Annotated in this window: 167 protein-coding genes, 2 rRNA genes and 4 pseudogenes (1 of these 173 running past the window's edge); 47 read left to right on the forward strand and 126 right to left on the reverse strand. The window is 57.5% G+C overall.

The features are described 5' to 3' along the window. Positions 1-77: 77 nt before the first annotated feature. The 9 genes from ccmI to ccmA form a co-directional block, all read right to left on the reverse strand. On the reverse strand, positions 78-1,280 hold the full coding sequence (ccmI, locus tag U5A05_RS16120) for a c-type cytochrome biogenesis protein CcmI (protein ID WP_321833884.1): 1,203 nt from the start codon (positions 1,278-1,280) through the stop codon (positions 78-80). Next, positions 1,273-1,749, reverse strand: coding sequence for a cytochrome c-type biogenesis protein (locus U5A05_RS16125; protein WP_321833885.1), 477 nt, complete (start codon positions 1,747-1,749; stop codon positions 1,273-1,275). The genes ccmI and U5A05_RS16125 overlap by 8 nt, the downstream gene beginning before the upstream one ends. Beyond that, positions 1,746-2,282, reverse strand: a complete 537-nt coding sequence (locus tag U5A05_RS16130) for a DsbE family thiol:disulfide interchange protein (RefSeq protein ID WP_261738936.1) — start codon at positions 2,280-2,282, stop codon at positions 1,746-1,748. Before U5A05_RS16130 ends, U5A05_RS16125 begins: the two co-directional genes overlap by 4 nt. Continuing rightward, positions 2,279-4,267, reverse strand: coding sequence for a heme lyase CcmF/NrfE family subunit (locus U5A05_RS16135; RefSeq protein WP_321833887.1), 1,989 nt, complete (start codon positions 4,265-4,267; stop codon positions 2,279-2,281). The genes U5A05_RS16130 and U5A05_RS16135 overlap by 4 nt, the downstream gene beginning before the upstream one ends. Further along, on the reverse strand, positions 4,267-4,725 hold the full coding sequence (gene ccmE, locus U5A05_RS16140; protein ID WP_261738938.1) for a cytochrome c maturation protein CcmE: 459 nt from the start codon (positions 4,723-4,725) through the stop codon (positions 4,267-4,269). Before ccmE ends, U5A05_RS16135 begins: the two co-directional genes overlap by 1 nt. Further along, positions 4,722-4,898, reverse strand: a complete 177-nt coding sequence (ccmD, locus tag U5A05_RS16145; RefSeq protein WP_261738939.1) for a heme exporter protein CcmD — start codon at positions 4,896-4,898, stop codon at positions 4,722-4,724. Before ccmD ends, ccmE begins: the two co-directional genes overlap by 4 nt. Next, entirely contained in the window at positions 4,895-5,653 is a 759-nt protein-coding gene (locus U5A05_RS16150) for a heme ABC transporter permease (protein ID WP_219261020.1), read from the reverse strand. The genes ccmD and U5A05_RS16150 overlap by 4 nt, the downstream gene beginning before the upstream one ends. 84 nt (positions 5,654-5,737) lie before the next feature. Further along, a complete protein-coding gene (ccmB, locus tag U5A05_RS16155) occupies positions 5,738-6,406 on the reverse strand; it encodes a heme exporter protein CcmB (RefSeq protein ID WP_261738940.1) in 669 nt (222 codons plus the stop codon). Beyond that, positions 6,403-6,984, reverse strand: coding sequence for a cytochrome c biogenesis heme-transporting ATPase CcmA (ccmA, locus tag U5A05_RS16160; RefSeq protein ID WP_425262911.1), 582 nt, complete (start codon positions 6,982-6,984; stop codon positions 6,403-6,405). Before ccmA ends, ccmB begins: the two co-directional genes overlap by 4 nt. A gap of 245 nt (positions 6,985-7,229) precedes the next feature. Here ccmA and fliK point away from each other — a divergent pair, with 245 nt between their 5' ends. Together fliK and U5A05_RS16170 are read left to right on the forward strand one after the other, a co-directional pair. Next, a complete protein-coding gene (gene fliK / locus U5A05_RS16165; protein ID WP_321833898.1) occupies positions 7,230-8,801 on the forward strand; it encodes a flagellar hook-length control protein FliK in 1,572 nt (523 codons plus the stop codon). Continuing rightward, positions 8,798-9,115, forward strand: coding sequence for an EscU/YscU/HrcU family type III secretion system export apparatus switch protein (locus U5A05_RS16170; RefSeq protein WP_321833899.1), 318 nt, complete (start codon positions 8,798-8,800; stop codon positions 9,113-9,115). The genes fliK and U5A05_RS16170 overlap by 4 nt, the downstream gene beginning before the upstream one ends. Positions 9,116-9,123: 8 nt before the next feature. Here the strand turns inward: U5A05_RS16170 and aepX are convergent, their stop codons facing one another. The 8 genes from aepX to U5A05_RS16205 form a co-directional block, all read right to left on the reverse strand. Beyond that, a complete protein-coding gene (gene aepX, locus U5A05_RS16175; protein ID WP_321833901.1) occupies positions 9,124-10,032 on the reverse strand; it encodes a phosphoenolpyruvate mutase in 909 nt (302 codons plus the stop codon). Positions 10,033-10,074: 42 nt separating this feature from the next. Further along, positions 10,075-10,959: a hypothetical protein gene (locus U5A05_RS16180; RefSeq protein ID WP_321833902.1), complete on the reverse strand. Its 885-nt coding sequence runs from the start codon at positions 10,957-10,959 to the stop codon at positions 10,075-10,077. A gap of 281 nt (positions 10,960-11,240) precedes the next feature. Continuing rightward, positions 11,241-12,014, reverse strand: a complete 774-nt coding sequence (locus U5A05_RS16185; RefSeq protein ID WP_321833904.1) for a fumarylacetoacetate hydrolase family protein — start codon at positions 12,012-12,014, stop codon at positions 11,241-11,243. Between the two features lie 18 nt (positions 12,015-12,032). Further along, on the reverse strand, positions 12,033-12,920 hold the full coding sequence (locus U5A05_RS16190; RefSeq protein ID WP_321833906.1) for an NAD(P)-dependent oxidoreductase: 888 nt from the start codon (positions 12,918-12,920) through the stop codon (positions 12,033-12,035). Positions 12,921-12,973: 53 nt separating this feature from the next. Next, positions 12,974-13,177, reverse strand: coding sequence for a cupin domain-containing protein (locus U5A05_RS24285; RefSeq protein ID WP_425262885.1), 204 nt, complete (start codon positions 13,175-13,177; stop codon positions 12,974-12,976). Then, the gene (locus tag U5A05_RS16195; RefSeq protein WP_321833907.1) at positions 13,119-13,550 is read right to left on the reverse strand and encodes a cupin domain-containing protein; all 432 of its coding nucleotides are present in this window, start codon (positions 13,548-13,550) and stop codon (positions 13,119-13,121) included. The genes U5A05_RS24285 and U5A05_RS16195 overlap by 59 nt, the downstream gene beginning before the upstream one ends. 22 nt (positions 13,551-13,572) lie before the next feature. Further along, positions 13,573-14,316: a PHP-associated domain-containing protein gene (locus tag U5A05_RS16200; RefSeq protein WP_321833908.1), complete on the reverse strand. Its 744-nt coding sequence runs from the start codon at positions 14,314-14,316 to the stop codon at positions 13,573-13,575. After that, complete coding sequence (locus U5A05_RS16205; RefSeq protein WP_321833909.1) at positions 14,306-15,478, reverse strand: homocitrate synthase/isopropylmalate synthase family protein; 1,173 nt, start codon at positions 15,476-15,478, stop codon at positions 14,306-14,308. The genes U5A05_RS16200 and U5A05_RS16205 overlap by 11 nt, the downstream gene beginning before the upstream one ends. A 350-nt stretch (positions 15,479-15,828) precedes the next feature. Here U5A05_RS16205 and U5A05_RS16210 point away from each other — a divergent pair. Next, positions 15,829-15,984, forward strand: a pseudogene (locus U5A05_RS16210) (EscU/YscU/HrcU family type III secretion system export apparatus switch protein); the annotation flags it as partial. A 311-nt stretch (positions 15,985-16,295) separates the two neighbouring features. On the opposite strand, the gene U5A05_RS16215 reads toward U5A05_RS16210, so the two are convergent. From U5A05_RS16215 to U5A05_RS16490, 56 genes are all read right to left on the reverse strand, one after another. After that, entirely contained in the window at positions 16,296-16,688 is a 393-nt protein-coding gene (locus tag U5A05_RS16215) for a DUF2802 domain-containing protein (RefSeq protein WP_261738943.1), read from the reverse strand. Next, positions 16,689-17,168: a chemotaxis protein CheW gene (locus U5A05_RS16220; protein WP_261738944.1), complete on the reverse strand. Its 480-nt coding sequence runs from the start codon at positions 17,166-17,168 to the stop codon at positions 16,689-16,691. 83 nt (positions 17,169-17,251) lie between these two features. After that, positions 17,252-18,016 (reverse strand): CheW domain-containing protein, encoded by a 765-nt coding sequence (locus U5A05_RS16225; protein WP_321833911.1) that lies wholly within the window; start codon positions 18,014-18,016, stop codon positions 17,252-17,254. 84 nt (positions 18,017-18,100) lie between these two features. Next, positions 18,101-18,889 (reverse strand): ParA family protein, encoded by a 789-nt coding sequence (locus U5A05_RS16230; protein ID WP_321833912.1) that lies wholly within the window; start codon positions 18,887-18,889, stop codon positions 18,101-18,103. A gap of 38 nt (positions 18,890-18,927) precedes the next feature. Next, positions 18,928-19,818, reverse strand: a complete 891-nt coding sequence (gene motD / locus U5A05_RS16235) for a flagellar motor protein MotD (protein WP_321833913.1) — start codon at positions 19,816-19,818, stop codon at positions 18,928-18,930. 2 nt (positions 19,819-19,820) lie between these two features. Beyond that, on the reverse strand, positions 19,821-20,561 hold the full coding sequence (locus U5A05_RS16240) for a flagellar motor protein (protein WP_261738948.1): 741 nt from the start codon (positions 20,559-20,561) through the stop codon (positions 19,821-19,823). Then, on the reverse strand, positions 20,561-21,694 hold the full coding sequence (locus U5A05_RS16245) for a protein-glutamate methylesterase/protein-glutamine glutaminase (RefSeq protein WP_321833916.1): 1,134 nt from the start codon (positions 21,692-21,694) through the stop codon (positions 20,561-20,563). The genes U5A05_RS16240 and U5A05_RS16245 overlap by 1 nt, the downstream gene beginning before the upstream one ends. Positions 21,695-21,737: 43 nt before the next feature. Next, positions 21,738-23,900 carry a chemotaxis protein CheA gene (locus U5A05_RS16250; protein ID WP_321833917.1) on the reverse strand — a complete coding sequence of 721 codons (2,163 nt, stop codon included), beginning with the start codon at positions 23,898-23,900 and terminating at the stop codon, positions 21,738-21,740. 62 nt (positions 23,901-23,962) lie between these two features. Further along, positions 23,963-24,751 carry a protein phosphatase CheZ gene (locus U5A05_RS16255; protein ID WP_261738951.1) on the reverse strand — a complete coding sequence of 263 codons (789 nt, stop codon included), beginning with the start codon at positions 24,749-24,751 and terminating at the stop codon, positions 23,963-23,965. A gap of 20 nt (positions 24,752-24,771) precedes the next feature. Then, positions 24,772-25,143: a chemotaxis response regulator CheY gene (locus U5A05_RS16260; protein WP_261738952.1), complete on the reverse strand. Its 372-nt coding sequence runs from the start codon at positions 25,141-25,143 to the stop codon at positions 24,772-24,774. Between the two features lie 202 nt (positions 25,144-25,345). Beyond that, on the reverse strand, positions 25,346-26,086 hold the full coding sequence (gene fliA / locus U5A05_RS16265) for an RNA polymerase sigma factor FliA (RefSeq protein WP_261738953.1): 741 nt from the start codon (positions 26,084-26,086) through the stop codon (positions 25,346-25,348). Then, positions 26,086-26,913 carry a flagellar synthesis regulator FleN gene (fleN, locus tag U5A05_RS16270; protein WP_016781547.1) on the reverse strand — a complete coding sequence of 276 codons (828 nt, stop codon included), beginning with the start codon at positions 26,911-26,913 and terminating at the stop codon, positions 26,086-26,088. The genes fliA and fleN overlap by 1 nt, the downstream gene beginning before the upstream one ends. Positions 26,914-27,032: 119 nt before the next feature. Continuing rightward, positions 27,033-28,349: a flagellar biosynthesis GTPase FlhF gene (gene flhF, locus U5A05_RS16275; RefSeq protein WP_261738954.1), complete on the reverse strand. Its 1,317-nt coding sequence runs from the start codon at positions 28,347-28,349 to the stop codon at positions 27,033-27,035. A gap of 11 nt (positions 28,350-28,360) precedes the next feature. Next, complete coding sequence (gene flhA, locus U5A05_RS16280; RefSeq protein WP_321836525.1) at positions 28,361-30,490, reverse strand: flagellar biosynthesis protein FlhA; 2,130 nt, start codon at positions 30,488-30,490, stop codon at positions 28,361-28,363. A 268-nt stretch (positions 30,491-30,758) separates the two neighbouring features. Next, entirely contained in the window at positions 30,759-31,289 is a 531-nt protein-coding gene (locus U5A05_RS16285) for a fimbrial protein (RefSeq protein WP_261738955.1), read from the reverse strand. Between the two features lie 632 nt (positions 31,290-31,921). Continuing rightward, positions 31,922-32,401 (reverse strand): fimbrial protein, encoded by a 480-nt coding sequence (locus U5A05_RS16290; protein WP_261738956.1) that lies wholly within the window; start codon positions 32,399-32,401, stop codon positions 31,922-31,924. Positions 32,402-32,414: 13 nt separating this feature from the next. Next, positions 32,415-32,966 (reverse strand): fimbrial protein, encoded by a 552-nt coding sequence (locus tag U5A05_RS16295; RefSeq protein ID WP_321833922.1) that lies wholly within the window; start codon positions 32,964-32,966, stop codon positions 32,415-32,417. Further along, positions 32,920-33,507 carry a fimbrial protein gene (locus U5A05_RS16300; protein WP_321833925.1) on the reverse strand — a complete coding sequence of 196 codons (588 nt, stop codon included), beginning with the start codon at positions 33,505-33,507 and terminating at the stop codon, positions 32,920-32,922. Before U5A05_RS16300 ends, U5A05_RS16295 begins: the two co-directional genes overlap by 47 nt. Beyond that, a complete protein-coding gene (locus U5A05_RS16305; protein WP_321833927.1) occupies positions 33,500-34,261 on the reverse strand; it encodes a fimbria/pilus periplasmic chaperone in 762 nt (253 codons plus the stop codon). Before U5A05_RS16305 ends, U5A05_RS16300 begins: the two co-directional genes overlap by 8 nt. Further along, the gene (locus tag U5A05_RS16310) at positions 34,258-36,822 is read right to left on the reverse strand and encodes an outer membrane usher protein (RefSeq protein WP_321833928.1); all 2,565 of its coding nucleotides are present in this window, start codon (positions 36,820-36,822) and stop codon (positions 34,258-34,260) included. The genes U5A05_RS16305 and U5A05_RS16310 overlap by 4 nt, the downstream gene beginning before the upstream one ends. Then, complete coding sequence (locus tag U5A05_RS16315) at positions 36,823-37,389, reverse strand: fimbrial protein (RefSeq protein WP_321833930.1); 567 nt, start codon at positions 37,387-37,389, stop codon at positions 36,823-36,825. A 56-nt stretch (positions 37,390-37,445) separates the two neighbouring features. Further along, the gene (locus U5A05_RS16320; protein WP_321833932.1) at positions 37,446-37,976 is read right to left on the reverse strand and encodes a fimbrial protein; all 531 of its coding nucleotides are present in this window, start codon (positions 37,974-37,976) and stop codon (positions 37,446-37,448) included. A gap of 405 nt (positions 37,977-38,381) precedes the next feature. Then, positions 38,382-39,518, reverse strand: coding sequence for a flagellar biosynthesis protein FlhB (gene flhB / locus U5A05_RS16325; protein WP_261738963.1), 1,137 nt, complete (start codon positions 39,516-39,518; stop codon positions 38,382-38,384). 6 nt (positions 39,519-39,524) lie between these two features. Continuing rightward, the gene (gene fliR / locus U5A05_RS16330) at positions 39,525-40,307 is read right to left on the reverse strand and encodes a flagellar biosynthetic protein FliR (protein WP_321833935.1); all 783 of its coding nucleotides are present in this window, start codon (positions 40,305-40,307) and stop codon (positions 39,525-39,527) included. Beyond that, positions 40,308-40,577: a flagellar biosynthesis protein FliQ gene (gene fliQ / locus U5A05_RS16335; protein WP_019828826.1), complete on the reverse strand. Its 270-nt coding sequence runs from the start codon at positions 40,575-40,577 to the stop codon at positions 40,308-40,310. Between the two features lie 3 nt (positions 40,578-40,580). After that, positions 40,581-41,324, reverse strand: coding sequence for a flagellar type III secretion system pore protein FliP (gene fliP / locus U5A05_RS16340; protein ID WP_321833937.1), 744 nt, complete (start codon positions 41,322-41,324; stop codon positions 40,581-40,583). Further along, positions 41,324-41,761: a flagellar biosynthetic protein FliO gene (gene fliO, locus U5A05_RS16345; protein ID WP_321833939.1), complete on the reverse strand. Its 438-nt coding sequence runs from the start codon at positions 41,759-41,761 to the stop codon at positions 41,324-41,326. Before fliO ends, fliP begins: the two co-directional genes overlap by 1 nt. After that, a complete protein-coding gene (fliN, locus tag U5A05_RS16350; RefSeq protein ID WP_261738967.1) occupies positions 41,762-42,226 on the reverse strand; it encodes a flagellar motor switch protein FliN in 465 nt (154 codons plus the stop codon). It lies immediately after the preceding gene. Positions 42,227-42,273: 47 nt separating this feature from the next. Beyond that, positions 42,274-43,242, reverse strand: coding sequence for a flagellar motor switch protein FliM (gene fliM / locus U5A05_RS16355; protein ID WP_261738968.1), 969 nt, complete (start codon positions 43,240-43,242; stop codon positions 42,274-42,276). Positions 43,243-43,251: 9 nt separating this feature from the next. After that, positions 43,252-43,743 (reverse strand): flagellar basal body-associated protein FliL, encoded by a 492-nt coding sequence (gene fliL, locus U5A05_RS16360; protein WP_321833942.1) that lies wholly within the window; start codon positions 43,741-43,743, stop codon positions 43,252-43,254. A gap of 252 nt (positions 43,744-43,995) precedes the next feature. Next, on the reverse strand, positions 43,996-45,171 hold the full coding sequence (locus U5A05_RS16365) for a flagellar hook-length control protein FliK (RefSeq protein WP_321833944.1): 1,176 nt from the start codon (positions 45,169-45,171) through the stop codon (positions 43,996-43,998). Between the two features lie 77 nt (positions 45,172-45,248). After that, positions 45,249-45,611, reverse strand: coding sequence for an Hpt domain-containing protein (locus tag U5A05_RS16370; RefSeq protein ID WP_261738971.1), 363 nt, complete (start codon positions 45,609-45,611; stop codon positions 45,249-45,251). A 30-nt stretch (positions 45,612-45,641) separates the two neighbouring features. Then, positions 45,642-46,973, reverse strand: a complete 1,332-nt coding sequence (locus tag U5A05_RS16375) for an ATP-binding SpoIIE family protein phosphatase (protein WP_261738972.1) — start codon at positions 46,971-46,973, stop codon at positions 45,642-45,644. Positions 46,974-46,981: 8 nt separating this feature from the next. Then, positions 46,982-47,287, reverse strand: coding sequence for an STAS domain-containing protein (locus tag U5A05_RS16380; protein ID WP_261738973.1), 306 nt, complete (start codon positions 47,285-47,287; stop codon positions 46,982-46,984). A gap of 164 nt (positions 47,288-47,451) precedes the next feature. Continuing rightward, the gene (fliJ, locus tag U5A05_RS16385; RefSeq protein WP_321833949.1) at positions 47,452-47,904 is read right to left on the reverse strand and encodes a flagellar export protein FliJ; all 453 of its coding nucleotides are present in this window, start codon (positions 47,902-47,904) and stop codon (positions 47,452-47,454) included. Between the two features lie 6 nt (positions 47,905-47,910). After that, complete coding sequence (gene fliI / locus U5A05_RS16390; RefSeq protein WP_261738975.1) at positions 47,911-49,269, reverse strand: flagellar protein export ATPase FliI; 1,359 nt, start codon at positions 49,267-49,269, stop codon at positions 47,911-47,913. Then, positions 49,259-50,017 (reverse strand): flagellar assembly protein FliH, encoded by a 759-nt coding sequence (fliH, locus tag U5A05_RS16395; protein ID WP_261738976.1) that lies wholly within the window; start codon positions 50,015-50,017, stop codon positions 49,259-49,261. Before fliH ends, fliI begins: the two co-directional genes overlap by 11 nt. Then, on the reverse strand, positions 50,018-51,037 hold the full coding sequence (gene fliG / locus U5A05_RS16400; RefSeq protein WP_261738977.1) for a flagellar motor switch protein FliG: 1,020 nt from the start codon (positions 51,035-51,037) through the stop codon (positions 50,018-50,020). Beyond that, positions 51,030-52,814: a flagellar basal-body MS-ring/collar protein FliF gene (fliF, locus tag U5A05_RS16405; protein ID WP_261738978.1), complete on the reverse strand. Its 1,785-nt coding sequence runs from the start codon at positions 52,812-52,814 to the stop codon at positions 51,030-51,032. Before fliF ends, fliG begins: the two co-directional genes overlap by 8 nt. 15 nt (positions 52,815-52,829) lie before the next feature. Then, positions 52,830-53,162 (reverse strand): flagellar hook-basal body complex protein FliE, encoded by a 333-nt coding sequence (gene fliE, locus U5A05_RS16410; protein WP_016781577.1) that lies wholly within the window; start codon positions 53,160-53,162, stop codon positions 52,830-52,832. Between the two features lie 241 nt (positions 53,163-53,403). Then, the gene (locus tag U5A05_RS16415) at positions 53,404-54,771 is read right to left on the reverse strand and encodes a sigma-54-dependent transcriptional regulator (protein ID WP_321836526.1); all 1,368 of its coding nucleotides are present in this window, start codon (positions 54,769-54,771) and stop codon (positions 53,404-53,406) included. Positions 54,772-54,776: 5 nt separating this feature from the next. Beyond that, positions 54,777-55,895, reverse strand: coding sequence for a sensor histidine kinase (locus U5A05_RS16420; RefSeq protein ID WP_261738979.1), 1,119 nt, complete (start codon positions 55,893-55,895; stop codon positions 54,777-54,779). A 206-nt stretch (positions 55,896-56,101) separates the two neighbouring features. Further along, complete coding sequence (locus U5A05_RS16425; protein ID WP_261738980.1) at positions 56,102-57,583, reverse strand: sigma-54 dependent transcriptional regulator; 1,482 nt, start codon at positions 57,581-57,583, stop codon at positions 56,102-56,104. A 180-nt stretch (positions 57,584-57,763) separates the two neighbouring features. Further along, positions 57,764-58,057, reverse strand: coding sequence for a flagellar protein FliT (gene fliT, locus U5A05_RS16430; protein ID WP_261738981.1), 294 nt, complete (start codon positions 58,055-58,057; stop codon positions 57,764-57,766). A gap of 18 nt (positions 58,058-58,075) precedes the next feature. Beyond that, positions 58,076-58,471, reverse strand: a complete 396-nt coding sequence (fliS, locus tag U5A05_RS16435) for a flagellar export chaperone FliS (RefSeq protein ID WP_321833953.1) — start codon at positions 58,469-58,471, stop codon at positions 58,076-58,078. A gap of 96 nt (positions 58,472-58,567) precedes the next feature. Then, on the reverse strand, positions 58,568-59,929 hold the full coding sequence (gene fliD / locus U5A05_RS16440; RefSeq protein WP_321833954.1) for a flagellar filament capping protein FliD: 1,362 nt from the start codon (positions 59,927-59,929) through the stop codon (positions 58,568-58,570). A gap of 153 nt (positions 59,930-60,082) precedes the next feature. Further along, positions 60,083-62,095, reverse strand: coding sequence for a flagellin N-terminal helical domain-containing protein (locus U5A05_RS16445; RefSeq protein WP_321833956.1), 2,013 nt, complete (start codon positions 62,093-62,095; stop codon positions 60,083-60,085). A 279-nt stretch (positions 62,096-62,374) separates the two neighbouring features. Continuing rightward, positions 62,375-63,301 (reverse strand): ketoacyl-ACP synthase III, encoded by a 927-nt coding sequence (locus U5A05_RS16450; protein WP_261738985.1) that lies wholly within the window; start codon positions 63,299-63,301, stop codon positions 62,375-62,377. A gap of 368 nt (positions 63,302-63,669) precedes the next feature. Continuing rightward, positions 63,670-65,250 carry a flagellar hook-associated protein 3 gene (locus U5A05_RS16455; RefSeq protein ID WP_321833958.1) on the reverse strand — a complete coding sequence of 527 codons (1,581 nt, stop codon included), beginning with the start codon at positions 65,248-65,250 and terminating at the stop codon, positions 63,670-63,672. Between the two features lie 14 nt (positions 65,251-65,264). Then, a complete protein-coding gene (gene flgK / locus U5A05_RS16460) occupies positions 65,265-67,289 on the reverse strand; it encodes a flagellar hook-associated protein FlgK (protein WP_321833961.1) in 2,025 nt (674 codons plus the stop codon). Between the two features lie 10 nt (positions 67,290-67,299). Continuing rightward, on the reverse strand, positions 67,300-68,556 hold the full coding sequence (gene flgJ, locus U5A05_RS16465; RefSeq protein ID WP_261738988.1) for a flagellar assembly peptidoglycan hydrolase FlgJ: 1,257 nt from the start codon (positions 68,554-68,556) through the stop codon (positions 67,300-67,302). A 10-nt stretch (positions 68,557-68,566) separates the two neighbouring features. Then, the gene (locus tag U5A05_RS16470) at positions 68,567-69,676 is read right to left on the reverse strand and encodes a flagellar basal body P-ring protein FlgI (RefSeq protein WP_321833963.1); all 1,110 of its coding nucleotides are present in this window, start codon (positions 69,674-69,676) and stop codon (positions 68,567-68,569) included. Between the two features lie 14 nt (positions 69,677-69,690). Next, on the reverse strand, positions 69,691-70,386 hold the full coding sequence (flgH, locus tag U5A05_RS16475) for a flagellar basal body L-ring protein FlgH (RefSeq protein ID WP_261738990.1): 696 nt from the start codon (positions 70,384-70,386) through the stop codon (positions 69,691-69,693). Positions 70,387-70,410: 24 nt separating this feature from the next. Continuing rightward, positions 70,411-71,196 carry a flagellar basal-body rod protein FlgG gene (gene flgG, locus U5A05_RS16480; protein WP_261738991.1) on the reverse strand — a complete coding sequence of 262 codons (786 nt, stop codon included), beginning with the start codon at positions 71,194-71,196 and terminating at the stop codon, positions 70,411-70,413. 45 nt (positions 71,197-71,241) lie between these two features. Next, positions 71,242-71,982, reverse strand: a complete 741-nt coding sequence (locus U5A05_RS16485) for a flagellar basal body rod protein FlgF (RefSeq protein WP_261738992.1) — start codon at positions 71,980-71,982, stop codon at positions 71,242-71,244. A gap of 269 nt (positions 71,983-72,251) precedes the next feature. Continuing rightward, entirely contained in the window at positions 72,252-73,811 is a 1,560-nt protein-coding gene (locus tag U5A05_RS16490; protein WP_261738993.1) for a sigma-54-dependent transcriptional regulator, read from the reverse strand. Positions 73,812-74,146: 335 nt separating this feature from the next. Here U5A05_RS16490 and phhA point away from each other — a divergent pair, with 335 nt between their 5' ends. From phhA to U5A05_RS16520, 6 genes are all read left to right on the forward strand, one after another. Then, positions 74,147-74,938, forward strand: a complete 792-nt coding sequence (gene phhA, locus U5A05_RS16495) for a phenylalanine 4-monooxygenase (protein ID WP_261738994.1) — start codon at positions 74,147-74,149, stop codon at positions 74,936-74,938. 49 nt (positions 74,939-74,987) lie between these two features. Continuing rightward, entirely contained in the window at positions 74,988-75,344 is a 357-nt protein-coding gene (locus U5A05_RS16500) for a 4a-hydroxytetrahydrobiopterin dehydratase (protein WP_321833964.1), read from the forward strand. Beyond that, positions 75,344-76,540, forward strand: a complete 1,197-nt coding sequence (locus U5A05_RS16505) for an amino acid aminotransferase (RefSeq protein WP_321833966.1) — start codon at positions 75,344-75,346, stop codon at positions 76,538-76,540. Before U5A05_RS16500 ends, U5A05_RS16505 begins: the two co-directional genes overlap by 1 nt. A 305-nt stretch (positions 76,541-76,845) precedes the next feature. After that, a complete protein-coding gene (locus U5A05_RS16510; RefSeq protein ID WP_261738997.1) occupies positions 76,846-76,977 on the forward strand; it encodes a hypothetical protein in 132 nt (43 codons plus the stop codon). Positions 76,978-77,064: 87 nt separating this feature from the next. Then, complete coding sequence (locus U5A05_RS16515) at positions 77,065-77,241, forward strand: hypothetical protein (protein ID WP_261738998.1); 177 nt, start codon at positions 77,065-77,067, stop codon at positions 77,239-77,241. A 35-nt stretch (positions 77,242-77,276) separates the two neighbouring features. Then, the gene (locus U5A05_RS16520) at positions 77,277-78,464 is read left to right on the forward strand and encodes an MFS transporter (protein ID WP_261738999.1); all 1,188 of its coding nucleotides are present in this window, start codon (positions 77,277-77,279) and stop codon (positions 78,462-78,464) included. A 23-nt stretch (positions 78,465-78,487) separates the two neighbouring features. Here U5A05_RS16520 and arfB read toward each other — a convergent pair whose 3' ends face one another. From arfB to U5A05_RS16560, 8 genes are all read right to left on the reverse strand, one after another. Beyond that, positions 78,488-78,901, reverse strand: coding sequence for an alternative ribosome rescue aminoacyl-tRNA hydrolase ArfB (gene arfB / locus U5A05_RS16525; RefSeq protein ID WP_261739000.1), 414 nt, complete (start codon positions 78,899-78,901; stop codon positions 78,488-78,490). Between the two features lie 90 nt (positions 78,902-78,991). Beyond that, on the reverse strand, positions 78,992-80,410 hold the full coding sequence (locus U5A05_RS16530) for an amino acid permease (RefSeq protein ID WP_321833969.1): 1,419 nt from the start codon (positions 80,408-80,410) through the stop codon (positions 78,992-78,994). Positions 80,411-81,136: 726 nt separating this feature from the next. Continuing rightward, on the reverse strand, positions 81,137-82,333 hold the full coding sequence (gene rluB / locus U5A05_RS16535; protein WP_261739002.1) for a 23S rRNA pseudouridine(2605) synthase RluB: 1,197 nt from the start codon (positions 82,331-82,333) through the stop codon (positions 81,137-81,139). 144 nt (positions 82,334-82,477) lie between these two features. Then, the gene (locus tag U5A05_RS16540) at positions 82,478-82,669 is read right to left on the reverse strand and encodes a DUF1289 domain-containing protein (RefSeq protein ID WP_261739003.1); all 192 of its coding nucleotides are present in this window, start codon (positions 82,667-82,669) and stop codon (positions 82,478-82,480) included. Between the two features lie 121 nt (positions 82,670-82,790). After that, positions 82,791-83,735 (reverse strand): SMC-Scp complex subunit ScpB, encoded by a 945-nt coding sequence (gene scpB, locus U5A05_RS16545; protein ID WP_321833970.1) that lies wholly within the window; start codon positions 83,733-83,735, stop codon positions 82,791-82,793. Positions 83,736-83,747: 12 nt separating this feature from the next. After that, a complete protein-coding gene (locus U5A05_RS16550; protein WP_321836527.1) occupies positions 83,748-84,446 on the reverse strand; it encodes a segregation and condensation protein A in 699 nt (232 codons plus the stop codon). 128 nt (positions 84,447-84,574) lie between these two features. Further along, complete coding sequence (locus tag U5A05_RS16555) at positions 84,575-85,207, reverse strand: L-threonylcarbamoyladenylate synthase (protein ID WP_261739005.1); 633 nt, start codon at positions 85,205-85,207, stop codon at positions 84,575-84,577. A 13-nt stretch (positions 85,208-85,220) separates the two neighbouring features. Further along, complete coding sequence (locus U5A05_RS16560) at positions 85,221-86,084, reverse strand: PHP domain-containing protein (protein WP_261739006.1); 864 nt, start codon at positions 86,082-86,084, stop codon at positions 85,221-85,223. Positions 86,085-86,168: 84 nt separating this feature from the next. Here U5A05_RS16560 and U5A05_RS16565 point away from each other — a divergent pair, with 84 nt between their 5' ends. The 5 genes from U5A05_RS16565 (at position 86,169) to U5A05_RS16585 (ending at position 89,864) form a co-directional block, all read left to right on the forward strand. Then, a complete protein-coding gene (locus tag U5A05_RS16565; RefSeq protein WP_261739007.1) occupies positions 86,169-86,765 on the forward strand; it encodes a septation protein A in 597 nt (198 codons plus the stop codon). A gap of 1 nt (position 86,766) precedes the next feature. Then, positions 86,767-87,066: a YciI family protein gene (locus U5A05_RS16570; RefSeq protein WP_261739008.1), complete on the forward strand. Its 300-nt coding sequence runs from the start codon at positions 86,767-86,769 to the stop codon at positions 87,064-87,066. Positions 87,067-87,126: 60 nt separating this feature from the next. Further along, on the forward strand, positions 87,127-87,804 hold the full coding sequence (locus tag U5A05_RS16575; protein ID WP_261739009.1) for a response regulator transcription factor: 678 nt from the start codon (positions 87,127-87,129) through the stop codon (positions 87,802-87,804). 218 nt (positions 87,805-88,022) lie between these two features. Continuing rightward, positions 88,023-88,451 carry a Spy/CpxP family protein refolding chaperone gene (locus U5A05_RS16580; protein WP_261739010.1) on the forward strand — a complete coding sequence of 143 codons (429 nt, stop codon included), beginning with the start codon at positions 88,023-88,025 and terminating at the stop codon, positions 88,449-88,451. A gap of 78 nt (positions 88,452-88,529) precedes the next feature. Beyond that, positions 88,530-89,864 (forward strand): sensor histidine kinase, encoded by a 1,335-nt coding sequence (locus U5A05_RS16585; RefSeq protein WP_261739011.1) that lies wholly within the window; start codon positions 88,530-88,532, stop codon positions 89,862-89,864. A 110-nt stretch (positions 89,865-89,974) separates the two neighbouring features. On the opposite strand, the gene U5A05_RS16590 is transcribed toward U5A05_RS16585, so the two are convergent. Beyond that, the gene (locus tag U5A05_RS16590) at positions 89,975-90,538 is read right to left on the reverse strand and encodes an NAD(P)H nitroreductase (protein ID WP_261739012.1); all 564 of its coding nucleotides are present in this window, start codon (positions 90,536-90,538) and stop codon (positions 89,975-89,977) included. Between the two features lie 119 nt (positions 90,539-90,657). Between U5A05_RS16590 and U5A05_RS16595 the strand changes: the two genes are divergently transcribed. The 3 genes from U5A05_RS16595 (at position 90,658) to U5A05_RS16605 (ending at position 93,862) form a co-directional block, all read left to right on the forward strand. Further along, positions 90,658-92,112 carry a TrkH family potassium uptake protein gene (locus U5A05_RS16595; RefSeq protein WP_261739013.1) on the forward strand — a complete coding sequence of 485 codons (1,455 nt, stop codon included), beginning with the start codon at positions 90,658-90,660 and terminating at the stop codon, positions 92,110-92,112. 20 nt (positions 92,113-92,132) lie between these two features. Next, positions 92,133-92,891, forward strand: a complete 759-nt coding sequence (locus U5A05_RS16600) for a helix-turn-helix transcriptional regulator (protein WP_261739014.1) — start codon at positions 92,133-92,135, stop codon at positions 92,889-92,891. A gap of 77 nt (positions 92,892-92,968) precedes the next feature. Next, positions 92,969-93,862 carry a DMT family transporter gene (locus U5A05_RS16605; protein WP_321833971.1) on the forward strand — a complete coding sequence of 298 codons (894 nt, stop codon included), beginning with the start codon at positions 92,969-92,971 and terminating at the stop codon, positions 93,860-93,862. On the opposite strand, the gene U5A05_RS16610 is transcribed toward U5A05_RS16605, so the two are convergent. Beyond that, entirely contained in the window at positions 93,856-94,143 is a 288-nt protein-coding gene (locus U5A05_RS16610; RefSeq protein WP_261739016.1) for an Rdx family protein, read from the reverse strand. The two genes, U5A05_RS16605 and U5A05_RS16610, sit on opposite strands and share 7 nt — an antisense overlap. Positions 94,144-94,214: 71 nt before the next feature. On the opposite strand from U5A05_RS16610, the gene U5A05_RS16615 reads away from it, so the two are divergent. Further along, positions 94,215-96,398 carry a patatin-like phospholipase family protein gene (locus U5A05_RS16615; protein WP_261742465.1) on the forward strand — a complete coding sequence of 728 codons (2,184 nt, stop codon included), beginning with the start codon at positions 94,215-94,217 and terminating at the stop codon, positions 96,396-96,398. Positions 96,399-96,516: 118 nt separating this feature from the next. On the opposite strand, the gene U5A05_RS16620 is transcribed toward U5A05_RS16615, so the two are convergent. Both U5A05_RS16620 and recQ read right to left on the reverse strand, forming a co-directional pair. Next, on the reverse strand, positions 96,517-96,951 hold the full coding sequence (locus tag U5A05_RS16620; protein WP_261739017.1) for a MarR family transcriptional regulator: 435 nt from the start codon (positions 96,949-96,951) through the stop codon (positions 96,517-96,519). A gap of 110 nt (positions 96,952-97,061) precedes the next feature. Then, positions 97,062-99,191 carry a DNA helicase RecQ gene (gene recQ, locus U5A05_RS16625; protein ID WP_261739018.1) on the reverse strand — a complete coding sequence of 710 codons (2,130 nt, stop codon included), beginning with the start codon at positions 99,189-99,191 and terminating at the stop codon, positions 97,062-97,064. A gap of 270 nt (positions 99,192-99,461) precedes the next feature. On the opposite strand from recQ, the gene U5A05_RS16630 reads away from it, so the two are divergent. Together U5A05_RS16630 and U5A05_RS16635 are read left to right on the forward strand one after the other, a co-directional pair. Beyond that, on the forward strand, positions 99,462-100,049 hold the full coding sequence (locus tag U5A05_RS16630) for a UPF0149 family protein (RefSeq protein WP_048360714.1): 588 nt from the start codon (positions 99,462-99,464) through the stop codon (positions 100,047-100,049). A gap of 4 nt (positions 100,050-100,053) precedes the next feature. Beyond that, entirely contained in the window at positions 100,054-100,452 is a 399-nt protein-coding gene (locus U5A05_RS16635; RefSeq protein WP_321833973.1) for a YbaN family protein, read from the forward strand. Between the two features lie 153 nt (positions 100,453-100,605). Here the strand turns inward: U5A05_RS16635 and U5A05_RS16640 are convergent, their stop codons facing one another. Together U5A05_RS16640 and U5A05_RS16645 are read right to left on the reverse strand one after the other, a co-directional pair. Then, positions 100,606-101,211 (reverse strand): tRNA-uridine aminocarboxypropyltransferase, encoded by a 606-nt coding sequence (locus U5A05_RS16640; protein WP_321833974.1) that lies wholly within the window; start codon positions 101,209-101,211, stop codon positions 100,606-100,608. A gap of 17 nt (positions 101,212-101,228) precedes the next feature. Further along, the gene (locus U5A05_RS16645) at positions 101,229-102,122 is read right to left on the reverse strand and encodes a LysR family transcriptional regulator (protein WP_321833975.1); all 894 of its coding nucleotides are present in this window, start codon (positions 102,120-102,122) and stop codon (positions 101,229-101,231) included. Between the two features lie 175 nt (positions 102,123-102,297). Here U5A05_RS16645 and speB point away from each other — a divergent pair, with 175 nt between their 5' ends. From speB to U5A05_RS16660, 3 genes are all read left to right on the forward strand, one after another. Next, positions 102,298-103,248 (forward strand): agmatinase, encoded by a 951-nt coding sequence (gene speB, locus U5A05_RS16650; RefSeq protein ID WP_261739022.1) that lies wholly within the window; start codon positions 102,298-102,300, stop codon positions 103,246-103,248. A gap of 101 nt (positions 103,249-103,349) precedes the next feature. Beyond that, on the forward strand, positions 103,350-104,732 hold the full coding sequence (locus tag U5A05_RS16655) for a sodium:solute symporter family protein (RefSeq protein WP_261739023.1): 1,383 nt from the start codon (positions 103,350-103,352) through the stop codon (positions 104,730-104,732). A 214-nt stretch (positions 104,733-104,946) separates the two neighbouring features. Next, on the forward strand, positions 104,947-105,429 hold the full coding sequence (locus U5A05_RS16660) for a hypothetical protein (RefSeq protein WP_321833978.1): 483 nt from the start codon (positions 104,947-104,949) through the stop codon (positions 105,427-105,429). Between the two features lie 118 nt (positions 105,430-105,547). Here the strand turns inward: U5A05_RS16660 and U5A05_RS16665 are convergent, their stop codons facing one another. The 5 genes and pseudogenes from U5A05_RS16665 to U5A05_RS16685 all read right to left on the reverse strand — a co-directional run bounded on the left by U5A05_RS16665 (position 105,548) and on the right by U5A05_RS16685 (position 108,253). Next, positions 105,548-105,673, reverse strand: a complete 126-nt coding sequence (locus U5A05_RS16665; RefSeq protein ID WP_003441703.1) for a PA1414 family protein — start codon at positions 105,671-105,673, stop codon at positions 105,548-105,550. Positions 105,674-105,800: 127 nt separating this feature from the next. Further along, a pseudogene (locus tag U5A05_RS16670) lies at positions 105,801-105,974 on the reverse strand (LysR family transcriptional regulator); the annotation flags it as partial. Positions 105,975-105,985: 11 nt separating this feature from the next. Beyond that, positions 105,986-106,915: a DMT family transporter gene (locus U5A05_RS16675; RefSeq protein WP_261739025.1), complete on the reverse strand. Its 930-nt coding sequence runs from the start codon at positions 106,913-106,915 to the stop codon at positions 105,986-105,988. A gap of 73 nt (positions 106,916-106,988) precedes the next feature. Next, positions 106,989-107,393, reverse strand: coding sequence for a DUF2177 family protein (locus U5A05_RS16680; protein WP_261739026.1), 405 nt, complete (start codon positions 107,391-107,393; stop codon positions 106,989-106,991). A gap of 23 nt (positions 107,394-107,416) precedes the next feature. After that, on the reverse strand, positions 107,417-108,253 hold the full coding sequence (locus tag U5A05_RS16685) for a CvfB family protein (protein ID WP_261739027.1): 837 nt from the start codon (positions 108,251-108,253) through the stop codon (positions 107,417-107,419). A gap of 357 nt (positions 108,254-108,610) precedes the next feature. On the opposite strand from U5A05_RS16685, the gene U5A05_RS16690 reads away from it, so the two are divergent. Continuing rightward, positions 108,611-108,790, forward strand: a complete 180-nt coding sequence (locus U5A05_RS16690; RefSeq protein WP_048360704.1) for a hypothetical protein — start codon at positions 108,611-108,613, stop codon at positions 108,788-108,790. A gap of 191 nt (positions 108,791-108,981) precedes the next feature. Then, positions 108,982-109,704 (forward strand): TorF family putative porin, encoded by a 723-nt coding sequence (locus U5A05_RS16695; RefSeq protein ID WP_261739028.1) that lies wholly within the window; start codon positions 108,982-108,984, stop codon positions 109,702-109,704. An 81-nt stretch (positions 109,705-109,785) separates the two neighbouring features. Here the strand turns inward: U5A05_RS16695 and U5A05_RS16700 are convergent, their stop codons facing one another. Further along, positions 109,786-111,132, reverse strand: a complete 1,347-nt coding sequence (locus U5A05_RS16700) for a DEAD/DEAH box helicase (RefSeq protein WP_261739029.1) — start codon at positions 111,130-111,132, stop codon at positions 109,786-109,788. Positions 111,133-111,324: 192 nt separating this feature from the next. On the opposite strand from U5A05_RS16700, the gene U5A05_RS16705 reads away from it, so the two are divergent. Further along, positions 111,325-112,611, forward strand: coding sequence for a mechanosensitive ion channel family protein (locus U5A05_RS16705; protein WP_321833981.1), 1,287 nt, complete (start codon positions 111,325-111,327; stop codon positions 112,609-112,611). A 137-nt stretch (positions 112,612-112,748) separates the two neighbouring features. Here the strand turns inward: U5A05_RS16705 and U5A05_RS16710 are convergent, their stop codons facing one another. The 3 genes from U5A05_RS16710 to U5A05_RS16720 all read right to left on the reverse strand — a co-directional run bounded on the left by U5A05_RS16710 (position 112,749) and on the right by U5A05_RS16720 (position 115,069). Continuing rightward, a complete protein-coding gene (locus U5A05_RS16710) occupies positions 112,749-113,309 on the reverse strand; it encodes an RBBP9/YdeN family alpha/beta hydrolase (RefSeq protein WP_261739031.1) in 561 nt (186 codons plus the stop codon). Between the two features lie 40 nt (positions 113,310-113,349). Beyond that, positions 113,350-114,210: a carboxylate/amino acid/amine transporter gene (locus U5A05_RS16715; protein WP_321833982.1), complete on the reverse strand. Its 861-nt coding sequence runs from the start codon at positions 114,208-114,210 to the stop codon at positions 113,350-113,352. 259 nt (positions 114,211-114,469) lie between these two features. Then, positions 114,470-115,069, reverse strand: coding sequence for an FMN-dependent NADH-azoreductase (locus tag U5A05_RS16720; RefSeq protein ID WP_261739033.1), 600 nt, complete (start codon positions 115,067-115,069; stop codon positions 114,470-114,472). Between the two features lie 154 nt (positions 115,070-115,223). On the opposite strand from U5A05_RS16720, the gene U5A05_RS16725 reads away from it, so the two are divergent. The 4 genes from U5A05_RS16725 (at position 115,224) to aqpZ (ending at position 119,734) form a co-directional block, all read left to right on the forward strand. Then, complete coding sequence (locus U5A05_RS16725; RefSeq protein ID WP_261739034.1) at positions 115,224-116,147, forward strand: PA3225 family LysR-type transcriptional regulator; 924 nt, start codon at positions 115,224-115,226, stop codon at positions 116,145-116,147. A 161-nt stretch (positions 116,148-116,308) separates the two neighbouring features. Continuing rightward, positions 116,309-116,872 carry a peptidylprolyl isomerase gene (locus U5A05_RS16730; protein ID WP_261742466.1) on the forward strand — a complete coding sequence of 188 codons (564 nt, stop codon included), beginning with the start codon at positions 116,309-116,311 and terminating at the stop codon, positions 116,870-116,872. A gap of 127 nt (positions 116,873-116,999) precedes the next feature. Then, on the forward strand, positions 117,000-118,832 hold the full coding sequence (locus U5A05_RS16735) for an ABC transporter ATP-binding protein (RefSeq protein ID WP_261739035.1): 1,833 nt from the start codon (positions 117,000-117,002) through the stop codon (positions 118,830-118,832). 200 nt (positions 118,833-119,032) lie between these two features. Next, positions 119,033-119,734 (forward strand): aquaporin Z, encoded by a 702-nt coding sequence (aqpZ, locus tag U5A05_RS16740; RefSeq protein WP_261739036.1) that lies wholly within the window; start codon positions 119,033-119,035, stop codon positions 119,732-119,734. 18 nt (positions 119,735-119,752) lie between these two features. Here the strand turns inward: aqpZ and U5A05_RS16745 are convergent, their stop codons facing one another. Continuing rightward, positions 119,753-120,877 carry a GNAT family N-acetyltransferase gene (locus U5A05_RS16745; RefSeq protein ID WP_321833984.1) on the reverse strand — a complete coding sequence of 375 codons (1,125 nt, stop codon included), beginning with the start codon at positions 120,875-120,877 and terminating at the stop codon, positions 119,753-119,755. 279 nt (positions 120,878-121,156) lie between these two features. Between U5A05_RS16745 and U5A05_RS16750 the strand changes: the two genes are divergently transcribed. Further along, positions 121,157-122,449 carry a putative porin gene (locus U5A05_RS16750; protein WP_261739038.1) on the forward strand — a complete coding sequence of 431 codons (1,293 nt, stop codon included), beginning with the start codon at positions 121,157-121,159 and terminating at the stop codon, positions 122,447-122,449. A gap of 121 nt (positions 122,450-122,570) precedes the next feature. Here U5A05_RS16750 and U5A05_RS16755 read toward each other — a convergent pair whose 3' ends face one another. The 5 genes from U5A05_RS16755 to aceK all read right to left on the reverse strand — a co-directional run bounded on the left by U5A05_RS16755 (position 122,571) and on the right by aceK (position 130,469). Then, positions 122,571-122,798 (reverse strand): anti-sigma factor family protein, encoded by a 228-nt coding sequence (locus U5A05_RS16755; protein ID WP_261739039.1) that lies wholly within the window; start codon positions 122,796-122,798, stop codon positions 122,571-122,573. Then, positions 122,792-123,403: an RNA polymerase sigma factor gene (locus U5A05_RS16760; RefSeq protein ID WP_261739040.1), complete on the reverse strand. Its 612-nt coding sequence runs from the start codon at positions 123,401-123,403 to the stop codon at positions 122,792-122,794. Before U5A05_RS16760 ends, U5A05_RS16755 begins: the two co-directional genes overlap by 7 nt. Before the next feature lie 31 nt (positions 123,404-123,434). Next, positions 123,435-124,556: a beta-ketoacyl-ACP synthase III gene (locus U5A05_RS16765; RefSeq protein ID WP_321833990.1), complete on the reverse strand. Its 1,122-nt coding sequence runs from the start codon at positions 124,554-124,556 to the stop codon at positions 123,435-123,437. Between the two features lie 204 nt (positions 124,557-124,760). Next, on the reverse strand, positions 124,761-128,672 hold the full coding sequence (hrpA, locus tag U5A05_RS16770; RefSeq protein WP_321833991.1) for an ATP-dependent RNA helicase HrpA: 3,912 nt from the start codon (positions 128,670-128,672) through the stop codon (positions 124,761-124,763). Positions 128,673-128,759: 87 nt separating this feature from the next. Next, positions 128,760-130,469, reverse strand: a complete 1,710-nt coding sequence (gene aceK / locus U5A05_RS16775) for a bifunctional isocitrate dehydrogenase kinase/phosphatase (RefSeq protein WP_261739043.1) — start codon at positions 130,467-130,469, stop codon at positions 128,760-128,762. Between the two features lie 162 nt (positions 130,470-130,631). Between aceK and U5A05_RS16780 the strand changes: the two genes are divergently transcribed. Continuing rightward, a complete protein-coding gene (locus tag U5A05_RS16780) occupies positions 130,632-131,501 on the forward strand; it encodes a DMT family transporter (protein WP_425262912.1) in 870 nt (289 codons plus the stop codon). A 44-nt stretch (positions 131,502-131,545) separates the two neighbouring features. On the opposite strand, the gene U5A05_RS16785 is transcribed toward U5A05_RS16780, so the two are convergent. Then, positions 131,546-132,409, reverse strand: a complete 864-nt coding sequence (locus U5A05_RS16785; RefSeq protein ID WP_261739045.1) for a DMT family transporter — start codon at positions 132,407-132,409, stop codon at positions 131,546-131,548. Between the two features lie 425 nt (positions 132,410-132,834). On the opposite strand from U5A05_RS16785, the gene U5A05_RS16790 reads away from it, so the two are divergent. Beyond that, positions 132,835-133,317 (forward strand): GNAT family protein, encoded by a 483-nt coding sequence (locus U5A05_RS16790; protein ID WP_321833995.1) that lies wholly within the window; start codon positions 132,835-132,837, stop codon positions 133,315-133,317. A 263-nt stretch (positions 133,318-133,580) separates the two neighbouring features. On the opposite strand, the gene U5A05_RS16795 is transcribed toward U5A05_RS16790, so the two are convergent. Then, positions 133,581-134,519 carry an aspartyl/asparaginyl beta-hydroxylase domain-containing protein gene (locus U5A05_RS16795; protein ID WP_261739048.1) on the reverse strand — a complete coding sequence of 313 codons (939 nt, stop codon included), beginning with the start codon at positions 134,517-134,519 and terminating at the stop codon, positions 133,581-133,583. Positions 134,520-134,797: 278 nt separating this feature from the next. Beyond that, complete coding sequence (gene cysK, locus U5A05_RS16800; RefSeq protein ID WP_321833997.1) at positions 134,798-135,772, reverse strand: cysteine synthase A; 975 nt, start codon at positions 135,770-135,772, stop codon at positions 134,798-134,800. A 206-nt stretch (positions 135,773-135,978) separates the two neighbouring features. Between cysK and U5A05_RS16805 the strand changes: the two genes are divergently transcribed. Both U5A05_RS16805 and U5A05_RS16810 read left to right on the forward strand, forming a co-directional pair. Next, positions 135,979-136,824 carry an AAA family ATPase gene (locus tag U5A05_RS16805; protein ID WP_261739050.1) on the forward strand — a complete coding sequence of 282 codons (846 nt, stop codon included), beginning with the start codon at positions 135,979-135,981 and terminating at the stop codon, positions 136,822-136,824. Between the two features lie 21 nt (positions 136,825-136,845). Further along, positions 136,846-138,024 carry a vWA domain-containing protein gene (locus U5A05_RS16810; RefSeq protein ID WP_321833999.1) on the forward strand — a complete coding sequence of 393 codons (1,179 nt, stop codon included), beginning with the start codon at positions 136,846-136,848 and terminating at the stop codon, positions 138,022-138,024. 171 nt (positions 138,025-138,195) lie between these two features. Here the strand turns inward: U5A05_RS16810 and U5A05_RS16815 are convergent, their stop codons facing one another. The 6 genes from U5A05_RS16815 to U5A05_RS16840 all read right to left on the reverse strand — a co-directional run bounded on the left by U5A05_RS16815 (position 138,196) and on the right by U5A05_RS16840 (position 142,653). Beyond that, a complete protein-coding gene (locus U5A05_RS16815; RefSeq protein ID WP_321834000.1) occupies positions 138,196-139,113 on the reverse strand; it encodes a 5-oxoprolinase subunit C family protein in 918 nt (305 codons plus the stop codon). Further along, positions 139,110-139,814 (reverse strand): 5-oxoprolinase subunit B family protein, encoded by a 705-nt coding sequence (locus U5A05_RS16820; RefSeq protein ID WP_321834002.1) that lies wholly within the window; start codon positions 139,812-139,814, stop codon positions 139,110-139,112. The genes U5A05_RS16815 and U5A05_RS16820 overlap by 4 nt, the downstream gene beginning before the upstream one ends. Further along, entirely contained in the window at positions 139,811-140,563 is a 753-nt protein-coding gene (locus U5A05_RS16825; RefSeq protein WP_321834005.1) for a 5-oxoprolinase subunit PxpA, read from the reverse strand. The genes U5A05_RS16820 and U5A05_RS16825 overlap by 4 nt, the downstream gene beginning before the upstream one ends. A 236-nt stretch (positions 140,564-140,799) precedes the next feature. Continuing rightward, the gene (locus U5A05_RS16830; protein ID WP_321834007.1) at positions 140,800-141,333 is read right to left on the reverse strand and encodes a DUF2937 family protein; all 534 of its coding nucleotides are present in this window, start codon (positions 141,331-141,333) and stop codon (positions 140,800-140,802) included. Positions 141,334-141,345: 12 nt separating this feature from the next. Beyond that, complete coding sequence (locus tag U5A05_RS16835; RefSeq protein WP_261739056.1) at positions 141,346-142,122, reverse strand: class II glutamine amidotransferase; 777 nt, start codon at positions 142,120-142,122, stop codon at positions 141,346-141,348. 36 nt (positions 142,123-142,158) lie between these two features. Further along, positions 142,159-142,653, reverse strand: coding sequence for an MFS transporter (locus U5A05_RS16840; RefSeq protein ID WP_321834008.1), 495 nt, complete (start codon positions 142,651-142,653; stop codon positions 142,159-142,161). Between the two features lie 100 nt (positions 142,654-142,753). Here U5A05_RS16840 and U5A05_RS16845 point away from each other — a divergent pair, with 100 nt between their 5' ends. Then, entirely contained in the window at positions 142,754-144,799 is a 2,046-nt protein-coding gene (locus tag U5A05_RS16845; protein ID WP_321834009.1) for a S9 family peptidase, read from the forward strand. Positions 144,800-145,010: 211 nt separating this feature from the next. Here U5A05_RS16845 and U5A05_RS16850 read toward each other — a convergent pair whose 3' ends face one another. Next, complete coding sequence (locus U5A05_RS16850; RefSeq protein WP_261739059.1) at positions 145,011-145,304, reverse strand: hypothetical protein; 294 nt, start codon at positions 145,302-145,304, stop codon at positions 145,011-145,013. An 82-nt stretch (positions 145,305-145,386) separates the two neighbouring features. Here U5A05_RS16850 and U5A05_RS16855 point away from each other — a divergent pair, with 82 nt between their 5' ends. The 3 genes from U5A05_RS16855 to U5A05_RS16865 all read left to right on the forward strand — a co-directional run bounded on the left by U5A05_RS16855 (position 145,387) and on the right by U5A05_RS16865 (position 147,049). Next, positions 145,387-146,073 carry a spermidine synthase gene (locus U5A05_RS16855; protein ID WP_048382941.1) on the forward strand — a complete coding sequence of 229 codons (687 nt, stop codon included), beginning with the start codon at positions 145,387-145,389 and terminating at the stop codon, positions 146,071-146,073. A 52-nt stretch (positions 146,074-146,125) separates the two neighbouring features. After that, positions 146,126-146,500: a YajD family HNH nuclease gene (locus U5A05_RS16860; protein WP_003441620.1), complete on the forward strand. Its 375-nt coding sequence runs from the start codon at positions 146,126-146,128 to the stop codon at positions 146,498-146,500. A 78-nt stretch (positions 146,501-146,578) separates the two neighbouring features. Further along, positions 146,579-147,049 (forward strand): RNA methyltransferase, encoded by a 471-nt coding sequence (locus U5A05_RS16865; protein ID WP_261739060.1) that lies wholly within the window; start codon positions 146,579-146,581, stop codon positions 147,047-147,049. Between the two features lies 1 nt (position 147,050). Here the strand turns inward: U5A05_RS16865 and U5A05_RS16870 are convergent, their stop codons facing one another. The 8 genes from U5A05_RS16870 to U5A05_RS16905 all read right to left on the reverse strand — a co-directional run bounded on the left by U5A05_RS16870 (position 147,051) and on the right by U5A05_RS16905 (position 153,309). Continuing rightward, the gene (locus U5A05_RS16870; protein WP_261739061.1) at positions 147,051-148,100 is read right to left on the reverse strand and encodes an AI-2E family transporter; all 1,050 of its coding nucleotides are present in this window, start codon (positions 148,098-148,100) and stop codon (positions 147,051-147,053) included. 73 nt (positions 148,101-148,173) lie between these two features. Continuing rightward, entirely contained in the window at positions 148,174-148,992 is an 819-nt protein-coding gene (locus tag U5A05_RS16875; protein WP_261739062.1) for a DUF4892 domain-containing protein, read from the reverse strand. A gap of 145 nt (positions 148,993-149,137) precedes the next feature. After that, positions 149,138-149,992: an alpha/beta hydrolase gene (locus U5A05_RS16880; RefSeq protein ID WP_321834018.1), complete on the reverse strand. Its 855-nt coding sequence runs from the start codon at positions 149,990-149,992 to the stop codon at positions 149,138-149,140. A gap of 12 nt (positions 149,993-150,004) precedes the next feature. Continuing rightward, the gene (locus U5A05_RS16885) at positions 150,005-150,805 is read right to left on the reverse strand and encodes an alpha/beta fold hydrolase (RefSeq protein WP_261739064.1); all 801 of its coding nucleotides are present in this window, start codon (positions 150,803-150,805) and stop codon (positions 150,005-150,007) included. Positions 150,806-150,917: 112 nt separating this feature from the next. Beyond that, positions 150,918-151,361, reverse strand: a complete 444-nt coding sequence (locus tag U5A05_RS16890) for a hotdog fold thioesterase (RefSeq protein WP_261739065.1) — start codon at positions 151,359-151,361, stop codon at positions 150,918-150,920. A 125-nt stretch (positions 151,362-151,486) separates the two neighbouring features. Next, positions 151,487-151,936, reverse strand: coding sequence for a phosphohistidine phosphatase SixA (sixA, locus tag U5A05_RS16895; protein ID WP_321834019.1), 450 nt, complete (start codon positions 151,934-151,936; stop codon positions 151,487-151,489). Next, the gene (locus U5A05_RS16900) at positions 151,933-152,265 is read right to left on the reverse strand and encodes a DUF4389 domain-containing protein (protein ID WP_261739067.1); all 333 of its coding nucleotides are present in this window, start codon (positions 152,263-152,265) and stop codon (positions 151,933-151,935) included. The genes sixA and U5A05_RS16900 overlap by 4 nt, the downstream gene beginning before the upstream one ends. Before the next feature lie 18 nt (positions 152,266-152,283). Further along, entirely contained in the window at positions 152,284-153,309 is a 1,026-nt protein-coding gene (locus U5A05_RS16905) for an NAD(P)H-dependent glycerol-3-phosphate dehydrogenase (protein WP_261739068.1), read from the reverse strand. A 252-nt stretch (positions 153,310-153,561) separates the two neighbouring features. Between U5A05_RS16905 and U5A05_RS16910 the strand changes: the two genes are divergently transcribed. From U5A05_RS16910 to U5A05_RS16930, 5 genes are all read left to right on the forward strand, one after another. Further along, the gene (locus U5A05_RS16910) at positions 153,562-155,460 is read left to right on the forward strand and encodes an ATP-binding protein (protein ID WP_261739069.1); all 1,899 of its coding nucleotides are present in this window, start codon (positions 153,562-153,564) and stop codon (positions 155,458-155,460) included. 249 nt (positions 155,461-155,709) lie between these two features. After that, positions 155,710-156,225 (forward strand): 3-hydroxyacyl-[acyl-carrier-protein] dehydratase FabA, encoded by a 516-nt coding sequence (gene fabA, locus U5A05_RS16915; protein ID WP_003210552.1) that lies wholly within the window; start codon positions 155,710-155,712, stop codon positions 156,223-156,225. A gap of 11 nt (positions 156,226-156,236) precedes the next feature. Beyond that, entirely contained in the window at positions 156,237-157,457 is a 1,221-nt protein-coding gene (fabB, locus tag U5A05_RS16920) for a beta-ketoacyl-ACP synthase I (protein WP_261739070.1), read from the forward strand. Between the two features lie 135 nt (positions 157,458-157,592). Then, complete coding sequence (locus tag U5A05_RS16925) at positions 157,593-158,009, forward strand: OsmC family protein (protein ID WP_261739071.1); 417 nt, start codon at positions 157,593-157,595, stop codon at positions 158,007-158,009. A gap of 64 nt (positions 158,010-158,073) precedes the next feature. Beyond that, positions 158,074-158,934 (forward strand): pirin family protein, encoded by an 861-nt coding sequence (locus U5A05_RS16930; RefSeq protein WP_321834023.1) that lies wholly within the window; start codon positions 158,074-158,076, stop codon positions 158,932-158,934. A 19-nt stretch (positions 158,935-158,953) separates the two neighbouring features. Here U5A05_RS16930 and U5A05_RS16935 read toward each other — a convergent pair whose 3' ends face one another. Then, positions 158,954-160,273 carry a Na+/H+ antiporter family protein gene (locus U5A05_RS16935; RefSeq protein WP_261739073.1) on the reverse strand — a complete coding sequence of 440 codons (1,320 nt, stop codon included), beginning with the start codon at positions 160,271-160,273 and terminating at the stop codon, positions 158,954-158,956. 535 nt (positions 160,274-160,808) lie between these two features. On the opposite strand from U5A05_RS16935, the pseudogene U5A05_RS24290 reads away from it, so the two are divergent. Beyond that, a pseudogene (locus tag U5A05_RS24290) lies at positions 160,809-161,879 on the forward strand (methyl-accepting chemotaxis protein); the annotation flags it as partial. 345 nt (positions 161,880-162,224) lie between these two features. Next, a pseudogene (locus U5A05_RS24295) lies at positions 162,225-162,737 on the forward strand (methyl-accepting chemotaxis protein); the annotation flags it as partial. Positions 162,738-162,757: 20 nt separating this feature from the next. On the opposite strand, the gene U5A05_RS16945 reads toward U5A05_RS24295, so the two are convergent. Genes U5A05_RS16945 through U5A05_RS16955 form a run of 3 tightly spaced genes read right to left on the reverse strand, consistent with a single transcriptional unit; the run spans position 162,758 to position 165,071 of the window. Continuing rightward, positions 162,758-164,092: an ATP-binding protein gene (locus tag U5A05_RS16945; protein WP_261739075.1), complete on the reverse strand. Its 1,335-nt coding sequence runs from the start codon at positions 164,090-164,092 to the stop codon at positions 162,758-162,760. After that, positions 164,089-164,757, reverse strand: a complete 669-nt coding sequence (locus U5A05_RS16950; RefSeq protein ID WP_261739076.1) for a response regulator transcription factor — start codon at positions 164,755-164,757, stop codon at positions 164,089-164,091. Before U5A05_RS16950 ends, U5A05_RS16945 begins: the two co-directional genes overlap by 4 nt. Beyond that, positions 164,757-165,071 (reverse strand): PepSY domain-containing protein, encoded by a 315-nt coding sequence (locus tag U5A05_RS16955; RefSeq protein ID WP_261742467.1) that lies wholly within the window; start codon positions 165,069-165,071, stop codon positions 164,757-164,759. The genes U5A05_RS16950 and U5A05_RS16955 overlap by 1 nt, the downstream gene beginning before the upstream one ends. A 206-nt stretch (positions 165,072-165,277) precedes the next feature. On the opposite strand from U5A05_RS16955, the gene queD reads away from it, so the two are divergent. Beyond that, positions 165,278-165,634 carry a 6-carboxytetrahydropterin synthase QueD gene (gene queD / locus U5A05_RS16960; protein ID WP_019410510.1) on the forward strand — a complete coding sequence of 119 codons (357 nt, stop codon included), beginning with the start codon at positions 165,278-165,280 and terminating at the stop codon, positions 165,632-165,634. Between the two features lie 157 nt (positions 165,635-165,791). Here queD and rrf read toward each other — a convergent pair. Together rrf and U5A05_RS16970 are read right to left on the reverse strand one after the other, a co-directional pair. After that, positions 165,792-165,907 (reverse strand): 5S ribosomal RNA (rrf, locus tag U5A05_RS16965). Between the two features lie 161 nt (positions 165,908-166,068). After that, positions 166,069-167,836 (reverse strand): 23S ribosomal RNA (locus U5A05_RS16970) (it continues 1,124 nt past the right edge of the window).

The raw sequence follows: 167,836 nt of genomic DNA on the forward strand, positions 1-167,836 counted from the left end.
GCTGCCGCAGGCTGCGATGGGCAGCGCAGCGGCCCTTATCGCAGCCTGCGGCAGCGGCGACATCGATCGCATCAACTTTATTTTTCCGGGCTATCGATGGTCAGCTGTTGCAACGCCTTGGTGCTGCTGGACAGCGGTTTGCTGCGCCCTACCCACTCCCCCGCTGTCGGCTGGCCAGCACGGGAGATGCGTGCCATCAGTTGGACTTCAGGAAAGTTCGACAGTTTCAATTGCGGCATCATGGCGTCGACATCGCCCAGCTCAACGGTGATGGGCAGGTCCGCCACGGTCACGCGCTTGACCGCCAGCGGCGCCGGTGGGCCGGACACTGCACGGGCGAAGATAAACACGCTGTCGCCCGGCAGGACACTGGCCTTGACCGCGTCAGCCAGATCAACGCTGACCTTGATCGACGCCTGGGCCTTGACCGCAGGCGCAGCTTCAACCTTGCCCCCGCTGGCCAGCAGTTGTTCGCGGGCCTTGGCGATACCACCTTCCAGGGCGGCGCGTGAAGTGTCGCCTTCGGGCAATTCATTCATCAGGCGCTGCCAGTAGCCAATGGCCTCCTGGAAGCGCTGGTCTTCAAAGGCTGCAATGCCCAGCAGGCCCAGGCTGGTGACTTCTTTCGGGTCGGCCTTCAAGGCTTCATCGGTCAGTGCCTGGGTCTTGTCACTCCACTTTTTATCGTCGGCAAAGTACTGCGCCTGCGCCCACTGCCCCAACAGCTCAGGCTGACGCCCTGCCAGCGTGACCGTACGCTCGAACACTTTGGCGGCATCAGCCGGACGGTTTTGCGCCATATAGGCACGGCCCAGGAAGTACAGACCTTCGGCCGAGTCAGGTTGCGCAGCGGCAGCACGCTCAAGGCGCGCGACCATTTCTTCAAGGGATTGCGGCGGCTGCGAGAACTCGCGGGTCAGCTCGACCTTATCGCTGGAGCCAAAGTGCAGGTACAGGCCCAAGCCCAGGACCGGCACCATTACCGCCGCCAGCAGCGGAATGGCCTTGCCCAGGCTGGAAACCCGCCCCGGCGCCACGCCTTCGGTGTCCGCCAGCAATTCGCGGGCAGCTTCGGCGCGGCCGGTTTCGAGCTGCTCGGCAGTCAGTACGCCTTCTTCACGCTGGACCTGCAATTCGGCCACGCGCTCCTGGTACAAGGCGACGTTCAATGCAGTACGATCTTCTTCACGCTGGGCGCGGCGCCCACGCAATACCGGAATCAATAAAAAGCTGAGGGCTATCAGTAGCAGCAAGCCTGCTGCGAGCCAGAAATCAATCATCTTTGGTTTTATCCAGCAAAGTGTCGAGGCGCTTACGCTCCTCGGCAGAAAGTGTGTCCGAGCCTTCGGCCTGCTCTGTACGACGGCGGCGCCCGACGATGACGCCAATTACCACCAGACCACCCACCAGCAAGGCCAGCGGGCCAAACCAGAGCACGACAGTCTTGCTGGTCAGCGCCGGTTTATAGAGCACGAAATCGCCGTAGCGAGAAACCATAAAATCGAGGATCTGCTGGTTGTCCTTGCCCTCGCCCAACATGCGGAAAATCTCGCGGCGCAGGTCGGTGGCAATCGGTGCGTTGGAATCGGCAATGTCCTGATTCTGGCACTTGGGGCAACGCAGTTCCTTGGTCAGTTCGCGGAAGCGCTCGCGCTCGGCGTCATTGGCAAACTCGTAGGTGTCGATGGCCGCCTGAGCAATACCCGTCAGCGTCAGGCCGAATACCACGGCGGCTAACCAGCGCTTCATGGCTTGGCCTCGTCAACCAGTGCCTGATACTTGCCGGCCAGTTGTTCGCGCCACACAGTGTCGTCGATCACGCCGACAAACTTGTGCCGGATGATGCCTTGACTGTCGATCAGGAAGGTCTCGGGAGCGCCGTACACACCGAGGTCCAGACCCAGGGTGCCGTCTGCATCGTTGATGTCCAGCTGATACGGGTTATGGAAATCCTTGAGCCACTTTTTCGCGTCTGCATTGACGTCCTTGTAGTTCACGCCGTAGATCACCACGCCCTGCTCAGCCAGCTTGGTCAGCACCGGGTGCTCGACCCGGCACGATATGCACCAGGTGGCCCACACGTTGACCAGCGCCGGTTTGCCCTTGAGGTCAGCCTCGGTCAGGACCTTGTCGCCCTCGACCGCAGGCAGGCTGAACGCCGGGAACGGCTTGTCGATCATCGCCGACGGCAGCTCGGTCGGGTCCAGGTACAAGCCTCTGTATAGAAACCACGCCATGCCCAGAAAAACGGCCAGCGGGATCAGCATCAACCAACGTCTCATGCCGTGGCTCCTGTCATGCCCAGTGCTTCGCGCACCCGGCTTTTAACCTTGACCCGGTAGCGACGGTCCATCGCTGCCAGCAGTCCACCAAAACCAGTGAGCAGACCGCCGAACCAGATCCAGCGCACAAACGGTTTCACATGTACCCGCACAGCCCATGCGCCGTCACCCAGAGGCTCGCCCAGCGCCACATACAGATCGCGGGTGAAACCGGCATCAATCCCGGCTTCGGTCATCATCGAGTTCTGCACCGTGTACAGGCGTTTTTCAGGGTGCAGCACACTGACTTCCTTACCATTGCGCACTACTCGCACAGTACCTTTGTCCGATGTGAAATTGGGGCCCTGGAAGTGTTTGGCACCTTCAAAGATAAAGTGATAACCGCCCAGTTCCATCGACTCGCCCGGCGCCAGGCGCAGGTCGCGCTCGGCACTGTTCTGGCTCGACAACACCACACCCAGCGCGCACATCGCGATACCCAGGTGGGCAATCTGCATGCCCCAATAGCTGCGGGTCAGGCTGCGCACACCTTTGACCAGGCCTTTGTGGCGGGTTTTGTCACCGATATCACGCACCCCGGCCAACAGCACCCAAGCGGCCAGCATAAAGGTGGTCATCACGGCCCAGTTGAAGTCGCCATAAGCCACGCCGGCAATCGCCGACAGGGCCGCGCTGCCCAGCAACACAGGGGTCAGCATGCCCAACAACCATTTGACCGGAGTGTCTTTCCAGCGCACCAGCATGCCGACGGCCATCACCACCATCAGCAAGCCCATCAACGGGATAAACAGTGCGTTGAAGTACGGCGGGCCCACCGACATCTTGGCGCCACTGATGGCATCCACAATCAGCGGGTACAGGGTGCCAAGCAGAATCATTGACGCGGCCACCACCAGCACCAGGTTATTGCCCAGCAGCAAGGTCTCGCGGGACCACAACTTGAAGCTGACGTGACTTTTGACCACCGGCGCGCGCAACGCAAACAGGGTCAGCGAACCGCCCACCACAAACAGCAGGAAGATCAGGATAAACACGCCGCGCTCCGGGTCGGAGGCGAACGCATGCACAGAGGTCAGCACGCCGGAACGTACCAGGAAGGTGCCCAGCAAGCTCAACGAAAACGCGGCAATGGCCAGTAATACGGTCCAGCTTTTGAACACACCACGTTTTTCCGTGACGGCCAGCGAGTGAATCAGTGCAGTACCCACCAGCCATGGCATGAACGAGGCGTTCTCCACCGGGTCCCAGAACCACCAGCCGCCCCAGCCAAGTTCGTAGTAAGCCCACCAGGAACCGAGGGTGATCCCTATGCCCAGGAAGGCCCACGCCACGATGGTCCACGGACGCGACCAGCGCGCCCATGCGGCGTCCAGACGACCACCGAGCAAGGCGGCAATGGCGAAGGCAAATGCCACGGAGAAACCGACATAACCCATGTACAGCATCGGCGGGTGAACAATCAGGCCGATATCCTGCAACAGTGGGTTAAGGTCATTACCGTCCGAAGGAATCTGCGGCAGCAAGCGTACGAATGGGTCCGAGGTCAGGATCAAAAACAGCAGGAAACCCACACTGATCATGCCCATGATCGCCAGCACCCGCGCCAGCATCACCTGCGGCAATTGCCGCGAGAAGATCGACACCGCGAAGGTCCAGCCACCCAGAATCATCGCCCATAACAGCAATGAGCCTTCGTGGGCACCCCACACGGCACTGAACTTGTAGTACCACGGCAGCGCGCTGTTGGAGTTGCTCGCCACGTACGCCACCGAGAAATCATCGGCCATAAAGGCATAGGTCAGGCAGCCGAACGAGAACAGCAAAAAGGCAAACTGGCCCCACGCGGCGGGTTGCGCCAGGCTCATCCACAATTTGTCGCCACGCCAGGCACCCAGCAGCGGCACGATGGCCTGCACGATGGCGAAGCACAGGGCCAGAATCATGGCCAGGTGGCCCAATTCAGGAATAAACAGTCCAGACATCATTACTTACCCTCACTCGCCGGTACAGGCGCGGATTGGCCACTTTCGTTCAGCGCTTTGGTCACTTCGGGCGGCATGTATTTTTCGTCGTGCTTGGCCAGTACTTCATCGGCCACCACCACACCCTGGGCATTGAGCTTGCCCAGCGCGACGATGCCCTGCCCTTCACGGAACAGGTCCGGCAGGATGCCGCGATACGTGATGGTTACGGACTTGTTGAAGTCGGTGACTACAAATTGCACATCCAGTGAGTCGCCCGAGCGCTTGAGCGAACCGGCCTCAACCATGCCACCGGCACGGATGCGGGTGTCCAGTGGCGCTTCGCCATTGGCAATCTGAGTCGGGGTGTAAAACAGGTTGATGTTCTGCTGCAAGGCGCTCAGGGCCAAGGCCAGGGCAGCGCCCACCCCCACCAGAATCGCGAGGATGATGATCAAGCGTTTTTTACGCAGCGGATTCACTTCGAATTCTCCCGACGCAAGCGGCGCGCCTCTTGTTGCAGATAGCGTCGGCGCGCCATGATCGGCAGCGCCACATTCAACCCCAGTACCGCCAGGCAAATGCCATAGGCCGACCAGACATACACCGCGTGATGACCCATGGCGATAAAGTCGCCAAAAGAAGCAAAACTCATCGCGCGCCCTCCAGAGCCTTCAACACCTCAGCCTTGACCCAACTGCTGCGAGCCTCTCGCTTGAGCACTTCCAGGCGCATGCGCAACAGCAGCACCGCGCCAAAGAAGCAATAAAAGCCCAACACGGTCAGCAGCAGCGGCATCCACATTTCCATGGGCATCGCCGGTTTTTCGGTCAGGGTGAAGGTCGCGCCCTGATGCAGGGTGTTCCACCACTCCACCGAGTATTTGATGATCGGAATATTGATCACGCCCACAATCGCCAGCACCGCGCAGGCCTTGGCCGCGCTGTCGCGATTGGTGATGGCGTTGCCCAGAGCGATCAGGCCGAAATACAGAAACAGCAGAATCAGCATCGAGGTCAGGCGCGCATCCCATACCCACCACGAGCCCCACGTTGGCTTGCCCCACACGGCACCGGTGACCAGCGCTACGGCGGTCATCCAGGCACCGATGGGCGCCGCGGCTTGCAGGGCAACGTCGGCGATTTTCATCTTCCACACCAGCCCCACCACACCGCACACTGCCAGCATCACGTAGCAGGACTGCGCCAGCATGGCCGCCGGAACATGGATATAAATAATCCGAAAGCTGTTGCCCTGCTGGTAGTCCGGCGGTGCAAACGCCAGGCCCCAGACCACTCCGCAGGTAATCAGCAACACGGCGGCAATGCTTAACCACGGCAACAGCCGCCCACTGATGGCATAGAACCATTTGGGCGAGCCGAGTTTGTGAAACCAAGTCCAGTTCATCACGCTGTTTCCATCACGGTGCCGGTCACGACAGGTTGAGTGTCATGCCAGCCAGGGTCTTTACTGGCCCACGGGGGCCAGACCTCATTATTCGCCGACGCTGATTTTCAGGCCGGCGGCTATTGCAAAGGGTGTCAGGGTTACTGCCAAGGCGGTCAGGCTACCAAGCCACAGCAAATAACCGGTTACGGGCATGCCTTGTAATGCCGCCTGCAGGGCGCCACTGCCAAGAATCAGCACCGGGATATATAAAGGCAGAATCAGCAACGCCAGGAGCAGGCCGCCACGCTTGAGGCCTACGGTCAACGCAGCCCCCACGGCCCCAAGTAAACTCAACACCGGCGTGCCCAGCAGTAGCGACATCAGTAACACTGGCAGGCAAGCCACCGGCAGCCCGAGCATCAAGGCCAGCAGTGGCGACAGAATCACCAGTGCCAGACCGGAAAACGCCCAGTGTGCCAGTACCTTGGCCAATACCAGTAGAGGCAGGGGGTGCGACGAAAGGACCCACTGCTCCAGCGATCCGTCCTCGAAATCACTGCGAAAAAGCCCGTCCAGCGAGAGTAAAACCGCTAAAAGCGCAGCCACCCACAGTAGCCCTGGAGACAAGGTTTGCAACAATTTAGTCTCCGGGCCGACGGCCAACGGAAACATCGCGATCACAATCGCGAAAAACACCAACGGATTGGCCAACTCGGCCGGGCGGCGAAACAACAAACGCGCTTCACGCGCCACCAACGTCCCGAACACACTCATACAGCCCACTGCCCCAGGTCGATATTGCGGTAACCGGCCGGCATCCGGGCCAACGTATGGTGCGTGGTGAGCACCACCATGCCGCCACCTTCGCAATGGCGGGCCAGGTGCTCTTCGAGTTGCGCCACGCCATGTTTGTCGAGCGCGGTGAACGGCTCGTCGAGAATCCACAACGGCGGGCTGTCCAGATACAACCGGGCCAAGGCTACACGGCGCTGCTGACCGGCCGACAAGGTATGACACGGTACATCTTCAAAACCCTTGAGCCCTACCGCTGCCAGTGCGGTCCAGATCGCTTCGCGAGTGGCCGGACGATGCAAGGCGCAGAGCCAGCTGAGGTTCTCTTCAGCGGTGAGCAGGTCCTTGATCCCGGCGGCATGGCCGATCCACAGCAGATTGTTCGCCAGTTCGTAGCGCTGGCTGCTCAGGGCTTGACCGTTAAGCCGCACTTCGCCCGCCGTTGGCTGCATCAGGCCCGCCAACAAACGCAGCAGGCTGGTTTTGCCGCTGCCATTGGGGCCACTGATTTGCAACATGTCGTGGCTGGCCAGGCGCAATTCGAGATTTTCGAACAGCATCCGCCAGTCACGCTCACAGGCGAGCGCTACGGCTTCTAAAAGAGGGCTGGTCACGTAATTGAGGCCTTCACGGTTCAAGTCGGCGCGGGCGTGGCCGTTAAAGTGATGCAGGATAAATGCATTTATGGCCTGTTTCAGAGAGCTGGATCAAACATTTGTGATGTTTTTAGGGTCTCTGAACGACGGGGCGGCATTATACATGCCATGTCCTACTCTAAAGCGGGCAATTTCGACAGGTTGTTTCGATGAAAGGCGACATGAATATTCCACCCATCCCACAAACCGCACCAAGCAGTCTGCGCTCTGGTCTTGTGGGCGGTGAAGTGCTCAAGTTGCTGCAACCTGCTGATGGCCTTATTCGACCTGGCCAGAGCGCCCAAGCCGAAGTGTTATCGCTCAAGCAAAACGACCTTACTTTCCAGCTGCTGCTCAAGTTGACCCTGGTCGGTGGCCGAGAAACCAACGTGCAGGCCAGCAGCAACTTCCCGTTGCCGCTGGGCACGCAACTGGCCGTGACCCAGCCTTCAGCAGGTAACCTGGCGATCAGCCTGCAACAGGCGCTGACCAGCAGCGTGGCCACCCTCACCCGCCTTGATCCACAACAACTGCCGGTGGGCACGCTGCTGCAAGGCAAAGTGCTGACCACCCAGGTGTTAGCCCAGCCAGCCGGGCAACCGGCGGTCTATCGCTCATTGGTGACCCTGCTCAACAGCGCCCTGAGTGGCAGCACCCTGACCCTGGATAGCCCACAGCCTTTGCGGATCGGCAGTTTGCTCAGCGCGCAGGTGAACGGCCCGCAAAGCTTGAGCTTTGTACCGCTCAGCGGGCGTCAGGAACAACTGGCGGTAGCGCAACAACTGGCCACACAACAAAGCCGCCAAGGCTCGCTGGAGGGGCTACTCAATGCCCTGCAAAAACTGCCCCCCACTGCCGACATGCCTACCGAACTTCGCACATCCATCGACAGGCTGTTAGCCGGTTTGCCTACCACGGCGCAATTGAGTAACCCCAAGGGCCTGAGTGACGCCCTGCTCAACAGCGGTGCATTTTTGGAGGCCCGACTGCTGAGTGGCCAACCCCTGGCCTTGGCCCCGGACATGAAGGCCACCCTGCTGCGCCTGACTGCGCAGATCCTGCCCGGCGTGCCGGCCAGTACCAGCTTCAACCCCGGCATGGCTGCCAGCACCCAGGCCCAGGCCTTGCCGACCTTTGTCCGCAATGCCTTGGGCATGCTTGGCCAGGTCAGTGCCAAGCCACAACCCGGCGGGTTCCCCCTGCCTCAGCGGTCAATGCAGAGCGGCGAAAGAGAAGACAGTCTGGAGAGTTTGCTGAAATTGGCCGCAGCAGCCATTTCGCGCCTGCAAAGCCATCAGCTGTCGAGTCTGGAGCAAAGCGGGCGCACGGCCGATGGCGCCGTGCTGACCACTTGGCAACTGGAAATCCCTATGCGCAATGCTCATGACATAGTGCCGTTACAGGTCAAATTCCAGCGCGAAGATCCGCCAGAGAAACAACCGCAGGACAAACCCGAGGCCCGAGAAATCAAGGATCAACTGTGGCGCGTAGAACTGGCCTTTGACCTTGCACCGCTCGGCCCGCTGCATGTGCAGGCGCAACTGCTGCGCGGCAACCTGTCGGGCCAGCTCTGGGCTGAGCGAGCGTACACGGTGAACTTGATCGAGAGCCAACTGGGCAACTTGCGCCAGCGCTTGCTTGACGCGGGGTTGAGCGTGACCGATCTGGATTGCCATCAAGGCACACCACCACCAAGCAGCCATACCAAACTGGAACAACGCTGGGTGGATGAAACCGCATGAATAACCCACCTGAACCGCGCCAGGCGATTGCCCTCAAATACGACGGCAAACAGGCCCCGACCCTCACCGCCAAGGGAGATGACGAACTGGCCGAAGCTATCCTCGCACTGGCCCGCGAGTACGAAGTGCCTATTTATGAGAATGCCGAGCTGGTCAGGTTATTGGCGCGAATGGAGTTAGGCGACAGCATCCCACAGGAGCTGTACCGGACGTTGGCCGAGATCATTGCCTTTGCCTGGCAGCTTAAAGGCAAGTTCCCGGTGGGATTTGACCCGAATGCGGTTCCGGGTGAGCGGGATATAACACCGCTGTGATACGGGCTTTAAGAGGTCCCTGGTATCAGCTCCAAAACCCCTTTAATACTAAGGCAGTATTTTTCAACTTCTTGTGTACGACCATTTTTCAATATCTCTCGAGCGACAAAACTCATCGCGGGATATGCAGCTCGCAGCATTTGATTAGCATAAATAACAACATTAAATCCTGCCTCCACGAGCGCATCAAAATGTATATTTGTATAGGTCGTAGGAACACAGACTAAAGCGACATCTTGATGGTGAACCCTAAACAATCTGGCAAATTCAAGCACTTCATCTGGTGCCCCCTGACGACTATGTATCATTACTCCATCAGCGCCTGCAGCGACGTAAGCCAATGCGCGCCTGAGCGCTTGAGGCATGCCTTCGTCCAAAATCAGACTTTCAATCCTCGCAATAATCATAAAGTCTGGATTTGATCGAGATTGCGTGGCCGTAGCAATTTTTTTCGAGAACTCCTCAATGCTTGCCTGGCATTGTAAAACCTCATTGCCTAGCAACGAGTTTCTCTTCAAGCCTACTTTATCCTCAATCACAAACGCTGAAACGCCCAGCCTTTCAGCAGTTCTAATATGATAGGGCAAATGCTCTATCATACCTCCCGTATCCGCATCAAAAATCAAGGGTTTGGTAGTAACATCAAATATATCCGACACATTGGAAAAGCGACTGGAAAACTCGACCAATTCAATATCAGGCTTTCCTCTCAAAGCAGAATCCACAAGAGAACTTGACCAGAAAGCGTCATATACAACATCCCCATCAACTCCCGAATACAACACCTCCTCAACCAATAATGCCGTCAACGGACAATGGACTTCCATTACACGCAAGCCTTGCTTATCCTTCAGCAACTGGCCAAATGCAGAACGCCTGACACTTGCACACCGACCTTTAAATACTCCCCCGCGCATAGGTATACCTCCGAAAATATTTAAACGCTAGACCAGAAACTTTCACTGCCCATCAACATCATTGAACCTAACAATAGAAACACAAGAAAGTATCAGAGACAGTAACGCCAGGCACCAAAAAATACCGAACACATACTGCATACCCAGTTCAAAATACACAATCCCAAACAGCAACCCACACACAATCAATATGTACACCCCGGACTGAAACCCAAAAAACAGAGTTCTATATTTCAAATGCCTCCCCAACGCCAGAAACAAAACAGGTTGCATTAACATATTGGCAAGAAATGCGAGCACTACCACCACATAAAAAAACCCATTCGTTTGGCAGAGCACCATCAACATACAACACAACAACATACAACACTGAACCCCTGCGCCAGTCTTAAAACGAAAAACCTCCGAAAACATCGACCCTGCCCTCACACAACAGATACCAATCACTACCCACAACAATAAAAAACCCATATAAACCGTACTTATTTCATTCCCTGAAACACCAAGCCCCACCCTCATTGGAACAAGCATTAACAATAGAAAAAAGCAAACATTAATCGCGATCAAATTTACAATATCAACAATGGTAGAATACTTAAAATTATCACCATAAGCGATACAGGGCTCTTGCTCTTCAAAGTCTATTTTCTTTACCACCATAATACAGAGTAAATATAGCCCAGCCGCTACGACTGCCGACGCCGTACGCTGATAAAAACCGCCCAAAGACAAACCAATTGGAATCAATAGTGGAAGGCAGGCCAAGGCCAAACTCAGTATTGAAAAATTCGCCTGCGAACGGCATGCTTTGCCAGGCAACACTAACATGGCACGCGCCAAAACAACTGTACAGCCACTCATTACTCCCCACAATAAGCGCAACACCCAATCAAGCCACTCAACGAGAGTACCGTTGCCGACAGCCAAACAAAGACACACTAAAAACAAAGCCCCACACAACAGCAAAAAAAAATGCTTCCTTAATATTAATAGCGCTACGCTATCCCTGTACGCATAGCTTAACCATCCGACTGCACAACATCCAAATGACAACCCTAACAAGTACAGTACCAAAGGTGTATACGCACTCAAGAAAAACGTATTCAGCCGTATTGAGTGATCGATCCAAACCATCAACCCCGAGGACCCCATGATATTTGCAGCACTTAACATTACGCTGAGATTTATAACCTTACCCCCGCCCCGCATCACAAATAAGTCACTCGATTAAGTAGCTTCCCAAACAGCGAACTCTTTGGTTCTCGCTCCCCACCCACTTCGAAAAACTCCATACTTACTTCATCACCACTCACTAAAAAACGTGCATCACTCGCCCCCTTTTTTATCTTTTCGGCGATACAAGATTCTGAACATGGTTGTTGACCACGTGTTGATACTGAACCTGACGTAATTATAGTACCGCAGGGTAGCACTCTCGTTCTTGCACAATGTGCGACCAATTCAGAAAAACCAAATAGCATATCGCTGGTCGTAATCATGCAAAACAATATGCCATTTAATCGAATTTCCAGCTCCGCTAACGGACGACCCTTATTCCACAGCTTTAAGTGCTTTTGAGGATTTATTCCTCGGCCAAAAAAACTCGTCAAGGGCTTTGACTGTACAAAGCCAAAGCCATTGACCTTATCTAAACAGGCAAGCTTACGGTAGGTAAAATCATTACAAGCAGTCAGCATTTTTATATATTGATCGGCTTCACTCGCTGTGACACCTCGCGGGACGGTATCCAGTATAATCGCCCATTCGGCCTCAAAATCCAAATCCAGTCCATCAACACCATTAAGTGCCTCACCGGAACCCAAGAAGAAATCACTGGCGCCTTGATATACATGTATACCCCAAGACTCGTCATAAATACCCATTCGCTGCTGCCTGTTAGGAAATGCGCTACCATATAAGATCTGAGGTGCCTGCCGAACGATAGGTTCTATACAACTTATTAGCCCTTCTTTCGTCATCATAACAAGCACCTCCCAGCGCTACCCGCGAGCCAAATTGAATATATAATCAAAAACTTCCATTTGATCCATGGATTTGGAATCAGAGGATCGGACCCTTTCATATAATTCATATGCATGTTTATAAAATACACTGGGCACACCCAAATCAGAAAACAATTCACCTGCCAATTCAAGATCTTTAATTCGAATACCCATAGGCACTGAAATGCTACGCGACACACTCATGTATCTTTTCAACAGCAACTCAAGATATACCGAGCGACCTCGTCCCAGAGCAAGGGAGGCGCCAATCATATTTTTTTCGACACCGAAATTTTCCGCCAAAACCAGCGCCTCCGCCGCCACCAACAAGTGCAGCGACTCACAATAATTATTAATCACTTTCATTGCTTGTGCTCGAGCATTTGACTGCATGCAACAAAAATCACTCAGCAAGACCTTTACTAAATTTCTAAACTGGCGCCTTAGCGCATGCGGCATATGCCCTATATAGCCAACTAACCGGCCGGATTGGGCCCCTTCAACCCCGCCTGAAACAGGCATTTCAATATATTGGATATTAAACGCAGTGAAAAAAGCTTCCAACCTCTCTGAAGCCTTGTAGCCAACAGTACTTGTATTGACTACTAATATTTTCTCCCTGCATTTTAAACGCCTATTATTAATTGCTTCTCTTTCAACTCCAGAGAATACATCCACAATGCTTTTTTCGTCTCGCAGGCATAAAATCCAGATACCACCACGCCTGAAAAACCTTTCATCAATAACACCAATGACTTCGGCACCCCGCTTTACCACACCATCTAACTTACACTTTGTTCTGTTGTAAACGCAGACTCTGTAACCACTCTTCAGCAGCCGCTCAACCAATGCCACCCCCATAAGACCAGCACCGATCACTGACACTTCCTCCTCCCTCATAAAACCTCCTGCACAAGGCACGCTACTCTCGGCCCACCTCACTTCAACTCATAGTTAAATGCCAAAATTTCGGCCCCCGACTCAAGCGCCATAAAGCTGTGCTTGATCCCTGGACTTATATATACAGAATCTCCAAAATTAAGCGTCGCAGTTTCAGCATCCTCAGCGCCATCTCCTCTCCAATCAAAGCGCACACTCCCCTTCAACACATATATAACTTCCCGAGAAGCATGCCCCCCCATTGAGAACCACTGCCTCACGACTTTCACAATGCAACGAGACTTTTAGCGCCATCAGTTCTGGAGCTGTATTGGACGTCGCCAGATGCTTATAGGTGTAGTACCTGCTTCCCTCCCGGCACACTTCTTTTGCAAAGCCCTGATCTGACTTGAAAATTACAACCCCAGATTCAAGATCCTTGCGGGTATCAACCAACAACTCAGAGATCGGCATAACCAATTTATCTGCCAACTTCTGTAACGCATCAAAACTCTCAAGCTCGAGCACTCCGGCACGGTTGCAACACCCACCGACAACATCCAACACTTCGTCAACTGACATTTTGCGCTTACTAGAAAGCTTTTCTATTTGTGAAGCATTAATAAGAATACTCATGTCTGACTCCAAAAAAGTTTTCCTATAGATGTCGGCTTCTGTAATAACCTGACAACCTGAGAACCTCATCTGCTGATTCATGTATACAAGGCACTGTTGCTGCTTTTCTTACAACGCTTTTGAATCCATGGATAAAACTTTCTCCACTCTCCCCCTCCAAAAATCGTTCGGGCACCAATGTTTTCCCCACCCCAAGTTGGATCCATGTATGAGCATCGCTACCACTCACACAAGCCTTATTATATTTCTGCGCCAACCCCTTGTATCGTTCAACCCAATGCGGATGCTTTCCTGACACTTCAATAGCATCGACTTTTCGTATCACATTATCAAAGTCGCACCACCATTTTCCGTCACCTAATAAATGATGAGCCACAGCGACATAGCTATTATTTTTCCTTTCAAGTTCATCTAACAACTCGGTAGCGGTATAGGTCATGGATGGCGACCTCATATCCATCACCGCTTTTACACTGGCATGCACCCCCATATCGCCACCTCCCCTCAACGATATTTCTGCCCCAGAACTGATCATAAGACCCGATGAAAGTACAATGACCCCACCTTCCAGAGTTTGCCCGCCTAGTTTTTTCTCACCGAATATCTCGCTATACAACTCGTCAAATCCCTGTGAATCTCTGTGCTCAGTCAGGCATACAATATCTATACCTTTCTTTTTAGCCACCTGAAAAGTAAAATCTATTTCTTCCCAATCAGGCCTTGATTTTTTAGTTGATAACAAATGAACATGGGTATCAATCCACATACTTAACCTCCGCCAAAACTTTCCTATCATTTATCCTGGCGCACTTCACTGACCCAACCAAATCCAATAACTCCTTCTCCTCCAACCCTCTCCCTTTACTCATTGAGCATGCACGCACCAACATTAAATATCTCTTTAATTCATCTGACGAACAGTTAATACCCTGTAGTTTTAATACACTATCAATGGCTGCTGTGCCTGAGTGTTTACCTACAACAATTCGCCGAACACCATTTACCATCTCCGGAGGGAAAGGCTCAAAACTAGCACTATTATTTAATGTCGCACTGGCATGGATACCGGACTCATGTGCAAATACGTTAGTGCCTACTATGGGCTGCCAAGGCGGGCAGTGAACATGCGTTGCTTCTGCAACGAGCCGACTCAATGAAATCAGCATGCTTGTGTTGACGCCCACATCAATACCATAAAGCAGCTTAAGCGCAAGTACACACTGTGCTAAATCCGGCATCCCTGCGCGCTCACCAATACCGTTAACAGTCGCATGAAAAAACGTAGCCCCCGCACAAATCCCTGCCAAAGTATTGGCAGTAGCCAATCCAAAATCATTATGGGCATGGCATTGAACATCAATATCAGCCACTTTAACAACTCGCCTAACGATCTCAGCATACTGCTCTGGCGTCAATATACCAACCGTGTCTGAAAGACGTATTCGATCTGCACCTGCCTCTGCCACATGAACGGCATATTCTTCAACAAATTCCATTTCAGAGCGACCAACATCCTCGGCACTTATTGACACATATACACCCCTGTCCTTCGCGCGACTAATCAGGTCCGATGCAGTTCTCAACAACCAGACTCGATCTTTCTTGATGCTACTATTCAAATGTATCGCCGAGGTCGGGAGCCCAATATGTACAGCTTGAAAACCGAGATTCAATGATTGAACAACATCTGCCTCCACCCCACGATTCCATGCGACCAGCATCGCTTCGTTTTTACGCTCAAGCAAAATCTCCAAGACCGCTAATTCATCACCCCCCATGGCTGGAATACCTACTTCCACCCATCGTATGCCTGCTGCCAACAATGACGAGAAAATTGAAATTTTTCTTTCCTTTGTAAAGGCAACGCCAGGAGATTGTTCACCATCACGCAACGTCGTATCTTCTACGATCACATTATTATTAATCATATCTACCCTCCACTCAGGAAAACTACATAGATAAAATTCAAAAAACCAATAACGCCCTAGCTCGCATTTACAATCCTCGCCAACTGAAAACTAGTTCACCTGATAGGTTTACGCCATCAAACCATGCAAATTTCAGATACCGCCCTTGTATGCGAACGACTATGCCTAACAGTACTTAATCTCTTTCCTACAAACACGCAAAACCATTAAACATATCCAACTTCCATTTAAATCAACACTTTGAGAAACTGCTGCCATTCATTTATATACGGACTGTTCGGCAATAGGGCGAGTTCAGACTTTTCACTTCACATTCACCTGCGAATATGGAACTCCCATCTACAAGATGAATATTGGCGCGAATGGAGTTAGGCGACAGCATCCCACAGGAGCTGTACCGGACGTTGGCCGAGATCATTGCCTTTGCCTGGCAGCTTAAAGGCAAGTTCCCGGTGGGATTTGACCCGGATGCGGTTCCGGGTGAGCGGGATATAACACCGCCATAAATACTCCCCTGCCGCTAAAAAATACTCGCAAAACCGGGGTGAATGAACTGGCGACTGCTACGCAGCCGATCGCAGCCTCGCGCTGCTCGACAGCGGCTACAGAAACCACCGGCCTTGTAGATACTCTGTCCCAGGTCAAGCCCCAGTGGGAGCGAGCCTGCTCGCGAATGATCTTCGCGAGCAGGCTCGCTCCCACGCTTGAAGTATCTCTGTAGCCGCTGAGGAGCGTAGCGAGGCTGCGATCGAGGACAACGTCCTCGCGCGATGCATCTGGTAAACAGGGGGAAGAAATGGTCTGGCGGTTAGAACGTTCAGCCCTTGTACATCTTGCTCATCAACTCGGCCTCGGCCTGAGTCAGTCCGCAAGACTGGGTCAGTTCGTCGACGCTGGCACCCATGCTGACCAGACGCGCCGCCTGGTTGAACGACAGGCTGGTGGGGTCGCGCTGTTCAAGCTGGGTCAGCTTTTCGGGCAGCGGCGCGACCACGGCGCGCAGTTCGTGCAGGTCTTCACCCATTTGCACATTACCGTTCTGGTAGGTGTCCAGGCGCCGCGTCAGTTCCCTGAGGCGCCGGTCACGCTGTTCATCGCCCGCCACCTGCTGCGCCGCAAGCACCCGCTGGCGGCGTACGTGGCTGACGAACAGCCACAGGGTCACGGCCCACAGCAGGCCGAGGACGATTACCGCCACCTCAAGGATCAATCAGATGTTCTCCAGATCCGACCATTCTTCTTCGGTCATCATTTTGTCCAGCTCAACCAGAATCAGCAGTTCGCCGTTCTTGTTGCACACGCCCTGGATAAACTTGGCCGACTCGTCGTTGCCCACATTAGGCGCCGTTTCGATTTCAGACTGACGCAGGTAAACCACTTCCGCCACGCTGTCGACCAGAATACCGACCACTTGTTTGTCGGCTTCAATGATGACAATCCGCGAATTATCGGTAATTTCGGCGCTGTACAAGCCAAAACGCTGACGCGTGTCGATCACCGTCACTACGTTACCGCGCAGGTTGATGATGCCCAGCACGTAGGAAGGCGCACCCGGAACCGGGGCGATTTCGGTGTAACGCAGCACTTCCTGAACCTGCATCACGTTGATGCCATAGGTCTCGTTATCCAGCTTGAAGGTAACCCATTGCAGGATCGGATCTTCCAACCCCTGTGCCGCTGACTGTTTCATACCCCAAACCCCTGACTGAAATACTGCAAAATTCTGATAACCGGCGGCTCACCCTGACAGATGAGCATCAACCCGTTTTGTTCTTATGATTTGCCTTTGGCGATCAACTGCGCCAATTGCTCCACATCCAGCAGTGCACACATGTGTTCAATCACGGTGCCCGCCAGCCACGGCCGCTGCCCGCGCTGGGAGCGCCATTTGATTTCGTTCGGGTGCAGGCGCAACGAGCGACTGACCTGATGCACCGCCAGCCCCCATTCGTAGCCCTGTACTGAAATGACATATTGCAGGCCTTCGCGAAAATCATCGCGATAGCGCTCGGGCATCACCCAGCGCGCCGTGTCCAGCACGTTAAGCTTGCCGCCCTGGCTGGGCAGAATTCCCAGATACCAGTCGGGCTGACCAAACAGCGGGGTCAGTTCACGCCCGGCCAGTGAATAAATCGAACCCAGGCACACCAAAGGCACCGCCAGGGTCAACCCGGCCACGTCGAACAACAGGCATTCGAAAGGCTCAGCAGCCCACGCAGGGCGGCCATCATCCGGTATCGGCAAGTGCGCACCCGGCGCACTCGGCCGATGCACTTCAACCAGTGGATGGGCCAGCGTCTCAGCGGGCACACCCACCTGCGCCAACTCTACCGGCATCGCCAGTGGCTCTTCGGCAGGGGTTTGCGCAGCCTGCTCCAGAGACAGGACACGGGAATCGCGCACCTGCTCTTCAAGAATGGCGTCGGCAAACTCGTCCGACTCAACCAGCGCCGCTTGCGTTGCATCGAACAGCAAGTCGTCGAGGTACGACTGCAACGCCAATTGCGGTCGGTTGGAAAGTGCTATCGGCTGCGTCATAAAGTGCCCCACTCAACAGCCTCGCGACAGAGACCTGTAGACGTTATCGGCCAAGCACGGCCGATACTTGAATGCTCGCCCACCTCACGCCACCTGCGGTGCAAGCTGGCGGGTCAGGACGTGCTTGAGCAACGCACGATAAGCGATAACTCCCCGGGTTTTATCGTCGAACTGCGATGGTGTCTGCCCGGCCCGACTGGCATCGCGCAACCGGGTATCGACCGGAATAAAACCCTGCCACAGAGTGTCGGGATACACATCGCGCAACACCCGCAAGGTGCTCATCGAAGCCTGGGTGCGGCGGTCGAACAAGGTCGGCACGATGCAGAACGGCAGCTCTTGCGTACGCGAACGGTTGATCATGCGCAGGGTGTGGACCATCCGCTCCAGGCCTTTGAGCGCCAGATGCTCGGTTTGCACCGGGATAATCAACTGTTGGCTGGCCGCCAATGCGTTGACCATCAGCACCCCCAGAATCGGCGGGCTGTCGATGATGGCGTAGTCATAGTCCTGCCACAGTTGCGCCAGGCTGCGCGCAATCACCAACCCCAAGCCGCTTTGTCCCGGCGCCTGACGCTCCAGGGTTGCCAGTGCCGTGGTGGCCGGCAGCAAGGCAATCTTTTCGTGGCTGGTGGGCAGCAGCAATTGTGCAGCCAAGCCTTCAGGCACCTGCCCCTGATGCAGAAACAGGTCATAAACGCTGTGTTCCAGACCATCGGGGTCATACCCGAAGTAACTGGTCATGGAGCCGTGCGGGTCGAGATCGACCACGACCACGCGCTTGCCCGCCTCTGCCAGCAAACCGGCCAGAGCGATGGATGTGGTGGTCTTGCCGACCCCACCTTTTTGATTGGCTACTGCCCAGACTCTCATTCTGTGGTTCCTCCCGGCTGCATGCGTGCCGGCCGAGATTAAAGGTTTGGTGACGGGGAATTGACGGCATCCCCGCGAACCAGCGGCTGTGTGGGTGGCGGTGCAGTTTGTGTGCCAGCCCGCTTCAGGGCAGCATCCGGTGTTGCGTTGGCGGTTCCGGTGGCGGTCAGGCTGCGACGCACTTCAAGGTTGCGCGACACCACCAGCACCACCCGACGATTGAGCGCGCGCCCCTCTGGTGTGGCGTTATTGGCCACCGGCTGAAACTCGCCGTAGCCCACCGACGCCATGCGGCCGGGGTTCACCCCCTGCATTGCGAGCATGCGCACGATGCTCGCCGAGCGGGCCGAAGACAGCTCCCAGTTGGTGGGATATTGCGCGGTCCGAATCGGCAAATCGTCAGTAAAACCCTCGACGTGAATCGGGTTCTCGAACGGCTTAAGGATCGCCGCCACCTTGTCGATAATGTTGAACGCCGCATTGCTGGGCATCGCATCTCCGCTGCCGAACAACAGGCTGGAATTGAGTTCAATCTCGACCCACAACTCATTGCCGCGCACCGTCAATTGCCTGGATGCGATCAAGTCGCCAAAGGCATTGGTGATGTCATTGGCGATGGTTTTAAGCGGGTCATCCGGCACTTGCCCAAGGCCTGCATCGGTATGTTCACTGTCTTTGATCAAGGGCTCGGCAGGCTGGGTCGTCAGCGGCCGCTCTTCACCGATGGGCACCGGTCTGATGCTGCGCTCGGTGTCACTAAACACCCCCACCAGCGCCTTGGAGACCACCCGGTACTTGCCTTCATTGATCGAAGAAATCGAGTACATGACCACGAAGAAAGCAAACAGCAAGGTGATGAAATCCGCGTAGGACACCAGCCAACGTTCGTGATTGACGTGCTCATCAACGGGGCGACGGCGACGGCTCATGGTTAACCCGTAAAGCCTTGCAGCTTGAGTTCAATGGAGCGTGGGTTTTCGCCTTCGGCTATCGACAAAATGCCTTCGAGCAACATCTCGCGGTACAGCGATTGGCGCATGGCAATCGCCTTGAGCTTGCTGGCGATGGGCAGCAACACCAGGTTGGCACTGGCCACCCCGTAAATGGTCGCTACAAACGCCACGGCGATACCGCTACCCAATTGCCCCGGATCGGCCAGATTGCCCATCACGTGGATCAGGCCCATGACGGCGCCGATAATGCCGATGGTCGGCGCGTAGCCGCCCATGCTTTCAAAGACTTTCGCGGCCTCGATATCGCGGCTTTCCTGGGTCATGTAATCGACCTCCAGCACGCTGCGAATGGTTTCTGGCTCAACCCCGTCGACCAGCAATTGCAGGCCCTTGCGCGAATAATTGTCGGGCTCGGTATCGGCCACGCCTTCAAGGCCCAGCAAGCCTTCCTTGCGCGCCGTCAGGCTCCAGTTGACGACACGGTCGATGCCGCCCGCCATGTCGATACGCGGCGGAAACAAGATCCACACCACGGTATGCATCGCCCGCTTGAACGCACTCATGGGCGACTGCAACAACGCCGCCCCCACTGTGCCGCCGAGCACGATCAACGCCGCCGGGCCATTGGCCAGCGCGCCTAAATGGCCGCCTTCCAGGTAGTTGCCGCCGATGATCGCGACAAACGCCATGATGATGCCAATCAGGCTGAGCACGTCCATCAGTGGCAAGCCTCGACCAGATGCCTGCCGATGTCATCGAGGCTATACACCGCATCGGCCAGGTTGGCTTTGACGATGGCCATGGGCATGCCGTAAATCACACAACTGGCTTCGTCCTGCGCCCACACCTGACTACCGCCCTGTTTGAGCATACGAGCGCCTTCACGGCCGTCCGCGCCCATGCCGGTCAAGACCACCGCCAAAACTTTGTCACCAAAGGACTTGGCCGCAGAACCGAAGGTGATATCCACACACGGTTTGTAGTTCAGGCGCTCGTCGCCCGGCAGGATGCGTACCGCGCCACGACCATCAATCATCATTTGCTTGCCGCCTGGCGCCAGCAGGGCCAGACCAGGGCGCAGGATATCGCCGTCTTCGGCTTCCTTGACGCTGATGCGGCACAGCTTGTCCAAGCGCTCGGCAAACGCCTTGGTGAACGCCGCGGGCATGTGCTGCACCAGCACAATCGGCGCCGGGAAGTTGCCCGGCAACTGGGTCAATACCCGCTGCAAGGCCACCGGGCCACCGGTCGATGTTCCGATGGCGACCAACTTGTACGCCTTGCGTTTGGGCGCGCCAGAGACTGTGCTTGGCGCTGTTGCGCCACGGCTGGCAATCGGCGTGGTGCGTGCAGGTGCGGCAACTGCGGCTGGCGCTGTAAAGCCACCCAGTGCTGGCCGGGGCGCTGGAGTCGGAACCACAGGTGCCGGGGCGCTGTAGCTGGACATTCGCCGGTTGCTGCGCGAGATGCTGTGGACCTTTTCGCACAGCATCTGTTTGACCTTCTCGGGATTGCGCGAGATGTCTTCGAAATTTTTCGGCAGAAAATCCACCGCACCGGCATCCAGCGCATCGAGGGTGACGCGAGCGCCCTCGTGGGTCAGCGAGGAAAACATCAATACCGGGGTCGGACAGCGCTGCATGATATGGCGCACGGCCGTGATGCCATCCATCAACGGCATCTCGTAATCCATGGTGATCACGTCCGGCTTGAGCGCCAGCGCCTGATCAATCGCTTCCTTGCCATTGGTGGCAGTGCCGATCACTTGAATCGTCGGATCAGCCGACAGAATTTCCGAGACGCGACGGCGGAAAAAACCGGAATCATCCACCACCAGGACCTTGACTACCATAAACACTCCGTTAGGTCGTCGGGGCACGCCCGACTCACCAGAATCAAATACGCCGTGATGCGTAATGCTTGAGCATGCTCGGAACATCCAGAATCAAGGCAATACGGCCATCACCGGTAATGGTGGCGCCCGACATGCCTGGCGTGCCCTGGAGCATTTTCCCCAACGGTTTGATCACCACTTCTTCCTGACCGACCAACTGATCGACCACAAAGCCGATGCGCTGGGTCCCGACCGACAGAATCACCACATGCCCTTCGCGCTGCTCTTCATGGGCGGCCGAGGCTACCAGCCAACGCTTGAGGTAGAACAATGGCAGCGCCTTGTCGCGCACGATCACCACTTCCTGGCCGTCGACCACGTTGGTGCGTGACAGATCAAGGTGGAAAATCTCGTTGACGTTGACCAGCGGGAAGGCAAATGCCTGGTTGCCCAGCATCACCATCAGGGTTGGCATGATCGCCAGGGTCAACGGCACCTTGATCACGATTTTCGAGCCGCGCCCCAGGACTGACTCAATGCTCAGTGAGCCGTTGAGCTGGGCAATCTTGGTTTTCACCACGTCCATGCCCACGCCACGCCCGGACACATCGCTGATCTCGGTTTTGGTCGAGAAGCCCGGCGCAAAAATCAGGTTGTAGCAGTCGCTCTCGCTCAGGCGATCAGCTGCATCCTTGTCCATCAGGCCTTTTTTCACGGCCAGGGAGCGCAGGAAATTGGCGTCCATGCCTTTGCCATCATCGGAGATCGACAGCAAGATATGGTCGCCTTCCTGCTCGGCGGACAGAATCACCCGGCCACAGCTCGGTTTGCCTGCGGCTGCGCGTTCTTCCGGGGTTTCGCAACCGTGATCGACCGCGTTGCGTACCAAGTGGACCAGCGGATCGGCCAGGGCTTCGACCAGGTTTTTGTCCAGGTCGGTTTCTTCGCCCACCAACTCCAGGCTGATTTCTTTTTTCAGCTGACGCGCCAAGTCACGTACCAGCCGCGGGAAGCGACCGAATACTTTCTTGATCGGCTGCATCCGGGTCTTCATCACTGCGGTTTGCAGGTCGGCGGTCACCACGTCAAGGTTGGACAGCGCCTTGGCCATTTCCTCGTCATGGCTGTTCAGGCCCAGGCGCACCAGACGGTTACGCACCAGCACCAGTTCGCCGACCATGTTCATGATGTCATCGAGCCGTGCGGTATCCACCCGCACCGTGGTTTCGGCCTCGGAGGCGACCGGTTTTTCCGCAGGTGCAGCAGCACGGGCCGGGGCCGGACGCGCAGCCGGCACTGGTTTGACCGGCGCAACCACAGCCACTACCGCAGCAGAATCAGCACTGAACTTGCCTTTGCCGTGCATCTCATCGAGCAAGGCTTCGAATTCGTGATCGCTGATCAGATTCGGATCGCCAGCAGGCTCCTGGACAATAGCCACAGGCGCTACAGTCGCAGTTTCCAGCGCATCGGTATTGAACGAACCCTTGCCATGCAACTGATCGAGCAAGGCTTCAAATTCGTCATCGGTGATTTCATTGCTCACTTCGGCTGGCGCAGCAGGCACCTCTTCAGGCTCGGCGGCAACCACCGCAGCGGCCGAGGAAAACTGGCCCTTGCCATGCAACTGGTCAAGCAGCAACTCAAACTCGGCATCGCTGATTTCGTCGCTGGCCGTGATCTCTGGCGCGGTGACCGGTTCAGGTTCTGCCGCAGCAGCCTTGACCGCGTCGAGCGAATTCAGCAGCTGTTCAAATTCGCTGTCGGTGATATCGCTCACCGGGGCGGCAGCCATCACTGGCTCAGGTACGGGTGCAACGACAACCTGCGCAGCCGCAGGCTCGGCCAGACGCGCCAGCGCTTCCAGCAACTCAGGGGTTGCGGCGGTGACCGGGCTGCGCTCGCGCACTTCGCTGAACATGCCGTTGACCGCATCCAGGGCCTCGAGCACCACGTCCATCAGCTCCGCGTCGACGCTGCGCTCACCCTTGCGCAGGATGTCGAAGACGTTTTCGGCGATGTGACAGCACTCCACCAACTCATGGAGCTGCAGGAAGCCGGCGCCCCCTTTTACAGTGTGAAAACCGCGAAAAATTGCATTGAGCAGATCCGCATCATCCGGTCGGCTTTCCAGCTCAACCAGTTGTTCGGACAGCAACTCTAGAATCTCGCCGGCTTCAACCAGAAAATCCTGAAGGATTTCTTCATCGGCGCCGAAGCTCATGTACGTGCTCCTTGATATAGGCTCGTGGACGCCGGGCAACAGCGCCCGTGCCTCTTCAAGACCTAAAAACCTAAACTGGACAGCAAATCGTCTACATCATCCTGACCGGATACGACGTCATTACGTGTATCGGCATGAATCTGCGGACCTTCACCCTTGGCCTGGTTTTTTTGCGAATTATTTTCAGCACGCAGTGCATCGCGATCGTGTTCGATCCCGGCAAAGCGATCTACCTGGCTGGCCATCAGCACCAGTTTGAGCAGATTGCTTTCAACTTCCGTGACCAATTGCGTCACACGTTTTATCACCTGACCGGTGAGGTCCTGGTAATCCTGAGCCAGCAAAATGTCCGTCAGGTTGCTGGAGACGATGCTGTTTTGCGTTTCGCTACGCGTCAAAAAACTGTCAACCCGACGCGCTAGCTCACGAAACTCCTCGGCACCGACTTCACGACGCATAAAGCGCCCCCAGTCCGTACTCAAGGCCTTGGCTTCGTGCCCCATTGCGTTGACCAGCGGCGTGCTGTTTTCCACCAGGTCCATGGTCCGATTGGCCGCCGCTTCAGTGAGTTTCACAACATAGGCCAAACGTTCAGTGGCATCCGTGATCTGCGACACTTCTTCGGCTTGCGGCATTCCCGGGTCAATCTGAAAATTGACTATTGCGCTGTGCAGCTCGCGGGTCAGCTTGCCGACTTCGCGATACAGCCCGCGGTCGCGAGTCTGGTTAAGTTCGTGAATCAGCTGCACGGCATCGCCAAATTGGCCTCTTTCAAGGCTTTCGACCAATTCGTGAGCATGTTTTTTCAGGGTCGACTCAAAATCACCCTGTGTGGATTCTTTATGCTCCATAGCGCCCCCAAGGCAACCGATCAACCGATGCGATCAAAGATCTTTTCGATCTTGTCTTTGAGTGCGATAGCCGTGAATGGCTTGACCACATAACCGTTAACTCCGGCCTGGGCCGCTTCGATGATCTGCTCGCGCTTGGCTTCAGCTGTCACCATCAGCACTGGCAAGTGCTTGAGTTTTTCGTCTGCACGCACGTGGCGCAACAGCTCGATACCGGTCATGCCCGGCATGTTCCAGTCGGTCACCAAAAAGTCGATTTGCCCCAGGTTGAGGATCGGCAGCGCCGTGGTGCCGTCATCCGCCTCGACCGTGTTGGTGAAACCAAGGTCACGCAACAGGTTTTTGATGATCCGCCGCATCGTTGAAAAATCATCAACGATGAGGATTTTCATGTTCTTGTCCAATTCGACCTCCAAGCAGTCTTAAACGCGTCCTGTCTGGGGACGCGCCATTCAATCAATTCGTTTTCAAAAACCGCCCAAATCGACTGTGGGAGCGGGCTTGCTCGCGATGCAGGCGGCGCGGTTTTTCTGATTCACCGTGTCGATCCCATCGCGAGCAAGCCCGCTCCCACAATAAGTGCACGTGTTCCCGTCAGTGCGCTCGCCACTGGCTCAGACGCGCACGCAGGCGTGCGGCGCACTGGCTGTGCAACTGGCTGACACGGGATTCACTGACCCCCAGCACTTCGCCGATTTCCTTGAGGTTCAACTCCTCGTCGTAGTACAGCGCCAACACCAGACGCTCGCGCTCGGGCAGATGGGCAATCGCATCGGCCAAGGCGGCCTGGAAGCGCTCGTCTTCCAGATCTCGCGATGGCTCCGTGTGGGCACTCACGCCATCTTCATGCAGCCCTTCGTGTTCGCCGTCCTGCAACAGGTCGTCAAAACTGAACAGGCGGCTGCCCAGGGTGTCATTCAAGATGGCGTAATAATCATCAAGGCTTAACTGGAGTTCGGCCGCAACTTCATGATCTTTAGCGTCACAACCGGTTTTTGCTTCAATTACCCGAATTGCATCACTGACCATGCGTGTATTGCGGTGCACCGAACGCGGCGCCCAATCGCCCTTGCGCACTTCATCAAGCATCGCGCCACGGATACGGATGCCGGCGTAAGTCTCGAAACTCGCGCCCTTGCTCGCGTCGTATTTGCCCGATACTTCAAGCAGGCCGATCATCCCGGCCTGAATCAAGTCATCCACCTGCACGCTGGCAGGCAAACGCGCCAGCAAGTGATAGGCAATGCGCTTGACCAGAGGGGCGTAGCGCTCGATCAGCTCATACTGGGTGTCACGCGACGACTTGCTGTACATGCGATAACCGCTGGCCGTCATTAAAAACGCCCCCCTGCTTGCTGCACCAGACGCTCGACAAAGAACTCCAGGTGGCCCCTGGGGTTGGCGGGCAATGGCCAGGTATCAACTTTTTGCGCAATGGCCTTGAACGCCAGCGAGCACTTGGAGCGCGGGAACGCTTCGTAAACGGCGCGCTGCTTTTGTACGGCCTTGCGCACGCACTCGTCGTAAGGCACGGCACCCACATACTGCAGGGCTACATCCAGAAAACGGTCGGTAACCTTGGTCAGTTTGGCGAACAGATTGCGCCCTTCCTGGGGGCTTTGGGCCATATTGGCCAGTACGCGAAAGCGGTTCATCCCGTAATCGCGATTAAGCAGTTTGATCAGCGCATAGGCATCGGTGATCGACGTCGGCTCGTCGCACACCACCAGCAGCACTTCCTGGGCGGCGCGCACAAAGCTGACCACCGACTCGCCGATCCCGGCAGCGGTGTCGATCACCAGTACATCCAGGTTATCGCCAAGGTCGCTGAATGCCTGGATCAGGCCGGCATGCTGCGCCGGGCTCAGATGCACCATGCTCTGGGTGCCCGAAGCCGCCGGCACGATGCGAATTCCGCCGGGGCCTTGCAGCAATACGTCGCGCAGCTCGCAACGACCCTCGACCACATCGGCCAGGGTAAATTTGGGGGTCAAGCCCAGCAGGACATCGACATTTGCCAGCCCAAGGTCCGCGTCCATCAACAGAACGCGCCTGCCCAGCTCGGCCAATGCGATGGACAAGTTGACTGACACGTTAGTTTTACCGACGCCACCCTTGCCGCCGGTCACTGCGATCACCTGTACGGGATGCATGCTGCCCATGATCTTTCTTTACCTTGTCTTACTTAGACGCGGCTACATGCGATGGCTGCTCGTTCCCCTGCGGAACAAAATTTTCAGACCATCCGATGTAGGTACATTGCAACGTAATCTTGACTGCCTCAGCCGACCCGTTTGGGAGGGCTGTGATAGATATCGGCAAACATGTCTGCCATAGCTTCTTCGCTGGGTTCTTCCTGCATCTGCACACTCACTGCGCGACTCACCAGTTGGTGCCGACGCGGCAAGTGAAGGTCGTCCGGAATCCGTGGGCCGTCAGTGAGATAAGCCACCGGCAGCGCATTGCTGATCGCCAGGCTCAACACCTCGCCCAGGCTTGCTGTCTCATCCAGCTTGGTCAGGATGCAACCCGCCAACCCGCAACGCTTGTAACTGAGGTACGCCGCCGTCAGCACCTGTTTCTGGCTGGTGGTGGCCAATACCAAATAATTTCGCGCCTTGATCCCGCGCCCAGCCAGGCTTTCAAGCTGCAAACGCAACGCCGGATCACTGGCCTGCAGGCCCGCGGTATCCACCAGCACCACGCGCTTGCGCACCAGCGGCTCGAGGGTCTGGCCCAACGACTGGCCGGGAGCGACGTGGGTCACCGGTACATTGAGAATTCGGCCCAGGGTCTTGAGTTGCTCCTGAGCGCCAATTCGAAAGCTGTCCATGCTCACCAGAGCGATATTCTGCGCGCCGTACTTGAGTACATAACGCGCCGCCAGCTTGGCCAGCGTAGTGGTTTTACCCATCCCCGCAGGCCCGACCATCGCAATCACGCCGCCCTCTTCCAGCGGCTCCAGCTCCGGTGTAGCGATCATCCGCGCCAAGTGCGCCAGCAACATTCGCCAGGCCTGGCGCGGCTCTTCGATACCGGCCACTTGGGCCAGCAGATCACGCGACAGCGGCCCGGACAGACCGATACGCTGCAAGCGGCGCCACAGATTGGCCTGCGCTGGTTTGGCATCCTGCAACTGGCTCCAGGCCAACGAGCCGAGCTGCACTTCAAGCAATTCACGCAAACCGTTCAGCTCATGACGCATATTGTCGAATGCGCGCTGATCAACCGTCGGTGCGACGGGCGCAGGCGCAGGGCGTGGCGGCTCTTCCAGCGTCGGCTCGATCAACGGCTCGGCGGCAGTCAGCGGCAAACCGGCAAACAGCTGACGGTTAACGCCCGCCTCGCCTTCGCCGCGCAGGCTCAACTCGGCCTGGGCCGAGACAATCCGCGACTGGGTCTTGCGCAGTTCTTCTTCGAGCTCAATGTTCGGGACACGGGGTGCCAGCGCGGACAGCTTGTAGTCCAGGGCCGCGGTCAACTCAACGCCCCCGGCGATCCGGCGGTTGCCAATAATGGCGGCGTCAGCCCCCAGCTCATCACGGATCAGCTTCATGGCCTGACGCATATCGGCGGCGAAAAATCGCTTCACTTGCATAAACCAAACCCTCAGCCGTTAGGGCCTACTGTCGCAACGATCGTGACCTGCTTGTTGTCAGGGATTTCCTGGTAAGCCAGCACATGCAGGTTGGGCACCGCCAGACGGCCGAAGCGCGAAAGCATTGCGCGTACCGGGCCTGCCACCAACAGGATCACTGGATTACCTTGCATTTCCTGACGCTGAGCAGCGTCGATCAACGAGCGCTGGAGTTTCTCTGCCATGCTTGGCTCCAGCAAAACGCCCTCTTCCTGGCCTTGTCCGGCCTTCTGCAAACTATTGAGCAATATTTGTTCCAACCTTGGCTCAAGGGTGATCACAGGCAGCTCAGACTCAACGCCTACAATACTTTGCACAATGGCGCGGGACAGGCCCACGCGCACAGCGGCAACCAAAGCGGCAGTATCTTGACTCTTATGGGCATTGTTCGCGACGGCTTCGGCAATGCTGCGGATATCGCGCACCGGCACCTGCTCAGCCAACAAGGCCTGCAACACTTTGAGTAACTGCGACAGGCTCAGCACGCCCGGCACCAGCTCCTCGGCCAGCTTGGGCGAAGACTTGGCCAGCAACTGCATCAACTGCTGCACTTCTTCATGCCCGATCAGCTCATGGGAGTGTTTGTACAAAATCTGGTTAAGGTGCGTCGCCACCACGGTGCTGGCATCCACTACGGTATAGCCCAGCGATTGCGCCTGGCTGCGCTGACTGACTTCAATCCACACCGCTTCCAGACCAAAGGCCGGGTCTTTGGTGGTAATCCCGTTCAGCGTGCCGAATACCTGCCCCGGATTGATCGCCATTTCGCGGTCCGGGTAGATCTCGGCCTCGGCCAGAATCACCCCCATCAGGGTCAAGCGATAGGCACTGGGGGCCAGGTCGAGGTTGTCGCGGATATGCACGGTCGGCATCAGAAAGCCCAAATCCTGGGACAACTTTTTACGCACCCCCTTGATCCGCGCCAATAACTGGCCACCTTGATTGCGGTCTACCAGCGGGATCAGCCGATAGCCGACTTCGAGCCCGATCATGTCGATGGGCGTCACGTCATCCCAACCCAGCTCCTTGGTCTCTTGCGCACGGGCAGGCGACGGCAGCAACTCTTGCTGGCGCTTGACCTCTTGCAGGGCCTGGACCTTGACCACACTCTGTTTTTTCCACATCAGGTACGCCACGCCACCGGCAACGGCGGCCAGGCTCAGGAAGGAAAAGTGCGGCATGCCCGGCACAATCCCCATCACCGCCATCAAACCTGCCGACACCGCCAGCGCCTTGGGCGAGGCAAACATCTGGCGATTGATCTGCTTGCCCATGTCTTCGGAGCCCGAGGCACGGGTCACCATGATCGCGGCTGCGGTGGACAGCAGCAGGGATGGCAACTGCGCCACCAAACCGTCACCGATGGTCAGCAAGGCGTAAACCTTGCCCGCTTCGCTGAACGTCATGCCGTGCTGGAAGATACCCACCGCCATGCCGCCGATCAGGTTGATAAATAGAATCAACAGACCGGCGATTGCATCACCGCGTACGAATTTGCTGGCACCGTCCATCGAGCCGTAGAACTCGGCCTCTTGGGCGACTTCCTGACGGCGCAGCTTGGCCTGGTTCTGATCGATCAGCCCGGCGTTGAGGTCGGCGTCGATGGCCATTTGTTTGCCGGGCATGGCATCGAGGGTGAAACGTGCGCTGACCTCGGAAATGCGCCCGGCACCTTTGGTCACCACCACGAAGTTGATGATCATCAAAATCGCAAAAACCACGATACCGACCACGTAGTTGCCGCCGATCACCACCTCACCGAAGGCTTGAATCACCTTGCCTGCCGCCGCGTGCCCTTCCTGACCGTGGAGCATCACCACCCGGGTCGAAGCCACGTTGAGCGCCAGCCGCATCAGGGTGGCGACCAGCAAAATGGTGGGGAACACCGCAAAATCCAGGGGCCGCAGGGCGTAGACGCACACCAACAGCACCACAATCGACAGCGCAATATTGAAGGTAAAAAACACGTCCAGCAGGAACGCCGGGATTGGCAACATCATCATTGCCAGCATCACCAGCAACAACAACGGCACGCCCAATTGCCCTCGACCCAAACCGGCCAGACCGCTGCGTGCGGTGTTGATTAACTGAGAGCGATCCAAGGACATTGCGACAAACCTTTAGCAAACTTTTGACGCCATGTGCGCCGTAGAGCCTGCCACTGCAAGAACCCTTCCAACTTTGGCCAATGGCCATATCAGAATCAAAAGCCCGCCCTGATTCACCCAGTAGGTGCCTCTGAGGGAGCGAGCCTGCTCGCGAAGGCCATAAACCATAGCGCGCGTTTACTGATAATCGCGACGCTCTTGAGACCTTCGCGAGCAGGCTCGCTCCCACGGTGATGTCACAAGGCCTTAATCCTTCAAAAACTCAAGGCACGCTCATCACCAGCGTGCCACTCGCTGTGAAAGGCCCGGCGGCAGGGACGCTGCCGGGTTTGCGAAAAAGAGAAAACACGACCGTATCCCCCCCTGAACTGTTGGTGATACTAGTCGCGAAAGGAAGTCCTACAGGTACTCCACCATTATTACGCACCATCCTGACGGCAAGATCGGTATTACTGGTGGCAAGCCCCCCCAAGTTGAACAAAGCGCCACTACCCTGCAAAATGATGTGTATGGGCGTGGTAATACCGAGATCAGGGCATGAGTAATTAAGAGCGACAGCTCTACTATTGGTTGAATCATATGGCGATTCCGGGATCGCAACAGGATCCACCGAACCAAAGTCCACTTCAATGGGCTTGTCATCATTAATCGTGCAGGTTGACGGGTTCAAGTTGAGTGAGTTACGTGGATAAATAAAGATAGTCGTATCGAAAGACTTCGAGCCAAAATTATTAGTGAAATGCATGAACAAATTCACTCTAGCGATTTCTCCCGCCGACGACTGGATATTCATATAATTACCAGGCGTCCTGGTAATGTTTAAATATGCTCGCCCCCCCACACTCACATACGGCTCATTTCTGTGCGTCGCGAGTATAATATTGGACGCTACCGGTATTGGGTAATTAGTATCGTTAAACCTTAATCCGCCCGTGAGACGGCCATACGGCCACGCCAAAACGACCCCCCAAGTGGGAAGGGGGGAGATTTTTAGAACGGGATTAGAACTAGTAGCCGAATTATGCCTGCAGTCCATCGCGTAATCCAGCAAAACCTTATCGGTGAGGCTAGTACTCGCTTTTACATCGACATATACATTAAATGAAAGTTTCTCCGCATCTGCCCAAGCGCTACCATTTACCCGACACTCTACTGCGCTGGCAATATGAGCCAGCATAAACAACATCAACCCAGTTAGATATCTCATATAAATCTCTTCAACATAAAATAGCACTACAAAATTTGCGCACCTTTAAAGGTAGCCCAACGTAAAAGTCGAAACGGCAGCAAAGTACCCGGGCACTATTGAATGATTGGTAATGGCCTGCGGCTCTGCTTTGACAACGACCTTAAAAGCAATCACATTGGCGCCATTACTCAATATCTGCCTATCACTGGCCGCATTCACTTGCTGAGACACCGTCCTCACTGGTAATCAGCCAGCAGTGTTGCCATGGCCGTAAACCCGCCTAGGCTCAGCGAGGAGCCCAACTTCTTGACCGGTACGGCTTCCAGCATCGGTGGCTCTGCAGGATTAATCAGCACCTGTGTGTTGAGTGCTAACGGCACTCCATCTTTCAGAAGTCTGACGCCAAGGTCGGTGACACTGGACTGCACGGCTGACGATTCAAAAGGCGTTGCCGTACCCGTCACCTTCAAGACCATTTCCCACGCCTGAGTGCCAGGGGAACAGGTAATGGTGTAATTCACCGGTTTGCGGTGGTTCACCCCATCGATAGTTCTGACGCCGATTTTCTCGAAGTCGATAACGATACTGGCACCGCTATTTATAGTGCAGGGCGGGGGTTCTATCAGGGTGCCCTCGAACGTCAGGTTGGCCATTGCATTGCCACCAAAGCCAATGGCACATACGGCAAAAAGCACAGATTGTTGCTTGAGTCTCATCAGTATCTGCCTCTTATCGCAGTGCTTGCACTAATGTAGCCGTGGCAGAAAATGATCCGCCAGTGAGGGTGCTACCGGTTTTTTTTACGAGAACCGCCGTCACTGCTGGCAAGGTGGGGTGCGTGAAGTTCACGGTGGTATTGAGGGGCCAAGCTTCTCCCCCAACCATAAGCCTGATACCAAGATCACTTTTACTGGTACCCAGGGCCTTAGCGTCAAACCCGGCGCCAGTTCCCCTTAATTCCAGGGTCATTGAATTGGTGGGTTGCTGGCTACATGTCAAGGTGTAAGGCACCTCTTTTTCGTAATTGACGCCGTTGATCCGAGTCGTCAGAAGCTCGCTTCCAAAAGATACATTCACCGTGCCTGCTGCGTTGATAACGCAGGGTGGAGGTGCGAGGACTACCCCCCTGATATTCACACTGGTGCCCGCCAAGGCACTTTGACAACAGAGCAACAACAGGCTGCCCAAGGCGGTTACTGCCCGCCAATCTATTGACATGTTCATCGCTGCCCCCTTATTCATAGACAAGCCTGAAATCAACGGCCGCCTGAAAGGCGCCATTGCTCAGCACAGCCGAAGTGCGCACTGGCTGCACATGCCAGGTCAGGGTGTCGTTGCCATGCTGCAGGAACAGAGGCTCGCCGCGATTGCCCAACGCCGCGTCCCGTCCAAGGGCATCGGTCAGCAGCAGTCCCATACCGGTAACCCCCTGCACTTTGACCAGCCGCGGATCATCCGCATCGGCTGGCGCCACAAAGGCTACCGACACCACAGGCTGAGAGGCACTCCATACCAGATTGCCCGTGCGCTCGCTCTGGAGGCTGCCCGACGCGCGCTGGCAATCGACAAAGCGCAATTGAAACACCACGGGGGTTGCCTGATCGCCCGGGCGCTGCAATTGACTGCGAGCCACACTGCCCAGGTCTACATCCTGATAGGCCGAAGACATGTCCAGGGCACAGGGGGTGTTGTGCAGTGTGCCGGAGATATCCAGCATTCCACTCATGCCGTGGATCACCCCGGCCCGGGCCTGATGAATACTCGACACCAGTAGCAGGCAGCTCAGGGCCGTCACCGTGCAAGCCCGATGCGCGCTACTCATTGACCGAGGACGCAGCCACGTCCACCTTGCAAGTAGTGCCAGCACAGCTGAACACCAGAGTCGGACGACCACCGAAATCATTCACATAGGTCAGCCTTGGTTTAGTGCCGAGCGCAGCAACACTTCCCCCCAACTTCAATGAGCCTTTGGGCGACAGCATAAGGGGCTCGAAATCCGTGACGGTTTCCGTGTCTTTACTGCGACGGGCATCAATCAGCGTGACGTAGTACGGGGTGGGGTTGTTGACCTGGTAGTGATCACCGACACGGGTAAGGGTCAGTTCTTGCTGCCAGGGCTCAGACCGCTCTTGTCGGTTCTGAACTAATGCGGCAGGTCGGTAAAACAACTTGATGCGGGTCTGCAGGGCAATTTGCAGGCTGTTGGCCTTGTCACTGCGGGGCGGAATTTCCCGCAGGTTGAAGTAATACACCGACTCCCTATCCTGAGGGAGAGACTTGATTGCCGGTAACGACTGGACTTTTACCTGACTTTTTTTGCCCGGCTCCAGGCGCTGGACAGGCGGAAGCACGATCAACGGTGAAGTGATCTTGTTGCCTTGCTCATCTTCTACCCAGCCCTGGGCCAGATAAGGCAACTGTGTGTTGTTGTTGGTGATGTTCATGCTGACGGCCTCTTTGCTGCCATCAAACACCACTCGGGTGCGGTCAAGGCCAATGGCTGCATTGGCGTTGTTGATCAGGCACATGGCCACAAGGGCAGGAACCGAGAGTGCAAAGCTGAATTTCTTGATCATGAAGGTGTTATCTCTGTGTTAGTAATCCGGATCCGCGATGCAGATGCGGGTGCAGCGTTATCAGGCATCAGCATCTGGCAGCGCAGATCCAGGGTGGTGGCTAAGCCGTCGGCCGGTAAATTGACAGGCATTACCAGCGTGCAACGCTCTACACCACCCCAAGAGACAACCATCTTCTCCCCGGGCCGAATGCCGCTTAGATAGACACTGCCACCGTCATTGACGATGCCGGTTTCCTGCTGTTTTTCATTTTTCACCGTGCCACCAAACGGCGGCACGCTGCCATCAGGCAGAAGCAGCACTGCCATAGCTTTGTGGCCGGCAATCACATCCAGCGTGCGGTAACCAATGGCGCCTTCCGTCAGGGTCAACTGGGTCACGGACTGGGACGCCTCAACATTTGCCGGCAAGTTTTCAAGGTCAACACTGGCCGCTGTGCGCAAGTAACTGTTGACGTCCGGAACCACAGCTTTGCCAAAGGCGTTACTGCTCGTTGTGCGGCCATAGCCGCGCACAGGTACCCCAGGCACACCGCTGGTATCGACCATCAATCGAGTGCCACCCACACCTGAGCTTCGATGCCCCGCCCCGCCGTATGGGGTCAGTGTGGCGCCGCCTCGTGCAGACATGCCGAGGCTGGTGTAGTTGTTTTCCTTCAGGCTGGCGCTCAGAGACAAATCCGCATGATCAGCGACATGGCTTAGATAACCACCGACAGAGGTGTTATCTGCACTCAGTTGATAGTGACTGCGCTCACCTAACTGGTCACTGAAGCGCGCTGAATACATATTTTTATTGTGCGAACTGCTGGCGCTGGTGCTTAAGCTGCCAGATCTACCCAAGGGCATGCTGAGCGACAGAAACATGCCGGTATTATTATTTTGCGTACCCGTGCGCTGGTTTCGTTCCTGATTTCTAAACATGTTCAATGAGATATTCATGTTCTTGACCGACCCCATATTGAAAGAACGCGCCAGTGACAGGTTCCAGCGTTTACTGCTCGGGAGATCCCAAAAGGACTGATCGGTGTAGGTCACGTAAGCAGAGAGCCCGGCATCTCGAAAATGCTTGTTGAACGTGGCGGTATAAAGCGATTTGCTGCCCCCCACAGGCTTGCCGTAGTGACGCGCATTCAGGTATTCGCTCATGCTCACGTAGTCTTTTTCAGAAAACCGGTATCCCGCAAAGGAGACTTGACTGTCGTATTCCTCAAATCGCTTCGAATAGCTCAGACGGTAGGAACTGCCGGACAGCGATTCGTCCTGCACAGTGGTGCGGGCTCGCGAAACATCGAATGACAGCGCACCAAAGGCCAGCAGATCGCGCCCTACACCGAGTGATAACGCCGTGTAGTTGCTGTCGCTAAGGCCCCCTCCATAAAGCGACCAACCGTTACTCACCCCCCAGGAAAACTCCCCCGAGCCAAAGACGCTGCCCTGCCCTCCATCATGCAGGCCAGACGGCCGACCGCTGGCAAGCTTGTAGCGCACCGTACCGGGGCGAGTCAGATAGGGAATGCTGGATGACTCGACCGTGAATGAATTGACAGTGCCATCTTGCTCTTCCACCCGCACATCGAGACTGCCGCTAACGGCATCATTGAGATCCTGAATGCGAAAAGGCCCCGCCGCGACCAAGGTTTCATACAACACCCGACCCTGCTGGCTGATGGTGACCTTGGCATTGGTTTTGGCAACACCCACGACCTCAGGCGCATAGCCTCGCAAGTTGGGAGGCAACTGGTTGTCATCGGAGCTGAGTGCGAAGCCGGTAAAACGAAAGCTGTCGAACAGGTCCGAGTACAGGTAGTTTTCCCCCACCATCAGGCGTGCCTGGATTGAAGGCAATGCCCGATATGCATAGAAACGGTTCCACTCGAGCCGTTGCTCACGACGGATGTTTTCGTCGTCGATACGACCTTGCCAGTCAGCCCGCAACCGCCAGGGCCCCGCATTGGCACCAAAAGTGCCGTTGCCACTCAGGTTGTTGCGGCTTACTGTGTTTCTCTGGCTGATCGACTGTGCCGTCAGGTTGTAGTCCAGCAGCAGGCCTGGCACCCCTTCGTCCCACCGGGAGGGTGGATCCCAGTTCTGCGCGCTGTACTCCAGGTACGCATGAGGGATGGAGATACGGAGCATGGAGGTACTCAAATCGCCACTGACTTCCATCCCCGACAGACTGCTGCTGTCCAGGCACTCACCGCCTTTCCACCAAGTGAGCTGGGTCAGTTGATCTTTCTTCAAACCCAACTGCTCCACCAGTTCGGCAGACACACAGGCCTGGCTGCCTTTGGGATCATCGTCAGGGGGATAAAAGGCAATGCGCTGCTCAGGCTGCGACTGCGTGTTTATCTGTACCTGCATCAGGTAGGTGCCCGGCAAGATAAAGCCGCCGCGAGAGAACTGTGACAGGTCGATGTTGGTGCGATCGTTCAGATCAAGAATATCGGTATTGAACTGGATGTCCTCGGCGGCCCATACACCGCCTGCAATCGACATCAGCCCGGTACACAGCATCGCTCTGGCGACTGCGCAGTCCCGCAAGGTAAACAGCCCGTACATTTAAAAATACTCCAGCCGGAAACGCACCGCAGCTCGGTGAGAACCAACAGCCATTGGGCGGCCATTGCCGACCAGTTGAAGGGTGTAGCGCAGCTCTTGATCCTCTCCGGTAAGGGACGTCAGAGGCATCGACACTCCCGGCGTACTTTGCAGCCCTTGCATATCGGCAATACGCAGGGCCAGACCTGTTGAGGTACCGACAGTGGCAAACAGGCGCCCGCCACTGTCGGCCAGCCCTTCAAAGGTCACCCTGAGGTGCTGCCAATCAGGCAAATAAGTACCTGGCCGGGAAGGGTCAGGGCGAGTCAAAGAACACTTGACCAAACGCAATAAAAAAACATGAGGCTCACCCTCGCCCTGACGAATAAGTCGCCCCATGGACAAAGGATCCAATTCAATGACTTGATAGGCACTTTTTGCATCCAGCGCACACGCAGAATCAACAACTTCTCCAGCCAGCATTACACGGCCACTGCCCTGTTTATTCTGCGCGGACGAAGAACCAATAAAAAAATTCATACATATGAATAGCACGCCAGTAACAGCCAGCTTGAAAAATGCTTTCACAGTTAGCTCCCGCCGTATTTGCCCTGCTGCCGAACGAACGACAACAGGGCAAAGGTTTACTGGTAAGCCAGGGAGAAGTTAGTCACGGCAGAAAATTCGCCAGGTGTAATAGTGCCCGTCGCCTTGCCTTTTAGATAAGCGCCAAAAGACAGGGTGTTATTACCAGCCTGAAATTTTTGCGCCGTCGTTGCAGTGCCCAGGATGATAGCGGTGCCGCTGCCATCGACCATCATGATGCCAGCCCCAGAGGCCGTACCGACAATGCCCAATGCTCCGGACACGTCACCAGAGGCGGGGCCCGTGAAGGTAGCTGTTACCGTTTTACTGGTGAGGGTGCCCGGGTCACAGCCGACAAGCTCAATATTGAAGGCCTCGGTAGGGCTAACGCCCCCGGTTGACAACTGCGACTTGGCCGCATGGGCCAATGTTATTGTCTGATCGCTGCTGCCTGGCTTGATAGCGCACGCAGAATCCATAATCTCGCCCTGGAACGTGATTTGACCCGACCCGGCCGCAGCCTGAACACCGGACGCAGAAATTGCCAACAAGACCATGGACGCCATGGCAGTTTTCATTGCAACACGCATTTAATTTCTCCCGTGCAAACGCACTTAAAACAATTACGAAGCCAACAAGGCTTCTGTAGTTTTACCGATAAATAACATCATATTTTTTTGCAGCACTGGTGCAGCAGGAAAAGAAATTAACAGCGAAACAAAAAATAATATGTAGGGAATTTCTCAAGCGAACGACAGGAAAAACACAAGCGAATCCAACAAACCAGTAGCTACTACTGATAGGCAGCAAAAGATACAACTCATTAGTTTTTTTTAAATTACGATCTTTTTATAATTTAAGATATATCTGAAATATATACTTTTAAAGTACTTATCAAAGCCCACTTTAAAAACACGTAACGAAAAGCGATCAGTTACTATTACAAACATAACTGACTCATTGGCAACAGCCCTTTTCATACACTTTAAGAACGCTTACTCATCACGCCTCAAATCCGCCGGAATCGGCAGATCCTTGAGCGGGTCCGGGCGTTTGCCCTGGCCCGCCTGGTGCTGGCGGATCTGGTACACGTAGGCCAGCACCTGGGCCACGGCCAGGTATAAGCCGGCCGGGATTTCCTGCTCCAGTTCCGTGGAGTGGTAAATCGAACGCGCCAGTGCCGGGGATTCAAGCAGCAGGATGTTGTGTTTGGCACCAATTTCGCGAATTTTCAGCGCCAAAAAGTCACTGCCCTTGGCCAGCAACATTGGCGCCCCGCCCTGCTCCGGGTCGTACTTGAGGGCCACGGCGTAGTGTGTCGGGTTGGTGATGATGACGTCAGCATCGGGGATCGCTGCCATCATCCGACGCTGGGACATGTCGCGCTGCAACTGGCGAATCCGCTGTTTGACCTCGGGGCGGCCTTCCTGGTCTTTATGCTCATCGCGCACCTCCTGCTTGGTCATCAACAGCTTCTGATGGCTTTCCCACAGCTGCACCGGCACGTCCACCGCTGCAATCAGGATCAGCCCGCACGCCATCCACAAGGCACTCCAGGCAACCACTTGCAGGCTATGGATCACCGCCAGTTCCAGCGGCTCATGGGCGATACGCAGCAGGTCGTCGATGTCGGACTTCAACACCAGCAAGGCTACGATCAGGATGATAAAAAATTTGGCCAGCGCTTTAAGCAGCTCAATCAGGGCCTTGGCCGAGAACATGCGCTTGATCCCGGCGGCGGGGTTCATGCGGCTGAATTTTGGGGCCAGGCTGCCCGCAGCGAAGAGCCAACCGCCCAGAGAGATCGGCCCGACCAGGGCGGCAATGAGCAAGGTGATCAACACCGGCTGCAGGGCCAGCAGCGCGATCTTGCCCGAGTGCAGCAGGAAGATGCCCATGGAGTCAGGGTTGAGCAGTACGTCGCGGCTCAGGCTGAAGTTGTAGCGCATCAACTCCATCAGATCCTGCGCCAGCGCGCCGCCGAAAATCAGCAAAGCCGCAGAGCCGGCCAACATGATGGCCAAGGTGTTCAGTTCTTTGGAACGTGCGATTTCGCCCTTTTCTCTGGAGTCTTTTTTTCGTTTCTCCGTGGGGTCTTCTGTTTTATCGGCACCGCTTTCGCTCTCTGCCATGACGGTCTATCTCGCCTGTGCCAGTTCACGTAAGAACTGCAGAGCCTCGGAGGCCAGCGGTTGATACTGGTTGAGAATGTCAGCCATGCTGATCCACAGAATCACCATGCCTAGCACCAGGGTCAGCGGAAAACCGATGGCAAAGATATTCAGTTGCGGCGCGGCCCGGGTCATCACGCCGAAAGCAATATTGACCACCAGCAGCGCAGTAATCGCAGGCAGCACCAGCAGCAGCGCGGCCCCCAGCACCCAGCCCAATTTGTTGGCGATTTCCCAGTAATGGTTGGTCAGCAACCCGCCACCCACCGGCAAGGTGGTGAAGCTCTCGGTGAGCACCTCAAACACCACCAAATGGCCGTTCATCGACAGAAACAGCAACGTCACGAGCATGGTGAAGAACTGCCCGATCACCGCCACGTTAACCCCGTTTGCCGGATCGACCATGGACGCAAAGCCCATGCCCATCTGGATCGCGACAATTTGCCCGGCCACCACGAACGCCTGGAAAAACAGCTGCAACGAGAACCCCAGCAACGCACCGATGATGATTTGCTCGGCAATCAGCATCAGGCCGCTCAGGTCCAGTGGGTTGACGGTGGGCAACGGCGGCAGGCTGGGCATGATCACCAGGGTAATCGCCAAAGACAGAAACAGCTTGATGCGCTTGGGCACCAGGGTCGTGCCGATGATCGGCATGGTGGTCAGCAGCGCGCCCACCCGGAACAGCGGCAGCATAAAGCTGGCGACCCAGGTACTGATCTGCGCGTCTGTCAGGGCGAGCAGCGACATTTAGCCGATCAACTGCGGAATGCTGCCGTACAACTGCAGAATGTATTCCATAAAGGTCTGCACCAGCCACGGCCCCGCCACGATCAAGGTGATCAACATCACCAGCAATCGCGGGAGGAAGCTCAAGGTTTGTTCGTTGATCTGGGTCGCTGCCTGAAACATGGCCACCAGCAGCCCCACCAGCAAGCTGGGGATCACCAGCACGGCGACCATCAGGGTGGTCAGCCACAACGCACTGCGAAACAGGTCAACCGCAACTTCCGGGGTCATGATTCAGACTCCACCAAAACTGCTGGCCAGCGTGCCAATAATCAGCGCCCAGCCATCCACCAGCACAAACAGCATGATTTTAAACGGCAGCGAGATGATCAGCGGCGAGAGCATCATCATGCCCATGGCCATCAGCACACTGGCCACCACCAGGTCGATGATCAAAAACGGAATAAAGATCATGAAACCGATCTGGAAGGCGGTTTTCAGCTCCGATGTGACAAAGGCCGGAACCAGAATGGTCAGGGGCGCGGCATCCGGGGTAGCGATATCGGTGCGTTTGGACAGGCGCATAAACAGCTCAAGGTCGCTGGTGCGGGTCTGCGCCAGCATAAAGTCCTTGATCGGCACTTCAGCCTTGAGAATGGCATCCTGGGCCGTGAGCTTTTGCGCAAGGTAAGGCTGCAAGGCATCGTTGTTCACCCGGTCGAATACCGGGGCCATGATAAACATGGTCAGGAACAGCGCCATGCCAGTCAGGATCTGGTTCGACGGGGTCTGCTGCAACCCCAGCGCCTGACGCAGGATCGAAAACACGATGATGATCCGCGTAAAGCTGGTCATCAGCATAACGAATGCCGGGATAAAGCTCAGCGCGGTCATGATCAGCAGGATTTGCAGGCTGACCGAATACTCCTGCTGGCCGTTGGCCCCGGTACCCAGGGTGATGGCCGGAATCGACAGCGGGTCAGCCCCTAACGCCAACGGCGCGACCAGCGCCAACAACAGCGCGACAACTAAACGCATTACGGCTTGTCCTTTTGCTGACCCAGTATTTCCATCAATCGTTTGGCAAATTCGGGGGTTGCCGACTGCGCAGTACTCGGCACTTGCACCGGTTCCTTGAGCACATGCAACGGGGTGATACGGCCCGGCGTGAGGCCCAGCAGGATCTGTTCGTTGCCGACTTGCACCAGCACCAGCCGATCCCGCGCACCCAGGGCCCGTGAGCTGATCAATTCAATTACCTGGCCCTGACGCGGCCCCGTCTGCTGAACGCGGCGCAGCAGCCAGGCCAGGGCAAAAATCAGCCCCAGGACCAACAGCAAACCCAGCACCAGCTGCGTCAATTGCCCGCCGATGCTGGCGCCGACCACGGGTGCAGCCACCGTGGCATTGGCCACAGGCTCTGCCGCCAGCACGCTAAAGGGCAAGACCAGTAAACCGCCGAGGAACCGCTTCACTTAGCGCAGCTTCTTGATGCGTTCGCTTGGACTGATCACGTCGGTCAGGCGGATGCCGAACTTTTCGTTGACCACCACCACTTCGCCGTGAGCAATCAGGGTGCCGTTGACCAGCACATCCAGCGGCTCACCAGCCAGACGATCGAGTTCGATCACCGAGCCCTGATTGAGTTGCAGCAGGTTGCGGATGTTGATGTCGGTACTGCCCACTTCCATGGAGATCGACACCGGAATATCCAGAATCACATCCAGGTTGGGTCCGTCCAGGGTGACCGGCTGATTATTGCGCGGCACGCTGCCGAACTCTTCCATCGCCAGCCGGTTGGAAGTCGGCTTGGTGGCCGCATCGGCAGCCAGCAACGCGTCGATATCTGCCTGGCCAACATCGCCGGTTTCTTCCAGAGCCGCTGCCCATTCATCGGCCAGCGCCTGGTCTGCAGCAGTTGTATCGTGTTGGTTAGTCATGGGGTGTCCTCGGCGGGCATTCAATCATTGGATTCGTGTGGGGCGGCTTAGCGCCGACCGATGGGCTCAACAACCTGCAAGGCCAGATTGCCCTTGTGCGAGCCCAGTTTGACCTTGAACGAGGGCACGCCATTGGCGCGCATGATCAGTTCATCTTCCAGCTCGATCGGGATCACGTCGCCAGGCTGCATATGCAAAATATCGCGCAGGCGTAATTGACGGCGAGCCACGGTGGCACTGAGCGGCACGCTGACATCGAGTACATCTTCGCGCAGGGCCTTGCTCCAGCGCTCGTCCTGATCGTCGAGATCGGACTGGAAACCGGCGTCGAGCATTTCGCGCACCGGCTCGATCATCGAGTACGGCATGGTCACGTGCAGGTCGCCACCTCCGCCATCGAGTTCGATATGGAATGTGGACACCACGATGGCTTCGCTGGGGCCGACGATATTGGCCATGGCGGGGTTCACTTCCGAGTTGATGTACTCGAAATTGACTTCCATGATCGCTTGCCAGGCTTCCTTCAAGTCGATGAAGGCTTGCTCCAGCACCATGCGCACCACCCGCAATTCGGTGGGGGTGAATTCACGGCCTTCGATCTTGGCGTGACGGCCGTCACCGCCAAAGAAGTTGTCTACCAGTTTGAACACCAGCTTGGCGTCGAGGATAAACAGCGCCGTGCCGCGCAACGGTTTGATCTTGACCAGGTTGAGGCTGGTGGGCACGTACAGCGAGTGCACGTACTCGCCGAACTTCATCACTTGCACCCCGCCCACCGCCACGTCCGCCGAGCGGCGCAGCATGTTGAACATGCTGATGCGGGTGTAGCGGGCGAAACGTTCGTTGATCATTTCCAGGGTCGGCATGCGGCCACGGACGATGCGGTCCTGACTGGTCAGGTCGTAGCTTTTGACACTACCGGGCTCGGCAGCTGTTTCGGCCTGTACCAGACCGTCATCGACGCCATGCAGCAGCGCGTCAATCTCATCCTGGGACAGCAGGTCTTGCACGGCCATGTCGTGATCCTACTGCAATACAAAGTTAGTAAAGAGCACCTGATCGATAACCACTTTGCCGAGTTCTTTTTGCGCAACTTCCTGCACGCTGGCAGTGGTTTTCTGGCGCAGTATTTCCTGGCCTACCGGTGTCGCGAGATCGTCAAAGGTCTGCCCGGAGAACAGCATCACCAGATTGTTGCGGATCACCGGCATATGCACCATCAGCGCCTTCAGGTCGGCAGGGTCGCGCGCCTGCAAGGTCAAACTCACTTGCAGGTAACGCTGGCGGCCATTGGCGTTGTAATTGACCACAAAGGCCGGAGTCAGAGGTTCGTAGATCGCGGGCAGCTTGACGTTGGCATTCGCCTCGGCCACGAGTTCAGTCTTGGGGCTGTGCATGAAATACCAGGTAGCGCCCACGGAAAGACCTATCGCCAGCAGCACAGCCACGACGATCAGGATAATCAGCTTGAGTTTGCCTTTGCCGGCCGGTTCATTTACCGCGTCGCTCGTCGCCATGCCAATAATCCGTCACTATTTGGTTTTCACAGGTGCCAGACTTGGCAGAGCAAGTGTTATGCCAGAAGTGGTTGCGACATAAATCCCAGCCCTGTAGCAGCTGCCGAAGGAACGAGGCTGCGTTCGGTTGCGCAGCAATCGTAAAACCTGAAAGCCGGGTTTAACTGACATACCGCAGGGCCTGACTTTGCGGCGGCTGAGCCGCCGAACGCAGCCTCGTGCCTTCGGCAGCTGCTACAGAGGGGGAGCTGATTACGCGTAGTAATCCACCGCACTGGAGCCCAGCACTACCCTGGGAGCCACTGGTGCTTCGACCGCGAGTTCTTCTTCGCCGCCACTCTCAAGTCGATGCCCGCTGGAGCGGCTCTGGGCCTGCTCCTGACCCTGCTGCCCCTGCCAGTTGCGCGACTGGTCAGAGACGTTAACGTCGACCTGCCCCATGCCCTGCTGAGCGAGCATTTCGCGCAAACGATGCATCTGGCTGTCCAGCGCTTCGCGAACGCCGGCATGGCCACTGACAAAGTTGACTTGCGCCGATTGGTCGGCAGCAATGTTGACCCGAATATCCAGACGCCCCAGTTCTGCCGGCTCCAACTGGATATCGGCCGATTTGAGGTTGGCACTGGACAGGTACATCACACGATTGACGACTTCTTCAGACCAGCCGCTCTGGTGCATGGCCAACGGCTGGTTGACCGGCAGTGCATTCACGGTTTTTGGTACGGATGCCTGGGTCAGCGCCGCCAGGCGATTGGCGAAGTCATCGACCCGCGTGTCGCTGGCCGCGCTTTTCAGGTCCTTGAGGCCATCGTCTACCAAACCCTTGAAGGCTTTTTCGCCGCCTTCACCCGCCGTCGAGTCGTCGGCTTTCGCATCGACCAGCATGGTTACTGCACCGGCCTGCCCTTGTGCAGCGGTGGGCGCGGCTTCACTCGGGGCGTTTTTAACCGGAGTCTGACTGCTGGCGGATACATGCCCGCCTTGCTCCATTGCTAGGCGCACAGCGGGCATTGCATCCAGAGGGTCAGCTTCGGGGTCAAAGCCGTCGTCGGCCACAGGTTGCGGCGGTACTTGAACCGCCAGTTGGGCCACTTGCACTTCAGCAGTGACCGGCACCGCCTCAGGTGCGGCCTCCACCACCGGTGCCGGTGCTGGGGTCACGGGCTGCAAAACCAGCGGATCGGTGGCTGCCGCGTCATCAGCCAGCCTGGCACTCTCATCCTGATCGGTGCTGGCTGCCTCCTTGGCCTTGCCGCCAGGCAAGGGGTTGCCGCTATCGGCAACGGCAGGTGCCGGGGCAGACGCCTCGGCATACACCTCGGCAAAGGGTTGCGCCTCGGCATTGACAAGCTGCGCAGGGTTGCCCGCCGCTGCCTTGGGGGGCGCAGCAGCAGGTGTCTGGAGCAGTGATTGGGCGACAACAGGCATTAACGGGTCTCCGCTGTACGGCTGATATGGGTACAGGTCAGAGAGTCAGAGCAAGGTTCGGGCCAGCTTGGGTAAAATCAGCTGGACGCAAAGTGTGGAGGCTCGGAACGATGGCGCTCGGCGCGATAGAGTCGACGTACCATCTGGTATTCATCGTCGATTTTAATCACCAGCTCCTGGATGCCGACCAGTTGTTTCTTTTGCGCACGTTCTTCGAGCTGGCCGCACAAATGCGCCAATCGAATGGCACCCATATTGCTGCTGCTGCCTTTAAAGCTGTGGGCAACCAGTGTCAGGTCGCCTGCTTCGCGGGTGCTGTGCAATTGGCCAATACGCTCTTCGGAGTCCGAGAGAAAGGTGTCCAGCAGGTCCGCAAACCCTCCTTCCATCACGTCTCGCAACGCACTTACCACTTTTGGATCCATATGGATATCAGACACTTGTTCACTCCTTGATCAAGAATGGGCGGATTATGCCAGACCCCCCCATGAAAACTCTACGGTCGCACTGCGACCATCGGGTGCCCAACGCGCTGCAGGGCACAGTTGCCGTACCAAACTCACCCCACGCCCCGACAGACGGTCTAGATCAAGTGGTCTGGCCAGCACTTTGGCAACGTCAAAGCCCGCGCCACTGTCCTCGACCTGGACCAGCAAGCGACCACTATCCCCAATCGGCTCGACCTGCAACGACACCCGCACAAACCCGCTTTTGAGAGTCGCCAAACGCTCCTTGCGCTGCTGATAATAATGCGCGAACCCCTCTGTATCGCGCTTTAGCCGAGAGTCGAGGCCCAGCACTCCATGTTCCAGCGCGTTGCTGTAAAGCTCGGATAAAACGGCATGGATTACCGCACCTTGAGCCCGCAACCCGTGAACCTCCATCATCAATTGCAGTAAATAAGGCAGAGGGTTGAACTGTCGCAGGGTTGGTGCCCGAAACTCGAAACTGGACGACCAGTCCAGCGGGCTGCATTGGCCGCTGTCGGAGTAGACGATAGCCGGCACACCGAAAGGCTGTGGTAATTGCGAGGTGATCTGCACCATGCTCACATCATCGCGGGCAAGGCCCTGAAAATCACGCAAGGCCTGTTCGACCTCGGCAATCAATTGCAGCGGATGCCGATTGGCATCCAGCACCCGCTCCAGCCGCTCAACCCCGAACAACTGCTGATCCGGCCCACAGGTATCAATTACCCCGTCAGTCAATAAAAACACCTGATCCCCAGGCAGCATCGGCAATACCTGAGTGGCATGATCAAACACCTCGGCACGCAACACCCCCAGTGGCAGATGCTGCGAGGTCAATGCCGTGCGCTGCCCGTCGGATTGCAGATAGCCATCGGGCATGCCGCCATTCCAGACCTCGACACAGCGGCGCTGGGCACTGACGCACAGCAAGGCGGCGCAGCAGAACATGTCCACCGGCAGGATGCGTTTGAGCTTGGAATTCATCTCCCGCAGGATTTCCGCCAGCCCGTAGCCCTTGGCCGTCATGCTGTAAAACACTTCAGCCAGGGGCATGGCACCAATAGCCGCGGGCAAGCCGTGGCCAGTAAAGTCGGCTAGCAGTAGATGGGTATCGCCTGACGGCGTATAGGCGGCCAGTAGCAAGTCGCCGTTAAACAAGGCATAGGGCGATTGCAGATAGCGGATATTAGGCGCATCCAGACAGCCCGAGTGCGCTACTCGGTCAAATACCGCCTTGGCCACCCGCTGCTCATTGAGCAGGTAGTCGTTGTGCTCGGCGATCAGGTCGCGCTGTTGCAAAACCGTCTGTTGCAGATGCCACAGACGCTCCATTGGGCTGCTCAATTGATATCGAACAACTGGTCGAAGTTGGATGTGCCCAGAATTTTGCGCACATCCGGATTGCTGTTGACCACCCGGATATCAGACTCATCACCGCCCGCATATTCACGCAGCAACAACAACATGCCCAACGCCGAACTGTCGAGGTAGGTCGCCTCTTTCAAGTCCACTACCACGCAGGCGGGCCGGGGATTCAGCTCCTCATAAGCGTCACGAAATTCCTGATGCTTGGCGAAGTCGAACCGCCCCTTGATCGCAATTGTCAGCTTACGGCCATCTGCGGAGATTTCAGATGTCACTGCCATATGGATACTCCCGTGGTTGACCCAGCAACTATAGACGGTCTTGCGAACGAAAATGTGCAACCTCGTGCCTCGACAGCGGCTACAGATACTTCACCGAGGGAGCGAGCCTGCTCGCGAAGAACATTCGCGAGCAGGCTCGCTCCCACAGGGGGCCTTAGTCTGGCTCAGTAAACTTCTTTACGCGGCAAGCGCTGGGACAGTTCGTCCATCAATTTCTGTTCGCGCTTGTCTTCCAGCTGGCGGGCTTCGTCGGCGTAGCGCTGGACCAGTTTGCGCAGACCCTCGACCCGGGCATAAGCGGCTTGCCAAGTCTCGCGGGCTTTATCGAGGTTGTTCTGATGCCACACCAGGCTCTGGCGCTGCTGGCCAACGGCAGTTTCCAGCTGGCCTAGAAAGTATTGATAGTTGCGCAACCATTGGCCCGACACGCCTTGGCTGCCACGATCAACCCATTGCGCCTGGTATTCGCCACGGTAGTTTTCCAGATCCCCAAGCTTGCTGTTGGCCAGGTTGACCTGCCCTTGAAAGTGACCCAAGCGCTGGGCTGCAGCCTTTTCGGTCTTTTCGGCCATATCGACCACTGGCGCCAGGCGCGCCGCCCTTCCATCACCAGCCATGATCGATTAACCGCCCGCTGCCGGTGCAAAGATGCTGCCCAGATGGCCGCCACTTTCGGCCAGGCTGATGTTGTCGTTCAGCCCTTGGCGCAGGTACGCCACCATCGCCGGTTGCAGGGAGATTGCGGTGTCGGTTTCGCGGTCGCCGCCCGGCACGTAGGCACCGACGCTGATCAAGTCCCGCGCCTGCTGGAAGCGCGACCACAGCTGTTTGAACTGCTGCGCCCGGCGCATGTGCTCTGCCGTCACCACCGACGGCATCACCCGGCTGATGGACGCTTCAATGTCGATGGCCGGGTAGTGCCCTTCTTCGGCCAAGCGCCGGGACAAGACGATATGGCCGTCGAGTACGCCTCGCGCCGAGTCGGCAATCGGATCCTGCTGGTCATCGCCTTCGGACAACACGGTATAAAACGCGGTAATCGAACCACCACCCGCCTCGGCATTACCGGCACGCTCCACCAGCTTGGGCAGCTTGGCAAATACCGAAGGCGGATAGCCCTTGGTCGCAGGCGGCTCGCCAATGGCCAAGGCGATTTCCCGCTGGGCCTGGGCGAAGCGGGTCAGGGAGTCCATCAGCAACAGGACGTTCTTGCCCTTGTCGCGAAAATATTCGGCAATCCGCGTGCAATACATGGCTGCACGCAACCGCATCAATGGCGCGTCATCGGCGGGCGACGCCACGACCACCGAGCGCTTGAGCCCTTCGGTACCAAGGATGTGCTCGATAAACTCCTTTACCTCACGGCCCCGCTCACCGATCAGGCCGACCACGATAATGTCGGCCTCGGTGAAGCGGGTCATCATCCCCAACAGCACACTCTTGCCCACCCCTGTACCGGCAAACAGGCCCAGACGCTGGCCGCGCCCGACCGTCAACAAACCGTTGATGCTACGAATACCCACGTCCAGCGGCACGCTGATCGGATCGCGCTTGAGCGGGTTGATCGCGGGACCGTCCATTGGCACCCAGTCTTCGGCCTTCATCGGGCCTTTGCCGTCCAGCGCGCGCCCGGCGCCATCCAGTACCCGCCCGAGCATGCTCATGCCCATGGGCAAGCGGCCATTATCGGCCAGCGGCACCACCCGGGCGCCGGGGGCAATTCCGGCCACACTGCCCACGGGCATCAGGAAAATTTTGCCGCCGGAAAAGCCCATGACCTCGGCTTCGACTTCCACCGGGTGAAAGCTGTCGTCGTTGATCACCAGGCAACGGCTGCCCATGGCAGCACGCAAGCCTTCAGCTTCAAGAGTCAGGCCGACCATGCGCAGCAAGCGCCCCTCGACCACTGGCTGCACGGGCAACGACACGGCCGGGGCATAGGTGCTCAGGCGCTTGGCAAAGCTGGTGCGCTTAAGGTGCATCGAGGTCGATTTCAATATCAGGCGCCGCCGGGTGCAGCGCCTGTTCGTGGAGTTGGTCAAACAACTGGCTCATGGCCTGCTTGACCCGAGTTTCGATGCTGGCATCGATCCGGCTGTGTTCGGTTTCAATGCGGCAGCCGCCGGGTTGCAAGCTGTCGTCTTCGACAATCCGCCAGTGCTCGTCATGGCGCTCGCGCAAGGCCTTGATCTGATCGAAATCCTGCGGATTGATAAACAGCCGGATATTTTCGGCGCCCATCGGCAGCAGCTTCAGGCCTTCACGCAGCACTTTTTCGATCTGAGTGGAGTCGGTTTTCAGTTCGCGCTGTATCACTTGTCGGGTCATGTGTTCGACCAGCCCGACCATGGCTTTTTCCAGCTGTTGATCCTGCTCGGCAAGTGGCGCCAACAGGCTGCTCATCAAGCGCTCCAGGCTGGCAACCTTGGCGTTCAGAGCCACTTCTGCTTCCTGGCGGACCTTGAGCTGAGTGCTGTGAAAACCTTCTTTTTCACCCGTGGCGAAGCCTTCGTTGTAGGCCTCCTGACGAATGCTTTCCAACTCTTCGAGGGTCAATGGCTGGACTTCATCCAGCGGCACTTCTTCCATCTCGACCGGCAGCTCTTCGACCGGCTCGGGTTCGGGCGCTTCGGGTTCGCGCCACGGGTCAAAGCTGGGCAGCCCCCATACATCGAAGGCGCCAACATCCTTGGCGCGGATCACATCACCGGGAGACTCGCCGCTGCTCACTTAGATCATCTCTTCGCCGCCCTTCCCGCCGAGAACAATTTCTCCGGCTTCGGCCATACGGCGGGCGATGGTGAGAATTTCCTTCTGCGCGGTTTCGACATCGCTGACGCGTACCGGCCCCTTGGCTTCCAGATCGTCGCGCAGCAGCTCGGCAGCACGTTTGGACATGTTCTTGAAGATCTTTTCCTGCACGTTCTCGTCGGAGCCCTTGAGCGCCAGCACCAGCACGTCCGAAGACACCTCGCGCAGCAGCGCCTGAATGCCCCGGTCGTCAACGTCGGCCAAATTATTGAAGACAAACATCAGGTCTTCGATCTGCCCGGACAGGTCTTCGTCGATATCGCGAATCGAGTCCATCAGCTGCGACTCCATCGAACTGTCGAGGAAGTTCATGATATCGGCCGCCCGCTTCACGCCGCCCAGAGAGGTGCGGGCCGCATTGGAGTTGCCGGAGAACTGCTTCTCGAGGATCTGGTTCAGTTCCTTGAGCGCCGCCGGTTGCACGGTGTTCAGCGACGAGACCCGCAGGATGATGTCCAGACGCGCCTTTTGATCAAAGTGACCGAGCACTTCGCCTGCCTGATCCGGGTCAAGGTAGGCCACCACAATGGCCTGGATCTGCGGGTGCTCGAAGCGGATAACGTCGGCCACTGCCCGCGGTTCCATCCACTTCAAGCTGTCCAGGCCGCTGGTGTTGCCGCCCAGCAGAATACGGTCGATCAGACCATTGGCCTTGTCTTCGCCAAGGGCCGAGGTGAGCATTTTGCGGATGTAGCTGTCCGACCCGACGCCAAGGCTGGTCTGGTCGCCGACAATTTCGACGAACTCGCTCATCACCTGCTCGACCTGCTCACGGTGTACGTTGCGCATTTGCGCCATCGCCACACCGACCCGCTGAACCTCCTTGGGGCCCATATGCCGCAAAACTTGGGCCGCGTCGGTTTCGCCAAGCGACAGCAGCAAAATTGCCGCCTTGTCGACCCGGCTCAGTTTGGCGGCGGCGGCACGGTTATCACTCATCGGCATTGATCCACTCTTTTACTACCTGGGCTACACGGCCCGGATCTTCAGCGACCAGACTCTTGATTGCATTCAACTGGGCGTCATAGCCTTCGCTCGGGCTTGGCAACAGGATGCTTTGCGGGCCGCCGAGGCTGACACGGTCGTTACCCAACTCGCCATCCAGACCGCCCATGCCGCCCATTTCGGCATCGCTGCCAATACCTGCTGTTTGCTTATTGCGGCCATGGCCGGTGATGTTGTTGAGCACCGGGCGCAACACACCAAACACCAGCACCAGAATAAACAGCACGCCCAGTACTTGTTTGACCACATCCCAGAACCAGGGCTGCGAATAGAACGGAATATCGGCGATCACTTCAGCACGCTCGGTGGAGAACGGCACGTTGATCACACTGACGCTGTCGCCGCGACTGGCATCAAAGCCCACCGCGTCCTGTACCAAGCGGGTAAAGCGCGCCAGCTGATCGGTGCTCCACGGCACCTGGGTGACTTCACCGTTGGCCGGGTTGACGCTGAGCTTGTCGTCGATCACCACCGCCACCGACAGGCGATTGACCCTGCCCTGCTGCTGCTTGGTGTGGCTAATGGAGCGGTCCAACTCAAAGTTACGGGTCGATTGCGAGCGCTTGTCGGCCGGGTACGGGGCCAGCATCGGCTGACCGGTGCCCGGGTCCATGATTTGCTGGCCGTTGGCATCGAGTAACGGCTGACCCGGCTGGATCATGCCCGTGGCGCCAGCGCCCCGACCGGCTTGCTGCGGGGCTGTGGCCGGGCTCGGCGGCTGGTTGCTCAAGGCTCCGGGCACCCCTTGCGGGCCGTTGCTGGCAGTACGCTGCTCGCTGGTCGATTGCTCGCTGCGCAGGGCCGGTTGATCGGGGTTGAACTGCTCGGAGGTGGACTCGACTGCACTGAAATCCACATCGGCCGACACTTCGGCCTTGTAGCGGTCATTACCCAGCACCGGCTGCAGAATGTTGTGCACACGCTGGGTCAGCATACCTTCCATGCGGCGGCTGTAATCGAACTGCTTGCCAGCCATGGTCAATTCGGAATTTTCGCCCTGATCCGAGAGCAGGTTGCCTTTTTGGTCGACGACGGTGATCTGCGACTTGCTCAACTCCGGCACGCTGGTGGCCACCAGATTGACAATCGCCAGTACCTGGCCAGGCTCCAGCGAGCGGCCTGCATACAGCTCAACCAGTACCGAAGCGCTGGGCCTGCGCTCATCGCGCACAAACACCGAGCTTTTAGGGATGGCCAAGTGAACCCTGGCGCCCTTGACGTTATTGAGGCTGGAAATGGTGCGCGCCAGTTCGCCTTCCAGACCACGGCGATAGCGCGTGGCTTCCATAAACTGGCTGGTACCCAGGCCCTGGTCCTTGTCGAGAATCTCAAAACCGATATTGCCATCAGTCGGCTTGACGCCTGCGGCGGCGAGCTTGAGCCGCGCACGGGAGATGTCATCGGCCTTGACCAGCAAGGCACCCGAGTTGGGTTCAACTGTGTAGGTAATATCTGCAGCGGCCAGGGTTTCCATGACCTGCTTGGCATCCATACCGGCCAGGCTGCCATACAGCGGCCGGTAATCGGGCTGCTGCGACCACAACACCACGGCAAAACCAATCGCCACGCTCGCCGCCAGGCCGACCATCAGGCCGACCTGACGCAGCATGGTCATATCAGCCAGATTATCGAGGAAGGACAGGCCAAACAGCGACGACTTGCCGCCTGAGCCTGCTGGGGCCGGAACGTTATCCGGGAGTGCATCTGCCATGACTTTATATCGCCCTTAAACCGGCATCTGCATGATGTCTTGGTACGCCTGAACCAGCTTGTTACGCACTTGGGTCAAGGCTTGGAAAGAAACGCTGGCCTTCTGGGAAGCAATCATCACGTCAGTCAGATCGACGCCACTCTTGCCGATTTCGAACGCATTCGACAACTGGCTCGACGCCTGCTGGGTTTCGCTGACCTTGTTGATCGCATTGCCGAGCATGTCGGAGAAGCTGCTGGCACCCGCTTCGGGAGCGGCCTGCACAGCCGATTTCGGCTGAGCCATGGCGTCCATCTGCATGGCCCGCATGTCCAACATCAATCGATTAAATTCAATACCTTGGCTCATGGACAACTGCCTCCGACGACCCGCAATTTTTTGACACTTTCACAGCGCATACCGAGATGTAGCAACAAGAGTGCCAGCTCTTTGTCGTTCTATAACAATTAACGTTACAAAACGTCGCAGGTAAAGAGTCACTCAACTATGTGGGAGCGAGCCTGCTCGCGAAGGCATCACCATATGCAACTGATAAACCGCTGCGCCTGCATAGCGAACAGGCTCGCTCCCACAAAAAAGGGCCGACCTGTCAGCTCGATGCAAACAGATAGGCCTCAACATCCATCCCCGCATCGCGCATCTGCGCCAGCTTGTAACGCAGGGTACGCGGGCTGATACCCAGCCGCTCGGAGGCTTCCTTGCGGCGGCCGCGCTCGGCCCGCAGGGTGTCGATGATCATCTGAAACTCTCGGCGGCGCAGGTCGTCGCCCAATCCGCCGGGCGATTCCGGCATTTCAACCGCCAACGGCGGCAATGGCGCGCAGGCCACAGGCCCGGCCAGGCAAAAATCTGCCGCCTCGATCAATCCGCGCTGCTGCAGGATCAACGCACGTTGAATGGCGTTATCCAGCTCACGCACATTGCCAGGCCACGGGTAAGTACTCAGGCACGCCTTGGCATCCGCGGAAAACCCCACCGCCGTGTGCTTCATTTTGCTGATGTATTTAGCCAGCAAGCGCTCGGCCAGCGGCAGGATATCGGCAGTGCGCTCACGCAAAGGGCGCCAGGCCAGCGGAAACACCGAAAGACGGTAGTACAAATCTTCCCTGAAGCGCCCCGCCGCCACTTCGCCCGCCAGATCGCGGTTGGTGGTCGCCACCACGCGGATATCCAGCACGATCGGCTTGCGCCCGCCAACCCGCTCCACTTCACGCTCTTGCAACACGCGCAGCAATTTGGCCTGCAGACCCAGCGGCATTTCGGAAATTTCGTCGAGCAGCAAGGTGCCGCCATCCGCCTGCTCGAACTTGCCCGCCTGGGCTGCAATGGCGCCAGTAAACGAGCCTTTTTCATGACCGAACAACGTGGCTTCAAGCATGTTGTCGGGGATGGCTGCGCAGTTGATCGCCACAAACGGCTGATTGACCCGATGGGAGTGCTGGTGGATATAGCGCGCCAGCACCTCTTTACCGGTGCCCGACTCGCCCGAGATCAGCACCGTTGCATCACTGCGGGCCACCCTTGCTGCCAGCTCCAGCAGTTGCGCGCTGGCCGGCTCCACCGCTACCGGACCTTCAGCGTCCGCCACCCCAAGACTGCCCAGGGCATGGCGGGCCACCAGATCGAGCAGGGCCTTGGGCTCAAACGGCTTGACCAGATAGTCCACCGCGCCCTGACGCATTGCATCCACGGCACGCTCCACGGCGCCGTGAGCCGTCATCAGCAACACCGGCAATTGCGGCTGACTGCTGCGCAGGCGGGCAAGCAGTTGATGGCCATCCATGCCCGGCATGTTGACATCGCTGATCACCAGGCTGAATGACTCCAGGGCGACTGCCGCCAGCGCTTCCTCGCCCGAACTGACGGCCCGAAACCCATGCCCGGCCAACAACAAAGTGTCCGCCAAGGCCTCGCGCAATGCATGGTCGTCCTCGACCAGCAGCACGTTAATTCGCATCACCATCAGTTTGCCTCCGCCACACCGGGAATCAGCGGCAAACAGAGCAAGGCGCAGGTGCCACGCCCCAGCCGCGAACGTAATTGCAACTGACCCTGATGCGCTCGCACCACGGCATTGACCACCGCCAGCCCAAGGCCGGTGCCGGTGGCTTTGGTGGTAAAAAACGGCTCACCCAAGCGCGCCAGAACCTTGGGCTCAATACCACTGCCGCTGTCACTGACACACAACCGCAGACTGTTGTCACGACGGTACAAGTGGACTTTGAGCCGCACCTGCGCGGCACCGGTTTGCAGGGCGTTTTCGATCAAGTTCAGCAGCGCACCGACCAAGGTGTCGCGATTACACAGCAACTGCCCCGTATAGGCGTCGCACTGCCAGCGTATTTCGACGCCCTGGACATGGGTTTGCGCTGCGGCCTGCAGGGTTTGCATCAGGACTTTGGGAGTAACCCGATCGGTCAGCGGCAGTTCACCACGGGCAAACACCAGCATGTCACGCACCTGATGTTCAAGCTCGTGCAGACGCTCCTTGAGGCGCCCGGCAAAGCGCTGCTGGGTTTCTACCGGCAGTGCTTGCTCGGTCAAGTGACTGGCGTAAATCAGCGCGGCCGAAAGCGGCGTACGAATCTGGTGAGCCAGGGAAGCAACCATCCGCCCCAGCGAAGACAGGCGTTCATGGCGGGCTAGCTGGTCTTGCAGGCGCCGGGTTTCTGTCAGGTCGTTGAGCAACACCAGTTGCCCCGGCTCCGCGTCCAATGAACGGGTAGCAATCGACAGTCGCCGACCGTCCTTCAAAGAGACTTCGTGACCATCGTCTTCACGGGGTGCAAAGCAGCGGGCAATCACATGGCGCCACAACTCGCCTTCCAGCGGCAGCCCCAGCAGCTCGCAGGCCGCAGGGTTGGCCTCGCGCACCCGGCCGCGATCATCAATCACGATGACCCCGCCGGGCAGCAGATCAAGGAGGTTTTGCAGGCGATTGGCCAGCCGCTCTTTTTCCGCCAGCTCGGCCATGCGCTGCGCGCTGACCACGGCCAACTCGCCCGCAAGCTCAGAGACACGAGCTTCGAGCAGGCTGTAGGGATCAGGGACAGAGGACAGTTGGATGGCGGCTTGAGACATGCTGCGTTCTCGCTTGGCTGACCGTCATAAAACGGTTCGTTACACCAAGCGAAGCAATACCCGTGCCTGATACGGGCGCATTGCAAATGTAGCCGCTACAGAGATACTTCAAGCGTGGGAGCGAGCCTGCTCGCGAAGATCATTCGCGAGCAGGCTCGCTCCCACTGGGGTTTGACCTGGAAAAGAGTATCTACAGAGCTGCAACGTCAATCGTCTGACTGCTCTTCGCCTTCGCGACGGCTCATGCCGTACTTGCGCATTTTTTCGACCAGGGTGGTACGGCGAATCCGCAGGCGCTCCGCGGCACGGGCGACGATGCCATTGGCGTCGTCGAGTGCCTGCTGAATCAAGCCCTGCTCCAGCCCGCCCAGGTAGTCCTTGAGGTCCAGACCTTCGGGCGGCAGCATCGCATTGGCACTGGCGACAAAATCGGTGGTGGCGTTGTTGATCGCCACGCGCTCTTCCATATCGCTGCGCAGGCTGTCGACCAGTTGCTCGTCTTCGTCATCCACGTAGCGGAATTTTTTCGGCAGCTCAACAACGCCAATCACCCCGTACGGATGCATGATTGCCATGCGCTCGACCAGGTTGGCCAGCTCGCGAACGTTGCCCGGCCAACCGTGGCGGCACAGCGACATGATCGCAGCGGAATTGAAGCGGATCGAACCGCGTTTTTCGTGCTCCATGCGCGAAATCAGCTCGTTCATCAGCAACGGAATATCTTCGACCCGCTCACGCAGCGGCGCCATTTCAATCGGGAATACGTTGAGGCGGTAGTACAGGTCTTCGCGGAAGGCGCCGACTTCAATCATGCTTTCGAGGTTTTTGTGCGTGGCGGCGATAATGCGCACGTCAGCACTCTGCGTCTTGTTACTGCCCACACGCTCGAAGGTGCGCTCCTGCAACACGCGCAGCAGCTTGACCTGCATCGGCAGCGGCATGTCGCCGATTTCATCGAGGAACAGCGTGCCGCCATTGGCCAGCTCAAAACGCCCGGCGCGGCTAGTGATAGCACCCGTGAAAGCGCCCTTCTCATGCCCGAACAGTTCGCTTTCAAGCAGCTCGGCAGGAATCGCCCCACAGTTGACCGGCACAAACGGCGCATCACGGCGCTTGGAGTGGTAATGCAAATTACGTGCGACCACTTCCTTGCCGGTCCCGGACTCGCCAAGGATCAGCACGCTGGCATCGGTATCGGCCACTTGCTGCATCATCTGACGCACATGCTGAATCGCCCGACTGGTACCGACCAGGCTGCGGAACAGGTTGGGTTCACGATGACGGCCGCGCTCGCGGGCCTGATCGTACATCTCGCGATAGACCTGGGCACGGTGCAGGGAATCAAGCAATTTGCTGTAGCTGGGCGGCATTTCGAGGCTGGATAACACCCGGCGGCGCTGGTCTTCAGGCAGGTCGACCGAAGAAACTTCACCTAAAAGCATGATCGGCAGGAACTCATCCCACACAGCCAGTGTCTTAAGTAAACCTGAAGGCCCACCGGGGGCACTCACCGTGCCTACAAGCACGCAGAGTACTTCGCGGCTGGACGACAAGGAACTGACGGCCTGCTCCCACTCGTGGCTAGGGCTGGCCAAATTTTCTTCGCCAAGAAAATTCAGAATCACCGCCAGGTCGCGGCGGCGGACGCTATCGTCATCGATCAGCAGAATTTTGGTTTCACGCCACATGCAATAGCAACTTCCCTAGTCAACTCAATGCCCCGGATGGCAGGACATATGTAGACGCCCTAACCCTGTTGGATATCTAAGACGACTGAAAACAGAATAACGCGCTAGTTAAGTCAAAAAGCTGTGCATAGTCAAATTTATGGCGGTTTAAAACGCGATTAACCACATCTTCTTTAAGCCTTAACCGAACAGATGGTAAACCTTTGACGCATTTTTTGCTTGATTGATCTGCCCCATCTGCTCAACAACCGACTGACGCTCATCGGTTGCCGCCTCCAGCAACATGCGATACACCACCAACAGCCCTTCCAGATTCTCGCGCAACACCGCTTCATCCAGCGGTGCTTCATCGAGCACATTCTCGACACACACCCGACAGGCCGAGTCCAACTCGCCGATGGCATCCCAATTGCGCTCGGCCAGAGCATCAATCAGCGCTTCGCGGGTTTCCTGAATTCGTTGCAGTTGGCTCATGACGCACTCCTCAAACCGTTAGGCATGTTCTGCTGCGATGGCATCCCAACCACTTTTCACCGTGATCAGCAGACGGGCCACTTCATCGATGATCTCCGGGTCGTTCTTGGCATTGGCCAGGGTCAGGCGCACGGTCATGTATTCGTACAGGCTGTCCAGCTGCTGCAAGGCCGCCTTGTCATCGGTCTTGTCTTCATCCAGGCCCTGACGCAGGCCGGTGATGATGTCGATGGCCTTGGTGATCAACATGGCCTTCTGCGGGATATCCCCACGGCTCATCGCGCCTTTGGCCTGGGCCATACGATCCAGACCGCCTTCCATCAGCATTTGAATCAAGCGATGGGGACTGGCTTCTGAGATTTGAGCGTGGGAATTAACCTTCTGATACTGACGAAGGGCGCGCATCGGGTTCATGTTTCTACCTCATTACGGTGTCAGGCAAAAATGACTGGTTCTTGATTTTTATATCGACTGAGCTGCCGGAAGCTTTAGCGGTGAGGCCGGGCAAAATCAGTTGGATTTAGGGTTATTCAAGGAGTTGAGCGTGGTCATGATGCTGGAGCTGCTGGCGTTGATTTTGGCGATCAGACCGTCCATGGCCGTGTATTTGGCGGTCAGGGTGGTTTTCATGGATTCCATGCGCCGGTCCAGATCCGCTTGCTGAGTCGTCAGGTTGGTTAGCTTGGTATTGAGGTCAGTGGCGCGAGCTGCAAGTAGCCCACTGCTGCCGACATAAGTCTCGGTGGCCTTGGTCATGCGGGTTATCAGACCGGTATCGCCGGTAAACACCTTGGCAATCTCGATTGCACCGTTGGGCGTTGCAACCGCTGCTTTCCACTTGGTGTCATCCAGGGTCAGCAGCCCGGTTTTCTGATCGGTACTGATACCCATCTGGGACAGGTTGCCAACACTCGACGTACCAGAGTTCTGCAGCAGCTCGCCGCGCAAACCATTAACCAGCTGACGCATCGACGCATCCCCCGTCAAGGCGCCTGCAGTGGTGGTCGCGGCATCACCGGTGGCGGTGACCTTGGTCTGGGTGTTGATGCTGGTCAGCAGCGCGTTGTAGGCCGTGACAAACGACTGTACGGAGGTTTTCAGGGTGTCGGTGTTGGAGGCCACGGTGATGGTGGAGGCCTTGGTATCGAGCAGCTCAAGGGTCACGCCACTGATGGCCGAAGTGATCTTGTTGCTCGACGACTCCATGGCGATGTCATCGATGGTGTACTCGGCATTCACCGGTGCTTTACCGGCGTCATATCCGGTGGCCAGCTCCGAATCCCCGCTGACGGTAATATCGGTGCCCTTGCCCGTGGTCTGCGAGCCGATCACCAGACGCGAGCCATTGGCGTCGGTCAATACGTTGGCACTGATGCCCTTGGACTGCAACTGCGTGTTGATCGCGTCCCGGGTCTGCTGCATGGTCGCGCCAGCCGGGATCTTGACGTCATAGCTGTCACCGGACTGCGAGATGGTCAGGGTCTGGTCTTTCTCGCTGGAGTTGACCGACGCCGATGCGCCCCCTTCAAACACCTTGCTGGTGATTTTTGATGCGGTCGCCAACTGAGTGACGTTCAGCGCGTATTTGCCGCTGGACGCCTTGTCATCGATGGTGACTTTAGAAATTTTTTCGTCATTGGACGAAGCGGTCAAACCGTTGAAGCTGGAAACGCTGTTGAGTTTGGCAATGGCCGTGCGATAGGTTTCGAGCGAAGCCTTTACCGTACCCACAGCGGAAAGCTGGATGGTGGTGTCTTTTTGTTGCGCAGTAATCTGGCTTTGCTTGGGCGCTTTTTCAGCATCAACCAAGGCTTTCACAATCCCGATGGTGTCGAAACCCGAGCCGACACCGGTAATCGTTGAACTGGCCATCTGTATTCTCCTTGTCCGGTGGCTGCCGCTTTATTGGCGAGCAGAGCCAAGGCAGCAGACAGCTTCACAATTCGTGCCACCTTCAAGTACCAAAAGCTGAAAAAACAAAAGGGCACGTAAACGCGCCCTTTTGTTCTCAACCAAGCGCTGAAATTACTGAAGCAGTTTCATCACAGCGGAAGGCAGCTGGTTAGCCTGGGACAGGATCGCGGTGGAAGCCTGTTGCAGGGTTTGTTGCTTGGTCAGCTCGGCAGCTTCGGAGGCGAAGTCAGTGTCCTGAACGCGACCCAGTGCAGCGGTGGAGTTCTCGGAAATGCTCTGCAGGTTGGCCACGGTGCTGGTGAAACGGTTTTGTACGGCACCCAGGGCGGAACGTTGGGTATCGATCTGCTGGATCGCGTCAGCCAGAGCCTGGACGGTACGCTGGGAGTCAGCGGCAGTCAGGACGCTTAGGTCAGAGACGGTGGTTTCTACGGTGGTGGCTGTGGTTTTACCGGTACCAGTGCCCGCTTGGGCAGCTGCGGTCAGACCCAAAGCTTCCAGACCAGTACCTGCAGCGCCATCTTTGACGGTGATGTCTTTGTTGGAAAACAGTTTTAGAGTGCCGTCAGCGTTTTTGCTGGCAGTTACACCGGTGCTGGCGCTATTGATCGAGGATACGATCGAGTCAGCGGAATCACCTTTCTTGAATTTGACTTCAACACCGTTCAGCTCGATAGACGTATCTGCAGTCAGTTTAGCCTGAGAATTTCCAGCCGCCAGACCCAACTGAGCAAGCGAGCCTCCTTTAGAGTTAGCAAGCTTGATGTCATTGCCATCTGTGGATTTAAGCTCTACGCGCCCCTCAGAAGTCAAAGATGCCGACTTGATTCCATCGACAGCTTTCATTCTGTCCAATACTTGGGTAACAGTATCTGTATCAGACCAAGATACCGATTTGCCATTAATCGAAACCTCACCAGCATTCCCCATTACAGAGCTGCCGGTTTTTGGGGTCCCAGTGGCACTAAGACCGGCTTTGGCGGCGTCTGCACCACCAACCGAAATAGCTGATGCCGAAGTGAGTTTCATTACACCTGTAGGTTCATCAAATACTGCTGTAACAGTTGGATCTGCAGTAGTGATAGCTGTAGCAAGCGCAGCACCTTTCATACCGTCAGTCAGAACAACACTTTTGCCGTTAACAGTAATTTGGTCTGTAGCCGCTATTGTAGAAGTCGCCGTAGCTTTGAGAGTAGGAACCGCAGAGCCAGTAGCAGTAGCAACATTGGTCGTTGGCGTTGTGGTAGCTGTAAGACCCGCTTTAGCAACGTCAGCACCACCAACAGTGATAGCTCCACTCGACGCCAGTGTCATTTTTCCAGACGCATCGTCAAATGTAGCCGTAACACTTGAATCTGCTGCAGTAATTGCGGCAGCAAGTGCTGCACCTTTCATGTTAGCTGTTACTGCGACTACATTACCATTAATAGTAATGTCGTCTGCTGCTGCCATTACTGAAGCACCACCCCCAGTTGTTAGGGTAGCAACTGCTCCGCCAGTAACTGTAGCACTGGAGACAGGTGAGCTAACAGCATTTGCAAGCACCGAACCTACAGAAGATGCTGACAAGTTTTTCATCGCTGCCCCACCCACGGATGCTTCGCTGTAAGAACCTTTCAAACCAGTAGCACTGATATCGTTCATACCAAACGAAATAGTCTGGTTCGCATCAGCACCGACCTGGAAAGCCTGGTTCTGGAATGAACCGTCCAGGATGTTACGACCACCGTAGGTAGTGGTTTGTGCGATACGGGTCAGTTCACCGGTTTTCGCAGTAAATTCTTGTTGCAGGGACGCACGGTCGGCGTCGCTTTTATCACCGTTCGCGGACTGCAGGGCCAGTTCACGCAAACGTTGCAGAATGTTGGTCGATTCTTGCATCGCGCCTTCAGCGGTCTGCGCGATCGAAGTACCGTTGTTGGCGTTGGCGATGGCAACGGTCATGCCTTTGGTCTGAGAGGTCAGACGGTTGGCCATTTGCATGCCAGCAGCATCGTCTTTGGCGCTATTGATTTTCAGGCCGGAAGACAGACGAGTCATCGAGGTGCTCAGTGCATCGCCGGCTTTGTTCAGGTTCTTCTGAACGGTCTGGGACGTGATGTTAGTGTTTACTGATAAAGCCATGACGAAATCCTCATTGGATGAATACTGCGGCTTCCGGCCCTGGCAACCGCCGGGTGTGGCCTAGAGAACCTTCGTAATAGTTATCGTCGTCAAAGCAGGTTGCTTGAGGGTTTTTTTGCTTTTATTTACTGGCTGGGGGCCATCCCTTGTATTTCAGGGGGTTAGCGGGGGATGACCTGCCGGGTATCCCCCGCTCCCACAGATGCCATCACCCCATATCAGAAAGCAAAACGCCCGTGGCTTTTTAGGCCACGGGCGTTTTGTATTTCAGGGTGAAGCTTATGGGCGATAGATGATCGCCGAGCCCCACGACAGGCCCACGCCAAAACCGCTCAGCGCTACGCGCTTCCAGCTGGCTTCCATCACGTGTTTTTCCAGCAGCAAAGGAATGCTCGACGACACGGTGTTACCCGTCTCGACCATGTCCTTGATGAACTTCTCCGGCTCGCCTTCAAAACGGCGGGCCACGGCGTCAACAATCGCCGCACTGCCCTGGTGGATGCAGAAGGCGTCGATGTCCTTGGAGGTCAGCTCAGACTCTTCCAGCAACTCGTTCAAGTGCGCAGGCACTTTGAGCAGCGCGAAGTTGAATACCTGGCGGCCGTTCATAAAGAACACGCCATCGCTGACTTTCAGGTGCGGGGCACCGGAGCCGTCGGTGCCAAATTTGGCCTTGCCCAGCTGCCAGGGAGCGTCTTCGCCCATCCAGGTAGCGGTAGCGGCGTCGCCGAAGAGCATGGTGGTGTTGCGGTCTTCGGGATCAACGATTTTCGAATACGGGTCGGCAGTGATCAACAGGCCGTTTTTCAGGCCAGTGGCTTCCATAAAACCTTTCATCGCGTAGATGCCGTAGACATAACCCGAGCAACCCAGGGAAATATCAAAGGCAGCCACGTTGGTCGGCAGACCGAGTTTGTCCTGAACGATGGCGGCCGTGTGCGGCAGGCCTTCGGCATCGCCGTTTTGGGTAACGACGATCAGCGCGTCGATGGATTCGCGCTTGAGCTGCGGATTGTTGGCGAACAGCGCGTTGACCGCTTCGACACACAGATCCGAGGTTTCCTGGTCAGCATCTTTGCGCGGCAGAAAAGCCGAACCTATCTTGCCCAGAATAAACTCTTCGTCCTTGGAGAATTTCGCGCCTTGGGCGTAGTTGTCTACACCACTTGCTGGCACGTAACTGGCGATGCTTTTAATGCCAATCATTGTGGCTTCCCAATACTAAATAGCTGGAGATCACCCGCTCGCACAATCGAGGGGTGCTGACAATAAAAGGGCTTAAACGCGCAGGAATGCGGCGAATATGGGTGCATAAAAATAGACAAAACAGCCTGAAAAAGGCCCTGCACCCGCCCGTACGTTTCATACGATACAGTGAAGATGCCCGTTATGACTCATAGGTCACGCTATTTTGTGAGGTTTTATACAAAACATTTCAGGCAAGACGCAGATTGAAGGTCTGTAGCCGCTGTCGAGGAACGAGGCTGCGATGTGGTCCACAGGGCCGCTACGCAGCCCATCGCAGCCTCGCTCCGCTCCTCAGCGGCTACAGAGCCAGTTCTCTGCATGGCTGTTTAAAGCTGGTTAAACAGGCTTAGCTGGGAGATTTTGACAAACGCCAGTTGCGAGGCTTCGAGCATGGCTTTCTGGAACGCCAGTTCGATGGAGGCCCCCGCCATGTCCGTGTTGCCGATGGCCGCGGTGGTGGAGTCGTTGGCCAGGCCCAGGCTGATATTTTCGTCGGCTTGGATGTCCACCGCCTTTAAACGCGCACCAATCGAGCCACGGGCGCTGTCGACCCCCGCACTGGCGTTTTTCAGGTTGCCGATCGCCGCGTTGATCGCGTCCTTTTGCGTTTGCTGGACCAACGGGTCCTTGTCGCTGGGGATCACCAGCGCCTTACGCAGCTGGCTGATGGTATCCAGCGCGTTCTGGCTCTGGTGGTTGTTGCGGTTGATCGCGAACTGGTCGCCCGCTGCAGGCGTACCGGCAAAGTCAAACGTGATCCCGAGCACCTCATCGCCAACCTTGCCCTGGGCAATCGACTTGCTGTCGGCGCTCAGTGGCTGGGCATAGACCTCGTACTCGGTGGTGCTGGTGAATTTGATTACCGCGCCATTGCTCGGAAAGCTGTCACCGTAGGCCTTGGGGTCGGTCACCGTGGAGCCGGTGATTTGCGCGGTCGAGGTGTTGCTCGGCGTGCGCGAAGCGTTGAAGGTGTCCGCCTTGGCTTCCAGGGTAAAGGTACGCCCCGCCACTGCCGCGTCCCGCTCTGCCTCGGGAATGTCCTTGAGGTTGGGGCTGATGTCGAACGACACGCCGTGCAGGCTGAAGCTCTGAGAGCCGTCCTTGGTCGGGTCGAACGCGCCATTGCCCGCAACCTGCGAGGTCAGGTCATTGCCCTTGCTATCGGTCAAGGTGTACTGAGTGCTGCTGGTGAATGTCAGCGTGTAAGGCTGGCCTTCGGCAAAGCTCTTGTTGAACACCGGGCTTGAAGTCACCAAACCGGCAGACACCGAGAGTTTGCCATCGTTGACCGAAGGCACACCCGCAGCGTCCAGTACCGGGACGAAAGTCGCCTGGGTGCGCCCGGTATTGGTCGCGCCTTCCATGATGCTCCTGGCCGTATCGCTGCTGGCCAGGGTCAGGGTGTCGGAGACTTTAAGGTTGAGCTGGGTGTCGTCACCCTGATAGGTATAAGTGCCATCGTTGTTACGGGTGTAGGGCGGCGTGTCGCTTTTAGAGCCCGAGAACATGTAGTTGCCCGCGGTATCCTTGCTGTTGAGCAGGCTGAACACCTGATCTTCAATGCTACCCAGCTCATTGGCGATGGCCATGCGGTCGGCGTCGCTTTTGCCGCTGCCCGCCCCCAGAGCCAGTTCACCGGCCTTCTGCAACGCGGTGTTGATGCTGTCGAGCACCGCTTCCTGAGCGCCCAACGAGGCCTTGATGCTGTTCATATTGGCGGAGTACTGGCCCAGCATGTCTTTTTGCTGTTGCAGTTGCAGCAAGCGCGCTGCGCCCACCGGGTCATCCGCGGCAGTCTGAATTCGCACGCCGGAATCGATCTGGCCCTGGGTCTTGATCACCGACGAGAAGTTGTTCTGGTAGGTGGCGCTGGTCGATTCAAAAAACTGCGAGGTAGAAATACGCATCGTCGCGGGCTCCCTTAAAGACTGTTGATCAGCGTGCTGAAGGTTGCTTGCGCCGCTTTGATGATCTGCGACGAGGCTGTGTAGTACTGCTGGAACTTGACCAGATTGGACGCTTCTTCATCCAGGTTGACCTGGGACACCGAGTTGCGCACTTCCTTGGCATAAGCCAACGCCGCGCCGTTGGCGGTGCCGTCGACAGCGGCCTGGCTGGCCTTGCCGCCGACCTTGGAAACCAGCTGGCTGTAGGAGGTGCCCATGCTGACGCCGCCGGTGCCGTCCTTGCCTACACCCACAGTGGCTTTGGTTTGCAGGCCCAGCAGCTCATTGGCGTTGCGGTTATCGGCCTTGCCGTCCTTGTTGAACTTGATATCAAAACTGTCGCCCTTGCCCGGCGAACCGCTGATAACCGTGTCAAAACCTACCTGAGTGGTGGTGCCGTCAGCATTGGTGACTGGCACATTGATCGTGACCTTATTGTCCTGGCCCGGCACGATGCTACCTGTGCCGATTTCCTTGCCTGCTTCGTTCAGCACCCGGTAGCTCTGTGTACCGTCGGCTGCGGCCTCGTCAAATGCGATGCGCACCGGCATCGCGCCTTCGATATCACTTTGCGCCTTGCCCAGATTGACCCCGCCATAAATATCCAGCGCCGACGACAGGCTCAAGCCGCCCACCGCGCCAGTACCGCTGTTGGAGCTGCCCGCCCCGGCCACCAGTGGTCCGGCAAACGCCAACTTATTGGCATCGCTCATTTGCACGCCGATATTGCTCGCGCCGCTGCGGGTGGGGCTGACCTTGAATACGTCACCAGCGGTCATGGGCCCGCCCTTGAGGTCCAGGGTGAAGCCGTCGATCACTTTGGCCGGGGTTGCCGCGCTGTCGAACGAGCCCATATCGGTGCCATCCGAGCGCTTGACCGAATACTCGGTCGCGCTGGTAAACGTCACCTGATAGTCGTAGGCCGTCAGGGCGCCACTGTCGGCGATGCTGACATTGAAGTTACCCGCGCCAATATTGCCGGTCGCCGCCTGGCTGCGCTGGGTAATGGCCTTGTCACTGTTGATGCTGTTGAACATCGACGAACCGAATTCGCCGTTGGCATCCAACCCCTGCCCCAGCTGTTTGTTGATCGCATCGGCGACCACAATGGCGGTGCGCCCCAAATCGTTCATCGCCGGGGCCAGCACATCGTCGCGATAGCGCAGCAGGCCGCCGATCTTGCCGCCACTGAGCACCGAGCTCACATCGGAGCTCGACTGCTGGTAATTGATCTGGATGCTGTACTGGCTTTTATCGACCTTGCCCGGCACCGCCGACAGGGTATTGGAGGTGGTGCCCTGCACCAGCGCCTGACCGGTGCCCAGGGTGATGTCGTAAACGTTGTCGTGTTCCTGAACGCTCACTCCGACCAATTCGTTAAGGGTGCGTACGGCTTCGTTGCGCGCATCCAGCAGGTTGTTTGGCGTGTTGCCGGCGGTAGTCGCCTGGGCAATCTGCTTGTTCAGCGAGGCAATGGTGGCCGTGTGCTGATTGACCATCGAGGTCAGGGTGTCCAACTGGCTGTTGATGCCTTCGTTCTGCTGGTTCAGCTGGGACGAGATCGAGTTGAAACGGTTGCTCAGGGTTTGTGCGCTGGTCAGCAGCAGCTGGCGTGCCGACACATCACCGGGCGCGCTGGCAGAGGTTTGCAGCGAACTGAAGAAGCTGCTGAGCGCGGCCGAAACACCGGTATTTTTATCCGACAGCAGTTTGTCGACCGTGCCGATCTGATCGAGATAGGCCTGGGCATCGCCATTGAGCGAAGTGGTGGTTTGCAACTGGGCGTCGAGGTAGGAGTTGTACACCCGGCGCACGTCAGCCAGGGTGGTGCCGGTGCCGATAAACACCCCGCCCACTTGCTGCGAAGCGCCACTGCCCTGGACGATTTGCTGACGCGAATAGCCCGAGGTATTGGCGTTGGCAATGTTATTGCCGACCGTCGCCAATGCGCCCTGGCTGGCGTTCAGCCCCGACATCCCGATGTTGATCAAACTCGCCATGGTTCAAACCTTATAAATTCGTGAGAGAACCCGTCGAGGCGTAGCTCTGGTAGGTTTTCATTTGCTTGGCTATCTGCGAAATCTTGCTCGCGTACTCAGGGTCGGTCGCGTAACCGGCCTTCTGCAACTCGCGCACAAACTGCTCCGGTTTATCGGCAGCGTTGAGCACTTCTTTATAACGATTGTTGCTCTGCAGCAGCGTGACCAGATCGTGGAAGCTGTCTTGATACGAATCGTAGGAGCGGAAGTCCGCTGTCTCCTTGACCATCTGCCCGCCCTTGAACTCACTGGTAATAGCCCGCGCCTGCGCGCCCTGCCAACTGCCGGTGGCCTTGATGCCAAACAGGTTGTGGCTGCTGCTGCCATCTTGCTGGCGCATTACCGATTTGCCCCAGCCGGTTTCCAGTGCCGCTTGCGCCACCAGATACAGCGGGTCGACACCGATACGGGCGGCGGCCTGCTGGGCCATCGGCAGCATGGTGGCGACAAACGCATCCGGAGAGCCGAACGCTTGCTTGGCCGGAGCCAGTGGTGGCTGCGCTATGGCACGCCCGTAAATCTGCATCCGCCCATGCGCGCCGCTGGCGCTGAGCATCGGCTGGCGGCCGCCCTTGAGCACCGCATCCAGCCCCGGCGAGGTACGCCCCGGCACGCTGCCGGTATTAAGGGTCGAGCGCGCAGGGTCGGCTGACGGCACGATCCCGGCCAGCAGGCGATCCGTGAGTTTGCTCGGCAATGCCAATCGCCGCTGATTGAGCATGGCCATATCGTTTTTGTGCCCGCCCTCTGCCGCAGTCGGCGCGACGGCGACTCGCGAGGCCCACAGCGCACGCTGGCCACTGGAGCGGACAAAGGGGCTGTCCGTGCTAGTGACTGCCGGAGTTTTGACTTCGGTGTTCAGCGCCGTGATGGCCGTAGCCTCCCCCGGCACTGCGGATTTGTTTTTCGACATCTGGCGCATCAATACGTCGGCCAGGCCGATACCGCCGCCCTGGCGGGACAGGGTCACCGACAGTTGCTGGTCGTACATTTCCTGATATTGCTTGGCCGCAGGGGTGTTGAGCGGATTGTCCTTGCCCAGCACTTCGTTTGCCGAGCGCATGGACTTGAGCATTTCGTTGAGGAACAGCGACTCAAATTCCTGCGCAACCTTGCGCATATTCGCGTCGCTTTCGCGGTCGCCGACCTTCAGGTTGTTCAGCCGATTAAGGTCGGTAAACGCCCCGGAATCGCTGCCACTGACTACTCCACTCTTACGCATGTCCATGACGTCGGCCTCAGATCACGATCAGGTCGGCTTGCAGGGCGCCAGCCTGCTTCAGCGCTTCGAGAATCGCCATCAAGTCCCCTGGCGCCGCACCCACCTGATTCACCGCACGCACGATTTCATCCAGCGTAGTGCCCGGGCCAAACTTGAACATTGGCTTGGCTTCCTGCTGGGCGTTAAGGCGCGAGCGCGGCACCACGGCCGTCTCGCCATTGGACAATGGGCCCGGCTGGCTGACGATAGGGTCTTCGGTGATGGTCACGGTCAGGCTGCCGTGAGTCACGGCGGCTGGCGAAACCTTGACGTTCTGGCCGATCACGATAGTGCCGGTGCGCGAGTTGATGATGACCTTGGCCACCGCCTGCCCCGGATCGACTTCAAGGTTTTCCAGGATCGACAGGTAATCGACACGCTGGCTTGGGTCCAGCGGCGCAGTCACGCGGATCGAACCGCCATCAATCGCTTGTGCTACGCCAGGGCCGAGCAGGTCGTTGATCTTGTCCACTACCCGCTTGGCCGTGGTGAAGTCCGAGCGGTTGAGGTTCAAAGTCAGGCTGTTGCCCTGATTGAAACCGCTCGGCACTGCTCGTTCAACCGATGCACCACCCGGAATGCGCCCGGCAGACGGAACGTTGACGGTGATTTTCGAGCCGTCGCGGCCTTCGGCGTCAAAGCCGCCAACCACCAGGTTGCCCTGGGCGACCGCATACACATTGCCATCGATACCCTTGAGCGGTGTCAGCAGCAGCGTGCCGCCGCGCAGGCTTTTGGAGTTGCCGATTGAGGACACGGTGATATCGATCACCTGCCCCGGCTTGGCAAATGCGGGCAGATCGGCGCTGATCGACACTGCCGCAACGTTTTTGAGCTGCACATTGCCCGAGCCCGGCGGCACCTTGATCCCGAACTGCGACAACATGTTGTTGAAGGTCTGCAGGGTGAACGGGGTTTGCGTGGTCTGGTCGCCCGTACCATTCAACCCGACCACCAGGCCATAACCAATCAATTGGTTGGAGCGCACGCCAGAAATGCTGGCGATGTCTTTCAACCGCTCGGCATGGGCGCCCAGGGAGGTCGACAACAGCAATACGGCTGCCAGCAAATGCTTGAGGTTGGGCATGGTGAAGTTCATCACTAAAAAGGAAACAACGGGCTAAGGAAGAAGCGGTCGAACCAGCCTGGCTGACTCGCATCGGCAAACGAGCCGGTCCCCGAATAGGTAATGCGCGCATCGGCCACGCGGGTCGAAGACACGGTGTTGTCGGTGGAGATGTCATCCGCCCGCACCAGACCGGCAATGCGTACCAGCTCGTCACCCGTGTTCAGGGTCATCCACTTCTCGCCGCGCACGGCGATGATGCCATTGGGCAACACGTCGGCCACGGTCACAGTGACCGAGCCGGTCAGGCTGTTGCCCTGCCCGGCCTTGCTGTCGCCCTTGGTCGCACGGCTGCCGCTGTAACCGGCGTTTAGGCTCAGGTCGCCACCGCCCAGCGGGTTATTGGTGGTCATGCCGCTGCCGAACAACGAGGTCAGGCCGATGCTGGTGTTGCTGTTTTTACCGATCGCCGAGTTGGCGTTTTTGCTCGCCTGAGTCTTCTCGTTCAGGGTGATGGTAATGATGTCGCCAATGCGGAACGCCTTGCGGTCGCTGTACAGGTTCTGCTCGAAACCGGCCTGGTAAATCGAGCCGTTGTTGGCCGCTGCCGGCAGCGGCGTGCGCGGCAGTACAGGGGCGTAGTACGGATCGTTAGGCCGCGGTGGCGGACTGACGCAACCGGCCACAAAGGTAATGGCGCCCAGTGCCAGAACAGAAAACAAGCGCTTCATGAGCTCTCCCGCTATTTCACGTAATTACAGGTTTTGCGTAACGAACGACAACATCTGGTCAGCGGTGGAGATCACTTTTGAGTTCATCTCGTAGGCGCGCTGAGTGGTGATCATGTTGACCATTTCTTCCACGGTGCTGACGTTCGAGGTCTCCAGCATGCTTTGCATGGTCAGACCAAAACCGTTGAGGCCAGGTGTACCAATTTGCGGTGCGCCGCTGGAGGCGGTTTCCAGGAACAGGTTGCCGCCCTGGGACTGCAAACCGGCCGGGTTAATAAAGTCGGCGGTCTGCACGTTGCCGATCACCTGCGCGGCCGGGTTACCGGCAATCGTCACCGACACGGTGCCGTCCTGGCCTACGGTGAAGGTCTGCGCATCGGCAGGCACCACAATCGCCGGTTCCAAGGCAAAACCGCTGGCGGTGACGATCTGGCCGTTAGAGTCCAGGTGGAATGTACCGTCGCGGCTGTAGGCCGTAGTCCCATCGGGCTGCATGATCTGGAAAAAGCCCCGGCCATTGATCGCCATATCCAATGGCTGATCAGTGGTTTGCAGGCTACCGGCGGCAAAGTTCTTTTGCGTGCCGACGATGCGCACCCCGGTGCCCACTTGCAGACCCGAAGGCAGCTCGCTGTCCTGGGTCGATTGGGCGCCAGGCTGGCGCTTGATCTGATAGAGCAAATCCTGGAACTCGGCGCGATCACGTTTGAAACCGGTGGTCGACACGTTGGCCAGGTTGTTGGAAATGGTGGTCAGGTTGGTGTCTTGTGCAGCCAAACCGGTTTTTGCAACCCACAGTGCTGGAAGCATGGTGCTCTCCTCGCGCGCCGGTTTTTCGGCGCTGCGTTCAAGTAATTAGCTGATGGACAAGACGCGAGTCATGGCCTGATCGTCTTCTTTGGCGGTGTTCATCATTTTGATGTGCAGCTCGAACTGCTTGGAAAGTGCCAGCACCGAGGTCATTTCATCGACGGCATTGACGTTGCTCGCCTCCAGAAACCCCGAGACCACTCGCACGTTGGCATCTGCCACAGCAGGCTGGCCGTCGCTGGTGTGGATCAAGCCGTCCAGGCCCTTGGTCATGGTTTTCAAGTCCGGCTGGACCAGCTTGATCCGGTCCACTTGCGCCATGACGCGTGGGCCTTCGCCCTGGGCGCGGATGCTGATGGTGCCGTCCTGACCAACCTCGATCTGCTGCTGGGGCGGCACTGCAATCGGCCCACCGTTGCCCATGATCGGCATGCCATTGCCAGCACGCAGCATGCCAAGGGCGTCCACGTTCATGCTCGCGGTGCGCACATAGGCTTCGCTGCCGTCAGGAGCCTGCACGGCCAGCCAGCCATCGCCGGACACGGCCACATCCAGGTCACGGCCGGTCTCGATCATGGCACCGGGGCTGAAATCGGTTGCCGGGCGCTCAGTCAGGGCAAAGGCCCGCGCCGGAAAGCTGTCGCCAAACACCGGCATCGAACGCGCCTGCTCCAGGTCACGCTGAAAACCGTTGGTCGAGATGTTCGCCAGATTGTTGGCATGCGCCTTTTGCGCCAGTGCGTTCTGACTGGCGCCGGTCATTGCCACATAAAGGTACTTGTCCACAGTCTTTCCTCTGTCTGACGGACGCTTGCCGCCCACCGCTGTACTGCGGTGGTTAAAGCAATTTGCGCACCAACTATTTTTTGACGGTGGGAAAGGCCGGTTTGACCGGGCTGGAGGGAGATTGGCGGACGAGGCGAGAAAGGGAAAAGACGTAAATACGGCGGGGTTCTGCCGGTAGCGGCAAGGCATGGTCTGCCAGACAACGCACAACCTGTGGGAGCGAGCCTGCTCGCGAAGGCCGTTCGCGAGCAGACAACGCTCCCACGGTTCTACTGCTTCGTCTTGATAATGTCGTGCTCGCGCAGTTTGTTGGCGATGGTGGTGTGGGAAACCCCCAGCCGCTTGCCCAGCAATCGGCTGCTCGGGTGCTCGGAATACAGCTGCTCCAGCACCGCCTTCTCGAAACGCCCGACAATCTGCTCCAGGCCGCCCTCCATCGAAAACTCACCCAACGGCTGGCGTACGCCGTAATCCGGCAAGCGAATATGCTCGGCCTTTACCATCCCGCCATCACACAGCGAAACCGCCTGAAACAACACGTTCTCCAGTTGGCGCACGTTGCCCGGCCAGTGGTAGTGGCTCAGGCGATCCATGGCCGCAGGCGCCAGACGCGGCAGCGGGCAACCGATTTGTCGGCTGGCCTGATCCAGAAAATGCTCGACCAAAGGCTCAAGTCCGTCCAGGCAATCACGCAGCGGCGGGATGTGCAGCGACAGCACGTTGAGCCGGTGGTAAAGGTCCTGGCGGAACTCACCTTTGGCACACAACTCGGACAGGTCGACCTGGGTGGCGCACATAACCCGCACATCCAGATACACCTCTTCATCGCTGCCGACACGCCGGAAGCAGCCGTCCTGCAAAAAGCGCAACAGTTTGACCTGCAAACGCGGGCTCATTTCACCCACACCATCGAGAAACAACGTACCGCCCGCTGTCAGTTCCAGCAGGCCGAGTTTGCCTTCGGCGCGCGCCCCTTCAAACGCTCCGGGGCCATAACCGAACAGCTCGGTTTCGGCCATCGACTCGGGCAGGCCAGCACAGTTGAGCGCCATCAATGGCGACTGGCCACGGGGGCTGGCCAGGTGACAGGCGCGGGCCAGCAGCTCCTTGCCGGTCCCGGTTTCGCCTTCTATTAACAGTGGCGCGTCCAGTGGCGCCATGCGCCGGGCTTCACGCACCACGGCGGCCATGACTTTCGAACTCTGGAAGATACTGTCAAAACCGCGCAACTCCTGTTTGCGCACGTTGTAGATTTGCTCGCCCACGCGGTCAGCGCGGTGCAGGGTAAGGACTGCGCCCGCCATCGCCTCGCTTTCATCGTGCTCCAGTTGCAGCGGTGCAATGTCCGCCAGATACACCAGCCCCTTGATCTTGACCCGCAAGCCATTGATCCGCGACTTGTTGGCCCGCACCAGTTCGGGCAGGTCAAAATCTTCGGCGTAACGCGACAGGGAAATCCCCGGCACCTCGTCGACACGAACCCCGAGCAACTGCGCGGCGGCACGGTTGGCGGCAACGATGCAACCGCCCATATCAATGGACAACACCGGAAACTCCAGCGCCCCGAGCAAGGCATTGAGTTCCATATGCCTGCGTTCGCTGGGCATCAAACCTACGCGCTTGACTCCGAATACCCCGGCGATGGTTTCAAACTTCGGACGCAGGGCCTGGAATTGCAGGTTGATCAAATTTGGGCAGTACAGGTAAATCGCATTGCCCTGATCGCCCCCCACCTCGCCCCGCTTGACGTTGATGCCATAGGCAACCAGCAGGTTGAGAATGTCGCGAAGAATGCCAATCCGGTTTTGGCAGTGGACTTTGATGCGCATGGGCAGGGCTCGGGAATAACTAACAATGGAGATCCAGTGTGGGAGCGAGCCTGCTCGCGAAGGCCTCAAGAGCGCCTTTCGCGAGCAGGCTCGCTCCCACAGAGAAGTTTTCCTACTTCAGTGGCATTTCATCGTCACGATTTTGTGACAGTTTTGCTGTCGGTTACTCAGCAATGACAGAGCAACCATCACATCGTAACGATTACTTTACGAATTAGACGCATCATCCCAGCATTACTGGCTTAAGGCTAGCTGTACGACGCAATCACTTGGGGTATCACTAAGGCATCGCAACAACGCCGAATAATAAAAACGATTTCCTTGCGGAGAGCCCCATGAAGCAAACGAAATACGTCGCCCGTGAGCCGGATGCCAATGGCTTTATCGACTACACACCTGCAGAACACGCGGTGTGGAACACGCTGATTACCCGTCAGTTGAAACTGCTGGAAGGCCGCGCCTGCCCTGAGTACATGCAAGGCATCGAGAAGCTTGGCCTGCCCCACGACAGAATCCCGCAACTGAGCGAAATCAATCAGGTATTGGGCGCCACCACCGGCTGGCAAGTTGCCCGCGTACCCGCGCTGATCCCCTTCCAGACCTTCTTCGAATTGCTGGCCAATAAGCAGTTCCCGGTAGCGACCTTTATTCGCACCCCCGAAGAGCTGGATTACCTGCAAGAGCCCGATATTTTCCACGAGATCTTCGGCCATTGCCCGCTGCTGACCAACCCGTGGTTTGCCGAGTTCACCCACACCTACGGCAAGCTGGGGCTGCAAGCGAGCAAGGAACAGCGCGTGTATCTGGCCCGCCTGTACTGGATGACCATCGAGTTCGGCCTGGTCGACACCCCTGAAGGCAAGCGCATTTATGGTGGCGGGATTCTTTCATCGCCCAAAGAAACGGTTTACAGCCTGTCGTCAGAACCGGAACATCAGGTGTTCGATCCGCTGGAAGCCATGCGCACGCCGTATCGCATCGATATTTTGCAGCCGCTGTATTTTGTCCTGCCGGACTTGAAGCGACTGTTTGACCTGGCCCACGAAGACATTATGGGCATGGTCGAAAAAGGCATGACAATGGGCCTGCACGCGCCAAAGTTCGCGCCTAAACCCAAAGCGGCTTAACCCGACTTTTTATACTTACATCAATAAAAACCGAATTCAGGAATCCACCATGAACGCACTGAACCAAGCCCACTGCGAAGCCTGCCGCGCCGATGCTCCACAGGTCAGCGACGAAGAACTGCCGATGCTGATCAAACAGATCCCCGACTGGAACATCGAAGTTCGCGACGGCGTCATGCAGCTGGAAAAGGTCTTTCTGTTCAAGAATTTCAAGTTCGCACTGGCCTTTACCAATGCCGTGGGCGAAATCGCTGAGGCTGAAGGCCATCACCCAGGCCTGCTGACCGAGTGGGGCTCGGTCACCGTGACCTGGTGGAGCCACTCGATCAAAGGCCTGCACCGCAACGACTTCATCATGGCCGCGCGCACTGACGAAGTTGCAAAAACCGCCGAAGGCCGCAAGTAATGCACTTTGCCGCTATTGGTCGGGTACCGGGCGACCCGATTCTTGGTTTGATGGACGCCTACCAGCAGGACAACAACCCCGACAAGTTCGACTTGGGCGTGGGCGTCTATAAAGACGCCAATGGCCTGACGCCGATCTTGCAATCGGTCAAACAGGCCGAACAGCGCCTGGTAGACCAGCAGCAGACCAAAACCTATATCGGCGGTCATGGCGACAGCCGTTTCGGGCAACTGATCAGCGAACTGGTACTGGGTGAGGACTCGCCCCTGCTGGCGGGCAAACGTGCAGGCGCCACCCAGACTCCGGGCGGCACCGGCGCGTTGCGCCTGAGCGCCGACTTTATCGCACAATGCCTGCCGGGCCGTGGCATCTGGCTGAGCGATCCGACCTGGCCGATCCACGAAACCATCTTTGCCGCTGCCGGGCTGAAGATCAGCCACTACCCGTACGTGGGCAGCGACAACAAGCTCAACGTTGCTGCGATGCTCGAAGCGCTGGAACACGCGCCAAAAGGCGATGTGGTGCTGCTGCACGCTTGCTGCCACAACCCGACCGGGTTCGACCTGTCCCAGGCTGACTGGCTGCAGGTACTGGACGTAGTACGCCGCCGCGAACTGTTGCCGTTGATCGACTTCGCCTACCAAGGCTTCGGCGATGGACTGGAAGCAGATGCCTGGTCGACTCGCCTGTTTGCCCGTGAGCTGCCGGAAGTCCTGATCACCAGTTCGTGCTCGAAGAACTTCGGCCTGTATCGCGAACGTGTCGGCGCCTTGATTGTGTGTGCCCATGATGCCGAAAAGCTGACGGACATCCGCAGTCAGTTGGCTTATCTGGCGCGCAACCTGTGGTCCAACCCGCCGGATCATGGCGCGGCAGTGGTGGCGACGATCCTCGGCGATGCACAGCTCAAAAGCGTGTGGATCGAAGAAGTGGAAGCCATGCGCAGCCGGATAGCGCAATTGCGCAGCGGTCTGGTAGAAGCACTGGCGCCATTCGGGCTGGCTGAGCACTTCGCGCATATTAATCAGCAGCGCGGGATGTTTTCGTACACCGGCCTGACTCAGGAGCAAGTCCAGTTGTTGCGCGAGAAACACAGCGTGTACATGGTCGGTTCCGGTCGCGCCAACATGGCCGGAGTAGACGGCACCCGCCTGAGCCTGCTGGCCAAGGCAATTGCGCAGGTGTGTACTCACTGACTTTCGACACATCTGAAATCCGTAGCAGCTGACGAAGGAACGAGGCTGCGTCCGGCTGCGCAGCAGTCGCAAAACCATTGAGCCTTGGTGTTTCAGATACATCGAGTTCACCGGGTTTACGTCGACTGCGTCGCCGGACGCAGCCTCGTTCCTTCGGCAGCTGCTACGGGGATTTTGCTTGCCTTGTAGCCGCCGCATGAAAAACTCGATACAAATCCCCCCAGACGCAATAAAAAGACAAATTGTCACACTTCGTCCTGTATCCTTAGCAAGCTACTTAAACACACCTTGCGAGGAGCGCGACGATGCACGAGATCCCAAACCTCCCCTTCCCAAGCCTGCATGAAACCCAGCAGCCAATCCCGCAACACACCAGTGGCGAAAACTCCGCACTGGACGAGGCTTCAGAAAGCCTCCAGGCCGACAGCGAAGACTGACGGTTCGCAATCAGACGGTGCGAAAAGCATCTGGTTTTTCACACCGTCTGACACAATCGCTCCACCCCCCCTATTCCGGATTCAAGCGTGACTGACAATTTCAGCGAAACCCAAGCCAGCGTTTTGATCGGCACCGCCGAAAAAATGATCGACCTCTGGGAACGCCTAAGCCCCGAAAAACAAGCAACCTTGCTCAAGCGTTTCGGCACCCAGGAAAATGCACTGGCGGCTTTAATCGCGACACAATTGGTTGCACCGTTGTAATCTGCCCCAACCGCTCCCCGCAGGACCCCTACCCCATGCCTGAAACACAGCGCCCTATGGCAATCACACTGCAAGTGGTTTCCATTGTTCTGTTTACCTTTATCGGCTATCTGAATATCGGCATTCCGCTGGCCGTACTGCCCGGTTACGTACACAACCACCTCGGCTACGGCACCGTAATCGCCGGGCTGGTGATCAGCGTGCAGTACTTGGCCACCCTGCTGAGCCGCCCGTACGCCAGCCGCATCATTGACACCCGGGGCAGCAAGCGCGCCGTGATGATTGGCTTGGCTGGCTGCGGCCTGAGCGGTGTGTTTATGCTGGTGTCCACCTGGCTGACGAGCATGCCGGCCTGGAGCCTTGCCAGCCTGTTGATCGGCAGGCTGGTGCTGGGCAGCGCCGAAAGCCTGGTGGGTTCCGGCTCCATCGGCTGGGGCATTGGCCGGGTTGGCGCACAGAATACCGCCAAGGTGATTTCCTGGAACGGCATCGCCAGCTACGGCGCGATTGCTATTGGCGCGCCATTGGGCGTGGTGATGGTCGGCCATCTGGGCATGTGGAGCCTGGGGGCAAGCATCATTGCCCTGGGAGCCCTGGGCGTGTTGCTGGCCTGGCCAAAACTGGCCGCGCCCATTGTCAGCGGTGTGCGCTTGCCGTTCCTGCATGTGCTGGGGCGAGTGCTGCCCCACGGCACCGGGCTGGCCCTGGGCTCGATCGGCTTTGGCACCATCGCGACCTTTATCACCCTGTACTACGCAACTAATCACTGGGAAAACGCAGTACTGTGCCTGAGCTTGTTTGGCGCCAGCTTTATTGGCGCACGGCTGATATTCGGCAACTTTATCAACCGTATCGGCGGCTTTCGGGTGGCGATTGCCTGCCTGAGCGTCGAGACCCTGGGCCTGCTGTTGCTGTGGTTGGCGCCGAACCCGGAACTGGCGCTGGCGGGCGCGGCCTTGAGTGGCTTCGGCTTCTCACTGGTGTTCCCGGCACTGGGGGTTGAAGCGGTCAACCTGGTGCCCGCCTCCAGCCGTGGTGCAGCGGTGGGCGCGTACTCGCTGTTTATCGACCTGTCACTGGGCATCACCGGGCCGCTGGTGGGCGCCGTAGCCGCAGGCTTTGGCTTTGCTTCGATCTTTCTGTTTGCGGCACTGGCGGCGCTCAGCGGGTTGTTGCTCAGTGTGTATCTGTATCGCCAGGCGCAGAGAGCGAGAGTCACTTAATGCCTTTGGGGATTGGGGACTCTCTAGAAGTCCACCTTGCCCCGCCCAGCCTTGATGCTGCCGCGCTTGGTCTTGGATTCCAGGCGACGCTTTTTCGAACCCAGGGTCGGCTTGGTCGGGCGGCGTTTTTTCTCGACCTTGGTCGCGCTGACGATCAACTCGACCAAACGCTCCAGTGCATCGGCCCGGTTCTGCTCCTGGGTGCGATATTGCTGGGCCTTGAGAATCAGCACACCATCACTGGTGATCCGGCTGTCACGCAGCGCCAGCAGCCGCTCCTTGTAAAACGGCGGCAGCGACGAATTAACGATATCGAAGCGCAAGTGCATGGCGCTTGAGACTTTATTGACGTTCTGCCCGCCCGCTCCCTGGGCACGGATTGCCGTCAGCTCGATCTCGGCATCAGGGATATGCACGTTGTTGGAAATTACCAGCATCAAAAATGGGTCCGTCTTCAGGGCGTGCAGGATACCCCACAAACAACAAACCCGGCGCAATGGCCGGGTTTGTTGATTTCAGCGCTCAGCTTATTTGGCTGAACTGTAAGCCGCTGTTGATGCTTGCAGCGCACGCTTGTTCTTGATCAGGAAGCACATCCACATAAAGGCCACCCATACCGGAATCGCGTAGACCGACACACGAATCCCCGGGATCAACAACATGATCACCAGAATAAACGCCACGAATGCCAGGCAAACGTAGTTGCCATACGGATACCACAGCGCCTTGAACAGCGGCGTTTGCGCTGTTTTGTCCATGTGCTGGCGGAACTTGAGGTGCGAGTAGCTGATCATCGCCCAGTTGATCACCAGCGTGGCCACTACCAACGACATCAGCAGTTCCAGTGCATCGTGCGGCATCAGGTAGTTGAGCAGAACTGCAATCACCGTGACCGCAGCCGAGGCCAGGATCGAGTTGACCGGCACACCGCGCTTGTCGATTTTAGCCAGCACTTTCGGGGCATCGCCCTGTTGCGCCATACCCAGCAACATGCGGCTGTTGCAGTAAGTACCGCTGTTGTACACCGACAACGCCGCGGTCAGGACCACAAAGTTGAGGATATGCGCAGCGGTGTTGCTGCCCAGCATCGAGAACACTTGCACGAACGGGCTGCTGCTGTAGCTATCGCCACCGGCATTGAGGGTTTCAAGCAACGAGTCCCACGGGGTCAGCGACAGCAGGACCACCAGGGCACCGATGTAGAAAATCAGGATCCGGTAGATCACCTGATTGATTGCCTTGGGGATCACGGTGCGTGGCTTGTCGGCTTCTGCGGCGGTGAAGCCAAGCATTTCCAGACCACCGAAGGAGAACATGATAAAGGCCATGGCCATGATCAGACCGGTAGTCCCGTTGGGGAAAAAGCCGCCATGCTCCCACAGGTTGCTGACCGATGCCTGAGGACCACCGGTGCCGCTGACCAGCAGATAGCTGCCCAGAGCAATCATGCCAACAATCGCCACAACCTTGATGATCGCAAACCAGAATTCGGCCTCGCCAAACACTTTGACGTTGGTCAGGTTAATCAGGTTGATCAGGACGAAAAAGGCAGCTGCCGAGGCCCAGGTCGGGATCTCGGGCCACCAGTAGTGCACGTATTTACCGACAGCGGTCAGTTCTGACATACCCACCAGGATGTACAGCACCCAGCAGTTCCAGCCCGACATGAAACCGGCAAAGCCGCCCCAATATTTATGCGCAAAGTGGCTAAAAGAACCGGCTACCGGCTCTTCGACGATCATTTCGCCGAGCTGGCGCATGATCATGAAGGCGATAAAGCCGCAGATCGCATAACCCAGAATCATTGACGGGCCGGCCGATTTCAGCACCCCGGCCGAACCGAGGAACAGGCCAGTACCAATCGCGCCACCGAGGGCTATCAGTTGGATATGACGATTTTTCAGGCCGCGTTTAAGCTCGCCCGAATGCGAGGTATTTCCACTCATTGAAAAGGTCCCACACAAGGTTTGATGTGATTCAGTGCGTTGTAACTTGAGCACCAGAGGCAGTGATCGAAGGGTCTACAACACAAATCAAACCCCAGCGCAGACGCCAGGAATCCAAGGTTGTTTCACGAGTCATGCGTCACCTGTTTGTTTTTATCTGTGACGGAATCGAACCCGCAACGCTTGTGGCATTGCGGAATTAACAAGGCGGATAGCCTTGATGTTTTGGCCAATCGGCATATCACCGAGTGGCACAAAATGCGCGGGTACGCAATTGAGTCACAGTTAAAACGCGGCGCATTGTACACCCGCACGAAGGCAAGATCCCATCACACAGCTGATTGCAAGACGAAACAAGCCGCCATTCGGGCAGGAAGTGTCCTAAATCTATAAAACTCGGAAGATTTTCATTACAGAGAGCGGTTTTTAGCGGTTTAAGGTCAGTAAGTGGTTGAATTCGTATGGATTTATTGACGGACTGTAACGATTATTTGCCACTCAGATTTTTAACCGTAGCAGCTGCCGAAGGAACGAGGCTGCGTTCGGCGGCGCAGCCGTCGTAAATCCTGACATCCGGATTTGACTGGCACACCGAGCAATCTGATTTTGCGACGACTACGTCGCCGAACGCAGCCTCGTTCCTTCGGCAGCTGCTACAGGGCTTTTTTCAGGTATAAAAAAACGCCAGCCCCTGGGGGCTGGCGTTCTTTTTAGCGCGCTACAAGCTTACTGCGGCTTGCGGCGACCGAAGCCCGGGCGCTGGCCCGAACCGGCCGGGGCGCCACGGCGCTTGCCCGACGGTGCATCGTCAACCAGCTTGGGGCCTGAACGGCTCGGCTTGGTTGGACGCTTGTTAACTTCGCTCGGACGCTCAGCGACTGGTGCACCACGACCCGCTGGCACACGGTCAGTACGACCTGCCGGCTTGCGTGCCGGACGAGCAGCTTCTTCGCGAGCAGGACGCGCTGGACGCTCGCCTTCGATGTGCGGCTGGCGCGCAGGGCGCGGAGCCAACGGAGCACCTTCGGCCGGGCGCAGAGTGCGTGCAACACGATCAGTACGCGCCACAGGACGCGAAGATTTACGCTGCATACGCTCAAGCTTGTCTTTGCTCTTGGCGTTCATTTGCGGCATGGCAACTGGCGTCAGGCCAACTTCAGCGCTGAGGATATCGACCTCAAACTGGCTCATTTCGCGCCAGCGACCCATTGGCAGGTCGGAGTTGAGGAACACCGGACCGAAACGCACGCGCTTCAGACGGCTGACCACCAGGCCCTGGGATTCCCACAGGCGACGTACTTCACGGTTACGGCCTTCCATCACTACACAGTGGTACCAATGGTTGAAGCCTTCGCCGCCCGGAGCCTGCTTGATGTCGGTGAAACGCGCCGGGCCGTCTTCCAGCACAACGCCGGCCTTGAGGCGCTCGATCATCTCGTCGTCCACTTCGCCACGTACACGTACCGCGTATTCACGGTCCATTTCGTAGGAAGGGTGCATCAGGCGGTTAGCCAATTCACCGTCAGTGGTGAACATCAGCAAGCCGGTGGTGTTGATGTCCAGACGGCCGATGTTGATCCAGCGGCCTTCTTTTGGACGCGGCAGTTTGTCGAACACGGTCGGACGGCCTTCAGGGTCGTCACGGGTGCAGATTTCGCCGTCGGGTTTGTTGTACATGATCACGCGGCGAACCGATTCGGCTGCCTCTTCACGCTTGATCACCTTGCCATCGATGGAGATGGCGTCATGCAGGTCTACGCGCAGACCCAGGGTTGCATCCTTGCCATTGACCTTGATCCGGCCTTGGCTGATCCAACTCTCTACGTCGCGACGCGAGCCAACGCCAATACGGGCGAGGACTTTTTGCAGTTTTTCGCCTGCTGGGCCAATTTCCTGGCTGTCTTTAGGGTCTAGATCACTCATCTGGGCACCTCCCGGTGTGTCAATTCAGGCGAGCGCCTGAAGTGTTAAAAATGGGCCTTGGAGCTCTATAGAGCCCCAGAGGGTCGCGAATCATACGCTGATGTTGGCCATTGCGCATCAAAGCCTAGCCACGAAGTGGGTTTCCTACTTCTTTTTCCGCCGACCGGTGGCCTCAAGCGCCAGCAAACGCAGGGCCGACTCGGCCAGCACCGCACGTTTTTCATCCTTGCCGAGTTTCTTCCAGCCTTTGATTTCAGCTTTGGTGCGCCCGCAACCGATGCAAATGTCATCGGTAAACTTGCAGACACTGATGCAGGGGTCCTTGGGTGAACTCATGGATATACCTCAATTGCTTTTTTGTGGGAGCGAGCCTGCTCGCGATGGGATCGCTACGTCAGTCACAGATACACCTCGCCGCTCAAATCGTGAGCAGGCTCGCTCCCACAGAGGTTTTGCGTCAGTCGTCCAGCTCGCGGCGTTCCTGTTCGATGGCTTCGGCTAGCGCCTGTGCCTCAAGCTCATCATCGCTCAAGGCGGATCGCTGCTCAAGCGCAGCAACGGCTGCGCGCAAGCGCTCGCGGGCCAGTTCGGCCGCAGAGGGTTGCTGCGGTTGTGGTTGTGGTTGCGCCTCTATCTCTGGTTCCGGTTCTGGTTCTGGTTCTGGTTCCGGAACATCAATTGGCGCCGCGTCGCGCAACAAGTCATCAAAGTCGGTTTTAAGACCTTCTTCCATCGAGTCCAGTTCCGTCAGCAGGGTGCGGAAGCTGGTTTCGTCTTTCGGCTCTTCAGGCTCTGCGCTTTCGTCAGCCAGGGCCTGAAGATGCGCAGGCACCGGGGCGTCGTCAAAATCGAGGATCGGATCTGGCTCCAGCTCGCGCAATTCGGCCAACGGCGGCAATTCGTCGAGGCTTTTGAGGTTGAAGTGGTCGAGAAAGCCCTTGGTGGTCGCGAACATCGCGGGCTTGCCCGGCACGTCGCGATACCCCACCACGCGAATCCACTCACGTTCAAGCAGGGTTTTGACGATATGGCTGTTCACCGCTACACCGCGCACATCTTCAATCTCGCCCCGGGTAATAGGCTGGCGATAGGCTATCAGCGCCATGGTTTCAAGCATGGCTCGCGAATAGCGCTGCGGGCGCTCTTCCCACAAGCGTCCGATCCAGGGTGAGAATTTCTCGCGGATCTGCAGGCGATAGCCCGAGGCCACCTCCTTGAGCTCAAACGCCCGGCCATCGCAGGATTTGCGCAACAGCTCCAGGGCCTTTTTGAACACCGGCGGTTCCGGGCGCTCGCCTTCTTCAAACAATTCAAACAGGCGCTCAAGGCTTTGCGGCTTTCCCGAGGCCAACAGAAAGGCCTCAAGCAAGGGGGCCAGCTCGCGGGGTTCAGTCAAATTCATGGTTTCAGCTCTTTATTCGGCTCTTGCCCGCACATGGATCGGCGCGAAGGGTTCATTTTGCACCAATTCGATCAGCGACTCTTTGACCAGCTCAAGAACGGCCATAAACGTCACGACCACGCCCAACTTGCCTTCTTCGGCGGTAAACAGCTCGACAAACGGTACAAAACCGCCGCCCTTAAGGCGTTCGAGCACGTCGCTCATCCGTTCGCGGGTCGACAGAGCCTCACGGCTGACCTGGTGACTTTCAAACATGTCGGTGCGACGCAACACTTCAGCCATCGACATCAGCAGTTCTTCCAGCGCCACATCCGGCACCAGCTTGCGCGCCCGCGCCTCGGGCGCGTCGAGTTTGGGCACAAACACCTCGCGCCCTACCCGGCTCAGCCCCTCAATCCCTTCAGCAGCAGCCTTGAACCGCTCATATTGCTGCAGGCGGCGGATCAGTTCGGCCCGAGGGTCGCCCTCGTCCTCTTCGATTGCAACCGAGCGCGGCAACAACATGCGCGACTTGATCTCGGCCAGCATCGCAGCCATAACCAGGTATTCGGCAGCCAATTCCAGGCGAACGGTTTTCATCAACTCGACATACCCCATGTACTGGCGGGTGATCTCCGCCACTGGAATGTCGAGGATGTCGATGTTTTGCTTGCGGATCAGGTACAGCAGCAGGTCGAGCGGGCCTTCAAAAGCATCGAGAAAAACCTCCAGCGCATCCGGCGGGATGTACAGGTCTTGCGGCATTTCGATGACGGCCTGGCCATAGACCATAGCGAGCGACAGTTCTTGCTGGGCACCGGCCTGGGCCTCTACCGCCTCAGGAGCTTGAACGTCAGACATCAGGCCTCGACCATAAAGGGTTCAGGGTCGCCACAGCCCACGCGCACGATTTCGGGATCACCACTGTCCACCATGCTGATCACGGTGGAGGCCTTGTTGCCGCCAAAACCGCCATCGATGATCAGGTCGACCTGTTTTTCCAGGGCGTCGCGGATCTCGTACGGGTCTTCCATCGGCTCGCTTTCGCCCGGCAGAATCAGGGTGACGCTCATCAGCGGCTCGCCCAACTCTTCAAGCAGCGCCAAGGCAATCGGATGGCTCGGCACCCGCAAACCAATGGTGCGGCGCTTGGGATGCAGCAGCAGGCGCGGTACTTCGCGGGTGGCGTTGAGAATAAAGGTGTAAGGCCCCGGCGTGTGCGCCTTGAGCAAACGGAAGGTGCCGGTGTCGACCTTGGCAAACAGCCCCAACTGAGAAAGGTCGCAGCACATCAGGGTAAAGTTGTGCTTGTCGTCCAGGTTACGCAAGCGCTTGATCCGTTCGATCGCGCCCTTGTCGCCCATCTGGCAACCCACGGCGTAGGACGAATCGGTGGGATAAATCACCACCCCACCCTTTTTGATGATGTCAACGGCCTGTTTGATCAGGCGCGGTTGTGGGTTTTCCGGATGAATCTGGAAAAATTGACTCACAGTGTTTACCTGTTCAGACGTTGGCTGTGGGTTGCTCATATTTGAATCGACACCACAATGGCGGTAGATCTTCCGGGATGGGACGGTACTCGCCGATCTCGGACCAACCTCCTGGGCCATGAAAATCACTGCCGGCACTGACCAGCAGACCGAACTCACGCGCAAGGATCGCCAAGCTGCCAACCTGTTCGGCTGGCTGATGCCCGTTGACCACTTCAATTGCGTGACCCCCAGCTTGAATATAGTCGCCAATCAGCCGTCGGCGCTTGCTACGCGTGAAATCATAGTGCGAAGGGTGCGCCAGGCTGACCCAAGCGCCCGCTGCTCGCAGGGTCGCGACGGTGTCTTCAAGGGTCGGCCAATGCAGTTTGACGTCGCCCAACTTGCCAGCACCCAGCCACTTGCGGAACGCTTCGGCGCGGTCCTTGACGTAGCCAGCCTCGACCAGGTAGTCGGCAAAGTGCGGCCGGGCCGGGGCGTTTCCACTGTCACCCAGGCCCTGCTGAATGGCTCGCGCGCCTTCAAGCGCACCGGGCATGCCTTTGAGCGCCAGCTTGCGGCTGATCTCCTCAGCCCGCAGCCAGCGGCCATCATGAAGTTTGGCAATCGCCTCGACCAACGCCGGAGCATTGACATCAAAACCATAGCCGAGCACATGAATCGTGGCCCCACCCCAGGTGCATGACAATTCAACGCCGTTGATCAGCGTCATGTTCAACGCCTGCGCCGCAGCGCGGGCTTCGTCAAGGCCTTCAAGTGTATCGTGATCGGTCAGGGCCAGGACTCGCACACCTTTCTCGAACGCACGCGCGACCAGTACCGCAGGCGCCAGGGCGCCATCGGAAGCTGTGCTATGGCAATGCAAGTCAATTTCCACGGGAATTTAATAACCTCTAGCTGACGCTTTCGCTGTCATTGATGTTTGTTATTATGCCGCTACATCCTGCTTCTGGCTGCCACTGTGAAACAATTCATCGACTTCATCCCGCTGTTACTGTTTTTCATCGTTTATAAAACCGATCCACGCATCGTCGAAATCGGCGGGCACAGCCTGTCGGTAGGGGGCATCTACAGCGCTACTGCAATGTTGATCGCCAGTTCGCTGGTGGTTTACGGGATTCTGTTTTTCAAGCAGCGCAAACTCGAAAAAAGCCAATGGCTGACCCTGGTTGCCTGCCTGCTGTTCGGTAGCCTTACCCTGGCTTTCCACAGCGAAACCTTCCTCAAGTGGAAAGCACCGGTGGTGAACTGGCTGTTCGCACTGGCGTTTGCCGGTAGTCATTTCATCGGCGACAAACTGCTGATCAAACGCATGATGGGGCACGCACTGAGCCTGCCGGATGCTGTATGGACCCGCCTGAACCTGGCCTGGATCGGGTTTTTCCTGTTCTGCGGCGCTGCCAACCTGTTCGTTGCGTTCACCTATCAAAGCATCTGGGTCGACTTTAAAGTGTTTGGTAGCCTGGGCATGACCGTGCTGTTCCTGATCGCCCAAGGTATCTACCTGTCGCGTCATCTGCATGACACCGACCCAACCACCCCCAAGACCAAGGACTGACATGCTCTACGCCATTATTGCAACAGACGTCGCCAACTCGCTCGAAGCTCGCCTGGCTGCCCGCCCCGCGCACCTTGAGCGTTTGCAACAGCTTAAAGCGGCAGGTCGCATCGTGCTGGCTGGCCCGCACCCGGCCATCGACAGCAATGATCCGGGCGCTGCCGGCTTTACCGGCAGCCTGGTGGTGGCCGAATTCGAGTCCCTGATCGACGCCCAGGCCTGGGCCGCGGCTGACCCCTTCGTTGCCGCTGGCGTGTATGCCAATGTCAGCGTCAAGCCGTTCAAGCAAGTCCTGCCGTAACCTGTATCTTTACCGGTGGTCGACGTAGACAACGTCGGCACCGGCTAAATCGAGTAAGTCATGAGCGACCTGTTACTGATAGATGATGACCAGGAGCTGTGTGAGCTGCTGGCCAGCTGGTTGAGCCAGGAAGGCTTCCAGGTTCGCGCTTGCCACGACGGTCTGAGTGCCCGCAAGGCGCTGACCGAATCCAGCCCCGATGCCGTGGTGCTGGATGTGATGCTTCCCGACGGCAGCGGCCTTGAGCTGCTCAAGCAACTACGCAACGACCACCCGGACCTGCCGGTGTTGATGCTGTCAGCCCGCGGCGAACCGCTGGACCGGATTCTGGGCCTGGAACTGGGCGCCGATGACTATCTGGCCAAACCGTGCGACCCCCGTGAGCTGACCGCCCGCCTGCGCGCGGTACTGCGCCGCAGCCATCCGGCCGCCGTCTCCACCCAGATCGAGCTGGGCGACCTGTGTTTCAGCCCGATGCGCGGCGTGGCCACCATCGACCAGCACGACATTACCCTGACTGTTTCTGAAAGCCGCATTCTCGAAGCCTTGTTGCGCCAACCGGGTGAGCCGCTGGATAAGCAGGAACTGGCGCAAATCGCCCTGGGTCGCAAGCTGACCCTGTACGATCGCAGCCTCGACATGCACGTCAGCAACCTGCGCAAAAAAATCGGCCCCCACCCCGATGGCAGCCCGCGCATCGTAGCGCTGCGCAGCCGCGGTTACTTTTACAGCGCCTGATTTATCCATGTAGCCGCTGCCGCGGGCTGCGATAGGTCCGGCTTCGAAAAGCGCAGCGGCAGCGGCTACAGGACGTCCCCACACAGAGGACGTATATGTAAACCCGCTGCAAAACCCTCTTTACCAAAGCTTTACGCATGGCTGACAGCGCTTGACCTTGATCTCCCTAAACTGGGCGCATCCGGATTCACCGGAACCGTAATCGAAGGAGATACACCATGCGCAAGACTCTAATTGCTTTGATGTTTGCTGCAGCACTGCCAACCGTCGCAATGGCCATGCCTGGTGGCGATGGCTCGATGGGCCCACGTCACGGTGGTGAACACGGCCGCGGCGATGCCCCGTACAGCCAACTGGACCTGAGCCGCGAACAGCGCCAGCAAATCGGCAAGTTGATGGGCGAGCAAATGCATGATCGCAAGCAACTGGTCGAGAAGTACCTGGAAAAACTGCCAGCTGCCGATCAGAAAGCGCTGAAAGACGAGATGAAAGCCAAGCACGATAAAACCCAGAGCGATATCCGTGCCTTGCTCAAGCCTGATCAGCAAAAACGCTTCGACGAGATGCAAACGAAACGCGCCGAGCGTCAGGCTGAATGGAAGCAGTTCAAAGACTGGAAAGCACAGCAAGCTCCAAAAGCGCAATAATCCACGCGCACATCAAGCCCAACGGCCCTTGGCCGTTGGGCTTTACTCGTTTTAATCCATGACTCGTGAGGAATTACCGTGCGATCACTGTTTTGGCGCATTCTTGCCAGCTTCTGGCTGGCGATTGCCTTGGTTGCAGGGCTGTCGATCCTGCTGGGGCACATGCTCAATCAAGACGCCTGGATCCTCTCCCGTCACCCCGCAATTGCCAATCTGGCGCAACAATGGACGGAGCGCTACGAAACCCAAGGCGCCGATGCGGCGCAAGAATTCCTCGAAAAACGCAAACGTCGCTATCACATCGATGTGCAAGTGCTGAACGAAAGTGGCGACCCCGTGGTACGCGGCACCTTCCCCCGACGCGCAGCTGCCTGGGAAGCCCGCCAGAATCCGGGCCAGGAGGAACTGCCGTGGCGCCGCCTGACCGTCGAATACACCAGCCCCACAACTGCTGAAACCTATCTGCTGATTTATCGCATTCCACACCCGGAACTGGATGCCTGGCATCGCCAAAGCCTGATCTGGCCACTGAGTGCGCTGGGCATTGCGCTGGTGGTACTGACGCTGTTCAGCCTGCTGGTTACGCTGTCGATCACCCGCCCACTGAGCCGCCTGCGCGTGGCAGTGGATGATCTGGGGCAAACCACCTATCAGCAGAACAGCCTGGCGCGACTGGCTTCACGACGTGATGAGTTTGGCGTGCTGGCCACCGACTTCAACCGCATGGGCGCCCGCCTGCAGAGCCTGATCAGCAGCCAGCGCCAATTGCTGCGCGACGTGTCCCACGAACTGCGCTCGCCGCTGGCACGGCTGCGCATCGCCTTGGCCCTGGCCGAACGCGCCGGGCCCGAGGAGCGTGAAAAGCTGTGGCCGCGCCTGACCCGCGAGTGCGACCGACTGGAGTCGTTGATCAGCGAAATTCTGGCCCTGGCCAGGGTTGATGCCGATCAGGCCAGTGCGGAACCCGTCGAACTGAATGCCCTGCTCAGTGCGGTGCAAAAAGACGCTTCGATGGCGGCCCCCGAGCAGCCGGTGCACCTGCACGACGAGCCGGGGTTGAACCTCAACGGCTGGCCGACGATGATCGAACGTGCGGTGGATAACCTGCTGCGCAACGCGCAGCGCTTCAACCCGCCCGGCCAGCCGATTGAGCTGAGCGCCGGCCGCGAAGGCGAGCACATCACCATCAAGGTTCGCGACCATGGGCCCGGAGTTGCTGAGGAGTACCTGACGCAATTGGGCGAACCATTCTTCCGCGCTCCCGGTCAGACAGCGGCCGGGCACGGGCTGGGACTGGCAATTGCACGCCGTGCGGCAGAACGCCATGGCGGGCGGCTGGTGCTGAGCAATCACCCGGATGGCGGGTTTGTTGCCACTCTGGAGTTGCCGCTGGAGCCGAACGGCAATTTGTAAAGCTCTGTAACGTTCTGTAGCCGCTGAGGAGCGAGCCTGCTCGCGAAGATCATTCGCGAGCAGGCTCGCTCCCACTGGGGCTTGACCTGGAACAGAGTATCTACAGGGTGTTATTTAACCGACCAGACCGTCACAAACTCGGCGCTATCGACCTTAGGCGCGGTTCGTAACTCGTTCTGCGGCGTGCCCAGGTACAAAAATGCCACCACTTCCTCACCCTCGGTCAAGCCAAGGCCTTTGGCCACATGCGGCGCATACGACAGCTCACCCGTGCGCCATACCGCACCAATGCCTTGGGCATAAGCCGCCAACTCAATGGCATGGGCCGCACAGCCCGCAGTAATCAGTTGCTCGGACTTAGGCACTTTGAAGTGGTCCTGCAACCGGGCAACCACCACGACCACCAAGGGGGCTCGCAAAGGCATGGCGCGAGCCTTGTCCAGTGCGGCTTGAGTCACCTCGCCGCCCTGAGCCTGCACCGCCTCGGCGAGGATTTCGCCCAATTGGTTGCGCGCATTGCCTTCAACCGTCAAAAACCGATAAGGGCGCAACTGGCCGTGGTCCGGCGCACGCAAGGCGGCCGCAAAAAGTACTTCACGTTGCTCAGCCGTTGGCGCCGGGTCGAGCAGGCGCGGGGCAGAAACACGGTTGAGCAAAGCGTCGAGAGCCTCCATTGGCCACCTCCTGAAGAAAATGTGCGGCTATTCTAACGGTATCTCCCGAAGGCTTGGCGGTTTACATAGCCCAGCCCACAGGTAGAATGGCGCCCCTCTTTCATCCCCGAGCTGACTTCATGGCGTTGCCGACTTTACGCATCATTGGTTTTATCATCGGCATCTTCCTGATTACGCTCGCGATCAGCATGGCCGTGCCCATGCTGACGTTGGTTATTTACGACCATTTGGGCGACTTGCCGTCCTTTCTGTGGGCCAGCCTGATCACCTTTCTTGCTGGCCTGGCGCTGGTGATACCCGGGCGCCCCGAGCAGGTTCACCTGCGGCCCCGCGACATGTACCTGCTGACAGTGTCCAGCTGGGTCATCGTCTGTATCTTCGCCGCGCTGCCATTTTTGCTGACGCAGCACATCAGCTATACCGACTCGTTTTTCGAAAGCATGTCCGGTATTACCGCCACCGGCTCCACGGTTTTGAGCGGGCTGGACACCATGTCCCCCGGCATTCTGATGTGGCGCTCGATGCTGCACTGGCTGGGCGGCATCGGCTTTATCGGGATGGCGGTAGCGATCTTGCCCTTGCTGCGAATCGGTGGCATGCGCCTGTTTCAGACCGAATCCTCTGACCGCTCCGAAAAAGTCATGCCGCGCTCGCACATGGTGGCCCGCCTGATTGTCGCCACGTACGTCGGCATTACCATCCTCGGCAGCCTGGCGTTCTGGTGGGCGGGCATGAGTGTGTTTGATGCGATCAACCACGCGATGTCGGCGATCTCCACTGGCGGCTTCTCGACCTCCGACCAATCACTGGCCAAGTGGTCACAACCGGCGGTCCACTGGGTCGCCATCGCCGTCATGATCATGGGCAGCCTGCCGTTTACTCTTTATGTCGCAACCTTGCGCGGCCATCGCAAGGCACTGATCAAGGACCAGCAAGTACAAGGTTTGCTTGGCCTGCTGCTGGTGACTTGGTTGGTGCTTAGCGCCTGGCTGTGGTGGACCACCAACATGCCCTGGTGGGATGCCTTTCGCCATGTGGCACTGAACGTGACTTCAGTGGTTACGACTACGGGTTTTGCCCTTGGCGACTACAGCCTGTGGGGCAATTTCTCGCTGATGCTGTTTTTCTATCTGGGCTTTATTGGCGGCTGTTCGGGTTCGACCGCAGGCGGGATCAAGATTTTCCGCTTTCAAGTCGCCTATATCCTGCTCAAGGCCAACCTTAACCAACTGATCCACCCGCGGGCAGTGATCAAGCAGAAGTACAACGGCCACCGCCTCGACGAGGAAATCGTACGTTCGATTTTGACCTTTTCGTTCTTCTTCGCCATCACCATTTGCGTAATTGCCCTGGCCTTGTCGCTGCTCGGGCTGGACTGGATGACCGCCCTCACCGGCGCGGCCAGTACGGTCTCTGGTGTGGGGCCGGGGTTGGGCGAGACCATTGGGCCGTCCGGCAACTTCGCCAGCCTGCCGGATGCAGCCAAGTGGATTCTGTCATTGGGCATGTTGCTTGGACGACTGGAGATCATTACCGTGTTCGTACTGTGCATTCCAGCGTTTTGGCGGCACTGATCCTACAAAAAGAGATCGCCATGGACCAGATCCTGTCACTGCGCCATTACCGCCACGAGGTGATTGCTCATAGCCATGAGCACGCGCAGGTGGTGATCAGTCTGTCCGGCAAGCTCGACTTTGAAGTAGACGGGCGCGCCAGCCTGTTGCACCAGCAACATTTGATCATCGTGCCCGCCGGAGCCCATCACACTTGCGGCAGCACCCAAGGCAGCCATTGCCTGGTGCTCGATGTTCCGGGGCAGGACTGGCTCGGGCAGTCGCTGGGCGAGCATGCCGATGCCAGTCGCCAACTGCTCGACACTGCCGGGCACTTGCCTCTCGATCCCCGTCAACATCAATTGGTAAGCTGGCTCGCCAGCAGCCCGGTAAGCGATCCGCTGATTGCCCGCCAAGGCGCGATTTTGCTGTTGGCCAGCTTGAACACCCTTGCTCCTGAACGGGCGCAACCCAAGCGTCTGCCTTACGCCGCTCTGGATGCCTATATCGAGCAGAACGCCGCCTACCCACTGCAAGTCGCGGATCTGGCGCAGATCGCTGGTTTGTCCTGCGCCCGCTTGCACAGCCGCTTTGCCAGCGAGTGCGGGCAAACGCCAATGGACTACATCCGCCAACGCCGTTTGCGCAGCGCTTTGACCTTGTTACGCCAGAGCAGCCTGCCGATTGGCGAAGTCGCCAACCGCGTCGGTTACAGTTCGCAAAGCGCGTTTGCCGCCGCCATGCTCCGTGAGTTCGGTGCCTCGCCGTCAGTGCTGCGCCGCGAGCCTGGCGACAACTGACGCCAGTTTGACGACAGACAGCCCCGCGCCTCGCGCTTTAGACTGCACGCCTTGCCTGGATTGATTCAAGGATTGCAATGACTCCGCGTACCGCCCTGGGCGCCCTGCATATCGGCGCCCTGCTGTTTGGCCTGACCGGCGTATTCGGCAAGCTTGCAGCTGCTTCGGCCTCAATTATCGTATTTGGCCGCGCCGCCTTCGCGGTGCTGGCCCTGGTGTGCTTTGCCGCGCTGGCCAAACGCACCCGCTGGCACCCGCTGACCCTGCGCGATGCCCGCAGCTTGCTGTTAAGCGGCTTGCTGCTGGCCGGGCATTGGGTGAGTTTTTTTGTTTCGGTCAAGATCGCCGGGGTGGCGATTGCAACCCTGGGCTTTGCCAGCTTCCCGGCGTTTACCGTCATCCTGGAAGGGTTGATTTTTCGCGAACGCATTCGGCTCAACGAAATCATTTTGGTGGTACTGGTCAGCGTCGGACTGATCCTCGTCACCCCAAGCTTTGATCTGGCCAGCCAGGCCACCGAAGGGCTGCTGTGGTCGGTGGCCTCGGGGTTGCTGTTCTCGCTGTTGTCGCTGAACAACCGCGCCAGCTCGGGCCGAGTCCCTGCGGTACAGGCCGCCATGTGGCAAAACGCAGTCGTCGCATTATGCCTGCTGCCTTTTGCCGCCCCGGGGCTGAGCGACGTCAGCCCGCTGGACTGGCTGTGGATCGGCCTGCTCGGCGTGCTCTGCACCGGTGTGGCGCACAGCCTGTTCGTCGCCAGCCTGGGGGTGATCAAAGCACGCACCGCCGCCGTGGTTTTCGCCCTGGAGCCGGTGTATGGCATCACACTGGCGTGGGTCTTGTTCCACGAAACACCCACGCTGCGCATGCTGCTGGGCGGAGTGCTGATCATCGTCGCTATCGTGGTATCAAGCCGTATGGCCAGCGGCCCGGCACCGCGCAACACCTCTGTGGACGCTGGCGCTCACTGAGCCCGGTCGTTATGCCCAAGGTCGCGCTGCGGGTCGATTTGATCACGCACCCGCTGCTTCAGCACCTTGGCCTCGGGAAAGCCGCCATCGGCCTTGCGCTCCCAGATTTGCACGCCGTCGCAGGTGATGCGAAACACCCCGCCGGTGCCCGGTTCCAGCGCAACCCGGCCAAGGTCTTCGGCAAAGGTGCTGAGCAACTCCTGGGCCAGCCATGCGGCACGCAGCAGCCACTGGCATTGGGTGCAATAGGTGATGACAATTTCGGGTTTATTGAGCGACATGATTTCAAAGGCTCTTGAAGAGAAAGGCGCCGCTATAATAGCCGCCTTTATCGCTTGCCCAGAGATTCATGATGCGCCGCCTGCTGAGCTGTTTACTCCTGTGTCTTTGCCCCTTGATGCTGTTTGCCGCCGAAGCGGGCAAGCCGAAAGTCGGCCTGGTGTTGTCCGGGGGGGCGGCCCGTGGCCTGGCCCACGTCGGCGTGCTCAAGGCCCTCGAAGAACAGGGTATTCACATCGATGCCATCGCGGGCACCAGCATGGGCGCGGTAATCGGCGGTCTGTATGCCTCCGGCTACAAGATCGACGAACTGGAAAAACTCGCCTTGAGCATCGACTGGAAAGACGCCCTGTCTGACGCTCCAGACCGCGAAGACGTACCGTTTCGACGCAAGCAGGATGACCGCGACTTTCTGATCAAACAAAAACTCAGCTTTCGCGACGATGGCAGCCTGGGCCTGCCATTGGGCGTGATCCAGGGCCAGAACCTGTCACTGCTGCTCGAAAGCCTGCTGGCCCACAGCAGCGATATTCGCGATTTCGACAAGTTGCCGATCCCGTTCCGCGCCGTAGCCACCGATATCGTCAACGGCGAAAAAGTAGTGTTTCGCAAAGGCCATCTGCCCCAGGTGATCCGCGCCAGCATGTCGATCCCTGCGGTGTTCGCCCCGGTTGAAATCAATGGTCAACTGCTGGTCGACGGCGGCATGGTCGACAATATCCCGGTGGATGTAGCCCGGGAAATGGGCGTGGATATCGTCATCGTGGTCGACATCGGTACACCGCTGCGCGGGCGCAAAGAGCTGAGCACGGTGTTCGACATCCTCAATCAGTCCATCACCCTGATGACCCGCACTAACTCCGAGGTGCAGCTTGCGTCGCTAAAACCGGACGACATCTTGATCCAGCCCGCGCTGGCCAGTTATGGCGCCACTGATTTTGGCCGCTCCGCAGACATCATCAACGCCGGTTACCGGGCCACGCAGATTCTTGAAAAGCGCCTGGCCAGCCTGCGCCAAAACCCTGATGCGAGCCTGGCAGCTGCCCGCACCAGCGAAGAGCGTACGCCGGTCATTACCGCGATCAAAATTGAGAACGACTCGAAAATCGGCGACTCGGTAATCCGCTATTACATTCGCCAACCGATCGGCGAGCCACTGGATCTGGGCCGCCTGCAGCGAGATATGGGCACCCTGTACGGCCTCGATTACTTCGATCAGGTGCAATACCGCGTCGCGCGCAAAGGCCAGGATCATACCTTGGTGATCAGCGCTCGGGCCAAGCGCAGCGGCACTGATTACTTGCGGCTGGGGCTGAACCTGTCTGACGATCTGCGCGGTGATAGCGCGTTCAATTTGGGCGCCAGTTACCGCATGAACGGCATCAACACCTTAGGAGCCGAATGGCTGACCCGGGTCCAAATCGGTGACCAGCAAGAACTCTACAGCGAGTTTTATCAACCACTGGATGCGGGCTCGCGGTACTTCGTCGCTCCGTATATCAACGCCCAGTCACAGAACGTGGAGTCCATCCTCGATAACGATCCCGTCGCAGAATATCGACTGGAACGTTACGGCTTTGGTTTGAATGTGGGTCGTCAAATCGGCAACAGCGGTGAGATCCGTTTGGGTGTTGGCGAGGCTTGGGGCAAAGCCAATGTGCGAATCGGCGATCAGGACTTGCCGAGCGCCAGCTTCAATGAGGGCTTCTATGACATCAAATACTCGTTCGACTCGTTGGATAACGTGTACTTCCCGCACTCGGGTGAAGATATCAACCTGAGCGTACGCCAGTTCGAACCGGGAATTGGCTCGGATGAGCGCTATCGTCAGTGGGAATTCAACCTGGACAAGGCGCTGAGTTCAGGACCCAACACCTGGATTCTGGGTGGGCGATACGCGCGGACTCTGGATCAGGCCAACGTTGTCACATCGAGTTATTTGCTAGGAGGGGCGCGGCAGTTGTCGGGCTTCAGGCAGGACGCGATCTCCGGGCAAAACATCAGCCTGATGCGCGCCGTGTACTACCGTCGCCTGACTCCGCGCTCGTACTTGCCGTTTGATTTCCCGCTGTATGCCGGGGCGTCGCTGGAGCGCGGACGCGCCTGGAACAACGACAACGAGTTCGACAGCGGCTATATCAATGCGGCGAGTATCTTTATCGGCTTCGACACCCCGCTGGGCCCGCTCAACTTCAGCTATGGCTTTAACGATGATGACCAAAAGGCGCTGTATCTGAACCTGGGGCAGACGTTCTGACGGTTCACGCCAATGTGGGAGCGAGCCTGCTCGCGATGCTGGCAGCGCGGTCCTCCAAAGAGACCGCAGTGATGCCATCGCTAGCAGGCTCGCTCCCACAAGGGAAAATGTGCAGGGATCAGTTTTTTTCCAGGTTATCCAGAATGCGCTTGTGAACCCGCAGGCAGATGCGCTGTTCTTCTTCATCAATGCCCACAAACAGTTCCTGACGCAACGCCGTGGCAATGGCTTCTATCTGCTCGATCAACGGGCGGGCAGAATCACTCAGGACGATCTTCTTGGCACGCCGATCCTCAACTACCGCGTGGCGCTGCACCAGGCCCTGAGCCTCAAGGCTGTCGAGCAGACGGGCCAGGGTCGGACCTTCAACGCCAACGCTCTGGGCCAGTTCGCGCTGAGTGGGCGCTTCGTCAAAACGGGCCAGATGCAATAGCACCAACCAGCGTGCCTGGGACAGGCCCAGGCCAGCAAGACGACGATCCAGTTCGGCACGCCACCCACGAGACATTTGGGCCAGTTGCATACCAAAACGGTGTTGATCGGTTAACGGCATAAAAAACTCAATGATTAGACTGAAAATAGAGTGAAACTAATTATTAGTCAGCTAAGCATGACGATTGCTCATAGGCAATAGCTACAAGTCAATCAATCGTTACATAATCATTAGATTTCAAATTCCGATTGCAGCGCCGCACGCACACAATACAGCACGCCTTCAGGCACCCGACCCTTGAATTGCTCGGCAATGCTGGCCACGCTCGGCAGCTCCCCTTCGCCATCCAGGAACGCATCCTGCACTTCTTCCATCAGCTCTTCAGGCAAGTCCAGCGCCTGCTCCAGCGACAACTCCTGACGCCCGATGGCTTCGGCCAGCATGGTGTAAACGTTCTTTTCCGAGCACTGCAATTGCCCGCTGATTTGCAGCGGGGTCATGCCGGCGCGGGCCAGGCTGATCAACTCGTGGCGGATGTCGGCCACCACTTTCGGGGTTTCAGCCTGCCCGCCGAGTACTTCGAGGAACGCCTCGCCGTAACGCTCCAGCTTGCGCGCACCGACACCGCTGACCGTGGCCATCTCGGACAAGGAGCTGGGTTGGCTGCGTAGCATCTCGAGCAAAGTCGAGTCGGGGAAGATGACGTAAGGCGGCACGCCGTGTTCTTCAGCCAACTTGCGTCGCAAGGCACGCAGGGCTTCCCACTGTTCGCGCTCTTCGCCGCGCACCAGTTGGCTGGCCGGGCTGGCAGAGCTGCTTTTGACCGAGGTTTGCGGCTTCAGCTCGCGGCGCAGTTCCAGCGTCACTTCACCGCGCAGCAACGGCCGGCAGCTGTCGCTCAAACGCAAACCACCGTAGCCTTCAATATCGATATCGGCCAGACCACGGGCCACCAACTGACGGAAAAGCGTGCGCCAATCGCCTTCGCTGCGGTCTTTGCCGACACCAAACACCGACAAGTGCTGATGACCCACGCTGCGGATTTTTTCGTTTTCTCGGCCCAGCAGCACATCGATCAAGTGCCCGGTGCCATAACGCTGGCCGGTACGATAAATCGCCGACAGCGCCTGACGCGCAGGCTCGGTTGCGTCCCAGGTCTGCACGCCATCGACACAGTTGTCGCAATGCCCGCAAGGTTGCGGCATGTCTTCGTCGAAATATGCGAGCAAGGTCTGACGGCGGCAGCGGGTTTCTTCGCACAAAGACAACATCGCATCGAGCTTGTGATGCTCAAGACGCTTGTGTCGCTCATCGCCTTCGGAGTTTTGCAGCATTTGCTTGAGCATCACCACGTCTTGCAGACCGTAGGCCATCCACGCATCAGCTGGCAGGCCGTCACGCCCTGCCCGACCGGTTTCCTGGTAATAGGCCTCGAGTGACTTGGGCAAATCCAGGTGTGCGACAAAGCGCACGTTGGATTTGTCGATACCCATGCCGAAAGCGATGGTCGCTACCATGATCAGCCCCTCCTCGTTGAGGAAGCGCTTTTGGTTGGCGGCACGGGTATCGCTCGGTAAACCGGCGTGATACGGCAAGGCCGGGAAGCCCTGATCACACAAGAACTTCGCCACTTCGTCGACTTTTTTACGCGACAGGCAGTACACAATGCCTGCATCGCTGCGCCGCTCCGAGAGGAACGCCAGCAACTGCTTGCGCGGCTGCTCTTTTGGCACGATGCGATAAAAAATATTGGGCCGGTCAAAGCTCGACAGAAAACGTTCCGCGTTCTGCAAATGCAGGCGGGTGACGATTTCTTCGCGAGTGCGTTTGTCCGCCGTGGCCGTCAGGGCGATACGCGGCACATTGGGGAACACTTCGGCCAGTTGGCCCAATTGCAGATATTCGGGGCGGAAGTCATGACCCCACTGCGACACGCAATGCGCTTCGTCGATGGCAAACAGAGCGATATCCAGGCTCTGCAAAAACGCCATCATGCGCGGCTGTACCAGACGTTCGGGCGCCAGATAGAGCATTTTGACTTCACCGCGCTTGATGCGGTTGGCCAGGTCACGCTGTTGCTCGGCGTTGAGGGTCGAATTCAATGCTGCAGCCGCCACCCCGAGTTCTTCAAGGGTCGCGACCTGATCATCCATCAGGGCGATAAGCGGCGACACCACCACGGCCAGGCCATCACGCAGCAGCGCAGGCACCTGAAAGCACAAGGATTTGCCGCCGCCGGTGGGCATCAGCACCAAGGCGTCACCACCATTGGCCACGCGCTCAATGATGTCACCCTGACGGCCACGGAAACTGTCGTAGCCGAAGATGTCTTTGAGTACGCGTTGAGCCTGTTCGAGCATAAAAACTCCAGAAATCGCCGAAACACCCCTGCGCCAACACGATCCGGCACGGCCGCAAGCCATTCAAAGGCTCGGGCACAGGGCACCGGTGCGCTGCATTTTCCACAGGGCATCACAAAACGCGGCAGTATACCCGAGCACTCCCCCGCTGCGGGCTGCGTAATTGCAACACCGATAACCGGAAACTGAGGCCAAATGTGCCCTGCGACTGGCTTGGGCGCTCAAGAAAGCCTAGAATTCACTATCGTTTATTTACTAGGTAGCACTTTAATGTCCTTCGCTGAGCAACTAACCCGCCTGCAAGTCTTCCTCGACGCCGACGAGCTGCATGACGAGGCGCTGGACTACGTGGCCACCCACGGCTATCTGACTGCCCTGTCCATCTGCTCTGAAGACGTTCCTGAGCGTGAGTGGATCGATGCGATCTTCTCCGAGGCACCTCATTACCAGGACGACGCCCAGCGCGCCGAGATCGAAGGCACGCTGATTCAGCTCAAGGCCCATATCGCTCGCCAACTGGCGTCCGACGAAGAGTTCGAGCTGCCTTGTGATCTGGATCTGGGCGACGAGCCGGACGATTCCGACTTGCGCGGCTGGTGTGTCGGCTTCATGGAAGGCGTATTTATGCGCGAAGCTGCCTGGTTCGAAACCGCCGAAGAAGAAGTCAGCGAAATGCTGCTGCCGATCATGGTGGGTTCGGGCCTGTTCGATGATCAGCCAGAGTTCGAAGACATCGCCAAGGATGCCAATCTGATGGACGACATGATCGTGCAGATCCCTGAAGCGCTGACCGCCCTGTACCTGCTGTGCCAGGCACCTGACGAGAAGCCGGCGATCCTCAAGCCACGTCACCACTGATTAAGTGACACCTCCCTCCTTGGGCAACCGTTCGCGGTTGCTGCGCTACGCTCTGTTTGCCATCGGCTGGCTGAGCGTAGTGTTGGGGGTGATCGGGATTTTCCTGCCGGTACTGCCCACAACCCCCTTTCTGCTATTGGCTGCAGCATGCTTTGCTCGCAGTTCCCCGCGCTTTTATCAATGGCTGGTCGAGCATCCTCGGCTCGGGCCATGGATCCGCGACTATCTTGATGGCAACGGAATTCCGCTCAAGGGCAAGGTCTATGCCATTGGCTTGATGTGGCTGAGCATTGGCGTGTCCTGCTACCTGGTGCCATTGCCTTGGGCCCGGGGCTTTATGCTGACCAGCGCGGTGCTGGTGAGCATTTACATCCTGCGTCAAAAAACCCTCGAAAAGCACTGAAACATAACAACTTGTAGCAGCTGCCAAAGGAACGAGGCTGCGTTCGGCGGCGTAGCCGTCGCAAAATCAGGCGCCTCGGTGTGCCAGCCATATTTGGTCCTCAGGTTTACGACTGCTGCGCAGCCGGACGTAGCCTCGTTCCTTCGGCAACTGCTACAGGGTGCTCAGATGATTTCGCTGATAGGTCTGCGCACCCATTGCCTCGATTTGCCCTTCAATCAGCGCTTCAAACGGACGCAACAGCGGCGCAAACGAAGTCGGCGCTTCAAGGATTTCGAGCGCCTGCACAATCGCTTCCAGGGTCGACAAGGCACCCGGCCCCGGCGCTTTGCGCAGCCGGTAACGCGATACCGCACCTTCGGGTAACGTGACCCGCGGCAACTGCGCCAGCAACGGGTTGAGGTGCAACAATTTGCGCGCTTTGCGCCACGTACCGTCCGGCACCACCAGCAACAGCGGCAAGCTATCATCCGAAGCTGCGCCCGACTGTATTAACTGCGCATCATCCCCCGGAAACAGCAATCGCGCCTGATACCCCGGTGGGTTGAGCAATACGTCCAGATCCACAAACACTTCGCCCACCACCAACTCGGCATTGATCAACCCCAGGGCTGCCAGCCGCGCAGTATTCAGCGCATGGTTTACCTCGCTCGGGTGCTGTAGCAGCAACACCTTGGTGCGACTGTCCAGTTGTGGGATCAATTTGCACAAGCAGTGGGATTGCGGACGCAAACAGCGAGGGCATTGGGCTCGGGACATGGGAATAAAGCTCTCGTTCAAGATTGGTTTAGCTGCGCTTTGAGCAGATCGCGGAAGGTTTGAATCAGCGGTTCACGGCTGCGACCACGGCGGACGATCATTGAAAACGGTGCCTGATAGCCAAAAGTCGCGGGCAGCAGCACGCGCAAGTCGCCCTTTTCCACCCACGGTTCTGCGTAATGCTCGGGCAAATAGCCAATGTAAGCCCCGGACAGCACCAGAATCAGTTGCGCCTCCATGCTGTCGACCGTTGCCGCACTGTGCTTGAAGCCGTGGCGCGCCAACTCGGCCTGGCTCCAGTAACCGCGACCGACCATCCGTTGCTGGGTAATGACCGGTTCGGGAATACGTCGTTCGCTGAACAAGGGATGCCGTGTGCTGCAGTACAACCAGTGTTGTTCTCGATACAGCGGCTGATACACCAGCCCGCTCATCCGTGTCGAAAACGCACCGATGGCCAGATCCAGGCGGTTGTCCTGCACCCCGAGCTGCAATTCATACGGGCTCATCACCGATAGATGCAGGTGTACCGCCGGGTGCTCTTGACTGTAAGCACCGATTGCCTCGGCAAAGGGCAAGGCCTTATCGCTGACCGTGGAGTCGATAACCCCCAGGTTCAGGGTGCCGCGCAATTCGCCCTTGAGCGCTGCGGCGTATTGCTCAAACCCTTCAAGCTCGCCCAATAGACGCAAGGTTTCCTGATGAAACAGCTCGCCCTTGCTGGTCAGGCTGAACCCGCCGCGCCCGCGATGACACAGCACCAGGCCCAGATTGGCTTCGAGCTGGCTCATATAGGTGCTGATGGCTGAGGTCGATAGGTTGAGTGCCTGTTGCGCATTAGCAAAACCCTGATGCCTGACCACGCTGGCAAAGATTCGCAATAGTTTCAGATCGGGTAAAGCGTTGGCCATGGGAGTTCCGGGCATCTTATGGTTTGGCTTTGAGGGCATGGGGCAAAGTCTATCTTGCGCCGGATGATTAGTTTAGAAAAACCTGAACTAAGTATTTGCCCGCAGAGATTCTTCCCGCGGCGCGCCTTTCGCAGAATCGACCGCCATAACCACAACAAACGACGAGGCCTTTCCCGTGGACAAAATTCTTCATCAACCACTGGGTGGCAATGAGATGCCGCGCTTCGCCGGTATCGCCACCATGCTGCGCTTGCCCCACCTGCCATCGGCCAAAGGCCTGGATGCCGCTTTTATTGGGGTGCCACTGGACATTGGCACCTCGCTGCGCCCCGGCACCCGCTTCGGCCCTCGCGAAATTCGCGCCGAGTCGGTGATGATCCGCCCCTACAACATGGCCACCGGCGCCGCGCCGTTCGATTCACTGTCAGTGGCCGATATCGGCGATGTGGCGATCAACACCTTCAATCTGCTGGATGCCGTGCGGATCATCGAAGAATCCTACGACGAAATCCTCGAGCACGATGTGATCCCACTGACCCTGGGCGGCGATCACACCATCACCCTGCCGATTCTGCGGGCCATTCATAAAAAGCACGGCAAGGTCGGGCTGGTGCATATCGATGCCCACGCCGATGTGAACGACCATATGTTCGGCGAGAAAATCGCCCATGGCACCACCTTCCGCCGCGCCGTGGAGGAAGGCCTGCTGGACTGCAACCGCGTGGTTCAGATCGGCCTGCGCGCCCAAGGCTATACCGCCGAAGATTTCAACTGGAGCCGCAACCAGGGTTTCCGCGTAGTCCAGGCCGAAGAGTGCTGGCACAAATCGCTGGCCCCCTTGATGGCCGAAGTGCGCGAGAAAGTCGGCAATGGCCCGGTATACCTGAGCTTTGATATCGACGGTATTGACCCGGCCTGGGCACCCGGAACCGGAACGCCGGAAATCGGCGGCCTGACCACGATTCAGGGGATTGAAATCATTCGCGGCTGCCAGGGCCTCGATCTGGTTGGTTGCGATCTGGTAGAAGTCTCGCCGCCCTACGACACCACCGGCAACACCTCATTACTGGGGGCCAACCTGCTCTACGAAATGCTCTGCGTGCTACCTGGCGTTGTGCATCGCTGAAGACATCCTATCGGTGTCATTAAGCCCCAGGCTTTATGGCACCGAGCCACCGTGCTGTGACTCGCTGCATCCATAAAAAAAATAATCGGAGATTCGCCATCATGGCTTTAGATCTACTGGTCGTCCTTATCTACGCAGCGGCAATGCTGGTGCTGGGTTACTACGGCATGCGCAAGGCAAAAACCCACGAAGACTACCTGGTGGCAGGACGCAATCTCGGTCCTACCCTGTACATGGGCACCATGGCGGCAACCGTGCTCGGCGGCGCGTCTACTGTCGGCACCGTGCGGCTGGGCTATGTACATGGGATTTCCGGGTTCTGGCTGTGTGCCGCGCTGGGCTGCGGAATCATCGCCCTCAATCTGTTCCTGGCCAAACCGTTGCTCAAACTGAAAATCTTCACCGTGACCCAGGTGCTGGAGAAGCGTTACAACCCGATGGCCCGTCAGGCCAGTGCGGTAATTATGCTGGCCTACGCACTGATGATCGGCGTGACTTCGATACTGGCCATCGGCACCGTGCTGGAAGTGCTGTTCGACCTGCCCTTCTGGATTTCGGTGCTGCTCGGTGGTGGCGTGGTGGTGGTGTATTCAACCATTGGCGGCATGTGGTCGCTGACCCTGACCGATATCGTGCAATTTGCGATCAAGACCATCGGCCTGATGTTCGTGCTGCTGCCCATCTGCCTGTACCGCGTCGGCGGCTGGGACGAGCTGGTCAGCAAGTTGCCAGCCTCGAACTTCAGCTTCACCAGTATCGGCTGGGACACGATCATCACCTACTTCATGATCTACTTCTTCGGCATCCTGATCGGCCAGGACATTTGGCAACGGGTGTTTACTGCCAAGACCGCCAAGGTGGCCAAGTACGCAGGCACGTTTGCAGGCTTGTATTGCATCCTCTACGGCCTGACCTGTGCCCTGATCGGCATGGCGGCGCATGTACTGCTGCCGGATCTGGACAACGTCAATAACGCCTTCGCCGCTATCGTCAAGGTCTCGCTACCGGACGGTATTCGCGGACTGGTGATTGCAGCGGCCCTGGCGGCCATGATGTCGACGGCCAGTGCAGGCTTGCTGGCTGCCTCCACCGTATTGACTGAAGACCTGCTGCCAAGGCTACGCGGCGGCAAGCAGTCGAGCCTCAACATCAACCGCCTGTTTACCTTGCTCACAGGCATTGCGGTGTTGGGCATCGCACTGGTGGTCTCGGATGTGATCAGTGCTCTAACCTTGGCCTACAACCTGCTGGTCGGCGGCATGCTGGTGCCACTGATCGGGGCGATTTTCTGGAAGCGTGCCACCACGGCAGGCGCCATTACCAGCATGGGCCTGGGGTTTATCACGGCTCTGGGGTTTATGTTCAAGGATGGGCTGGAAGCCAACACGCCGATTTACTACAGCCTGGGCGTAGCGCTGATCAGCTTTATCCTGGTCAGCCTGCTGGATCGACGCCCTGCTGCAGTTGCTAGCGCAGTCTTGTAAAGGTTTCTTCAGCGGGTACGACCCTCGGGTCCTACCCGTTTTTCTCTACACCCCACAGCTGTACAACTTCATACAGCTACAAACTCTAATACCCCGCCCATACAGTGCTATATCGCTGCCAAGCCATTAATCAATCCAACTACGCTTGAAAAGTGGCGACATGGGATGTCGCCGCACAACTTCAAGCAGCCTTTGATTAAATGGACTTAACACCATGACCCACTTCAAGATCTATCTGGCCACTGCCATAGTAGCTACCGGCATGGCACTCACCAGCGCCAGCGCTCAAGCCGATGTCACCACTCTGACGTTCGAAATAGTCAACAACACGTCAGCCCCCCTCACCCTCAATCGCTCGAGCTGGAACCTGTCGCTGGCCGAGCCGGGCTTCTTTGATGTCGATCCGCTGAGCGAACATTCATTTGAAGCCAACTACAAAACCAACTTCGGCTACCCCAGAAAAACCCCTGCAACACTGCGTGAAGTCATTTCATATGCCAACGGAAATCGGGAATGCACCTTTACCACAGAGCTGAAAGTCAGCCAGTCATTCGGCGTATTCAAGCCGACACTAACCTCAGCCCGATCGGCCAGTGCAACGTCAACGGGTATGGAAGATGTGAAGTGTGAAGCTCGAGTCACAGAGAAAACAGACAATGCACCGCTAAATTACAGCGTGCGCTATACCGTAGGCTAGCCAGCCAAAAATTGAAGGGCAGTTCATTCTGCCCTTTCCTTGCCCCTTCCTTGGCCCACTCACCGGCCAAGGATCGGAAGAAAAAAGCAGTCAATCTGCGTGTAACGCAAACACACCTTTAACGGCGACGTTGCGGACGACGACGCGGATCCTCGACAGGAATCGGCACAGGTTGCAGTGGCGGCTCAATCAGGCCAAGCGCAACACCAACGTCATGGAGCCAGGTTTGCAGTTTGTCTTTCATAAATCCCCCTTGGGGTCACTCTGGCGACGGGAGTTCTGTAGTCGCTTCACACAGATAATAGTCCTAAGTCCTACTCAATGCATGCCTAAGGTCAATGAACTTTAGGCTAACGTCCTACTCATCTGACTCAAGCCAATGCCTTGAGTTGCGTCGACTTCGCACTATTTAGCAGTGACGACGTCTGCAGCAGCTCTATCCACGCGTTCGAGTTGACGCCCATCATGCCTTTTCGCCACATCAGCCAGGTTGTAGTGCTGCCAAAAGGTTGTTGCAAGGCATGTACACCGACACTTTCACCCCCCCGGCAGTCGATCAGCTACCGAGCAGAGCGCGCACCTTGCGCCGCACCCACTGCTCAGCGCTGACAAACGTGATGCCGCACAGCACCAGAATCGCGCCCACCACAAAGTTGGCGCTCAAGGGTTCGTGCAGCACCAGCACGCCAAACGTCACACCAAATAGCGGCGTCATAAACGAGAACACCGCCAGGTTGGAAGCCATATAGCGCTTGAGCAGCCAGAACCAAACCAGATAACTGAAGAACGACACCACTAGCCCTTGAAACAGCACACTGGCCACCGCGACGGTGGTCAGGCTGACATGGGTGATCTGGCCGCTAAAAGCGGCGATCACCAACAGCCCGAGAAAGCCGACCACCAGTTGGTAGAACAACGTCAGGGTCACCGGCGCTTCCGATAGCCGCGAGCCACGCACCACGACCGTGGTCGCGCCCCAGGCCATGCCTGCCAGAATCGCGTAGGCATCGCCCAGCAGCATATTGCGGTCCATATCGGCAAACGAAACACCACCCGCAAAGGAAAAGGCAATCCCGATAAACGCGAGAATGATCCCCAACCATTGCAACGGCCGCAAACGCTCGCTGGGCAATAACCAGTTAATGCCCAGCGCGGTAAAAATGGGCGCGGTATAGAGGAATACCGACATATGCGCAGCACTGGTCAGTTGCAGGCCTTCAGAGATAAAGAAGAACTCCAGACCGAAAAGGCTACCTGCCAGCAGGCCGCCTCTCCAGGTTGCGGGCACCTGGCCCCAGCCGCCCTTCCAGCAGATCAACAGCCCCACCAGCAACGCCGAAATACCGGAGCGCATGGCGGCTTGCATGACCGGCGCGATATCGGGCGCTGCGAGTTTGATGATGACTTGTTGCACGCCCCAGATCAGGCACAGGCCCAACATGACTTGCAGTGCGAAAGCATCCGTTGCGCGCCGCGAAACACTCATAGTTCACCTAACAAGAAAGCCACGCCCGCAAAGGTCAAGAACCGCACAGCGTTCGGTGCTGTTACAGAAGAAATCAGCCCGCCAGTTTGCGTGCCGCCCAATAACCCGACAACGCGGCAAGACAAGTCAATAACCCGCCCCACGCCATGTCCATCAATGCCAACTGGGCAGACCAGCCTTGCAGCGTAGCCCAGTTGGTCATGTCATAGGTGCCATAGGCTACCAGCCCGAAAAACGCACCGGTCAATGCGGCCCTGCGCGCACTGCCACGGGCCAGAGCCGGCAGCACGACAAAGAACACCACGCCCAGCACATACAACAGATAAAACACGATGGCCGGGCCCCATTTGGGTTGCGCCAGCATCAGCGAACCCAGCAGCTCTTTATAAGTTGAGCTCATGAGCAAGCCCAGCCACAGGCCGTCGAGCACCAGGAAAGCCAGTAACGCACCGATATACGCCCACACTGCTTTACTCATGTCGTCAGCCCCTTCGCGTTGGATCAGATCAGTTCAATGCGGTCCGCGTGGATCGCAATCTTGCCTTCCTTGTACAGCGCGCCAATGGCTTTTTTGAAGTTGCCCTTGCTGACGCCAAACAGGTTGCTGATCACTTCAGGGGCACTTTTGTCGCTGACCGCCAGTACGCCGTTGTTGTCGCGCAACTTGCTGAGGATCTTCGAGTTCAGGCTGCTGGCCGCTTCCTGGCCAACCGGTTGCAGGCTCAGGCTGATCTTGCCGTCAGCGCGCACTTCCTTGATGAACCCTTTCTCTTGTTTGCCCGCACGCATGAACTTGAAAATTTCATTCTTGTGGATCAAACCCCAGTGTTTGTTGTTGATCACGGCTTTAAAGCCCATGTCCGTAGCTTCCGCTACCAACAGATCAACTTCCTGGCCTACCTGGTAATTGGCCGGGGTTTTGTCCAGATAACGGTCCAGACGCGCCGTCGCGGTGATACGGCGCGTGTGCTTGTCGAGGTAGACGTGCACCACGACATATTCACCAGCCGTCATCTGGCGTTTTTCTTCGGAATACGGCAACAGCAAATCTTTCGGCAGCCCCCAATCGAGGAATACACCGATGCTATTAACTTCAACCACTTTAAGGCTGGCGAACTCACCGACTTGAACTTTTGGTTTTTCAGTCGTGGCAATTAACTTGTCATCGCTGTCCAAATAAACAAAGACGTTAAGCCAATCTTCATCTTCGCTGGGAATATCTTTTGGAATATAACGGTTAGGCAACAGGATTTCACCGTCAGCCCCGCCGTCCAGATACAAACCAAACGTTGTATGTTTAACCACTTGCAAACTGTTGTAGCGACCGATTAAAGCCATGTTCAATACCCTCATTACGTAGGCGGCATTCTACCCGAGTTTAGAGGGGCGAATTGGAGCGCCGCCGCCCGGCATCCAAAAAATTTGCGAAAGGTTTGATTTATCAGGATTTTCCAGCGTACCTTAGGTGCCACTCGTCACCCGGCAAGGTGCCGACCACCCGCCTGCCAGCCTCCAAATTCGTTTAAAATTCTTACGCTGTTATGAATTAAAACAGCGAGTTAGCAGAGAATTACGCGAGTGTTTATCCCTCGCGTACAACGTCACTTTAATTTTACGAAGATATTTAACAAGCAATTGTCAAGTATTTCAGGTACTATCGCTGGCCAAGTTATTTTCTACAGGACAATAGCCGCCATGCGTGTAAAAGCATCCGCCAGCAAAGCAAAGCCAGCTCCCGCTGTTGAAACCAGCGCCTCAATCAATGCTCAAATTGAAGCATTCTTGAAATCCGGCGGCGAAATTCAGGAAATCAAGAAAGGCGTCAGCGGCCAAACTTTTGGTCCGTCCAAGCAAATCACGCTCGGCAAAAAGTAACACCCCTCGCGTCATCTGGTCCTCATGCGCTTTGCCTTCCAAGGCGCTAGGACTATCGATTTATCCCCTCTTCTCCTGCATCAAAGCTGATTCGAATCGATAAATCGACGAACGGCACTTTATTGCCGACATTCCTGCGTATGCTCCAAAGGCTCTGAATCAAGCCTTTGAGCCGATATAGGGAGCCAATCATGCTCACACGGGCTGTACTGCTGACTGGCACGCTGCTAGCCAGCACGATTGTGGATGCACACGTCTTTTCCCGCGCGCTGGGCGACTTCGATCTTAAACTGGCCACCCAGCCGAGCCGCAGTATGGCCCAAGGCCTGGTCAAGCCTACGAGCGCAGGCTCGACCTTTCATGGCGGCCTGGACCTGACCCATGACAGCGGCTGGTACGCCGGGCAATGGGCGCCCACCATGGGCATCAAGCCCGGCAGCAATCTGGAAGTGGACTCCTACCTCGGCTACAAGCATCCCTTCGACCAGACGCTGAGCTATGAGCTGGGGATGATCCATTACAGCTACCCCAAACTCGACTCACTCGACAGCCAGCAATTTTTTGCCGGCCTCACGCTGCTGGGTACGCGCTTTGGCGCCGCCTTCAGTAACGACCCGGACCGTCGCGACAGTACGCTGTTTGCCGATCTCGGGGTCAACCAGCCCTTCGGTATCGGGGTGAGCATGAAATACACCACCCACCAGTTGGGCACCCCGGTGTCGATTGCCGATGGCGGCAGCGTGCGCGCTTTTAATGATTGGTCGATCAAGTTATCGCGCCCCTGGATGGGGATTGACCTGAACTTGATCTACAGCGACTCCAGCCTGGACGATACAGAGTGCTCGGCGTATTCAGGGCAAAACGCCGAATGTGATGGTTTGCTGACGTTCAAGGCCGAGCGGGCGTTCTACTGACTCATGGCATAAGCACAAAGAAAGGAGCAGGCAACAAAAAACCCGGCACAGGCCGGGTTTTTTGTGAGTCACGCCAGCGCTTTATTCAGCGGCTGGAGCTTCTGGCTTGCGGCGCTTGAGCGGTGCCATGCCGTCTTTGCTGACCAGCGACAGAGCGTCGGTCTTCGGGCGGTTGGCGATTTTGCGCTTGGTCGGTGCCTTGGCGCCCGACTTCTTCTTGACGCCCTTGGCGTCGGTCTTTTTCTTCTTCACACCAACAGCTTTACCCGAGGCCTTGACGTTTTTCGGTCCGCCGTAGGTACCTTTGACTTCCTTGATGGTGCGGCGCTCGAAGCTCTGCTTCAGGTAGCGCTCAACGCTGGACATCAGGTTCCAGTCGCCGTGACAGATCAGCGAGATCGCCAGGCCATCGTTACCGGCGCGGCCAGTACGGCCAATACGGTGAACGTACTCGTCGCCGCTGCGTGGCATATCGAAGTTGATCACCAGATCCAGGCCTTCAACGTCCAGACCACGGGCCGCAACGTCGGTGGCAACCAGGATCTTGACGCCGCCCTGCTTCAGACGGTCAATGGCCAGTTTGCGGTCTTTCTGATCTTTTTCACCATGCAAGACAAACGCCTTGTAGTCCTGAGCCACCAGACGACCGTAGATACGGTCCGCCATGGCGCGGGTATTGGTGAAAACGATAGCCTTTTGATAAGTCTCGTTAGCCAGCAGCCAGTTAACAATTTGTTCTTTGTGCTGGTTGTGGTCAGCAGTGATCACTTGCTGGCGCGTGGTGGCGTTCAGCTGGCTGACCTGGTTGAGCTGCAAGTGCTCGGCATTGTCCAGAACCTTGCCAACCATCTCGCGCAGACCCGAACCACCAGTGGTGGCCGAGAACAGCATGGTCTGCTGACGGTTCGCACACTCGTTGACCAGACGCTGAACGTCTTCGGAGAAGCCCATGTCGAGCATGCGGTCGGCTTCGTCGAGCACCAGCACTTCAACTTCTTTCAAGTCGAGGTTGCCGGCGTTCAGTTGCTCCAGCAAACGGCCAGGGGTGCCGATCAGGATGTCAGGCACCTTGCGCAGCATGGCGGCCTGGACCTTGAAATCTTCACCGCCGGTGATCAAACCGGACTTGATGAACGTGAACTGCGAAAAACGCTCAACTTCTTTAAGCGTTTGCTGTGCCAGCTCGCGGGTCGGCAGCAAAATCAACGCTTTGATGCTGACGCGGATTTTAGCTGGACCAATCAGACGATTCAGAATCGGCAGGACGAAAGCGGCGGTTTTGCCACTCCCGGTTTGAGCTGTAACCCGCAGGTCACGCCCTTCGAGCGCGAGCGGGATGGCCGCTGCTTGCACAGGCGTAGGCTCGACAAATTTAAGCTCGGCCACAGCTTTAAGCAGGCGTTCGTGCAGGGCGAAATCGGAAAACACGGGTGCTACCTCGAAGAAATACAAAAAATCAGCGGCATAGAGTAACGGTTTCGAGCGCCTAGGCCGAGTTACTTTGCACGAACGGCATGAAACAAATGGTTTTTTAGGGTCTTTAGTCCAATCAGGGCCCATAAATTGTCCTGAAGTGCTCTAATCCCATGGCCATTTATTACCTGGATAGTGTTTTAGCTTATGGATACTCAACCACTCTGGACCCAAATCCAGACCCTGTGGGCCAACCTGGATCAACATCCCTGGGTCTCGGCCATACTGGGCCTGATCGTTCTGGTGGGCATTGCCCTGCTGGCTGGCCACATCGCACGCATCGTTGTGCTGCGCGTGACCAAAATCCTTGGTCGCCAGCCCGCCTTGCACTGGATCAATGATTTACGCGAACACAAAGTGTTCCATCGCCTGGCACAACTGACTCCATCCCTGATCGTGCAGTTCGGGCGCAACCTGGTGCCGGACATGAGCGACAACGGTCGTCATTTCCTCGGCAACCTGGCGTTGGCCATTACCATTTTTGTCCTGACGCGGGTCATCAGCTCACTGCTGGACGCCTTGCTCGATATTTACTCGCGCACCAATTACGCCAAGACCCGACCGATCAAGGGCTACATTCAGCTGACGAAAATGCTGCTGTATGTGTTTTCGGCCATCATCATTGTCGCGACCCTGATCGATCGCTCACCAATGCTGCTGCTTTCGGGTCTGGGCGCGATGTCGGCGGTCATTCTGTTGGTCTACAAGGACACCCTGCTGTCGTTCGTGGCCAGTGTGCAATTGACCAGCAATGACTTGCTGCGCGTCGGCGACTGGATCGAGATGCCACAGGTCGGTGCTGATGGCGATGTGATCGACATCACCCTGCACACCGTCAAGGTGCAAAACTTCGATAAAACTATTGTGTCGATCCCGACCTGGCGCTTGATGTCCGAGTCGTTCAAGAACTGGCGCGGCATGCAGCAATCCGGTGGGCGGCGGATCAAGCGCAGCTTGTTTATTGACGCGAGTGACATTGCTTTTCTGACCGATGAGCAGGAGCAGCGACTGGAACAGGTACGCCTGCTGAGCGATTACCTGCATCGCAAGAAAGCCGAGCTCAAGAGCTGGAACGAAGCTCAAGGCACCGTCGCCGCAATGTCCGCCAACCGTCGGCGCATGACCAATATCGGCACTTTCCGCGCGTATGCCCTGGCCTACCTGAAAAGCCATGCCGACATTCAGCCAAACATGACCTGCATGGTGCGCCAGATGCAAACCACGCCTCAAGGCGTACCGCTTGAGGTGTACTGCTTTACCCGAACCACGGTGTGGGACGAATACGAGCGCATCCAGGGCGATATTTTTGACTACCTGCTGTCGGTGTTGCCTGAATTCGGGCTAAGCGTGTATCAGCAACCCAGCGGCAACGACCTGCGCAAAGGGCTACTGAGCAAGATGCATACGCCGTTGGCGTTGCCGGAAGACGCCTGACCCCTGTGTAAGTTGGAGCTTTGTGGGAGCGGTTTGCTCGCGATGGCGTCACCTCGGCCCGCCAGATAAACCGAGTTGCCTGTATCACGAGCAAGCCCGCTCCCACAGATTCCACCCCACCAAGCCCCAAACAGGTGTCAGGCCTGCTTGAACTGGGGATCACCAGTCAGCCTGAACAACAGCTCGATCCCCTGTGGCCAGGACCCATAGCCACCTTCGCCATTGATATGCCCCGCATTCTCCAGCCATACCAGTTCGCTGCCCCAGGCCTCGCTGAATGCGCTAGCCCGTTCGCGGCTGACATAGGGGTCGTTGGTGCTGGCTACGGTGATCGCGTCAAACGGCAGCTCACTTAGCGGCATGGGGCTAAAGCCCGTTGTACCGGCCGGATAACTGTCAGCTTCGGTATCGCTGGGCGCAACCAGCAGCGCCCCGCGTACACGCCTTGCCTCTGCCGGGTGCTGCTGCGCCCAACGTGCAATCAGCGTACACGCCAGACTGTGGCCCACCAACACCACAGGCCGCTCACTTTTGGTAATCTTTTTCTGCAGGTTCTGCACCCAGTCAGTACAGACAGGGGTTTCCCAGTCTTCCTGCTTGACCCGATGCAACCCGCTGAAGCGCTGCTCCCAGTGAGATTGCCAATGCCCTGCTCCGGAATTGAACAGGCCCGGCAAGATCAACACCCTGACTGTCATTGCGACTCTCCCTTCAGGCGATGGATGACTGGGATTGACCTTAGACCGTCACAGCCCTGCGGTCTAGCCGGCTGATCCAGACCGCAAACACAATCACCAGCCCGCCGATGAACAACCGCCCCAGCGGTTCATGCTGGTTCCAGATCAGCAGATTGAGAATCAACCCCACGGGCACATGCAAAATGTTTATCACAGCCAAAGTGCCGACCCTGACCATACATGCACCTTTGTTCCACCAGTACAGACCCAACGCCGTAGAAATAAGCCCCAGAAATATCAGAACACCCCATTGCAAGGGCGCGTCCGGCCAAAAGTTGGCTTTGCCAAACAGCAAGAAGGCCGGCAATACCACCGCCAAAGCCCCCAGGTAAAAGAAACCAAACCGCCGATAATGCGGCATGTCACTCGGATAGCGTGCCACCAAACGCTTGTACAACACTTGCCCGGCGGCAAAAGTAAAGTTGCCCAATTGCAGCAACAGAAAACCTCCAAAGAAGTCCGGGCTGATAGTGTCGAAACGGATCACTGCAGCCCCCATCACAGCCACCAGCGCGGCCACGAGCGCCCAGGGGTTGAAGCGGCGATTAAGCGCATCTTCGATCAAAGTCACGTGCAACGGCGTCAGGATGGTGAACAGCAACACCTCAGGCACCGTCAGTACGCGAAAGCTCAAGTACAGGCAGACGTAGGTGATCCCGAACTGCAAGGCGCCGATCAGCAACATGCCGCGCATAAAGCCGGGCTCTACCTGGCGCCAGCGCGTCAGGGGAATAAACACCAACCCCGCCAATACCACACGCACCAGTACCGCAAAATAACTGTCGACGTGTCCCGCCAGATACTCACCAATCAGGCTGAAGGAAAACGCCTGAATCAAGGTGACAAACAACAGATAGCCCATGAATCTCTCGCCGGAAAGTTGCATCAGCTCGCAGGCAAAACGCCCGCAAGCTCAGAAGAAGGTGTGCGACCTTAGCGGTTTTTCATCAGCCTTGACCATCACCCCGCAATGCCCGGACAAAAAAAACCCGATCCGGCGCAAGGGCCGATCGGGTACGAGCACTCAAGAAAGTGCAAAGGGAGGTTCGATGCGCGAACCGCATGCTTGAAGGAGCAATGAAACGATTAAGCCTTGCGACGATTATCTGTCGATTAACAGACTATGCGATGGCAGACAGTCGGGCCTTGGCCTGGTTTAAACCTTTCTCCTGGAAGTCACCCCCCAGGTTCATGCCTTCGGCATGGATAAAGGTCACATCATGAATCCCGATAAAAGCCATGACCTGCCGCAGATAGGGTTCCTGGTGATCCGAGGTGCTACCTGCATATAGCCCGCCGCGTGCAGTCAGAACGTATGCTTTCTTGCCGGTCAGAAGGCCTTGTGGCCCGGTTTCGGTGTACTTGAAGGTCACGCCGGCCCGTAACACGTGGTCAAGCCACGCCTTGAGGGTGCTCGGAATCGCGAAGTTGTACATCGGCGCCGCCAGTACCAGTACATCGGCGGCCAGCAACTCGTCAGTCAGCTCGTTGGAGCGCTGCAGGGAAGCATGCTCGTCACCGTTGCGTTGCGCTTCAGGCTTCATCCAGCCACCCAGCAGGTTGGCGTCAAGATGCGGCACCGGGTTCAGGGCGACATCGCGCACGGTAATCTGATCGGTTGGATGCAGCGTTTGCCACTGGTCGATGAACTGCTGAGTCAACTGTCGGGAAAACGAATCCTGCTGACGGGCGCTGCTTTCAATAATCAGAACATTGGACATGGCGGATAGGCTCCATCTGTAAATACTGTAAGACGATGGAGAAAGATTAGAGAGCATAGGTTCGATAAAAAAGCGCAAATACCTGCTACAACCTATCTATAAATCTGTTTGTTTAGCGGTATCCTGTACCCCTTCAACACCAGAGGAATTCATCGTGAAAGCGCCCCGCGTGACCCTTGATCAATGGCGCACCTTGCAAGCGGTGGTCGACCACGGCGGCTTCGCTCAAGCTGCTGAAGTACTCCATCGCTCGCAGTCGTCTGTCAGCTACACCGTGGCCCGCATGCAGGATCAGCTTGGCGTGCCATTGCTGCGCATCGATGGCCGTAAAGCGGTGCTCACCGAGGCGGGCGGCGTGTTGCTGCGCCGCTCCCGGCAACTGGTGAAACAGGCCAGTCAGCTCGAAGACCTCGCCCATCACATGGAACAAGGCTGGGAAGCCGAAGTCCGGCTGGTAGTCGACGCCGCCTACCCCAATGCCCGGTTGGTACGCGCCCTGACCGCCTTCATGCCGCAAAGCCGGGGCTGTCGCGTGCGTTTGCGCGAAGAAGTATTGTCCGGCGTCGAAGAGGTATTGCTCGAAGGCGTCGCAGACCTAGCCATCAGCAGCTTCAATATTCCCGGCTATCTGGGCACCGAGTTGAGCACCGTGGAATTTGTTGCAGTGGCCCACCCCGACCATCCGTTGCATCGCCTGCAGCGTGAACTGCATTTCCAGGATCTCGAAAGCCAACTGCAAGTGGTGATTCGCGACTCCGGCCGCCAGCAACCACGGGACGTGGGCTGGCTCGGCTCCGAACAGCGCTGGACCGTCGGCAGCCTGGCCACCGCTGCCGCGTTTGTAGGCAGCGGGCTGGGCTTTGCCTGGTTGCCACGGCACATGATCGAACGCGAACTCAAGGAAGGCGTGCTCAAACCGCTGCCGCTCAATCAAGGCGGTAATCGTCACCCGGTGTTCTTCCTGTACGCCAACAAGGACAAACCTCTGGGCCCCGCCACGCAAATTCTTGTCGAACTGTTGCAAACTTTCGACACGGCCCCACTGGACGCAGCTTTTGCAGCACCACAACAAGCGTGAAGATCAGTGGGCAGGAACCTGATTCAAGAATATCCTGTCCAACACCCGCCGCCCGTGAACATCCGCCACTGCCGGATGTGGCACGGGCACTGGTTCAATGCGCCTTGCATCCCTGCCCGCGTGCATTGAACAGCCACTCCACTTTTCAGGATCACTGAATGATGCTTAAAAAAATTGCTCTTGCCGCTGGCGCCCTGCTGTTCGCTGCCAATCTGATGGCTGCCGACACCACCAAAGCACCTCATGTCATGCTGGACACCAGCTTCGGCAAGATCGAAATCGAACTGGACCCGGTAAAGGCGCCAGTCAGCACTGACAACTTTCTGAAGTATGTCGATAGTGGCTTCTACAACAACACCATTTTCCACCGTGTGATCCCGGGCTTTATGGTGCAAGGCGGCGGATTTACCACGCAGATGGTGCAAAAGCCGACCCGCGACCCGATCAAGAACGAAGCCAGCAACGGCCTGCATAACGTGCGTGGCACCCTGTCGATGGCGCGTACCTCCAACCCGAACTCTGCCACCAGTCAGTTTTTCATCAACGTGGCTGACAATGCCTTCCTGGACCCGGGCCGTGACGCTGGCTACGCCGTATTTGCCAAGGTAGTTAATGGCATGGACGTGGTCGACCAGATCGTCAATTCGCAAACCACCACCAAACAAGGCATGCAGAATGTGCCGATCGACCCGGTACTGATCAAGTCAGCCAAACGCATCGACTGACAGACTGCCAGGAGCCTTGACCGGTGCCCTGTAGCCGCTGCCGAAGGAACGAGGCTGCGTTCCTTCGAGCGGCTCAGGATAGGGAACGTCAACTAAAGGAGAGCCCGCCCTGCGGGCGTCAGTGCACATGCTTTATCGTCGTTTCGAACAACTGATCGATATTTTCCGCGAAGCCCCCACCGCTGCCCCTCCCAGTACTGTCTGGGCGTTTTATCTCTATTACTTGCGTCAGGTCTGGCCCATGTTTGCCGCCTTGTTGGTGGTCGGGCTGATAGCGGCGTTGATCGAAGTATCACTGTTCAGCTACCTGAGCACGCTGATCGACTTGACCCAGGGCACTCCTAATACTGATTTCTTCAAGGTCCACAGCTCCGAGTTGATCTGGATGGCCGTGGTTGCCCTGATCATTCGCCCGGTGTTCTTTGGCTTGCATGACCTGCTGGTACACCAGACCCTAAGCCCGAGCATGACCAGCATGATCCGCTGGCAGAACCACAGCTATGTGCTCAAGCAAAGCCTCAACTTCTTCCAGAACGATTTTGCCGGGCGCATCGCCCAGCGCATCATGCAAACCGGCAACTCGCTGCGTGATTCGGCCGTACAGGCCGTCGATGCCCTGTGGCACGTCCTGATCTACGCCATCAGTTCCCTGGTGCTGTTTGCCGAAGCCGACTGGCGCTTGATGATCCCGTTGCTGACCTGGATTCTTTGCTACATCGGCGCCTTGTACTACTTCGTGCCCAGGGTCAAAGAGCGCTCGGTGGTGTCTTCCGATGCGCGCTCCAAACTGATGGGGCGCATCGTCGACGGCTACACCAACATCACCACCCTGAAGCTGTTTGCCCACACCCACTTCGAGCAGCAGTACGCCCGCGAAGCCATTATTGAGCAGACCGAAAAAACCCGGCTGGCGAGCCGTGTCGTCACTAGCATGGACGTGACCATCACCACCCTGAACGGCCTGCTGATTGTCTGCACCAGCGGCCTGGCCCTGTGGCTGTGGAGCCAGTCGCTGATCAGCGTCGGTGCCATCGCCCTGGCCACCGGCCTGGTAATCCGTATCGTCAACATGTCCGGCTGGATCATGTGGGTGGTCAACGGCATCTTTGAAAACATCGGCATGGTGCAAGACGGCCTGAAAACCATCGCCCAACCTGTTGCAGTGACTGATCGCGAACAGGCACCCCGCCTCACAGTCAGCCGTGGTGAAGTACGTTTTGAACACGTCGACTTCCACTACGGCAAGCGCAGCGGGATCATCAGCGACCTCAACCTGGTGATCAAACCCGGTGAGAAAATCGGCCTGATCGGACCTTCCGGTGCTGGCAAGTCGACCCTGGTCAACCTGCTGCTGCGCTTGTACGACCTGCAAGGCGGTCGCATCCTGATCGACGATCAGAACATCGCCGAAGTGACCCAGGAAAGCTTGCGCGAGCAGATCGGCATGATCACCCAAGATACTTCATTGCTGCACCGCTCGATCCGCGACAACTTGCTCTACGGCAAACCGGACGCGACCGATGCAGAACTGTGGGAAGCCGTACGCAAGGCCCGGGCTGATGAGTTCATCCCGCTCCTGTCCGATGCTCAGGGCCGTACCGGCTTCGATGCCCATGTGGGCGAGCGCGGAGTCAAACTGTCCGGTGGTCAACGCCAGCGTATCGCCATTGCCCGGGTCCTGCTGAAGAACGCCCCGATCCTGATCATGGACGAAGCGACCTCAGCACTGGACTCCGAAGTCGAGGCCGCGATTCAAGAAAGCCTGGAAACCCTGATGCAGGGCAAAACCGTGATTGCGATCGCCCACCGTCTGTCAACCATCGCCCGCATGGACCGCTTGGTGGTCCTGGAAAACGGCCATATCGCCGAAACCGGCACCCACAGTGAACTGCTGGCCCGGGGCGGGTTGTACTCACGCCTCTGGCAGCACCAAACGGGAGGGTTTGTAGGCATCGACTGATTCAACAGGAAAGCCACTGCAACCTGCCTGAGCCACAACGCCAGCGCCCGATTTTAAAGGGCCCTGGCGTTTTTTATGGCACTGGCAAAAAAGCGCGCAAGTGCTGTACTTAGAGCAGGATTCGGACGAATTCTGTCGTTAACCGCAGGAGGCGACGCTGCTTCAATTGCTCGATAGATTTATCTATCCGGGACCTCCCCATGACCTTGTTCAAACGTTCAGTCACCGAGTTGCTGGGTACTTTTTGGTTAGTACTTGGAGGTTGTGGCAGTGCTGTGCTCGCGGCAGCATTCCCCCACGTAGGTATTGGTTTACTTGGGGTCGCGCTGGCATTTGGCCTCACAGTGCTGACCATGGCATTCGCCATAGGGCATATTTCCGGTTGTCATCTGAACCCTGCCGTGTCCTTCGGTTTGTGGGTAGGCGGACGCTTTCCGGCCAAAGAACTGCCTGCATACATCATCGCTCAGGTACTGGGCGGGATAATTGCCGCAGCGCTTCTGTACTTGATTGCCAGCGGCAAACCCGGTTTTGATCTTGCCGCAAGCGGCCTCGCGGCCAATGGCTATGGCGACCATTCACCCGGTGGCTACTCGATGGTTTCGGGGCTGGTGTGTGAAATTGCAATGAGCGCCATGTTCATCCTGATCATCATGGGTGCCACGGACAAACGAGCTCCTGCGGGCTTCGCGCCGATTGCCATCGGTTTGGCACTGACGCTGATCCACCTGATCTCGATCCCGGTCACCAACACTTCAGTCAACCCGGCACGCAGCACCGGTCCGGCCCTGATCGTAGGCGGCTGGGCGCTTCAGCAACTCTGGATGTTCTGGCTGGCACCACTGGTGGGTGCAGCCATTGGCGGGCTGACCTATCGCTGGCTGGGCAAGGAAGGCAGCTGACACATGCAGCGGCGAGGATCAGGCCTGCCGGTAAGGCAATGCCGACCTCGCCTCTTCGGCATACGCCAGCACCCCGACCCGCTCACGCTGCAAAAAGTCACTCACGGCCGCTTTCAGCCCCTGATGACGCAAGTAATGCCATGAGTGGGTGATCACCGGTTCAAAGCCGCGGATCAACTTGTGCTCACCCTGGGCACCGGCATCAAATCGCTGAATCCCTTGGGCAATGGCGTAATCCATGCCCTGGTAGAAGCACGTCTCAAAATGCAGCTGATCGAACTCGGCCAGGCATCCCCAGTAACGACCATACAAACTGTCGCCGCCGATCAGGCTGAACGCCATGGCGACCGGGGTGCCGCCCTGCTTGGCCAGCACCAGGCGAATCGATTCGGGCATGCGCTCGGCCAGCAGGCTGAAAAACGCCCGGGTCAGGTACGGCGTTTGGCGGCGCACGGCGTAGGTGTTGGCGTAGCAGGCATAGACAAAATCCCATTGTGCCTCACTGACCTGCCGGCCTTCGAGCCATTCAAAGTCGAAACCCTGCCCCGCCACTTGCTCGCGTTCCTTGCGCATTTGCTTGCGCTTGCGTGAACTCAGCGCATCAAGAAAGTCCTGAAAATCGCGGTACTCACGGTTCTGCCAATGAAACTGGCAACCCAACCGTTGCATCCAACCGGGCTGTTGCGCCAAGGCGGTATCGGCCAATGCATCGGTGAAATTGATGTGCGCGCTGGACAGCCCTTCTATCTCCAGATAGCCGGGCAAGGCTGCCAGCAGCTCCAACCCGTCCTCGGCACGGGCGGCCAGCAAGCGTGGGCCGCTGACCGGGCTGAAGGGTACGGCCGTCAACAGTTTGGGGTAGTACTCGATACCCGCTCGCTCACACGCCTGCGCCCACTCGTGATCGAACACGTATTCGCCGTAAGAGTGCCATTTGCGGTAGCTGGGCAATGCCGCTCGCAGTTGCCCGTTCTCGTAATGCAACAAGTGCTCGGGTTGCCAACCGGAGTGCGGGCCAAGGCTGGCACTGTCTTCCAGGGCGCTAAGAAAAGCATGCCGCAAGAAAGGTTGCGCAACCGGCACCAGCGCATCCCATTCCTGAGCGGTGATGGCGGACAGGCTGTCCAGTCGTTGTAACGGCATCAATAGTCCCCGAAGCGCGGCTTAGAGCGGCGATGGTAGCACCACAAGCCCGCTCCCGGCGTTTTTACCCGGCTGAAATCACTGTCACAGACTTGCTATCAGTTCGCCACTTTTCTGTCATATCCAGCCGCGATACTGACGCCGCTTCTTAGAACACGGGGTTATGAGTGAACGGTTTGCCAACACGCTCATGACACACCCAACCTCGTTAACGTGAGCCCGTAAAGGGCCGATTTTTATTGGGGTGGCTAGGGCCATCTCAGCACTGGGAGATTCAAAATGCGTCTTGTATCTACACGGGTAGCGGCGGGACTGTGTGGTGGCCTTGCACTGGCCATGAGCATTCCGGCCAGCGCTGCGGTCGATGCCAAACTGCTCGAAATGCTTAAAGCCAACGGTTCCATATCGCCGGCTCAATACGCCGAGCTGCAAACCGAACTCACCAGTGAGAAGCAAGCCCAGCAAGAAGCAGCCGCTAACCAGGTGAAAAAATCCGATCTCAGCGCTTTCGAACAGAAAGTCGCCTGGGCTGCCAAAACTGAACTCAAAGGGGATGTGCGGGTTCGTCAGGAAACAGTCAAAATCGATGGCGAATCCGATGGCAAAAACAAGGATCGTCAGCGCATTCGTGCTCGTCTAGGTGCCTACACCGAAATCAACCCGCAAGTGAACACCGGTATTCGTATCGCCACTGGCGGCGGCGACGATGCGCGCTCCACCAACCAGGATCTGGACAACTACTTCGACAAGAAGCAGCTGTGGCTGGACATGGCCTTCATCGACTACCACCCGACCGCCGTCAAGGACCTGCACCTGATCGCCGGCAAGATGGCACAGCCATGGGTGAGCATGGGCGATGTGATCTGGGATAGCGATATCAACCCGGAAGGCCTGGCCGCCACTTACAAGCACAGCCTGGGTAACAGCGGCGTCGAGATGTTCGGCAGCGCCGGTTACTACACCCTTAAGGACAACGTTGACGGCGAAGGCGTGCAATTTCGCAACGACTTGAGCCTGTATGCCGGTCAGTTGGGTGCAAGGTTCGCACCGACCGACAGCCTGAAAGTGACTTTGGGCGGCAGTGTCTACAGCTACAACAACGACAAGGACAGCAAGTGCCCAACCACCGGGACCAAGACCACCCCTTGCGCCCTGGCAGTTAACGGCAACAGCACTGACGAATTCCGTCTGTACGAAGGCTTCGGCCAGGTCGATATCGCCAACCTGCCGCTGCCACTGTCGCTGTACGGTCAATATGTACACAACGCAGCGACCGACAGCGATCAGGACAACGCCTGGCTGGTGGGTTTCAAAAGCAAGCTCAACGCCTTCAGCCTGGACTACAACTACCGCGACATTCAGCGTAACGCCGTGGTCGGTGCTTTCACTGACTCTGACTTCGCCAACGGCACTACCGGCTCACGCGGCCACAAGGTCAAAGTGGGTTATGAAATCGACAAGAACTTCGGTGTCGGCGTGACTTACTTCCTGACCAAGGCTGACTACGCAACCTCCACGCAGAAAGATGCCAAGGCCAACACCTTGCAACTGGATCTGGAAGCCAAGTTCTAAAAAGCCTCCCGCAACCAGCAAAACGCTGAAATCATTCAGCGTTTTGTGTCTGAAAAGCAGAGCGAGGCTGGCGTCGGCCCCCATCACATCCACCGACGGCAACCTTGCTTGCGCTCCTTCTTTAGCGAGATTGCTCGCGCATCATCCGCTCAACCGTTTGCTCAAGGTCTGTAGGCAGCGGTTCGGGAAGTTTTCTCAACGCGGCACTCATCAAGCGCATTTGCTTGATAAAACGTCGGCAGTTAGGGCAAAACAGCAAATGATGGCGCACCAACAACCGCTCACGAAAACTCAGCTGGCCATCCAGATAGTCACTTGAACGCGCTACTTGCTGTTTGCAGCTCAACATTCGCCGGTTTCCTCGAAATGCTCCACAGTCGCGAAGACTTTAAGCCGGGCGCGATGCACCAGCACTCGAACATTGGAGAGCGACAGCTCAAGAAGATTACAGATTTCTTCCAACTCCAGGCCCTGACGCTCGCGCAACACCAGCACACTGCTCTGCAACTGCGGCAGGCTGAGCAGTGTTTGTTCAAGGCATTCGCGCAATTCATCTTCAGTGAGCAAGGCTTCGGGGGTGTCCTGATGCCAGGCAAACGGTGCCAGTAGCCAGTGGCCATCGCTGGAAAAACGCTCAGGGTCAATCGTGCCGTGGGGTGAGGGTAAATCGTCGAGCAAGACTTCCCGGCGATTTTGCTTATAGCGGTTTTTCGCCGAGTTGGCGGTTATGGTCAGCAGCCAGGTTTTCAGGCTCGAACGGCCCTCAAACCCGGACAAATTGCGTACCACTGACAGCCAGGCATCCTGGACTGCTTCATCAGCGTGGCGATTGCCAACAATGGCATAGGCCACAGCTTTCATCGCACTTTGATAAGTGCTGACCAGCTCGCGAAAGGCCTGCTGTTCGCCGCTTAGCAGACGTTTGAGTAGCTCAGCGTCGTCAGCAGTTGCCATCAAGGCCTCCGCAATCGGAATTAGGCAGTGTTTAGCGCTTACGCAAAATCACGCTGCCAATCGAATAACCGGCGCCAAACGAGCTGAGTACTGCCAGCGCCCCGCTTGGCAGATCGTCCTGGTACGTGTGAAAGGCAATCACCGAACCGGCCGAACTGGTGTTGGCGTAGGTATCGAGAATCACCGGCGCCTCTTCAATCGAAGCCTCGCGCCCCAACAGCTTGCGTACGATCAGGTGGTTCATGCTCAGGTTGGCCTGGTGCAGCCAGAAGCGTTTCACTTGAGTCACATCCAGCTGGTTTTCCTGCAGGTGCTGAGCAATCAGCTCGGCCACCATCGGGCACACATCACGGAACACCTTACGGCCTTCCTGGACGAACAGTTTGTCCGGGCTGTCAGTCGGTTCGTCAGAAGCACGATTGAGGAAGCCGAAGTTGTTGCGGATATTGTTCGAGAAGGTGGTCAGCAATTTGGTGCTGACGATATCGAATTGATGCTCGGAGGTTGCCAGATCTGCGCGCTCGACAACCACCGCGGTTGCAGCATCGCCAAAGATAAAGTGGCTGTCGCGGTCACGGAAGTTCAAGTGGCCGGTGCACACTTCAGGGCTGATCAGCAACACTGCGCGGGCCTGGCCCAGCTGGACACTGTTGCTCGCGGTCTGAATACCGAAAGTCGCCGAAGAACAGGCCACGTTCATGTCAAAACCAAAACCCTGAATGCCCAGCGCGTGTTGCACTTCAACGGCAATGGCCGGGTACGGGCGTTGCAGGTTGGAGCACGCCACGATCACGCCGTCGATATCGGCAGCAGTCTTGCCTGCGCGTTCCAGCGCTTGTTTGGCGGCGCCTACCGCCATTTCGCAGAGCACCGACATTTCATCGTTGCTACGCACCGGCAAGTGCGGGCGCATGCGTTGCGGGTCAAGAATGCCATCCTTGTCCATCACAAATCGGCTTTTGATGCCTGATGCTTTTTCGATAAATGCAGCGCTCGACTCGGCCAGAGGCTGAACTTCGCCTGCCTCGATGGCTGTCGCGTTGTGCGCATTGAACTGTTGCACATAGGTATTGAAAGACTGCACCAGCTCTTCGTTGGAGATGCTGTTGGCCGGGGTGTACAGGCCGGTGCCGCTGATGACGACGTTATGCACGGTCGTTCCTCTATTGTTTTCAGGTGTCGATAACAGCGAAGTTTGCCATAAATGCCAGCATTTGGCGTTATTTACAGACGCGAAGAGCTCCACTGCAGATACTTCAACTATGGGAGCGAGGCTGCTCGTGAAGATAATTCGCGAGCAGCCTCGTTCCCACAGGGGGCCTTGACCGGTAACAGAGTATCCCGCTAGCAGTCGCATCTACGCGTCCACGGCACTCCACTGTTTGCTCAGGCGCTTGTCCGAAATCGGCACCTTCGTACCCAGTTGCTGGCCGAACAGCGACACGCGGTATTCCTCCAGCCACCAGCGATACAACTCAAGCTGCGGGTCGCGCTTGCCTTCCTGCGCGTGCTTGGTGGCACGCGCTTGATATTGCGCCCAAAGCCCGCTCAGTTCACCACTCCAGACCCGGTCCTTCTGCACCTGACCCGGCAGTTTCTCAAGGCGCATTTCTATCGCCTTGAGGTAGCGCGGCAGCTCTTTGAGCCAGAGCGCAGGGGTTTCGCGAACAAAACCCGGATACACCAAATGACTCAACTGCTGCTTGATGTCATTCAAGGCAACCGCCTGGGCCAGGTCGATCTTGCCCTTGAAGCGCTTTTGCAGCCCATGCCACAGTTTGAGGATATCCAGCGTCAGTTTCGCCAGTTTTTCCGCATGTTCGGTCCACGCCCCGCGCTTGCGTTCGGCAAGCGACGCCAGCCCGGCGCCATCACGGGGCAGCAGCGCTTCACCCTCAAGGATGCAGCTATCAAGACTGGCCAGCAGAATATCTTCGACCAGACTCTCAACCCGTCCCAGCTCGCGGTACAACAGGCCCAGCTCGGTCAGCCCCGGCAATTTGCCGCGCAGGAACTTGGCCGGTTCCGCCAGTTGTTGCATCAACAGGCGCTGCAAAGCGCGGCGATGCTGATACTCCGCCTCAGCCGGGGTCGAGAAACGCCCTTCCTTGACCGTGTTGCCCTCTTCCACCAGCGCCGGGTAAACCGTCATCGACAGCCCGGCGATCTTCTGCTGGGTTTTTTCCGCAACTGCAGCAAACACTTTAGCTTCCACCGGCTGCTGGTTTTTGGCCGTTTGCGGCACCGCCAGCGCGGCCTGACTCGCTTGGGCAAAGCGCGCCGTCAACTCAGCCAGGTCGCGACCTTCACCAAGGAATTTGCCATCGGCATCGACAATCTCAAGGTTCATCTTCAGGTGATTTTCAACTTGCTGCGCGGCCTCTGCCCACGCCTCATCACTCACCCGCGCCCCCGTCATGCGCAGCAATTCGCGGCCCAAGGTTTGCGGTAACGAGCCTTGAGCAAACTCCATGCGCTGCAATGCCGCTTTGACGAAGTCCGGCACCGGCACAAAGTTTTTGCGCAACGCTTTGGGCAGACTGCGCACCAGCGCAATGCACTTGGCTTCAATCATACCGGGCACCAGCCATTCCAGACGCTCTGGCGGCAATACCGAAAGCAGCGGCGCAGGCACTTTGACCGTTACCCCATCACGGGGATGATTGGGCTCAAAGTGATAGCTCAGCTCCAGGGTCAAATCCCCCAGGTGCAGCGTGTCGGGGTAATGCTTGGCAGTAATTTCGGTGGCTTCACGGGCCAGCACGTCTTCTTCACGCATGATCAACAACTGCGGATCTTTCTGACTGTTGACTCGATACCAACTGTCAAACGTCGCGGTCTGATGAATCTCGGCAGGCAGGCGGGCATCGTAAAACCCGTACAGGGTTTCTTCGTCCGCCAAAATATCGCGGCGACGCGCCTTGGCCTCCAGCTCGTCGAGTTGCTCGAGCAACTGCGCGTTGGCGGTCAGGCACTTGGCCCGCGACTGAATCTCGCCACGCACCAGCCCTTCCCGGATAAACAGCTCGCGTGACAGCACCGGATCAATTGGCCCGTAATGCACCGCTCGCCGCCCAACCACGATCAGGCCGAACAAAGTGATTTGCTCATAGGCCACCACTTGCCCGCGCTTCTTCTCCCAGTGCGGCTCGAAGTAATTCTTTTTGATCAAGTGCCCGGCCAGCGGCTCGATCCAGTCCGGCTCGATCTTGGCCACCATCCGCGCATACAGCTTGGTGGTTTCTACCAGTTCGGCAGTCATCAGCCATTGCGGGCGTTTTTTGCCCAGACCTGAGGACGGATGAATCCAGAACCGGCGCTGACGCGCGCCGAGGTAATCGCCGTCTTCGGTTTTTTGCCCAATCTGGCTCAGCAAACCGGACAGCACCGCCTTGTGCAATTTCGGGTAGTCGGCCGGCTCCTGATTGACCGGGAGCTGCATATCGCGGCAGATCAGGCTCAGTTGACGGTGAGAGTCACGCCACTCGCGCAAGCGCAGGTAGTTGAGGAAATTCTTGCGACACCAGTTACGTAGCGGGCTGGCAGTCAGCGCCTGGCGTTGTTCCTCAAAACCGCGCCACACATTGATCAAACCGGCAAAGTCCGAGTCCACATCTTTCCATTGCGCGTGGGCCTGATCGGCCGCTTGTTGGCGCTCGGGCGGCCGTTCACGCGGGTCTTGCACCGACATCGCACTGGCGACAATCAACACTTCCTGCAAGCTGCCGAGCTTGGCGGCTTCGAGCAGCATGCGCCCCATGCGCGGGTCCACCGGCAAGCGCGCCAACTGGCGGCCCAGCGGGGTCAGCTGATTTTCGCGGTTAACCGCCGACAGCTCTTGCAGCAGGTTGAAACCGTCGGTGATTGCCTTGCCATCCGGTGGCTCGATAAACGGAAACGCCGTGATCTCGCCCAGACGCAAGTGCAGCATCTGCAGGATTACTGCCGCGAGGTTGGTACGCAGAATTTCCGGATCGGTAAATTCCGGGCGACCGTTAAAGTCTTCCTCCGCGTACAAGCGCACACAGATACCCGGCTCGACCCGGCCGCAACGACCTTTACGCTGGTTGGCGCTGGCCTGGGAAATGGCCTCGATCGGCAGGCGCTGGACCTTGGCCCGATAGCTGTAACGGCTGATGCGGGCGGTACCGCTGTCGATCACGTAGCGAATGCCCGGAACCGTCAGCGAGGTTTCCGCCACGTTGGTCGCTAGCACAACACGGCGGCCGGGATGCGACTGGAAAATCCGCTGCTGCTCGGCAGGCGATAACCGCGCATATAAAGGCAGGATTTCGGTGTGTTTGAGCTGAGCCTTGCGCAACATGTCGGCGGCATCGCGAATTTCACGCTCGCCGGGCAAAAACACCAGCACGTCACCCGGACTTTTGCGCTCACTGCGCTCAAACGCGGCAATCTCGTCCAGAGTAGCGATGATGGCCTGATCGACGCTCAAGTCTTCTTCGACGTTATTGCCCTCTTCATCCTGCTCTGAGGTCAACGGGCGGTACCAGGTTTCGACCGGGAAGGTGCGGCCCGAGACTTCGACGATAGGCGCGTCATTGAAGTGCTTGGAGAAGCGCTCCAGATCGATGGTCGCCGAAGTGATGATGACTTTCAGGTCCGGACGGCGCGGCAGCAAAATCTTCAGATAACCCAGCAGGAAGTCGATGTTCAGACTGCGCTCGTGGGCTTCGTCGACAATGATCGTGTCATAACGCTCGAGGTAGCGGTCGTGCTGGGTTTCGGCCAGCAGGATACCGTCAGTCATCAGCTTGACCAGGGTGTTGGAATCGCTCTGATCCTCAAACCGTACCTGATAGCCGACCAGCGCCCCCAGCGGTGTGCCCAGCTCTTCGGCCACCCGGCTGGCAACACTGCGCGCAGCAATTCGTCGCGGCTGGGTATGGCCAATCAAACCGTGCTGACCACGACCGATTTCCAGGCAGATTTTCGGCAGTTGGGTGGTTTTGCCCGAGCCGGTCTCACCGGCCAGAATCAGCACCTGATGCTTGAGCAACGCGGCCTTGATCTCATCGCGCTTGGCGGCAATCGGCAGGTTTTCGTCATAGCGAATCAGCGGCACACTGGCCGCCCGCGCTGCCACTTGCGCGCACGACGCCTGCACCCGCTCCGCCCAGACGGCCAGCTTGGCGTCGTCAGGCTTTTTGCGCAGCTCATGCAACTGCCGACGCAGCTTATGGCGGTCGGCAATCATGGCTTGATCAAGGTTTTTCAACAGTTGGTCGATAGCAGGCGATTCGTCAGTCATCAGGTGCGCAAAAGTCTTCATAAATGCAGGGGGCGGATTGTCGCAGATTTGCGAGCAAAACAGAGCCTCTTGTGTGGGAGCGAGCGATCAGCCTCGGCGCCGGTAAGGAAACACATCAATCACCTTGCCCTCCAGAATCGCAGCTTGCAGGCTTTTCCAGTAATCGGCGTTGTACAGGTCACCATGCAGCTCATTGAACAGGCGGCGCTGGCCAGCGTCGGCGAACAGGAACGGCGGAAACTCTTCAGGAAACACATCCAGCGGCCCTATGGAGTACCAGGGCTCACTGGCCATTTCGTCTTCGGGGGTGCGCGGCTGCGGGATATGTCGGAAGTTGGCCTCGGTCAGATAGCAGATTTCGTCGTAGTCGTAGAACACCACGCGGCCATGCCGGGTGACGCCAAAGTTTTTCAACAGCATGTCGCCGGGAAAAATATTGGCCGCCGCCAGTTGTTTGATCGCCAGGCCGTAATCCTCCAGCGCCTCGCGGATCTGTGCGGCGCTGGCATTTTCCAGATACAGGTTAAGTGGGGTCATACGTCGCTCGGTCCAGCAGTGGCGAATCAATACCTGATCGCCTTCGATGACCACGGTTGAAGGCGCAACTTCCAGCAATTCGGCCAGGCACTCCGGGTCGAACTTACTCATCGGGAAGCGAAAATCGGCGAACTCCTGGGTGTCCGCCATACGCCCTACCCGGTCCACGCTTTTTACCAGGCGGTATTTCTCAATAACTGTGGCGCGATTGACGTTTTTCGACGGTGAGAAACGATCCTTGATCAGTTTGAATACCGTGTTGAAGCCCGGCAGGGTAAACACGGTCATGACCATCCCACGTACCCCTGGCGCCATGATGAAACGGTCGTCGGTGGTGGCCAGATGATTGATCAACGCCCGGTAAAATTCTGACTTGCCGTGTTTGTAAAAGCCGATTGAGGTGTACAGCTCCGCGACATGTTTACCCGGCAGGATACGCTTGAGAAAGCCGATAAACTCCGCAGGTACCGGCACATCCACCATGAAATACGAGCGGGTGAACGAGAAGATGATCGACACCTCGGCTTCGTCGGTGATCAACGCATCAATCTGAACCCCCCGGCCTTCGCGGTGCAGCAGCGGGATCACCAGCGGCCATTGCTCGTCCTGGGTATAAAGGCGTCCCACCAGATACGCCCCCTTGTTGCGGTATAGCACCGACGAAAACAGCTCAATGCTCAACTGCGGGTCTTTGCACACCCAGTCGGGCAAGCTTTCGCGCAATTGGGCAGCGAGCCTGAACAGATCACCCGGCAAATCGGCGTAAGGCTCATCGAAGGCAAAGTCGCTAAAAATCTGCGCCAACGCGTTATGCAACTGCCCGGCAGGGCGATAGGTACGGGTTTGTGCAGCACGGGCCTGACGCAATACGGGCCGGGTAGTGTGAATAAACATGCAGCCATCGCTGATCAGGTCGTGGCTGAACAGGCTGCAGAAGGTCGAGTTGTACCAGGTCTCGGCCAGCTCATCGTCAAAGCGCAGGTCTATCAATCGGATATAAGCACTTTTGACCCGCGGCCATTGCTCGGCATCCAGCAAATCCTGATCTCCAAAAGCGCCCTGCATGCGCTGCCTGATTTCACTGACCTTCTGCTCGTACAGATTGATCCGTGCCGCCGACGCGGCCTGCGCAGCTTGCCACAATGCCCCTTCAAAACGGGCGCGTGCGCCGTCGGTGATCTGACGAAAGTGCTCACGATAATCATCGAAACCATCGAGGATCATTTGCGCGATGGCGGCCGCAGGCCAGGTTTGGGGCATGGAGGAACCTCTGCACGACTATCGGTGAGGGTATTATTGTATGGCTGAGCTTAGTGGCCAATTGTTAGCAGGCGCAACCATTGCCTTGCGCGCAGCATCCCCTACACTGCGCGGCTCAAACCTTGTAAGGAAAAACCCGTGAGACTTGTCGATTTGGTGCGCATGCTGTCGCTGGCAGGCATTTGGGGCGCCAGCTTTCTGTTTATGCGGATCATCGCACCGGTACTTGGAACCATTCCTACAGCATTCTTTCGGGTCTCCATCGCGGCTACTGGCCTGGTAGTGATCCTGGCGCTGATGCGCGTGCGCTGGAATTTTGGCGGCAAACTCAAGGTGATTCTGATTCTGGGGGTTATCAACTCCGGGGTTCCGGCCACACTGTACTCGGTCGCAGCACAGGTACTGCCAGCTGGTTATTCGTCAATCTTTAACGCGACCACCCCGTTGATGGGCGTATTGATTGGCGGGATGTTTTTCAGCGAAAAACTGACCCTGACCAAAATGGCCGGAGTGTTTCTCGGGCTGCTCGGAGTCGGAGTTCTGACCCGGGCCGGACCAGTGGCTTTTAATCTGGACTTGCTGATGGGTGCCCTCGCCTGCCTGCTGGCTACCACCTTTTATGGCTTTGCCGGCTTTTTGGCCCGCCGCTGGCTGGATCAGCAAGGCGGTCTTGACCCACGCCTTTCGGCACTGGGCAGCATGCTTGGCGCCACACTGTTCCTGTTGCCGCTGTTTGGCCTGAGCGTGATCAATCAACCACCCGTCAGTTGGGGCGGGATGAGTGTCTGGTTGTCGTTGCTGGGCTTGGGGCTGGTGTGTACAGCGTTTGCCTACATTCTGTACTTCCGCTTACTGACGAGCATTGGCCCGGTCAAATCCATGACCGTGACCTTTATGATCCCGCCGTTCGGCGTGTTGTGGGGCGCGCTGTTTCTGGGCGAACCGCTATCAATGGCCCATCTGTATGGCGGGCTGCTGATTGCGCTGGCGTTGTGGCTGGTGCTTAAGCCCGGGGCGGCAGCCAAGGTCTGAACCTGTAGCCGCTGCCTGCGGCAGCGGCTACAAAAGCATGTGCTTCAGGTGGTTTTACGGAACACAAACATCAGCCCGATGATAATCATCGCCATCCCGAGCAAACTCAACGCTGCGAGTTTGTTGCCAAATATCAGGTAGTCCATGATCGCGGTTACCGCAGGCACCAGGTAAAACAGGCTGGTGACGTTGACCAGATTGCCTCTGGCAATCATCCGGTACAGCAACAAGGTTGCCAATACCGAAACCACCAGCCCCATCCACAACACCGGCACGACAAAGCCCGCGCTGTGTTCAAAGTGAAAGGGCTGAAACGGCACAAATACCGCACACACCAGCAAACCGGCGAGGTATTGCAGGGGCAACGTGCCTAGCGGGTTCCGGGTGATGCGCTTTTGCATCAAGGTGCCTGCCGTCATGCTGGCCAGTGCCAACAGGGCATACAACATCCCGGCCCACGACAACCCCGCCAGGCCGATGCCCTGATACACCACCAGAACCAGCCCGGCGAGCCCCAGCAACAATCCCAGGGAGCGGCTAAAGGAATGCCTACGCTCCATGATCACAGCAGTGAGGATCGGTTGCACACCCATGACCGTAGCCATAACCCCGGGTGTCACTTTCAGATCCAGCGCCAGCAGATAAAAAATCTGATACGCCCCCAGTAACACCACGCCCGTAGCCAATGCATAACTGATCGCCCTTCTGCCACGGGGCAACTGAAACTTCATCAGCGGAATAATCAGCACCAGCGCCAACAGGGCAATGGCAAAACGAATCAACAAAAAGGCAAACGGCGACGCATGCGCCAGCCCCCACTTGGAGAAAATCGCACCGCTGCTCCACAGCAGTACGAACAGGCACGTAGACGCAGCCGCCAGCGCGGACTCTTTAGAAATCGAAAACATGGGTAACACCTGTCATCAGGCAAAAAAGCCAACTCAGCCGAGGCTGAAATTCAGTGTTTTTTTAGACGGGTACGGGCAGCCGAGCGATCAGCTCAGCTCGCAACAACACCCGGTGGCGATACGACGACGTACACCACAGTGCGGCTGACAGGAGGGGGATAGTGACTGATCTGCGCAGGCTGTTGATTTCCGCACGGATCGACGCCAGCAGTGACTGCTGAAACGGCGACGCTATGTGAGAAGGAAACCGGCATTGGCTGATCTTTTTGAAGAGAAGTATCGAGCGCCGACTATAACCAGCGCTCGACATTAATTGCAATGACTCATCTGATTAAAAACAGGCGAGAGTCGAGTAAAACAGCGGGCTACATTTTCACTTGATCAGCCTTATGCCAAGACCCAGAAACCGGCTCAAGCACCAGCTTTTGAAATCACAAGCCAGGGCGGCGGCTTGCTCGATACTGGCTGACACGCCGAAAACACTGCCCGGCAGAGCCGTACAATTGAAGCCCATCGATTCACGAGCGCTTGAGGCACTAAATGGCTGGGGAGACGGCGTTCACTTCTCATGGGAGGAAATACCCATCTGGAAAGCCAAGGAGCCCTGGTCATTCGACCTATCCATCTGGTCCGGCTCAGAGCTGTGCGGTCTGTACTTCGCCAATCCCAACCAGAGCCGTTTGCGCACCAAAATTGTCAGGCTTGAAGGTAAACCTGACAACTGGCATCCACTGAAGAACCGCATCGCCGCAATTGCGATGATTGCTGTCGAACAATACGCGCGAAAGGTCGGTAGCCAGTGGCTGGAAATTCAAGAGCCGGCTCAGGGAGCCATAAAGGTCTACCAGGAACTGGGGTTTCAATTCGATCCATTTGGACGACTTGTTGTCCGCCTGGAGAACGACTAACATCGACATCACTGTACAATAAACAATCAAAATGGTGGCAATATGTCTGTCACGATCACACCTCCCGCCTCCAACCAAGCCAAGCCTCGTAATCAGAGCGAGCCAGGCAAAGCGGCCGTCTCTGCCACTCAGCAGCGTTTTTTGAGCGTTGCACTCAACGGTAGTAAAGCTGAGGAACCTGCAGGTGTTCTAGCGGGTAGCTGACTGGAAAAATTCCAAAAAAAACCGCTCCCTATAGAGCGGTTTTTTTGTGCTTCTTGAAATCAGCCAAACAACCAGCGCCACAGCAGTACCAGCACGATAACCGCCAATATCGGCCGGGCGATGCGGTACAGCTTGGGATTGCGGCGTTTCCACTGTTTGACCACACCACTGAAGCGGTCGCTGAAGGTTTTACTCCAGGCGTATGCCTTGTTGATCCCGCCTACGCGTTCGTCATCGAGGTTCTGCGGAGCAGTGGCTTTACCCAGTTGCGCGCTGACCCAACGGTTGATCCGGGTCATCAGGGGGCTGGTGAGTGGCCGCTCGATGTCGCAAAACAGGATGACGCGGGTGATGTCGGTTTCGTTTTTGACCCAGTGCACGTAGGTCTCGTCGAACATCACGTCTTCACCGTCGCGCCACGCATATTCTTCGCCATCGACGAAGATACGGCAGGCATCGGAGTTGGGAGTCGACAGGCCCAGGTGATAGCGCAGCGATCCGGCGAACGGGTCACGATGCGGGTTGAGGTGGCTGCCGCCCGGCAACAAGGCAAACATTGCGCCTTTGACATTGGGGATGCTGTTGACCAGCTCAACGGTTTTTGGGCACAGCAACTCGGCCGATGGCAGCGCCTTGTCGTACCACTTGAGGTAAAAACGCTTCCAGCCTTTCTTGAAAAACGAGCCAAAACCGGCGTCGTTGTTCTTTTCTGCGGCGCGAATATAGCCCTCGTCGAACAAATGCATGGCTTCTTCGCGGATCGCTTGCCAGTTGTCCTTGAGCACATCCAGCTCGGGGAACTTGCTGCGGTCCAGGTACGGTTTGGACGGCACACCGGAGAACAGGTACATCAAGGCGTTGTACGGCGCAAAGAACGCGGAGTGGTTGACGAACTGGCGCAACACCGGCAACCGTGCCTTGCCGCGAAAATGCACGTACAGGATGCTGCCGACAAACAGCAGTATGAGCCCTGCCTTGATGGCGAAGGATAAGGTCATGCAACAACTCCTCGAAAATACCGTGCGGCACCAATCGCCCGACGTGGCAGCCGGCCATGATAAACACTACAGGCATAGGACAAAACCCACAAAAACCAATATTCAGGGCAATGACCGACACCAAAGGCAATGATTATGCATTTTGAGGTGGAAAACAGTTTGATTTGGGTCAGGCAACGGCTGTAGCCGCTGCCGCAGGCTGCGATAAGGGCCAAAGGACCTTCATTGTAGATCCAAAGACCCGAGGCGCTACGCCCATCGCAGCCTGCGACATAGTGTTACTGGTGCAGTTCCTGCTCACTGAACATGTCGCTAAACAGGAAACTCGACAGGTAACGCTCACCCGAATCAGGGAGGATCACGACAATGGTTTTGCCTTGCATTTCCGGGGTTTCTGCCAAACGGGCGGCAGCGGCCATCGCTGCGCCGCTGGAGATTCCGCACAAGATGCCTTCTTCATGCATCAGTCGCAGGGCCATGGCTTTGGATTCGTCGTCGCTGACCAGTTCAACCTTGTCGAGAATCGACAAGTCGAGGTTTTTCGGTACAAAACCGGCACCAATGCCCTGGATCTTGTGTGGAGCAGGCTTGATTTCTTCACCAGCCAACGCCTGAGTGATCACCGGCGAGGTGATGGGCTCTACCGCAACCGACAGGATCGGCTTGCCCTGAGTGTGTTTGATATAGCGCGAAATCCCGGTAATCGTACCGCCAGTACCTACACCAGACACCAGCACGTCAACCCCACCATCGGTGTCGTTCCAGATTTCCGGGCCGGTGGTTTTTTCGTGAATCGCCGGGTTGGCCGGGTTTTCAAACTGTTGCGGCATAAAGTAATTGACCGGGTCACTGGCCAGAATTTCAGCAGCCTTGTCGATCGCACCTTTCATACCCTTGGCCGGCTCGGTCAAGATCAGTTCGGCACCCAGAGCCTTAAGCACCTTGCGGCGTTCGATGCTCATCGATGAAGGCATGGTCAGCACTAATTTGTAACCGCGCGCTGCCGCGACAAACGCCAGGCCGATCCCCGTATTCCCCGACGTAGGTTCGATGATGGTCATGCCCGGCTTGAGTACACCGCGGCTCTCGGCATCCCAGATCATATTGGCGCCAATCCGGCATTTCACCGAATAGCCAGGGTTACGACCTTCGATCTTGGCCAGGATCGTCACGCCGCGCGGCGCGATGCTGTTGATCTGCACTAAAGGCGTGTTACCGATGGATTGGGCGTTATCTGCAAAAATGCGGCTCATGGCGGGGTCCTTATGCACCTTTTGGGAAGATCTCAAGGGTAGGCCTCACGCTTACATGCGTCCAGTCATGGCGTGACGCCTCATTCAGAGACTGAATGGCGCGTCTGCGTTCTCGTTATGCGGACAGCGCGTTATAGTCGGACATACTTTTTAGTTGTCCCGCCCTGCCCCTTGCAGGCCCCGGGTTATGGTTTGAGGAATTGCAGATGAAGTTTGAAGGCACTCGCGCCTATGTGGCCACCGACGACCTGAAGCTGGCGGTCAACGCGGCGATCACTCTGGAACGCCCACTACTGGTCAAGGGCGAACCCGGTACAGGCAAGACCATGCTTGCCGAGCAGTTGGCCGAATCCTTTGGCTGCAAGCTGATCACCTGGCACATCAAGTCCACCACCAAGGCTCATCAGGGCCTGTACGAGTACGACGCGGTCAGCCGCCTGCGTGACTCGCAGTTGGGTGTCGACAAGGTGCACGATGTTCGCAACTACCTGAAAAAAGGCAAGCTTTGGGAAGCCTTCGAGGCCGAAGAGCGCGTCATCCTGCTGATTGACGAAATCGACAAGGCTGACATCGAGTTCCCTAACGATTTGCTGCAAGAACTCGACAAGATGGAGTTCTACGTTTACGAGACGGATGAAACGATCAAGGCCAAGGTCCGCCCAATCATCATCATTACCTCCAACAACGAAAAAGAGCTGCCGGACGCTTTCCTGCGCCGCTGCTTCTTCCACTACATCAACTTCCCGGATCGCACCACACTGCAGAAAATCGTCGACGTGCACTTCCCCGACATCAAGAAAGAGCTGGTCAGCGAAGCGCTTGACGTGTTTTTCGACGTGCGCAAGGTGCCAGGGCTAAAGAAAAAACCTTCGACCTCCGAGCTGGTCGACTGGCTCAAGCTGCTGATGGCCGACAACATTGGCGAAGCCGTGTTGCGCGAACGCGATCCGACCAAGGCCATTCCGCCACTGGCGGGCGCGCTGGTTAAAAACGAGCAGGACGTGCAATTGCTTGAGCGCCTGGCGTTTATGAGCCGTCGCCCCAATCGCTGATTTTTCAAGAAGGCGATAAGCATGCTGCTTAACCTGTTCAATGAAATGCGTGCGGCCAAGGTGCCAGTATCCGTGCGCGAGCTGCTGGACCTGATCAACGCCCTGAAACACCGCGTGACCTTCGCCGACATGGACGAGTTTTATTACCTGGCGCGCACGATCCTGGTGAAGGATGAACGTCATTTCGACAAGTTCGACCGGGCGTTTGGCGCCTATTTCAATGGCTTGCAAAACATCAACGAACACCTTGAGGCCTTGATCCCCGAAGACTGGCTGCGCAAGGAGTTCGAGCGTTCGCTGAGCGACGAAGATCGTGCGCAACTCCAGTCCTTGGGCGGCCTGGACAAGCTGATCGAAGCGTTCAAGCAACGCCTTGAGGAGCAAAAGGAACGCCATGCCGGTGGCAACAAATGGATTGGCACGGGCGGTACCAGCCCGTTCGGCTCGGGTGGTTATCACCCCGAAGGGATTCGCGTGGGCGATGCCGGGGCGCGTCAGGGCAAGGCGGCCAAGGTCTGGGAGCAGCGCGAATACAAGAACCTCGACGATCAGGTCGAGCTGGGCACGCGCAATATCAAGGTTGCGCTACGGCGCCTGCGCAAATTCGCCCGCCAGGGCGCGGCGGATGAACTGGATATCGACGGCACCATCGACCACACCGCCCGTGATGCCGGCCTGCTGAATATTCAGATGCGCCCCGAGCGTCGCAACAACATCAAACTGCTGTTGCTGTTCGACATCGGCGGCTCGATGGACTCCCACGTCAAGACGTGCGAAGAGCTGTTTTCGGCCTGCAAAACCGAGTTCAAGCATCTGGAGTACTACTACTTTCACAACTTCATTTATGAATCGGTGTGGAAGAACAACCAACGCCGCCAGGTTGAGCGCATCTCGACCCAGGACCTGCTGAACAAGTACGGTGCCGACTACAAAGTGATTTTTATCGGCGACGCGGCGATGGGCCCGTATGAGATTACCCACGCGGGGGGCAGTGTCGAGCACTGGAACGAAGAGCCAGGCTACAAGTGGATGCAACGCTTTATGGAGAAGTACAAAAAACTTATCTGGATCAATCCATACCCCAAGGACACGTGGAACTACACGGCTTCCACCGGGATCGTGCGTGACCTGATCGAAGATCGCATGTACCCGCTGACCCTTGACGGGCTGGAAGAAGGGATGCGGTTTTTGGCGAAGTGATTTTTCATGAACCTTGTAGATACTCTGTAGCCGCTGCCGCAGGCTGCGATGGGCAGCGCAGCGGCTACAGAGATACTTCAAGCGTGGGAGCGAGCCTGTTCGCGAAGATCATTCGCGAGCAGGCTCGCTCCCACTGGGGCTTGACCTGGAACAGAGTATCTACAAAGTGATTCAGCCGAATCGCTGCATGAATCCCACCATCTGACGTTGCGCAGCTTCCTGGGTGGTGGGCCGCATGGACACGCCCTCCCCCGGCAAGCACTGGGCCAGACGCGCCAGCGCCAATGGCGTCAAGGCACCAAGCCGCGGATAGCCGCCAATGGTCTGACGGTCATTGAGCAGCACGATTGGCTGGCCATCGGGCGGCACTTGAATCGCCCCCAGCGGTATCCCTTCTGAAATCATCGGTGCGCCCTGATAGACCAGCGCTGGCCCCAACAAGCGAATCCCCATGCGGTCGGCCCGGGCGTCCAGAGTCCAGGAGCTGTTGAAAGCATCGAAGGTACTTTGCCCGCTGAAAGCTCCAATTTGCGCACCCAGCACCACATCCAGCGCAGGATTGGCACTGAACACCGGTTGCAGCCCACGGGGTAGTTCGCGCAGCGGCTGTGCATGCCCGGCAAAACTCAGTTCATCGCCTGCGACCAGCCCGCGACCGAAGCCATCCGGCCCACCGAGTTGCTCACGGGCTACCGTGGCGCAACTTCCCAAGACTTGAGGCGCATTGAAACCTGCGGGAGCCGCCAGATAAGCCCGGGCGCCGATCAGCGGCTGGGTAAATGTGAGGGTCTGGCCTTTTTTCAAGTCGAAACTGCGCCAGGGCTTCAGCGCCTGCCTGTCAACTGTGGCAGCAAGGTCGGCGCCCGCCAATGCCAAGCTGCAATCAGCCTGGGCAACCAGGCTCAAGCCACCGAGAGTGATTTCGATAACCGCCGCATCCGGCGAATTACCCAGCAGCCAATTGGCCCACGCCATCGACAGCCAATCCGCGGCACCGCCCTGGGTCACGCCCAAATGCCGCACGCCAAAACGTCCGGTGTCCTGCAACAGGCACAACGGCGTACTGGCTCGAATCAATAATTGGCTCATGCCAGGGCCTCCTGAGGGGTATCGTCACCGCCTAAACGGATGAATTCAGCGTGGGAAACAGGCGCGAATTGCACCGTATCGCCGGGCTGCATCAGGCTGTAGCCATCACGTTCACGGTCAAACAACGCGCTCGGGGTACGCCCGACCAGGTTCCAGCCGCCCGGGGACTGCGCCGGGTAGGCGGCGGTCTGACGCTCGGCAATCCCGACGCTGCCGCTGGCGACGCGCTTGCGCGGGGTGTTCAGGCGTGGGGCGGCCAGCGCCTCTTCGACCAGGCCCATAAAAGCAAAGCCCGGAGCAAAGCCCAGTGCAAACACCTGGTACTGATGCTCGCTGTGACGGCGAATGACCTCACTCACAGAGCAACCTGCGCGCTGGGCCAGCAAGGTGAGTTCCGGGCCCACGCTCAAGTCGTACCACACCGGCAGAACATGGCACTGGCCACGGTTTTGGGTTTCCGGGCGCAGGTCGGTCATGGCCTCGGCGATCAACTCCCGAGCCTGAGCTGGACTTAGCGCCAGTCCGTCGTAATGCACCATCAGGGTGGTGTAGGACGGCACCAGATCGATCAACTGCCCGGCGAAGCAGGCCCGCAATCGTTCGCAGGCGGCCAGCATCCACGGCATGTTGGCTTCGGCGATTTCATCGAACAAACGTAGCATCAGGCAGTCGATGGCCACCACTTCGATACGCGGCGTCATGCCTGAGCCTGCTGGCTCAAAGCCTCGCGAATGCGCTGCACGGCGGCAACCGAGCTGGCGTTATCGCCATGCACACACAGGGTATTGGCATGCAGTAGCAAGGCGCTGCCATCACTGGCAACCAGAGCCTTGCCCGCAGCGATGGTCAGGGCCTGTTGCACGATGACATCCGCTTCGTGGTGCACGGCCCCCGGCAACTGACGCAAGACCAAATGCCCGGCGCTGTCGTAAGCGCGGTCAGCGAAAGCTTCAAACCACAGGGTGATACCGAACTCATCGCCAATCGCCTGGGCGGCGCTGTTGTCGCGGGTAGCCATCAGCATCAGCGGCAAGCTTGAATCATAAGCGGCCATGGCCTGAATCACTGCCCGCAGCTGTGCGGGGTTGGCCATCATGTCGTTGTACATTGCGCCGTGAGGTTTGACGTAGCTGACCCGGGCACCCTGCGCCCGGCAAATGCCATCCAGCGCGCCGATCTGATAGTGCAACAAGTCCTGCACTTCTTGTGCTGAATAGGCCATGGAGCGGCGACCAAAGCCCGCCAGGTCCTGATACGCCGGATGGGCTCCGATTTGCACGTCGTGCGCCAAGGCCAGGGCCACGGTTTTGCGCATGATGCTCGGGTCGCCGGCGTGAAAGCCGCAGGCGATGTTGGCGCAATCGATAAACGGCATGACTTCGGCATCCAGGCCCATGGTCCAGCTGCCAAAACTCTCACCAATGTCGCAGTTCAATAACAGGCGGCTCACGATGATGCTCCTGTGGTCTTTTTATAGTTTAGGTGTGGAGCATTTTTCGACAGCCGCACGCCGTTCGTCCAACTAATAAAAGCCGGACTTGGGCATAAAAATAATTTGATTGCTTCTAACCACACGCACAAATTTTTGTGGGAGCCAGCCAGCTCGCGAAGGTCGTTAACAGTAGCGCGCGTTTACAAGGTTATCGTGCGCTATTGAGATCTTCGCGAGCAGGCTCGCTCCCACGATCAGTAGCTGCGCTCGCGTCGGGCCAGACGTTCGCGTTGGCGTTTGCCACCGAGTACCACCCAGTCCACCAGCCTGAAGAACCCCTCGATAATAAAGGAGAACAACAAGGCCCCTGCCATAGCCCAGCCTATGGCGCTTGGCGACAGCAAGACCTGATAGGTGTAGGCGTTGAGGGTTTCCTGGCGGATGGCCGGGTCGGCCGCATACGCTACTTGCAGGGCGCGCATGTACCACGGGCCTTGCATGGCCTGGAACTGCTCGTCGAGCAGGCGCTGACGGTTGAGCAAGGTGCCGAGGCTGGTGGCATCGCTGCGGAAGACCGGGTCGTCGCTGGCCTGGTAATGTGCCACCAGCGCTTGCAGGTCACCTTTGAAAAACTGGTTGGCGGTGTTCTGGAAGCCCGTCAACCCGGTCTGGGCCTCGATCAGATGAGCTTCAACGCGATTGGCGTAATCATTGATAAACCCAGGCACTTGCACACCGAGGAGCAGCCCAAGGGTAAACAACACCAACCGCAGGTAGCTCAAGAACATACACGCCTATCCTTATTCGGTTGTGCCCTGGCTGACGCATTCACCGCGTCGCCACAGGCTCCATTGGCCCGGCTCGTAGCGGGTCCAGGTTTCGTTTTCGGTCAAAGGCTCGGTGGCGATCACGGTGACCACATCGTTAGGCGTGGTTTCGGCCTGAAAATCGACGATCACGTCGACATCTTTCAAGCGTGCCGGACCAAACGGGGCGCGACGGGTAATTTGCGCCAGCTTGGTCGAGCAATAGCAAAACAACCAGTCACCGTCGCTGAGCAGGCAGTTGAACACGCCTTTGCTGCGAAACTCGGCGCAGGCCGCTACCAGCACCGGCAGAATGCTCTCAACGTCGACCGGCTCGGGGAAGGCTTCGCGCACCCGGTTGAGCAGATCACAGAACGCCGCTTCGCTGTCGGTATCGCCTATGGGACGGTAAAAGCTCGTGCTCGGGGAAAAGTCGGCCAACTGACCGTTATGCGCGAAACACCAGTTACGCCCCCACAGCTCACGGACAAACGGGTGAGTATTGGACAGGCACACCTTGCCCACGTTGGCCTGGCGGATATGGCCAATCACCACTTCACTTTTGATCGGGTAACGCTGTACCAGCAAAGCGACTTCGGAGTCGCAACTGGCAGCCGGGTCCTGGAACAGGCGCAGGCCACGGCCTTCGTAGAAGGCAATGCCCCAGCCATCACGATGCGGGCCGGTACGCCCGCCGCGCTGCATAAGCCCGGTAAAGCTGAACACAATATCGGTCGGGACGTTGGCGCTCATGCCCAATAATTCACACACGCTCGCACTCTCGCATTCAGGCTCGACGAAATAGGATTACAACCGCGGCTCGACCCGGGACGGGGCCGGTGCACGCGATGCGCCTTGTGGCGCATAACGATCATTGCCGGCCGAGCCAAATGGCTGGTCGTCTTCAGGATCGTGTTGATGGGCTTGTGCTGCCGCGTCGGCTTGCGCCTTTCGCGCCTTGCTGGCGCGCTCGATTGGCCAGCGGATCAACACAAACACAGCGTATAGACACAGCGCAATAATGGCGTACATCAGCAGGTCAGAGACGGCACGCCAAGCGTTGTTGCCGACTTTAAACGCCAGATCCAGCGCGGTAATAGCCACCGCTGGCGCGAATTGCTCTTTGACCGGGTCAATAATGGTCGGACTGAACAGCAGCACGGCCATTAACACGCGCAATGGTTCGCGCAGCCAGCGCCACATGAAGCGGGTCAGGCGGCACCATACGAGCAGGCAGCCAAAAGCTGCAAAGGCGTAAAGGCCCCAGGCGATCAGATAGTCGTTCTCGGTCATGGTATCCATGGTCGGCAGGCAATGAGACGCTATGATAACGGCTTTTAGGCAGTGCGGCTGCAACGCCGTCAGCGCCACTTCTTTTCATGCAGGTTTCAGAGAACACTTAATGACCGAATCAGCCCACGCCAATAGCGCTCCTATCGCACATAAGGTTGAGGGCTCAGACCCCTACTCGTGGTTGCAAAATCGCGATAGCGATGAAGTTTTAGACTACTTGAAAGCCGAAAACAGCTATCAGGAGGCACAACTGGCCGATCAGGCCACCTTGCGTGAGACGCTGTTTCAAGAGATCAAGGGCCGAATTCGCGAAACCGACCTGTCACTGCCCTCCCCTTGGGGGCCGTATCTGTACTACACCCGCACCAATGCCGGCGATGAGTACGCTCGCCATTACCGCTGCCCGCGCCCGGCCGATGACAGTCAGCAGGTCGACGAAAACGCCGAACACTTGCTGCTGGACCCCAACGCCCTGGCCGATGGCGGGTTTATTTCCCTGGGCGCATTCAGCATCAGCCCTGATCACCAGCGGCTGGCCTACAGCCTGGACACCAGCGGTGAAGAGGTTTATCGCCTGTTTGTCAAAGAACTGAGCAGTGGCGCTGTTACCGAACTGCCATTTGAAGACTGCGATGGCAGCATGACGTGGGCCAATGACAGCCAGACGCTGTTTTTCGCCGAGCTTGACGACACCCATCGCCCGCACAAGTTGTTGCGTCATACCTTGGGCGAGACGCACGCCCACGAGGTGTTTCATGAGCCGGACGGACGTTTCTTCCTGCATTGCTATCGTTCGAGTTCCGAGCACCAGCTGATTTTGCTGCTCAACAGCAAAACCACCAGCGAAAGCTGGGTGCTGGACGCCGATCAGCCGCAGCAAGCCTTTAGCTGCTTGGCACCACGGGTTGAAGGGCACGATTACAGCGTCGATCACGGCCTGTACGAAGGCCAATGGGCCTGGTTTATCCGCACCAATCAGGACGGCATTAATTTTGCCCTCTATTACGCCCTCGGCGAGGTGCCGACGCGCAATGACTGGCAGCAACTGATCGCCCACAGCGACAGCGTGATGCTGGAAGGCATGACCCTGAACTCCCAAGCCTTGTGCTTGAGCCTGCGTGAAGGCGGCCTGCCGATCATTGAAGTGCGCCCCAACGATCTGCCGTCGTATCGCGTGCAATTGCCGGACGCGGCCTACAGCCTGTATGTGCAAGACAGCCTGGAATTTGACAGCAAGCATATTCGCCTGCGTTACGAAGCACTGAATCGCCCGGCACAAGTTCGACAACTGACGCTCAGCACCGGCGCGCAAAACGTGCTCAAGGAAACCCCGGTACTGGGGCCATTCAATGCCGATGACTACGTCAGCCAGCGCTTGTGGGCTACCGCACCGGACGGCACTCAGGTGCCGATCAGCCTGGTGGTCAAACGCGACGTCCTGGGCCAGCCTGTGCCGCTCTACCTGTATGGCTACGGCGCCTACGGTGAAAGTCTCGACCCGTGGTTTTCCCATTCGCGCTTGAGCCTGCTCGATCGAGGCGTAGCCTTTGCCATCGCCCATGTGCGTGGTGGCGGTGAACTGGGCGAAGCCTGGTATCGCGCGGGAAAACAGGAACACAAACACAACACGTTCAGCGATTTTATCGCCTGTGCCGAACACCTGATCGAACAGGGCCTGACCCGTAGCGAACAATTGGTCATCAGTGGCGGCAGTGCTGGCGGGCTGCTGATTGGTGCGGTGCTCAATCAACGTCCTGAGCTGTTCAAGGCGGCGATTGCCGAAGTGCCGTTCGTGGATGTACTCAACACCATGCTCGACCCGGACCTGCCGTTGACCGTCACCGAATACGACGAATGGGGCAACCCGCAAGAGCCAGAGGTGTATGAGCGGATCAAGGCCTACGCACCATATGAAAACGTCACAGCGCAAGCGTATCCGGCGATGCTGGTAATTGCTGGCTACAACGACAGTCGCGTGCAGTATTGGGAAGCTGCCAAATGGGTGGCCAAACTGCGCGCCAGCAAAACCGACGACAACCTGCTGCTGCTCAAGACCGAGCTGGAAGCAGGCCATGGCGGCATGAGCGGGCGTTATCAGGGCTTGCGCGATGTGGCGCTGGAATATGCGTTTGTGTTCAAGGTGCTGGGTATTTAACGGTCACGTAGCAGCTGACGAGCTCCGCGAGGCTGCGTCCGACGATGCAATCGTCGTAAACCCGGTATCCGCGATGTCTCTGAAACACCAAGGCTGAGTGGTTTTACGACTGCTTCGCAGCCGAACGTAGCCTCGCTCTACTCGTCAACTGCTACAGGGGTTTTGCTCGCCTTCGCGCTGTTCGTCAGCGGCTACACACGCTCGCGTACAGTCAGTCCTGAGAGGTTTTACCTTTCGAGTCTTTCGGTTCAAGCCCCGGTAGCGCTTGATCCTTGGGCGGTTGCGGCAGATCAATCGGTGGCAGCGGGATCAGGCTGCCACTCCCGGCTACCGGTTTTGGCACAGCGCGCGGGGTGATTTGCGGGTACGGGGTTGGCGTGGCAGTGCCTGGCGAACCCGGTGCCGCAGTCACGGGTGCGCTCGGAACAGTGGTTAATTCCGTTGCCTGGGCTGCACTTATCAAGAGCGCGCTCCATACAATGGCCGTTAGAATAGTGCGTTTCATCAATCACTCCGTTGCCAGACCGGTTTGTCTGCCCTCAGGCTACTCGTAACCTGCGGTTTTTGCCCCCTTCAATGAGATTTCCATGAAACGTTTTGTTTTGCTCGACACCACTCCAATCCCCGAAAACGGCGGTGCCTTGTGCCTGTTCGAGTATGGCGAAGACTTCGTGATCAAGATTCAGGGCGGTGACGGCGGCCAGTTGATGAACACCCGCATGCATGGCTCCGAAGACGCACTGGCCGAAATCCCCTGCCGCAAGGTCGCCGGGCGTCCGCAGTCGCGGGTCCTGATTGGCGGTCTGGGCATGGGCTTCACCCTGGCCTCGGCGCTCAAGCATTTGGGCAAGACTGCCGAAGTGGTAGTCGCCGAACTGGTACCCGGCGTCGTTGAATGGAATCGCGGCCCGCTGGGCGAAAAATCGGGTAACCCGCTACAAGACCCACGCACCGTGATCCGCATGGAAGACGTCGCCAAGGTCCTGCAAGCCGAACCCAGTGGTTTTGATGCGATCATGCTCGACGTCGACAACGGCCCTGAAGGCCTGACCCAAAAAGCCAATAGCTGGTTGTACTCAGCGGGCGGTTTGAGCGCCTGCGCCAAGGCCCTGCGCCCAAAAGGCGTGCTGGCGGTCTGGTCTGCCAGCGCTGACAAACAGTTTTCGGACAAACTGCGCAAAGCCGGTTTCAAGGCTGAAGAAGTGCAGGTGTTTGCCCACGGCAACAAGGGCACCCGGCACACGATCTGGATTGCAGAAAAAATCAAAGGCTGATCAACAGCTAAACTTAGCGACATAACCGTCATTAGTCTTACAAGGTGAACCCATGAGTTCGGCGAACCCACCCTCCCACACCGCCAAGCTGGATCGCATCCTGGCCGATGCCCAGCGTGACCGCGAAATGGGCTACCGCGACAAAGCCCTGAAAATGTACCCCCACGTGTGCGGCCGCTGCGCCCGTGAGTTTGCTGGCAAGCGCCTGAGCGAGCTGACGGTGCACCACCGCGACCACAACCACGATAACAACCCGCAAGACGGTTCCAACTGGGAACTGCTGTGCTTGTACTGCCACGACAACGAGCACTCTCGTTACACCGATCAGCAGTACTTTTCGGAAAGCTCCACCAGCAGCCCGAAAATTGCCAAGGCCACCCACAACCCGTTCGCGGCGTTGGCCGGGCTGATGAAGAAAGACGAGTAGCACACCGCCACTCCCACCGCAGGCCTATGCTGTGCCAATGCCGTATACTCGCGTCTTTTTTCGCAAAGGCTCGGGCACGTGGCAAACAAACGGTACAGCTGCATTGGTTTGTATAACCCCAAATCACCGGAAAACGTCGGCTCGGTGATGCGTGCGGCTGGTTGCTATAACGTGGCGTCGGTGTTTTACACCGGTAAACGCTATGAGCGCGCTCGCGACTTCGTCACCGACACCAAGAAAATCCATCAGGATATTCCTCTGATCGGTATCGACGATCTGAAAAAAATCATTCCACTGGGCTGTATCCCGGTCGCGGTTGAGATGGTCGAGGGCGCGCGCTCCTTGCCTGAGTACACCCACCCTGACCGGGCGATTTATATTTTCGGCCCGGAAGACGGCTCGCTCGGCAAGGACGTGCTCGACTGGTGCGAAGACGTGATTTACATCCCTACCACGGGCTGCATGAACCTGGCCGCAACGGTCAATGTGGTGCTTTACGACCGTTTGGCCAAGGGCAAAAACACCCGCTCCGGGCCCAAGTTCGGCTAAGTCAGACCTTGTCTTTATTCTGCTGGCTGGAGCTCCAGTCCACCAGCAGGCTATATGCGATGGCAAGCAAGGTTGGGCCGATAAACAGGCCGATGAAACCAAAGGCTATCAAACCGCCAAACACGCCAAGCAGGACGATTACCAGCGGCAGGTTGCCGCCCCTGCTGATCAGATATGGTTTAAGCACGTTATCGACACCGCTGATGATCAGCGTGCCCCAAACACCCAGGAAGATCGCCATCCCGTAATCGCCCTTCCAGGCCAGCCAAGCCGTGGCCGGAATCCAGATCAGCGGCGGTCCCATCGGGATCAGGCTGAGCAGGAACGTTGCCAGCCCCAGCACCAATGCACCGGGCACTCCAGCGATAAGAAAGCCGATCAGCGCCAGCAATGCCTGGGCAGCTGCGGTGCCGATCACACCGTTAACCACTCGCTGCACAGTGCCCGCTACCAGCTCCTGGTAGTAGTCGGCACGATCACCAATCAACCGCTCAAGCAGACCGTGTACAAAGCTCGCCAGCCGCGGGCCATCACGGTAAAAAAAGAACACAAAGACAATACTCAGCGTCAATTCAAGAATGCCGCCGCCGATCTGTGCACTGCGAGCCAGTAACCAGTTACCCACCTGCCCCAGGTAGGGCTTGACCGCCAGAAGCATCGCCGCGCCCTGTTCATCGATGGTGTTCCATATCCCCACCAGACGTTCGCCCACCAGCGGGATACCGGCAATCCAGGCCGGAGCATCTGGCAAGCCTTCGAGCTGCACATCCTTGACGAAGGTGGTGGCATCACGCACATGGTCTGCCAGGTTTAGCCCCAGCCACACCAGCGGCACGGCCACCAACAGCATCCAGCCCAGGGTCAGGATGCTCGCGGCCAGCGATTCGCGGCCCTTGAGCAAGCGTGTCAGCAGGCGCATCAGCGGCCAGCTGGCAAACGCCAGCACTGCGCCCCAGAATAAGGCTGACCAGAATGGCGCCATCACCCACAGGCTGGCACCGAACAACACCAGCAGCAGAATCTGCACCAGCAGGCGATCGTTATTGAGCATGTATGTTCCGCAGAAAATTCAGAATAAAAGAAGGACGACGACTACGCAGAGTGTAGCCGTCGTTTGAAAAAGTTTAGCGTAGCAACTCGATATGCAGGCCCTTGGCCTGACCATTACCCAGTTCCATTCGGGCAGCCCGTACCCCGTTATTGATCAACGCATCGCGCCAGGCGGAAGCCTGGGCACCGGTCAAACTGACCCTGGAAGTCGCATCAAGGTTCAATGCTCTTGAGATCAACGTCAGCCACTGTGCATCCGGCTCACCGCTGAGCTTGGGGAAGTCCAGTTCGCCGGTACTTTTCAACTGGCGCTGCAAGGTGGCCGAGGTCGGAAGCAACTCACCCAGATCGGCACTCGCCTGCAGTTGTTCGACGTGCAGATAGGCTTTGCGGTTGCCCCGATTGATGCCGTACAAGGCAATCAGTTGGTTCTGCTCGGGAGCCGCTCGACGCAGCAACAAGTAGGTCTGTTGCTCATCAGAACCGACCAGTTTGGAATTACCGAAAATCTCATTGGCCCAGATGCTGCTTTCGCCACAGTCACGAGCCTGGCACCAGAACAGCAATTCGGCACCCTGCTTTTGCAGTGCTTCACGGGCAGCGGTAAAGGCTTCGGTGGCCGAATGTTCGGCAGGCAACTCGTAGGTCACAGCCGTGGTCTGACCACGGGTATTGATCTGTCCCTCGAATCGCAGGCGGCCGCTGATCTTACGGATCGAGCCCATCGGGTAAATACGCTCGACGTCAGGTTTAACGGTGTAATCGACAATTTGCGCGTCCGCGAGGCGCGGCACATCGGGCAAATCGTGGCTACCGGGTACATCACTGGCCCACAGTAGCGGGCTAAAACAGCTCAGTCCCAACGCCCAGATATAACGATTGGGTATTTTCATCGGCGTACATCACCGAGTGCTAGCGTGTGGCTCAGCATCCTCACGATAGAGACCGGGTGGCCTTTCGAGGTCGCAGCGGTGTAGAGATCTATCATGGTTGTCTCCCATTTCAACCCGCCAAGCCTCGACAGTTGGTAGCCGCAAGTCAAGGAACGGCGAAGAACCGATTGAAACAGTCTGCAACAAGGATCGCCCCTGCCTCGTCATTCAGGTGCAAATGATGGCCACCTGGTAACCGTTCCAGTGTGAAGGGTAGTCGATCCAGCAGCTCGGGATGATTGGCCAGCATGCCCTGCTCTGCCACCACCAGCGTCGTAGGGCAACTCACCCGCCGAACGAAGGACATTGCCTGCTCGTCACTCAGGCGCAAGGGCGACGGTAATGTCAGCCGGCTGTCGCTACGCCAGCTGTAACCTCCTGGCACCGGCATCAGACCGCGCTGGGCCAGCAGTTCTGCCGCCTCACGACTGACGGCAACCAGACCTTTCATTCGCGCCTCAACGGCCCGGTCGAGGGTCGGATGCACTGACTTGCGTTTGTGCTCCAGGTCGAGTTGCGCCTGCAGGGCTTGCCCCATGCGCTCAGCCGTATCCCCTTCAGGGCCGCTGCGCAACACGATGCCATCAATCAGCGCCAGCCGGGTCACCCGCTCAGGGAACGATCCGGCAATGACTACCGACACAATCGCCCCCAGCGAGTGGCCCAACAGGGCAAACCGATCCCAACCCAGTTGCTCGGCCACACGCAGCACATCAAAGGCATAGTCCGCCAACGCATACCCGGCTCCGCGTGGCCGGTGATCCGAATGACCATGCCCGGCGAAATCCAGCGCCACGATGCGCAACCCCGACAGTTTTGGCGCCAGCCGGGCAAAGCTGTTGGCGTTGTCCAGCCAACCGTGCAGGGCAATTACGGGCAGCCCGTCTTCGGGACCAAAAATGTGTGCGGCCAGTTCGATATGCGGCAGGCTAAGACGAATTTCTTCAACCACAGGGCTCATGCAAGGTGCTCTTTAGAGGCCAGGATAACGAAGCTCCCAGCGGGCAAAAATCTGTTTCAGCAGGCTGGCGGTGTCCTGCGGCTGCTCCAGCGGGAACATGTGCCCGCCCGGCACACTCAGCGACTCTCCGTTGGGCATGCGGGCAACAGCCTTGGCATGATGGCTCATGACTACCCGGCTGTCGCGCCCGCGAACCACGGTCAACGGCACCTGCAACTGAAAGGCTCGACCGGGACTGGTATGCGGGACGCTGCGATAGATGTCGATCTCTGTTGCCGGGTCAAAGCTCAGCCGCAAGCGGTCATCCACAGGCCGCAACCCGTGCTCCAGATAGGCTTCAAAGCAGTCGGGATCAAAGCTGCGAAACAGCGATTTGCCTGCAAAGTAAGCGCGCGCCGCTTCCCGGTCGGCAAACTCTTCACGCCGTCCCAGCGTGCGACCGGCCGGGGTCAGACGATCGATCAGGCCAAAGCGTTTGGCCGCACGAATCACCCACTGGTCGGTACGCGTCAGCACCGGTGAATCCAGCATGACTACGCCTCGGTACAGGTGCGGACAGCGGATAGCGGCATGCAGATGCAGCATCCCGCCCAGCGAATGGCCCACCCCCAGCACGGGTTCGTCTTGCTGTTGCAGATGGAAGATCAGTTCATCAACAAGGTTGTGCCAGTTGTTGTCCACCGGATAACGCGGGTCATGCCCGTGCTGTGGCAGATGAGCCACGCGGTAATCCGGCGCAAGGGCACGGAACAGCTTTGCGTACGTGGCCGAAGGGAAGCCATTGGCATGGGCGAAAAAAATCTGCCGAGACATACAAGGCGTCCAGATGTAGGAGGTATGCCGTATTGTCTGCAGGAAGATTCTTCATATCAATGACCGTATGCGCCATGAGTGACGACACTACGGCCATTATCTGGCCGTTTGATCACCGAGCTGGTGGTGTTTCACCTAAAGGAACGACGGCGATGGTCAGCCGGGAAATACAGTTGTTTTTGCCGCTGTCATCGCTCAGGCGGATATCCCAGACATGGGTCGTGCGGCCTATGTGCACCGGGCGGGCCACTGCGCTCACCCGGCCGCTACGCACGCCACGCAAGTGGTTGGCGTTGACCTCGAGGCCAACACAATAGAATTTGGTGGTGTCGACACACAGAAAGCTGGCCATCGAACCCAAGGTTTCGGCCAGGACCACCGAGGCGCCACCATGTAACAGGCCAAAGGGTTGATGAGTGCGATGATCGACCACCATGCTCGCGGTGATTGAGTTGTCATCGAAGGCATCGAAGGTGATGTCCAGCACGTCGCAAATCGTGTTGTTGCGCATTGAATTCAAGTACGCCAGATCTGGCGGGGTGGTCCACAAGCTCATGTGGTCATTCCTAGGTCAGTGAATGTGGGTGGCGGAACCATTGGCCTTCAACGCAACGTCAAAATGCCATGGGTCCGCCACCAACTATCTTTCACTACGACCAACATGCGCAACCGCAGGACTGATCAAGGGTGATACGCACTGAGCAAGGTCATGCTGCCCGCCAGCGGCCACTCACCTTCAAGCTCCACCAGGCTGGCCGTCTGCATGGGCTGGGGCTGGCGCAAATGGCCGTGCAGCAACAAGCTGATCAACTCGCCCACAAACGGCTGATGGCTGACCAACAATACATTGCCGCTGTCCGCAAGTTTACTGACCGCGTCCCTGGGCTCGCTCTCGGGTGTCAGCCACGGCACGGTAATGAGCTCGGAAGTGAAACCCAAGGCCTTGCGTACCAGCTCAGCGGTCTGCTGAGCCCGCACATAAGGGCTGACCAAAATGCAGTCCAGCGGCTGGCCGATCAATCGGGCGGCGCTATGCAGTACTTGCTCCCGACCATGGGTCGTGAGTTCGCGCTCGGCATCTCGCCGGGCGTGGGGCTGGGCTTCGCCATGACGCAAAATCCAGACTTTCATGGCTTGGTCTCTTCGCCCTTGGCGGCTTGCCCGTAAGGCGCTTCACCTTCAGGGGCACGCGGAGCTGGCCAGTCTGCAAACGGCCAGGGTTTTTGCTCGGTGTGAAAGCTGCCGAAACGGCCGATCTGCGCCAGATAAAGGCTCAGGCTGTCGCCAAAGTTCATCAGGCAACCGTTGGGCGCGCCATACACCAAGCGGTAAATCAGTTGCACCAGCACCAGCCCGCCGAGGACCAGTTGTGCTACCTGCCAGACCAGCAAGAAAACCAGCATCCACAGCACGCGCAAAATGATGGACTCGTACTTGGGCGCGTTTTTAGTGTCGTTCATCTACTGCTCCTGTCGTGCTCAGTTAAAACCGCTGGTGGAAATAAAGTCGACATCGGTCTTCGGTTCGCCGCGCATCAACTGCCCGATCACCTGGTCCAGGGTATAACCCTCGAACAAAATAGCGTGCAGGCCAGCAACCAGCGGCATGTATACGTTCAGCTCCTGTGCCTTGGCCTTGAGCACCTTGAGGGTGTTCACGCCTTCGGCCACTTCCCCCAGCCGAGCAACCGCGTCTTCGAGGCTCAGCCCCTGCCCCAAGGCAAAGCCGACCTGGTAGTTACGGCTTTTGGGGGATGAGCAAGTGACAATCAAATCACCTACACCAGCCAGACCGAGAAAAGTCATGGGGTTGGCGCCCTGGCTCACGGCAAATCGGGTCATTTCTGCCAATGCACGGGTAATCAACATGCTCTTGGTATTTTCACCCATGCCCAACGCCACCGCCATGCCGGCGATGATCGCGTAAACGTTTTTCAACGCCCCGCCCAACTCCACCCCAAACCGGTCAGCACTGGCATAGACCCGGAAGGTACGCCCGTGCAGTGCGGCCTGAACGCGACTACAAAGGTCTTCGTCGGCACTGGCGACTACGGTGGCGGTCAGGGCATGCTCGGCAACCTCCCGCGCCAGGTTAGGCCCGGACAGCACGCCAATGCGCGCTTGCGGGGCAATTTCTTCAAGGATTTCGCTCATCAGTTTGAAACTATGAGCCTCAATTCCTTTGGTCAGGCTGACCAGCATTTTGCCGCTCAAACGCTCGGCATGTGCCGCCAGCACACTGCGCAAGGCGCTGGACGGCAAGGCTACAAAACATAGCTCACAGGCTTCGAGTGCTGCCTGCAGGTCGGTTACCGGCTCGACCCCGGGATGAATCTTGATGCCTTTAAGGTAACGTGGGTTTTCTCGATTGAGGCGAATCGCCTCGGCTTGCTCGGGGTCGCGCATCCACTGATGTACACGATGACCGTTCTCTGCCAGCAAGTTGGCCACGGCGGTGCCAAAGCTTCCGCCTCCCAAGACCGCAATAGCGCGCTGTTCAGTCATATGCAATCCCGTAATCCATCTAGCAGTGGCAATGGCGGCATTATACGGAGCACATCACCCGCGACCAGCCCCATGGCATATGGATGGCTTTGACTGAAAAAGTACCGCACCTCGGTTAACATGGTGTTCTGGTTCTCACCTTCAAGAGGCAGCACTGCTGTACTTCAAAATGAACGACTGCAAGTCAAGGATGACAATCAACATAGGCCATGTGTTTGCTGGCTGGCGACTCTCTGAAGGAGCCCCACTCCCATGATGGCTCGCACTCGGTGGGACATCCACACCCGCACTCAGATGATGAGCCTGGGCCCGGCGTTGTTATTGACCTTGTTGTTGATCAGTTTTTTTACCTTTGTAAGAATCCAGGACTTGCGCCAGGAGCTCAAACACACGGGCCAGTTGATCGCCAACCAACTGGCACCCGCCACCGAGTACGGGGTCATCACCGGGAACACTCATGTTCTGGAAACCCTGATAAACGCCTCTCTGAACATTCCGCACGTCCAGTTTGTGCAAGTACAGAACCGTACCAACGACGTGCTGGCCCACGCAGAGCACCCAACATCCAGCGCAGAACAAGGGTCGCAGGTTGAAGTGTTCCAGGCTTCCGTAAGGCTGCAAAAGAACCCCTCGGGGAGTTTTTCTCTGGTGAGCAATGACCAGCTGCCAGCACCCGCAGAAGACTATCTGGGACGGGTACTGGTTGGCATGTCCGGGGAGGCATTCAGTTCCCGCCAGCAAGAAATCCTGCTCAAGGCCGTGATTCTTGCCTTGTTTGCACTGGGGTTCACTTACCTCCTGGCCAGACGCCTGGCATCAAACTTGTCCAAGCCCATCAGTGATATGAGCAACGCGGTCAAGGCTATCCAGCAAGGCGACTACAAGCGTCCCTTGCCGGTCGTCGACGATGGCGAGCTGGGCAGCCTGGCCCAACACATCAACAACCTGGCCGAGGGCCTTGAACAGGCCAGCCGCGAGCAGCAGACAGCCATTGCGCAGCTGATTCAGACCCGCGAAGAGGCCGAGCGAGCCAACCGCGCCAAAACCGATTTTCTGGCAATGATGAGCCACGAGCTGCGCACGCCAATGAATGGCGTATTAGGGATGCTGCAACTGCTGGAAACCACAGAGATGACCGACGAGCAGGCTGAATATGCCGCCCTCGCGTCGGAGTCCACCGAACATTTGCTCAAGGTCATCAACGATATCCTCGACTTCTCGCGAATCGAACGTTCGGCGCTTGAGCTGGAGCACATCCCCTTCAGCCTTGCAGAGTTGGTCAGCAACTGCGCTCAGGCGTTCCAGCACAGCGCCGGGCAACGCGGGTTGCGTTTGCAACTGACTATCCCCGAGGGTTTGCAAGACTTGCACGTCCTGGGCGACCCGACCCGAATCCGGCAAATTCTGGTCAACCTGATCGGCAACGCCTTGAAGTTCACCGAACATGGCCAGGTGAGTATCGAACCGCTTTGGCAACAGCTGGATCACGAGTTGATCTGGTTTACCTGCGCCGTGCGCGACAGTGGTATCGGCATCAGCAGCGAAAAGCTGGACTCCATGTTTACAGCCTTCCAGCAGGCTGACAGTTCGATTTCGCGGCGTTATGGCGGTACAGGGCTGGGACTGCCCATCGCCCGTACGCTGGCTGAGCGCATGGGCGGCTCACTGCACGCCGCGAGCGAAGAAACACAAGGCTCGGTGTTCACCCTGGAAATCCCGTTGGAGCTGCATCAACCCATAGCACTCAGCCCACGGCCTGTGCCAGAAGCTGAAGCGACATGTACGCCAGGGCGTAAAGTCCTGCTGGTGGAAGATAATCTGGTCAATCAGACCGTGATTGAAGCCATGTTGAGCAGCCTAGGGTATGAGGTGAGTATGGTCAGCGATGGCGCACAAGCCATTCATTTCGCCAACACCGAGCGCTTCGCCGCGATCCTGATGGATTGTCGGTTGCCGATCATCAACGGCTACGAGGCCACTCGGCAAATTCGCCAACTGCCCGGCTGCGCGACCCTGCCCATCATCGCCTTGACCGCCAACGCCTTGCAGGGTGATCGGGAAACCTGCCTGCAGGCTGGAATGAACGATTACCTGGCCAAGCCGTTCAAACGAGCTGATCTGGAACAAATTCTGCAGCGCTGGGTCCAGTAACTTATGGCTAATAAGCCACCTGCGACTGGCGTTAAACACAAAAGTGCGGCAGTCTTAGACACCCGAATGGGCCACTGAACCGGCCCGATTTAAATTTTCAGTGCACAAGTGTACATTCTTGCCCTTTGCGCTGTGACTTTCACTACAACGCAATAGTCTATGTGTAGGCTGGCGAACTGGGACGTGTACGTTTCGGTTGGTCGGGAAGATTTGCCCCACCCTGCCGCATGGGATTATTGAGGAGCTCGCATGACCAAACAAAACGCCTTTACTCGGGAAGATTTGCTGCGCTGTAGCCGCGGCGAGCTGTTCGGCCCGGGTAACGCGCAACTGCCCGCCCCTAACATGCTGATGGTGGATCGCATCACCCATATCAGTGAAGAGGGTGGCAAGTACGGCAAAGGTGAATTGGTCGCCGAGCTGGATATCACCCCGGACCTGTGGTTTTTCGCCTGCCATTTCGAAGGCGATCCGGTGATGCCAGGCTGCCTGGGCCTCGACGCCATGTGGCAGTTGGTAGGTTTCTATCTCGGCTGGCAAGGTCTGCCGGGCCGCGGTCGTGCCTTGGGCTCGGGCGAAGTGAAGTTCTTTGGCCAGGTCTTGCCGACCGCCAAGAAAGTCACCTACAACATTCAAATCAAGCGCGTCCTCAAAGGCAAACTGAACCTGGCCATTGCCGATGGTTCGGTGACTGTCGACGGTCGCGAGATTTATACAGCCGAAGGCCTTCGGGTCGGCGTATTTACTTCCACTGACAACTTTTAAGGGTTATCCGCATGCGCCGCGTCGTTATCACTGGTCTGGGCATCGTTTCGTGCCTGGGCAATGACAAAGAGACCGTCTCCGCTAACCTGCGTGCAAGTCGCCCTGGCATCCGATTCAACCCGGAATATGCCGAAATGGGTCTGCGTAGCCAGGTTTCCGGCTCCATTGACCTGCCTCTCGAAGAGCTGATCGATCGCAAGATCTATCGCTTCGTCGGCCACGCAGCGGCTTATGCCTACTTGGCCATGAAAGACGCCATCACTGATTCGGGCCTGACCGAGGAGCAAGTCTCCAACCCGCGTACCGGCCTGATCGCCGGTTCCGGCGGCGCGTCGACCCTGAACCAGATGGAAGCGCTGGACATCCTGCGCGAAAAAGGCGTCAAGCGTGTTGGTCCGTATCGCGTTACGCGGACCATGGGCAGCACCGTTTCTGCCTGCCTGGCCACTCCCTTCAAAATCAAGGGCGTGAACTACTCGATCTCCTCAGCCTGCGCTACCAGTGCACATTGCATCGGTACTGCAGTTGAGCAGATCCAGCTGGGTAAGCAGGACATCGTGTTTGCTGGCGGCGGCGAAGAAGAACACTGGAGCCAGTCGTTCCTGTTCGACGCCATGGGCGCGCTGTCCACTCAATACAACGACACGCCTGAAAAAGCGTCCCGTGCCTACGACAAAAACCGTGATGGCTTCGTCATCGCCGGTGGTGGTGGCATGGTCGTGGTTGAAGAGCTGGAACACGCTCTGGCTCGTGGCGCCAAAATCTACGCCGAAATCGTCGGCTACGGCGCGACGTCCGACGGCTACGACATGGTTGCTCCAAGCGGCGAAGGCGCCATCCGCTGCATGCAGATGGCAATGTCTACCGTTGACGGCCCGATCGACTACCTCAACACCCACGGCACCTCTACTCCGGTAGGCGACGCCAAGGAAATGGAAGGTGTGCGTGCGGTGTTCGGTGACAAGGCGCCAGCCATCAGCTCGACCAAGAGCCTGTCGGGTCACTCCCTGGGCGCCGCAGGCGTTCACGAAGCGATCTACTGCTTGCTGATGATGGAAGGCAACTTCATCGCCGGTTCTGCCAACATCGAGGAACTGGACCCGGCTGTCGCTGACATGCCGATCCTGACCAAGACTCGCGAAGACGTCACGCTGAACAACGTGATGAGCAACAGCTTCGGCTTCGGTGGCACTAACGCCACTCTGGTTCTGAAGCGCTGGGTTGGCAAATAAGCCCACCCCTCGCGAAGTAAAAATGCCCCGGCTGGCCTAACCAGTCCGGGGCATTTTTTTGTCTAATGGAACGCATGCCGCTCGGGATGCTCTATAAAGATCAGGACCTTTATCACTGCCACTCCGAGGTTTGCCATGACTGTTACTGTTAATACCGAGTCCCACGAGGGTTTTCGTCACAGCATTAAAATCGACGATCACGAAGTGTTTACCGATTTGCCCAAATCAATGGGCGGCGAAAGCTCTGCACCCTCCCCCCATGATTACTTCGATGCCGCCCTCGGTGCCTGCAAGGCGCTGACGCTCAAGCTCTACGCACAAAAGAAAGACATCCCGCTGACCGGGGTCACAGTTGAAGTCAAACACGACGCCAGCGAAGAACAGAAAGGCAAATACGCCCTGCACGTCAAACTGACACTCAAAGGCGTGCTCACCGATGCCCAGCGCGATGAACTGCACAACGTGGCCGACAAGTGCCCGGTGCATAAATTGATGACCACCGCCGAGATCACCATCGAAACCCACCTGTCTGAAGGCGCTTTCAGCCAGTAGCGCCCCGGCAGGACCGAGCAGCGTTGGGTTATGCTCAACGCTTCTCCATCTCCAGGATCCTCCCATGCAGACACTGACCGTGATTCGGCCGCGCGCCGAGGATGTCGAAGGCCAACCGATCCTGCGCCCACTGCCTTCAGCCAAATGCCGCAGTGTCGGGCCTTTTGTGTTTTTCGATCACATGCTGCCTACCCACTACCCGCCCGGTCACGGGATGAATATCCGACAGCATCCGCACATTGGCCTGTCCACTTTGACTTATCTGTTTGAAGGCCAACTGCAACACAAGGACAGCCTGGGCTCCGACCAACAGGTTGGCCCTGGCGAAGTCAGCTGGATGACAGCTGGTGCGGCCATTGCCCACATCGAACGCACGCCTTCCTCCCTGCTGGCCCAGGGCTCAAGCCTGCACGGGCTGCAGGTGTGGCTGGCGTCCCCGAAAGAACACGAGAAAGGCCCAGGACACTACAGCCATCATCATCCCGACAGTTTGCCGGTCAGCGAAAGTCTGGGGGTGAGGATTCGTCTGATTGCAGGCACAGGCTTTTGCCTGACATCTACGGTGCCAGTGCTTTCACCGACCCTGTATGCCGAAATACACATGCAAACGGCCACCACCCTGCTTATCCCGGCGGAACACCCGGAGCGCGCGCTGTATGTGCTGGAAGGTGAAGTACAACTGGACGGCCAGACACTTGAGACACGCACCCTGGTCTTGCTGCCGGAGGGCGAAGACATGACGCTGTACGCCCAGGGTGACTGCCATCTGATGCTGATCGGCGGCGCGCCACTGGATGGACCGCGCCGCATGAACTGGAACTTCGTCGCCAGTGATCCGGCGCTGATCGAGCAGGCAAGAACCCGCTGGGCTGCAGGAGATTGGCCGACCGTCCCCGGAGAAACTGGGCGTATCGAACTGCCCTGAAGCCCGGCGCGTCGAGCGCTTACAAGACCATAGCCGCGACCCAACCAAAGGCCAGTAATGGCAAGTTGTAATGCAGGAACGTGGGCACCACGGTGTCCCAGATATGATGATGTTGACCGTCAATATTCAGGCCGGAGGTCGGACCCAACGTGGAGTCCGACGCCGGAGAACCCGCATCACCCAAGGCTCCCGCAGTACCTACGATGCAAACGATGGCCATCGGGCTGAAACCCAGCTGCACGCACAGCGGCACAAAAATAGCCGCCAGAATCGGCACCGTCGAAAACGACGAGCCGATGCCCATGGTCACCAGTAAACCCACCAGCAACATCAGCAGCGCACCCACGCCTTTGCTGTGGTTAATCCAGCCAGCAGATGCCTCAACCAGCGATTTAACCTCGCCCGTGGCCTTCAGAACTTCGGCAAAACCCGAGGCTGCGATCATGATGAAACCAATCATGGCCATCATTTTCATACCTTCGGTAAACAGATCGTCAGTCTCGCGCCAACGCACAATCCCCGAGGCCGAGAAAATCAGGAAACCCGACAACGCACCAATGATCATGGACCCCAGCCACAGCTGAATAATAAACGCCGCGGCAATGGCCACACCGGCCACCAGCAATGTGCGGGGGTTATAGCTGACGGCTACCTGCTCAACCTGTTCGATTTTGGCCAGATCATATTCGCGCTTTTTGCGGTAGCTGATAAAAACCGCCACCAGCAAGCCAAACAACATACCCAGGGCCGGGATTGCCATCGCGTGTGTAACATTGACCTGGCTGATATCCACGCCACTTTTACTGACGTTGGCGAGCAGGATCTGATTGAGGAAGATATTGCCAAAGCCCACTGGCAAGAACATGTACGGCGTGATCAAACCAAAGGTCATGACACAGGCGATCAAGCGTCGGTCAATTTTCAGCTTGGTCAGTACATACAACAGAGGCGGAACCAATAAAGGAATAAAGGCGATGTGAATCGGCACGATGTTCTGCGAAGCAATAGCCACAACCAGCAACAAACCGATCAATAACCATTTGACGCTATTACCCCCGACAGCATGTTGCCTGTTGACCATCATCAACGCTTTGTCCGCCAAGGCATGGGCCATGCCCGACTTGGCGATGGCCACTGCAAAAGCGCCCAACATGGCGTAGGACAACGCAACCTGCGCGCCACCACCCAGGCCACCGTTAAAAGCGTTGAGCGTTGCTTCGATACCCAGACCACCCACGAGACCGCCAACGACGGCACCCACAATCAGTGCGATTACCACATGCACACGGGACAGACTGAGCACCAGCATGATGCCGACCGCGGCAATTACTGCATTCATTATTACAACCTCATAGCGCGCACCACGATAAAACACCGTAAAGCGGAAAATTTCGGGCAACAGACGACTGTTCCAATCGCCGGATCTGGAAGGGTTGACCTATTTGGGGGCGCACACTTTGCAGCACCTCCAGCCCCTTGTCAAAGCGCGTGCCAACAGGCTCCCACCAATCCACCTCCGCAGGCCTTAACCCTAGTATTTAAAGGGCTAAATCAGCTTTATAAACACCGATTGGATGACTAATAACTCTGGCTTTCGGGTAAAGAAAAAACCCGCACGGCCGCTAACAATGAAAGCCCCTTTTTAGGATGTATCCATGTCGCTTAGACAGCTTTCCATCCAATGGAAAATCACCCTCCTCGCCGGACTCTGCCTGCTGGGCGTTGTCACCTTGCTGGTGGGGCTTTCTCTCTATCGCATGGATCACACCGCCGACCTGGTAGAGGCTTCAAGTTCGCAGATGCTTAATGATTCTGCCCAAGCTCGCATTGAGGCCCAGGGTGAAGCCCAGGCACTGGCTATCAGTCGCCAGTTTATGGACGCCTATCAGTACGGCAACGGCTTCGCCCGACAAGTCCTGTTTTTACGTGAGCAATCCGAGAAACGCTTTCTGGATGCCTTCGACCTGCGTGAAGATCTGACCCGCCAGGTAAAAGCCGCGCTGCAAGCCAATCCGGACCTGCTGGGGCTGTCGCTGGTGTTTGAAGCCAACGCGCTGGATGGCAAGGACACACTGTTCGATCATCAAAAAGACCTGGGCAGCAATGACAAAGGGCGCTTTGCCCTGTATTGGTCGCAACCGACACCGGGCAAACTGACCTCGATGGCACTGCCTGAGAAGGACATGGCCGACACCAGCACCGGGCCCAGCGGCCAAGCCAATAACACATGGTTTACCTGCCCACGTACGACGCGTAAACCGTGCATCATCGAGCCGTATTTTTATGAGATCGACGGGCAAAACGTATTGCTGACCAGCATCGTGTTCCCACTGATTGTTGACGGCAAAGTCATCGCGTCACTGTCGGTCGATATCAACCTCAACAGCTTGCAAGCCATCAGCCTGCAAGCCAGTCAGAAGCTGTACAAAGGGGAAACCCGTGTGGGCATCATCAGTTCGGCAGGGATACTGGCCGGGTTCAGTGCTGATGCCAGCAAGCTTTCCCAGCGCCTTGACCAGGTAGACCTCAACGATGGCGCTCAACTGACTCGGATGATGGCCGGGAGTGATCAGGCACAAAGCATTCGCAGCCAGCAGCGCTTGAAAGTCCTGACTCCCTTCCTGCCGATCCCCGGCAGCAAGCCTTGGGCCGTATTACTCGACGTACCGGAAAAAATATTGCTTGGACCGGCCCAAGCGCTGCAAGTCGAACTGGATGAGGGCAATAAAGCCGGGGCCCTGGTCGAGTTGGCCTGGGGTTCACTCGCTGCAATCATCGGACTGATGCTCGTGTGGCTGATGGCCCGTAGCGTTACACGTCCAATCCTCAGCGTGGCCAACATGCTCGAAGATATTGCCAGCGGTGAAGGCGATCTGACTCGTCGCCTGGCTTACGATAAAAAAGACGAACTGGGCCAACTGGCCAGTTGGTTCAACCGTTTTCTCGACAAACTGCAACCAACCATCGCCGAGGTTAAACGCTCGGTTCAGGATGCCCGCAGTACGGCCGATCAGTCGGCTGCCATTGCCACCCAGACCAGTGCCGGCATGGAACAGCAATACCGTCAGGTCGATCAGGCGGCCACCGCCTCCCACGAGATGAGCGCAACGGCACAGGACGTGGCACGCAGTGCTGCGCAGGCTGCCCAGGCCGCTCGTGATGCCGATCAGGCGACACGCCAAGGCCTCACCATCATCGACCGCACCACCACCAGCATCGACCATCTGGCTGCCGACATGAGCGTGGCCATGGCACAAGTCGAAGGGCTGGCGGCCAATAGTGAAAAAATAGGCTCGGTGCTGGAAGTTATTCGTGCGATTGCCGAACAGACCAACCTGCTCGCCCTGAATGCTGCAATCGAAGCAGCGCGGGCAGGCGAAGCCGGGCGCGGTTTTGCCGTGGTGGCTGACGAAGTACGCAATCTGGCACGCCGGACCCAGGAATCGGTTGAGGAAACCCGGCTGGTCATCGAGCAACTGCAGGCAGGCACCCAGGAAGTGGTGAGTTCCATGGGCAATAGCCATCGCCAAGCCCAGGGCAGTGTCGAGCAAGTGGGACAAGCGGTGACGGCCTTGCAGCAAATCGGTGATGCCGTGACCGTGATCACCGACATGAACTTGCAGATTGCCAGTGCAGCAGAAGAGCAAAGTGCCGTAGCGGAAGAAATCAACACCAACATAGCCACTATTCGCGATGTAACCGAGTCATTGTCTGAACAGGCCAATGAGTCTGCGCGGGTCAGCCAATCACTCAACGCACTGGCCAACCAGCAGCAAGGGTTGATGGACCAATTTCGCGTGTGATCTGCTGGGCGACGACGGCTTTAAGCCGTCGTCGCCTTTGGCGTACGCCCCGGGAGTTTGATTCTTACCAGCAGCCCGCCCAACGTACCCGTATCAAGCTGCATCTCCCCACCCCAGGCATCAACAATGTCTCGCACAATCCCCAGCCCCAGGCCATGACCACTGGTTTGCTCGTCCAGACGTGTGCCTCGGCTGAACACCTGATCACGCTCGGTCGCCGGAATACCCGGACCATCATCCTGCACCTCGATCAAAAACCCGCTTGGCATTTGACTAACGCTTAGCTCTACCTGGGAGTCGGCCCATTTGCAGGCGTTATCCAATAGATTGCCGAGCAGCTCGAGCATGTCCTCCCGGTCCCAGGGTAAATGGATGCCCGGCGAAGCCTTGAGTATCAACTCCAGATGATCGCCGTGAATCATGCCCAAAGTCGACAGAAGCCCAGGCAGTTCTGCATCGGCATCAAATTGAGCACCCGGCAATGCATCACCTGCAAGGCGTGCACGATTGAGTTCACGACTCATACGCTGCTGTATCTGCTCCAACTGCTCACGCAGTGTTTTTTGGATCTGAGGATAAGCTGCAAGCCGCGGATCATTGGCCAGGCTGACTAAGACCGCCAACGGTGTTTTTAATGCATGGCCCAGATTGCCCAGTGCATTACGCGAGCGCTTGAGATTGTCTTCGGTATGAGCCAGCAAATGGTTTACCTGCGTGACCAAAGGCTCAAGCTCAAGGGGCACCTGTGCATCAAGTTGCGAGCGCTGGCCTGACTGCAATTGAGCAATCTGTTTACGTGCAGTCTCCAATGGCCGCAGAGCACGGCGCACAGTAATTCGTTGCAGCAGCAATACAATGATCAGGGCCAGGACACCAATGCCCAGACCGATCCGCTGAACTTGCTTGAAGCTATCCCGGATTGGTGTGTAGTCCTGAGCCACGCTGATGGAGACCACCTGACCAAGACGCCGATAGTCACTGCGCAAGACCAGCAGCATCTGCCCTTCAGGGCCAGGTTGTAGCACGCTGTCCAATCCAGGCTGGCTGAGTCGCGGCAATTGAGCGTCCCACAGCGAGCGTGAGCGCCAGTGAGTATCACCAAATTCGATGCTGAAATAGTGCCCGGAGAAGGGACGTTGATACGCTGGCGATACTCGCCGCTCATCCAACTGCAATCCCTGGGGACCGCGGCTCAATGCCATCAGCAAATTTTCGCTGTCGTTCTTCAGGCCAGATTCCAGGTAGCTCTGCAGGCCATTTTCGAACAACCAGAGACTGACCTGGCCTACGACCAGACCTGCAACCAACAGAACACTGACCAAGCCCAGGCTCAAACGCCTCTGAATGGATTTCACTGGCCAACAGCGCCGAAAATATAACCTTGGCCACGCCGGGTTTCGATCACGGCCCGCCCTAGCTTGCGACGCAGGTGGTTCACATGGACCTCAAGCACATTAGAGTCACGCTCGGTCTCGCCATCGTAGAGATGCTCAGCCAAATGACTCTTGGAGAGAATCTGCTGCGGATGCAACATGAAATACCGCAGAAGGCGAAACTCGGCAGCGGTCAGCTGTACTTCGGCCCCGTCATTGATCACACATTGACGTGCCTCATCCAAATGCAGCCCCGCAGACTTCAATAAAGGCTGATTCGCTTGACCGTGAGAGCGACGCAATAGTGCCTGTACCCTCAACTGCAGCTCTTCAGGATGGAAAGGCTTGGTCACATAATCATCTGCACCGGCTTTAAGACCATCAATGCGCTCAGACCAGGAACTACGGGCAGTCAGAATCAGTACCGGCGTTGCCAACCCCTGCGCACGCCATTGTTTGAGAACATCGATGCCGGAAATTCCGGGTAAGCCCAAATCGAGAATAATCAGGTCATACGGCTCACTTTGCCCTTGATAAAGGGCATCACGCCCATCGGCCAGCCAATCAACCGCATAGCCCAATCGAGTCAGGCCGGCCATCAGTTCGTCGGCCAAAGGGACATGATCTTCCACCAGCAACAACCGCATTAATCGTCTACCTCGTCTTTGAGCAATTGACCATTACTGGCGTTCAGCTTGATCTCACGGACTACGCCACTGGGCGTAAGCAGTTCAACCTCATAAACATAAACGTCGTCATCCTCTTCAAGCTCCACTTCCAGCAGCTTTGAACCTGGATAGCGCTCGAGGGCTTTTTGAAGCAGTTGCTCCAGAGGCTGAATGAGACCTTTCTCGCGCAAATGCAGCGCCTCGTCTTGCCCCAAGTCCCGCGCGAAGGCCAAAGAACAGAAAGCAGAAAACATCAGCACGACCAATCCGCCAACTCGTACGTTCACTGTCATCACTTGCCTTTACGGCCTCCGTCCAGCGTCGTTATGCGACATCAAAAACACAAAGCATAGCGTTGCTGGCTTAATTGAAACTGAATCGGCCTGGCGACGCTCCGGAATGAGGGAGGTATACACCTGCACCTGAGTGTTAACTGCTAAACTGCGAGCCTGTATTTATCGCTCAGGCGATAGTCACTTCTTCAAGAGCTATAAACATTGTGGAAATTTTCAAAGAGTTTACCTTCGAATCTGCGCATCGCCTGCCTTATGTTCCTGAAGGCCATAAATGCGGCCGCTTGCATGGTCACTCATTCAAGGTGGCGATCCATTTAAGCGGCGATATCGACCCTGCAACAGGCTGGATCCGTGACTTTTCGGAAATCAAAGCGATTTTCAAACCGCTTTATGAGCTGCTTGATCACAATTACTTGAACGACATTCCGGGCCTGGAAAATCCAACCAGCGAAGTACTGGCAAAGTGGATTTGGCAACAGCTCAAACCTTTGCTTCCAGAACTGTCGGCGATACGCATTCATGAAACCTGCACCAGTGGCTGTATCTACTACGGTGACTGAATCGCAGGTTCAAAAAAACCACCTTTCGGGGTGGTTTTTTTTGCTCCGGGAAAAGTATGGGCAAGCTGTAATTCCAGGCATTGCGTTAGCCGCAACTTTTCTCGGCCCAAAAACAAACCCCCTGTCTGCGTGAGCAGACAGGGGGTTTGGAATTTAATCTTGACGATGACCTACTCTCACATGGGGAAACCCCACACTACCATCGGCGATGCATCGTTTCACTACTGAGTTCGGGATGGGATCAGGTGGTTCCAATGCTCTATGGTCGTCAAGAAATTCGGTAGCCAGGTCGTTTGCCTTTCGGCTCACGCTCCAGCGAATGGGTATGTAATAGAGTGGTGTTTTGTGAATCGCAAACTTTCGGTTTGTATCGTCTTCACACACCGCAACTTGCAGGCTCTTGTGTTCAAGGGCGCAAATTGCTTGGGTGTTATATGGTCAAGCCTCACGGGCAATTAGTATTGGTTAGCTCAACGCCTCACAGCGCTTACACACCCAACCTATCAACGTCGTAGTCTTCGACGGCCCTTTAGGGAACTCAAGGTTCCAGTGAGATCTCATCTTGAGGCAAGTTTCCCGCTTAGATGCTTTCAGCGGTTATCTTTCCCGAACATAGCTACCCGGCAATGCCACTGGCGTGACAACCGGAACACCAGAGGTTCGTCCACTCCGGTCCTCTCGTACTAGGAGCAGCCCCTCTCAAATCTCAAACGTCCACGGCAGATAGGGACCGAACTGTCTCACGACGTTCTAAACCCAGCTCGCGTACCACTTTAAATGGCGAACAGCCATACCCTTGGGACCGGCTTCAGCCCCAGGATGTGATGAGCCGACATCGAGGTGCCAAACACCGCCGTCGATATGAACTCTTGGGCGGTATCAGCCTGTTATCCCCGGAGTACCTTTTATCCGTTGAGCGATGGCCCTTCCATACAGAACCACCGGATCACTAAGACCTACTTTCGTACCTGCTCGACGTGTCTGTCTCGCAGTCAAGCGCGCTTTTGCCTTTATACTCTACGACCGATTTCCGACCGGTCTGAGCGCACCTTCGTACTCCTCCGTTACTCTTTAGGAGGAGACCGCCCCAGTCAAACTACCCACCATACACTGTCCTCGATCCGGATAACGGACCTGAGTTAGAACCTCAAAGTTGCCAGGGTGGTATTTCAAGGTTGGCTCCATGCAGACTGGCGTCCACACTTCAAAGCCTCCCACCTATCCTACACAAGCAAATTCAAAGTCCAGTGCAAAGCTATAGTAAAGGTTCACGGGGTCTTTCCGTCTAGCCGCGGATACACTGCATCTTCACAGCGATTTCAATTTCACTGAGTCTCGGGTGGAGACAGCGCCGCCATCGTTACGCCATTCGTGCAGGTCGGAACTTACCCGACAAGGAATTTCGCTACCTTAGGACCGTTATAGTTACGGCCGCCGTTTACCGGGGCTTCGATCAAGAGCTTCGCGTTAGCTAACCCCATCAATTAACCTTCCGGCACCGGGCAGGCGTCACACCCTATACGTCCACTTTCGTGTTTGCAGAGTGCTGTGTTTTTAATAAACAGTCGCAGCGGCCTGGTATCTTCGACCGGCGTGGGCTTACGCAGTAAATGCTTCACCCTCACCGGCGCACCTTCTCCCGAAGTTACGGTGCCATTTTGCCTAGTTCCTTCACCCGAGTTCTCTCAAGCGCCTTGGTATTCTCTACCCAACCACCTGTGTCGGTTTGGGGTACGGTTCCTGGTTACCTGAAGCTTAGAAGCTTTTCTTGGAAGCATGGCATCAACCACTTCGTTGTCTAAAAGACAACTCGTCATCAGCTCTCGGCCTTAGAATCCCGGATTTACCTAAGATTCCAGCCTACCACCTTAAACTTGGACAACCAACGCCAAGCTGGCCTAGCCTTCTCCGTCCCTCCATCGCAATAACCAGAAGTACAGGAATATTAACCTGTTTTCCATCGACTACGCTTTTCAGCCTCGCCTTAGGGACCGACTAACCCTGCGTCGATTAACGTTGCGCAGGAAACCTTGGTCTTTCGGCGTGGGTGTTTTTCACACCCATTATCGTTACTCATGTCAGCATTCGCACTTCTGATACCTCCAGCAAGCTTCTCAACTCACCTTCACAGGCTTACAGAACGCTCCTCTACCGCATCACCTAAGTGATACCCGTAGCTTCGGTGTATGGTTTGAGCCCCGT

The sequence above is a fragment of the Pseudomonas kulmbachensis genome (assembly GCF_963681935.1).
In the GTDB taxonomy this organism is placed as follows: Bacteria; Pseudomonadota; Gammaproteobacteria; order Pseudomonadales; family Pseudomonadaceae; genus Aquipseudomonas; species Aquipseudomonas kulmbachensis.

What these genes read in the sequence shown, in the direction of transcription:
- ccmI (WP_321833884.1), bottom strand. Translation starts at nt 1,280, where the DNA reads ATGATTGATTTCTGGCTCGCAGCAGGCTTGCTGCTACTGATAGCCCTC.
- U5A05_RS16125 (WP_321833885.1), bottom strand. Translation starts at nt 1,749, where the DNA reads ATGAAGCGCTGGTTAGCCGCCGTGGTATTCGGCCTGACGCTGACGGGT.
- U5A05_RS16130 (WP_261738936.1), bottom strand. Translation starts at nt 2,282, where the DNA reads ATGAGACGTTGGTTGATGCTGATCCCGCTGGCCGTTTTTCTGGGCATG.
- U5A05_RS16135 (WP_321833887.1), bottom strand. Translation starts at nt 4,267, where the DNA reads ATGATGTCTGGACTGTTTATTCCTGAATTGGGCCACCTGGCCATGATT.
- ccmD (WP_261738939.1), bottom strand. Translation starts at nt 4,898, where the DNA reads ATGAGTTTTGCTTCTTTTGGCGACTTTATCGCCATGGGTCATCACGCG.
- ccmB (WP_261738940.1), bottom strand. Translation starts at nt 6,406, where the DNA reads ATGAGTGTGTTCGGGACGTTGGTGGCGCGTGAAGCGCGTTTGTTGTTT.
- ccmA (WP_425262911.1), bottom strand. Translation starts at nt 6,984, where the DNA reads ATGCTGTTCGAAAATCTCGAATTGCGCCTGGCCAGCCACGACATGTTG.
- fliK (WP_321833898.1), top strand. Translation starts at nt 7,230, where the DNA reads ATGAAAGGCGACATGAATATTCCACCCATCCCACAAACCGCACCAAGC.
- U5A05_RS16170 (WP_321833899.1), top strand. Translation starts at nt 8,798, where the DNA reads ATGAATAACCCACCTGAACCGCGCCAGGCGATTGCCCTCAAATACGAC.
- aepX (WP_321833901.1), bottom strand. Translation starts at nt 10,032, where the DNA reads ATGCGCGGGGGAGTATTTAAAGGTCGGTGTGCAAGTGTCAGGCGTTCT.
- U5A05_RS16185 (WP_321833904.1), bottom strand. Translation starts at nt 12,014, where the DNA reads ATGATGACGAAAGAAGGGCTAATAAGTTGTATAGAACCTATCGTTCGG.
- U5A05_RS24285 (WP_425262885.1), bottom strand. Translation starts at nt 13,177, where the DNA reads ATGGGGGGGCATGCTTCTCGGGAAGTTATATATGTGTTGAAGGGGAGT.
- U5A05_RS16195 (WP_321833907.1), bottom strand. Translation starts at nt 13,550, where the DNA reads ATGAGTATTCTTATTAATGCTTCACAAATAGAAAAGCTTTCTAGTAAG.
- U5A05_RS16200 (WP_321833908.1), bottom strand. Translation starts at nt 14,316, where the DNA reads ATGTGGATTGATACCCATGTTCATTTGTTATCAACTAAAAAATCAAGG.
- U5A05_RS16205 (WP_321833909.1), bottom strand. Translation starts at nt 15,478, where the DNA reads ATGATTAATAATAATGTGATCGTAGAAGATACGACGTTGCGTGATGGT.
- U5A05_RS16220 (WP_261738944.1), bottom strand. Translation starts at nt 17,168, where the DNA reads ATGAAACAGTCAGCGGCACAGGGGTTGGAAGATCCGATCCTGCAATGG.
- U5A05_RS16225 (WP_321833911.1), bottom strand. Translation starts at nt 18,016, where the DNA reads ATGACGCAGCCGATAGCACTTTCCAACCGACCGCAATTGGCGTTGCAG.
- U5A05_RS16230 (WP_321833912.1), bottom strand. Translation starts at nt 18,889, where the DNA reads ATGAGAGTCTGGGCAGTAGCCAATCAAAAAGGTGGGGTCGGCAAGACC.
- motD (WP_321833913.1), bottom strand. Translation starts at nt 19,818, where the DNA reads ATGAGCCGTCGCCGTCGCCCCGTTGATGAGCACGTCAATCACGAACGT.
- U5A05_RS16240 (WP_261738948.1), bottom strand. Translation starts at nt 20,561, where the DNA reads ATGGACGTGCTCAGCCTGATTGGCATCATCATGGCGTTTGTCGCGATC.
- U5A05_RS16245 (WP_321833916.1), bottom strand. Translation starts at nt 21,694, where the DNA reads ATGGTAGTCAAGGTCCTGGTGGTGGATGATTCCGGTTTTTTCCGCCGT.
- U5A05_RS16250 (WP_321833917.1), bottom strand. Translation starts at nt 23,900, where the DNA reads ATGAGCTTCGGCGCCGATGAAGAAATCCTTCAGGATTTTCTGGTTGAA.
- U5A05_RS16255 (WP_261738951.1), bottom strand. Translation starts at nt 24,751, where the DNA reads ATGGAGCATAAAGAATCCACACAGGGTGATTTTGAGTCGACCCTGAAA.
- U5A05_RS16260 (WP_261738952.1), bottom strand. Translation starts at nt 25,143, where the DNA reads ATGAAAATCCTCATCGTTGATGATTTTTCAACGATGCGGCGGATCATC.
- fliA (WP_261738953.1), bottom strand. Translation starts at nt 26,086, where the DNA reads ATGACGGCCAGCGGTTATCGCATGTACAGCAAGTCGTCGCGTGACACC.
- fleN (WP_016781547.1), bottom strand. Translation starts at nt 26,913, where the DNA reads ATGGGCAGCATGCATCCCGTACAGGTGATCGCAGTGACCGGCGGCAAG.
- flhF (WP_261738954.1), bottom strand. Translation starts at nt 28,349, where the DNA reads ATGCAAGTGAAGCGATTTTTCGCCGCCGATATGCGTCAGGCCATGAAG.
- U5A05_RS16285 (WP_261738955.1), bottom strand. Translation starts at nt 31,289, where the DNA reads ATGAATATCCAGTCGTCGGCGGGAGAAATCGCTAGAGTGAATTTGTTC.
- U5A05_RS16290 (WP_261738956.1), bottom strand. Translation starts at nt 32,401, where the DNA reads ATGAGACTCAAGCAACAATCTGTGCTTTTTGCCGTATGTGCCATTGGC.
- U5A05_RS16295 (WP_321833922.1), bottom strand. Translation starts at nt 32,966, where the DNA reads ATGGCGCCTTTCAGGCGGCCGTTGATTTCAGGCTTGTCTATGAATAAG.
- U5A05_RS16300 (WP_321833925.1), bottom strand. Translation starts at nt 33,507, where the DNA reads ATGAGTAGCGCGCATCGGGCTTGCACGGTGACGGCCCTGAGCTGCCTG.
- U5A05_RS16305 (WP_321833927.1), bottom strand. Translation starts at nt 34,261, where the DNA reads ATGATCAAGAAATTCAGCTTTGCACTCTCGGTTCCTGCCCTTGTGGCC.
- U5A05_RS16310 (WP_321833928.1), bottom strand. Translation starts at nt 36,822, where the DNA reads ATGTACGGGCTGTTTACCTTGCGGGACTGCGCAGTCGCCAGAGCGATG.
- U5A05_RS16320 (WP_321833932.1), bottom strand. Translation starts at nt 37,976, where the DNA reads ATGCGTGTTGCAATGAAAACTGCCATGGCGTCCATGGTCTTGTTGGCA.
- flhB (WP_261738963.1), bottom strand. Translation starts at nt 39,518, where the DNA reads ATGGCAGAGAGCGAAAGCGGTGCCGATAAAACAGAAGACCCCACGGAG.
- fliR (WP_321833935.1), bottom strand. Translation starts at nt 40,307, where the DNA reads ATGTCGCTGCTCGCCCTGACAGACGCGCAGATCAGTACCTGGGTCGCC.
- fliQ (WP_019828826.1), bottom strand. Translation starts at nt 40,577, where the DNA reads ATGACCCCGGAAGTTGCGGTTGACCTGTTTCGCAGTGCGTTGTGGCTG.
- fliP (WP_321833937.1), bottom strand. Translation starts at nt 41,324, where the DNA reads ATGCGTTTAGTTGTCGCGCTGTTGTTGGCGCTGGTCGCGCCGTTGGCG.
- fliN (WP_261738967.1), bottom strand. Translation starts at nt 42,226, where the DNA reads ATGACTAACCAACACGATACAACTGCTGCAGACCAGGCGCTGGCCGAT.
- fliM (WP_261738968.1), bottom strand. Translation starts at nt 43,242, where the DNA reads ATGGCCGTGCAAGACCTGCTGTCCCAGGATGAGATTGACGCGCTGCTG.
- fliL (WP_321833942.1), bottom strand. Translation starts at nt 43,743, where the DNA reads ATGGCGACGAGCGACGCGGTAAATGAACCGGCCGGCAAAGGCAAACTC.
- U5A05_RS16365 (WP_321833944.1), bottom strand. Translation starts at nt 45,171, where the DNA reads ATGCCTGTTGTCGCCCAATCACTGCTCCAGACACCTGCTGCTGCGCCC.
- U5A05_RS16375 (WP_261738972.1), bottom strand. Translation starts at nt 46,973, where the DNA reads ATGGAGCGTCTGTGGCATCTGCAACAGACGGTTTTGCAACAGCGCGAC.
- U5A05_RS16380 (WP_261738973.1), bottom strand. Translation starts at nt 47,287, where the DNA reads ATGGCAGTGACATCTGAAATCTCCGCAGATGGCCGTAAGCTGACAATT.
- fliJ (WP_321833949.1), bottom strand. Translation starts at nt 47,904, where the DNA reads ATGGCTGGTGATGGAAGGGCGGCGCGCCTGGCGCCAGTGGTCGATATG.
- fliI (WP_261738975.1), bottom strand. Translation starts at nt 49,269, where the DNA reads ATGCACCTTAAGCGCACCAGCTTTGCCAAGCGCCTGAGCACCTATGCC.
- fliG (WP_261738977.1), bottom strand. Translation starts at nt 51,037, where the DNA reads ATGAGTGATAACCGTGCCGCCGCCGCCAAACTGAGCCGGGTCGACAAG.
- fliF (WP_261738978.1), bottom strand. Translation starts at nt 52,814, where the DNA reads ATGGCAGATGCACTCCCGGATAACGTTCCGGCCCCAGCAGGCTCAGGC.
- fliE (WP_016781577.1), bottom strand. Translation starts at nt 53,162, where the DNA reads ATGAGCCAAGGTATTGAATTTAATCGATTGATGTTGGACATGCGGGCC.
- U5A05_RS16415 (WP_321836526.1), bottom strand. Translation starts at nt 54,771, where the DNA reads ATGCGAATTAACGTGCTGCTGGTCGAGGACGACCATGCATTGCGCGAG.
- U5A05_RS16420 (WP_261738979.1), bottom strand. Translation starts at nt 55,895, where the DNA reads ATGTCTCAAGCCGCCATCCAACTGTCCTCTGTCCCTGATCCCTACAGC.
- U5A05_RS16425 (WP_261738980.1), bottom strand. Translation starts at nt 57,583, where the DNA reads ATGTGGCGTGAAACCAAAATTCTGCTGATCGATGACGATAGCGTCCGC.
- fliT (WP_261738981.1), bottom strand. Translation starts at nt 58,057, where the DNA reads ATGAGCCAACTGCAACGAATTCAGGAAACCCGCGAAGCGCTGATTGAT.
- fliS (WP_321833953.1), bottom strand. Translation starts at nt 58,471, where the DNA reads ATGAACCCGATGCGCGCCCTTCGTCAGTATCAGAAGGTTAATTCCCAC.
- fliD (WP_321833954.1), bottom strand. Translation starts at nt 59,929, where the DNA reads ATGGCCAGTTCAACGATTACCGGTGTCGGCTCGGGTTTCGACACCATC.
- U5A05_RS16445 (WP_321833956.1), bottom strand. Translation starts at nt 62,095, where the DNA reads ATGGCTTTATCAGTAAACACTAACATCACGTCCCAGACCGTTCAGAAG.
- U5A05_RS16450 (WP_261738985.1), bottom strand. Translation starts at nt 63,301, where the DNA reads ATGATTGGCATTAAAAGCATCGCCAGTTACGTGCCAGCAAGTGGTGTA.
- U5A05_RS16455 (WP_321833958.1), bottom strand. Translation starts at nt 65,250, where the DNA reads ATGCGTATTTCTACCTCGCAGTTTTTTGAATCGACCAGCGCCACCTAC.
- flgK (WP_321833961.1), bottom strand. Translation starts at nt 67,289, where the DNA reads ATGGCGAGTTTGATCAACATCGGGATGTCGGGGCTGAACGCCAGCCAG.
- flgJ (WP_261738988.1), bottom strand. Translation starts at nt 68,556, where the DNA reads ATGGACATGCGTAAGAGTGGAGTAGTCAGTGGCAGCGATTCCGGGGCG.
- U5A05_RS16470 (WP_321833963.1), bottom strand. Translation starts at nt 69,676, where the DNA reads ATGCCCAACCTCAAGCATTTGCTGGCAGCCGTATTGCTGTTGTCGACC.
- flgH (WP_261738990.1), bottom strand. Translation starts at nt 70,386, where the DNA reads ATGAAGCGCTTGTTTTCTGTTCTGGCACTGGGCGCCATTACCTTTGTG.
- flgG (WP_261738991.1), bottom strand. Translation starts at nt 71,196, where the DNA reads ATGCTTCCAGCACTGTGGGTTGCAAAAACCGGTTTGGCTGCACAAGAC.
- U5A05_RS16490 (WP_261738993.1), bottom strand. Translation starts at nt 73,811, where the DNA reads ATGCGCATCAAAGTCCACTGCCAAAACCGGATTGGCATTCTTCGCGAC.
- phhA (WP_261738994.1), top strand. Translation starts at nt 74,147, where the DNA reads ATGAAGCAAACGAAATACGTCGCCCGTGAGCCGGATGCCAATGGCTTT.
- U5A05_RS16500 (WP_321833964.1), top strand. Translation starts at nt 74,988, where the DNA reads ATGAACGCACTGAACCAAGCCCACTGCGAAGCCTGCCGCGCCGATGCT.
- U5A05_RS16505 (WP_321833966.1), top strand. Translation starts at nt 75,344, where the DNA reads ATGCACTTTGCCGCTATTGGTCGGGTACCGGGCGACCCGATTCTTGGT.
- U5A05_RS16510 (WP_261738997.1), top strand. Translation starts at nt 76,846, where the DNA reads ATGCACGAGATCCCAAACCTCCCCTTCCCAAGCCTGCATGAAACCCAG.
- U5A05_RS16520 (WP_261738999.1), top strand. Translation starts at nt 77,277, where the DNA reads ATGCCTGAAACACAGCGCCCTATGGCAATCACACTGCAAGTGGTTTCC.
- arfB (WP_261739000.1), bottom strand. Translation starts at nt 78,901, where the DNA reads ATGCTGGTAATTTCCAACAACGTGCATATCCCTGATGCCGAGATCGAG.
- U5A05_RS16530 (WP_321833969.1), bottom strand. Translation starts at nt 80,410, where the DNA reads ATGAGTGGAAATACCTCGCATTCGGGCGAGCTTAAACGCGGCCTGAAA.
- rluB (WP_261739002.1), bottom strand. Translation starts at nt 82,333, where the DNA reads ATGAGTGATCTAGACCCTAAAGACAGCCAGGAAATTGGCCCAGCAGGC.
- U5A05_RS16540 (WP_261739003.1), bottom strand. Translation starts at nt 82,669, where the DNA reads ATGAGTTCACCCAAGGACCCCTGCATCAGTGTCTGCAAGTTTACCGAT.
- scpB (WP_321833970.1), bottom strand. Translation starts at nt 83,735, where the DNA reads ATGAATTTGACTGAACCCCGCGAGCTGGCCCCCTTGCTTGAGGCCTTT.
- U5A05_RS16570 (WP_261739008.1), top strand. Translation starts at nt 86,767, where the DNA reads ATGCTCTACGCCATTATTGCAACAGACGTCGCCAACTCGCTCGAAGCT.
- U5A05_RS16575 (WP_261739009.1), top strand. Translation starts at nt 87,127, where the DNA reads ATGAGCGACCTGTTACTGATAGATGATGACCAGGAGCTGTGTGAGCTG.
- U5A05_RS16580 (WP_261739010.1), top strand. Translation starts at nt 88,023, where the DNA reads ATGCGCAAGACTCTAATTGCTTTGATGTTTGCTGCAGCACTGCCAACC.
- U5A05_RS16590 (WP_261739012.1), bottom strand. Translation starts at nt 90,538, where the DNA reads ATGGAGGCTCTCGACGCTTTGCTCAACCGTGTTTCTGCCCCGCGCCTG.
- U5A05_RS16595 (WP_261739013.1), top strand. Translation starts at nt 90,658, where the DNA reads ATGGCGTTGCCGACTTTACGCATCATTGGTTTTATCATCGGCATCTTC.
- U5A05_RS16600 (WP_261739014.1), top strand. Translation starts at nt 92,133, where the DNA reads ATGGACCAGATCCTGTCACTGCGCCATTACCGCCACGAGGTGATTGCT.
- U5A05_RS16605 (WP_321833971.1), top strand. Translation starts at nt 92,969, where the DNA reads ATGACTCCGCGTACCGCCCTGGGCGCCCTGCATATCGGCGCCCTGCTG.
- U5A05_RS16610 (WP_261739016.1), bottom strand. Translation starts at nt 94,143, where the DNA reads ATGTCGCTCAATAAACCCGAAATTGTCATCACCTATTGCACCCAATGC.
- U5A05_RS16615 (WP_261742465.1), top strand. Translation starts at nt 94,215, where the DNA reads ATGCGCCGCCTGCTGAGCTGTTTACTCCTGTGTCTTTGCCCCTTGATG.
- U5A05_RS16620 (WP_261739017.1), bottom strand. Translation starts at nt 96,951, where the DNA reads ATGCCGTTAACCGATCAACACCGTTTTGGTATGCAACTGGCCCAAATG.
- recQ (WP_261739018.1), bottom strand. Translation starts at nt 99,191, where the DNA reads ATGCTCGAACAGGCTCAACGCGTACTCAAAGACATCTTCGGCTACGAC.
- U5A05_RS16630 (WP_048360714.1), top strand. Translation starts at nt 99,462, where the DNA reads ATGTCCTTCGCTGAGCAACTAACCCGCCTGCAAGTCTTCCTCGACGCC.
- U5A05_RS16640 (WP_321833974.1), bottom strand. Translation starts at nt 101,211, where the DNA reads ATGTCCCGAGCCCAATGCCCTCGCTGTTTGCGTCCGCAATCCCACTGC.
- U5A05_RS16645 (WP_321833975.1), bottom strand. Translation starts at nt 102,122, where the DNA reads ATGGCCAACGCTTTACCCGATCTGAAACTATTGCGAATCTTTGCCAGC.
- U5A05_RS16655 (WP_261739023.1), top strand. Translation starts at nt 103,350, where the DNA reads ATGGCTTTAGATCTACTGGTCGTCCTTATCTACGCAGCGGCAATGCTG.
- U5A05_RS16660 (WP_321833978.1), top strand. Translation starts at nt 104,947, where the DNA reads ATGACCCACTTCAAGATCTATCTGGCCACTGCCATAGTAGCTACCGGC.
- U5A05_RS16665 (WP_003441703.1), bottom strand. Translation starts at nt 105,673, where the DNA reads ATGAAAGACAAACTGCAAACCTGGCTCCATGACGTTGGTGTTGCGCTT.
- U5A05_RS16675 (WP_261739025.1), bottom strand. Translation starts at nt 106,915, where the DNA reads ATGAGTGTTTCGCGGCGCGCAACGGATGCTTTCGCACTGCAAGTCATG.
- U5A05_RS16680 (WP_261739026.1), bottom strand. Translation starts at nt 107,393, where the DNA reads ATGAGTAAAGCAGTGTGGGCGTATATCGGTGCGTTACTGGCTTTCCTG.
- U5A05_RS16685 (WP_261739027.1), bottom strand. Translation starts at nt 108,253, where the DNA reads ATGGCTTTAATCGGTCGCTACAACAGTTTGCAAGTGGTTAAACATACA.
- U5A05_RS16690 (WP_048360704.1), top strand. Translation starts at nt 108,611, where the DNA reads ATGCGTGTAAAAGCATCCGCCAGCAAAGCAAAGCCAGCTCCCGCTGTT.
- U5A05_RS16695 (WP_261739028.1), top strand. Translation starts at nt 108,982, where the DNA reads ATGCTCACACGGGCTGTACTGCTGACTGGCACGCTGCTAGCCAGCACG.
- U5A05_RS16705 (WP_321833981.1), top strand. Translation starts at nt 111,325, where the DNA reads ATGGATACTCAACCACTCTGGACCCAAATCCAGACCCTGTGGGCCAAC.
- U5A05_RS16710 (WP_261739031.1), bottom strand. Translation starts at nt 113,309, where the DNA reads ATGACAGTCAGGGTGTTGATCTTGCCGGGCCTGTTCAATTCCGGAGCA.
- U5A05_RS16715 (WP_321833982.1), bottom strand. Translation starts at nt 114,210, where the DNA reads ATGGGCTATCTGTTGTTTGTCACCTTGATTCAGGCGTTTTCCTTCAGC.
- U5A05_RS16720 (WP_261739033.1), bottom strand. Translation starts at nt 115,069, where the DNA reads ATGTCCAATGTTCTGATTATTGAAAGCAGCGCCCGTCAGCAGGATTCG.
- U5A05_RS16730 (WP_261742466.1), top strand. Translation starts at nt 116,309, where the DNA reads ATGCTTAAAAAAATTGCTCTTGCCGCTGGCGCCCTGCTGTTCGCTGCC.
- U5A05_RS16735 (WP_261739035.1), top strand. Translation starts at nt 117,000, where the DNA reads ATGCTTTATCGTCGTTTCGAACAACTGATCGATATTTTCCGCGAAGCC.
- aqpZ (WP_261739036.1), top strand. Translation starts at nt 119,033, where the DNA reads ATGACCTTGTTCAAACGTTCAGTCACCGAGTTGCTGGGTACTTTTTGG.
- U5A05_RS16745 (WP_321833984.1), bottom strand. Translation starts at nt 120,877, where the DNA reads ATGCCGTTACAACGACTGGACAGCCTGTCCGCCATCACCGCTCAGGAA.
- U5A05_RS16750 (WP_261739038.1), top strand. Translation starts at nt 121,157, where the DNA reads ATGCGTCTTGTATCTACACGGGTAGCGGCGGGACTGTGTGGTGGCCTT.
- U5A05_RS16755 (WP_261739039.1), bottom strand. Translation starts at nt 122,798, where the DNA reads ATGTTGAGCTGCAAACAGCAAGTAGCGCGTTCAAGTGACTATCTGGAT.
- U5A05_RS16760 (WP_261739040.1), bottom strand. Translation starts at nt 123,403, where the DNA reads ATGGCAACTGCTGACGACGCTGAGCTACTCAAACGTCTGCTAAGCGGC.
- hrpA (WP_321833991.1), bottom strand. Translation starts at nt 128,672, where the DNA reads ATGACTGACGAATCGCCTGCTATCGACCAACTGTTGAAAAACCTTGAT.
- aceK (WP_261739043.1), bottom strand. Translation starts at nt 130,469, where the DNA reads ATGCCCCAAACCTGGCCTGCGGCCGCCATCGCGCAAATGATCCTCGAT.
- U5A05_RS16780 (WP_425262912.1), top strand. Translation starts at nt 130,632, where the DNA reads ATGCTGTCGCTGGCAGGCATTTGGGGCGCCAGCTTTCTGTTTATGCGG.
- U5A05_RS16785 (WP_261739045.1), bottom strand. Translation starts at nt 132,409, where the DNA reads ATGTTTTCGATTTCTAAAGAGTCCGCGCTGGCGGCTGCGTCTACGTGC.
- U5A05_RS16795 (WP_261739048.1), bottom strand. Translation starts at nt 134,519, where the DNA reads ATGACCTTATCCTTCGCCATCAAGGCAGGGCTCATACTGCTGTTTGTC.
- cysK (WP_321833997.1), bottom strand. Translation starts at nt 135,772, where the DNA reads ATGAGCCGCATTTTTGCAGATAACGCCCAATCCATCGGTAACACGCCT.
- U5A05_RS16805 (WP_261739050.1), top strand. Translation starts at nt 135,979, where the DNA reads ATGAAGTTTGAAGGCACTCGCGCCTATGTGGCCACCGACGACCTGAAG.
- U5A05_RS16810 (WP_321833999.1), top strand. Translation starts at nt 136,846, where the DNA reads ATGCTGCTTAACCTGTTCAATGAAATGCGTGCGGCCAAGGTGCCAGTA.
- U5A05_RS16815 (WP_321834000.1), bottom strand. Translation starts at nt 139,113, where the DNA reads ATGAGCCAATTATTGATTCGAGCCAGTACGCCGTTGTGCCTGTTGCAG.
- U5A05_RS16820 (WP_321834002.1), bottom strand. Translation starts at nt 139,814, where the DNA reads ATGACGCCGCGTATCGAAGTGGTGGCCATCGACTGCCTGATGCTACGT.
- U5A05_RS16830 (WP_321834007.1), bottom strand. Translation starts at nt 141,333, where the DNA reads ATGTTCTTGAGCTACCTGCGGTTGGTGTTGTTTACCCTTGGGCTGCTC.
- U5A05_RS16840 (WP_321834008.1), bottom strand. Translation starts at nt 142,653, where the DNA reads ATGGATACCATGACCGAGAACGACTATCTGATCGCCTGGGGCCTTTAC.
- U5A05_RS16845 (WP_321834009.1), top strand. Translation starts at nt 142,754, where the DNA reads ATGACCGAATCAGCCCACGCCAATAGCGCTCCTATCGCACATAAGGTT.
- U5A05_RS16850 (WP_261739059.1), bottom strand. Translation starts at nt 145,304, where the DNA reads ATGAAACGCACTATTCTAACGGCCATTGTATGGAGCGCGCTCTTGATA.
- U5A05_RS16855 (WP_048382941.1), top strand. Translation starts at nt 145,387, where the DNA reads ATGAAACGTTTTGTTTTGCTCGACACCACTCCAATCCCCGAAAACGGC.
- U5A05_RS16860 (WP_003441620.1), top strand. Translation starts at nt 146,126, where the DNA reads ATGAGTTCGGCGAACCCACCCTCCCACACCGCCAAGCTGGATCGCATC.
- U5A05_RS16870 (WP_261739061.1), bottom strand. Translation starts at nt 148,100, where the DNA reads ATGCTCAATAACGATCGCCTGCTGGTGCAGATTCTGCTGCTGGTGTTG.
- U5A05_RS16875 (WP_261739062.1), bottom strand. Translation starts at nt 148,992, where the DNA reads ATGAAAATACCCAATCGTTATATCTGGGCGTTGGGACTGAGCTGTTTT.
- U5A05_RS16880 (WP_321834018.1), bottom strand. Translation starts at nt 149,992, where the DNA reads ATGAGCCCTGTGGTTGAAGAAATTCGTCTTAGCCTGCCGCATATCGAA.
- U5A05_RS16885 (WP_261739064.1), bottom strand. Translation starts at nt 150,805, where the DNA reads ATGTCTCGGCAGATTTTTTTCGCCCATGCCAATGGCTTCCCTTCGGCC.
- U5A05_RS16890 (WP_261739065.1), bottom strand. Translation starts at nt 151,361, where the DNA reads ATGAGCTTGTGGACCACCCCGCCAGATCTGGCGTACTTGAATTCAATG.
- sixA (WP_321834019.1), bottom strand. Translation starts at nt 151,936, where the DNA reads ATGAAAGTCTGGATTTTGCGTCATGGCGAAGCCCAGCCCCACGCCCGG.
- U5A05_RS16900 (WP_261739067.1), bottom strand. Translation starts at nt 152,265, where the DNA reads ATGAACGACACTAAAAACGCGCCCAAGTACGAGTCCATCATTTTGCGC.
- U5A05_RS16905 (WP_261739068.1), bottom strand. Translation starts at nt 153,309, where the DNA reads ATGACTGAACAGCGCGCTATTGCGGTCTTGGGAGGCGGAAGCTTTGGC.
- U5A05_RS16910 (WP_261739069.1), top strand. Translation starts at nt 153,562, where the DNA reads ATGATGGCTCGCACTCGGTGGGACATCCACACCCGCACTCAGATGATG.
- fabA (WP_003210552.1), top strand. Translation starts at nt 155,710, where the DNA reads ATGACCAAACAAAACGCCTTTACTCGGGAAGATTTGCTGCGCTGTAGC.
- fabB (WP_261739070.1), top strand. Translation starts at nt 156,237, where the DNA reads ATGCGCCGCGTCGTTATCACTGGTCTGGGCATCGTTTCGTGCCTGGGC.
- U5A05_RS16925 (WP_261739071.1), top strand. Translation starts at nt 157,593, where the DNA reads ATGACTGTTACTGTTAATACCGAGTCCCACGAGGGTTTTCGTCACAGC.
- U5A05_RS16930 (WP_321834023.1), top strand. Translation starts at nt 158,074, where the DNA reads ATGCAGACACTGACCGTGATTCGGCCGCGCGCCGAGGATGTCGAAGGC.
- U5A05_RS16935 (WP_261739073.1), bottom strand. Translation starts at nt 160,273, where the DNA reads ATGAATGCAGTAATTGCCGCGGTCGGCATCATGCTGGTGCTCAGTCTG.
- U5A05_RS16950 (WP_261739076.1), bottom strand. Translation starts at nt 164,757, where the DNA reads ATGCGGTTGTTGCTGGTGGAAGATCATGTCCCTTTGGCCGACGAACTG.
- U5A05_RS16955 (WP_261742467.1), bottom strand. Translation starts at nt 165,071, where the DNA reads ATGACAGTGAACGTACGAGTTGGCGGATTGGTCGTGCTGATGTTTTCT.